191 protein-coding genes, 2 tRNA genes, 2 pseudogenes and 1 riboswitch (2 of these 196 cut by a window edge) are annotated in these 230,686 nt (G+C 39.7%); of the genes and pseudogenes, 64 read left to right on the forward strand and 131 right to left on the reverse strand.

The genetic code is table 11. From position 1 onward, the window contains the following. The 18 genes and pseudogenes from fliD to I6F43_RS03565 form a co-directional block, all read right to left on the reverse strand. Positions 1–1,088, reverse strand: partial view of a flagellar filament capping protein FliD gene (gene fliD / locus I6F43_RS03485; RefSeq protein ID WP_197101035.1) — the 5' portion only. 310 nt of this gene lie to the left of the window's left edge; the window shows 1,088 of its 1,398 coding nt (coding positions 1–1,088); it begins with the start codon at positions 1,086–1,088; its stop codon lies off the left edge, out of view. A 59-nt stretch (positions 1,089–1,147) separates the two neighbouring features. After that, the gene (locus I6F43_RS03490; protein ID WP_197101036.1) at positions 1,148–1,573 is read right to left on the reverse strand and encodes a flagellar protein FlaG; all 426 of its coding nucleotides are present in this window, start codon (positions 1,571–1,573) and stop codon (positions 1,148–1,150) included. 153 nt (positions 1,574–1,726) lie between these two features. Further along, positions 1,727–2,365 carry a flagellin gene (locus tag I6F43_RS20315; RefSeq protein ID WP_442960235.1) on the reverse strand — a complete coding sequence of 213 codons (639 nt, stop codon included), beginning with the start codon at positions 2,363–2,365 and terminating at the stop codon, positions 1,727–1,729. A 459-nt stretch (positions 2,366–2,824) separates the two neighbouring features. Next, positions 2,825–3,232, reverse strand: a pseudogene (locus I6F43_RS20320) (flagellin N-terminal helical domain-containing protein); the annotation flags it as partial. A gap of 270 nt (positions 3,233–3,502) precedes the next feature. Further along, a complete protein-coding gene (locus tag I6F43_RS20230; RefSeq protein ID WP_197101046.1) occupies positions 3,503–5,005 on the reverse strand; it encodes a flagellin in 1,503 nt (500 codons plus the stop codon). Positions 5,006–5,266: 261 nt separating this feature from the next. Next, positions 5,267–6,520, reverse strand: a complete 1,254-nt coding sequence (flgL, locus tag I6F43_RS03505) for a flagellar hook-associated protein FlgL (protein WP_197101048.1) — start codon at positions 6,518–6,520, stop codon at positions 5,267–5,269. Positions 6,521–6,522: 2 nt separating this feature from the next. After that, positions 6,523–8,526: a flagellar hook-associated protein FlgK gene (gene flgK / locus I6F43_RS03510; RefSeq protein WP_197101050.1), complete on the reverse strand. Its 2,004-nt coding sequence runs from the start codon at positions 8,524–8,526 to the stop codon at positions 6,523–6,525. A 1-nt stretch (position 8,527) separates the two neighbouring features. Next, positions 8,528–9,544, reverse strand: a complete 1,017-nt coding sequence (gene flgJ, locus I6F43_RS03515; protein ID WP_197101052.1) for a flagellar assembly peptidoglycan hydrolase FlgJ — start codon at positions 9,542–9,544, stop codon at positions 8,528–8,530. A gap of 170 nt (positions 9,545–9,714) precedes the next feature. Next, positions 9,715–10,809, reverse strand: a complete 1,095-nt coding sequence (locus tag I6F43_RS03520; RefSeq protein WP_024589963.1) for a flagellar basal body P-ring protein FlgI — start codon at positions 10,807–10,809, stop codon at positions 9,715–9,717. Between the two features lie 11 nt (positions 10,810–10,820). Then, positions 10,821–11,504, reverse strand: coding sequence for a flagellar basal body L-ring protein FlgH (flgH, locus tag I6F43_RS03525; protein WP_002959418.1), 684 nt, complete (start codon positions 11,502–11,504; stop codon positions 10,821–10,823). A gap of 16 nt (positions 11,505–11,520) precedes the next feature. Further along, positions 11,521–12,309, reverse strand: coding sequence for a flagellar basal-body rod protein FlgG (gene flgG / locus I6F43_RS03530; RefSeq protein ID WP_002959420.1), 789 nt, complete (start codon positions 12,307–12,309; stop codon positions 11,521–11,523). Positions 12,310–12,330: 21 nt separating this feature from the next. Continuing rightward, entirely contained in the window at positions 12,331–13,074 is a 744-nt protein-coding gene (locus tag I6F43_RS03535; RefSeq protein ID WP_024589964.1) for a flagellar basal body rod protein FlgF, read from the reverse strand. Positions 13,075–13,231: 157 nt separating this feature from the next. Continuing rightward, entirely contained in the window at positions 13,232–14,602 is a 1,371-nt protein-coding gene (flgE, locus tag I6F43_RS03540; protein ID WP_197101054.1) for a flagellar hook protein FlgE, read from the reverse strand. 59 nt (positions 14,603–14,661) lie between these two features. Then, the gene (locus I6F43_RS03545) at positions 14,662–15,342 is read right to left on the reverse strand and encodes a flagellar hook assembly protein FlgD (protein WP_007581861.1); all 681 of its coding nucleotides are present in this window, start codon (positions 15,340–15,342) and stop codon (positions 14,662–14,664) included. 13 nt (positions 15,343–15,355) lie between these two features. Next, entirely contained in the window at positions 15,356–15,787 is a 432-nt protein-coding gene (gene flgC, locus I6F43_RS03550) for a flagellar basal body rod protein FlgC (RefSeq protein WP_007581860.1), read from the reverse strand. Positions 15,788–15,792: 5 nt separating this feature from the next. Further along, positions 15,793–16,200, reverse strand: a complete 408-nt coding sequence (flgB, locus tag I6F43_RS03555; protein ID WP_010553246.1) for a flagellar basal body rod protein FlgB — start codon at positions 16,198–16,200, stop codon at positions 15,793–15,795. 145 nt (positions 16,201–16,345) lie between these two features. Further along, positions 16,346–17,176 (reverse strand): CheR family methyltransferase, encoded by an 831-nt coding sequence (locus I6F43_RS03560; RefSeq protein WP_007581859.1) that lies wholly within the window; start codon positions 17,174–17,176, stop codon positions 16,346–16,348. 20 nt (positions 17,177–17,196) lie between these two features. Further along, entirely contained in the window at positions 17,197–18,129 is a 933-nt protein-coding gene (locus I6F43_RS03565) for a chemotaxis protein CheV (protein ID WP_007581858.1), read from the reverse strand. A 140-nt stretch (positions 18,130–18,269) separates the two neighbouring features. On the opposite strand from I6F43_RS03565, the gene flgA reads away from it, so the two are divergent. The 3 genes from flgA to flgN all read left to right on the forward strand — a co-directional run bounded on the left by flgA (position 18,270) and on the right by flgN (position 19,798). Next, positions 18,270–18,977, forward strand: a complete 708-nt coding sequence (gene flgA, locus I6F43_RS03570; protein WP_007581857.1) for a flagellar basal body P-ring formation chaperone FlgA — start codon at positions 18,270–18,272, stop codon at positions 18,975–18,977. 76 nt (positions 18,978–19,053) lie between these two features. Beyond that, positions 19,054–19,374 carry a flagellar biosynthesis anti-sigma factor FlgM gene (gene flgM, locus I6F43_RS03575; protein WP_007581856.1) on the forward strand — a complete coding sequence of 107 codons (321 nt, stop codon included), beginning with the start codon at positions 19,054–19,056 and terminating at the stop codon, positions 19,372–19,374. Further along, complete coding sequence (flgN, locus tag I6F43_RS03580) at positions 19,367–19,798, forward strand: flagellar protein FlgN (protein ID WP_007581855.1); 432 nt, start codon at positions 19,367–19,369, stop codon at positions 19,796–19,798. Before flgM ends, flgN begins: the two co-directional genes overlap by 8 nt. Before the next feature lie 143 nt (positions 19,799–19,941). On the opposite strand, the gene I6F43_RS03585 is transcribed toward flgN, so the two are convergent. Next, the gene (locus tag I6F43_RS03585) at positions 19,942–41,238 is read right to left on the reverse strand and encodes an Ig-like domain-containing protein (protein WP_197101062.1); all 21,297 of its coding nucleotides are present in this window, start codon (positions 41,236–41,238) and stop codon (positions 19,942–19,944) included. Positions 41,239–41,476: 238 nt separating this feature from the next. Here I6F43_RS03585 and I6F43_RS03590 point away from each other — a divergent pair, with 238 nt between their 5' ends. From I6F43_RS03590 to I6F43_RS03605, 4 genes are all read left to right on the forward strand, one after another. After that, a complete protein-coding gene (locus I6F43_RS03590) occupies positions 41,477–43,453 on the forward strand; it encodes a TolC family outer membrane protein (RefSeq protein WP_024589969.1) in 1,977 nt (658 codons plus the stop codon). A gap of 120 nt (positions 43,454–43,573) precedes the next feature. Further along, positions 43,574–45,712 (forward strand): type I secretion system permease/ATPase, encoded by a 2,139-nt coding sequence (locus I6F43_RS03595; protein ID WP_197101064.1) that lies wholly within the window; start codon positions 43,574–43,576, stop codon positions 45,710–45,712. Then, positions 45,709–47,130 carry an HlyD family type I secretion periplasmic adaptor subunit gene (locus tag I6F43_RS03600; protein WP_024608819.1) on the forward strand — a complete coding sequence of 474 codons (1,422 nt, stop codon included), beginning with the start codon at positions 45,709–45,711 and terminating at the stop codon, positions 47,128–47,130. The genes I6F43_RS03595 and I6F43_RS03600 overlap by 4 nt, the downstream gene beginning before the upstream one ends. Positions 47,131–47,153: 23 nt before the next feature. Beyond that, positions 47,154–47,741 (forward strand): response regulator transcription factor, encoded by a 588-nt coding sequence (locus tag I6F43_RS03605; RefSeq protein WP_024593175.1) that lies wholly within the window; start codon positions 47,154–47,156, stop codon positions 47,739–47,741. 22 nt (positions 47,742–47,763) lie between these two features. Here I6F43_RS03605 and I6F43_RS03610 read toward each other — a convergent pair whose 3' ends face one another. The 3 genes from I6F43_RS03610 to I6F43_RS03620 form a co-directional block, all read right to left on the reverse strand. After that, positions 47,764–49,719 (reverse strand): bifunctional diguanylate cyclase/phosphodiesterase, encoded by a 1,956-nt coding sequence (locus I6F43_RS03610; RefSeq protein WP_197101066.1) that lies wholly within the window; start codon positions 49,717–49,719, stop codon positions 47,764–47,766. Continuing rightward, positions 49,719–50,426, reverse strand: coding sequence for a transglutaminase-like cysteine peptidase (locus I6F43_RS03615; protein ID WP_024589974.1), 708 nt, complete (start codon positions 50,424–50,426; stop codon positions 49,719–49,721). Before I6F43_RS03615 ends, I6F43_RS03610 begins: the two co-directional genes overlap by 1 nt. 147 nt (positions 50,427–50,573) lie before the next feature. Further along, on the reverse strand, positions 50,574–51,032 hold the full coding sequence (locus I6F43_RS03620; protein WP_008168853.1) for an LPP20 family lipoprotein: 459 nt from the start codon (positions 51,030–51,032) through the stop codon (positions 50,574–50,576). A 140-nt stretch (positions 51,033–51,172) separates the two neighbouring features. Here I6F43_RS03620 and I6F43_RS03625 point away from each other — a divergent pair, with 140 nt between their 5' ends. Further along, positions 51,173–52,366, forward strand: coding sequence for a flagellar assembly protein FlgT (locus tag I6F43_RS03625; RefSeq protein WP_197101068.1), 1,194 nt, complete (start codon positions 51,173–51,175; stop codon positions 52,364–52,366). Between the two features lie 4 nt (positions 52,367–52,370). Here I6F43_RS03625 and I6F43_RS03630 read toward each other — a convergent pair whose 3' ends face one another. After that, positions 52,371–53,273, reverse strand: a complete 903-nt coding sequence (locus I6F43_RS03630) for a LysR substrate-binding domain-containing protein (protein WP_024589976.1) — start codon at positions 53,271–53,273, stop codon at positions 52,371–52,373. 112 nt (positions 53,274–53,385) lie between these two features. Here I6F43_RS03630 and I6F43_RS03635 point away from each other — a divergent pair, with 112 nt between their 5' ends. The 5 genes from I6F43_RS03635 (at position 53,386) to I6F43_RS03655 (ending at position 59,262) form a co-directional block, all read left to right on the forward strand. Next, complete coding sequence (locus tag I6F43_RS03635) at positions 53,386–54,114, forward strand: glutathione peroxidase (RefSeq protein WP_010553231.1); 729 nt, start codon at positions 53,386–53,388, stop codon at positions 54,112–54,114. A gap of 82 nt (positions 54,115–54,196) precedes the next feature. Beyond that, a complete protein-coding gene (locus tag I6F43_RS03640) occupies positions 54,197–55,645 on the forward strand; it encodes a dihydrolipoyl dehydrogenase (protein WP_007583146.1) in 1,449 nt (482 codons plus the stop codon). Between the two features lie 144 nt (positions 55,646–55,789). Beyond that, positions 55,790–56,722: an exopolyphosphatase gene (locus I6F43_RS03645; RefSeq protein WP_165723021.1), complete on the forward strand. Its 933-nt coding sequence runs from the start codon at positions 55,790–55,792 to the stop codon at positions 56,720–56,722. Between the two features lie 495 nt (positions 56,723–57,217). Continuing rightward, the gene (locus I6F43_RS03650) at positions 57,218–58,090 is read left to right on the forward strand and encodes a polysaccharide lyase family 7 protein (protein ID WP_197101070.1); all 873 of its coding nucleotides are present in this window, start codon (positions 57,218–57,220) and stop codon (positions 58,088–58,090) included. 83 nt (positions 58,091–58,173) lie between these two features. Then, complete coding sequence (locus tag I6F43_RS03655) at positions 58,174–59,262, forward strand: hypothetical protein (protein ID WP_197101072.1); 1,089 nt, start codon at positions 58,174–58,176, stop codon at positions 59,260–59,262. A 237-nt stretch (positions 59,263–59,499) separates the two neighbouring features. On the opposite strand, the gene I6F43_RS03660 is transcribed toward I6F43_RS03655, so the two are convergent. Next, positions 59,500–60,030 carry a hypothetical protein gene (locus I6F43_RS03660; RefSeq protein ID WP_197101074.1) on the reverse strand — a complete coding sequence of 177 codons (531 nt, stop codon included), beginning with the start codon at positions 60,028–60,030 and terminating at the stop codon, positions 59,500–59,502. A gap of 333 nt (positions 60,031–60,363) precedes the next feature. On the opposite strand from I6F43_RS03660, the pseudogene I6F43_RS20070 reads away from it, so the two are divergent. Then, a pseudogene (locus tag I6F43_RS20070) lies at positions 60,364–60,522 on the forward strand (VOC family protein); the annotation flags it as partial. Positions 60,523–60,686: 164 nt separating this feature from the next. Here the strand turns inward: I6F43_RS20070 and I6F43_RS03665 are convergent. The 17 genes from I6F43_RS03665 to rppH form a co-directional block, all read right to left on the reverse strand. Further along, positions 60,687–60,761, reverse strand: a tRNA-Arg gene (locus I6F43_RS03665). A 72-nt stretch (positions 60,762–60,833) separates the two neighbouring features. Next, complete coding sequence (locus tag I6F43_RS03670; protein WP_197101076.1) at positions 60,834–61,502, reverse strand: FlgO family outer membrane protein; 669 nt, start codon at positions 61,500–61,502, stop codon at positions 60,834–60,836. A gap of 7 nt (positions 61,503–61,509) precedes the next feature. Further along, on the reverse strand, positions 61,510–62,202 hold the full coding sequence (locus I6F43_RS03675) for a FlgO family outer membrane protein (protein WP_007583141.1): 693 nt from the start codon (positions 62,200–62,202) through the stop codon (positions 61,510–61,512). Positions 62,203–62,215: 13 nt separating this feature from the next. Next, the gene (locus I6F43_RS03680) at positions 62,216–62,809 is read right to left on the reverse strand and encodes a FlgO family outer membrane protein (RefSeq protein WP_197101078.1); all 594 of its coding nucleotides are present in this window, start codon (positions 62,807–62,809) and stop codon (positions 62,216–62,218) included. A 56-nt stretch (positions 62,810–62,865) separates the two neighbouring features. After that, entirely contained in the window at positions 62,866–63,495 is a 630-nt protein-coding gene (locus I6F43_RS03685; RefSeq protein WP_024592957.1) for an SPOR domain-containing protein, read from the reverse strand. 10 nt (positions 63,496–63,505) lie between these two features. Continuing rightward, a complete protein-coding gene (locus I6F43_RS03690; RefSeq protein WP_231614019.1) occupies positions 63,506–66,451 on the reverse strand; it encodes an MSCRAMM family adhesin SdrC in 2,946 nt (981 codons plus the stop codon). After that, entirely contained in the window at positions 66,438–67,268 is an 831-nt protein-coding gene (locus tag I6F43_RS03695) for a fimbrial biogenesis chaperone (RefSeq protein WP_197101080.1), read from the reverse strand. Before I6F43_RS03695 ends, I6F43_RS03690 begins: the two co-directional genes overlap by 14 nt. A 9-nt stretch (positions 67,269–67,277) precedes the next feature. After that, positions 67,278–67,760: a DUF4402 domain-containing protein gene (locus I6F43_RS03700; RefSeq protein ID WP_197101082.1), complete on the reverse strand. Its 483-nt coding sequence runs from the start codon at positions 67,758–67,760 to the stop codon at positions 67,278–67,280. Positions 67,761–67,763: 3 nt separating this feature from the next. After that, positions 67,764–68,366 (reverse strand): DUF4402 domain-containing protein, encoded by a 603-nt coding sequence (locus I6F43_RS03705; protein ID WP_165727552.1) that lies wholly within the window; start codon positions 68,364–68,366, stop codon positions 67,764–67,766. Between the two features lie 115 nt (positions 68,367–68,481). Further along, positions 68,482–69,036 (reverse strand): SPOR domain-containing protein, encoded by a 555-nt coding sequence (locus tag I6F43_RS03710; RefSeq protein WP_007583130.1) that lies wholly within the window; start codon positions 69,034–69,036, stop codon positions 68,482–68,484. 371 nt (positions 69,037–69,407) lie between these two features. Continuing rightward, complete coding sequence (locus I6F43_RS03715) at positions 69,408–70,091, reverse strand: SPOR domain-containing protein (RefSeq protein ID WP_165734528.1); 684 nt, start codon at positions 70,089–70,091, stop codon at positions 69,408–69,410. A gap of 343 nt (positions 70,092–70,434) precedes the next feature. After that, positions 70,435–71,313 carry a UTP--glucose-1-phosphate uridylyltransferase GalU gene (gene galU, locus I6F43_RS03720; RefSeq protein ID WP_007583126.1) on the reverse strand — a complete coding sequence of 293 codons (879 nt, stop codon included), beginning with the start codon at positions 71,311–71,313 and terminating at the stop codon, positions 70,435–70,437. Between the two features lie 23 nt (positions 71,314–71,336). Continuing rightward, positions 71,337–72,188, reverse strand: coding sequence for a thymidylate synthase (locus I6F43_RS03725; RefSeq protein ID WP_197101084.1), 852 nt, complete (start codon positions 72,186–72,188; stop codon positions 71,337–71,339). Positions 72,189–72,198: 10 nt separating this feature from the next. Next, positions 72,199–73,002: a prolipoprotein diacylglyceryl transferase gene (gene lgt / locus I6F43_RS03730; protein ID WP_007583122.1), complete on the reverse strand. Its 804-nt coding sequence runs from the start codon at positions 73,000–73,002 to the stop codon at positions 72,199–72,201. A gap of 13 nt (positions 73,003–73,015) precedes the next feature. After that, positions 73,016–73,825, reverse strand: a complete 810-nt coding sequence (locus I6F43_RS03735; RefSeq protein ID WP_024589991.1) for a sulfite exporter TauE/SafE family protein — start codon at positions 73,823–73,825, stop codon at positions 73,016–73,018. Between the two features lie 90 nt (positions 73,826–73,915). Beyond that, positions 73,916–76,180, reverse strand: coding sequence for a phosphoenolpyruvate--protein phosphotransferase (gene ptsP, locus I6F43_RS03740; RefSeq protein ID WP_007583118.1), 2,265 nt, complete (start codon positions 76,178–76,180; stop codon positions 73,916–73,918). A gap of 229 nt (positions 76,181–76,409) precedes the next feature. Continuing rightward, positions 76,410–76,928: an RNA pyrophosphohydrolase gene (rppH, locus tag I6F43_RS03745; protein WP_002958704.1), complete on the reverse strand. Its 519-nt coding sequence runs from the start codon at positions 76,926–76,928 to the stop codon at positions 76,410–76,412. A 683-nt stretch (positions 76,929–77,611) separates the two neighbouring features. On the opposite strand from rppH, the gene mutH reads away from it, so the two are divergent. Further along, entirely contained in the window at positions 77,612–78,283 is a 672-nt protein-coding gene (gene mutH / locus I6F43_RS03750; RefSeq protein WP_024589993.1) for a DNA mismatch repair endonuclease MutH, read from the forward strand. 197 nt (positions 78,284–78,480) lie between these two features. Here mutH and eno read toward each other — a convergent pair whose 3' ends face one another. From eno to rlmD, 5 genes are all read right to left on the reverse strand, one after another. Further along, positions 78,481–79,779 carry a phosphopyruvate hydratase gene (gene eno, locus I6F43_RS03755; protein ID WP_024589994.1) on the reverse strand — a complete coding sequence of 433 codons (1,299 nt, stop codon included), beginning with the start codon at positions 79,777–79,779 and terminating at the stop codon, positions 78,481–78,483. A 112-nt stretch (positions 79,780–79,891) separates the two neighbouring features. Then, positions 79,892–81,526: a CTP synthase gene (locus I6F43_RS03760; protein WP_169044253.1), complete on the reverse strand. Its 1,635-nt coding sequence runs from the start codon at positions 81,524–81,526 to the stop codon at positions 79,892–79,894. Between the two features lie 162 nt (positions 81,527–81,688). After that, positions 81,689–82,486: a nucleoside triphosphate pyrophosphohydrolase gene (gene mazG, locus I6F43_RS03765; RefSeq protein WP_197101086.1), complete on the reverse strand. Its 798-nt coding sequence runs from the start codon at positions 82,484–82,486 to the stop codon at positions 81,689–81,691. 2 nt (positions 82,487–82,488) lie between these two features. Continuing rightward, on the reverse strand, positions 82,489–84,645 hold the full coding sequence (gene relA, locus I6F43_RS03770; RefSeq protein WP_010553214.1) for a GTP diphosphokinase: 2,157 nt from the start codon (positions 84,643–84,645) through the stop codon (positions 82,489–82,491). A gap of 8 nt (positions 84,646–84,653) precedes the next feature. After that, positions 84,654–85,979: a 23S rRNA (uracil(1939)-C(5))-methyltransferase RlmD gene (gene rlmD / locus I6F43_RS03775; protein ID WP_197101087.1), complete on the reverse strand. Its 1,326-nt coding sequence runs from the start codon at positions 85,977–85,979 to the stop codon at positions 84,654–84,656. Between the two features lie 109 nt (positions 85,980–86,088). Here rlmD and barA point away from each other — a divergent pair, with 109 nt between their 5' ends. Continuing rightward, positions 86,089–88,863: a two-component sensor histidine kinase BarA gene (barA, locus tag I6F43_RS03780; RefSeq protein ID WP_197101089.1), complete on the forward strand. Its 2,775-nt coding sequence runs from the start codon at positions 86,089–86,091 to the stop codon at positions 88,861–88,863. 82 nt (positions 88,864–88,945) lie between these two features. Here barA and pdxJ read toward each other — a convergent pair whose 3' ends face one another. From pdxJ to rpoE, 10 genes are all read right to left on the reverse strand, one after another. Next, positions 88,946–89,677 (reverse strand): pyridoxine 5'-phosphate synthase, encoded by a 732-nt coding sequence (gene pdxJ, locus I6F43_RS03785; protein WP_007581734.1) that lies wholly within the window; start codon positions 89,675–89,677, stop codon positions 88,946–88,948. A 22-nt stretch (positions 89,678–89,699) separates the two neighbouring features. Continuing rightward, positions 89,700–90,392: a DNA repair protein RecO gene (recO, locus tag I6F43_RS03790; RefSeq protein ID WP_197101091.1), complete on the reverse strand. Its 693-nt coding sequence runs from the start codon at positions 90,390–90,392 to the stop codon at positions 89,700–89,702. Between the two features lie 20 nt (positions 90,393–90,412). Further along, entirely contained in the window at positions 90,413–91,345 is a 933-nt protein-coding gene (gene era, locus I6F43_RS03795; protein WP_197101093.1) for a GTPase Era, read from the reverse strand. Continuing rightward, complete coding sequence (gene rnc, locus I6F43_RS03800; protein ID WP_007581728.1) at positions 91,335–92,012, reverse strand: ribonuclease III; 678 nt, start codon at positions 92,010–92,012, stop codon at positions 91,335–91,337. The genes era and rnc overlap by 11 nt, the downstream gene beginning before the upstream one ends. A gap of 2 nt (positions 92,013–92,014) precedes the next feature. Continuing rightward, positions 92,015–92,950 (reverse strand): signal peptidase I, encoded by a 936-nt coding sequence (lepB, locus tag I6F43_RS03805; RefSeq protein WP_007581726.1) that lies wholly within the window; start codon positions 92,948–92,950, stop codon positions 92,015–92,017. A gap of 16 nt (positions 92,951–92,966) precedes the next feature. Beyond that, positions 92,967–94,754 carry a translation elongation factor 4 gene (lepA, locus tag I6F43_RS03810; RefSeq protein WP_007581724.1) on the reverse strand — a complete coding sequence of 596 codons (1,788 nt, stop codon included), beginning with the start codon at positions 94,752–94,754 and terminating at the stop codon, positions 92,967–92,969. A gap of 275 nt (positions 94,755–95,029) precedes the next feature. Then, positions 95,030–95,479 carry a SoxR reducing system RseC family protein gene (locus I6F43_RS03815; RefSeq protein ID WP_024609022.1) on the reverse strand — a complete coding sequence of 150 codons (450 nt, stop codon included), beginning with the start codon at positions 95,477–95,479 and terminating at the stop codon, positions 95,030–95,032. A 19-nt stretch (positions 95,480–95,498) separates the two neighbouring features. After that, on the reverse strand, positions 95,499–96,449 hold the full coding sequence (locus I6F43_RS03820) for a MucB/RseB C-terminal domain-containing protein (protein ID WP_197101102.1): 951 nt from the start codon (positions 96,447–96,449) through the stop codon (positions 95,499–95,501). A gap of 4 nt (positions 96,450–96,453) precedes the next feature. Beyond that, positions 96,454–97,071: a sigma-E factor negative regulatory protein gene (locus I6F43_RS03825; RefSeq protein WP_165721038.1), complete on the reverse strand. Its 618-nt coding sequence runs from the start codon at positions 97,069–97,071 to the stop codon at positions 96,454–96,456. 1 nt (position 97,072) lies between these two features. Further along, positions 97,073–97,654 (reverse strand): RNA polymerase sigma factor RpoE, encoded by a 582-nt coding sequence (rpoE, locus tag I6F43_RS03830; RefSeq protein WP_002958721.1) that lies wholly within the window; start codon positions 97,652–97,654, stop codon positions 97,073–97,075. Positions 97,655–97,900: 246 nt separating this feature from the next. On the opposite strand from rpoE, the gene nadB reads away from it, so the two are divergent. Continuing rightward, positions 97,901–99,511, forward strand: a complete 1,611-nt coding sequence (nadB, locus tag I6F43_RS03835; RefSeq protein WP_007581714.1) for an L-aspartate oxidase — start codon at positions 97,901–97,903, stop codon at positions 99,509–99,511. Here nadB and I6F43_RS20075 read toward each other — a convergent pair. After that, entirely contained in the window at positions 99,486–99,842 is a 357-nt protein-coding gene (locus tag I6F43_RS20075) for a hypothetical protein (RefSeq protein ID WP_007581712.1), read from the reverse strand. The genes nadB and I6F43_RS20075 overlap by 26 nt on opposite strands. 55 nt (positions 99,843–99,897) lie before the next feature. Next, complete coding sequence (locus I6F43_RS03840) at positions 99,898–100,149, reverse strand: FAD assembly factor SdhE (RefSeq protein WP_165726497.1); 252 nt, start codon at positions 100,147–100,149, stop codon at positions 99,898–99,900. A gap of 164 nt (positions 100,150–100,313) precedes the next feature. Here I6F43_RS03840 and ygfZ point away from each other — a divergent pair, with 164 nt between their 5' ends. Together ygfZ and I6F43_RS03850 are read left to right on the forward strand one after the other, a co-directional pair. Next, positions 100,314–101,225: a CAF17-like 4Fe-4S cluster assembly/insertion protein YgfZ gene (ygfZ, locus tag I6F43_RS03845; RefSeq protein WP_169044250.1), complete on the forward strand. Its 912-nt coding sequence runs from the start codon at positions 100,314–100,316 to the stop codon at positions 101,223–101,225. 12 nt (positions 101,226–101,237) lie between these two features. Then, a complete protein-coding gene (locus I6F43_RS03850) occupies positions 101,238–101,723 on the forward strand; it encodes an FKBP-type peptidyl-prolyl cis-trans isomerase (protein ID WP_007581704.1) in 486 nt (161 codons plus the stop codon). 41 nt (positions 101,724–101,764) lie between these two features. Here I6F43_RS03850 and I6F43_RS03855 read toward each other — a convergent pair whose 3' ends face one another. Genes I6F43_RS03855 through I6F43_RS03865 form a run of 3 tightly spaced genes read right to left on the reverse strand, consistent with a single transcriptional unit; the run spans position 101,765 to position 103,448 of the window. Then, positions 101,765–102,247 (reverse strand): hypothetical protein, encoded by a 483-nt coding sequence (locus tag I6F43_RS03855; protein WP_197101104.1) that lies wholly within the window; start codon positions 102,245–102,247, stop codon positions 101,765–101,767. Between the two features lie 25 nt (positions 102,248–102,272). Beyond that, positions 102,273–103,085 carry a DUF481 domain-containing protein gene (locus I6F43_RS03860; protein WP_007581700.1) on the reverse strand — a complete coding sequence of 271 codons (813 nt, stop codon included), beginning with the start codon at positions 103,083–103,085 and terminating at the stop codon, positions 102,273–102,275. Positions 103,086–103,127: 42 nt separating this feature from the next. Continuing rightward, positions 103,128–103,448, reverse strand: a complete 321-nt coding sequence (locus I6F43_RS03865; RefSeq protein ID WP_007581697.1) for an HI1450 family dsDNA-mimic protein — start codon at positions 103,446–103,448, stop codon at positions 103,128–103,130. 367 nt (positions 103,449–103,815) lie between these two features. Here I6F43_RS03865 and I6F43_RS03870 point away from each other — a divergent pair, with 367 nt between their 5' ends. The 7 genes from I6F43_RS03870 to I6F43_RS03900 all read left to right on the forward strand — a co-directional run bounded on the left by I6F43_RS03870 (position 103,816) and on the right by I6F43_RS03900 (position 111,635). Then, positions 103,816–104,607, forward strand: coding sequence for a crotonase/enoyl-CoA hydratase family protein (locus tag I6F43_RS03870; RefSeq protein WP_121954203.1), 792 nt, complete (start codon positions 103,816–103,818; stop codon positions 104,605–104,607). A 71-nt stretch (positions 104,608–104,678) separates the two neighbouring features. Further along, positions 104,679–105,032, forward strand: coding sequence for a CidA/LrgA family protein (locus I6F43_RS03875; RefSeq protein WP_165726501.1), 354 nt, complete (start codon positions 104,679–104,681; stop codon positions 105,030–105,032). Further along, positions 105,025–105,768, forward strand: coding sequence for an LrgB family protein (locus I6F43_RS03880; RefSeq protein WP_197101106.1), 744 nt, complete (start codon positions 105,025–105,027; stop codon positions 105,766–105,768). The genes I6F43_RS03875 and I6F43_RS03880 overlap by 8 nt, the downstream gene beginning before the upstream one ends. A 38-nt stretch (positions 105,769–105,806) precedes the next feature. Further along, on the forward strand, positions 105,807–106,637 hold the full coding sequence (locus I6F43_RS03885) for a mechanosensitive ion channel family protein (RefSeq protein ID WP_008167991.1): 831 nt from the start codon (positions 105,807–105,809) through the stop codon (positions 106,635–106,637). Between the two features lie 168 nt (positions 106,638–106,805). Beyond that, positions 106,806–110,060, forward strand: a complete 3,255-nt coding sequence (locus tag I6F43_RS03890) for an nSTAND1 domain-containing NTPase (RefSeq protein ID WP_197101108.1) — start codon at positions 106,806–106,808, stop codon at positions 110,058–110,060. Positions 110,061–110,080: 20 nt separating this feature from the next. Beyond that, the gene (locus I6F43_RS03895) at positions 110,081–110,461 is read left to right on the forward strand and encodes a DP-EP family protein (RefSeq protein WP_197101110.1); all 381 of its coding nucleotides are present in this window, start codon (positions 110,081–110,083) and stop codon (positions 110,459–110,461) included. 184 nt (positions 110,462–110,645) lie between these two features. Then, the gene (locus I6F43_RS03900; RefSeq protein WP_197101112.1) at positions 110,646–111,635 is read left to right on the forward strand and encodes a sensor domain-containing diguanylate cyclase; all 990 of its coding nucleotides are present in this window, start codon (positions 110,646–110,648) and stop codon (positions 111,633–111,635) included. 78 nt (positions 111,636–111,713) lie between these two features. On the opposite strand, the gene I6F43_RS03905 is transcribed toward I6F43_RS03900, so the two are convergent. Next, entirely contained in the window at positions 111,714–112,196 is a 483-nt protein-coding gene (locus I6F43_RS03905; RefSeq protein ID WP_024590009.1) for a winged helix-turn-helix transcriptional regulator, read from the reverse strand. A gap of 169 nt (positions 112,197–112,365) precedes the next feature. Between I6F43_RS03905 and putA the strand changes: the two genes are divergently transcribed. Continuing rightward, positions 112,366–116,169, forward strand: a complete 3,804-nt coding sequence (putA, locus tag I6F43_RS03910; RefSeq protein WP_197101114.1) for a bifunctional proline dehydrogenase/L-glutamate gamma-semialdehyde dehydrogenase PutA — start codon at positions 112,366–112,368, stop codon at positions 116,167–116,169. Positions 116,170–116,286: 117 nt separating this feature from the next. Beyond that, positions 116,287–117,480 (forward strand): HD-GYP domain-containing protein, encoded by a 1,194-nt coding sequence (locus I6F43_RS03915; RefSeq protein ID WP_197101116.1) that lies wholly within the window; start codon positions 116,287–116,289, stop codon positions 117,478–117,480. A 53-nt stretch (positions 117,481–117,533) separates the two neighbouring features. On the opposite strand, the gene I6F43_RS03920 is transcribed toward I6F43_RS03915, so the two are convergent. The 6 genes from I6F43_RS03920 to I6F43_RS03945 form a co-directional block, all read right to left on the reverse strand. Further along, positions 117,534–118,571: a general secretion pathway protein GspB gene (locus I6F43_RS03920; RefSeq protein WP_007581677.1), complete on the reverse strand. Its 1,038-nt coding sequence runs from the start codon at positions 118,569–118,571 to the stop codon at positions 117,534–117,536. Positions 118,572–118,582: 11 nt separating this feature from the next. Then, complete coding sequence (locus I6F43_RS03925) at positions 118,583–119,500, reverse strand: ExeA family protein (RefSeq protein WP_024592309.1); 918 nt, start codon at positions 119,498–119,500, stop codon at positions 118,583–118,585. A 165-nt stretch (positions 119,501–119,665) separates the two neighbouring features. Next, a complete protein-coding gene (locus I6F43_RS03930; protein WP_121954209.1) occupies positions 119,666–120,184 on the reverse strand; it encodes an Lcl C-terminal domain-containing protein in 519 nt (172 codons plus the stop codon). Positions 120,185–120,193: 9 nt separating this feature from the next. After that, on the reverse strand, positions 120,194–121,843 hold the full coding sequence (locus I6F43_RS03935; protein WP_197101118.1) for an Lcl C-terminal domain-containing protein: 1,650 nt from the start codon (positions 121,841–121,843) through the stop codon (positions 120,194–120,196). Positions 121,844–121,912: 69 nt separating this feature from the next. Next, the gene (locus I6F43_RS03940) at positions 121,913–122,245 is read right to left on the reverse strand and encodes a hypothetical protein (RefSeq protein WP_007581673.1); all 333 of its coding nucleotides are present in this window, start codon (positions 122,243–122,245) and stop codon (positions 121,913–121,915) included. A 22-nt stretch (positions 122,246–122,267) separates the two neighbouring features. Further along, complete coding sequence (locus I6F43_RS03945) at positions 122,268–122,972, reverse strand: DUF2982 domain-containing protein (protein WP_197101120.1); 705 nt, start codon at positions 122,970–122,972, stop codon at positions 122,268–122,270. Positions 122,973–123,218: 246 nt separating this feature from the next. Here I6F43_RS03945 and I6F43_RS03950 point away from each other — a divergent pair, with 246 nt between their 5' ends. The 3 genes from I6F43_RS03950 (at position 123,219) to msrA (ending at position 127,995) form a co-directional block, all read left to right on the forward strand. After that, positions 123,219–124,271 (forward strand): efflux RND transporter periplasmic adaptor subunit, encoded by a 1,053-nt coding sequence (locus I6F43_RS03950; protein ID WP_024590017.1) that lies wholly within the window; start codon positions 123,219–123,221, stop codon positions 124,269–124,271. Between the two features lie 3 nt (positions 124,272–124,274). Next, positions 124,275–127,373, forward strand: a complete 3,099-nt coding sequence (locus I6F43_RS03955) for an efflux RND transporter permease subunit (RefSeq protein WP_197101122.1) — start codon at positions 124,275–124,277, stop codon at positions 127,371–127,373. An 85-nt stretch (positions 127,374–127,458) separates the two neighbouring features. After that, on the forward strand, positions 127,459–127,995 hold the full coding sequence (msrA, locus tag I6F43_RS03960) for a peptide-methionine (S)-S-oxide reductase MsrA (RefSeq protein ID WP_121954211.1): 537 nt from the start codon (positions 127,459–127,461) through the stop codon (positions 127,993–127,995). 90 nt (positions 127,996–128,085) lie between these two features. Here the strand turns inward: msrA and I6F43_RS03965 are convergent, their stop codons facing one another. The 3 genes from I6F43_RS03965 to I6F43_RS03975 form a co-directional block, all read right to left on the reverse strand. Further along, positions 128,086–129,915: a TonB-dependent receptor domain-containing protein gene (locus I6F43_RS03965; RefSeq protein WP_197101125.1), complete on the reverse strand. Its 1,830-nt coding sequence runs from the start codon at positions 129,913–129,915 to the stop codon at positions 128,086–128,088. 37 nt (positions 129,916–129,952) lie between these two features. After that, positions 129,953–130,136, reverse strand: a riboswitch (cobalamin riboswitch). A 63-nt stretch (positions 130,137–130,199) separates the two neighbouring features. Next, a complete protein-coding gene (locus I6F43_RS03970; RefSeq protein WP_101164300.1) occupies positions 130,200–130,985 on the reverse strand; it encodes an ABC transporter substrate-binding protein in 786 nt (261 codons plus the stop codon). 201 nt (positions 130,986–131,186) lie between these two features. Continuing rightward, a complete protein-coding gene (locus tag I6F43_RS03975; protein ID WP_007377833.1) occupies positions 131,187–131,669 on the reverse strand; it encodes a YajQ family cyclic di-GMP-binding protein in 483 nt (160 codons plus the stop codon). 152 nt (positions 131,670–131,821) lie between these two features. Between I6F43_RS03975 and I6F43_RS03980 the strand changes: the two genes are divergently transcribed. Then, entirely contained in the window at positions 131,822–132,175 is a 354-nt protein-coding gene (locus tag I6F43_RS03980) for a VanZ family protein (RefSeq protein ID WP_007581666.1), read from the forward strand. After that, positions 132,168–133,070, forward strand: a complete 903-nt coding sequence (locus I6F43_RS03985) for a ketopantoate reductase family protein (RefSeq protein ID WP_197101127.1) — start codon at positions 132,168–132,170, stop codon at positions 133,068–133,070. The genes I6F43_RS03980 and I6F43_RS03985 overlap by 8 nt, the downstream gene beginning before the upstream one ends. 40 nt (positions 133,071–133,110) lie before the next feature. Here I6F43_RS03985 and thiI read toward each other — a convergent pair whose 3' ends face one another. Together thiI and I6F43_RS03995 are read right to left on the reverse strand one after the other, a co-directional pair. Then, positions 133,111–134,568, reverse strand: coding sequence for a tRNA uracil 4-sulfurtransferase ThiI (gene thiI / locus I6F43_RS03990; protein WP_101164302.1), 1,458 nt, complete (start codon positions 134,566–134,568; stop codon positions 133,111–133,113). 324 nt (positions 134,569–134,892) lie between these two features. Further along, on the reverse strand, positions 134,893–135,585 hold the full coding sequence (locus I6F43_RS03995; RefSeq protein WP_024592300.1) for a TetR/AcrR family transcriptional regulator: 693 nt from the start codon (positions 135,583–135,585) through the stop codon (positions 134,893–134,895). Positions 135,586–135,783: 198 nt separating this feature from the next. Between I6F43_RS03995 and coaD the strand changes: the two genes are divergently transcribed. After that, entirely contained in the window at positions 135,784–136,275 is a 492-nt protein-coding gene (coaD, locus tag I6F43_RS04000) for a pantetheine-phosphate adenylyltransferase (protein WP_101164303.1), read from the forward strand. Positions 136,276–136,307: 32 nt separating this feature from the next. On the opposite strand, the gene I6F43_RS04005 is transcribed toward coaD, so the two are convergent. The 10 genes from I6F43_RS04005 to argC form a co-directional block, all read right to left on the reverse strand. Then, positions 136,308–136,826, reverse strand: a complete 519-nt coding sequence (locus I6F43_RS04005; protein ID WP_101217555.1) for a hypothetical protein — start codon at positions 136,824–136,826, stop codon at positions 136,308–136,310. 1 nt (position 136,827) lies between these two features. Continuing rightward, positions 136,828–137,355: a hypothetical protein gene (locus I6F43_RS04010; protein ID WP_197101129.1), complete on the reverse strand. Its 528-nt coding sequence runs from the start codon at positions 137,353–137,355 to the stop codon at positions 136,828–136,830. After that, positions 137,348–137,866, reverse strand: a complete 519-nt coding sequence (locus I6F43_RS04015; protein ID WP_101217553.1) for a hypothetical protein — start codon at positions 137,864–137,866, stop codon at positions 137,348–137,350. The genes I6F43_RS04010 and I6F43_RS04015 overlap by 8 nt, the downstream gene beginning before the upstream one ends. Positions 137,867–138,861: 995 nt before the next feature. Next, the gene (locus I6F43_RS04020; RefSeq protein WP_101217550.1) at positions 138,862–139,395 is read right to left on the reverse strand and encodes a hypothetical protein; all 534 of its coding nucleotides are present in this window, start codon (positions 139,393–139,395) and stop codon (positions 138,862–138,864) included. A 14-nt stretch (positions 139,396–139,409) separates the two neighbouring features. Continuing rightward, a complete protein-coding gene (locus tag I6F43_RS04025) occupies positions 139,410–139,619 on the reverse strand; it encodes a hypothetical protein (protein WP_024590033.1) in 210 nt (69 codons plus the stop codon). 265 nt (positions 139,620–139,884) lie between these two features. After that, the gene (gene argH / locus I6F43_RS04030) at positions 139,885–141,750 is read right to left on the reverse strand and encodes an argininosuccinate lyase (RefSeq protein WP_007581654.1); all 1,866 of its coding nucleotides are present in this window, start codon (positions 141,748–141,750) and stop codon (positions 139,885–139,887) included. Positions 141,751–141,799: 49 nt separating this feature from the next. Next, entirely contained in the window at positions 141,800–143,002 is a 1,203-nt protein-coding gene (locus I6F43_RS04035; RefSeq protein ID WP_007581653.1) for an argininosuccinate synthase, read from the reverse strand. Continuing rightward, entirely contained in the window at positions 142,999–143,931 is a 933-nt protein-coding gene (locus I6F43_RS04040) for an ornithine carbamoyltransferase (protein ID WP_024592295.1), read from the reverse strand. The genes I6F43_RS04035 and I6F43_RS04040 overlap by 4 nt, the downstream gene beginning before the upstream one ends. A gap of 7 nt (positions 143,932–143,938) precedes the next feature. Continuing rightward, entirely contained in the window at positions 143,939–144,706 is a 768-nt protein-coding gene (gene argB, locus I6F43_RS04045; protein ID WP_165727586.1) for an acetylglutamate kinase, read from the reverse strand. Continuing rightward, positions 144,707–145,717: an N-acetyl-gamma-glutamyl-phosphate reductase gene (argC, locus tag I6F43_RS04050; protein ID WP_197101131.1), complete on the reverse strand. Its 1,011-nt coding sequence runs from the start codon at positions 145,715–145,717 to the stop codon at positions 144,707–144,709. Between the two features lie 224 nt (positions 145,718–145,941). Here argC and argE point away from each other — a divergent pair, with 224 nt between their 5' ends. Further along, positions 145,942–147,102 carry an acetylornithine deacetylase gene (gene argE / locus I6F43_RS04055; protein ID WP_197101134.1) on the forward strand — a complete coding sequence of 387 codons (1,161 nt, stop codon included), beginning with the start codon at positions 145,942–145,944 and terminating at the stop codon, positions 147,100–147,102. A gap of 65 nt (positions 147,103–147,167) precedes the next feature. On the opposite strand, the gene I6F43_RS04060 is transcribed toward argE, so the two are convergent. Continuing rightward, positions 147,168–148,100 carry a hypothetical protein gene (locus I6F43_RS04060; RefSeq protein WP_197101135.1) on the reverse strand — a complete coding sequence of 311 codons (933 nt, stop codon included), beginning with the start codon at positions 148,098–148,100 and terminating at the stop codon, positions 147,168–147,170. 75 nt (positions 148,101–148,175) lie between these two features. After that, a complete protein-coding gene (gene radA, locus I6F43_RS04065; RefSeq protein ID WP_024590039.1) occupies positions 148,176–149,561 on the reverse strand; it encodes a DNA repair protein RadA in 1,386 nt (461 codons plus the stop codon). Between the two features lie 362 nt (positions 149,562–149,923). Between radA and I6F43_RS04070 the strand changes: the two genes are divergently transcribed. Next, on the forward strand, positions 149,924–152,401 hold the full coding sequence (locus I6F43_RS04070; protein ID WP_197101136.1) for a PilZ domain-containing protein: 2,478 nt from the start codon (positions 149,924–149,926) through the stop codon (positions 152,399–152,401). Positions 152,402–152,421: 20 nt separating this feature from the next. On the opposite strand, the gene serB is transcribed toward I6F43_RS04070, so the two are convergent. Then, positions 152,422–153,450: a phosphoserine phosphatase SerB gene (gene serB, locus I6F43_RS04075; protein ID WP_197101137.1), complete on the reverse strand. Its 1,029-nt coding sequence runs from the start codon at positions 153,448–153,450 to the stop codon at positions 152,422–152,424. A gap of 152 nt (positions 153,451–153,602) precedes the next feature. On the opposite strand from serB, the gene I6F43_RS04080 reads away from it, so the two are divergent. Continuing rightward, on the forward strand, positions 153,603–154,223 hold the full coding sequence (locus I6F43_RS04080) for an AhpA/YtjB family protein (RefSeq protein WP_007581635.1): 621 nt from the start codon (positions 153,603–153,605) through the stop codon (positions 154,221–154,223). Here I6F43_RS04080 and I6F43_RS04085 read toward each other — a convergent pair. The 4 genes from I6F43_RS04085 to prfC form a co-directional block, all read right to left on the reverse strand. After that, positions 154,190–154,957, reverse strand: coding sequence for a TatD family hydrolase (locus tag I6F43_RS04085; RefSeq protein WP_165734554.1), 768 nt, complete (start codon positions 154,955–154,957; stop codon positions 154,190–154,192). The two genes, I6F43_RS04080 and I6F43_RS04085, sit on opposite strands and share 34 nt — an antisense overlap. 21 nt (positions 154,958–154,978) lie before the next feature. Continuing rightward, positions 154,979–155,617 carry a pyridoxamine 5'-phosphate oxidase gene (gene pdxH / locus I6F43_RS04090; protein ID WP_002958774.1) on the reverse strand — a complete coding sequence of 213 codons (639 nt, stop codon included), beginning with the start codon at positions 155,615–155,617 and terminating at the stop codon, positions 154,979–154,981. Positions 155,618–156,177: 560 nt separating this feature from the next. Further along, a complete protein-coding gene (argS, locus tag I6F43_RS04095) occupies positions 156,178–157,920 on the reverse strand; it encodes an arginine--tRNA ligase (protein ID WP_197101138.1) in 1,743 nt (580 codons plus the stop codon). 59 nt (positions 157,921–157,979) lie between these two features. After that, positions 157,980–159,569: a peptide chain release factor 3 gene (gene prfC, locus I6F43_RS04100; protein WP_007581628.1), complete on the reverse strand. Its 1,590-nt coding sequence runs from the start codon at positions 159,567–159,569 to the stop codon at positions 157,980–157,982. Between the two features lie 853 nt (positions 159,570–160,422). On the opposite strand from prfC, the gene I6F43_RS04105 reads away from it, so the two are divergent. After that, entirely contained in the window at positions 160,423–163,089 is a 2,667-nt protein-coding gene (locus I6F43_RS04105) for an ATP-binding protein (RefSeq protein WP_197101139.1), read from the forward strand. A gap of 75 nt (positions 163,090–163,164) precedes the next feature. On the opposite strand, the gene rimI is transcribed toward I6F43_RS04105, so the two are convergent. From rimI to guaB, 5 genes are all read right to left on the reverse strand, one after another. Beyond that, the gene (rimI, locus tag I6F43_RS04110) at positions 163,165–163,632 is read right to left on the reverse strand and encodes a ribosomal protein S18-alanine N-acetyltransferase (RefSeq protein WP_007581622.1); all 468 of its coding nucleotides are present in this window, start codon (positions 163,630–163,632) and stop codon (positions 163,165–163,167) included. Further along, positions 163,619–163,924: a hypothetical protein gene (locus tag I6F43_RS04115; protein ID WP_169059768.1), complete on the reverse strand. Its 306-nt coding sequence runs from the start codon at positions 163,922–163,924 to the stop codon at positions 163,619–163,621. Before I6F43_RS04115 ends, rimI begins: the two co-directional genes overlap by 14 nt. Before the next feature lie 64 nt (positions 163,925–163,988). After that, positions 163,989–164,065 (reverse strand) — tRNA-Trp (locus I6F43_RS04120). A gap of 155 nt (positions 164,066–164,220) precedes the next feature. Beyond that, positions 164,221–165,798 (reverse strand): glutamine-hydrolyzing GMP synthase, encoded by a 1,578-nt coding sequence (gene guaA, locus I6F43_RS04125; protein WP_197101140.1) that lies wholly within the window; start codon positions 165,796–165,798, stop codon positions 164,221–164,223. A gap of 265 nt (positions 165,799–166,063) precedes the next feature. Beyond that, the gene (guaB, locus tag I6F43_RS04130; RefSeq protein WP_002958783.1) at positions 166,064–167,533 is read right to left on the reverse strand and encodes an IMP dehydrogenase; all 1,470 of its coding nucleotides are present in this window, start codon (positions 167,531–167,533) and stop codon (positions 166,064–166,066) included. Positions 167,534–167,668: 135 nt separating this feature from the next. On the opposite strand from guaB, the gene xseA reads away from it, so the two are divergent. Continuing rightward, positions 167,669–169,009, forward strand: a complete 1,341-nt coding sequence (gene xseA, locus I6F43_RS04135; protein WP_197101141.1) for an exodeoxyribonuclease VII large subunit — start codon at positions 167,669–167,671, stop codon at positions 169,007–169,009. Between the two features lie 12 nt (positions 169,010–169,021). Here xseA and I6F43_RS04140 read toward each other — a convergent pair whose 3' ends face one another. After that, entirely contained in the window at positions 169,022–169,702 is a 681-nt protein-coding gene (locus I6F43_RS04140; RefSeq protein WP_197101142.1) for a hypothetical protein, read from the reverse strand. 35 nt (positions 169,703–169,737) lie between these two features. After that, the gene (gene cysE, locus I6F43_RS04145) at positions 169,738–170,556 is read right to left on the reverse strand and encodes a serine O-acetyltransferase (protein WP_007581613.1); all 819 of its coding nucleotides are present in this window, start codon (positions 170,554–170,556) and stop codon (positions 169,738–169,740) included. A gap of 618 nt (positions 170,557–171,174) precedes the next feature. Here cysE and I6F43_RS20235 point away from each other — a divergent pair. Next, on the forward strand, positions 171,175–171,300 hold the full coding sequence (locus I6F43_RS20235; protein WP_007581611.1) for a hypothetical protein: 126 nt from the start codon (positions 171,175–171,177) through the stop codon (positions 171,298–171,300). An 80-nt stretch (positions 171,301–171,380) separates the two neighbouring features. Here the strand turns inward: I6F43_RS20235 and I6F43_RS04150 are convergent, their stop codons facing one another. Continuing rightward, on the reverse strand, positions 171,381–174,263 hold the full coding sequence (locus tag I6F43_RS04150; protein WP_197101144.1) for a M16 family metallopeptidase: 2,883 nt from the start codon (positions 174,261–174,263) through the stop codon (positions 171,381–171,383). A 250-nt stretch (positions 174,264–174,513) separates the two neighbouring features. Between I6F43_RS04150 and I6F43_RS04155 the strand changes: the two genes are divergently transcribed. After that, on the forward strand, positions 174,514–175,470 hold the full coding sequence (locus I6F43_RS04155) for a methylenetetrahydrofolate reductase (protein WP_024593278.1): 957 nt from the start codon (positions 174,514–174,516) through the stop codon (positions 175,468–175,470). Between the two features lie 117 nt (positions 175,471–175,587). Here the strand turns inward: I6F43_RS04155 and I6F43_RS04160 are convergent, their stop codons facing one another. The 4 genes from I6F43_RS04160 to I6F43_RS04175 form a co-directional block, all read right to left on the reverse strand. Continuing rightward, a complete protein-coding gene (locus tag I6F43_RS04160; protein WP_197101146.1) occupies positions 175,588–175,785 on the reverse strand; it encodes a hypothetical protein in 198 nt (65 codons plus the stop codon). Between the two features lie 16 nt (positions 175,786–175,801). Further along, positions 175,802–176,782, reverse strand: coding sequence for a sensor domain-containing diguanylate cyclase (locus I6F43_RS04165; RefSeq protein WP_169044225.1), 981 nt, complete (start codon positions 176,780–176,782; stop codon positions 175,802–175,804). Between the two features lie 58 nt (positions 176,783–176,840). Further along, a complete protein-coding gene (locus I6F43_RS04170; RefSeq protein ID WP_024593280.1) occupies positions 176,841–178,088 on the reverse strand; it encodes a DEAD/DEAH box helicase in 1,248 nt (415 codons plus the stop codon). Between the two features lie 177 nt (positions 178,089–178,265). Next, complete coding sequence (locus tag I6F43_RS04175) at positions 178,266–178,967, reverse strand: DUF3581 domain-containing protein (protein ID WP_007581602.1); 702 nt, start codon at positions 178,965–178,967, stop codon at positions 178,266–178,268. Between the two features lie 112 nt (positions 178,968–179,079). On the opposite strand from I6F43_RS04175, the gene I6F43_RS04180 reads away from it, so the two are divergent. Next, complete coding sequence (locus tag I6F43_RS04180) at positions 179,080–179,961, forward strand: CPBP family intramembrane glutamic endopeptidase (protein ID WP_165721070.1); 882 nt, start codon at positions 179,080–179,082, stop codon at positions 179,959–179,961. A 104-nt stretch (positions 179,962–180,065) separates the two neighbouring features. Next, positions 180,066–180,458 carry a hypothetical protein gene (locus tag I6F43_RS04185; RefSeq protein ID WP_165721071.1) on the forward strand — a complete coding sequence of 131 codons (393 nt, stop codon included), beginning with the start codon at positions 180,066–180,068 and terminating at the stop codon, positions 180,456–180,458. Between the two features lie 16 nt (positions 180,459–180,474). Here I6F43_RS04185 and I6F43_RS04190 read toward each other — a convergent pair whose 3' ends face one another. The 4 genes from I6F43_RS04190 to proB form a co-directional block, all read right to left on the reverse strand. Then, positions 180,475–180,774 carry a hypothetical protein gene (locus I6F43_RS04190; protein ID WP_021032137.1) on the reverse strand — a complete coding sequence of 100 codons (300 nt, stop codon included), beginning with the start codon at positions 180,772–180,774 and terminating at the stop codon, positions 180,475–180,477. 436 nt (positions 180,775–181,210) lie between these two features. Continuing rightward, positions 181,211–182,695 (reverse strand): glutamate--tRNA ligase, encoded by a 1,485-nt coding sequence (gltX, locus tag I6F43_RS04195; RefSeq protein WP_007581594.1) that lies wholly within the window; start codon positions 182,693–182,695, stop codon positions 181,211–181,213. Positions 182,696–182,734: 39 nt separating this feature from the next. Continuing rightward, positions 182,735–183,094: a glutaredoxin family protein gene (locus I6F43_RS04200; RefSeq protein WP_007581591.1), complete on the reverse strand. Its 360-nt coding sequence runs from the start codon at positions 183,092–183,094 to the stop codon at positions 182,735–182,737. 116 nt (positions 183,095–183,210) lie between these two features. Continuing rightward, positions 183,211–184,314 (reverse strand): glutamate 5-kinase, encoded by a 1,104-nt coding sequence (gene proB, locus I6F43_RS04205; RefSeq protein ID WP_165721072.1) that lies wholly within the window; start codon positions 184,312–184,314, stop codon positions 183,211–183,213. A 119-nt stretch (positions 184,315–184,433) separates the two neighbouring features. Here proB and I6F43_RS04210 point away from each other — a divergent pair, with 119 nt between their 5' ends. Continuing rightward, positions 184,434–185,393, forward strand: coding sequence for a DMT family transporter (locus I6F43_RS04210; protein WP_197101337.1), 960 nt, complete (start codon positions 184,434–184,436; stop codon positions 185,391–185,393). On the opposite strand, the gene I6F43_RS04215 is transcribed toward I6F43_RS04210, so the two are convergent. From I6F43_RS04215 to pdsO, 3 genes are read right to left on the reverse strand one after another with little or no spacing between them, the layout of a single operon-like run. After that, the gene (locus I6F43_RS04215; RefSeq protein WP_197101148.1) at positions 185,288–185,893 is read right to left on the reverse strand and encodes a class GN sortase; all 606 of its coding nucleotides are present in this window, start codon (positions 185,891–185,893) and stop codon (positions 185,288–185,290) included. The two genes, I6F43_RS04210 and I6F43_RS04215, sit on opposite strands and share 106 nt — an antisense overlap. Next, positions 185,890–187,926 (reverse strand): marine proteobacterial sortase target protein, encoded by a 2,037-nt coding sequence (locus I6F43_RS04220; protein WP_197101150.1) that lies wholly within the window; start codon positions 187,924–187,926, stop codon positions 185,890–185,892. Before I6F43_RS04220 ends, I6F43_RS04215 begins: the two co-directional genes overlap by 4 nt. A 45-nt stretch (positions 187,927–187,971) precedes the next feature. Next, the gene (gene pdsO / locus I6F43_RS04225; RefSeq protein WP_165725590.1) at positions 187,972–188,703 is read right to left on the reverse strand and encodes a sortase-associated OmpA-like protein PdsO; all 732 of its coding nucleotides are present in this window, start codon (positions 188,701–188,703) and stop codon (positions 187,972–187,974) included. Between the two features lie 204 nt (positions 188,704–188,907). On the opposite strand from pdsO, the gene pdsR reads away from it, so the two are divergent. From pdsR to I6F43_RS04240, 3 genes are all read left to right on the forward strand, one after another. Continuing rightward, the gene (pdsR, locus tag I6F43_RS04230; RefSeq protein WP_197101338.1) at positions 188,908–189,597 is read left to right on the forward strand and encodes a proteobacterial dedicated sortase system response regulator; all 690 of its coding nucleotides are present in this window, start codon (positions 188,908–188,910) and stop codon (positions 189,595–189,597) included. Then, positions 189,597–191,735 (forward strand): proteobacterial dedicated sortase system histidine kinase, encoded by a 2,139-nt coding sequence (pdsS, locus tag I6F43_RS04235; RefSeq protein ID WP_101217526.1) that lies wholly within the window; start codon positions 189,597–189,599, stop codon positions 191,733–191,735. The genes pdsR and pdsS overlap by 1 nt, the downstream gene beginning before the upstream one ends. A 281-nt stretch (positions 191,736–192,016) precedes the next feature. Then, entirely contained in the window at positions 192,017–192,181 is a 165-nt protein-coding gene (locus I6F43_RS04240; protein ID WP_007581574.1) for a hypothetical protein, read from the forward strand. Between the two features lie 5 nt (positions 192,182–192,186). On the opposite strand, the gene I6F43_RS04245 is transcribed toward I6F43_RS04240, so the two are convergent. After that, complete coding sequence (locus tag I6F43_RS04245; protein WP_024593291.1) at positions 192,187–193,437, reverse strand: multifunctional CCA addition/repair protein; 1,251 nt, start codon at positions 193,435–193,437, stop codon at positions 192,187–192,189. 132 nt (positions 193,438–193,569) lie between these two features. On the opposite strand from I6F43_RS04245, the gene I6F43_RS04250 reads away from it, so the two are divergent. Further along, on the forward strand, positions 193,570–193,797 hold the full coding sequence (locus tag I6F43_RS04250; RefSeq protein WP_007581571.1) for a hypothetical protein: 228 nt from the start codon (positions 193,570–193,572) through the stop codon (positions 193,795–193,797). Positions 193,798–193,827: 30 nt separating this feature from the next. Here the strand turns inward: I6F43_RS04250 and I6F43_RS04255 are convergent, their stop codons facing one another. The 4 genes from I6F43_RS04255 to I6F43_RS04270 are packed head-to-tail and all read right to left on the reverse strand — an operon-like array spanning position 193,828 to position 197,693. Next, positions 193,828–194,328, reverse strand: a complete 501-nt coding sequence (locus I6F43_RS04255; RefSeq protein WP_197101152.1) for a DUF1543 domain-containing protein — start codon at positions 194,326–194,328, stop codon at positions 193,828–193,830. An 8-nt stretch (positions 194,329–194,336) separates the two neighbouring features. Beyond that, positions 194,337–195,686, reverse strand: coding sequence for a sigma 54-interacting transcriptional regulator (locus tag I6F43_RS04260; RefSeq protein ID WP_197101161.1), 1,350 nt, complete (start codon positions 195,684–195,686; stop codon positions 194,337–194,339). Between the two features lie 2 nt (positions 195,687–195,688). Continuing rightward, positions 195,689–196,234, reverse strand: coding sequence for a hypothetical protein (locus tag I6F43_RS04265; protein WP_024607489.1), 546 nt, complete (start codon positions 196,232–196,234; stop codon positions 195,689–195,691). Between the two features lies 1 nt (position 196,235). Next, complete coding sequence (locus tag I6F43_RS04270) at positions 196,236–197,693, reverse strand: sensor histidine kinase (RefSeq protein ID WP_197101163.1); 1,458 nt, start codon at positions 197,691–197,693, stop codon at positions 196,236–196,238. Positions 197,694–198,023: 330 nt separating this feature from the next. Here I6F43_RS04270 and I6F43_RS04275 point away from each other — a divergent pair, with 330 nt between their 5' ends. From I6F43_RS04275 to I6F43_RS04290, 4 genes are all read left to right on the forward strand, one after another. Beyond that, entirely contained in the window at positions 198,024–198,257 is a 234-nt protein-coding gene (locus I6F43_RS04275; RefSeq protein ID WP_007581561.1) for a cag pathogenicity island protein Cag25, read from the forward strand. A 24-nt stretch (positions 198,258–198,281) separates the two neighbouring features. Further along, positions 198,282–198,509, forward strand: a complete 228-nt coding sequence (locus tag I6F43_RS04280; RefSeq protein ID WP_007581559.1) for a hypothetical protein — start codon at positions 198,282–198,284, stop codon at positions 198,507–198,509. A gap of 187 nt (positions 198,510–198,696) precedes the next feature. Continuing rightward, a complete protein-coding gene (locus tag I6F43_RS04285; protein WP_007581558.1) occupies positions 198,697–198,933 on the forward strand; it encodes a hypothetical protein in 237 nt (78 codons plus the stop codon). Positions 198,934–198,942: 9 nt separating this feature from the next. Continuing rightward, positions 198,943–199,179, forward strand: a complete 237-nt coding sequence (locus I6F43_RS04290) for a calcium-binding protein (RefSeq protein WP_024598659.1) — start codon at positions 198,943–198,945, stop codon at positions 199,177–199,179. Between the two features lie 51 nt (positions 199,180–199,230). On the opposite strand, the gene I6F43_RS04295 is transcribed toward I6F43_RS04290, so the two are convergent. Continuing rightward, on the reverse strand, positions 199,231–199,683 hold the full coding sequence (locus I6F43_RS04295) for an energy transducer TonB (protein WP_197101165.1): 453 nt from the start codon (positions 199,681–199,683) through the stop codon (positions 199,231–199,233). A gap of 176 nt (positions 199,684–199,859) precedes the next feature. Beyond that, positions 199,860–200,381 carry an energy transducer TonB gene (locus tag I6F43_RS04300; protein WP_101163424.1) on the reverse strand — a complete coding sequence of 174 codons (522 nt, stop codon included), beginning with the start codon at positions 200,379–200,381 and terminating at the stop codon, positions 199,860–199,862. 172 nt (positions 200,382–200,553) lie between these two features. Between I6F43_RS04300 and I6F43_RS04305 the strand changes: the two genes are divergently transcribed. Further along, positions 200,554–202,236 carry an amidohydrolase gene (locus I6F43_RS04305; RefSeq protein ID WP_197101167.1) on the forward strand — a complete coding sequence of 561 codons (1,683 nt, stop codon included), beginning with the start codon at positions 200,554–200,556 and terminating at the stop codon, positions 202,234–202,236. Between the two features lie 52 nt (positions 202,237–202,288). Here I6F43_RS04305 and I6F43_RS04310 read toward each other — a convergent pair whose 3' ends face one another. Further along, entirely contained in the window at positions 202,289–203,128 is an 840-nt protein-coding gene (locus I6F43_RS04310) for an HDOD domain-containing protein (protein ID WP_024590070.1), read from the reverse strand. 297 nt (positions 203,129–203,425) lie between these two features. Here I6F43_RS04310 and I6F43_RS04315 point away from each other — a divergent pair, with 297 nt between their 5' ends. Continuing rightward, positions 203,426–205,126, forward strand: a complete 1,701-nt coding sequence (locus I6F43_RS04315) for a dipeptidyl-peptidase 3 family protein (protein ID WP_197101169.1) — start codon at positions 203,426–203,428, stop codon at positions 205,124–205,126. 41 nt (positions 205,127–205,167) lie between these two features. On the opposite strand, the gene I6F43_RS04320 is transcribed toward I6F43_RS04315, so the two are convergent. Continuing rightward, positions 205,168–205,572, reverse strand: a complete 405-nt coding sequence (locus I6F43_RS04320; protein WP_197101171.1) for an HIT domain-containing protein — start codon at positions 205,570–205,572, stop codon at positions 205,168–205,170. Positions 205,573–205,683: 111 nt separating this feature from the next. Here I6F43_RS04320 and I6F43_RS04325 point away from each other — a divergent pair, with 111 nt between their 5' ends. Together I6F43_RS04325 and I6F43_RS04330 are read left to right on the forward strand one after the other, a co-directional pair. Then, a complete protein-coding gene (locus I6F43_RS04325; protein ID WP_197101173.1) occupies positions 205,684–207,909 on the forward strand; it encodes a S9 family peptidase in 2,226 nt (741 codons plus the stop codon). 142 nt (positions 207,910–208,051) lie between these two features. Then, the gene (locus tag I6F43_RS04330; protein ID WP_197101175.1) at positions 208,052–209,689 is read left to right on the forward strand and encodes a methyl-accepting chemotaxis protein; all 1,638 of its coding nucleotides are present in this window, start codon (positions 208,052–208,054) and stop codon (positions 209,687–209,689) included. A 72-nt stretch (positions 209,690–209,761) separates the two neighbouring features. Here the strand turns inward: I6F43_RS04330 and I6F43_RS04335 are convergent, their stop codons facing one another. Continuing rightward, on the reverse strand, positions 209,762–211,282 hold the full coding sequence (locus I6F43_RS04335) for a M17 family metallopeptidase (protein ID WP_197101177.1): 1,521 nt from the start codon (positions 211,280–211,282) through the stop codon (positions 209,762–209,764). A gap of 129 nt (positions 211,283–211,411) precedes the next feature. Next, positions 211,412–212,464 carry a DNA polymerase IV gene (gene dinB, locus I6F43_RS04340; RefSeq protein ID WP_197101181.1) on the reverse strand — a complete coding sequence of 351 codons (1,053 nt, stop codon included), beginning with the start codon at positions 212,462–212,464 and terminating at the stop codon, positions 211,412–211,414. Between the two features lie 692 nt (positions 212,465–213,156). Between dinB and I6F43_RS04345 the strand changes: the two genes are divergently transcribed. The 3 genes from I6F43_RS04345 to I6F43_RS04355 all read left to right on the forward strand — a co-directional run bounded on the left by I6F43_RS04345 (position 213,157) and on the right by I6F43_RS04355 (position 215,693). Next, complete coding sequence (locus I6F43_RS04345; RefSeq protein ID WP_010553137.1) at positions 213,157–213,591, forward strand: acyl-CoA thioesterase; 435 nt, start codon at positions 213,157–213,159, stop codon at positions 213,589–213,591. A gap of 9 nt (positions 213,592–213,600) precedes the next feature. Next, complete coding sequence (locus I6F43_RS04350) at positions 213,601–214,653, forward strand: aldo/keto reductase (RefSeq protein ID WP_197101184.1); 1,053 nt, start codon at positions 213,601–213,603, stop codon at positions 214,651–214,653. A gap of 116 nt (positions 214,654–214,769) precedes the next feature. Next, entirely contained in the window at positions 214,770–215,693 is a 924-nt protein-coding gene (locus I6F43_RS04355) for an ABC transporter substrate-binding protein (protein WP_197101186.1), read from the forward strand. On the opposite strand, the gene I6F43_RS04360 is transcribed toward I6F43_RS04355, so the two are convergent. The 6 genes from I6F43_RS04360 to I6F43_RS04385 all read right to left on the reverse strand — a co-directional run bounded on the left by I6F43_RS04360 (position 215,644) and on the right by I6F43_RS04385 (position 222,075). Further along, positions 215,644–216,264 carry a fumarylacetoacetate hydrolase family protein gene (locus tag I6F43_RS04360; protein ID WP_197101188.1) on the reverse strand — a complete coding sequence of 207 codons (621 nt, stop codon included), beginning with the start codon at positions 216,262–216,264 and terminating at the stop codon, positions 215,644–215,646. The two genes, I6F43_RS04355 and I6F43_RS04360, sit on opposite strands and share 50 nt — an antisense overlap. Before the next feature lie 283 nt (positions 216,265–216,547). After that, positions 216,548–218,515, reverse strand: a complete 1,968-nt coding sequence (locus I6F43_RS04365; protein WP_121953936.1) for a hybrid sensor histidine kinase/response regulator — start codon at positions 218,513–218,515, stop codon at positions 216,548–216,550. Positions 218,516–218,525: 10 nt separating this feature from the next. After that, positions 218,526–218,987, reverse strand: a complete 462-nt coding sequence (locus I6F43_RS04370) for a response regulator (protein WP_002958089.1) — start codon at positions 218,985–218,987, stop codon at positions 218,526–218,528. After that, positions 218,988–220,472 carry a sensor histidine kinase gene (locus I6F43_RS04375; RefSeq protein ID WP_165721091.1) on the reverse strand — a complete coding sequence of 495 codons (1,485 nt, stop codon included), beginning with the start codon at positions 220,470–220,472 and terminating at the stop codon, positions 218,988–218,990. 38 nt (positions 220,473–220,510) lie between these two features. Further along, positions 220,511–220,720 (reverse strand): histidine kinase dimerization/phospho-acceptor domain-containing protein, encoded by a 210-nt coding sequence (locus I6F43_RS04380; RefSeq protein ID WP_007581523.1) that lies wholly within the window; start codon positions 220,718–220,720, stop codon positions 220,511–220,513. Positions 220,721–220,734: 14 nt separating this feature from the next. Next, a complete protein-coding gene (locus I6F43_RS04385; RefSeq protein ID WP_165721092.1) occupies positions 220,735–222,075 on the reverse strand; it encodes a sigma-54-dependent transcriptional regulator in 1,341 nt (446 codons plus the stop codon). Positions 222,076–222,307: 232 nt separating this feature from the next. Here I6F43_RS04385 and I6F43_RS04390 point away from each other — a divergent pair, with 232 nt between their 5' ends. After that, on the forward strand, positions 222,308–222,823 hold the full coding sequence (locus tag I6F43_RS04390; RefSeq protein ID WP_165721093.1) for an NUDIX hydrolase: 516 nt from the start codon (positions 222,308–222,310) through the stop codon (positions 222,821–222,823). A 218-nt stretch (positions 222,824–223,041) separates the two neighbouring features. Further along, a complete protein-coding gene (locus I6F43_RS04395; protein WP_010553129.1) occupies positions 223,042–224,418 on the forward strand; it encodes an NAD-dependent succinate-semialdehyde dehydrogenase in 1,377 nt (458 codons plus the stop codon). 311 nt (positions 224,419–224,729) lie between these two features. On the opposite strand, the gene I6F43_RS04400 is transcribed toward I6F43_RS04395, so the two are convergent. The 5 genes from I6F43_RS04400 to I6F43_RS04420 form a co-directional block, all read right to left on the reverse strand. Then, on the reverse strand, positions 224,730–225,167 hold the full coding sequence (locus I6F43_RS04400; protein WP_197101190.1) for a hypothetical protein: 438 nt from the start codon (positions 225,165–225,167) through the stop codon (positions 224,730–224,732). Position 225,168: 1 nt separating this feature from the next. After that, the gene (locus I6F43_RS04405; RefSeq protein ID WP_029751226.1) at positions 225,169–225,483 is read right to left on the reverse strand and encodes a hypothetical protein; all 315 of its coding nucleotides are present in this window, start codon (positions 225,481–225,483) and stop codon (positions 225,169–225,171) included. 243 nt (positions 225,484–225,726) lie between these two features. Continuing rightward, positions 225,727–226,800 carry an endonuclease/exonuclease/phosphatase family protein gene (locus I6F43_RS04410; protein ID WP_024593313.1) on the reverse strand — a complete coding sequence of 358 codons (1,074 nt, stop codon included), beginning with the start codon at positions 226,798–226,800 and terminating at the stop codon, positions 225,727–225,729. A gap of 23 nt (positions 226,801–226,823) precedes the next feature. Further along, a complete protein-coding gene (locus I6F43_RS04415; protein ID WP_197101192.1) occupies positions 226,824–227,186 on the reverse strand; it encodes a hypothetical protein in 363 nt (120 codons plus the stop codon). A 76-nt stretch (positions 227,187–227,262) separates the two neighbouring features. Beyond that, a complete protein-coding gene (locus I6F43_RS04420; RefSeq protein ID WP_007581511.1) occupies positions 227,263–227,511 on the reverse strand; it encodes a TIGR03643 family protein in 249 nt (82 codons plus the stop codon). Positions 227,512–227,634: 123 nt separating this feature from the next. Here I6F43_RS04420 and I6F43_RS04425 point away from each other — a divergent pair, with 123 nt between their 5' ends. From I6F43_RS04425 to I6F43_RS04435, 3 genes are all read left to right on the forward strand, one after another. Further along, positions 227,635–228,324 (forward strand): substrate-binding periplasmic protein, encoded by a 690-nt coding sequence (locus I6F43_RS04425; protein ID WP_197101195.1) that lies wholly within the window; start codon positions 227,635–227,637, stop codon positions 228,322–228,324. Positions 228,325–228,353: 29 nt separating this feature from the next. After that, the gene (locus I6F43_RS04430) at positions 228,354–229,010 is read left to right on the forward strand and encodes a YoaK family protein (protein WP_197101197.1); all 657 of its coding nucleotides are present in this window, start codon (positions 228,354–228,356) and stop codon (positions 229,008–229,010) included. A gap of 74 nt (positions 229,011–229,084) precedes the next feature. Next, positions 229,085–230,686 carry the 5' portion of a TonB-dependent receptor gene (locus I6F43_RS04435; RefSeq protein WP_197101199.1) on the forward strand. 459 nt of this gene lie beyond the right edge of the window, so 1,602 of the gene's 2,061 nt are visible here — the first part of the coding sequence; its start codon is at positions 229,085–229,087; its stop codon lies beyond the right edge, outside the window.

Consider the following 230,686-nt stretch of genomic DNA (forward strand, 5'->3'; position numbering starts at 1 on the left):
TTTGCATCTATTTGCTCATCTAGTGTTTCTGTATTTAGCGTTAAAACACCGTAGCGGTCTGTTTCGACACCTAATTGCGAAAGTGATAATGAGTTGCTATTACCTAAATCCACGGAATCGGTAATCTGTTCTCGTAATTTAGACATTACACCACGTAGTAACGAGTCACCAGCCATAACACCTGCACCATCAGCTGAAGTACCTAGATTATTACTTAACTCTAAAAGCTCATTGTAGCTTGATATAAAACTATTTAAGCCTGCTTGTATATTATTATTGTTTTCAGTAACTACTATATCGCTGATATCGTCATCAACACCATGTGCTTTTTTAGCTGTTATTGTAATACCGTCAATTACATCAGAAAACTCATTGGATGAACTACTAACCGTAAGGGAGCCATCTATAGTAATTGAAGCATCTGTTGCAGCAATAATTTCAGATGAATTTTGAACTCCAGCAGAATCGAAAGCAAGACGAGATAAGCCGTTTGTATCAGTATTGTCACCATCAATATCTGTTACTTCTACTTTAATTTCATTTGCAAGGCCGCTATTTTTGGCAGCAAGTACTAAATGTTGGCCGGTATCGTCAGTTATTATTGTTGCGTTGATGCTATCGTTATCATTACTATCATTAATTGCATCTCTAATTTCACTTAATGTTGCAGAATCCGATACTTCAATATCAAAGCTACCATCACCAGAGCTAAGAGTTATGGTGCCCTCCCCTACAGCTGTGTCCGCATCAAGTGCCACTGAGAGTATTTTATGCTTTGTAGCAAGGTTGTTAACCTCTACGGAATAACCCCCAGGTTGTGCATCTTCATTAGCACTTAATTGTACAAAGCTATCACTACCAGATGAACTACGCTTTTGATAATTGTCTGCGTCACCTAATACTTCCATAGCGGTTTGAACCTGCTGTAACGCAGACTTTAAAGCGCCCACAGCAGAAATATCCGTTGTTAAATTAGCTTCTTTAGTATTTAAACGAGCTTCAGCAGGAGCTTGCTCAGCATTAACTAATGCATCCACAATATCTGATACAGCTAAACCAGAGCCTAAACCATTGAACGAAATAGACATACTTACCTCTTAAATACTCAAAAATAAACTAACTTAGTATTAGTAATTAGAACTACTCATTAAACTGTTTGATCAATTAAAATACCAGCTGATTCAGATAATTTAGATACTAAGCTCAATACTTCCTCAGAAGGATATTGTTTAATAACTTCGCCACTGTTTTTATCAAGCACTTTAATTACATCGCGGCCTGAATCTTCATCAACTTTAAATTGCAAACTTCGGTTCATTTCGCCCATAAAGTCCTGCAATTGTTGCGCCATTTGTTCTAGCTGTTCGCGCTCTAACGGCTGAGCTTTTTCATCTTGGTTATTATTGTTATATTGATTTTGCTGTAACTTTTGTTGATTTTGTGCATCCACCTGCTTTACATCATCAACCGCTCGCTCAGTTAAAGAGTGAGCAGCTTGTCCTGTTTGCTTATTATCACCAGCAATGGGAACCGCTGATGTAGTAACCTCTGCGTTTGAAGTAATTGTATTCATAACAGATTCCTATTTTTCACTTAATTAAACCAACAATAGCTTAGTTTAAATTCTTAAACCACAAAAGGAGGTAGCTAAAGCCACCTCCTTTTTTACAACTAATACTGACTTTATGTACTAGCTTGCTACTATTAAGCTATTACTTTTAACTTATTAACCTAATAAGCTAAGTGCTGTTTGTGGTAACTGGTTCGCTTGCGACAAGATTGACGTACCTGCTTGTTGCAAGATTTGGTTCTTTGTCATCTCTGCAGTTTCAGTTGCAAAGTCTGTATCTTGAATACGGCTTCGTGATGCAGATACATTTTCAGAGATGTTAGCCAAATTACTAATAGTGTGGTCAAAACGGTTTTGAACCGCACCTAGACTAGCTCGCTGTGAATCAATACTTGCAATCGCGTTATCAATAATTGCTAATGCATCTTGTGAACCTTTCTGACTTGTAATATCAACATCTTCTACATTTACAAGTGTGCTTACTTCCTCTGTTGTCGCTACCGCAGCCAAAGTAGCAACACTTCCTGCAACGCTAAATACCTCTGAAGAATTTAGTTGTACGGTACCTGTTACAGCAGCACCACCACCTGCAGCCAGTGCAGTAGCTGTTGTGGTATCGTTGCCATCGTAAGATTGGCCTGTAAGTGTTATACCAACAGCTGAAGTTGAGCTACTTTCAGCTAAATCTGTTAACTCAATATCTGCACCAGTATTATTTGAAATTGTAAGTTCACCATTTTCAACTGTAGCTGTTACACCATGATCATCTGTTTTAGCATTTATGGCTTCAGCCATTGCTTGCTTATCACCTTCTGCAGTACCCGTCCCAACGTATGAAATAGTTGATTCTTTGCCAGCATCTAAGCCTGCGCCATCTAATTTAAAACTGATAGTCTCATCTAACTCACCTGGTGTACCGATATCAATGGTTGCCTCTGTTCTTGCTTGAGCAGATACACCTGTCGAGCTATTATAACTATTTATAGAATTTGCAATCTCTTCTGCTGTTGCCTCATCGGCAATAGTCACTGTTGCCTCTTCACGCCCTGAAATAGTATAAGTACCAGTACCAACTCCATTAGAGGTGCCCGTTGAAGTAGCTGCCTGCGTTTCACCCAAACCAGCTGTATCACCTTGAAGGTTAACTTGGTTAGTACCAATTTTGTTAGCAGCTACACTTGAAAGTGATACATTAATAGTTTCGTTAGCATTTGAACCAACTTGGAATGACTTAGAACCAAAGCTACCATTTAATAATTGCTGACCACCAAATGATGTCGTTTCAGCAATGCGTGTCATTTCAACTTGTAGAGCTGATACTTCTTTTTGTAATGCTTCACGATCTTCAGTTGAGTTTGAACCATTTGCAGATTGTAGCGCAAGTTCACGCATACGCTGTAAAATACTGGTTGATTCGCTCATCGCACCTTCAGCTGTTTGCGCCATTGAAATGCCGTTATTTGCATTACTTTGCGCTACTGATAAACCGTCGATTTGAGACGTTAAACGATTCGAAATTTGTAAACCAGCCGCATCATCTTTTGCGCTATTGATACGCATACCTGATGATAGACGTTCCATCGAAGTAGCTAGGTCAGAACCTGATTGAGATAAGTTACGCTGAGCGTTTAGTGAAGATACATTTGTATTTACTGAAATCATAATAGAACTCCTGATTACTTTCGTAATATTGCTGTTTAAGTTTAACCAAGAGCTGTCACAAATGTATGCTCAGCTCCTTACTGATTAAGTTAACGGCAGGAGGTTTATTATCTTTAGAAATAAATTGAGTTATTTAAAATAAAAAAGTTAACGCTTTGTTTTATAATAAAAATAATCACGAGCTAATAGGTATTAATTTGCTAATGTCAAATAAAAAAAACGCACTTCAAAAAAGTGCATTTTATATTCAATTATATATAAAATCAATAATTAACCGCCTAATAGACTAATTGCGGCTTGAGGTACTTGATTAGCTTGCGAGAGTATTGAAGTTCCCGCTTGTTGCAAAATTTGGTTTTTCGTCATTTGTGCTGTCTCTACCGCGAAGTCAGTATCTTGAATGCGACTACGTGATGCAGATACATTTTCAGCAATATTAGCAAGGTTACTAATTGTATGGCTAAAGCGATTTTGAACAGCACCCAAACCGGCACGTTGAGAATCAATATTAGCTATTGCTTTATCAATTACCGATAGTGCATCTTGAGAGCCTTTTTGGCTTGTAACGTCAATATCTGCTGCGTTCTCTAGAGAGCTTGTTACCTTTGTCGCAACTGCATCAACAAAAGTAGTAGCTGTTGTTGCAAATGTATCTGATGAATTTAATTGTATAGCACCGGCTATTCTGGCAGAAGCTAGAGTAGCACTACCTGTTGTGAGTGTAACAATATCACCAGCAGAGTCCTCATCATAACCTTGAGGTGTTATACTTAACCCTGAAGCAGCACCTCCTGTAAACTCAACAATCTCAATATCAGCACCAGTATTATTTGAAACAGATAAAACACCATTATCAAGTATTGCTGTAACACCGTGCTCGTCTGTTCTGCTATTAATAGCTTCAGCCATGGCTTGTTCGTCCCCTGTTGCTGTACCTGTAGCAACAAATGATACTTTTTCACCATTCAATTCAAAACTTACAGATTCACCCGCTGTTGTTTGAGTACCCGTAACATCCAGCTGTGCTTCTGTCCTTGCTTGAGCCTCAACACCAGTAGCACCCGTTACTTGGTTTATTAAATTAGCAGCTTCTTCAGCACTAGCGCCATTTGGGATAACAACAGTAGAGTCTTCCCTACCTGAAATAACCAAGTTACCATATGCAACTGTACTATCAGCTAACGTACTCCCAGTACCAGAAACTTCATTTACTTGACCAAAACCATCGACACCAGCTGCAGATTGCAGGTTAGTTTGATTTGCACCGATTTTTTCTGCTGCAACACTTGAAAGCGATACATTTATTGTTTCATTTGCGTTAGCGCCAACCTGAAATGTTTTACTACCGTAACTGCCATCTAATAATTGTTGTCCACCAAATGAGGTGGTATCGGCTATACGTGTCAATTCAACCTGTAAAGCTGATACTTCTTTTTGCAGCGCTTCACGATCTTCTGGTGAATTAGATCCGTTTGCTGATTGAAGTGCTAGTTCACGCATACGTTGTAAAATACTTGTTGATTCACTCATTGCACCTTCAGCTGTTTGCGCCATTGAAATACCATCATTAGCATTTCGCTGAGCAACGGCTAGGCCATTAATTTGTGACGTCAATCTGTTTGAAATTTGTAGACCTGCGGCATCATCTTTTGCGCTATTGATACGCATACCTGATGATAAACGCTCCATCGAAGTTGCTAAGCCTTCGCCTGATTTAGATAAGTTACGTTGTGCGTTTAGTGACGACACATTAGTATTTACTGTTAATGCCATTTTACCATCTCCTAGGTTTAAACAGAGTGTGGTTCAACACGATTTAACAGGAACCACTGTTCGATAATTTCTTATAATAAGAAAAGCATTTACTGTGCCAACTTTAATTTGCTTTTAAGCTATTGTTTTTAAATGGAAATATATAATTTATTGAATTGTAAATAAAGAGTGAAGTTGTTTAGAAAGGAGTGACAATTTTTTGCCGCTTTAAAGTGGGTAAAGCGGCAAAGTATTTCTTATTATAATCTGTTTATAATCTGCTTATAAGTAATCGAATAATGAGAGGTTAGTTAAACGGCCAAAAGTAGCTTGCGATGCTTGCAGTGCCGTTTCTTGTTTGGTTAGTTCGCTAATAGCTTCTGCCATATCAACTTCAACTAAGTTAGAGCGATTACTTTTATTTTGAATATCGAGCGCTAAGTTTGAATCACTTACTCTTTCAAGTGCGTTCATACGCCCACCTAAACTTGCTTGGGTAAACACAACTTGCTCACTCGCGTTTTGTAATTGCACTAGGCCATCAGCAAGTACTTGCTGAAAGTCATCACCTTCAAGTGTGCCATCGTTAAGGCCGGTAATAAGTGCTTGCAATGTGTTAAGTACGTTTTCTTTGCCTGGTTTTTCAAGGCTAAAATCGAGTTGACCTGGTGCTGTGCCTTCAAATTCAATCGTCATACCTGCAAAATCGATAGACTCATCAGTAACTTCACCTGTTACTGCAGGGATTAGTGCTGCGCCATCTCGGTATATTTCGTAAGTTTGTGGATCTGTTGCTGTAGCACCTGGGCTTACTAATACACTATATGTATTTGCTGTTGCTGAAGCTGTTGGGTCTGCGTTGTAATTTGCTTGATGAAACTTATCAAACTCAGCTTGGCCGTCAACATATACACTTGCCGCTGCAATAGAGCCTGAAACACTTGCCGTGTTAGATTCTACATTTAATCGCGCGTTAGTTTTTTCAAACGTATCAAAGCCGTTATCACTCGCTTTAATTGATACACCTTCAGCTATAGTTATTTGGTGCTGGCCCTGGTCGCCATTATAGGTGTACTCACCCGCTGCAGAATCAAACTGATACGGCTGCGTGCTGTCTTGGTATCCTGAAAATATGAATTTTCCGTCTTCTGATCGGGTGTTCATTAAGTTAGCTAGCGTTTGTTGAATGCCACTAAGTTCTGATGCAATCGATTTTAAATCGTCTTTAGTGTACGCACCATTACCTGCTTGAATAGTGAGCTCTTGCGCTTGTTGGATATTACTATTTATACTTTGTAATACGCTTTCTTCAGTTTCTAGCCTGCCGGTAAGCTGATCGATATTTTTAGTGTATTGCTCATTAGTTTGTATTTTATTTGAATACAACATAGCTTGCGAAATAGCAGCTGGCGCTTCTGAGGTGGTTAAATACTTTTCACCTGTTGTTACTCGCTCTTGAGCATTTGCAACACCTTGTTGGTTGTCGAGTATTTTATTTATGTTGTTTTGGTACATTAAATTATTTGATAAACGCATAATTACCTCGCCGCATTTAATAAGGTGTCAAAAATTTCTTGAGCTGCTGCTAAAACTTGTGCTGATGCTGAGTATGATTGCTGAAAACGCAGTAAATTTGCAGCTTCTTCATCAAGGTTTACACCCGATAGTGATTCGTACCATGCCTCAGACTGCTCTGCTAATGCATTAAACGCACTACCGCTTGTGATTGCTTGGCCAGTTATAACACCTATTTCACTGACTAATCCTGAATAAGCTTGGTTGAACGTTTTATGGTTGTCGGCCGTTGCTGTTGTTTCTACATTTAAACGGACTAACTCACCATTTTGTAAATCAGCTAATTTTAAACCATTACGGTTATCATCAAAGCCGCCTTCGTTAAACTCAAGTGTAAAGGTGTCGCCTGTTGCTGGTGTACCTTCTATATCAAAATCGAATCCGTAGGTATCAAATGGAGCACCCGCTTGCGATAACATTCCTTTTGCAGGAGGCGTAATAGTAAAAGTATTCGTTCCGCTATTATCAGTAATTTGATATTCGTTAGCATTACCTGTTTTAACAAGCGTTATTTCGCCGTTCGTTAAGCTTGGTGTTGAAGTAAATCCACCGGAGGTAACACTTGTTACTTCTCCCGCTGAAATAGCAGCGGTACCTATATTATTTAAATCGTTAGCAGTACGAATAGGCGATGCTAGTGCTAAATCTTCTGCGCGCCCTGTTGCAAGTGTAATACTTGAAGCAGCATCTGAATTAAGCTTTATTTGAAACTGATCACCCTCAACACCTGCCCCAGATACATTTACTTGAAGACCAAATGATTCGCCTGAGGTTATAGTCGATGAATCAATAACACCTGTCGATATATCAGCAAGTGAAGGCTGCCCTAACGGATCGCCTTTGTTATCTATAGGCTGAATACTTACTTCATTAGCATTAGCTGTATAAGTAATAATAAAGTCACTGGCAGGTAATTCACTGCCTTTACCGGGCTCTACCGTTGCAGTCATACCGGCAGTACCCGTGTTAGCTTGATACGCATAAGCGCCAACGGTAGGTATATTAAAAATATTACCCCCTAGCTGGCCCGTTGCATCCATACCCAATTTGTTTTGTTCGTTAAATGCATCAGCTATCGCTAAGCCCATTTGGCCAATTTGGTTTTGCGCAGGGACTAATATGTCATCTCTAAAAGCAAGTAAGCCGCCAATTTTGCCTTTAAGCTTACTTACATCAACTTCAAGCGGCACTGCTTTGCCACCATTAACGTCAAGCGTGAATTCTTTAAAATTAGGATCAGGGTCGCCCGTCATCGAAAATAAGTTAAATGCGCCATTTTGCATAACAACCGCTTCGCCTGTGCCCATAAAAACGAGTTTTTCGCCATTTGGACCATCAAGCGTTTCTATGTCTATTAGCTCTGATAAGTCGCGTATTGCTTTATCGCGTTCGTTATATGTAGAGCTGGCATCTGCGGCGTTATTAGTGCCATTAACTGCGGCAATATTTTGATTTAGCGTGCTAATACTTTGAATGAGTGAGTTTGCTTCATCTGAAAATATTTCGAGCTGCTCGTTCACTACACTTTTTTGATCAAGCACGATGCCCGAAAGCCTATCCATTTGATCAATTAAGCTTTGCGCATCTGTCATTACTAATGAGCGGGCAACTGTAGATGACGGTTGATTTAGAGCTTCTTGCACGTTATTAAATAAAGAGTTAATACCAGTCGAAAGGTTGTTCGACTCTTCAGAAAAAATAGTATCAACTCGATTAGCCTCAGTAATAAACTGATCGAAAAACGATTTATTAGAGGTGTCACGATTTAGCTGTGACTGAGCAAACTCGTTTAGTAATCGGTATGTTTCGCCCCGCCCCACTTGGTTATCAACCATAGTAGTAAACTCTGTACGCTCGCGCACATAGCCTACGGTATTTACATTGGCGATATTTTTACTTGTCGTTTGCAATAGCTCCGAGCTTGCTCTAACCCCAGAACTGGCAATGTTTAATAAATTAAACGACATGTTACTCTACTCCTTGGCGGATCACGTTTGCCGCAATGTCTTTTAGCTGACTGCTATTGAGTACTTTTTTTATTTTGCTGGCATAATTTGGATCGGTTGCATAACCTGCTTTTTGTAATGAATCTAAAAAGTCATTTGGTTTTGCTGTATTTTGTAATGCTTCTTTGTAGCGTGGGTTTTGCGTTAAAAAATCAACGAAGTCGTTCACGCTATCTTTAATTGAATCGTAGGCTCTAAAGCTGGCTTGTTTTTTAACGGGTGTGCCTTGCTCAAATTCAAGCGTTACTTTGCTTGCTTTGTCGCCTTCCCAGCTTTTATCTGACTTAATATTAAATAAGTTATTTGAGCTGCCACCGTCACTTTTATTAATAATGTGTTTACCCCAACCGGTTTCAAGTGCCGCTTGTGCAACCATTACCGCTGGGTTTAAACCAATTTTTTGCGCTGCAGTTTTAGCGTGTTCCCACACTGAACTTACAAACTCTTCTGCATTTTTAAATGTTGGGCTATCGGTTTTAGACTCTGCAGTATTAACCTTAGGCTCAGCAATATCGGCTTTAGTGTTATTAACGATAAGATCGGGTTGCTTATTTTTTTGCTCATGAGGAAGAGCTGATCCGACTTGCGTATCGCTGAAAATATCGTTGGTTGTTCTAAGCACCGAGCCCGGCATAAAGTTTTTAGACTCAGGCGATAACTGCTGAACAATTAAATCGGCAAGGCCTAACGAGCCATTTGATGAAAGCTCTGTAGAAAGTTGCTGATCGTGCATTTCTTCAAAAAACTTTACGCCACTTGAATTAAATGGACTGTCTTTATCTTCAAATGCTTCGTTAGCTTTGCGCATTCCTTTGAGCAACATTTGCGTAAAAATAGCTTCAAATTGTGCGGCCGCTTTTTTGAGCGCAGCTTTGGAAGCATCAGTTGATGCATCGCCACTCGTTAAGGCTTCTTTACGAAGTGAATCTAAGTTGCCTAAATCAAAAAAGTTTTGTTTATCGAGGTGATTAGTTTCCATCGGCTTTTTGACACAAAATGAATAATGTAGTTAAAAATGCAAAAATTGAGCCACTACCGATAAAACAAGGAAGATAAAAATAATAAACTTGAGTTGTTGTAAATAAAAGAGCTCTAGATCTTTGTTTAATAGATATAGAGCTTTGAGTGACACGTTACTTGCTTGAGTTTTTAAATAACGATCAACTGACCATTAATTGCGCCCGCTTCTTTTAGCGCTTCTAAAATAGCCATTAAGTCACCAGGCGCTGCGCCTACTTCGTTAATTGCGCGAACTAAATCGTCAAGACTTACCCCAGGGTTAAATACAAAAGCACGAGAGTCGTCTTGGTTCACATCAATAATGCTTTGCTGCGTGACAACTGTATCACCGTTTGCTAGCGGATTTGGCTGCACTACATTTTGCTGCTCAGCAATGGTGACTGTTAAACCGCCATGGGTCACTGCAGCAGGCTGTAGGGTTACATTTTTACCAATAACAATAGTACCTGTACGCGAGTTAACTATAATTTTAGCGGCCATGTCAGCTGGCTTAAATTCTAAGTTTTCGAGTGTCGATAAGTACGATACACGCTGGGATGCATCGCGTGGTGCTATGACACGAATAGAAACAGAATCAATTGCCTGCGCACTATTTGGGCCGACTAAGTCATTAATTGTTTTTTCTAGGCGTTTTGCCGTTGTAAAGTCTGGGCGGTTTAAGTTGAAGGTAATGTAATCGCCTTGCATAAACGGGCTTTCTACGGTGCGCTCAACTGTTGCGCCATTGGGAATTCGTCCAACTGTAGGAGTATTAATTACGACTCTACTTCCATCAAGGCCCTCTACGCCTAGGCCTCCCACAATTAAACTACCTTGTGCAATTGCATACACGTTACCGTCTACACCCTTTAAAAAAGTTTGTAATAAAGTGCCACCACGTAAACTGCCTGCACTACCAATGGAAGAAACCGTAATATCTATTGTTTGCCCGGGCTTTCTAAATGCGGGTAATTCTGCATGCACAGCAACAGCTGCAACATTTTTAATTTTAGGACTTTGAGTTGAAGGTAGCGTAATACCAAAGCTGTTCAACATGCCTCTAAAACTTTGTTGTGTGTATGAGTTTTGCTCGCCTGTGCCCGGCAAGCCAACCACTAAGCCATAACCAACTAATTGGTTAGAGCGTACGCCTTCAACCATAGACACATCTTTTATGCGCTCAGCACTGGCAGTAAACTGCCAACCTAATAACACAACTAAACATAAAGCTTTAAGGCTATTCATGTTGTTACCCTCTAAAATGGAAACAGCGAACTGCTAAAGAAACGTGTAAGCCAACCAGGACTTTGCGCTTCTTGCGTTTGCCCTTTACCTGAGTATTGAATACGTGCATTAGCAATGCGGTTTGATTCAACCGTATTATCGGCGCTTACGTCTTGAGGGCGTACTAGCCCTTCTAAACGAATAAACTCTTCGCCGGTATTAAGCGTTAGCCATTTTTCGCCGCGTATAACTAAATTACCGTTAGGTAAAACGCGCATTACATTAACCGAAATATCGCCTACTAAGCTGTTTGATTGGTTTGATTTTGAATCGCCCGTAAATGACGAATCGCTACCAATACCAAACTGAATACTATCGCCACCTATATTTACAGGTAGCCCACCTAAGCCAATCACTGGGTCTAAGCTTGCGTCGGTTTCTTTGTCTGTTTCTGTTTTAGCGGCTTTTGTTGCTTGAGTAGACTCTTGCAATTTAACCGTAATTATATCGCCAGTACGTAGCGCTTTTTTATCAGAATATAAGTCGTTTGATGTATGAGTATTAAACAATGAACCTGTGGCTACCAGCGGCTCTAAAATAGGCTCGGGGTACATAGGTGCGTAGTAAGGGTCGTCCTGCACTACTTCACTATTTTGCGTAGACATACAGCCACTTAAAAATAATGTGCCCGCTGCAAATAAAATAATATTACGCATAATTCCCCCTACTCTATTAAAGCTGTTGATTGATATAACTCATCATTTCGTCAACGGCCGAAATTACTTTTGAGTTCATTTCGTAAATACGCTGAGTTTCTATTAGATTTACTAGCTCTTCAGTTACATTTACGTTTGAAGTTTCGAGTGAGCCTTGAATAATGCTACCTAACCCTTCAACACCAGGATTACCTTGTACCGGCGCACCACTTACAGCGGTTTCGGTATAAAGATTTTGACCGATTGGCTCAAGACCCGACGGATTAATAAAGTCACTAATAGTCAGCTGACCAATGACCACGTTATCGGCTTGGCCTGCAACACGCACAGATACTTCGCCGTCTTGCGAAACCGTAATTGATTGAGCGTCATCAGGTACATTCATTTCTGGCTGAATAACATAACCAGCGCCGGATGTAACAATTCGGCCATCGCCATCAGTAGTAAACTGACCATTGCGCGAGTAAGCAATATTGCCATCTGGTTGCAGTACTTCAAAAAAGCCTTCACCAGAAATCATCCAATCTAGTGAGTTTTCGGTGGTCAACATGTTGCCTTGCGTAAACTCTTTTTGGTTAGCTACAACTTTAGCACCCGCACCTAACATTAAGCCCGACGGCATTTCGGTATCTTGCGATGAACGACCACCTGGTTGATTAATATTTTGATAAAGTAAATCTTCAAATATAGCGCGGCTTTTTTTGTAACCTACAGTACTCGCATTCGCTAAGTTATTTGAGATAACCGATATATCGGTTTGTTGAGCGTCTAGCCCAGTTTTACTGATCCACAATGCTGGATTCATAATCGTGTCCTCATTTTAAAGTTAAACTATGCGTAATAACTGATCTTGACGCTCGTCAATTTCTTCAGCTGTTTTCATTAATTTCACTTGTAATTCAAATTGGCGCTGGTGGCTTATCATGTCGACCATTTCGTGAACAGGGTTCACATTCGACATTTCAAGCGAACCACTTAAAACTTTTACATTGGCAGAGGTATCTACTGTTACATTTGCTTTTGGTCTAAATAAACCATCGTTGCCTTTTTCGAGCTGTGAGCTATTTGCTTCTACCACTCTAAGCGTGTCTATTTCTTCTAAAAAGTTAGCGGGAGCGCCTTGCGGTCGAACTTGAATAGCGCCATCTTGGCTAAACCCTATTTTTTCGACTGGAACGGGTAAAATAACAGGTCCCCCTTCGCCAATAACTTGACGACCGTGGCTGGTTACGAGCATGCCTTGAGCAGTAATGTTTAACGTACCCACTTTTGTATAAGCTTCATTACCGGAGGCATCTTGCACTGCAAGCCATGCGTTATCGCTCATCGCGATATCTAAGTCTCGCCCGGTTTGAACAATGCCACCCGATACCATGTTTGAACCCGGACGCTCTTGCATTGAAAATACACGTGTAGGCAAACCTTCGCCAAACGCTTGCATAGAACGTGCTTGCGCAAAGTCAGCTTTAAAACCCGTTGTATTTGCATTTGCCAAATTATTGGCTTTTAAAGCAAGCCCTTGTAGGCTTTGCTTAGCGCCAGAGGCTGCAATGTAGACCATTTTGTCCATAGTATCGACTCACATAAAAAATCTCTGAACTTACAAATGCAAAATAGATGCCAGATTAAATTTGACGCAACATTGAGAGGTATTTAGAAGGGCTTGCAAAGAGGACTTATAAAAAAGGCTGCAAAAATGCAGCCTAATATATTTAATAGGGTTTAGCTTATCGAATCTGCAAAATACTTTGCTGAATAGTTGAGTTAACTTCAAGCGCACGTGAGTTTGCTTGGTAATTACGCTGTGCAGTAATTAAGTCTACAAGTTCATTAGTAAGGTTTGTATTTGATTGCTCAAGCGCTGATGAGTTAATTCCACCAAATGTACCCGAGCCGGCTTCACCCGCTACAGGTTCACCTGAATCAATACTTTGCTTCCAGCTTGTATCACCCACTTGTGATAACCCTTGTGAATTTGGAAAACGTACCATAGCCACTTGGCCTAGGAATGTTGAGTCACCATTACTGTAAGAAGCGACAATTTTACCGTCTGTTCCTATATCAATTCCGGCTAAACGACCAACCGTTGAGCCATCTTGATCGAGTGCTTTTACTTCAAAACCACTTGAATACTGAGTTGGGATACGTCCTGCCGTGTTATTTTCATCGCGCCAGTTAAGCTCAATACCAGTACCTGGGAAGGTTGCACCATTGTCTAGTAATGTTGATAAACCAGCTCCAGAACCCGCTGGCAGTAATATTTCATCAAAAGTAGTTGTATTTGTATTTGCTACACCACCTGTTGTTGATGGTAAACCACTTGAGTTAAAACCAAGGGTGGTCAGTGGTGTATAAGGTGTCGTTGTTTGTTCTCCACCAGTTGTGCCATCAACTACTTTGCCATCGAGTGTTGCGTATACTTCCCAACTGTTATCTGTACCACCTGCTGCGGCATCATCTTCTTTAGCAAAAAAGTATTGTAAAATATGTGGTTCACCTAGTGAATCATATACCGTTGTTGACGTAGATGAGTTATAAGTACCACTAGACGTAGGGTCAAAATCTAGACCTGTTGGATCCGCCGTTGCATCTAAGTTAAACGATAAAAATACATTTTCTGTTGCGCGAGGTGAACCAGACGAATCAGGGATTTGAATTGGATCAGTTGTGCTCAAACTTACCGACGTTGTATCACCTGTAGATGAATCAACTGGGAATGCTTGTAAAAAGTTACCTTTTGCGTCAACCATAAAGTTATCTTGGTTAAGCTTAAATGCACCTGCACGTGTATATGTTAAATCTTGCGAAGATAAATCGTCGGTCATCGCAAAATAACCTTCACCAGTGATTGCTAAATCAAGTGAGTTATTTGTAAATTGTAGTGAGCCTTGATGAAACTGCTGCGCAACCATGGTTGTTTGCACACCGTCACCATTTTTAGTCTTACCAGAGCTAAATACTGATGAAGCGTAAACATCGGCAAACTCAGCGCGTGACTCTTTAAAACCTGTGGTATTAACGTTTGCAATATTATTTGCCGTTACGTCTAAATCTTTTTGCGCGGCAGCAAGGCCGGTTAATGCAATATTGAAGCTCATAATTCACCTCTAACCTGTTAGTCTGTGGCCTGCTAGCAGGCGAAAAATACTAAAATTTATTACGCGATTTCTGCTACATCTGTCAGCCTAACCGCACCTTCTTTAGTGTTAATAATAATGCCACTTGAGCCATTAATATTAACGCTTTCAATGTTCTTGAATGTAGCAATGGGCAAGCTTGAAAATTCGCCGTCAGTACTTCCTTCGGCGGTTACTGAGTATTCACCTTCAGGTAAACGCTCACCAGCTTCATTTTTGCCATCCCACGCAAAACGTACTGCACCTGCTGATTGAGAACCCATATCAATAGTTCTCACTAGCTGACCTGATGCATCAGTTACTTTAATTTTTAAGTTATCAACGGCTTCTTCTGCCACTGCCGAGCCTCTGGCATCACCCGTTTCATTTAAATCCAGGGTGTTTGACTCAAGTAAAGCTTGCTTGCCAACAAGTGTTGATGCTTGCAATGCTGAATTTGATGTCATAGAAGACGCTAAGCTATCAAAATTTGAATTTAAATCGCTGATGCCTTGCGCCATTGTAAAGCTGGTCATTTGCGCAATCATTTGATCGTTATCCGCAGGGTTACTGGGATCTTGAAACGATAATTGCTGAGTTAACAAAGAGAAAAAGTCTTCTTGTGTTAACGCATCACTCTCATTGTCGCTGGTCGCTACTTGCGATTCTTGCCAGCGTATAGAGTCTAAATAGGATGAAGATGTACTAATATCGTTACTCATAACCTACCCTCGGTTACCGCTGCCCTAGCAACAGTGTTTTACTTAGCATTTGCTTTGCTGCATCAGCAACTTGCACGTTTGTTTGGTAAGAACGAGAGGCAGAAATCATATTTGCCATCTCCTCTACAACATTGACGTTGGGTTTATAGATATAGCCATTTTCATCCGCACTTGGATGGTTTGGGTTATATTCAATTTGTAATGGTGCATTACTTTCAACAATGCCCAAAACCTTAACACCAACTGCGGAGCCCTGTTGGTTACTTACTGATGCTGAAGCCTTTGTTAGCTCAGCCGCAAATACAGGTTGGCGCGCTCGGTACGTTTTGTCTTGAGATGAACTAATGGTATTAGCATTAGAAATATTACTAGCTGTAGTATTTAAGCGAACGTTTTGTGCGCTCATACCCGAACCTGCAATATCGAAAACATTATATAAACTCATAATTTTTATCCTTGACTACCGAGAGCTTTATTCAGACCTTTGAATCTGCCGCTTAAAAATTGCAAGCTGGCCTGATACTCCATAGCATTCTGTGTATACAAGTTTCGTTCCACTTGTATATCAACCGAGTTACCATCGCCTGTATCTGATTGATTTGGCAAACGAAATGATTCTGAACTGCCCATACTATGAGTACCTCCACCAATGTGTTTATCATTAGTTCTTACCATAGTATTGCCGCTTTGCTGGGTTGACCTTGCCGCTTTTAAAGCTGAGGCAAAGTCTATATCTTTTGCTTTATAGCCAGGCGTATCAGCGTTAGCTATATTAGTTGCAATTAATTCTGCTCGCTGTGAACGGATCAACATGGCTTGCGGATGCACACCTAATGCTTTATCAAAACTGATAGCCATAACCTTCTCCAAAAAATTGACTTACCCATGAATAAAGCAAAAAATAAGCCATTAATATTAGGAAGTGTTATATTTTTATAAGACTATGTATCTAAATAGAAAAACGACGCTTGGTGCGTCGTTTTAGGGAAATGAATTAACTTAATTATTTCTTTTGGTAAATGATACCGGGGTTGCATCTAACCATATCGAACTCAGTACTTAAGCCAGTCAAGGACTCTGACGCTCCTAAAAATAAGTACCCTTTTGGGTTTAATGCTTGTGCAAACTGATTAATAATTTTAGCTTTTATTTCAGGCGCAAAGTAAATAAGTACATTACGGCAAAAAATAATATCAAATTTGCCCATTAACGCGTAAGAATCAAGCAAATTCAGGTGCCTAAAACTAACTTGTTTTTTTATTGTATCGTTTACTTGTGCCATACCATTGCCGCTGTCTTTAAAAAACTTTTTACGACGCTCTGCAGATAACCCTCTGGCAAGTGCAAGCGCGTCATATTCTGCATTTTTACACATATCAAGCATGGTATTAGATATGTCGGTACCAATAATTTGTGCACCCATACGAAGCACACCAGGTTGCTTAGTATTAAATTCAGCTACTGACATAGCTATTGAATAGGGTTCTTGTCCTGATGAGCTGGCAGCAGACCAAATTTTTAAAGGCCTTCTTAAGTCTTTAAACTCAGGAAAAAGCTTATTTTGGAGCAACTCAAACGGGTATTGATCTCTAAACCACAACGTTTCGTTTGTGGTCATTGCATCAACCACAGCGGCTCTTAATTGCCGCTCGTGAGGCCCGAGAGTTTTACTAACCAACTCCGATAAAGATCCCACATTAAATCGAGTCATTAACGGAGCAAGTCGGCTTTTAACTAAATACTGTTTGTTTTCACCTAAAACAATGCCGCATTGCTGCTCTAAAAACGAACGAAACTGGTCGTATTCACTTTGCTGCAAATCTTTATTATTCAAGTTAGTAGCACCTATTTTTGTTAATCACAATGAACCCACTTTTTAACCGCTGTTGCTAATTCGTCAGGGTTAAATTTAGCAATAAAGTCATCTGCCCCGACTTTTTCAATCATCGCCTGGTTAAAAACACCACTCAGAGAGGTATGCAAAATAACATGCAAAGGTGCAAGTTTGGGATCTGCTTTTATTTCAGCTGTTAAGGTATAGCCGTCCATTTCTGGCATTTCAACGTCTGAGATAAGTAACGCTACTCGCTCAGTAATATCGTTTTTACAATCAAGCTCTGCTATTTCTTTTAATCTTATAAGTGCTTCTTTACCATTTTTGGCAAGCTCTGTTTGCACGCCTAACGGCTCTAGGGCACGTTTAACTTGATTACGCGCAACAGCAGAGTCATCTGCAATAAATACGATACGTTCGCCTAAATCTTTTTGAATATCGCCACTTTGTGCAACTTCAGCACTTACTTCTGTGTTTACTGGGCAAATTTCGTTGAGAATTTTTTCTACATCGAGAATTTCGACTAATTCATTTTCGATTTCGGTCACTGCCGTTAAATATGAATAACGTCCGGCGCCTGATGGCGGTGGCATTATTTTTTCCCAATTCATATTTACAATACGTTCAACTCCGCCCACTAAAAACCCTTGCACAGAGCGATTGTATTCAGCAATGATTATAAAGCTGTCTTTAATGTTGTCGATTGGGCGCCCACCTACAGCCATTGATAAATCAATAACCGAAATGGTTTGACCACGAATATGTGCAACACCACGAATATACGGATTAGATTTTGGCATGCTTGTTAGTGGAGGGCATTGCAGCACTTCTCTCACTTTAAATACATTAATACCAAAACGCTGACGCCCTCTGAGCTTAAATAAAAGTAATTCTAGGCGGTTCTGCCCAACCAACTGTGTGCGTTGGTTTACTGAGTCTAAAATGCCTGCCATTCAAATCTCCTAAAGAAAACAAATAATACGGAACGATAATTGCTTTCTATTTATAAAGCTACATAACATCGCGGGTGCGTCTACTTTTTGACGCAAAATATTTATACCCTGTTTGAAACCATAAGCATAGTCGAAACATTATGAGTTTGTTAAAAAAAATCAGAAGATACAGTGTTTTTTATTTTGTTACTAGCTTGTGCTTTGTATTCCCTTTGCAAGCTAAAGTGTTTAGTAAAGATTTATTACAAGACATGGCCGTTGCTTATATAGCTAAGCAGATTGGTACATTGCAAAATACTAATACTCAATTAAGTGCACTGCCTTTAGATAGTCGCATTCCTGATCGTGTCTGTAATACTGAACTTGAATTATCAACATCCGATGAGCCACCATTTAACCGCCAAGTAACCTTACAAGCCAAGTGCAATGATGCGCAAACGTGGGCTCAATACGTTCATGTAAGAGTTGTTGAAATGGCTCCAGTTGTTGTTGCCACTGCTAATTTAACCCGCGGTGAAGTAATAACTAAATCGCATTTAAGTATTGAAATGAAACCAACTCACTTTGTACGCATACAGTACTTAGATGACCCCACAATGCTAATAGGCAGCAGAAGTAAACGAAATATTAGAAGTGGTATGCCAGTATTACTAAACCAAATTTGTATGGTGTGTAAAGGTGACTCTGTTAATATTTACGCTAACCTTAGAGGCCTTAGAATTAAAACCACAGGTATTGCTTTAGAAGACGGTACTTTGGGCGAACAGATACAAATAAAAAACAAAAAATCAGGTAAAGTTTTAAATGCGCGAGTAGATGGTGTAGAGTCTGTTCAAGTGAATATTTAATTTAGATTTATACTAAAGTATCCTACGTATATGCCGATAACATGGCATAAGTTGGGTAATATACGGGTTTATTATTATGGTTAATCAAGTTAATGGCAGTAATCAACAAGCTAATGCGTTAACAAATGCAAAGCAACAACAAGTTGATTTAAAAAAAGATAACGCAAATACACAAGCGACGCAGACTCCTTCGCCTAAAGCAGCAAGTGACTCTGTAAGCTTGACGCCGCAAGCGCAGCAATTAAAAACGCTTCAAGATAAAGCACAGCAATCGTCTGGCTTTGATAGCGATAAAGTTGCTGAGCTTAAAAAAGCAATAACCGAAGGTAAATATCAAGTGGACAGTGAAAAGCTTGCTAAAAACTTAGCTGATTTTGAGTTTAACGTGTATGGCTGATCATAATAGTTTAATTAGCGTAAAACTAAACCAACAAGTAAGTTGTTTAGACTCTTTGCACGCGCTATTAAACGACGAGCTTACTGCTATTGCCTCACGACGTGGTGCTGGTTTAAAAGAAATTACCCAACAAAAAATGTCTTTTTTAACTAAGCTAAGCACTCTTGATAAAGAGCTGAGTAAGCTAATTGCCAGTAACGACTCACAAAACCCTGAAATATCTGAGCTAATAAGCCAAGTTAAAACTCAACTTGCGCAATGCCAAAAACAAAATAATGTTAATGCTCATGCTGCCCGCCAAGCGCAACTAAGTGTTAAACAATTAAAAGAGATATTAATTGGCGCACCAACGTCAATGACCTACGACCAAGCCGGTAAGTCTGTAAATACCGAGAGTAAACTGGTTCGTAATTTAAAAGCTTAAGCCCAAAATTTTACATTAAAAAAGCCTTATTGACTTATCAATAAGGCTTTTTTAATGTCCTTTATTCTTAAATTTAGTTATAAATAATACCAATTCACTTAATTATGTAAGCCCCCTTAATAATTAAGAGGGCTTTATTGATATTAAATATCCGTTTGATTATTACTACTTTCAATTAAGTGTTTGATCATCTCTTCCGATTGATTTTGTACATCAACCGCAGGTGCTGCTGCATCAATGCTTCCCCCACTTTGAGCTGGAGTATAAGCAATTGCAGAGCCTTCGTCCTCAACCAGTGTATTTAGCGCTATAAGCTGCTCTGCATCTTCGCTAATAATAACGTCATCAATATTAAGCGGTTCCGCCGAACTCACTTGCACAGTTTGCTCAGGTGCTGATAGACCACTCAAGTTACCTAAGTCAATTGTTTCAGTGCTTAATATGTTGTTGCTTGAAACTTCATTAGAGATTGTATCGCCTAGAGCCGACTCTTCGCTAAATGATGCAGGGATTGTGTCGCCAGAGGCAGCGCTTGCTCCATTATCGTAAATATTTCCCGTATCCTCTATTGTGTTTTCAGTATTTTTGATTAAGTAGTTTCCAACTTCATCTACAGTTACAAAGTAGAATTGCTCTCCTCCACCTATGTTTAGATTGAGTAAATTTAGAAAGCCTCCCCAATCTCCATTGCTATCAGAAGTAAAACTTCCTGCATTATCTAGTACATCTAAATCTAGACCGAGTAAATTAACACCCAATAATGAAGAGCCAATAATATACACTTCAGTATCTGGTTCTGTCGTTCCTTCAACTGATGGGAGTAAAAAACCTAATGCTGCTCTAAAATCAGTAACTTCAAAACCTATTGGCGTGGTATCAATAATCAATCCAGATATGCTACCGCTTGAAGTTGTATTGCCTGATGTATCAGTTGCTACGGCTGTTACTGTGTACTCCCCATCTGCTAAATCAGTATCCGGTGAAGCACTCCATTCACCTGATGCGTTAGCCGTTACCGGTTTAGTGACCTCAGTTGTGCCACTAAAGGTGACTAATATGGTTTCACCAGCTCCAGCAGTCCCGGTAACGAGTGGGGTTTGATCTGCTGTTATTTCTAATCCCGAGTCAATTGTAATACCTGAGTCAATTGCGCTACTTGATGATTGCGTACCAGTATTACTTGCACCATCAACAATGCTTACATCAACGCTGTAGTTGCCCTCAGGAAGTACTTCTGCTGATGTCACGCTCCAAGTTCCATCAGCTCCAACTGTTGTTTGAACATTGTGAGTGGCACCAGCTGAATCAGTAAACATAACTATAACCGCTGCACCTGCAAAGCTTCCAGTAACTGACCCCGTAACAGTAGGCGTTGTATCTTGCCCTACCAATATTGGATCTATGACTACAGTTGGTGCAGTATAATCGGTGCTTGACACCATAGTATCGCTAGCAGAGTTACCCGCTGTATCGCTTATCGATGCTGTTGCATTAAAGCTACCTTCACTAAGCGCGGTGGTAGCTGTTACTGACCATGTGCCATTGCCTGAAACTTGAGCGGTAATAGTTTGTGAATCATTATTAGCATCGGTAATAACAACACTCACATTTGTACCTGCTGGTGCATCACTTATACCTGTTATCGTCGGTAGCGGGTTATTGGTTACAGGTAATTGATCAACTTCAACTGTTGGTGGTGTTAAATCAATTATTCCACCAAGACTTGTAGAGCTTGAAAGCCCTAAGTCTTCAACTGTAGCACTTACAGTAAAGGCGCCTTCAGCTAATGGTGTTGTAGGTATTAGAGTCCATTCACCGGCAATGGCTGTGGTGTTATATGTCGTTGCTGTACCGCTACTATCGGTAATAACTACCTGTACATCACCTGCTAATACATCCGTGGTACCTGTAATCGTGGGCGTTGTATCGCTTGTATCTACAATTTGATTAATTAACAAACCAGGTAAGGTTGTACTAATAGTGCCTGTTTGGGTTGCTGTTGCTTCATTTCCAGCGCTATCGGTACTTATGGCCTCAACTGTAATTTCTCCTTCAGGTAATAAAGAAGCAATGACAGACCAAGTGCCATCTCCTAAAACAGTAGTAGTAACTGTTTGTACTGCGGCTGTTGAGTCAGTGATATTTACAGTAATTAAACTCCCTACTTCCTCATCGCTAGAGCCTGTAATTGTTGGTGTTAGAGTATTAAGTACTCCGAACGCATCTATTACTAACACTGGTGGAATGGTGTCTATAGTTACTTGTTCAATGGCTGACTGCCCAGTATTACCTGCGGCATCAGTAATACTCGCATACACATCATATACACCATCTGATAAGCTAGTTGTTACTAAAGACCACGTGCCGTCGCTACCAACTACAGCATCAAATACTGTTTCATCACCATTACTACCAATAACAGTTACGTCAATGTCTGTACCCTCAGGCTCTTCAGAACTGCCTGAAATAGTTAATATATCGGTATCGCTAATAGTCAATGGTAAAATATCAACCACTGGTACTAGTGTATCCACTACAAACTCGAGAGTATCGGTAACTACGTTTCCTGCATCATCAGTAATACTCACATTAGCAACGTGCTGCCCTTCAGATAATGCATCAACTTCAAGTGTAAATATTCCCAAAGCATCAACTGTAGTAGTTAGTACAGTGCCGCCATCTAGTTGTATTTCAACAACACCATTAATTAAATCACTGGTACCTTGGATTATTGGCGTGGAGTCTGATGTTGTGCCAATAACCTGTAAGCCAAGTGTTGGCGATATTGTATCCACCACTGCGGTAAGTAGTTGCGTGGTAGTAATACCGACCTCACTTAACACGTCAACTGTTACGCTAAATGTCCCCTCAGCTAATGATTGAGGAACCTGCACAGCCCACGTATTATCTGCTTGCACTATAGCCGTAAGCTCTTGTACTACATTTTCGCTATCTACCACTCTCACTAGCACTTCGGTGCCTGGGGCTTGGTCGGTCGTACCGCTAATTATTGGTAAATCTCCCTCGCCAGTTACAAAGTCAACCACCGCATTAAGTAACGGCGTTGAAGCATCTACATCTGCAGTCGTAATAGTGGTGGTGTTACCCGCTTCATCAGTTGCAGAGGCTTCAACAACTGATAGACCAATAACATTAACTGCTAGGCCTAATAGCTCCCAATCACCATTTGCATCTGTGGTTACATCGTATGTTAAATCGAGTAAATCACCTGCAAGCTCTAGAGTAACCGTAACGGTTTTACCTTCGCCCAAATCAGATGTGCCAGATAAAGAAACCAACTGACCTAATAGGAACGAAGGCACAATTGTTAGCTCTGGTCCCACGGTATCAACCTCACCACCGGTTTTATTGTCGACCGAAGTATTGCCCGCAGCATCGCTAATAGTTGCACTAACACTGTAAACACCGTCAGCTAAAATATTATTAGCAGCCGCTTGCCAGTCTCCATTGCCATCGGTTTGAACGGTCATTTGATGAGAAACTCCAGCAGAATCAGTAAAGGTAACTATAACGTTTGTATTTGCTTCGTTAGACGTACCTGTAATCAATGGAGTGCTATCTTGAGTGAGTATTAATGAACTTTGATTAATACTAATCTCGGGAGCAATTGTATCAATAGTTGCTGTATTTGTTGCGTCCCCGGTATTACCAGCGCTGTCAGTAACAAATACTTCAACTGAATAATCTCCTTGTGAAAGAGAACTACTTGCCTCTACAGACCATATACCACCAGTTTGAACTGTTGTATTTACAGTATGCTTATTCCCTAGTGCATCGGTAAATACCACAGCAACTGCATCCCCCACATTGGCACCTGTCACATTCCCTGAAATACTTGGAGTTAGATCGGTACTTCCAATAATATCGTTAATGGTCACAACAGGCGCTGTTATATCAACTTCCCCTGTAATACTTGTGTTTACAGGATTACCTGCAGTATCTGTTGTTGAAGCTAAAACCGTGTAAGTGCCCTCGCTCAATTCTGTACTTGCAGCGACTGACCATGTGCCATTTGCACCAACCGTAGCATTAACCGTTTGCTCTGCACCTAAGCTATCAGTAATTAAAATAATAACTAATGCGCCTTGCGGTGCGGTTGTTGTGCCTGAAATTGTAGGCGTTGTATCATTTAAAGTTACAAGCGGAGTAATACTAAGCGTTGGCGCGGTTAAATCGATAACACCGCTACCTGTTGTATTACTCGTTAAGCCTCCTTCAGTCACACTTGCCGAAACAGTAAACTCACCTTCAGGAAGAATACTTGTCGCATCAACACTCCAAATACCGCCTACTACCGTCGTAGTTACAGTATGTGAAACGTTATTAACGTCAGTTATAACGACTGTGATCACCGAGTTATCTATTGCACTACTTGTGCCTGATATTGCTGGTGTTTGATCGTTCGTATCAACCATTGTATTAATATTAATTGTAGGCGCATTGGTATTTAAAGTTGCGGTACTATTTGCAACTGATTCATTCCCTGCGGCATCAGTAACACTTGCAGAAACTGTAACTTCACCATCAGTCAGTGCATCTGTAATATCTACAGTCCAAGCACCACCTGCACCAACAACAATTGTGTAAGTCTCGGTACTATCTCCATCGGTCACAGTTACTGTAATACTCGTGTTTTCAGGTTCATTGGATGTGCCTGAAATAGTTGGCGTGCTGTCATTAATTGTACCTAATGCGTTTATAGTAATACTTGGTGCTTGAGTATCAATAAAGCTCGAGCCTGTATCCACACCTTGATTGCCAGCATCATCGGTAATACTTACCTCTACATCATAATTACCATCAGGCAAGCTTGGCGCCGTAACTTGCCAATCGCCGTTAGCATCAACTATTGCGGTTAAAGTATGTATATCACCGTTGCTATCTGTAATAACTATATCGACCACCGTATCCTGTGGTTCAGTTGAAGTGCCACTTATAATTGGTGTCTCAGTGTTAAATACAGTTATATCATTAAGTACAATAACAGGTACTTGGGTATCAATTGTTAAATCAATTGTCGTGCTGCTGATATTATTAGCGTCATCGGTAACACTTACTTGCGCCGTATAATCACCATCAACAAGTGCTACGGGGACATCTACTTGCCAATTGCCATCAGTACCCACTGTTGCTGTTAGTGTTTGACCGCCGATAAGAATGGTTACATCAGCACCAATCTCATTACTCGTGCCTGAAATTGTAGGGGTTGTATCTATTGTCGCGTTAACTTCGTTCACAATTAATGTAGGAGCAACGCTATCTATTTCACCTTGAGTCTGTTGCGTTGTTAAATTACCAACACTGTCTCTAACCTCTGCAACAACGGTGTATTGACCTTGCGCTAGCTCTGCTGGTACATCTGCTGACCAACTGCCATCGGCTTGAACAATCGCAGTAAACTCTTGGCTTTGCCCTGCACTATCGGTAACAGTCACATCAATTACAGTGCCTTGCCCCATATCGGTGGTGCCGCTAATTACTGGGGTGCTATCATTCGATAAAGCATCAACACTAACGGTTAGTTCTGGCGCTACGTTATCAAAATCAAGCGTATTGACTGATGCAATATTACCTGCTGCATCAGTTGCACTGGCTGTTACATAAGCAAGACTAAGTAAAGGCACTGTTATATTTGCAAGCCCCCATGTACCGTCAGCATTCGTTGTCGCGGTGTAAGTTGCGCCAACTAATCCCCCAACTAGGTACTCTGTAATAGTGATTACAGAGCCTCCCGGTAAATCAGAATCCCCCGAAAGAGAAACTAAATTACCTAATAAAAACGATGGAATAATTTCAAGATCCGGAGCGGTTATATCGACTTCGCCAGTGTCTGTACCCGTGCCTGTATTGCCTGCGGCATCGGTGATGCTGGCGCTGACGCTGTAATTACCTTCCGCTAAATCGCCGCTTGGCGTTACACTCCAGTTACCATTAGCATCGGTTTGTACATCAATAGTTTGCACTGCATTCGCTGCATCTGTAAACGTCACCGTGATGGTGCTGCTAGGTGCATCACTGGTGCCTGTCACTGTTGGCGTGCTGTCGTTTGTTAATACTGGCGCATCAACGGTAATGCTTGGCGCGGACGTGTCTATTGTGCCGTTGCCGGTAATATCGGTGCTGTTACCTGCCACATCGCTGATGTTAGCGGTGATCGTGTACGGCCCTTCTGCAAGTGCTGTTGGCACTTCGACTGAGAAGTTGCCATCAGCATCCACAGCGGTGGTCAACGTTTGTGTATTACCTAAATCGTCCACAACCGTGAAGTTAATAACGGTGCCTTCAACCGCATCGCTTGTGCCGCTCAGTGTCGGGGTTACGTCGTTGCTTGAGCCTGGGCTGGTAAGTACAAGTGTAGGTGCGGTGGTGTCTACTTCGCCGGTGCCTGTAGCGGTGGTGTCATTGCCTGCTGCATCGCTCACGCCTGCGCTGATGGTGTATCCACCTTCTGCAATGGCTGCCGGTACAGGAATTGACCACGTACCATTAGCAAGTACGGTGGCGCTCATTGTTTGCGCTGCACCACTGCTATCTGTCACTATAACCGTTATCGTACTGCCTTGCGGTGCATCACTACTGCCTGCAATCGTTGGCGTGGTGTCGTTGCCTACACCGTTGTTGGTAATAACAAGGCTCGGACCTGTTAGATCTATCAGACCTGTCTCGGTGGCACTGCCAATATTGCCCAGTCCATCATCTACCTCTGCGGTGACAGTATATTCACCTTCGGCTAAATCAGTTGGTGCATCGACGCTCCATACACCACCCGTTACGGTCGTATCAACAGTCGTAATATTCCCTGCACTATCTTCAAACGTTAAACTAATGGTGGTGCCATCTGCCGCATCGCTTGTCCCGCGAATTTCTGGCGTGGTGTCATTAGTGTCAACCAGTGCATTAATACTGATACTTGGCGCCGTGGTGTTGAGTGTTGCGTTTTCACTTAATGTAGTGGTGTTGCCTGCACTGTCGCTTACGCTTGCTTCGATAGTGAGTGGACCATCAGTTAGCGCGTTCGGTACATCCGCTGACCAACTGCCATCGGCTTGTACTGTCGCGGTGAACGTTTCTGTATTATCTGCATCCGTGACGTTAATCGTTATAACCGTGCCTGCTGGCGCGTTTGATGTCCCGCTAATTGTTGGCGTGCTGTTATTAGTGGCGCCTACTGTGTCTAACGTCAGTGTCGGCGCTAAGGTATCTAAGCTGCCAGTTTGTGTGGCGCCGCCAGTGTTACCTGCATCATCGGTGATACTGGCTTGTACGGTGTAGCTTCCATCTGGTAATTCAGGGCTAGTTGCTTGCCAATCACCGTTTGCATCCACAGTAGCGGTGATTGGGTGCTCATCACCGTTACTGTCGGTAATAACAATATTTACAACCGTGCCTGCAGGCTCTGTTGAGGTACCACTAATCACTGGGGTGCTGTCGTTACTCAAACCCAGTGCATCAACGGTGACAACTGGTGTGATGGTATCTACATTACCACTGCTGTTTGCGGTACTCTCGTTGCCTGCGGCATCGATAATGCTGGCAACAACGCTAAACTCACCTTGTGCAAGGGCTGTCGATACTTCGATTGCCCAGTGACCATCGCTGCCTACAACGGTGCTAAGGGTTTGATTGATGCCTTCGCTGTCGGTGATGGTGAGTGTTACGGTGCCACCAATTTCATTACTGGTGCCCTGAAGCTCTGGTGTTAAGTCGCTGACATCGCCTACGTTTTGAATGGTGAGTATTGGCGCTTGCGTGTCGATAGTGGTGGTGTCACTCACTGTAGTTTCGTTGCCAACACTGTCGCGTACACTTACTTCAATGGTGCTTTGACCTTCACTTAATGGTGTCGCTGGTGTGGCGCTCCAATCACCGTTTGCATCCACAAGGGCGGTGATAGTTTGCGGGTTGCCTGCGCTATCAGTGACCACGATAGTCACTTGTGCACCCTCACCTGCATCGCTTGTGCCGCTTATGATTGGCGTGTTGCTGTCGCTTTGTGCTGCAACCTCAACAGTAAGCGTTGGTGGTGTATTATCAAAGTCATCTGAGCTAATTGTACGGGTATTACCTGCGGCATCGGTCGCTGTTGCGATCACTGAGCCAACATCAAGTAAAGATACATCCAACCCGACTAATGACCAGTTGCCATCCGCATCCGTTGTAGTGGTATATGTTGCACCAATACCACCGTTAACAAGTTGCTCGGTAATAGTAATTTCACTGCCAGCTGGTAAATCAGAGGTGCCGTTTAATAACACCAATGAGCCTAATAAGAAGGTAGGTGTAAATGCTAAGTCTGGCGGTGTTATATCGACTTCGCCACTATCTGTACCTGTGCCTGTGTTGCCTGCAGCATCGGTGATGCTGGCGCTGACGCTGTAATTACCTTCCGCTAAATCGCCGCTTGGCGTTGCACTCCAGTTACCACTTGCATCGGTTTGTACATCAATGCTTTGAGTCGCATTCGCTGCATCTGTAAACGTAACTGTGATAGTGCTATTAGGTGCATCACTGGTGCCAGTCACTGTGGGTGTGGTGTCATTGGTGAGTACTGGCGCATCTACACTCACACTTGGTGCTGTGGTATCAATCGTGCCGTTGCCGGTAATATCGGTGCTGTTACCTGCCACATCGCTGATGCTGGCGTTAATACTGTACGGCCCTTCGGCTATCGCATTAGGCACTTCGACTGAGAAGTTGCCATCGGCATCAACCGTGGTGGTGAACGTTTGTGTATTGCCTTGATCGTCCACCACGGTGAAGTTAATAACGGTGCCTTCAACCGCATCGCTTGTTCCGCTGAGTGTCGGGGTGATGTCGCTACTTGAGCCTGGACTGGTAAGTACAAGTGTCGGTGCGGTGGTATCTATTTCACCAGTGCCTGTGGCGGTGGTGTCGTTGCCTGCGACATCTTCTACACTCGCGCTAATGGTGTATGCGCCTTCTGCAAGTGCTACCGGTACAGGCATTGACCACGTGCCATTGGCTAGTACGGTGGCGCTCATTGTTTGCGCTGCGCCGCTGCTGTCGGTGACAACAATGGTTACTTCACTGCCTTGCGGTGCATCGCTGGTACCTGCAATCGTTGGCGTGGTGTCGTTGCCTACACCGTTGTTGGTAATAACAAGGCTCGGACCTGTTAGGTCTATCTGACCTGTCTCGGTGGCGCTGCCAATATTACCCAGTCCATCATCTACCTGTGCGGTAACAGTGTATTCGCCTTCGGCTAACTCAACAGGCGCTGCAACGCTCCATAGGCCACCGGTGACCGTGATGGTCGTGGTGGTTTCAGCTCCTGCACTGTCTACAAACGTTAAGCTGATAGTGGTGCCATCGGCTGCATCACTTGTACCATTAATGGTTGGTGTGGTGTCGTTGGTATCAACCAAGGCATTAATGTTAATGCTCGGCGCGGTGGTGTTGAGTGTCGCGGTTTCACTTAATGTGGTGGTGTTTCCGGCGTTATCGCTCACGCTGGCTTCAATAGTAAGCTCTCCATCAGCTAATGCTGTCGGCACATCTGCTGACCAACTGCCGTCGGCTTGTACTGTCGCGGTGAACGTTTCGGTTGTGGTGCCGTCGCTTACGCTGATGTTTATCACTGTGCCCGCTGGAGCATTGCTGCTTCCGCTGATTGCTGGGGTGCTGTCGTTCGTAGCGCCCACGGTATCCAGTGTTAATGTCGGTGCTAAGGTATCAAGAGTGCCTGATTGAACTGCGCCACCTGTGTTGCCTGAATCATCGGTGATACTGGCTTGTACGGTGTAGCTGCCATCTGGTAATTCAGGGCTGGTTGCTTGCCAATTACCGTTTGCATCCACAGTAGCGGTGATTGGGTGTTCATCACCGTTGCTGTCAGTAATAACAATGTTTACAACCGTGCCTTCAGGCTCTGTTGAGGTACCACTAACAACTGGGGTGCTGTCGTTACCTAGACCCAATGCGTCAACAGTGACGATTGGTGTAACCGTATCAACATTGCCACTGCTATTCGCTGTGCTCTCATTGCCTGCGGCATCGGTAATGCTCGCAACAACTGTGAAGTCGCCTTGGGCAAGCGCGTTTGATACTTCAATAACCCAGTGGCCATCGCTGTCAACTATCGTATCAATGGTTTGCACAGCACCTGCGCTATCCGTGATAGTGAGTGTGACAGTGCCACCAATTTCATTACTGGTGCCCTGAAGCTCTGGTGTTAAATCGCTAACATCGCCTACGTTTTGAATGGTGAGCGTTGGCGCTTGCGTGTCGATAGTCGTGGTGTCACTCACGGTGGTTTCATTGCCAACACTGTCGCGTACACTTACTTCAATGGTGCTTTGACCTTCACTTAATGGTGTCGCTGGTGTGGCGCTCCAATCACCGTTTGCATCCACAAGGGCGGTGATAGTTTGTGGGTTGCCGTTGCTGTCGGTAACCACAATCGTCACTTGCGCGCCTTCACCCGCATCACTTGTACCGCTTATGATTGGCGTGTTGCTGTCGCTTTGTGCGTCAACCTCAACAGTAAGCGTTGGTGGTGTGTTATCAAAGTCGTCTGAGCTAATTGTACGCGTGTTACCTGCTGCATCGGTCGCTGTTGCGATCACTGAGCCAACATCAAGTAACGATACATCTAATCCGACTAATGACCAGTTGCCATCCGCATCGGTTGTAGTGGTATAAGTTGCACCAATACCCCCGTTAACAAGTTGCTCGGTAATAGTAATTTCACTACCTGCTGGCAAGTCAGACGTACCACTTAATGTGACTAATAAGCCAAGCTCAAACGTTGGCGTAAAGGCAAGTGCTGGCGGGGTTACGTCTACTTCGCCACTGTCCGTGCCGGTGCCTGTGTTGCCTGCGGCATCGGTGATGCTAGCGCTGACGCTGTAGTCACCTTCAGCTAATGTACCTGTTGGTGTCGCACTCCAGTTACCATTAGCATCGGTTTGTACATCAATGCTTTGTGTGGTATTCGCTGCATCGGTAAACGTCACCGTGATGGTGCTGTTAGGTGCATCACTGGTGCCTGTCACTGTCGGCGTGCTGTCGTTGGTTAGTAACGGCGCATCTACACTCACACTTGGTGCTGTGGTATCAATGGTGCCATTGCTCGCAATATCAGTGCTGTTGCCTGCCACATCGCTGATGTTGGCGGTGATCGTGTACGGCCCTTCTGCCAAGGCAGTCGGTACTTCTATAGAGAAGTTACCATCAGCATCCACAGTGGTGGTGAAGGTTTGTGTATTGCCTAAATCATCCACTACGGTGAAGTTAATAACGGTGCCTTCAACCGCATCGCTTGTGCCGCTAAATGTCGGGGTGATGTCATTACTTGAACCAGGGCTGGTAAGTATAAGTGTCGGTGCAATGGTATCTATTTCACCAGCACCTGTGGCGATGGTGTCGTTGCCTGCCACATCTTCAACACTCGCGCTTACGGTGTATGCACCTTCTGCAAGTGCTACTGGTACAGGGATTGACCACGTACCATTAGCAAGCACGGTGGCACTCATGGTTTGCGCTGCGCCGTTGCTGTCGGTGACAACAATGGTTACTTCACTGCCTTGCGGTGCATCGCTGGTACCTGCAATCGTTGGCGTGGTGTCGTTGCCTACACCGTTGTTGGTAATAACAAGGCTCGGACCTGTTAGGTCTATCTGACCTGTCTCGGTGGCACTGCCAATATTGCCCAGTCCATCATCTACCTGTGCGGTGACAGTATATTCGCCTTCGGCTAAATCAGTTGGTGCATCGACGCTCCATACACCACCCGTTACGGTCGTATCAACAGTCGTAATATTTCCTGCACTATCTTCAAACGTTAAACTAATGGTGGTGCCATCTGCCGCATCGCTTGTACCATTAATAGCTGGGGTGGTGTCGTTGGTGTCAACCAGTGCATTAATACTAATGCTTGGCGCCGTGGTGTTGAGTGTTGCGTTTTCACTTAATGTAGTGGTGTTGCCTGCACTGTCGCTTACGCTTGCTGCGATAGTGAGTGGACCATCAGTTAGCGCGTTCGGTACATCCGCTGACCAGCTGCCATCAGCTTGTACTGTCGCGGTGAACGTTTCTGTTGTGGTGCCATCACTCACGCTGATGCTAATAACAGTCCCCTCTGGCGCATTGGTACTTCCGCTGATAGTCGGGGTGCTATCGTTCGTTGCGCCCACGGTATCAAGCACAAGCGTTGGCGCGAGGCTATCAATGGTGCCTGATTGAACTGCGCCGCCGGTGTTGCCTGCATCATCGGTGATACTGGCTTGTACGTTGTAGCTTCCATCTGGTAATTCAGGGCTGGTTGCTTGCCAATCACCATTTGCATCCACGGTGGCGGTGATTGGGTGTTCATCACCGTTACTGTCGGTAATAACAATGTTTATAACCGTGCCTGCGGGCTCTGTTGATGTGCCGCTAACGGTCGGTGTGCTGTCGTTACCTAAGCCCAGTGCATCAACGGTGACGATTGGCGTAATGGTATCAACATTGCCACTGCTGTTGGCTGTGCTCTCGTTGCCTGCCGCATCGGTAATATTCGCGCTTACAGTAAAATCACCTTGTGCAAGGGCACCTGGAATTTCAATATTCCAGTGACCATCGCTGCCTACAACAGTGCTAAGGGTTTGATTGATGCCTTCGCTGTCGGTGATGGTGAGTGTTACGGTGCCACCAATTTCATTACTGGTGCCCTGAAGCTCTGGTGTTAAATCGCTGACATCGCCCACGTTTTGAATGGTGAGTAGTGGCGCTTGCGTGTCGATAGTCGTGGTGTCACTCACGGTGGTTTCATTGCCGACACTGTCGCGCACACTTACTTCAATGGTCGTTTCACCTTCGCTTAGCGGTGTGGTTGGAGTGGCGATCCAATCACCGTTTGCATCCACAAGGGCGGTGATAGTTTGTGAATTACCATCGCTATCGGTCACTACAATAGTGACTTGCGCGCCTTCACCCGCATCACTTGTACCGCTTATGATTGGCGTGTTGCTGTCGCTTTGTGCTGCAACATCAACAGTGAGTGTCGGCGGTGTATTATCAAAGTCATCTGAGCTAATTGTACGGGTATTACCTGCTGCATCGGTCGCTGTTGCGATCACGGAGCCTAAGTTCAGTAATGAGATGTCGATACCAGTTAATGACCAGTTACCATTGGCATCTGTGGTTGTGGTGTAACTTAGTCCTACGCCACCGCCTACCAGTTGCTCGGTAATGGTAATTTCACTGCCAGCCGGTAAATCAGAGGTACCGTTTAATAACACCAATGAACCTAATAAGAAGGTAGGTGTAAACGCTAAATCTGGTGGTGTAACATCTACTTCGCCACTGTCTGTACCCGTGCCTGTATTGCCTGCGGCATCGGTAATGCTGGCGCTGACGCTGTAATTACCTTCAGCTAATGTACCTGTTGGTGTCGCACTCCAGTTACCATTTGCATCGGTTTGTACATCAATGCTTTGGGTGGCATTTGCTGCGTCTGTAAATGTAACCGTAATGGTGCTGTTAGGTGCATCACTGGTGCCAGTCACAGTTGGTGTGGTGTCGTTGGTGAGTACTGGCGCATCCACACTCACACTTGGTGCTGTGGTATCAATGGTGCCAATGCCTGTAATGTTGGTGCTGTTACCTGCCACATCGCTGATGTTGGCGGTGATCGTGTACGGCCCTTCTGCCAGTGCAATCGGTACTTCAACTGAGAAGTTGCCATCAGCACCCACAGTGGTGGTGAAGGTTTGTGTATTGCCTTGATCGTCCACTACGGTGAAGTTAATAACCGTGCCTTCAACGGCATCGCTTGTGCCACTGAGTGTCGGGGTGATGTCGTTACTTGAGCCTGAGCTGGTAAGTACAAGTGTCGGTGCGGTGGTATCTATTTCACCAGTGCCTGTGGCGGTGGCTTCATTACCAGCGGTGTCTTCAACACTCGCGCTAATGGTGTATGCACCTTCTGCAAGTGCTACCGGTACAGGGATTGACCACGTGCCATTGGCAAGTACAGTGGCGCTCATTGTTTGTGGTGTGCCACTGGTATCTGTCACTATAACCGTTACCGTACTGCCTTGCGGTGCATCGCTAGTACCGGTAATAGTTGGGGTGGTATCGTTGCCTACGCCGTTGTCGGTAATAACAAGGCTCGGTGCGGTTAAGTCTATCTGACCTGTTTCGGTGGCGCTGCCGATATTACCTAGGCCATCGTCTACCTCTGCGGTCACCGTGTATTCACCTTCGGCTAAATCAGTTGGTGCATCAACGCTCCAGACGCCACCCGTTACCGTCGTATCAACAGTCGTAATATTCCCTGCACTGTCTTCAAACGTTAAGCTAATGGTGGTGTTATCTGCCGCATCGCTTGTACCATTAATGGTTGGGGTAGTGTCGTTGGTATCAACCAATGCATTAATACTAATGCTTGGGGCCGTGGTGTTGAGTGTTGCGGTTTCACTTAATGTAGTGGTATTACCGGCGTTATCACTAACGCTAGCTTCAATGGTGAGTGGACCATCGCTCAGTGCATTCGGTACATCCGCTGACCAGCTGCCATCAGCTTGTACTGTCGCGGTGAACGTTTCTGTTGTGGTGCCATCACTCACGCTGATGCTAATAACAGTCCCCGCTGGCGCATTGGTACTTCCGCTGATAGTCGGGGTGCTATCGTTCGTTGCGCCCACGGTATCAAGCACAAGCGTTGGCGCGAGGCTATCAATGGTGCCCGATTGCACGGCGCTATCGGTGTTACCTGCGGCATCGGTAATGCTGGCTTGCACACTGTAGCTGCCCTCTGGTAATTCAGGGCTGATTGCTTGCCAGTTGCCGTTCGCATCGACTGTGGCTGTAATTGGTGTTTCATCGCCGTTACTGTCTGTGATAACAATATTCACAACGGTGCCTTCAGGCTCTGTTGAGGTACCACTAACAACTGGGGTGCTGTCGTTGCCTAAACCCAGTGCATCAACGGTGATAACCGGTGTAATGGTATCTACATTACCACTACTGTTGGCCGTGGTGTCGTTGCCTGCAGCATCAGTGATGCTGGCAACAACGCTAAAGTCACCTTGTGCAAGGGCACCTGGAATTTCAATATTCCAGTGGCCATCACTTTCAACGGTGGTGGTGAAGGTTTGCTCAGCGCCTTGGCTGTCGGTGATGGTCAGTGTTACGGTGCCGCCAATTTCATTACTAGTGCCCTGCAGCTCAGGTGTTAAATCGCTGACATCGCCTACGTTTTGAATGGTGAGTATTGGCGCTTGTGTGTCTAACGTAATTGTATCTGTAACTGTTGTCGTATTTCCTGCTTCGTCAGATACACTCACTTCGATGGTGTTATCACCTTCATTTAAATCTGTTTGTGGAGTTACTTCCCAGTTACCATTTGCATCTACTGTGGTGCTAAGTGTTTGTTCAACTCCATTTTCATCTGTAATAACAACCGTGATACTGGTACCAACGTCTGCATCACTAGTGCCTGAAATAGTAGGCGTTGAGTCGTTGGTTACAGCTTCAAAGTCAACGGTTAAGCTAGGTCCTGATGTATCTATGTTACCTGTAGCCGTATCTGAAGCGCTATTTCCTGCAGCATCAGATACTTCAGCTTCTACAGAATAATCGCCCGAGGCCAACTCTTGAGAAAGTTCAACACTCCAATTACCTTCTACATCCGTTGTAGTGCTAAATGTGCGAACAACCCCTTGAGAATCAGTAACCGTTAAATTTATAACTGTGCCTGCAACTACGTCTGTTGTGTTACCAGAAATAACCGGTGTTGTATCATTACTTGTTTCTAGTTCATTTACTTGTATGGTTGGAGGCGTAATATCAATTACAGCATCAAGCTCTGCATTAGCCGTTCCACCACCTATGTCTGTTACTGTTGCACTAATTAAAATGGTGCCCTCAGCTAAATTTGCAGGCGGAGTAACACTCCAAAGACCGTTTTCATCAACAACTGTGGTTAAAGTAATTATTGCACCCGCTGAGTCAGTGATCTGAACTTCAACTTGAGAGCCAGCTTGTGCATTAAAAGTATCACCATTTATTTGAGGTGTTTGATCGTTAGTTTCGCCAATAATATCAATGGTAATGGTCAATGCGCTTGTATCAATTGTGCCTGAAGCACTTGCTGTGCCTTCATTACCAGCGCTATCACTAATACTTGCATCTACAGAGTAGCTTCCTTCAGCTAAAGCCGCGGATACTTCTGCAGTCCAACTTCCATCAGCAATTACTTGTGCTGAAATTATTTGTACTGCGCCATTAGCATCGGTCACTGTTAAAGTTATGGTTGAACCAGCAGGCTCCCCGCTAACTGTGCCTGAAATGGTCGGTGTTGTATCACTCGTATCGCCTAGTGCATTAATAGTAACTATTGGCGCTGTGGTATCAACTTCTCCCGTTGTTGTGGCTGTGGTTTCATTACCCGCGGTATCAGTAATCGATACTTCAACAGTAAATTCGCCTTCACTTAATTCGTTCGGTACATCCACACTAAAGGTGCCATCGGCTTGTACTTCAGTAGTAATAGTTTGTGGGTTACCTGCTTCATCAGTTACAGTAATAGTAACAACGGTGCCCTCTGGCTCACCCGTTGCGGTGCCTGAAATAGTTGGGGTGGTGTTGTTAGTATCACCTACGGGGTCAATAATAACTGTTGGCGCGGCAGTATCAACTTCGCCTGTTGTTGTTGCTGTGGTTTCATTACCTGCGGTATCGGTAACCGATACTTCAACGGTAAATTCGCCTTCACTTAATTCATTTGGTACATCAACACTAAAGGTGCCATCGGCTTGTACTTCTGTGGTAATAGTTTGTGGATTACCTGCTTCATCAGTTACGGTAATAGTAACAACCGTGCCCTCTGGCTCACCCGTTGCGGTGCCTGAAATAGTTGGGGTGGTGTTGTTAGTATCACCTACGGGGTCAATAATAACTGTTGGCGCGGCAGTATCAACTTCTCCCGTTGTTGTTGCGGTAGTTTCATTCCCTGCAGTATCGGTAACCGATACTTCAACCGTAAATTCACCTTCACTTAATTCGTTCGGCACATCAATACTAAAGGTGCCATCGGCTTGTACTTCAGTGGTAATGATTTGTGGGTTACCTGCTTCATCAGTCACGGTAATAGTAACAACTGTGCCTTCTGGCTCGCCCGTTGCTGTACCTGAAATAGTTGGGGTAGTGTCGTTACTATCAGCCAGTGCATCTATCGTGATCACCGGTGCTAAAGTATCAACCTCGCCAGTCGTAGTTGCTGTGGTTTCATTGCCCGCAGTATCTGTAACCGATACTTCAACGGTAAATTCACCCTCACTTAATTCGTTCGGTACATCAACACTAAATGTGCCATCAGCTTGCACTTCAGTAGTAATTATTTGTGGGTTACCTGCTTCATCAGTTACCGTAATAGTAACAACCGTGCCTTCTGGCTCACCTGTTGCGGTGCCTGAAATAGTTGGGGTGGTGTCGTTACTATCAGCCAGTGCATCTATCGTAATCACCGGTGCTGAGGTATCAATAGTACCCGTTGTTACTTCTGTACTTTCGTTACCCGCAGTATCAGTGATTGATACGTCTACGCTGTATTCGCCTTCACTTAATTCGTTCGGCACATCAATACTAAAGGTGCCATCGGCTTGTACTTCTGTGGTGATGGTTTGTGGGTTACCTGCTTCATCGGTCACGGTAATAGTAACAACGGTGCCTTCTGGCTCGCCCGTTGCTGTACCTGAAATAGTTGGGGTGGTGTCGTTACTATCAGCCAGTGCATCAATCGTAATAGTTGGTGCGGTATTATCGATAGTTCCTTGTGCTGAAGTTTCACTTTGATTACCTGCTTCATCGCTAACGATGGCATTAACGCTAAAGTCACCTTCAACTAACTCATTAATAGCATCAGCTGTCCAGGTACCATCAGCTAGCGTTTGTGTTGTAATTGTTTGTGTATTACCACCAGCGTCCGTCAATGTTAACGTAACCGTTGTTCCAGCTGGCACATTTTGTACGGAACCTGAAATTGTTGGAGTAGTATCGGCGCTATCTGGGATTGCATTAATTGCTATAATTGGAGCTGATAAATCAATTGTTCCAGTACCGGTATCGCTTGCTTCATTACCTGCAGCGTCTGTTACTGTTGCTGTAATTGTAAAATCGCCTTCAGTAACAGCTTGAGTTGCACCTACTTGCCAAGTTCCATCTTCTGACACAACCGCCGTCAATGTTTGTGACTCACCATTTGCATCAGTAACTAAAACACTAACAAGGCTACCCGGTGCTACATCACTCGTTGTTCCACTAAATATAGGTGTTGTGTCGTTTGAATCAGCAAAGTCATTTATTGCAACTAAAGGAGGGGTGGTATCAACTGAGCCTAATTGTGAATCTTGAGCTGCGTTACCCGCATTATCAGATACATTAGCTGTTACTGTAAAATCTCCCTCGCTTAAAGCAGTTGGAATCTCAATACTCCAAGTACCATCAGCACTTATAGTAGTGACTAACTGTTGCTCAGCCCCTAGACTATCGGTAACAATTAAAGTTACTTCACTGCCCGATGCTAATCCTTGGGTAGAGCCGGTAAGAACAGGTGTTGTATCGTTTGTATCTGCAATATTGTTAATAGTCACACTTGGTGCAGTTAAATCAACCGTACCTGTAACAGTTGCAGTACTGCTATTACCAGCAGTATCACTAACACTCGCTGTTACTGTGAAATCACCTTCACTGAGATCTGCAATAATATCCGCTGTATATGTACCATCTGTATTTGTAATTGTTGTAAGTGTTTGTTCATTGCCTTCACTGTCAGTTATTACTAATGTAACTTCGGTCCCTGCAGGTACATCAATTACATTACCGCTTACAGATGGGGTTACATCATTCGTATCCTCAATAGGATTAATCGTGATTGCAGGATCGGTTAAATCAATCTCTCCAGTTTCGCTTGCAGAAGCTGTATTACCTGCAGCATCAGTCACTGTTGCAACCACACTAAACTGGCCTTCAACTAATTCATTACTTGCCTCAACTGACCAACTTCCATCAGCACCAGTAACTACTTGCACGGTTTCTGCTACGCCATCGCTTCCTGTAAATGTAACGGTTACTAACGCACCAGGTTCTACGTCTTGTGTAGAGCCGCTAATTGTTGGTGTTGTATCGTTAGTATCAATAATAAAATTAATGCTTATAGTTAAATCAACATTACCTACTGCACTTGCTTGCGCCTCATTGCCCGAGTCATCTATAACCGCTGCAACTACAGTAAAGTCGCCCTCAGGCAGAGGAGTTGTTACTTGTGCAGTCCACGAACCATCTGCTTGCGTCACTGCAAGTAATGTAAATGTACTCCCATCGCTTGCCGTAATAGTTAAAGTAATGGTTGTACCTGCAGGCACATTACCGGTGTTACCACTTAAAAATGGAGTGGTATCGTTAGTATTAGCAATTGCATCGATTTGAATTGAAATAGGAGCAAACGTTATTTCGCCGTTTGTTTGCGCAGTAGCCTCATTACCTGCTACATCGGTTACTGACGCAGTTGCTGTAAACTCACCACCTGGCAAGATTTCATTAGCATCAACACTCCATGTGCCATCTTCATTTAATAAAGTAGTTAAAGTTTGTACGCTACCGTTTATATCGGTTACTAATACTGTAATTACAGAGCCTGCTGGAGCGTCTTCTACCCTACCTACAAATGTTGGTGTAGTATCGTTAGTATCAGCAATTGCAGTAACGGTAATATCTGGATTTGTTAAATCAACAACACCTTGGTTATTTGCTTGGGCTTGGTTACCTGCAGCATCGCTTACACTTGCATCAACCTCAAACTGCCCTTCAGCCAATGGCGTAGTTACGTCAATAGACCAATCACCATCAGCGTTAGTTTGGGTTAATAATGTTTGAGTTTGACCATTAAAATCGGTAATAACCACACTAATAATAGAGCCAGCAGGTACATCTTGCGCGTTACCTGTAATAGTTGGCGTGGTGTCTTGAGTGTCGTTAATATTATTAATTTGTACCGTAGGCGCCGTTAAATCAATTACTCCTGAATCACTTGCTAATGCTAAGTTTCCTACACTGTCGCTTACTTGTGCATCAACAGTAAAATCACCTTCAGGTAAAGGAGTCCCAACTTCTACACTCCAGCTTCCATCGGCTTGAGTAACCGCTGTTAATGTTTGTATTTGTCCTGCACTATCTGTAACAGTAATTGTTACTTGCGTGCCTTCAGGAACCCCATTTGTTGTTCCAACAAGTGGTGGTGTTGCGTTATTTGTTTCATCAGTTACATTTACTGTGATTACCGGAGCAGTTAAATCTACATTAGCTAAAGCTTGATCTACAGCTTGATTTCCAGCGGCATCAATCGCCACTGCGCTTACGTTAAACTCTCCTTCAGATAAAGGTGAGGTAGTAGTAATAACCCAATTTCCTAGCGCATCAACCTGAGTAACAATTGTTTGTACCGTACCTGCACTATCCGTTAACGTGACCGACACATTATCACCAGTGTTCAACCCAGATACTGTTCCTGTTACTGTCACTGTTTGCGAAGCAGAATCGGCAACAGGATCAATAGCAATAAGCGGAGGTGTTGTATCAATTTCTATAGAAATAGTGTCGTTTATAGGGTTGCCAACAGGATCTGTCGCTTCAACAACAACCGTTACAGGGCCATCTGCGATTGGAGTTGGTAGGGTTATTTCAAAGGTACCATCAGGGCCAATCACAACACTAACTACTTGAGAATTTCCATCAACATCAGTTACCGTCACATTAACCGTTTCGCCAATTAAGTTTTCACTCGTACCGGTAATTGTTGGTTGTGATGAATTAGTAACGCCCAGCTCATTAAGTGAAATAGAAGCCGAAGTTGCGTCAGGCACAATACCATCAGAGGTATCTCTTAAATTAAAAGCTTCAGTAGCGTTTTGATCAAAAGAAGAATCAAAAGTAACACTACTAGGATCAACACTTTCAGAAATTCGGGTTAACTGTACAAACGAACTACCTCCATCGGCACCAGCTGCATTACCGCCACCAGCGGCTGTTGCCTCTAAATTATCTAAAATGTCCCCATCACCCTCTAATGCATCTAAAAAATCTGTTACATCTGAATTAGCCGCCGTTGATGAGTCTTGCTCTGTACCTAAGTCTAAGCTTGCGATTGCTTCATCTAAACTTTCATCAAAAACAGTTGTTTCGCTAGAGTCTCTTGCTTCTTTCGCTAATAGGTCTGGTGTTATTTTTACCTTTTGATTTGCGGGTATAGATAAGGTTTCACCTTGCACATCTATTTGTAACGACGACTTAATAGCAGTAACAACTAAATCACCTACGGTAATAATGTCACCAACGTTTAACGCTCTTATTGATCCATCATCCAACACAACACCCGCCGAACCCTGAATATCAATAACTACAAGTTGATTTGCTTCCATTTAGGTACCCTCAAACTTTTAAAATAACAATCTAATAAGTTAAAGGTAGAACAAAAAAAGCACATAGATACTGGACTCAAGTACAGGTTTAGAAGAAAAATTCAAAAATAAAAAATCAACAAAAAAGTGGTAGAAATTTTTTTTCATGCTACCCAAAAAGATTACTTGCAAAATTAGCACTCCTTTACTAAATATTTAAAAGAGTATTTTCGGTCTTAACAGGATCTAAGAGGAAGAAATGATTATAAAAAACACTTTTAAAAAGCATCAAGGGACTATGTTAATCGGATTAGCGATTACAGCCGTAACTTTATCAAACTACGTGCATGCAAACGAACAATCAGCAATGCCACTTACATACGTCTCAAGTAAAGCGATTGAAAACAATCCTGAAGTACAAGAAGCATGGCATGCTTTTAAATCTTCTATTTATGGAGTGGATGCTGCCCGTTCAGGTTATTTACCAAGTGTTGATGTATCAGCAAGTGCAGGATATGAAAGAAGAAATTACGGTATTGAAGAAGAATATAACCGTAATACAGCCGAATTAAGCGTTACTCAAATGCTTTATGACGGTTTTAGAACATCTAATACAGTTGACCGTTTTAAACGTATTCAACTTATTAGGTACTTTGAGCTTATTTCTCAAACAGAACAAACAGCACTTGAAGCCTCGATTGCACTACTTGACGTACAAAAATTCAAGGAGTTAGTACAACTTGCAGAAGCTAATTTACAAGAGCACGAGTCTGTATACCAACAAATAGAGCAAAGCGTAGGCGCCGGTGTAGCGCGCGCAGCAGACCTAGAACAAATTAGTGGTCGTTTATCTCTAGCGCAATCTAATGTATTAACGGAGTACTCAAATTTACATGATGTAAGCGCTCGCTACCTAAGAGTTGTAGGTGAGCTACCTATGAACGATATAAAGCAAGCTGACCTTGATGAAAACAATATACCAATTTCGGTTAACCAAGCGCTAGACGTCGCCTACAAAAACAGCCCTTCATTTTATGCCTCTTTGTATAATATTGAAGCGCAAAAAGCGAACGCCAAAGCACAAAAAGCGGCCTTTCATCCTAACGTAGATTTATCTGCCCGCTACGGTAGCCAAGATAGAGATGAGCTTGGTCAAAATGAAACCAGAACAGAAGCGCGAGTCGGCATAGATATTAGTTATAACTTGTATAACGGTGGTCTTGATAGCGCTAATTTAGAACAAGCTTATCAAGATATAAACATTGCAAAATATCAACGAGATCAAGCCTGTATTGATATTCGTCAAAGTCTGCAAATTGCTTATTACAACGTCACTATATTAGAGCAAAAGTTACCAGCGCTTAATCAACACCGCGAATCATCAACTAAAGTTAAAATTGCATATAAAGATCAATTTGATATAGGCCAACGAACTTTACTAGACGTACTTGATGCCGAAAACGAATCGTTCCAATCAACACGTTCATACATAGTTGCGCTTTACGACCGCCAATCGGCTATTTTAACTATGCTAAAAGAAATGGGGAAATTATTGCCAGCACTTGACGTAATGTCAGGTAAATACCCTACATTAAAAGAGCTAACTGACGATCCTATTGTGCATAACGCACAAAATATTTGTCCGAGTTACGATGTAGCAACCACCTTTAGCCGCAAGGCATTTCTACAAAAAAAAGCGAAGCAAGATAATGCCTACATGAGTGTAACCGCTATGCCAAGGTACTTAGATATACCGTTGGAAACCGACACTACACCAAGTAACTTTTTAGATGATGATGGTGACGGCGTACCAAACGAGCAAGACACTTGTCCGAGTACACCGCTGTCAACTAATGTTGATTTATCTGGCTGTACAATTTATAGCGCATCAACCTCGAATATAGAGATTGGTATCCCTTTTTCTGCTGACTCAAGCGATGTAAGGTCTCAATATATTCAAGAAATTAGTCGGCTTGCAGATTTTTTAAAAGAAAACCCAAATAAGCAGGTTGAAATACGAGGTCATGCATCTCTAGATGGAGATCGAACATATAACCGCAAACTATCTGAAAAACGTGCGTTTGCCGTTGCTGAAATTCTAATTAAACAATTCGATATAAAACCAAAACGTGTTAAATCGTTCGGGTATGGCATCGATCAACCACGAGTAAACGAAATATCAGTAAGAGCAAATGCTGCGAATCGACGTATCGAAGCTGTAATTACTGATAGCTAAGTCAATTAACGTTATGTAAATAACCTAAACTCGGCTTGAAATATTTAAGCTAAATTTATTTCTCGAGTTTAGGTTTAGTAGTAACAACCGCATGCAGTTCTACATAACATTGGATGGTTTATGGAATTAAACGATGTACTTGATCATGGTGGCATACTCGTTGACTGCCTAGCAGTTTTATGTCGCCATCATGATAAAGAGTTTTCAAGAGAAGCACTATTAAATGGACTTCCTCTAACTGATGGAAATCTTACTCCATCAGGTTTTTCGCGCGCAGCTAAGCGCATTGGCTTTAAATCGAAAGTAGTTAATAAGCCACTACAAAAAATTAATACAGCACTACTACCTGCCATCTTAATTTTAAAAGACAATCAAGCCTGTGTTATTAATTCTATTGATTACGATAAGCAGGTGGTGAGTGTAATTTACCCAGAGCTTACCGAATCAGTTATCGAACAAAGCATTGATGAATTAGCAGGCAACAGTGTTGGTTTAATTATTTATGCACAACCAGAATTTGCATTTGATGAGCGAACACCTGTACTTGAAAAACTATCAAAAGACGGATGGTTTTGGGGAGTAATTAAAGAATGCCGCTCACTTTATAAAGACGTAATCATTTCAGCTATTGCTTTGGGCTTTTTGTCGGTTGCTATGCCTTTATTTGTAATGAATGTATATGACCGCGTAGTGCCCAACCATGCAACAGAAACCCTTTGGGTACTTGCTATTGGTATTTTGATAGCACTCACTGCTGACTTTGTTTTACGCTTAGTAAGAGGCTATTTTGTAGAGCTTGCTGCAAGCAGAATAGATGTAAAAGTATCGGCTGTAATTATGGAGCGGGTATTAGGTATGAAACTAAAAAACCGTCCATCATCAGCTGGCTCCTTTGCTAGCAATATTCAATCATTTGAAGCTGTACGTAACTTTTTTAGCTCCATAACGCTTGTCGCATTAGTCGACTTACCATTCGTAGTTTTATATTTAATTGTTATCGCCATTATTGGCGTACCTCTAAGTTTACCCATTATCGCGGGCGCACTTATATTATTAGCTTACGCTATAGCCGCACACCGCAAACTTGAAGCCCTTTCAGAGCAAACAATGAAAGCAAGCTCAATGCGAAATGCAGTATTAGTAGAAAGTTTAACCAACATTGAAGATGTAAAAAGTTTTCACTCAGAGTGTAAAACACAATCTGTATGGGAAAAGTCGACCATTTACATTGCGCAAGTAAACGCACAAAGCCGACTCGTTTCTAGCTCTATATCAAATACAGCATCATGGATACAGCAATGCGTAGGCGTGATAATAATGATAATAGGCGTACACCTCGTTATTGAAGGTGAGCTAACTCAAGGCGGATTAATTGCAGCCTACCTATTATCATCTCGTGCTATGGGCCCTATTGGGCAGTCAGCCGCTGTTTTAGCGCAATATCATCATGCCGCAATAGCAATGCAATCACTAAATGAGATTATGGAAAAAGAGGTCGAGCGCCCACCTGGTAAGCATTGGTTAAGACACCCTATTTTAAAGGGCGATATAGAATTTAAAGATGTATGCTTTAAATACTCTGACGAATCTCATAATGCACTCAACGGCGTTAGTTTTAAAATTAAAGCTGGTGAAAAAGTTGCAATTTTAGGACGTAATGGCTCAGGTAAAAGTACATTAGAAAAGCTTATTTTAGGGCTATATGAACCCTGTTCAGGAGCAATTTTGATGGACAATAACGATATACATCAAATTGACCCTGCAGAGCTTCGCCATAATATTGGTTATGTACCGCAAACCGTTGCCCTGTTTTATGGGACCTTAAAAGACAACCTTACGATAAGCGCTTGGCATGCCAAAGACGAGCAAATTATTGAAGCCTGTGAGCGAAGCCAATTATTTGATTTAGTTAATTCGCACCCAGACGGATTTGATCTACAAGTAGGCGAGCAAGGCCGCCAATTATCAGGAGGGCAACGCCAAGCAGTAGGTATGGCAAGAGCCATAATTAATGACCCACCAATACTATTACTAGATGAGCCAACTTCATCGCTAGATCACAATAGTGAAAGTAAAATTATTAACAATTTAAAAAATTATTCTAAAGATAAAACCCTAATTGTAGTGACTCACCGCTCATCATTACTCGAGCTTGTTGACCGTATTATAGTTTTAGATAACGGAAAAGTAGTTGCTGATGGACCAAAACAAAAAGTAATTGCGGCGTTAAATAATAAAACCGTGGAGCAAGCCTCATGAGTGATAACAAAAAACCACTTGAACAACGCTCTTTTGAATCTGTTAGCAAAGCAATAGAAGCAAGAAAACAAGGTAAGCCATCCGTATTTAATAAACTATTTAAAGGATGGATTTCACCGCCAAATACTCAAGACTGGGTAGTGGATGCACAGTGGGAAAAAATGCAGCAGGAACCAGCAAGCGCTAGGTTACTACTTTATCTAATTTGTTTAACGTTTATATGCCTTATTGTGTGGTCTGGCTTTGCTAATTTGGATGAAGTTGCTCGTGGCGAGGGACGGGTTATTCCCTCTAATAAATTACAGCTTATTCAATCTTATGACGGCGGTATGGTCGAAAAAATAAATGTCCGAGAAGGCCAAATAGTAAACGAGGGGGATGTACTCATTAAAATAGACCCTACCCGCTTTATTTCTAGCTTTAGAGAAAATCAATCCAAGGTTGAATCGTTAAGTGCAAAAGTTGCGAGGCTCAGAGCGCTCACTCAAAAAAAGGAGCTCGTATTTAACGAAGATGTTATAAAAAATGCACCTCAGGTGGTTCAACACGAACGCTCTCTTTATTTGAGTAACAGCCAAGAGTTGGAGCAACAGGTAAGTATACACAAACGCCAACTAGAGCAGCGACACCAAGATTATATTGAAGCAAAAGCGGCACTTCAGCAGCATACAAGTGCGCTGCGCTTAACAAACAGGGAGCTTAAAGTGACCCGTCCATTGTTACGCACCGGTGCTATTTCGGATATAGATATTATTCGTTTAGAGCGTCAAATAGTTGATTTAAACGGCGAGATAAACAGAACCAAAGCAGTTATAAATAGGAGTCTTTCGGCCATTAACGAAGCTAAAAATAAGGTAACCGAAGTTGAGCTCGTTATGATTAACCGCTGGAACAATGAACTCTCCGAAGCGCTACTGCGACTAGATTCAATTAAAGAAACTGAATCTGGCTTAGCCGATAAAGTAACTCAAACTGAAATACGCTCTCCTGTTAAAGGCACTGTACAACGATTATTAGTTAATACTGTTGGCGGTATTTTACAGCCAGGTAGTGATGTTATGGAAATTGTCCCGCTTGACGATCAACTTGTAGTAGAGGCAAAAATCCCGCCTAAAGACATTGCATTTTTACGCCCTGGGCAATCTGCAATGATAAAATTTAGTGCCTACGACTTTGCCGTATATGGTGGCCTTGAAGCCGAAGTATTACATATAAGTGCCGATACAATTACAGATGACCGCGAGAATACCTTTTATTTGGTGCAGCTAAAAACCACCAAAAATAATTTTTCAAAAGAACTAACTATTATTCCAGGAATGACAACTCAAGTGGATATTATTACCGGTAAAAAAACCGTACTTGAGTATATTTTAAAACCGGTTCTTAGAGCTACATCGCAAGCAATGACAGAGCGTTAAAACATTTTATAAATGGAGAAGTAATGCGCCAAAGTATTTTTATTACACAGCCTGAATTTGAATCGAAACACTGGCATACAGCGTTTCCTGGTTGTTTGATATTCACAAAAGAACCACACAGAGTCACGGCATCAAGTATTATTTGGGTTTTGGCCGGCACACCTAATTGGCTTGAGCTTGTTAAAAAGTATTCTCAGCAACGTTTACTGGTTATAGTTATGACCAACGAACTAGAAATAAATCAACTAAGAAGTGCGCTTGAAGCAGGAGCTAGGGGGTACGTAGAAGCACTTGCTACTAAAGTAATTATTGAACAAGTACTTGAGACAATTTGTGCTGGCGGAATATGGTTACCAGGGCAATTACTATCTAACTTAGTAGGAGCTTTATCAAATACACCGTTTAAATATGCGAGCACATGCGAGCTTGATGTACTCACAAAGCGAGAACGTCAAGTAGTTGATATTGTTGTAACAGGTGCAACTAATAAGCAAGCTGCAGAATCTTTAAATATTACAGAACGCACAATTAAAGAGCATATGAGCTCTATATTTAATAAGCTAAAAGTTCGCGACCGTATTCAATTAATGTTAGTTGTAAAAGGGCATTAACCGCACCGTTAATGCCTATTACTTACTCTTTAATAACCCCATCAAAACCTAAGTTAATAAGCGTATCTATATCATCTTGGCTTGTTACACCTTGAGCCACCACTTTAATGCCAATAGAATGCGCTAACGTGCACACTCCTCGCAGAAATGTTTGGTTATCTTGGCTGTAACTAATATTGTGTCCGTAAACGCTATCAACCTTAATCATTTCAAGACCAAATTCCTGAATTTTATTAATTTTAGTAAATTCAGGGCCCACACGTTTTAATGCTACCTTAGCGCCCATACATCGAGCCTGCTCACAAAAATCTTTAAATATCTCAATTTCGCTAACGGCAATACTTTCACGAATATCAAAACAAATTTTAGAGGCTAAATCAGGAAACGCCGAAAGGTACGTAAGAATCGAAGCAAGTGCAGCATCATCAAGTAACGTTTGAGCAGATAATTCAACCGAAATCAGTTCACTTGGTGGCTCAATACTATAATGAGCCACCAACGCCTTAATTAAACCCCAATCTAAACGCGCTAATAACTTTAATCGGTTAGCCCACTGGTAGTAGTAACTAGCACGGTATACTTGCCCACCAAGCTTTAGGCTCAACCCTAATTGATTTTGCATTACCTGCCCTGTAAAGCTCGTTACTGGGTAAGTATTTATTTCTAAATTATTATTGTTGAGTGCCTCTTCTATGGCATTTTTCCAGCTAGTTGCATTATCAAACAGCTCACTTTCTTGCTTGATTTGAGCTACTTTTGCTTGTACATCAGATCGTTTACCCGATGATTTTAAAAGTTCATCCGCACGCTTTAATACATCAAATCGCGTGTCGTCTTTTTGAATATAAGTACAGCTGTGAGGTATCGCTAGCTTAACGTTTTTATACTCTTCAACAAACGATTGATGCATCAATAAAATACGTTCACTGATTGCTTGAATATCATCAATATCACTAAATAAAACGGTAAAATCGCTGTGAGAAATACGTGCAATGTAATTTTCAGAAAAGTGTTCTTGGTTGCTCTCTAAGAAGCTAACCAACATCTGTGAAAATCGACGTAGAAAGTTAACCATTTCTACTCGTCCCACTTCCTCACTTACGCGATCGAGGTTTACAACCCTAAATAAAAACAAAGCACCATGGGCATGATCTTTCGATTTTTGTAAGTGAGCCTCAAGCGTTGCACCAAAGTACTCTCTATTTGCTAAACCAGTTAGCTCATCGTGTTGCGATTTAAATCTAAGCTCTTCTAAACGTTTATTATCTTCTTTAATAATACGGCTAAAACGGGTAGATAATTGGTTCATTGATTGCACTAAACGTGCAAACTCAAAAGTGCGCGGAACGCTCGATTTAATAAAACGTTTTTCACCAAATGCATTAGCCTGATACACAACATCATCTAGTGGTTTTAATATCCTACTTAAAAAGTAAGCACTAACTATACAAGCAAAAAAAGCGACAATTAAAAAACTAAAAAATAGTTTAAACGCACTTTCCCATAAGGCTTGCTCAGCATATTGACTATGGCTTTCTATAAACAAAGTACCAAACTGCTGCCAACCATCATTTACTTGCCCAACCCCTGGCTGTACATTTAATCCATACATTGATCTAAACCACTGCGGAGCCGTCGCTTTAAGTTCATCGGTAAACGTGCGTTTAACAATCACCTCACCATTAGGGTCTTGTAGCTCTATTCGCTTATAGTGACCGGTATCAAATGTGGCCGATACTAATAATTCAAGCTCAACGGGGTCTTTGTCTAATTGGCTAATCATTAACGCAAGTGAACTGGCATTATCTACATTTTTTAAGTACAGCTGGGTCGAAAAATAACTTTTAGCCGAATTAGTGCTAATTAAAACACTACTTATAAAGCCTACAAAAATAACAATTAATAATGCAATCCACAGCTCTTGCCTGAGTGTTATTTTTCGTTTTTTAAGATACTTAGATAAGGAAAATGATGCCATTACCACATAACTCCTTCTTTGGTTGTCTGCTCCAAAATTTTACGCCAGCGTGAAAGTCTTGCTGTTGGGCTGGCTACACTTTTGGTTGAATTATTAGCCCATAAACCTTGGCTGTTAAAGCTAAAAACAGGGCTTAAATCTACACGTTTTGCAGCAGGTAAAACCTTTGTTATTAAACTGTCTAAAATAAGTGGCTGAGCGTTTGGTGTAGCAAAATAACCTAACACCATATGTGCTTGCGTTTTGTTAGTGCCCGCAATTTTTGCTTTTACATAAATAAGGCGTAACTTGTCGTCACTCACCCCTAGGGCTCTTAAGCTGATATATTTTGCTATTGCGTAATCTTCACAATCACCTAGGCCTCTGCCTAACGTTTCTAAAGGGGTTGCCCAATAATCGTTTTGTTTCCATAGCAAAATATCAGTTTGATAGCGTAAATTACGCGCAAAAAAATCATTAACAATAAGAATTTGTTGTTGCTCTGGTTTGTTTTGAGTTTGTACCAACATACTTTGCCAGTTACGTGCAACAGCCGCTCGCGCAGGTCCATATTTTTGACCCATCAGCTCAATAAAGGTATTAAATTGAATAGTTAGTCGGCTTGCAAGCACACCACTAGAGAGTACAAAAAACAGTAATAGGTAGCGCAAATTGGCTTTGCACCATATAAATAATTTAGGATTTAAATGAGTTGGCTTAAACGCCATTTACAGAGCCACTGTTAATATAAGTGGCAATAAAATACATCTGTTGAGCACTACGCAATCTGCTTAAAAATTAATCCTAACAACAGCATAGCACTCAATATAAGAGGATGAGATATTTTGAATAACTTTTTTAATTAACTGGGCTATTTAGTAATAAGTTACTTTTTTAACTTCGCGTGGTTTTACTTCACCTATGTATAAATCGTGCACACGCTTCATATTAAGCTCAAGCTCGGTCACGTAAGTGTCATCTACTGCGTAAGTTTTAATTATTTGTGCACCTTTAATAAGCCCCTGCACTTTACTTTCTAGGTAATCGTCTTGAGCAATTGAACCTTCCACCGTTGTTCCTGCGGTAATTTTTTGCCCATATACTTGCTCAGTAAGCTCGCGGTAAGCCTCAAGCTTAGAAGCCTTAATGGCCATAAGTTGTTTTTGCGACGCGTTAGCGCCTTTTTGCAAGCTAATAGGTGCATACCCTATCGCTTTTAAAACGGGGTAATTATTTGGCTCTACATATTTATATTCAACATGCTTATCAAAAACGCTGCTACAACCACCTAAGGTTAAACACCCAAGTGTAATAAGTAATGAAATTGCTCGCATAGCATCTAGCCCTTGTATAGTAATTAGCAGTACATATGCACGTTTAATGCCATTTATAGCATTACTAATAATTACCAAATAACATTGGTACAGTCCTTGCTCTACCTAGTTAATAGCTAACGTTTAATTGGAGTAAAAGTATGAAGTCGTTTTTATCATTGGCATTTGCAGGGTTAAGTGCAACGGTATTATTAACGTTCTCCCCTTTTACTAAAGCGCAGTGGTATGAATCAACGGGCCATGCGAACGTTCAAAATGGTGATACAAGCGCGGCTAAATCTGCCGCTATAAAAGATGCGATTACACAAGCGTTAGTGTTCTCTGGCGCACGGGTTAGCTCTGTACAAACCCTGGTAGATGGCGTGTTAATGCAAGATCAGCTAAAAATTAGCAGCCACGGCGAAATTCAAAAAATTGAACTGGTCAGCGAAAATAAATACGACAATAAATTTGCCGTTACATTACGACTCGATATTTTTTCTCAAACAGAGCAATGCCCACAAAATAGTTTTAATAAGTTTGTGGCCGTTACACAAAGCCAACTTGTTCATCGTGAACACGCCAAAATGGGTCAAATATTTGACGTAAGCAAAGCGATTAGCAAAAATATTTTTACCTCTCTACAAAAATCAAAAATGAGCGCAGTACCTATTGCTTACTATAATAATGCAATAAGCGTTGATAAATACTTTTCGCAGCAGCACGACTATTCAAATGCCCAATTAGAAGAAATATCTTCGCGCAGTAACGCTCAATATGTATTACTTAGCCAAATAACCAGCCTTTCGACTAGCGACAAACTCAATAACGATTATGCATTTTGGCAAGACGAGGCGTATGAGCGCAGTTACAACATTGAGTTTGCACTGTTTGATGGCACTACCTATGAGCAACTTTGGCAAAATAGTTACCATACTCAAGCAATTTGGCCATTTGAAAAAACAACCATAGTTGACGTTAATAGTGATAGATTTTGGCAATCGCCTTATGGGCAAAGTATAACCGATATCAACCAATCAGTAAGTTATGACATTCAAGCAGCCATGGCGTGTTTACCTACACAAGGTAAAATAATGCATATGGAAAACAGCAAAATAGTTATTAATTTAGGCAAAGCTCATGGTTTGAAAAAAGGCCAGATGCTAAGCATTGCTCACCATAACTATTTAACCGATGCCGCAGGTAATGTTATGCCGCACACTATTACCACACTTAATAAAATCCGTGTAGAACAGCTTTATCAGCAAACTGCTGTAGCTGTCAGTATTGATGACAAACCGCTACCTGGCGTGCAAATTAACGATGTTGTAGAAATAATCAGCCAAAACCTTTAAATATTTAATTAACTTTTTTAGTTAATTTAGCTTTTAAATTAGGGTGAGCCGATAACCACTCGCCCAATTGTTCTACACCAGATAAATGCGGATAATGCTTTCTGCATGCAAACACCACATTACGCTGCTGATTAGGGAATATAGGCAAGTAATCAATCCCTACACGGTCGGTACATGCCAACTTTGGTACAAATGTAATACCGTCATCCATGGCCACTAACGCTAATAATGTTTCTAAACTATTACCTTTATACTGGTTAGATACATCGACTCCTGCAGAAAAACAAAACTTTTGGGCTTGATCTTTAAAGCAATGGCCATCACTTAACATTAATAGGCTGCATCCTTGAAGATCGCTCAGCGCTACTTTTTTATGCTTAGACAGCGCGTTATCGTGTGATACCGCCACTAAAAAATCTTCTTTGTATAAAGCAACCGTATGGTAATTAATAAGCTCTGGCACATCGGCTAAAATAGCAAAGTCGAGTTCACCCTTGTTTAAAGCTTCTAAAATTGTTGCTGTTTGCATCTCAATAAACGAAAACTGGCTATCAATAAATGCCGCTTTCATCGATGTTAGTAACGCAGGCAACAAGTAAGGCGCAATGGTAGGAATAATACCAATAGTTAATTTACCTTGTAGAGGCTCGTTAGAAGTAGCAGCAAGTTCTTTGAGTATTTGCGTTTGTTCTAAAATAATCTCTATTTGCGTCAACAAACGTTCACCTTTTGCTGTTAAGGTAACTTGCTTGGTTGAGCGATCAAACAAAGTAACGCCAAGCTCATTTTCGAGTTTTTTTACTTGACCACTTAATGTAGGCTGGCTTACAAAACATGCATCGGCAGCTTTGCGAAAATGTTTATATTGCGCTATTGCTTTTACATATTCAAAATCTTTTAAGTTCATATTCAGCTCTACGTGATAGTTTATAACTATCAGTTTAATACAAACAAACGATTGGAACTATATTTAATTATTCACCATAATGGCTATCAACAAATCAAGAGGAACAAAAACTATGTTAAACAATATCGAAGGTCAAACAATCCCAAGTGTTACATTTGCAACTCGTCAAAATAACGATTGGAAATCAGTAACAACAGATGACATTTTTAAAGGTAAAACTGTTGTAGTGTTTTCACTACCAGGTGCATTCACACCAACATGTTCATCAACTCACTTACCACGTTACAACGAATTAGCAGGCGTACTTAAGCAAAACGGCGTTGACGAAATTGTATGTTTATCAGTAAACGATACCTTTGTAATGAACGCATGGGCTGAACATCAAGAAGCGCAAAACATTACTTTATTACCAGACGGCAACGGCGAATTTACTGACGGCATGGGCATGTTAGTAGACAAAAACGACCTAGGCTTTGGTAAGCGCAGCTGGAGATACTCTATGCTTGTTAAAGATGGCGTGATTGACAAAATGTTTATCGAACCAGATTTACCAGGTGACCCGTTTGAAGTATCAGACGCAGACACAATGCTTGATTACATCAACCCTAAGCAAGCTAAACCAGAACCAGTAAGCATCTTTACTAAACCTGGCTGTCCTTTCTGTAAAAAAGCAAAAGAGCTTCTTGCAGAAAAAGGCTTCGCATATGAAGAGATTGTTATGGGTGCAGGCGCATCACTAACAAGTCTAAAAGCTGTATCTGGTCGTGACACTGTTCCACAAATATTCATTGGTGGTAAACACATCGGTGGTTCAGACGACTTAGAAAAATACTTTGCTTAATTAATAAGTAAATTAAATACCTAACGTTAGTAGGTAAAAAATAGGGGCTTTTATGCCCCTATTTATTAGAGGAAAAAATACTATGAAAGAATTGCAAACCGATGTTGTTGTTATAGGCGCAGGCACTGCTGGTTTAAGTGCTTATCGTAATGCTAAACAGTTCACACAAAATGTATTAATGATCGAATCAGGCCCATACGGCACCACATGTGCACGTGTTGGTTGTATGCCAAGCAAGTTATTGATTGCAGCCGCTGAAGCTGCACACGCAATTGAAATGGCACCTGCATTTGGTGTTCATAGCTCAAAGCCAGTTATTGATGGCAAAGCAGTTATGGCACGCGTTAAAAGTGAACGAGATCGTTTTGCAGGATTCGTAGTAGAAGCCGTAGATGAATTACCAGATGGTGATAAAATTCGTGGTTACGCTAAATTTTTAGACACAAACCGCATACAAATAGACGACCACACAATTATTACAGCAAAACGCTTTGTAATTGCCACCGGTTCACGCCCTTCGTACCCTGGCGTATTTAATAACTTTGGCGACAAACTTATTATAAACGACGACGTATTTGATTGGGATGACCTACCAGAATCAGTCGCTGTATTTGGCCCTGGTGTAATAGGTCTTGAAATTGGCCAAGCACTTAGCCGACTAGGCGTAAATGTAAAACTATTTGGTGTAGGCGGCGCAATTGGCCCACTTACAGACCCAGTAGTAAAAGACTATGCAAATACTGTTTTTGCTGAAGAATTTTTTGTAGATACCGACTCAAACGTATCTGACATGATGCAAGTTGGCGACAAAGCACAGCTAACTTACACCGACAAACAAGGTGAAAAACACACCGAACAGTTTGACTACGTACTTGCAGCCACAGGCCGAGTACCTAACGTAGATAAACTAGGCCTTGAAAACACCGGCATTGAGCTTGATGAACGCGGCGTACCGCACGCAGACACGCACACAATGCAATGTGGTGAGTCGAACATATTTATAGCAGGCGATGCGAGTAACATGCTCCCATTGTTACACGAAGCATCAGACCAAGGTGCTATTGCAGGTCAAAATGCCGGGCGCTTCCCAGATGTACGTATAGGTCTGCGCAGAGCTAAAATTGCAGCTGTATTTAGCGACCCACAAATAGCGATGGTAGGCGAAAGCTACAAGCAAATTACCGACCGTTTAGGCCCATGTGGTTGTTTTGAAGTAGGCGAAGTCAGCTTTGAAAACCAAGGCCGTAGCCGAGTAATGCTTAAAAACAAAGGTCATATGCGAGTATACGCAGAGCAAGGTACAGGCTTATTTTTAGGTGCTGAGTTTATTGGCCCACAAGCCGAACACATCGCTCACTTACTTGCATGGGCTGTACAAAACAAAATGACCGTACCAGAAATGCTTGATATGCCATTTTACCACCCAGTAATTGAAGAAGGGTTACGTACCGCCCTTCGCGACTTAAATGCCAAACTTAAATTTGGCCCAGACATTGTAAATTCATGTATGGAATGTGGCCCAGGCGCATAACCTATTTGCCACACATACAAACTTGCTAGCAAAAGCCAAAACTAACGTTTTGGCTTTTTTTTATAATTTTTTTGAGCTGACCTCTCAAAAAAAAATTTAGCTGTTACACTTAATTGATAATTCAATTTAATAAATGGAATAGCTATGCCCAATAATAAATTTAGACTAGTCACCCGCAGCGATTTTGATGGCTTAGTTTGTGCTGTATTGCTTAAAGACTTGGACCTAATTGACGATATTTTGTTTGTTCACCCAAAAGACATGCAAGATGGCAAAATAGACATTACCGAAAACGACATTACCACCAACCTCCCCTACGTTGCAGGCTGTCACATCGCATTCGATCATCACCTTAGCGAAACCGTTCGTAACTCAAGCGACATAAAAAATCATATTATTGATCCAGAAGCCCCATCAGCAGCTCGCGTAGTTTATGACTATTATGGCGGCGCTGAAAAACTTCCAAATATTTCTGTTGAAATGATGGACGCGGTAGATAAAGGCGATGCTGCTCAGTTTTCAAAAGACGAAATATTAAACCCAACCGATTGGGTATTAATGAACTTTATTATGGATGCGCGAACTGGCCTTGGTCGTTTTCGCGAATTTAAAATTTCAAACTACCAATTAATGATGAAACTGATTGATGCGTGTAAAGATCAAAGCATCAAAGAAATCCTAAAAATGGAAGACGTAGCCGAACGTGTTGCTTTATATAACGAGCATAACGAAAAAGCCAAAGAGCAAATTTCTCAATGCGCTACCGTCCATAAAAACTTAGTGGTCCTTGATTTAACCCAAGAAGAAACAATTTACGCCACAAACCGATTTGTTATTTATGCAATGTACCCCGACTGCAATATTTCGATTCATAAAATGTGGGGCCTTAAAAAACAAAACGTAGTGTATGCCGTTGGCAAATCAATCACTAACCGCAGCTCAAACACGAATGTTGGCGAACTGTGCCTTAAATACGGCGGTGGTGGTCATTTAAATGCAGGTACTTGCCAAGTAGAAACAAGTAAATCTGAAGCCGTGCTTAGTGAGTTAATCGATACGATTACAAGTGATGGCTAGGTTTTAATATTTAATTATGTAAAAGCGAGTAAATTAACGTTTACTCGCTTTTTTTGTGCAACAAACTATTTTAGCTAAAGTCATAAAGACTATGAGCTATAAAGTCATTATCTGACTTAGTCGCGCCCTTCTTTACAAACCTTTATTACAATAAAGCATTTTATGCGCTGATTGCCATTAGTAAATTAACCAATCTAAACTTACGAGACTAGCAGTCGTCTATACATAATTCCGTTCATTAGTGCATTACTTTTCACAGTTCCGAACTTTATTGAAAATAAATTGGTTAACCAAAAAAAATCAAAGTTTTTTTCTAACTATAAGAAAAATAAAGCCAATAATAAGAAAAAATATAAGTTGCAAAATTGTAAATATAAAAATAACATATTGGATAGTAAGAAGCCAAAATAAAACCTTACCAATTTTAAAACCAATTAACTAGCAAGCCTTAATAAATAAGAGCAGAGGCTTACTACTTTTACATGGAAGAACATAATGCAACAAAGATATATAACACCAATGATTAAAGCATCTGCTGTAGCTATTGCTTTATTAAGCTTTACACCTAGTAAAGCATTAGCATCGTGTAACTACAGTGGTAACGCCCCTAGCGGCTCTTACGCACCTGGATATGTTTCTGGCAATCAACGTACAGAAGTACAAAAAGCTAAGTTACAGGTTGGTCCAAGCTCAACAACTTGCTACTCACAAAGCCAAATTAAAAACAGTAGTTCGAAAAACGACCATTTTTATACAACTTCAGATGGCTCCGTTATTTACTTTTATGAATCGGGTGATAGTAATAGATCAGAGCTTCGTGAGGAACGCGAGTTTAAAATTAGCGAAAATACATCATCAAGCCGCTACATCCGAATTAATTCAAAGTTTGTATCTAAATCATCAAACCTAGGAAAAGCCATTTTTGCACAAGTGCACGTAGATGAAAGCGGACAAAAAGGGCCACTAGCCGCACTTAAGTGGGCTGCAGCTGGCGAACAAAAAGATGCATACAACAACTCGCCTGAAGGGATCTACCTTTCACTTCGCAGAACCATGAACTGCTCAGGAACTGATTGTTTCACACATATTTATGTAGGCAATTACGACGAAACATTTAAAACTTATAGACTAGGTTTATTCAACGGAAAGTTAAGATTGAAGGTTAACGACTCATATATTAACTTGCCACGTAATGATATTTACGATGAAGACGGTGATGGCAATAAATCAGAAGTAAAAACTGGAAGCTCTATCGATTTAAGAAATAACGCTGACTGGAAAGATAAAAAACTCTACCTCAAAACAGGTGTTTACATAAACACAGATGGTAGCGCAAAAGTAGCAACTAAAAACTTAAAGTTTTATTAAGCGTTAGTAATATGTATAGCTCGTCAAATATACGACGAGCTTTACTTAGCGCTAATATAAATAAATTATGAATAAGCACAATCATGACAAAAAGCAAAAACAAAGCAACAAAATGGCAAAGTAAATCAACTACATTAACGTTGATGGCCCTCGCGTTTCTATGTGGTTATTCTACTGCTTTATTAGATGTATTTGACTCATTTACGGGAGAAGTTGAATCGTATGAAGTAAAAAACATTCAACAACTCACACTTACTAACCACGAAAAATTAGATACTCGCCTAGCTAATAAAAACCTAAACAAGACACAAGAAAGCGGAAAAAAAGTTCTTCCAAACCATACCAGCGAAAGTTTTGTTAACCCTGTTGAGGCTCACTTTCACAGCAGTGACACCTACGATGCCATATCAATGTTAAACAAAGTGATTATATTATCTGAAATGGGGAATTATGCTGACCAAGGTGAAATAGCAGAAGCACTTGATTCATTTAAAAACTTACTCGTCACCTCTGCCGATGAACAAGCTAACTTAATTGATCATATGAGGACACTCAGTTTTGAATCAAAAGAATTTCATCATATTGTATCTATTTTACAAGAACTACCTGAACACCAAGGTAGCCTTGCCTTAACGAGTGTTGCGCTTGAGCTTAGTCAAAATGATGATATTAAATCACAAGAACAGTTCTTATTACTTGCCGCAAACCTAAATAATAATATTGAAAATCCACGTATTCAAACTGCCCTTGCTGATATCGCAATTTACGCTGAAGACTCTGAGCACATTGTTTTAGATGCATTAACTTTATTAAAACCTTTTCATATGGATAACTACGAAAAAGAGCAAATATTAACGCGAATAAATAACCTATTAGCTACTAGCAATACTACTAACCGCAGCCAACTTATTAATAACGCATTAAAATTTAGCAACAACGAAGAACGCGAGCATATGGCAAGCCAATTTATAGATTCTAACTATGATATTGAAACACGCCATGAGATTTTAAGTGGGCTTCACACTGGCATTGTACCTCGCTCAAATCAGCTCAAAGAACTGTTATTAAACATAGCTAGTAATCAATCAGACCCGCTAAACCAGGCAGCACAAAGCACGCTAAAAGAGTTGTTTTATATTACCTACCAAGAATATAAACAAATTAAAAATTAAGCAGGCAAATACTAATGTCTACAAAACCATTGCAGTGGTAACTCATACCCAAATAGTACAGTTGAGGGTTTACTGCTAAAGCACTTGCACCAGGCATTATTCCGAAAGGGTAAACGGATGTAACCAAAAGCTAGAGCATGCTTTTCTCTAGATTAAGGAGCGCATTCAAAGAACTTGACCCAATAGAGATGAGATATTTTATTGTATTTCCATAAAGCTTCGTAATAGCGCAACAAATTACTTATTTTTATTAAGTAGTATTATTAAATAATTAGGCAGAGGTCGAATAAAATTAAAAACAATGTAGCCAATAACTGCAAAAACTCCCCCTCCAATAATTGGAATGATTGGGCCAAAGCCCATACTTGCCGTAACAGCATACCCCAGAAAATAAGCGGGTTTATAGATCCTAAAAAAAACAGCTGCTACCAGAATTGAGGGTAGCGCTAGCATCGAAACAAATTCTACATAACCAGCATAAAACAGTGCGCCGTTAACGAGTGCATAAAGACCGGCTCCAGCAAGTTGAAACCAAACGTGTTTTGGGTAGAACTTACCGTACTGTTTATTTATAAGCGTCCCTAGTACCCAGCTCAATACGGGTAAAATTATTACTCCCCACCAGCTGGATATTGCAGGTAAGCTAGAGTCATGCAGTAAATGATGCGAAGGAACGCCGCTGTTTAAGTGCTGGTATGCTAAGTAGGCTAACACGTAGGCAATAACCATAATGACTAGCAATGAACGAGAGTCTTTGGTTTTATACATTTTAAAGCATCCTTGTGATTTATCTGCGATAGTTACTAGTGCGCAAAAATTCAGTCTTGCGACTCTTACACCCTATCACGTCGAAGGTTTTCCACTAATATGGTTTTGTAAGCAAATATGTAATGATGATTATATTTACTCAGAGAATTTGTACTGCGGGCTACGGAGAGATTTTTTTGATAAATTACACTATGGTTCTGCACTAAATATAATTTAGTAACTTAAATTATTTAAATTGATTTAAGCCATGTGCAAACAAGTCCCATATGTCGCATTATGGCACGTAACCGTATTTCGGCTTCGATCTGTAATCGGTAATTCAGGCTCAATGAATTAAAGTCTAGAGGTATTAATTTCGACCAAGAGCCAACAGGTGAGAGTTATTTATTGCAAGAAGCTGTTTTACATTATCCGTCTGATAATAAAATTAAACTTTATTGGGCAGGTGAAAACCGGCCTAATCCACCTTGGCGTGTGGAAATATGTACCTAACAAACGATTAATGTTGTAACTATCTGTTATGGCAAAGATAGTCTTGAATATAGTTGAGCCACTTTAATAAAAGGGCATCTATGAACTTTTTTAAATTTCAACTGCTATAGATGCGCTATACAGAAATTAAAAAAGGAGTAAGAAGTCTAACTTATTGATTTAATTGGTAGCCCCTGCAAGAATCGAACTTGCAACTGCCCCTTAGGAGGGGGCCGTTATATCCATTTAACTAAGAGGCCACAAATAAGCTGTGTGCTTAGAAGTGTGAATTATAACGGCATCTGGTTTTTTATATCAAGCGACAACTGAACTTAATTGCTTGATAAGTATATATCTTCTTTATTTAGTACATAAATTGGGATTAGTTTTCGACTACTCGCGACAATTTTTTTTGTATGCGCGTTAATTACACGTGTATTTACAACAACAGCATCACTGCGATAAATTAATGTACCCGCTAATACATGGCTCGCCATTTGCTCTTCGCTGAGCTTTTCAATATCACGCGAAAAAGCAAAATCACCACGGCTATTTACATCTATTGTTTGAGTGGTTTTAAAATCAACCACGCCATAACCAAACTTTTGTAACTGATGAATTAACGTTTCAGAAATTTGATTACCCAATTGATTACTTTTAGTAAGCGATGAATCAAGATCGACCAAGGTAGTAACGGCAATATTAATATTGGCGTCGGTATCACTTTCAAACTCAAGCGTATCAACCAAATCTAGTGCCATTTGCTCTACATAGTTAGCAAGTGTTTTATGGTGCTTAAGTGGTGTAAATTGATTGCCGTTAACATCATCTTGAGTTGATTGTTGCTCGGCTGTTTTAAGCATGCTTGCTAGGTCATAATTTACTTGTGTGGTTGAAGATGCATTCATTTCAGCACTTTCATTATTTTGAGTAAAGGCACAACCAGTTAAGTTAGCTAAAGCAAAAAAAACGATAAAGCGGTTAAATAATTTACTATACATAATTATCTCACTTGCTTGCTTGTTTTAACATTATGCCATCAGTGCGATAGCTACTATTAAGCGCATCAACAACCGACTGTGGAATAAACCCTTGTGCAGAACCTACCACGGCCTTACTTTCTAGCCCAACAATACGTGCATTGACAAGTACACCACCTTGATGGTTTACAAGCGTACCGGCTAGTACATACTTAAAGTTTTGATCTTGATTTAGCTCTAAATAGTCGCGACTAAATACAAAGTCGCCTGTTGAGGTAACACGCATATAATCAGTTGTTTTAAAATCAATAACAGGTACACCAAAGCTGTGTAATTCATGCATGAAGCTTTCTGCAATTTGGTTTCCTAGTAAGCTACCATCGTTGTAGTCTTCATCTAAAAAAATAAAACTCGAAACAGCTAACGGTGTTTGTTCACTTACGTACTGTAAGTTTTCAACCATGTCTTGCATTATGCCGCGCACATAATGGTTAATATTTTTGCGCATTGGCGGTGTTGCTTTTGTGTAGTTATCTTGTGGAGCCATTCCTGACTGAAATAAGTTATCGTCAGAAACAGGCGCTGCAACGTCGCGTTGGTTACTCACCAGTTGGTTGCTTTGCTCACTTTGTGGTGTTGTGGTGTCTGTATTCATTGTGCCTAGTATTTGAGAGCAACCAAAGCCCAGTGGTAAGCATAATGTAATTAATAGGTTTTTCATTTTGTGCTCCAAATTAGTATTCGCTTCGGTATAAAAGTCCGTCACGCTGCTGAATTTTCTCATTGCCCCACATTACATTAATTGGGATCTCGGTACTTCCCGCAGAGAGCACCTGTTTATTTTCTATATTCACAAGCCGTGCATTAACTATGTATGCATGCTGCTGACGAGTCACTGTTCCTGTGATAACTAAGTCAATATTTTGGCGATTACGTAATTTACTTAAATCGCGACTTAAAATACTGTCTGAGTTTTCTGATAAAGAGAGGTTATTCCCAAGTCTGTACTCAACGGTGTGATAACCCAGTTGAGTAAATTGTGTAAGCAGACTTTCTTGGATCTGCTGACTTAAGCCTGAGGCCTGCCCTGTCACTAATTTTGTATCTAGTGCATCTGCATAAAAGAAGCTACTAACGCCAACACGTGCATTAGCATTTAATGCTCCGTTTAGGTGGTTAAGTTGCGACGTTAAATTAACTACATAGTCATTAACCGTAAAAGGAGCCATGGATGCTTTAGGTGCATCTGTAGGCACACTTGGTTCTGGCGGCGGCACCAAGTTACAAGCAGCTAAATTTAAAAATAATAAAGGCAGTAAAAGGCGCATAATTGCCATCCTCTTCAAAACATACTGAGGATGAAGCAATTTGTATGCCGACTTAGCTATTGTGCGGTAAAGGGCTGATCTACGTAATAACTAACTAAACAATTTATATTTTGGCTCTTTAATTTTTGACAGTCACCCATAGCGTTTTTTTTGTCTATGTATGCGCCTAGCTTTAAGCGGTTATACATAACTCCTTTTACATTTATTGTTTCAACATTCATCACAAAATTATCGCCTAGTAAGCTAGGAAGCTTTTTTTGAAGTTGCCTAAAAGCTAAAGAGAGTTGTTCTTTTTGCGTTATTGAAAGCACTTGTAAAGCAAATTTAGGATCAACTGGTTTTGTTACTTGTAAATTGGAGCGATTAATTGTGTTGCTATTAACTATTTCTGCTTTTATTACTGGTGCGTTTTTCTGCTCATTTTCTTTTGCAATTGTATTGAGTTGCAATATTAGTAAGCTTAAGTCTTCTTCAATAAGTAATAAACGCGCAAGTTCTGGCTTCATATTTTGCCACTGCTGGGAGCTTATTTTTAAAGTTTCAAGTTCTTGCTTTGTTATTTTTACGTAGCTTTTTTCGTCAGTTACGTTGGTCTGAGTAGCACTACCATCAATTGCTTTATTATTCGCACAACCATAACTTAGCAACATTGCACTGATTAAAAATATACATTGAACTCTTTTCATCCTAATTCCTTTAATGGAGTATTTTATGTGTTTCAACAACACACTTTAATCCTTGCGCTTTTACTGAGTCGCATACAGAAATAAGCTCTGGCGAACTGTTTGTTGCGTACGCTAAGGCTAAAATAAATTTATTTTTAGCTTTATCATGCATATAAAAAGCTTCTTGCTGCTCTATTCGTGGTGCTATTAAACGGTAATAAATTTTTAAGATATTTAACGAACTAAAACTTCCTGCATTGGCAATGCTTCCAGTTGTTGCACTGAGCGCCTTTAACGTTAAATCAACGCCCATTACTACATCTCCTTGAGGCGATAAATTAACTGTTATATTTTGAGTGTTTTTTAGCTGCTTGCGTTGTTTATATTCATCATCGATTACTGCTTTATACTGCCCCGGTTTAAGGTCTGTAAATAAATAATAGCCATCATATGCTGCTTGAGTTTGTGCAACTTGATCCCCTTTCTCATTCAACAGCGCTATATTTGCAAAGGGTTGGATCTGTGTTGTATCACCTTTTTGTTGATAAACAACTCCCTCCACTTCACTTGCATTATTTAATGCGAAGTCCATATACTCTACAAAACCAGCCCTTGGGGTAATAGAAAAACCCTCATTGGCTGGTATTAAAAACGGATCTTCAAAACTATTTCTATCAAGTATTATATCTGTTGTACGATTTGCTGGCATTGAAGTTAATAGCGCAACGCCGTGTTCGTCTGTAATTGCTTGACGATAATTGTGAACGCCTTTTACTTTTACGCCGGCAACGCCGTGCTCATCATCATCCATAATACCGTTATTATTTTGATCTAAGAATACGCGTAACATTAAGCTACCCGTGTTAGTTAAGCTGCGCTTAGAGACAAAATATGTATTGTGTTCAACATCAAAACCTAAGCTAAAACGGCTATAAATACCGAGCCGCCAATCATCGTTACTGTTGTAGTTTAAGTTACTCGTTAAACTAAACTTGTCGCTTTGCCAATTGAGCCCTAATTCGGCCGATTGAATATTATTACGAAGTGAATCAGTTAAAGTAAGTTCCGCTTGTAAATCTCGGCCCAAGTTGCGGCTAAACTCAGCCTCGTAACTAACAAGCTCACTTACTGGCGATATACTATAATCTATACCAAACCTTGTGTAGGTTCTCCCAAAGCGCTTTTGAAAACGTGTTGTTCCAAAAGTACTCTTAGAGCTATCGTCTTGTTGCCACAGCAATTGGTTACTTAGTGCAAATCCTGAGTATGAGTAGTTGAACTGGTTGCGTACTTGTTTAAAACGCCCTCTAATATCACTATCGTCATATAAGACGTTATTTTGATAAGAAAGGCGTCCATAGGTATTATTCATTAGCCCACCAGCTAAATTTATTTGGTAGCTGTTAAAATCTTGCTGCTGTTCGTCGGTACGATTTGTAGCGCTAAAAAGTAGTGATTGTTCGGCAATTTGAGTTCGGGCTGTAAATTCAAATTCTTGTTCATTGTTATTATTTTTTTCAACATTCGCATTTAATAATAATCGGTCAAACAAGCTTATGTTGGTACCAAATGCATACTTAAGTAGATCGTCATCCGTGTTTTTTTGACCTGATGTAGCAGTGTATACAGATATATTATCTGTAAGCCCTTGCTCATATCTACCCGCAACTTGCCAACCCTGCCCCTGCGAGCTTGAAACATTGTTATTTAGTAACTGCTTACCTTGTTCAGTAACCGACAATTCATAGTGACCTTGTCCCTGCTTAAGTTGATTTCCTTCCACAAAGTAATAATCACTTTTACGCTCAACTTGACCTTGAGGCCCATAAAAAATAAGCTCAAAATTATTAGCTCCAAATAATAGGTTTATATTATCAAAAATATAACGCCCATCTGCGAGGCTAAGCTGCTGGTCTATTAATATTTCATTACGATACAGCTCTACATCCCAACCTGGCTGTATAGCACCGCTTAAGTTAACTTGATTATTGACTATTTTTCTATTGGTTACATTATTAGAAACTTTAACACCTCGGGCATACTGACTACTGTAGCTATTACCCACTTGCGTGGCGATAACATCACCAAAAGATATTTCAGTAGGCATGAAGCTGTTTTTTATTTCTTTGTCTAAGTTTTGCTTTGTAAACGTTAACCTAGAGTTGGTAAGTAAGTCAGTACTTCGTCCAGACAAAAAATACTCTGCAGATAAATACGCAAAGTCTTGAGTGCCTAAAAGTGAATAGTTCGTAGAATGTCTATCATCGCTCGCGGTAAAATTTAGTTGTAAGTCGGCAACCGGAGAAGATAGCGCTTTATATGGGCTAGCTTTCCATGGCAGCGTAGGTGGCGATCTTTTGTTAGGTGATTTAAGGTTGCGCGACTGTCTGTATCTTTGTTGTTCAACCGGTAAGGGGCTCTCTGAGCTTATAAGTAATTCTAAATCTGGGTAATCAATATTAAACTCTAGATTTAAAGCATTATGTAAACTTTGAATATCTACATAAATATCATCTTCAATGGTAATTTGATTTTTTGCTAATAAGTAGCTCTGTGTAGGACTAGTAAATACAGCGGGTGTAACCGCTGCATTTAGAGAAAGAGGTTGTTGATTTGCTCCAACACCTTGAGCAATTCGATTGCTAGCATCAACATTCATTGCAAATTGTAGAATATCAAATAAGTCGCTTAAACTAACTTGTACACTTTGCTCGCTTTTAATTGCTGCAACTTCACCTAAGTAGTATGAGTTTAAATAAAGCGAAAGTATTAATAACTCGCCTGTGGCGATTCGCTGTTGCTGATTTTCTTTGTTTTTATAATCAATTACTTCAACGGGCTTAGTTGGCTTTAGTTCAATTGCGCGTAGTGTTGTTAAAGCATCCCCTACGGAAGAATTAGGATTAGCGATTACACTATTACTAAGCAAACTACTTATGCTTAGTAATAGTGCATACAATAAATTATTTAGCGTCATTCACTGTTAAAACATTAAGTGATTGTGAAGTTAAAGGCAGAGTGTATTGTGCAAATGTAAGGTCTTTATATTCTTGACTGCCTTCATATTTAAAAATAACTTTTCCTGCTTTATCTAAATTTTTGTCACTAAATAAACTAAGGGTTACAAACGCATTATCCACTTCTGGATAAATACTTAAATTACCAATTTCTGCAATTTTAACTTGCTCGTTATTACTATCAACAAAGTAAGCACTTAATTTACCGTAGCTACTAAACTTACCTTCTCGTTTTATATTCAATAAAAACTGAGGACGTTGATTGCTTTCATTTAGCACTAGTTTAGCATGCTCTATGGCAACTTCTGGCTGTTTCATGTCTTTACGTAACAAAATAGGAATGCTGTAGCTCATAATCATATTAACTTTTATTGAGCTTGTTTTATTAGTATTTTCACCAGGCAATGCTTGAAATAGAAGATGAGAGCGGTACTCACCAGAAGCTAGGCCTTTAGGTTTACGTATTGCTATTTTTACTGTTTGTTTTTCACCTGGTGCTAAACGCATTTGTTTTGGTGACAAACGTGCCATTGAACTTAAACTTTCGCTTGTAGCCTCTGCCAACTGTATGTAGCCACCGCTAGGTTGCGCTTGCTTCTCACTCCATAAAACACGATATGTTTGATATTCATCCCCCGTATTAATTACGGTAACTTTAGCGGTTCGTTGACGTTCATCAAAACTAATACGGGTTGGAGAGATAAGTAAATTTGCGTATGCATTTTTTCCTAAAATACATACACTCAGTGCGAGCAGCACTACAACTTTATAAAGCATGTTTTTCCTTTAGTAATCAATCGTAATTTCTAATTGGGTGTCAGTAATAAAACTACCATCTAAGTAACTTTGGCTAGTCCCTGTCGTTATTAAACGGCCACCTACTTTGAGTAAAAGCTCTCCAAATTCATCGCTAGTTTGCGTTCTTGGTAAATCCACTAATACAACCGAAAACTTGGCACTATTAGCTCCTAGCGCTTCACTTTGCAATGTAGAGTCACTCGTTTTGTTAAACGATATTTGAGTAAGGGGAGGTAAATCAGTAAATAAAAGTTCTGCGGGATTACCCTCAGTTAATACGTAAATACTACCAAATGTGATTATTTCACCTTCATGGCTAATGGTTATAGAGCTTAAAGTATTATTTTGAGGGATAACTAAAGTGCCAAAATTAAGCGCTTCTTGTTGTATGCTTGCGCTATAGGCTTGCTCGCTAAACATTAACGAAAGCCAAGCAGAAACATACAAAAAGCGCATTGTTTGTTTAAACACTAATTAATATGACACTTCAATATTAAAGCTACCAGAATACTCACCATCAGGGTAATCCACACTTGATGCGTTTGATGAAGTAGAAAGAGTCGCGCCTATATTAAATGATACAGCGCCATCAACGCCAGCTTGTAGGTTGGGCGTAGCACTTGTATATAATCCACCAGCATTAGTGCCGCTCGTTATAAAGTAAGTCCAAGCACCTACAGTAAAATCAGGTTCATTCAACCCTTGACCAGCTAAAGGTTGTACTAAAGTATTTAATGGGTCGCTAATGGTTAAAATAGAATTTGGTACTACATCTGAAACACTAAAAGCGCCCGCTTCACCACCTTCAATTATTGAGATACTCGCAGCGTTACCAGTTGGATTATCTTGTGAAGTAACATTGCTAGCAGCTGGATCAGGATTAACTGTCAGCGTTGCTTGTTCGGCGCCTAATGGATCTGAAATAGCACGAATAGTACCAAAATTTAAATCGTTATCTTTTGTGAGTACTACAGCATTTTGTACTGTTACTTTCGCTTCAAATGACTCTGTAGCAGCATAAGTGCTAAACGAGCTGACCACGGTGGCTACAGCTAATGCAGATAAATAAAACTTCATGCTAAATCCTTATAAGAAAATGGGCTTTATCAAATATTTGCCCAACTATAGTTAGTATCGACTATTAGTACAAATACTTTAATACTATATAAGTTTAAAAGGCCTAATTTATTAATTATATTGGTTTTCCGACAAAAGCAGCAATATTACATACTTGATCAAGCTGATTAGCTAAATAACAAAACGCACTTACTTGAGCATCGTTTTTAAATGGACCTACACGTAATCCATACAAAGTCATATTATTATTTTTACGTTCAAACATAGTAAAATTAAATTGAGTAAATGCACTGGGGTATAATTGCTTAAGCCTTTCGACTCTTGCTTTAACAAGCTCTGGCTTTAAATACCAACCAAGCTGTGCTCCAATTTTAGTTTCATCTGTTAAGGTGAGTTCTGAATTTTGTAAGTTTGGTGTTTTTACTTCGGGAGTGTTATTTAGTGCCGTCGGTTCCAAATTCTGTGAAGGCTGATTACCATAGGTGATATCGGTTTTACTTTGCATGAGTAAAGGCGGGTTTTCAGTTAATTCACTTTGAGACGATAACGCCATAATTAATAGCTGTAAATCATCTTCCATAGCAGTTAAACGACCAATGCTTTCTTGCTGTAAGTGCCACTGCGAAACATACTCTTTTACTTGTTTATCAGTTATTAAAGAATGCTGCACGCTCTCGTTATTTACAGTTGCGCTGCTACATCCATATAAATAAAAAGATAAGAATAAAACTGATATTAAATGACAAGACTTAAAATACCGCATTGCAAAATGCACTCTACTAACCAAGATAATAAATCAAAGCAAATTTTGCGCCACTTTATAGCAACTTTTTAATTAAGTAGTCTATTTTGAGGTAAGAAAAGCCATATCGATAACAAGGCAAAATTTCATCATTTAGTTGGTATCACTAATTGTTGCTGCATTGCTCTAACTCCGGCATACATGCCGTCGTATATCAAAAATTATTAGCGAAGTTAGCGTCAGGTCTAATCCTTCAAATTGATTAGGTATTATTGTAGATTGATATTACATGCTGTGCGCTAAAGCCTTACTGGCTTATCGGTATAGTTACTTACTATGCAATCGAGTTTGTACAACTTGAATACGTCACAGTCTGCTTTTGCATTTTTAAAGTTTTGGTAAGAGCCAAGTTTTAGCCTGTAAAACATTTTGTCGTTTATTTTGGCGGTTTCTACGTTAGTCAATATTTTGTCTCTAAACAACGGTGCTGCTTTAGTATTTAGCTCTTGCCATGCTTTAGCCACACCTTGCTCTGAGTCAACCGAAGCTACCTGTAAAGCAAATACATGTTTAGGTTTATTTAATTTTACAGTTTGTTTTTTATTACTGTAATTTTGTTTAACTTGTTGGCGTGATTTAACATTACGTGTGTTTCGTGGTGAGCGTACAGACTTGCTGCTATACCCTTGATTAGACTGCGCAATAGCTTTGCTGTTTATAATATCGATATGATTTACGAGGTAAGTTATTTCTTTTTCTAATCTTAAAATTCGCTCTATACCTTCACGAGCTTGTTGCCACTGCATTGCGGCATCTTTTAGCTGTGCAAGTTCAAGGGCTGTAATTGATACGTAGTCAGGCGAGTTACTTTGAGGTTGTTCATCAATGGTTTTTATTTCAGGCGAGACGCTGCATGCTGTACCAAATAAAAGCATTAGCAAGCTAAGTAAAAGCCCAATGTTATTTTTTTTATATATAAACATATATTAGTTGTCCTGAAAGCAGTGTTTTTACACTACATTTCAGTTAAACATTCTCACAAGAAAGCGTTTAACTTTATTTAAGCTGTGAGCTATAAAACTTAGCTCTTCGCATGCTTGTCAGTATTTCGTAAAACACAACGCTGCATACTCCCCCCCTTCCTTGAGAGCATTATTTAATACAAATTCAATGCCAATTAACACAAACTTTACAACATAAATAACAATATGTCTGTAATGACTTAAAAACTTTTATTTTAGAGCTATTCCTTTTCTTATTTTGATCCTGATAAAACTCATAAAAAAAGGCGCCGATATAGGCGCCTTTCATGTTTTACGTTAACTGTTAAATCAGTTTTTTAATAAATGATTTTAATTCATCGGCAAATTCATCGCGACGAAGTGCAAACTCAATCGTTGCTTTTAAGTAACCAATTTTACTTCCACAATCGTGGCTACGGCCTTTTATAGCGTATGCATCTACTTTTTCGTGTTCCATTAACATCGCAATTGCGTCAGTTAATTGAATTTCGTCGCCTGCACCTTGCGGAGTTTTTGCAAGTAACGGCCAGATATTTTCGCTTAATACGTATCGACCCACTACAGCTAAGTTTGATGGAGCTTCATCTACTGGCGGCTTTTCTACCATATTAAGAATTGGTGAGCTTTCACCTTGCTTTAAGTCAACATCACCTAAATCAACCACACCAAACTGGTTAACTTGTGCCATTGGTACTGGTTCTACCATAATTTGGCTGTGCTTGGTTTTCTCAAAATTAGCGATCATTTCTGCTAAGTTATCTTTTTTAAGATCGCTCTCTACATCGTCAATAATTACATCTGGTAAAATAACTACAAACGGTTCGTTACCAATAATAGGCGCTGCACAACTAATAGCATGGCCTAAGCCTTTTGCTTCACCTTGGCGTACGTGAATAATGGTTACGTCTTTAGGGCAAATTGCTTGCACTTCGGCAAGTAGTTGCCGCTTAACACGCTTTTCTAAAGTAGCTTCTAGTTCAAAACTTGTATCGAAGTGATTTTCGATTGAATTTTTACTTGAGTGCGTTACTAACACTATTTCTTTAATTCCTGCAGCAACGGCTTCGTTTACTACATATTGAATTAAAGGACGGTCTACCACTGGCAGCATTTCTTTAGGAATTGCTTTAGTGGCTGGTAACATACGAGTACCAAGGCCCGCTACTGGGATCACTGCTTTCATTTTATGTTTTCCTTAATCTTTTATTATACTGAAAATGGATATTGAATCGCTTCGTGGCATTGATAGCCTATTACTTCAAAGTCGTCTCGTGTTACCCACGTTTCTATGTCTTCTAATGATTTAATTTCTGGATTAATTTTTAACTGAGGTGAGTCAAATGGCTCACGCGTTAACTGCACGTCTCGCATCAGTTCAAGTTGGTTTTCGTAAATATGTGCATTAGCAATTTTATGATACGCCTTACCCGCTTTATGGCCGGTAATTTGAGCCACTAACGCAAGCAATACAAAACACTGAATTTGATTAAAATTAAGGCCAAGTGGCACATCACAGCTTCGCTGGTATGACGTTAAATATAGCGTATCGCCAAGTAACGAAAAAGTGTGCGTATGCATACACGGGCGCAAACAACCAAGCTCAAACTCACCTGGATTATAAAACGTGATTATTTCACCACGGTCATCAATGCCATTTTTTAAGTTATTAATAACTTTGGAAAGCTGATCAAGCGTTGAGCCATCTGGACGTTGCCAACCACGGCCTTGTACGCCATAAACACGCCCCATGTCATCCTCACCTTTACGGTTAGGATTATTAAGCCATGCGCTGTTATCGTTCGCATTGGCATCCCATGTTTTACAGCCAATTTCTCGAAACTGCTCAGCGCTGTCGTAACCGCGTAAATAACCTAGCAATTCGGCGATAGCTGCTTTGTAGTAACTTTTACGCGTCGTGATCATTGGAAACTTATTATTAGCCACATCGTATTCTAAATCGGCATTAATAACGGTTAAACAACGCGTACCGGTACGTTTGTTTTCGACCCACTGACCTTCGTCAACAATACGCTGACATAATTTTAAATATTGTTTCATGCTTTTCTTATTATGCCTTAGCTGTTTTAACGTGTTGTGGTTGCTTGTATGCCCAAATTAATAAGCCTAAACCACCTACTATCATAGGAAGTGAAAGTATTTGTCCCATTGAAATAAAGTCGGCAAATAAACCTAGTTGTGCATCGGGTTGGCGGAAATATTCAATACAGAATCTAAACACGCCGTAACCTAATAAAAATACACCGGCTACACTCCCTGCTGGACGTGGTTTTTTAATAAACCATTGCAGGATTAAAAACAGCACTAAGCCTTCGAAAAATGCTTCGTATAACTGCGATGGGTGACGCGCAAGCGGACCGCCCGTTGGAAATACCATTGCCCATGGCACGTCGGTAACTCGGCCCCATAACTCACCGTTTATAAAGTTACCAATACGCCCTGCTAAAAGCCCTACAGGAACCAGTGGTGCAACAAAGTCGCCTACTTGAAGCAGTGACTTTTTACGCGTCCACGAAAAAATTGCGACGGCGGTTATAACGCCAAGTGTTCCACCATGGAACGACATACCGCCCTGATCTATCCTAAATAAATACAGTGGGTTTTCTATAAAATAACTAAACTGGTAAAACAATACGTAGCCAATACGCCCACCTAGTATTACCCCTAACATGCCGTAAAACAGTAAATCGCTTACTTGGTCTTTAGTCCAACCCGAATTTGGCTTTGACGCTTGACGATTAGCAAACCACATCGCAAATGCAAAACCTATTAAGTACATTAAGCCATACCAACGTACGCTTAGCGGTCCAACAGAAAAAATAATTGGATCAATTTGAGGAAACTCAAGTGCCATAAAAAATAAACCTTTAGCTAAAAACCATTTTAATTGCGATAACTACAAGCAGCACCGCGAAAACTTTCTTAATTGTATTAACAGGTAAATAGTGAGTTGCTTTGGCGCCAATGGGCGCAACAAACCACGAGGTAATAACAATCCCAAATAATGCAGGTAAATAAACAAACCCGGCAAAACCATGCTCTAAATCGGTAACATGCCAGCCTGCGCTGATGTAACCAATAGAGCCAAATAATGCAATAACAATTCCGCACGCTGCCGCGCAGCCAATTGCTTTTTTTATATCAACCGAAAAATAATTAAGCATCGGTACTATTAAAGCTCCGCCGCCAATCCCTATTAAACCTGATAACCCGCCCATTATTGCAGAAACGCCCCCTAAAATAGGACCAGCCGGCAACGGTTTTTCTGACATCGGTTTATTACGCGCGGAGAGCACCATTCTTGCTGCAATAAATACAACACTTATAGCAAACACTGTACGTAATATTTGTTCAGGGATTAAACTTGCTGCAAAGCCACTAATGAGTGCACCTAAAGCCACACCCGACATAACCCACGGGGCGATTGCCCAAGGCACATTATCATTTTTATGATGAGCCAGCGCTGAAGACGTTGAAGTAAATAAAATAGAAGCGAGTGAGGTTGCAATAGCAATTACTAATACATGATCAGCCGACGTTACATTAAATGAGAGTAGCAGAGTGCTTAGTACTGGAACGATAATTAAACCGCCGCCAATGCCTAGTAACCCAGCTAAAAACCCAACAATACAGCCTAGTAGTGCGCAGCTTGCGACTAACAAACCTAAGTCATACATAGTAATCTCAAATACCCTTTTAAGGTTTATATATTAAAGGATTATAAAACTAATAGCATCTGTGTATTGCAATTAATTAGGTGTACAAGCTTATTTGGGGGTGTAAAACAAATCACCTAATTTATGCTCTAGCATAAAGCTTCGCGTTAAACGTAGTACTTGTTTGGCAGTGGATTGCGCTAAACATTCACTTAGTAGTTGTTCCATGTCACTGACATTTAAACGCCTAAGTACCCACTTCACTTTATTAAGCGATGATAAATTCATACTCAGGCGTCTGTAACCCATGGCAATAAGCAAAATAGCACCTTCAGGATCGCCGCCTAGTTCACCACACAAACTAAATGGCAGTTCATATTGCTCACATTCGTGCGCCACTTTATTTAGTACTCTTAGTACACCTGGGTGATAAGGGTTAAAAAGTTCGGCTACACGTGCGTTAGCTCTGTCTACTGCTAATAAATACTGTGTTAAATCGTTACTGCCTACTGAGCAAAAATCGACTTTTTTTGACCACTCAGGAAGCATAAATACACTTGAAGGCACTTCCAGCATTATTCCTATGTCGGGTCTTTCTATGGTTTGCTCTGGGTATTTTTCACTTAACTCAAAATAAGCCTGTTCAAATAACGCAAGTGACTCATCAACTTCTTCAGTGCCACTGATCATAGGGAGCATTATTTTTAAATTACCCAAACCAATATTTGCTTTAAGCATCGCTTTTAGTTGATCTAAAAATAACTCTGGATGATCAAGGCTAATACGAATCCCACGCCAACCTAAAAATGGGTTTTCTTCGGTAATATTAAAGTAATCAAGTACCTTATCGCCCCCAATATCCAATGTACGCATAACCACAGGATTAGGATGATAGCTAGTTAGTACTTCTCGGTACCAATTTTCTTGCTCTGATTGCGAAGGAAACTGACCCTTTTGCATAAACCACGCTTCGGTTCGATAAAGCCCCACACCGTCACAAATATGCGCGCTACTTTGCTCGGTATTAAGCTCAAGGCCTGCGTTTAATAATAAGCTAACATGTTCACCGTCAAGCGTAATTGATTCTGAGTCTTGCTCAGCTAAAAAGCGGTTATTAAGTAGGTTATCTTGATGCTGTAACTCTGTGTATTCGTCCATCAGCATTTGTGAAGGCGATATATATAAACGCCCAGCAAATGCATCTAAAATCATCGGTTTGCCATTAAACTGCAGTAGAGGTAAATCCTCTATACCCCAAATGGCAGGGATCCCCATCGCACGCGTTAATATAGAAGCATGGCTATTTGCAGAGCCATTTACGCTTACAACGCCTGTTAAGTGACCTTTTGGCACTTCAGCAAGCATGGCGGGTGTTAAGGTATTAGCAATTAAAATAGTGTTGGCCGGATAATTTTTAACAGCGTGCTCGGTATTTACAAGGTGGTGTAATACGCGAAGACCAATGTCTTTAACGTCAACAGCACGCTCTTTTATATAAGGGTCTTGCATGGCATTAAATTGAGATATTAAACGCTCTATTACAATTTTTAGGGCGCTTTTAGCACACCACCCTTCTTGTAATTGCATTTCAACATTATGCCCTAAACTTTTAGCATCAAGCAGTTGTTGATACACATCAAATACCGCAAGAGCTTCGTGCGGAATAGAATCGCTTAGCGTCATCGATAGGGTATTAAATTCTTTGCGCGTTGCAGCTACAGCTTGAGTAAATAAACGGCGCTGCTCAGTGACGTCACTGTCTTTTAAAAGCTCAATAGATTTAAAATCAAGTTTTGGTAATACAACAAATGCTTGTCCTATACCTATTCCTGGCGCGCTAGATACACCTTTTAAAACAGACGTTTGATGAGATGACTCATCTTGGCGTAGTATTTCTTTAATTTCAGCATGCGCTAACTGTGAAGCAAGTTGAGCAGAAAGCGTTATTAAAAACGACTCTTCGTCTTGGCTAAATACACGTGCCATTTTTTGTTGGACAACAATAACGCCCAGTACTTTTTTTTGATGAACAACGGGTACAGATAAAAAAGCGTTGTAGCCTTCTTCGTTTACTTCGGGGGAGAGCTTAAAACGAGGATGCGATTTAGCAAATGCAATATTAATAGGTTCTTCGCGTTGCGCCACTAGGCCAACTAAACCTTCGGTAAAACCAATTCTAAACTTACCTACCGCATCGGGGTTTAGCCCTTCGGTTGCCATAAGTACAAAATTGTCTTGGCTGTAATCTGCAAAATAAATGGAGCAGCACTGGGTTTTCATGGCATCTTTAACCATTTGCACAAAGCACACTAATGCGCTGTCTAAATTCGCTTGTCGCGATACAGACTCCGCAATAGATCTCAGTGTAGCCAGCATGTCCTGCTCCTTTATTTTATACTTAACCTGAACCCTGGTTAAGATATTTACTAATGTGTTGAGTCATGGTGATATTTAACTTTATTTTCTCTAGCCAGAGATTTTCAGTGAAAACAAGGCGAACTTACGCGTCAATAGCTGGCCTATTGCAAGTAAATTCAACGTAGTTAGCGCTGAAAATAGCTGCTCGAGATAGATTTATTATCCAGAGTTCAGGTTACCTAGTTAACTACCTTTTACTTCGCCAATGATCTTTATGTTGTTCTCTCTTATTAAAAGGCATGGCGAAAGGAGCAAACTCTTTCATTACACGTCGATAAACATCCCGTTTAAACGATACAACCTGTCTTACAGGATACCAATAACTTACCCAGCGCCAATCATCAAATTCAGGATGATGGGTTTTAAGTAAATTTACATCTTCGTCTTTACAGCGTAATTTTAGTAAAAACCATTTTTGTTTTTGCCCAATACACACCGGACTAGAGTCTCGGCGGATTAATCGTTTGGGTAATTTATAGCGTAACCAATGTTTTGAGCTTGCGACTATTTCTACATCTTCTGGTCGCAACCCTACTTCTTCGTGTAATTCACGGTACATGGTTTGTTCTGCAGTTTCGCCATCATCAACACCACCTTGGGGAAATTGCCAAGAGTGTTGACCATAACGTCTGGCCCAAAAAACCTGTCCCTGATTATTGCAAATCACAATTCCGACATTGGCACGAAAACCTTCGGCATCAATCACCTTAGTGCCTCATTTGTAAGTCGATTTTTAATGATTGTTCCACATTAGCCGCAATACGGCAAATACTATTATACCCAACCCGATTAGTAAGCTAAGTTTGAGCTTTTAGTACATTGATAAATTATGGAGAGTGGGTAAATATTTGGAAAATAACTTAACAAGGCTATTGCGGTTCTTGTTTTCCTCTAGTTACTCACAGTTTGTGCATAACTTTTGTAAAACACGCTCATTTTGCAAACAAATCCACAATATTAGATCCAAAAACTTGGCTTCTCCACAGATTCTGTGGATAAACATGTTCATATAGTTGTATTTATCCTTACAACTTTTAAATTGCTTAATCAAAACTGAATGTACAACATTAAAAAAACCAACTGAGTCAGTAACTTAAAGTAAAGCAGCTTAATTTCAATATGCTCAAAATTAACCCAAACAACAAGCGGGCAAAAAACACACAACTCTAGAGATATCCACGGCTTAGCCTATTTGCTATCATGGCTATGATATTTATACAACCGAAATTAAGAATACTGATTACGTTGAATTGATACTTATAATCGCAATAAAAAGTAGCTCAATAACAAAAAACTATCATATGCAGTTTCTCCGCATAAGTAATTTCAACGTAGTTAGTGAGTTATTAAACCTCTATAATATTCATATTTTAATAAAATTGGCATGACATGCGACCTACAAAACCACACTCAATTAACGATTTAATGCAACGCGTTAATAATATTGCCGGATTAACTCTAGGGCAGCTTGCTAACAAGTATAATTTTAAAACGCCAGATGATTTACTGCGCGAAAAAGGTTGGACTGGTCAGTTAATTGAATACGTACTAGGTGCTACTGCGGGCTCAAAACCACTTCCGGATTTTGAAGATTTAGGAATTGAGCTAAAAACACTCCCTATTTCCTATAAAGGTAGGCCACTGGAAACTACGTTTGTATCGGTTACACCTTTAATGAACGTTACAGGAATGACGTGGCATACCAGCTCTGTACGTAAAAAACTAAATCATGTTTTATGGCTGCCAATTTTAAGCGAACGTGATATTGCCCCGTTTGATAGAACCATTGGCAGCGGCTTTTTGTGGCAACCCTCACCTGAACAGGACGCTTTATTACAGCGCGACTGGGAAGAGCAAATGGAGCTAATTGCGCTAGGTAGAGTCGACGAAATATCAGGCCATTTAGGCGATGCGATGCAAATACGCCCTAAAGCAGCTCATAGCAAAATAGTGACTGATGCTATTGGTCCAAATGGGCAAATAATTAAAACCCTACCCCGTGGCTTTTACTTAAAAACCAGTTTTACAGGTGATATTTTAAAGCAGCAGTTTCAGCTTTAACTGTGTTATAAAATATTAAAACTTAAGTAACCTTTAATATTATTGCCGCCACCCTCTTTCGCTCTGTGCGCGCGCCAGCAAGCTTAACCCTACAACTTATTCTCATCTCTTTGAAAAAGTATCAGGCATAAAAAATCCCCGCTTATGCGAGGATTTTATCATCTAAAATTAAAAATTAGATTCTATATAAAATAGAATTACTGACCTTTAACTTCTTTAAGACCGTTGTACGGTGCTTTATCACCTAATTGCTCTTCAATACGTAGCAATTGGTTGTACTTTGCAACACGGTCAGAACGGCTCAATGAACCTGTTTTAATTTGACCTGCAGCAGTACCAACAGCTAAATCAGCAATTGTTGAATCTTCAGTTTCACCAGAACGGTGAGAAATAACAACAGTAAAACCAGCGTCTTTAGCCATTTTGATTGCAGCTAAAGTTTCAGTTAAAGAACCGATTTGGTTAAACTTAATTAAGATTGAGTTAGCAATACCGTTGTCGATACCACGTTTTAAAATCTTAGTATTTGTTACAAATAAATCATCACCTACTAATTGGATTTTATCACCCATTAGTTTAGTTTGATGTGCAAAGCCATCCCAATCAGACTCATCAAGACCATCTTCAATAGAAACGATTGGGTACTGATTAGTAAGATCTTGTAAGAAGAAGTTAAATTCTTCAGAAGTGAATTTTTTGCCTTCACCCTTAAGGTCGTAGATATTTGCTTCTTTGTCGTAGAACTCAGATGCAGCACAATCCATCGCTAAAGTAATATCTTTACCTAGCTCGTAACCTGCGTTTGCAACAGCTACTTTAATTGCAGCAAGAGCCGCTTCGTTAGATGCAAGGTTAGGTGCAAAACCACCTTCATCGCCAACCGCTGTTGAATGACCATCAGCTTTAAGTACTTTAGCAAGGCTATGGAATACTTCAGCACCCATACGTAGGCCTTCGCGGAAGTTTTTAGCGCCAACAGGTTGGATCATGAATTCTTGAATATCTACAGAGTTATCTGCATGTTCACCACCATTGATGATGTTCATCATTGGAAGTGGCATAGAGTAAACACCTGGCGTGCCGTTTAAGTCAGCGATATGTTCATAAAGCTCAACTTTTTTAGACTGTGCAGCTGCTTTTGCAGTTGCTAGTGATACAGCTAAGATTGCGTTTGCACCTAATTTTTCTTTATTTTCGGTACCGTCTAAATCTAGCATCACTTTATCTACAGCGCTTTGATCTAATGCACTTTGGCCTTTTAAAGCATCAGCAATTTCGTTATTGATATAACCAACTGCTTTTAATACACCTTTACCTAAGTAACGTGATTTATCACCGTCGCGTAACTCTAATGCTTCACGAGTACCAGTAGATGCGCCTGAAGGTGCTGCTGCACGACCCCAAGAGCCATCTGCTAAATGTACGTCTGCTTCAACAGTTGGGTTACCACGCGAGTCCATAATTTCGCGACCGATTACTTTTACGATTTCTGACATCTTGATTCCTCTATATTCCCAAAATGGTGAGTTCAGCTAACTTTACTACGTTTTATATAGCTTAGTCAGCCCTTAAAACAAAAAAGCCGTGCAATATGCACGGCTTTTAAAATTACGAATTCGCTTTTTGGTGGATATGCGCGGCTGCTACAAACCCTTCAAACAACGGATGACCATCACGTGGAGTTGACGTGAATTCCGGGTGGAACTGCGCGGCAATAAACCATGGGTGATCTTTATTTTCGATAATTTCTACCAGTTTTTTATCTTCTGATAAACCAGTAAAGCTTAAGCCTGCTTTTTCAAGTATTTCTACAAAGTTATTATTTACTTCGTAGCGATGACGATGACGTTCAACTATTTCGTCGCTGCCATATACTTCGCGTACTTTAGAACCTGGCGTTAAATGACATTTTTGTGCGCCTAAACGCATAGTGCCACCTAAATCAGATTTTTCGCTACGTGTTTCAACATTACCTTCTGCATCTAGCCATTCAGTAATTAAGCCAACTACTGGCGCTTCTGAATTTGCATTAAACTCTGTAGAGTTTGCATCCGTTAAGCCTGCAACATTACGTGCATATTCAATTAATGCTACTTGCATACCTAAACAAATACCTAGGTATGGTACTTTATTTTCACGTGCGTATTTAGCCGCTAAGATTTTACCCTCAACACCACGTCCGCCAAATCCACCTGGCACTAAAATAGCGTCTAAATTAGATAACAGCTCAACACCTTTGCTTTCAAGATCTTGTGAATCTACGTATTGAATATTAATTGTTAAACGGTTTTTAAGGCCCGCATGCTTTAATGCTTCGTTAACCGATTTGTACGCATCTGGTAATTCAGTGTATTTACCAACCATACCAATTGTCACTTCACCCGTTGGGTTAGACTCTTGATAAAGTACTTGTTCCCACTCAGCTAAATCAGCTTCTGGTGGATCTAAGTGAAAACGACGACATACGAAGTTATCTAATTCTTGCGTTTTTAATAGCGCTGGAATTTTATAAATGCTGTCTACGTCAGGTAATGAAATAACCGCTTTTTCTTCTACGTTTGTGAATAATGAGATTTTTGCACGCTCATTATTAGGTAGTTTACGGTCTGAACGACAAATAAGAATATCTGGCTGAATACCTACTGAGCGTAACTCTTTAACAGAGTGCTGGGTTGGTTTTGTTTTAACTTCACCTGCAGGGCCTAAAAATGGCACTAACGTTAAGTGAATAAATAGCGCGCGTTCGCGGCCAATTTCAGTTCCCATCTGACGAATTGCTTCAATAAACGGTTGTGATTCTATATCACCTACAGTGCCGCCAATTTCTACAATAGCAATATCATAACCTTCAGCACCGTCGTATACACGTTGCTTAATATCGTTAGTGATATGTGGAATAACCTGAATAGTAGCGCCTAGGTATTCACCACGGCGCTCACGACGTAATACGTCTTCATATACACGGCCTTGTGTGAAGTTATTACGACTAGTCATTTTGGTACGAATAAAACGCTCGTAGTGACCTAAATCAAGGTCAGTTTCTGCGCCGTCTTCTGTAACGTAAACTTCACCGTGTTGAATTGGGCTCATTGTGCCTGGGTCAACGTTGATGTAAGGATCCAGCTTTAAAATGGTAACATTTAAACCACGGGCTTCTAAAATAGCGGCCAGTGAAGCTGCGGCAATACCTTTACCCAACGAAGAAACAACTCCGCCAGTAACGAAGATAAATTTTGTACTCATGCGAACCCTAGAATATCAGGAATTAAAAGGAATATAACACCCAAAGAAGAGCCTAAGGGTATATCATCAAGACGGGGCGAAATTGTACCAAAACACTGCTTATCAATCCAGCTAAAATTAGCTAATGCGCGCACAAAAAATGTGCACTATTTAACATTAAGCCTATTTTACTTTTTTAATCGCATCCCACGCACTGTCCATTTCTTCAAAGGTGGCTGTATCTAAGCTTTTACCTTGCGCATGCAAATAGGCGTTTACCTTTTCAAAACGCGCTGAAAACTTATCATTAGCGCTACGAAGCAGTTGTTCGGGATCTCGTTTAACATGGCGTACAACATTAACAGTGGCAAAAAGTAAGTCGCCGAGCTCTTCCGCTGTATGATCAGATAACGGGTCTTGCTCAATCGCTTCTTTTACTTCAAGCACTTCTTCGCTCACTTTATTAAGTGCACCGTGATACGTTGGCCAATCGAAACCAAGTGCGGCAACGCGTTGTTGAATTTTTTTAGCTTTACTTAAGCTTGGCATATTGGCAGGAATATCTTGCCAAAAAGAAGGTGATTCTGTTTGCGCTCTAGCACTGCGTTCTTGTGTTTTGATTGTTTGCCACTGCTGCGATAGCTGCTTATCTGTTAGCTCTTTTTTATCGCCAAATACATGCGGGTGACGACGTGTAAGCTTATCGTTTAATTGATCTACTAGATCATTAAAATCAAATAGATTTTGCTCTTGTGCAAGCTGCGCATAAAAAATAATTTGAAATAACAAATCACCCAATTCACCTTTAAGCTCATCTAAGTTGCCTGACTCAATACAGTCGGCAACTTCGTATGCTTCTTCTAGTGTATGCGGCACAATAGATTTAAAATCTTGTTTAAGATCCCACGGGCAACCGCCCTTGGGATCTCGCAGTGTTTTCATTATGCTAAGAAGTTGTGTAAGCGCTGCATTATCATTCATGATTAATGACCACGCTTGGCATCGTGTACACCTTCAATTTGGTGTAACTTAGAAAGAACACGGTTAGTACCCGATAAGTCATGTACTTCTATTTGCATCGTAAATATAGCTAACTGATTATCTTCAACCGTATTTACGTTCATATTTAAAACATTTACTTTTTCGTTAGCAAGTACTGAGCTTATATCGCGTATTAGCCCAGAACGATCGGTTGCTTCTATTTTAATACTTAGTGCGTACGAGCCGTTGATATCATCAGACCAACTTACCGAAATAACACGCTCTGGATGCTGATTTTTTAAGTTATTAAACGAATCACAGTCTTCCTTATGAACACCTATCCCTCGACCTTGCGTTATATAACCTATTATTTCATCGCCAGGGACAGGACGACAGCATTTTGCTACATGGCTCATTAAGCTACCAACGCCATCAACCACTATGCCGTTTTTGTCACCGGTTACTTTGCTAGGCGCTTTAATACGAATAACCGGTTCATCTTCTGTCCGATCACTTACAAAGTTAAGCATTTGATTGAGGCGTACATCGCCCGCACCAATTGCAACCATTAAGTCATCAAGTTCTTTAAAATTAAAACGCTTGATGGCTGGCTCTAAATCTTTGTATGTTAAATTAAGCTTTTGTAATTCACTGTCGAGAATTTCTTTCCCCGCACTTAAGTTTTTGTCGCGGTCGAGCTGTTTAAACCAGTGATGAATTTTGGCTCTAGCGCGCGATGACTTAATGTATCCTAATGACGGGTTTAACCAATCACGACTTGGATTTGGTTGTTTTTGGGTCAGTATTTCTACCTGATCCCCAGTTGTAAGTTGATGCGTGAACGGCACTATTTTGCCGAAAATTTTTGCGCCAATACAACGATGCCCTACATTTGAGTGAATGTAGTAAGCAAAATCAAGTGGTGTAGCGCCAAGTGGTAAATCGATAATATCGCCGCTTGGGGTAAATATGTATACGCGGTCTTCTACTACTTGGTTTTTAAGCTCTTCTGCTAAATCGCCACCATCAACCACTTCTTCTTGCCATTGAAGTAACTTACGCAACCAGCTAATTTTTTGCTCATAACCCGAGCCGCGTCCCGGTAATGCACCTTCTTTGTACATCCAGTGTGCAGCCACACCCAACTCAGCATCTTGATGCATATCGCTGGTACGAATTTGTATTTCTACTGTTTTACCTTCAGGCCCAAATACTACGGTATGGATTGACTGATAGCCGTTTTGTTTTGGGGTTGCTACATAGTCGTCAAACTCTTTATTAAGATGACGCCAATTGGTGTGCACAATACCCAGCGCTCCATAACAATCTTGTAGGCGTTCAACAACGATACGCATTGCACGAATATCAAAAAGCTGATCAAACTCGTAGTTTTTTTGCTGCATTTTTTTATAAATGCTGTAAATGTGCTTGGGGCGGCCATAAACTTGGGCCTCTATGCCCGCTTCACTTAAACGGTTTTTTACTTGCTCAACCATATCTTCCATATAGGCTTCGCGCGTAAGACGTTTGTCGTCAAGTTGTTTGGCTATGCTTTTATAGGTGCCTGGGTGCAAATATCTAAACGATAAATCTTCCAGTTCCCACTTTAATTGCCCTATTCCTAATCTGTTTGCCAATGGTGCAAAAATATCAGCCGTTTCTTTAGCGGCAATGACGCGGTCTTCTTCATCCGCATTTTTTACATTACGTAAATGACATACCTGCTCGGCAAGCTTAATGACCACGGCGCGCACATCTTCAACCATGGTTAATAACATTTTTCGAATATTATCAACTTGCATAGTTCCTTTACCTTGATGCGATAAAGTACTAATAGTGGCCATTTGTGCAACCCCAGTTAACAGCATGGCTATATTACTACCAAGCTGCTCTTCTATGGTTTCTAGTGATATTAAATCGTTTAAAAAATACGGGGTTAAATACGCAGTAGCTAACGATTCGGGGTCGAGATTTAGCTCAGCTAAAATTTCAACCATTTCGATTGCAGTAGTTTGCCTGCTTTCATTATCACATTTTACGCAGAGCGCTTGCGCTTTAGTAAGTAGCTCTGTTTTTTCTTCAGACAAGGCAAGAAATGAAAGCCGAGTGCTAAAATCTGTTGTCTCATCTTGTTGATGTGATTGTCGTGTAGCTACCATAATGCGTTCTACCTCCGTTGAAATAACGCCATAGTTTCAATATGCCCTGTATGAGGGAACATATTCATTAGCCCAATTTTATTAAGATCAAAGCCAGCTTGTGAAATAATTGCGCTGTCACGGGCTAAAGTAACAGGGTCACAAGAGACATATAAAATAGTTTTAAACTGCTTTAAAGATAATTGCTCTAATACAGCCATTGCACCAGTCCTAGATGGATCGAGTACAAGCACATCTAAGTTTTTACTAAACCATGGGGCGCTCTGTATGCTTTGCGTTAAATCAAAGCAATGAAACTGCGCATTGGTAATAGAGTTAGTTTGCGCATTTTGAGCAGCCATTGCAACCGCTGAAGTCACACCTTCTACGCCAATTACAGATTTTGCTTGTTTTGCCAACACTAATGAGAAATTACCAATGCCACAAAATAAATCCAATAAATTTTCATCACCTTTTAAATCAAGCCAATTTGCGGCTTGCTTTAACATAGCTTCGTTAACTTGCGCATTTACCTGAATAAAATTACCTAAACCAAATTCAAATTTTAGATCAAACTCTTTAAGATAATAAAACGGCATGGCTAAGTGTGAATGATCAATTACATCGCTCTCGCTTTGCCATACAACTTCAAACTGTTGGCTTTTTGTTATGTGCTCAACCAAAGCCTTTGTATCATCGTTAATTGCTTTAGTGTGACGAATAACAACAAAGTTTTTCTCATCACTTTGGCATAACTGTAAATGGCTTATACTGTGCAGCGCTTTGTGTTGATTAATTAAACCATCAAAAAGTGTAAAAACATCCGCAAATACTTCATCAAGTACTGCACATTTATTAATACTCACAATATTTTTTGAACCGCTTGCTCTATAACCCACACGCATTTTTTTAGCTGCTTTATCAAACATAACAGCTATGCGAGCGCTGCGCCTGTAATGCACAGACTTACTTAATAATGGAGCTTGCCAGTTTAAGCTGTTTAATTTAGCAAACTTACTAAATAACTGAGTAACTGCAGTTTGTTTTTCTACAACTTGTTGGCTTACTTCTAAATGCTGTAATTGGCAGCCACCACACTGATTATAGTGCTCACAAAAAGCGTCAACTCTTGATTCACTCGCTTTAATAATTTTAATTACTTTTGCACTGCTGTATTTAGCTTTATCTTCGACGAGCGTTGCTTTAACTGTTTCATTTGGTAATGCACCGCTCACAAAACATACTTTATTATTATGCTTCGCAATGCCACGCCCTTGATGATCCATTCCCGTTATATTTAATTCTAGTGTTTGTTGCTTAAGCGGTTTTTTTTTCGCTTTAAAAATTTGCGCCATTAGGCATTACCTTCAGTTTATTTATGAAGCACCTATATTTAGATGCTTTAGAATGCGTGTTGAACCGTATATACTCAAATCATACTAATAACGATAAAACGCTCCCATTATGACCAAATTAGGCTTACGCGATTCTGTTTTAACACTGACCCTGATCCCAACGGTGATCATAGGATTACTACTTGGTGGCTATTTTACAATAAATCGTTACATTGAGCTTGATGAAATTTTATATCAGCAAGGTACTACTATTTCTGAGCCCCTTGCTATTGCGCTTGAGCAACCCATGCTCGAAAAAAACAAACTGCTATTGAATCGCCTTATAAGCTACACACATAACAAGCACTCCCCTACAATTAAGTCGATTGCAATTTTTGATAAAAATAATGCGCTATTAATGACGAGTAATTATCACCGCTCATTTGAAAAGTTAATTAATCAAAAGACGCTCATAAATTTAAAAACGACCCACGTGCAAAAGTCAGATGAGCTTGTTACATTCTTCACGCCCATTATTAACCATACAAGTCACGACTCTAAATGGGATCCATCTGCTTTTCAGTCATCTCTGGGCACCGTTATTATACAGCTAAACAAAGACCAAGCGGTTATAGGGCAGCAACGTGCTTTATTAATTAGCGGTATTGTAATTATTTTATCATTGGTGTTTGCAGCAATTTTAGCTTTAAGGTTAAGCCGCATGTTTATGACGCCGCTTAATAAGTTAGTACTTGCAACCGACAAGTTAGTCGAAGGTAAAAGAAGTACTGGCCTTAACGACAACATGATAGGTGAATTTGAGCTATTGCGAGAAGGCTTAAATACCATTGCTCACACTATGGTGATGCAAAAAGATGAAATGCAAAAAAATATTGATCAAGCAACTAGCGACTACCGTGAAACACTAGAGCAATACGAAACTTCAAATATAGAGCTCTCATTTGCAAAAAAAGAAGCTCAAGATGCTAACCGCGTAAAATCAGACTTTTTAGCTAAAATGAGTCACGAACTTCGTACTCCGTTAAATGGTGTTATTGGATTTACACGCCAGCTTTATAAAACACCACTAAACAAGCATCAAAAAGATTATCTCGACACTATTATGCTATCAGCAAATAGTTTAATGACTATTATTAGCGACATTCTAGATTTCTCCAAACTAGAAGCGGGTGCAATGGAACTTGAGTCGATTCAGTTTCAACTTCGTGATGCTGTAAATGAAGTGATGACGCTACTCGCTCCTAGCGCACACGATAAGCAATTAGAGCTATCCATTTACATTAACCAACAAGTACCAGATGACTTAACGGGCGATCCCACTCGCTTTAAACAAGTGCTGATAAACCTATTAAGTAATGCGATTAAATTTACTGAAAAAGGCTCCATTAAGGTCGACATAAGCCATCGGTTACTCGACGACGAACGCACCTCTTTACTTGTGTCAGTAACAGATACTGGCGTGGGTATACCTATGGATAAGCAAGACTCTTTATTTACTCCATTTGGGCAAGCAGACTCAAGCATTACACGTAAGTTTGGTGGTACAGGTCTTGGCCTCATTATTACTAAGCATATTGTTGAAGCGATGAATGGCCGCATAACATTAAACTCTGCACCAGGTAACGGTACCTGTTTTACATTCAATAGTGTGTTTAGTTTGCCCAATCATGTATTTACTAACGACTTACCGACTAAATCGCTCATTGGTAAGCGTATTTTGTATTTAGAGCCACACGAGCATACACATCACGCTGTACTTTCGTTATTGACTCAATGGGAATCAAGCGTAACGGCATGTTTTAACGAGACTAGCTTTTTAGACGCTATAAAAAATACTGAACATAAATATGATGTTTGCTTAATTGGCCATATGGCATCAGTTGATGATATGCAGCAACTAAAAAGCTATGTGAAAGCCGTGCGTGAATCTACTGATTACTTATATTTAATGCTTAATACTGTATCGCACAATATGCGAGAAGCCTTTATAGGCAGCGGTGCTGATGCGTGTTTAAGTAAACCACTTAATCACCGTAAGTTATGTGAAGTACTTGCTGCACCTTACAGGCTTGACCACCCTACTCATAATATTGAACAAAACGATCAAGCTTTGCTGCCGTTAAAAGTATTAGTTGTTGATGATAACGATGCCAACTTAAAACTTCTCCATACTTTATTAAGTGAACAGATTGAAGTAATAGAAACGGCACATAATGGTTCACAAGCATACAGCTTAAGTAAAAGTCATAAATACGACATAATTTTTATGGATATTCAGATGCCAATTATGGACGGTATAACCGCATGCAAGCTTATACAAGAATCATCACTTAATGAAGATACACCAATTATAGCTGTAACGGCACACGCCCTTCAAAGCGAAAAAGAGCAACTACTAAAAGATGGCTTTAAAGGCTATTTAACTAAGCCTATTGATGAAGATATGCTTAAACAAATTATTAGCGATCATAGTCCACAGACCCCGGTTAATCGCGATAAAGCTAAAACAGATACACCACAAAGCCCGGCTCCATTTCAAAGTAGTCGAATTGATTGGGCACAAGCCCTGCAGCGTGCTGGAGGAAAGAGCGAGTTAGCGCTAGAGATGCTTAATATGCTACTTCTAAGCGTCCCTGAAACTCTTACATTGCTTGCTAAAGCGATAGAGAGTAATGATTGTCAGCAAGTCCTAAGTATTGTCCACAAGTTTCATGGCGCATGTTGTTACACTGGTGTACCAAAACTTAAATCACTCGCAGAAACAATTGAAACATCACTTAAAAATAAATGCTTGTTAGAGAATATTGAACCTGAATTATTTGAGTTACAGGACGAGCTTGAAAACTTACTTGCTGATGCAAGCGTAACTGAGCTACAAAGATAAGCTTTGAATTTTAGATACAAAAAAACGCGGCATTAACCGCGTTTTTTTAATTAAGCTTTTTAAATACTTATGTAGATTCGTATTACATTCTTGCTTCAATCATTAATCGTTTCATGTCGCGTACGGCTTTATCGAGCCCATCTATCGCTGCACGAGCAATAATAGCGTGGCCAATATTTAGCTCATAAATCTCAGGCATCGCGGCAATGGGTTTAACGTTATGGTAATGAAGACCATGGCCAGCGTTAACAATCAAACCTAAGCTTGCTGCGTATTTAACACCTTCACGAATATGCTCTAACTCTTTGTGTAAATCAGTATCATTTGTTGCATCAGCATACGCGCCTGTGTGTATTTCTACATAAGGAGCACCACATTCTTTAGCTGCATCTAATTGTGCTTTATCTGCATCAATAAATAGCGATACTTTAATACCCGCGTCGGTAAGCGTTTTTGTTGCGGCTTTAATTTTATCTATATTACCCGCTACATCTAAGCCGCCCTCGGTGGTTAACTCTTCGCGCTTTTCAGGTACTAAACACACGTACTCGGGTTTTACTTCAAGCGCTATCTGTATCATTTCATCGGTAACAGCGGTTTCAAGATTCATGCGAGTTTGGATAGTTTTAGCCATCACATAAACGTCGCGATCTTGAATATGGCGTCTGTCTTCACGTAAGTGAATCGTAATACCGTCTGCGCCTGCATGCTCTGCTACACTGGCTGCATGCGCTGGATCTGGGTAACTTGTTCCACGCGCTTGACGAAGTGTTGCAATATGATCTACGTTTACACCCAAAAGAATATCTTTCATTTTCTTACCTGTAAAATTACGTTTATTGAGAGGCCATAAATAGCTCACGGCTTTTTAATGGTTTACTACCTAATAAGGGTTTTAATAAATAGCGACTTAATTGCTTTGCCATATATAGCACATCACTTTGGCTAAAGTCATGATTTGCTATGGCGTTAAGTTGTTTGCCACTAAATCCAGAACGCGTATCTTCTTGTACTAAAAAACCAAGTTCGGGGAAATAACTATACGCCTGCTTTTCATCTATTGGTTCACCACTGGCATCAAAACTAAAATCCACGCCATAACCGAGTAATTCCAATAATTGAAATTCGTACGAGCGAAGCACTTCTTGTAAATTGGCTCCGCTGTTTAGGTTTCCTAGGTGGGATTTATATAGCTCAAATACTTGTTCAATTGGCTCATTAACAGGAACGATGCGGTTAGTCAGTTCGTTCAAATAAAAACCACAATAAAGCTCATCACCTTTTAAAAAGTGCGGGTTACCATGCAGTTCAAACTTATTGATATATTTTAAATCGTACTTGCCACTGTAATTAACAAGGAGTGCCTGGAACGGCTGAAGTTGTGCTTTATGTTTAGTGGCCTGGCGACCACTAATTCGGGCCAGCATTCTTAACTGACCAACGCCTTCTACAAGCATATCTAACATTACCTGGGAGTCACTATACGGACGCCTATGTAATAAATACGCGGTGTAGAAGTCGCTATCCATTCACTAAGCTACTGCTTGGTTTAGTCTTCACTGTAACCTAAGCTTCTTAGTGCACGTTCATCATCAGCCCAACCCGACTTAACTTTAACCCAAAGCTCTAAAAATACTTTGTTATCAAGCATTTCTTCTATGTCTTTACGAGCTTCACGGCCAATGGTTTTTAGCTTTTCGCCTTTATTACCAATAACCATGCGTTTTTGTGTTTCGCGCTCAACAAGAATTAACCCATTGATGTGCCAAATACCGTTGTCTTGCCATTTAAACTGCTCAATTTCAACAGTCACAGAATACGGTAGTTCTTCACCCATAAAACGCATTAGCTTTTCACGAATAACTTCAGCTGCCATAAAGCGCATTGAACGGTCAGTTACATAATCTTCAGGAAAGTAAAATTCGCAAGGAGGTAAGCGTTTAGTTACCTCTGCTTTGATTAAATCAACGTTTTTACCTTGCGTTGCCGATACTGGCATAATTCCAACAAAATCAAACTTGTCACTTAACCACTTCATATGAGGCAATACAAGATCACGGTCTTTAACTTGGTCAATTTTATTAATAACTAATAATACAGGCTTACCACTTTGCGATACTTTATTAAGTACCATATCGTCATCTGCATTCCAATGAGTGCCTTCAACGACAAAAATAATAAGCTCTACATCGCCGATAGAACTAGACGCTGCTCGATTCATTAAACGGTTAATAGCACGCTTTTCTTCAACGTGTAGACCCGGTGTATCTATGTATACCGCTTGGTGTTTATCTACGGTATGAATACCCATAATACGATGACGTGTAGTTTGTGGTTTACGTGAGGTAATACTCACTTTTTGCTCAATGATTACATTAAGCAAAGTCGATTTACCTACGTTTGGTCGACCGACAATCGCCACCATTCCACAAAATGTATCTACATCACGTTCATGAGGCTGTATTAAGGTATCAAGGTTCATTTTTAAGTATCTTCAATGCTTTTTCAGCAGCTTTTTGTTCGGCCTTACGGCGCGAGCTACCAACAGAAATTATGCTATCCATTCCATCAACAATACATTCAACCGTGAATGTTTGATTGTGTGCTTGGCCTTGTGTATCAACCACTGTGTAGCCCGGTAACGATAATTTACGGGCTTGTAAATACTCTTGCAGCAGGGTTTTAGGATCTTTCTGGTTAAGCCCTGGTGAAATAGCATCCAAACGTGATTGGTACCACGCCAATATAAGATCGCCACAACTGTCGATACCTGAATCTAAAAATGCAGCGCCTATAATAGCTTCTACTGCATCAGCAAGCGTTGACTCGCGACGAAAACCGCCACTTTTAAGCTCGCCCGGCCCTAAGCGTAAATAATCGCCTAGACCAAATTCAAGACCAAACTCAGCAAGTGTTTGACCACGCACAAGTGTTGAACGCATGCGACTTAAATCGCCTTCACGCGCTTTAGGGAATTTGGCATAAAGTGCATTGGCAATCACAAAGCTTAAAATCGAGTCGCCTAAAAATTCTAGTCGCTCATTATGTTGGCCTTTGTGGCTGCGGTGCGTCATTGCTTGTTCAAGTAAACCTTGATCAGCGAATTCATAGCCAATTTTTTTATATAATTCTGTTACATTTTTTTTCATCGTTACTGAATATTACCTAGGCGTTCAAAGCGAACACCAGTTGGAACCCATCCTGGTAAAATATCATCAGGGCCATTCTCAAATTCAAAACTCATCCATATAAAGACAGCTTTACCCACCAAGTTTTCTTTTGGTACAAAGCCCCAAAAGCGACCATCTTGGCTGTTGTCGCGGTTATCACCCATCATAAAATAATGATCAGCAGGAACAGTCCATTCATCAGAAGGCGTGCCCGGTTGCTGATAGTAACGCCCTTTTCTTTCAGGCGCTTGTGGGTTGATTAATATATCATGCGTAACTGTTGTTAAATTTTCATTCACACGAGCTAGAGGCATTGGGCCTTGTTTAAATTCGTTATCATTAATTAGTTTAAAATCAATTTTATTGAATTCATTACATAAAAGCTCACCCTGTTGGGTTTCGCCTTCTTTACAGTTTGGCTGAATATATAAACGTTTATCACGATAAACAATTTTATCGCCAGGTAAACCAATCGTACGTTTAATATAGTCAACACTTTCATCTAAAGGGTATTTAAAAACAACAATATCACCACGTTCAGGCTCACCGATATCAACTAACTGAGTGCGCCAAACTGGGTCTTTTATTCCATATGAATACTTTTGTACTAAAATAAAGTCACCCACTAACAGTGTAGGCATCATTGAACCAGATGGAATTTGAAACGGTTCAAAAATAAATGATCTAAAAATAGTAATTGCTGCAATCATCGGGAAAATCGACTTTGCTGTTTCTGTTAGTACTGGTTCTGGTGCAATTAATGCCGCAGTTTCTTCATCTAACGGAGCTCCAGCAGACGTTTGCGCTATCGCTAAGCGTTCCTGTCTTTTAGGTGCATACATTAAGTGATCTATTAACCATATTAAGCCTGAGCCTAAGGTTAATAGCACCAATAAAACTGAAAAATAACCAGCCATTTATAATCCTTTGTTTTTATTTACCAACTTTTAAAATAGCTAAAAACGCTTCTTGAGGCACTTCAACATTACCTACTTGCTTCATACGTTTTTTACCATCTTTTTGCTTTTTAAGTAGCTTTTTCTTACGACTCACATCGCCACCGTAACACTTAGCAATTACGTTTTTACGTAACTGTTTTACCGTAGTACGTGCAATAACGTGTTGTCCAATCGCTGCTTGAATCGCAATATCAAACATTTGACGAGGAATAAGCTCTTTTAATGCATCAGCTAATTGGCGACCACGAGACTGAGCACCATCACGGTGAACAATAATCGCAAGTGCGTCAACACGCTCACTATTGATTAAAATATCAACACGCACCATATCTGATGTTTGAAAGTGTTTAAAGTTATAATCAAGCGATGCAAAACCACGGCTTGTTGATTTTAATTTATCAAAAAAGTCCATTACCACTTCAGCCATAGGTAGCTCATACGTAACAGCTACTTGCTTTCCGTGATAGGTCATTTTTGTTTGGCTACCGCGTTTTTCAATACACAAAGTAATAACATTACCTAAGTATTCTTGTGGTACCAAAATATTAGCTTCAACAATCGGCTCACGAATTTCTAAAATATCGTTTACTGCAGGTAAATCAGACGGGTTATCAATCTGGAATGTACCTTCTTTAGTAACTATCTCATAGATTACCGTAGGTGCCGTTGTAATTAAATCAATATCGTATTCACGCTCTAAACGCTCTTGAATGATTTCCATGTGTAGCATACCTAAAAAGCCACAGCGGAAACCAAAACCTAATGCAGTTGAATTCTCTGGTTCAAAGAATAACGACGCATCGTTTAAGCTTAATTTATTAAGCGCATCACGGAATGATTCATACTCATCAGATGCAATTGGGAACATACCTGCATAAACCTGAGGCTTAATTTTTTGAAAACCAGGTAAACGAAGTGGAGCCGCATTTTTTTGATGAGTTATAGTATCGCCTACTGGCGCACCATGTATCTCTTTGATGCCAGCAATAACAAACCCTACTTCACCTGTTCTTAAAATACCGGTGTTAGTTTGCTTAGGTGTAAACACACCCACTTGGTCGGCAGTATGTATATGCTCATTCGACATTATTTTTATTTTGTCGCCAGTGCGTAATTCACCGTGCTTAATACGCACTAATGATACAACGCCTTGGTATGGGTCAAACCAAGAATCGATAATAAGTGCTTGTAGAGGTCCATCTGTATCGCCTACTGGCGGCGGAACATCTCTAACAATCATTTCAAGAACTTCGGCAATACCTACACCCGTTTTAGCGCTACATTGCACTGCATCAAGGGCATCAATACCAATAATTTCTTCAATTTCTTCTGCAACGCGCAAAGGATCCGCTTGCGGTAAATCGATTTTGTTAAGTACTGGAATTACTTCTAATTCCATTTCAATAGCGGTGTAACAGTTAGCTAATGTTTGTGCTTCAACGCCTTGGCCTGCATCGACAACGAGTAGTGCACCTTCACATGCAGCTAAAGAACGCGATACTTCATATGTAAAATCAACGTGTCCTGGAGTATCAATGAAATTAAGTTGATAAGTTTCGCCATCGTTCGCTTTGTAATTCAACGTTACACTTTGCGCTTTAATGGTAATACCACGTTCGCGCTCAATATCCATTGAATCCAAAACTTGTTTTTGCATTTCACGGTCGGTTAAACCGCCACAAACTTGGATCAAACGATCTGAAAGGGTCGATTTACCATGGTCAATATGGGCGATGATCGAAAAATTACGGATATGCTTCATAAACTGGATTCTATACTTCTATTTTAATGGACTAAATATGAATACCTAAGTGACTTGAAAATACTTGCTGTAGGATGCCATAAGCTCAGTTTGTAAATTACAAACATCACGAATGCTTTTTAATATTGATTAAAACCATTTTATTTATTGAATAACAATAAGTTAAATTTATTTAACTTACATAATTCAGCTAGATAAAATAATTTAAAAAACCACTATTCCCTGTATTTCCAAGTTACTTTGGTATAAAACGGCAATTTTACATTTAATTGGCGTCAATCACCATCTATTTGAGTTAAAGGGATACTAATTGGGTGAATTTTTATAACTTTTATATCGTGCTTTAGCGATTTCACGCGAGTTTTAGCTATAAAGAAACCAGTAACACCACCTAAAGCTGCAGCTAAAATTTGCCAACCTTCGGAAGACATAAATAATTGCGCTGCAATCAGTGCAAAAACCAGACTTAAAAGCAGTGGTAGCATGTATACCGCAAATGCATGCTTAACGACGTGACTATCATCAAGTGACAAGGTTACCTTTTGTCCTACTTCAACAGAGGATTCAAATTTATAAGGGAAGGTTTTTTTTGCAGTGCCAAACAGCTTACCAAACACTTGTGAGCCGCAACGACCATTGCAGCCTTCACAAGCTTGTTTTTGTTGTGCTTCTAAATGAGCAATGTGGCCATCGAGGGCCACAACAGTGAGGGTTTGTTCAATCATAACAATCCTTACGAATCGTTTATAATGCGCGGGTAACTGACTCAGCAATCGCTTTTGCGGTCATACTCGGTACATTACCAACAACCGATACATCAAAATTACCGCCATTATGCACATATACTGTCGTTGCACCAGAGGTTAGTGCACCACTTAAACGCTTACCCGGTAATGGACGCTGAATAAATACCGAAATTTCAACAAAACCATCAGAGAACAAGTAATAGTCTGTTAATTCGTTATTTAAATCGAGCTTATGTCTGTCTGATTTTAGTAATTCAAAGCCATCCGGTAACCAACTAATTTGCCAGTTAGTAGCTGTACTGTCTTCGTTTATAAGTGCATCGTTTGGTAAAGGCGTTGGAAAGTTTCGATTGAGCACTTCAAGTAACATACCTGCTGGCTGCTCTGTCACACTAATGTGAGTAAGCTGTAACTGCTCTAAGGCCTCACCTTCATAGTTAACGTACGCGGCTTTTAGTAATAACGACGATTCCATATCCAGCCAAATCCAATAATTATATTTATACTCGTCTTTAGATTCTATGCGAACTAGTTGAGCAGCACGCCCTGCAATACGACCTTTCCCGCCTAATACAAAATCATAGTGCGCGCTTAAGCGATCTATATCTTTAAAAAGCACTTCAGGAATTGGACCCGCTATTGAATCTGTTTTTAGGGAGTATGGTTCTGACTGAGGTTCAAAATAAGTAACTTGGTTGTCAATACGGACCATTTCAAGCCCAGCACCGTTAAGTAAACTTAAATGCTCAAGTTCTGTGTCACCTTGTAAAGCATGCACCCATCGGTAGGGTTCCATTGTTTTACCTTTGACAACCACAAACGAAGCGTCAAAATTACGGGTGTGAACGGCATTAGCCATTTTTAGTAATAAATCTTTGGCAGGATTTGTGTCGTTGGCAAATGCATTAAAGCTTACTACCAACGACAGAACAAAAGTGATTACTTTCATTTAATTAGTTTTTTTCCTCAGACGCTTTGGTATTAGTTTGCGCTGTTTCTAAAGAATTCGCAACTCGTGCTTGGCGTTGATGCTCAAGAACTAATGCACCAATACGTTGTTGCTGTAATTCACGTAAACCTTGCTCTGCATTTTCAAGCGCAGGCTCAGATGAGTAACTTACTGGCGATGCCATACCTGTCAGCGGTGTGGTTTGTAGTAATGGAATTTCGCTTTGTTGCTCGTTGTTGCTTTGAGGAAGCGTATTAACTCCAACAATAGCAAACATTGCCACACTGGCTGCAATTGCTAGTTGAGCAACTGGCTTGCGCCAATTAAAAGCCACTACTTTATTATCTTGTACCGTCTCAGTGATTGCTTGAGGCTGTGTTTTTGACTGACCAAAGTCAGCATAAACAGGCTCGCTTTCTAGTGCTAATGCAACGCGATCGCTAATATCAATATGTATGTCGTTATTATTTTTTTGAGCACGCATCGCATCACCAATTAACGCATAACGGCCAAACGTAGTTACATCTTGCTCTGCAATTTTTGCATCAGTCAGATGTTGCTCGCCATCAAGTAATGCCGATAACGCTTCGTTATCTAACTTGTTAAGGTGTGCTTTTGTCATACTAAGACTCGCCTATTAATGGGTTTAATTTGTTATCTATTGCTTCACGGGCACGAAATATACGCGAACGCACAGTCCCGACCGGGCAATCCATTACCACTGCTATTTCTTCATAGCTCATCCCTTCGATTTCTCTAAGGGTGATTGCGGTTTTAAGATCTTCAGGCAAACTATCAATCGTATTAAAAATAACAGCGCGTACTTCTTCGCTTAAAAGTAGGTTTTCAGGAGATGCATTAGATCGCATTGAATCTGCACAATCATAAAACTCGGCATCTTCAGCGTCTATATCATTTGCTGGCGGCTTACGCCCCTGGGCTACTAAGTAATTTTTAGCACAATTAACGGCAATACGGTATAACCACGTGTAAAAGGCGCTGTCACCTCTAAAGTTTGGAAGTGCACGGTAAGCTTTAATAAAAGCCTCTTGTGCCACATCAGCAATATCGCCTTGGTTTGATACATAACGTGAGATCAAACCTGCAATTTTGTTTTGATACTTCTTTACTAATAGGTTGAAGGCGTTTTTATCTCCTTGCTGGACCCTTTTTACTAGCACTAAATCTAATTCCTGCTCGCTCATTCGAGCCGGTACTCCTATGTCTGATTTTTGCTTGTTATTCATATTGTCGTCATTGTTCACAAATACTCTGACCTCTTTATGAATAAAAAGTTCTGCTTAATATTATTTTTTTATAAAATAGATGATAAATAACGGCGCTAAGCCTTTAAAATCACTACGTAGTAGTATGACAAATATGGTACAACTACAGATATTAAAAACAAATATTGCTCTATACGAGCATTGTAACCGCAAAGTACCTCTGACATGAACCAAAATAAACATCACATTGCAGATGTCGCTATTATAGGTAGCGGCGCAGCAGGCTTATCACTTGCATTATCTCTAGCTAATTATTGTAACGTTACCGTGATCAGTAAAGGAGCGCTTACAGAAGGTTCTACTTTATATGCTCAAGGTGGTATAGCAGCTGTATTTGATAAACAAAACGACAGCATAGAATCTCATGTTGAAGATACACTCGATGCGGGCGGCGGTTTATGCGACAGAGACGCTGTTCATTATACTGCCAGCAATGCTCACGATTGCCTACAGTGGTTAATCGACCAAGGTGTTCCCTTTGATATGGAGTTTGATAGCAAAGGAAAAGAGCGTTTTCATTTAACACGTGAAGGCGGTCACAGCCATCGTCGTATTTTGCATGCAGCCGATGCTACTGGCAAAGCTGTGCAAACCACGCTTATTAGCCAAGTTAAAATTCATAAGAATATAACGCTCTTAGAGCAATACAATGCTATTGATTTAATTACAGATAAAAGCGCCGGAAAAACAGGCTCACACATTGAAGGTATGTATGTGTGGAACAAAAAAGCTAAAAAGGTAGAAACCATTTCAGCTAAATTTGTTGCTCTTGCCACTGGTGGCGCAAGCAAAGTGTATTTGTATACATCTAATCCAGATGTATCAAGTGGTGATGGCATTGCAATGGCATGGCGCGCAGGCTGTAAAGTTGCCAATATGGAATTTAATCAATTTCATCCAACGAGCCTTTATCATCCAGAGCTACAAAACTTTTTAATTACAGAAGCTATGCGCGGTGAAGGGGCTTATTTAAAACGACCTGATGGCACTCGTTTTATGAAAGATTTTGACAGTCGTGAAGAACTTGCTCCACGCGATATAGTGGCACGCGCAATCGATTTTGAAATGAAGCGTTTAGGTGCTAATTGTGTTTATTTAGATATTAGCCACAAAGATAAAGACTTTATTATTGAGCACTTTCCTACTATTTACGCAAAATGCCTAAGTGTAGGGCTTGATATAACAAAAGAAGCAATCCCAGTTGTACCTGCTGCGCATTACACTTGTGGTGGCGTAATGACCGACTTTAACGGTAAAACAGATCTCGATAACTTGTATGCTGTTGGCGAAGTCGCTTACACAGGCCTACATGGTGCAAACCGTATGGCAAGTAATTCATTATTGGAATGTATTGTATTTGCCCACGCTGCAGCTAAAGATATTTTAAGTAAAATTGAACATGCACCAGAGCCAATGGCTCTACCTCATTGGGATGAAAGCCGTGTTAGTAACTCTGATGAAGAAATTGTTATTACCCATAACTGGCATGAACTACGTTTATTTATGTGGGATTATGTAGGTATTGTACGCTCTACTAAACGCTTAGAACGTGCACTGCATAGGGTTGAGTTGCTGCAGCAAGAAATACACGATTATTATGCAAACTTTAGAGTAAGTAATAACTTGCTTGAGCTTCGTAACTTAGTACAAGTGTCAGAACTCATTATTAGAAGTGCAATGGAGCGAAAAGAAAGCAGAGGCCTACATTATACTATTGATTACCCTGAACAAAATGAAAATCCAACACCGACTATTTTGACTCCAAAACGCAATTAATCGCGCTTAAAGTAGCACGTTTTAGACGCGCATAGCTTTGTTCATTAACACCATTGGCTGAAATTATAAGCCAATGGTTGTTACTAAAACCTTTAATATGTAGCCATATATTATTGCCATAAAAACGGCTTTTTTTACTAATTTCACCCTGAATTTTTAAACCCTCGCCCTCAAACCTAAATAGCTTGGGTTCTAGAATTATAACGCCATGGTTTGGATGAATTGCCAACACTTTTTGCCACACTAAAAAGCCAGCTAATATATTAATTATCAAACAAAAAAGCATAGCTAGTAGCGAATCTAAAAATAAACATAATATTAAACTGAGCATGCAAAAAAAGACCACAATAGGTTTGTGGTCAGCGTTATTATTAGTAACTGTAAACCTATACACGAACTCGGTCTAAGATCAGCGAAACCATACCGTTTAACTGCGTATCTTTACATTCTTGATGACCCATAAACCATGCAAATAAGTCAGGGTCTTCTTCTGTTAGCAAACGCTGAAAGATAGCCTGTTGCTCTGCGCTCAAAGAGTCGTATGCTTCTTCAACAAACGGCATAAACAAAACATCAAGCTCTAACATGCCACGACGGCAAGCCCAACGAATACGTGCTTTACTATGAATTTCAACCATTTTAAACCTCATACTTAATTGACTCGAGTTTAACAAACACAAGCCTATTTAGCAGCTATTAATCTCTCATTAAAGAATAAACCCGCACCAATAAGCGCTTGTCTGTACCATACGTAACAACTGCGTTATTATGTCACTTCATTTATATTGCAAAGAAGGTTTTTATGTCGAGCGTTTATGCATGTCCGTTATCTCATCAACTTATTAGCCTCTGCGGTGCTGATAAATTATCTTATTTACACGGGCAAATCACTCAAGATCTAAATAAATTAACCAGCAGTAATTATTTGTGGGCTGGCCATTGCAGCGCTAAAGGTAAACTTTGGGGCGTATTTAAATTATTTTCTTATCAAGACAGCTACTACCTTACAGGCAGCGAAAACGAAGTAGAAAAATCGTTAGCTGAGCTAAAAAAGTATGCCGTATTTGCAAAAGTTGACATTAGTGCATGTTCAAAGCGATTAATTGGTCTCATTGGTGATGATTTATCGGGTGTACTCGCACAACTTGATATTAACTTTGAAGGTGATGCGAGCGCGTGTGACTTTGAAAGCGGTAAAGCACTAAAATTAGCTGATAACCGTGTTTTATTGATGGTCGATAGCCAGTTTAGTATGCCTGATGACGTATCTACACTTGATAACGAAGCTCCTTGGCAACAAGCATCTATGCTTGCAGGTGAACCTCAGTTAAGTGCAGATGCAATTGGCGAGTATGTTCCTCAAATGGTAAACCTACATGCTATTGGCGGTATAAGCTTTAAAAAAGGGTGTTATACCGGTCAAGAAACTGTGGCTCGCATGAAGTACCTAGGTAAAAATAAGCGTGCAATGTATATAGTTTCAGGTCAAAGCGAAGGGATACTTTCAGAGCCCGATTTAGAAACCCAATTAGGCGAAAATTGGCGCCGTGCGGGTAAACTTATTGCACAAAGCTTTAATGAACAAACAAATAAATTAACAGGCCTCGTTGTGTTGCCAAACGATACTGATGTAACTCAGGTACTTCGTGCAAAACACACACCTCAGGTGGAGCTAAGCATTCTGCCTCTACCCTACTCTCTTGAAGATGAATAAATAGGAATGACTATGATCGTTGCGGCAAACAAAGTGGTAAAAATGCATTATTCGGTAATGGATAATGATGGCAATAGCATTGATAACTCGTTCGGTGGTGAGCCACTACACTTTATCATTGGCACAGGCTACTTAATTTCAGGCCTAGAAAATGCTTTGCAAGGCAAACAACCAGGCGACACACTTAGCGTAAAAGTTGAACCTGATGAAGGTTATGGCGAACGCCACGATAACCTAATGCAAGCTGTACCTAAGTCGATGTTTGAAGGTATGGAAATTGAAGTCGGCATGCAATTTCGTGCATCAACAGATGATGGTGACCAATCAGTAATGATCATCGATATCCAAGATGAAGAAGTTATTGTAGATGGTAATAACCCACTTGCAGGCATAACACTTAACTTTGATGTAGAGATACTAGAAGTACGTGATGCAACCGAAGAAGAACTCACTCATGGTCATGTACATGGTGAAGGTGGGTGTGGTCACGACCACTAATACACTGTTAAACCAAGAAAAAAGCGCCTAGGGCGCTTTTTTTATATCATATTGTTGCGCTTAACCGTTTCAGTTTTTGCCTTACTAGGCAGCGCGATTGATACATTCTTTTCTTTTAGAGCGGCTAGTAAACCTTTTTGATCGTTTGTGCCAACTCGATACAAAGTGCCATCTTTAAGCGTTAGCTGTATTGCACTAAAGCCAGATACTGTATACACCCAACCATCGTGAGTAATTCGCATACCAATACCGTGTCTGTAAGAGTTTTGAACTGCCTTAGCTTCTACTACTTCGCCAAGCTCAATGCTTTGCCCTGCAACGCCTGGGCCAAACGCCCAGCTAATATTCTTATCATCTACTTTTACTGTTAGACCATGGAACAAAAAGCCCACCAGCACTAAAATCCCAGCAAATATCATTAAAGGTCCATCAGCGCCTAACAAGTTCCATGCAAGCGCTACAAAACCGCCTATCCACGCTAATACAAAAAAGATAAACACCGCATACTGTTTATGCTGATACATAATATTCTCTAAATTAAATAAATACTTAAAAGCTGTACACCAATGTAGCACTCAGCTCTGAGTCAAACTTGAGTTTATCATCTTCGGGTTTTGAATTATAACGATACATGTAGGTAAATTTGAGTGATACCGCACCAATCACTTGGCTTATTAGTGCGGTTTCCGATTTTAAGCGAGAATTAAGACCTGAGAGCGACTGCTCTATACTCACATCTTGATTAAAACGAGTACGCTTAGAAACCAAACGTTCCCACTGCATTGCAACACGTACTAAATAACCGGTTTTATTAATTTCATCTTCGCTCACATCCGAATCTTCATCCGCTACTGAACGGTATAAACCAGGTCCTATATCAATATCTACTTTGTTTTTAGAGCCTTGATATACACGTGCACCATAGCCTGTCGCCACCGTACTTTTAAAATCAAGTCCACTAAACTCATCTTCTTCGTAATCACCGTAAATAAAAAATGAGGAGTTTTTAACACCTACTTTATAGTTACCTTGCGCAGATACAAAAACACGATTAGCTGTAACATCAGTGCCACCGCTTTCATCGTTCTCATCACGCTTATAAAGAGAGTCTATTTTAAATTGGTTACGCCACTTTTCAAAGTCTTGGTATAAATTACCTTTGAGCTTAAAACTGGTCGAATTGGTGTTACCTTTACTCAGAATAAAGCCAAATTCAGTATCACCGTAGAACATGTCACCTTTGTGTAACTCATGAATTTCTTCATCAGAGAGCTTGCCATATTCATGAAAATCTTCAAATGGATCAACGGCCCAACTTGGGCTGCTAATTATTAAAAAAATTAAAAATAAATACTTACGCACAATACTCTCTCTGCACACAATTATAAAAATAAGCAGTATTGCTTATTCAGTTTCTTTCCATAAAATATGACAAAACGGAGCATCTTTATCACGACTAATCAAAATTTTAGCAAACAAAACATCATCGTTTTCAAATTCTAAACCAACCAACACCTGAATAAAGTGCTCTGGCTCTATTTCAAGGGCTACAAAGTCTTGCCACTGGTCATCTGGCTCGTCTTCTTCAATAAAGCCTAGGTCTTCTCTAAACTCATTAAAGTCTTCAACATCTTTTTCACTCAAGTTATTTGGCGCTAACTCTAAAAAAATATCATAAGCTTGGTGAGTAGCTTCTTCTACCGTATATAAACGTGGACCCGACATATGTGCTTAACCTTAAGCTTTTAAGTTGCGCTATATTATCAAATCTCATCATCATTTTGATAAAAAAAAGCGTAAAACACTGACTTTTTTGTAACCGAGTCATGCTTTATTCAGCATACAACTAAAACGACAAATAACAACTCACCTAACCTATTGAATATAAAGATTACTTTTATTATTTAAGTTAAAATAACAACGTAAAATATTTTTATTATCTTAGGTTCGAATTGTTTAGCTTTTTCTCATCTAAAACCAATCCTTTAAGACTACGGCTTTAGCAATAAATTCCATTTATTTAAAAAATACCGTCACTTTACTTAATTCCTATAACAACATAAGCTCAAGCAACAGGTCAGAGGAGTGTGTAATGATAAAACTAGAAAAACAAAATGGCATTGCAACCGTCACGCTTAGCAGAGCAAAAAAACAAAATGCATTAAGTTTTGAAATGTTTGTAGAGCTAAACAAAGCCATTAAAAATATAAAAAGAGATCGTAGTATTCGTGCTGTGGTAATAAAAGGCGATGGCGAGCATTTTTGTGCAGGCCTTGATATATCTGCAGTAATGGCTACACCAATGAACATAGTGAAATTATTGCTTAAATGGTTACCTGGCAATCAAAATTTAGCGCAAAAAGTAGTATTAGGCTGGCAGTCACTTAGTGTGCCCGTTATTGCACAAATTGATGGCAACTGTTTAGGGGGTGGTTTGCAAATAGCTTTGGGGACAGATTACAGAGTTGTTCATATTGATGCCAAACTTGCCATTATGGAAGCGCGTTGGGGATTGTGCCCCGATATGGGCGCAAATGTAATGATGAGCGGTTTAGTTAAGCGCGACCAAGCACTTTGGCTTGCAAGCCACGCAAACCCAATCACTGCACAACAAGCAAATGAGCTAGGTTTGGTTACTAAACTTACCGATGATACTCAACAAGCCACGCAAAACATGCTCGATACATTACTTGAGCGTTCACCAGATACGCTTGCTGCTATTAAACGTGTTACACAACTTAGCTATAAACCAAACCAACGAAAAATACTCGCTAAAGAAACCTTAAGCCAAATTCGCTTATTGCTAAACCCAAACACTAAAAAAGCAATTGCTAAAGCAAAAGGAAAAGCGGATATAACCTACGCAAATACAAAGCACTGGTAGACTATTGCACAATGCATAAAAGAGTTTGATTTGTTAAAGTTAAGCTCTTATCTTTTCTGTGAGCCACTTTGATGAAATATCTGCTCAGTAGCGCTATTATTTTACTCTGTTTAGCCTGCGCTAAACTCATTATGCACTTTATTGGTGGAAGCTTTCCTGCACCGTTACTCGCTATGGTTATTTTATTAGTTTTACTCTTATCGGGTATTGTAAAAGAGCAACATATAAAACCATGCGCCTCCCCTATTTTAAATATTATGCCTATCTTTTTCATTCCTGCGGGTGTGGGATTTATTGAACATCTCGGCCTTATAAAATCGCACTGGGCATTTTTAGCCTCAGTTGTGGTGCTAGTCCCTATAACTACCTTGTTGCTTGTTAGCAGTGTAATTGCGAACTTTAAGGGAAGAGAAAATAATGACTGATTTTACTTTTTCCGCTATTTCAGAGCTACAGCCTAATTTATGGTGGCTAAGTATTCCTTTTATTATTGTATTATTTTTAGCGCTAAGGGCCGTAAACCAAAGTATAAAAAACAGCGTATTTAAATCGCTCACTAACCCCGTATTTTTAAGTATTAGTATTATCGCTTTATTACTAATTAACCTAAATCTGCCTTATACGCAATTTGCCTCGCACAGCAAATTATTAAGCTGGTTATTAGAGCCCGCGATTGTGGCTTTAGCGCTTCCTTTATATCAGCAGTTTACACACGTACGAAAAAACCTATTACTCATAGTCGCAACATGTAGCTTAGGTATTGTTAACGCAACCGTTGTGGCATTTTTGCTAAGCATATTATTTAATGCGCCTGCGCAGCTAAGTGCATCTGTTGCCGCACTCAGTGTCACAACCCCAATATCTTTAATTGTTACTGACTCATTAGGGGGGATTAGCTCTCTTGCTGCGGTTTTAGTTATTTTTATTGGTTTACTAGGCGCTTTATTTGGCTTTATGCTTTTTAAACTCATTAATATTTTTAATCACGAATCTCAAGGTGTTGCCATGGGCACAGCTTGTCATGCAATTGGGACTGCTGCTGCTATTGCTGAGCATCCAAAAGTAGGCGCTTACTCCTCAGTTGCAATGGCGCTAAGTGCTTTATTAACAGCGATTATAGTGCCGCTGTTATATCCATTTTTAGTCAACATTTTGCTATAGTTGGAAAAATACAACATAGCCCTAACATAGAGCGCTTTATGATCAGTTCTGAAATCGAACAGTTTGAAAAATATTACACCATGCTTACTGAGTATATGGTTACCTACAGTATGCAAATTGTTGGCGCTATTTTTATCGTCCTCATTGGTTTGTGGATAGCACAAAAGCTTGCCAAATTTGTAGCCGCGTTAATGACCCGTCATAACGTTGACATTACGCTTACTAACTTTGTCAGTAGCGTGGTAAAAGTACTGCTAATTGTAATGGTTATAATTATTGCACTTGGAAAAATAGGTATCAGCGTTACGCCATTTGTAGCAGCCATTGGTGCTGCGTCTTTGGGTGCAGGTTTAGCGCTGCAAGGAATGCTCTCTAACTATGGTGCAGGCCTTGCCATTATAGCCACTCGACCTTTTGTTGTTGGTGATACTATTGAAGTTAAAAATGTAAGCGGCCAAGTTAAAACAATTGAGCTTGGCTACACTATTTTAATCAATGAAGAAAAAGTAGAAATTACCATTCCAAATAAGCACATAGTAGGTGAAATACTTCATAACTCATTTAGTTACTCATTGGTCAAAGGTGAAATAGATATAGCCTATAGTGCTTGCTCTGATAATGCGATTAGCCTTATTGAAGACGTACTTAAAGCACACGAATTAGTCGCACAAAATCCGTTATCACAAGTGGGTATTGAACGCTTTGCCGATAGCGGTGTTACAATAAGCTACCGATATTGGGTACCTACTACTAAAATTATTGAAACCAAGCTGGCTATTAATGGCGGTGTTTATAAAGCAATTAATAACGCTGATATTGAAATCCCATTCCCTCAACGCGTCATTACTATAAATAAAAGCGATATATAGTCATAAAATCCAGTGGGTAATTCAATATTGAATTACCCACATCAATAAACTTCTTTTACTGCGTAAAAACTCCTTATCTGTTTGTTATTTTATCTGTAATATAAAGACTTGGTTAAAAAAGTCGGCTAATCACTCGCTTTAATTACATAATAACAATAATGAGCCATTATGAATCTCAGCCCTTTTTATTTAGGTGATTGGCAAGTCAATCCCCTGTCAAATACTCTTCAGCGTGCAGAAAAAAATAAACAGTTAGAACCAAAAGCCATGGATGTGTTAGTTCATCTTTGCTTCCAAAAAGGCGAAATTGTTACTACTGACGAGCTATTAGATCAATGCTGGAAAAATGTTGAGGTAGGCGATAACCCGCTGCATAAAACAATTACCCAGTTACGAAAAGCCCTCGGTGATAAAGCAAGTGAACCCACCTACATAGAAACTATTCGCAAACGTGGTTACCGCGTTATTGCAAAACTTGAGTTTCCTCTGGCTGAAGATATAAAAAAAAGTGAAAACACATGGCAAGGTGGCTCTCCTTTTTTAGGATTAAGCGCCTACAACCCAAGCGATACACACCTATTTTTTGGCCGCAATCAATCTATAGAAACGTTACTCAATAGAATATCGAGCCAAGTTAAATTTGGTCGTGCGTTTTGCTTAATACTCGGTCCAAGTGGCACGGGTAAATCATCACTTGTTAATGCGGGTATATTGCCTAAATTACTTGACGAGCGAGGCTATAACGGCATTGGGGTTATTTCTTATAGCCAACTCGACTTTGCAGATGTTCATAAAAATAGACTTTTTTTAGATTTAGCTTCTGCATTGCTTGATTGGGATATAAACGGCCTTCCTGTATTTGAAGGATTAAGCGCGCAAACACTGGCAGAGCAACTAGAATTGGCAATCGATGGCGTAATCAACGCCATACAAATTGCACTTAGCAAAGCCTCTACACAACTTAAAACACCACAGTTATTTTTATTTATTGACCGCTTAGAAGTACTGCTTTCTTCTCCTTTATTTAGTAGCGAAACACGCAGCCATTTTTTATCAGTTATTGAGCGCTTAGCAACCTCTAAAACTGTGATTGTATTTAGTGCGTGTCGTAACGACTTTTACCCTTTAGTGGTTGAACAACCAAGTCTAATGGCAGGCAAAGCTCATGGCGCGCACTACGATTTAACACCGCCAAATCGCCAAGAGCTTCAACAAATTATTCGCCTGCCAGCGCTAACCGCTAATTTAACGTTCTCCAATGACCCACAAACCCAAACACCACTGGATGAAATATTGTGCGCCGATACAGCCAATAACCCTGACGCACTGCCCATGCTGCAATACACATTGCAAGAGCTGTACTTACAGCGCAGTGATAATAACGAGCTACTGCACAGTGTTTACACAAAACTCGGGGGTATTGAGGGAGCCATAGGCAAAAAAGCAGAAGATATATTTATTGACCTCAGCAACGAGCAACAACAGCAACTAAAAAGCGTATTATCACAGCTGATCACTTTAAATCCAGATGGTAAAACCATTACGAGCCGCGCTGCCCGCTGGCAAACATTAACGAACACAAGCCAAAAAGAGCTTGTGCAAGCCATGGTCGATAGCCGTTTATTTGTATCGCATTTACAAAATCAAGAAGCCTGTTTTAGCCTTGCTCACGAGGCATTATTACGTCAATGGCCGCGAGCAAAACAATGGATTAATGATCATAAAGATGCCTTAGCAATAAAAAGCCGCTTACAACACCAAGCGCAAAGTTGGATAGATGAAGGTAAAAGTAGTGCTTACCTCCTAGCGCCAGGTAAACCGCTACAAGAAGCGCAGCTATTACTTAACGACAAACTGTTTAAATTAGATGATAACGAGCATGCTCTTATCAAAAGCTCTGTAAAAAAAACAAAAACAAAAATAAGAGTAAAACGAGTGACCGTTGCTTTATTGTGCTTACTTACATTTACCGCGTTAATAATGAGCTTTACTAGTTTTAAAGCCCAACAACATGCGCAAAAAAAGCAGCTTGAGGCCGAAAGCTTACTGGGGTTTATGGTCGGCGACTTTGCCGATAAATTACGTAGCGTTGAACGTATGGACTTACTTGATGGTATTAGTAATAAAGCACTTGAGTATTTTACTGATCAAACTGACGATTCAAGTTCACTTTTTAGCTTTAGCGATAATAAAACACAATTTAACAACCGTTTTCAGTACGCACAAACCCTCGAAGCAATGGGTGAAGTAGCTTATTCCCGAGGTAAAACCGATGAAGCCTTTACCGCCTTTGAAAACGCCCGCACCCGCCTTGAGGCATTATTAAAAATACAGCCTAACAACTTAGAGCTACTCACGCTTACGGGTGCCAATGCCTTTTGGCTTGGTCAATTAGCTTATGATCAAAATGATCATCAAGCTACTGAGCAAATGTTTAAAAAATACCACGCTTACAGTAAAAAAATGTATGCGCTGGCAGCCAATGATTTTAACTCCATTATGGAATTGTCGTATTCATCTAATTCTTTAGGTTCTTTATACATAGAAAAGTCTGACTACAGCGCTGCAAAAAAGAACTTTACAGAGTCGCTTTTACTTAAAAATAAAGCACTTGAACTAAAACCGAATAACAAAAATTTACTTCGAGATAAATCCGATACGATTAGTTGGCTTGCAAAAACAGAAGAGAAGCTAAGTAACTTTAATGAAGCAGTTAATATATTGGAAGGTGCAGTTGAGGTAATCACAAAATTGATTGCTAACTACCCTCGTGATGCAAGCCTTTTTTACACGTCAGCAAACCTATATATGCAACAAAGTTATTTACTGAGCTATTTGAGTGATAAACGGATGGCTCATAAAAAAGCCAGCTTGGCTAATCAAGTTATCAATGAAGCTTTAGTACAAGATCCAAAAAACAATAAATTTCAGCTTATGTATTATCGCTCTTTAGCACATTCACTAATGCTATCTACTGATGAAGCTACTGACTCAACAATTGAAAAAATAATTAATTTTTTAAAATCTCAAAATTTTAAAAATACCAGCACTATTAATACACAAATTACACTGATTCAATATTTTATAAATAGACAGTCACCACTCAAAGCACAGGAGTTATTAACTGAGCTTGAGAATAATGAAAACTACACACATCAATTAGCCAACCTAACTAGAACTGGTGATTACTTAGTACATACAAGAATAAACTTAATCAAAGCAAACTTAGCTACAACTAATAAACAGCGAGAGCAATTTTGCTTAAGTGCTATCAAAGCTATTTCTGAAGCTGCAAAAATAAGTCAGAGCGTAAAAATAACATACCCACTAGTACAAGCTTATACCTGTTTAAACAGAGAAGACGAGATATCAGAAATAAAAGCAAGCCTAGTTAAATTAGGCATTACGAACTTCCAACTATAATTACTCATAAAGGAAATGATATGAATAACACCCTAGAAAATGTCGACTTTCAAGTAAATATTAAACTCAACAACGGTGAAGCTATTTTTAGCTATACAAAAAATGGCGAACCCGCTACTGGCGGTGGTGTTGTAAGTACCGAAACCGCTGGCAACTACAATTTAGACGACGCCACAATTCAAAACGGTTTCGTATTTACAGGCGCTACTATCACCGATATCGACACACAAAAACCATGCGCCCAAGACTTCAGCTATAAAGTAAGTGATAACGGCCACACAATTATCATTACCGACACAGACGAAAATAATGGATCTGTATGCTTAATCTTTAACGTTGAGTGTAATGGCAAAAAATATGAAAGCGCCGATCCTCAAGTTAAGAATGAAAAAGAACTCTAATTAGCAACGCTTCTTTTTAAATTGCACAGGCCTATTAATTGCGGTGCAATTTTTTTAAAAACGCCCCTAAATAAACATTAAATAACAACAACTTAAATCAGAAGGTTACCGAAAGGTTTAAAAAACATAAATTAAATAAACTGCTAGACATAAAGTTTCATTAACAATAAAAATGAGCAACACCATGTCTAACAATAATGAAAATAGCAGAGCAAACAACACCGACAACGCTGTATCTGCATTAATCAGCAGCATTTCTAATACCATTAACAATGAAAAAATAAGCGCAATTATTAATGTCACTAATGTCATGGCCGATGCTATTTTTATTGTTAATGCAGATGGAGTGTTTGAATCAGTAAATCCCGTTGCAGCTCGTTTTTTTAATGTTACGTCTGACTCATTAATAGGTAAAAAATGGCAAGATTGTTTACAAGAACAGTATCGCGATGACTATCAATACATGTTTGAAAGTTGGAAAAACAACTATCAAACACCACTCAATCATGGCCCGAAAGAAGTTAAAATAATAAAAAACAATGGTAACTGTTTAGATATAGAGCTCTCAATTTCTTGTATACCCGCATCAACTACAAACAATATCCCTCTATTTATTTGTATTATGCATGATATTTCTAGGCATGTTAAAAAGTATAAAGTACTCGAAAACATAGCCAAAATAGATCACCTTACAGGCGTCGCTAATCGCTGCACTTTAGAAAAGGCGATTATTAAAAATTGGCAAGAATGCATAGTAGACAAACAGCCTTTGAGTTTTATCTTGATCGATATTGATTTTTTTAAACTGTTTAATGATAATTTTGGTCATGTAAAGGGTGATAAATGTTTGCAAAAAGTAGCTCAAACAATTGAAGACTGCCTCCCCTCAAAAGATAGTTTAGTAGCACGCTATGGTGGTGAGGAGTTTGCTGTTGTATTACCCCGCTCACATGTCTCAAATGCAGAAATGATCGCAAAACGTATTCAAGAAAAAATACTCAACATTAATTTTAGAGATATTGGTTTGCCAGCGAATGTAAAGATAAGTGTAAGCCAGGGTTTAGCGTGTGAATACGATAATCAATACAGAACATCTGAGGCATTAATATGCGCGGCTGATACGGCTTTATATAGAGCGAAGTCGGAAGGTCGTAATAAATTATGTATAAGGTGATGTACTAACTATTTGGTATAGCCTTTATCTACTAAAATAAAAAACCGCAATTGCGGTTTTTTATTACTTGAGAAAAGCTTAAATGTCGATTAGCAGCCCTTCGTCTTTTTTAATCTTTTCGATCACCATATAAGTATGATGAGTGCCCACGCCGGGAATATCGACTAAGTCGCCAAGAACTTGTCTATATTCTTCCATATTAGACACGCGGATTTTTAATAAATAATCATAACCGCCTGCCACCATGTCGCATTCAACGACTTGTTGTATTCTTAATATATGCTCTCTAAATACCTTAAATACTGCTGTATTTGAAGCAACAAGCGACACTTGAACATGTGCTACTAAGCTTTGATTAAGCTTTGCTTCGCTAAGCTTAGCGTAGTAGCCTTCGATATAGCCTTCTTGCTCTAATCGTTTTACACGATCAAGACACGGGCTTGCACTCAAATTAACCTGTTTTGCGAGGTTAACATTTGAAATTCTGCCGTTCTTTTGTAGAACGTCTAGTATGGCTAAATCAATACGATCTAGCATGCGTAATCTATTTGGAATTGTCATAACAGAATTTTATGCGGATAAGTTAAATTTATGCCCTGTAAATTATCGTAAAACGCGAAATTTAACCAGCATATTCTGCTGAAATTTAATTAGAATGCACTCACAATATCACTGGTAATTTATTGGTAATTAATTTTACTTTAATTCTTAACACTCCTGAGGGTTGCTTATGTTATTCAACGGCGATTTAACAACGATTTGTCCTATTAGACAAAGAATCCGTGACTTCTACCGCATAGATGAAAATGCGGTTATTGATCATATTTTACCGCTTGCAGAAGTAGGCGTAAAAGCACGAAGTCGTGCCTGGGAAAGAGCCCGCCAGATTGTTTTAAACATTCGTAAAGAGCAAGATGGGCAAGGCGGTGTTGATGCGCTTTTAAATGAATTTTCACTCTCTAGTGAAGAAGGCGTTGTATTAATGTGTTTGGCCGAAGCACTGCTTCGTGTACCAGACAAAGCAACTCAAGATGTACTGATTCGCGACAAGTTAGCGAAAGGTGATTGGAGCTCTCATTTAGGCAGCAGCGATTCTTTATTCGTAAACGCGTCTTCTTGGGGATTATTAGTTACCGGTAAAATGGTTAACTACACAGACAAAACGAAAGAACAACAGTTCGGCATACTTAAAAAGACCATTGGTCGTTTAGGTGAGCCAGTTATTCGTAAGTCTGTAAATTTTGCTATGAAAATTATGGGTAAGCAATTCGTTATGGGTCGTACCATTGACGAAGCAATTGAACGTGCTGCCGATACAGAGCAAAAAGGTTATGTATATTCTTACGATATGCTAGGCGAAGGCGCGCGCACAATGAAAGATGCGAAGCGTTACTTTGACAGCTACATGAATGCTATACACTCAATTGGTAAAGCGGCAAATGGTCGTGGTCCAATTAAGAGCCCAGGTATTTCAGTTAAGCTTTCTGCTATTCATCCACGTTATGAGTTCACTCATAAAGACCGTGTGATGGAAGAAATAGTCCCTAAGTTAAAAGAACTTGCTCTTGCTGCTAAGAAATACGATATCGGCTTTACCGTTGATGCTGAAGAAGCTGACCGTTTAGATATTTCATTAGATGTAATTGAAGCGGTATTTAGTGATGAAGATCTTGGTGATTGGCAAGGATTTGGCTTAGCAGTTCAAGCGTACCAAAAACGCGCTATTTTTGTAATTGAATGGCTAACAGACCTTGCAACCCGTGTTGGTCGTAAAATGATGGTACGTTTAGTTAAGGGCGCGTACTGGGATACTGAAATCAAAACCACACAACAAGATGGTTTAGAGCATTTCCCTGTATTTACTCGTAAAGCAACAACCGATGTTTCTTACAAAGCATGTGCAATTAAAATGCTTGAAGCGCGCGACGTACTTTATCCACAATTTGCTACACATAACGCTTACACTGCCGCGACTATTTTAGAAGTAGCGAAAGGCGATAACACAGGTTTTGAATTTCAACGTTTGCACGGTATGGGTGAATCATTATTCGACCAAATCGTTAACGAAGAAAAAATTCAATGCCGTGTATATGCCCCAGTTGGTCAACACGAAGACCTACTTGCTTACCTTGTTCGTCGTTTGTTAGAAAATGGTGCTAACTCATCATTTGTGAACGCGATTGTAGATACAACAAAACCTGTTGAATCATTACTACCAGACCCTGTAGAAACATTGCAAGGCTTGCGTAATAAGTACAATACGCAAATAAAAATGCCAATTGATTTATATGGTGAAGAACGTGCTAACTCTAAAGGCATGGATTTAACCGATATTAATGTTATTACCCCTTTCAAAGAGAATCTTGAAACATGGTTTAACGAGCACTTAATTGAGCAAAGCCAAGTACCAGAAGGCTCATTGGCTGTTAAAAACCCAGCAAATCACAAAGAAATCATCGGCCACGTTAAGTTACAAACTGGCGAAGAGATGAAAGTATTACTGGCTAACGCTGAAGCGGCACTTGAATCATGGTCACAAACACCAGTAAAAGAGCGAGCTAATTTACTGCGCCGCGTTGCTGACATTTTAGAGCGTCATCATGATGAACTAGTCGCTATCTGTATTAAAGAAGCGGGTAAAGTAGCGCAAGATGGTATTGATGAAGTACGTGAAGCGGTTGATTTTTGTCGTTACTACGCAGCGCGCGCTGAAGAGTTATCTAAAGATGAGCGTTTTGAAGCCCGTGGCGTTATTTTATGTATTAGCCCGTGGAACTTCCCGCTTGCAATATTCTTAGGTCAAGTTGCTGCTGCGATTGTTACAGGTAACACTGTAATTGCTAAGCCTGCTGAGCAAACAAGTTTAATCGCCCTTCGTGCCATTGAACTAATGCTATCAGTTGGTTTACCTGAGCACGTTGTTCAACCGGTTATCGCTCGCGGCTCTGAAGTAGGTAAAACAATTGTTCCTGATGAGCGCATTCAAGCGGTTATGTTTACAGGTTCTACTGAAACAGGCACATTAATTTCTCAAACACTTGCTGCACGTAACGATATTCAAGTACCGTTAATTGCAGAAACAGGTGGCCAAAACTGTATGATTGTTGACTCAACGGCGCTTCCTGAGCAAGTAGTTGACGATGTGATCAGTTCTGGTTTTCAAAGTGCTGGCCAACGTTGTTCTGCTCTTCGTGTTTTATTCATTCAAGATGACGTAGCAGATGGCATTATCGAAATGCTTAAAGGCGCTCTAGCTGAGTTACACATTGGCGATCCATCATTACTATCAACTGATGTTGGCCCTGTAATTGATGAAAAAGCACTTAAAAACTTAAATGAACACGTCGAGTACTTAAAAGGTAACTCTATACTTCATTACGAATGTAAAATTCCTGATAATACTCAAAATGGCGCATACTTTTTTGCTCCTCGTTTATACGAAATTAAAGACTTATCAGTACTTAAACGTGAAGTATTTGGCCCATGTGTTCATATTGTTCGCTTTAAATCGAATGAACTTGATGATGTGATGGATCAAATAAATAACACGGGCTATGGTCTGACAATGGGTGTTCATTCACGTATTGAAGAGCGCTGTGAGTACCTTGCTAAAATGTCACGTGCGGGTAATGTCTACATTAACCGAAACATGATTGGTGCCATTGTTGGTGTGCAACCGTTTGGTGGCCGTGGTTTATCAGGTACTGGCCCTAAAGCCGGTGGCCCTAACTACCTACAACGTTTAGTAAAAGAAAAAGCATCACCAGATAACGTACAAATGACTAACCTAACGCCTGACGAACTTGATTTACACCACTACAGCGGTGCGAATGAGCAAGTTAAAAAGCTAATGGCCAACTCAATGCGCGATGAGAAAATCTGGCGTGCAACACCACTAAACGACCGTGTTTCGGCTGTACGTCAGTTGCTTGCTAAAATCGCGACGGTAGAAATTATCGACGATTTAGCAGACGACTTAGCATTAACATTATCAGAAGCACGTGCACAGCTTAACCGCCTTGAAAAGCACATGCGTAAGTTTACTACCCTGCCTGGGCCAACGGGTGAGTCTAATACACTTCATCTAGAAGCACGTGGTTGTGTAGTGTGTTATGCAGATAAGAGCACATCATTTAACTTCTGGGCATTGTCTATCATCACTGCTATTGCCGCAGGTAATACGGTAATTACTGTAGCGTCTGAGCTGTTTTATGATGAAGCCGTTGCCTTTAAAGATAAATTTATCTCTACAGGTGTTGCAGAAGGTGTTTTCCAAGTAGCTAAACCTAACCAGTTACAAGCTATTTTGGCGCACCCTCATTTAGCCGGTGCGGTAGTTGCTGCTCGCTCGTCTCGCTTGGGCTACTTTAGCCAACAGCTTGCACAGCGTAAAGGTGCTATTTTACCGGTAATTAGCTCTGAGTATTACGATACATTAATCAAACGTCTTATTACTGAAAAAACAATCAGTATTGATACAACAGCATCAGGTGGTAACACATCACTAATGACGCTTGTTGAAGATGATGAATAATTAAGCTAATGCTTTTTAACTAAAAAATAAAAAAGGCACTGAAAAGTGCCTTTTTTATTAGGTAGTAACGTATATATTTGTTAGCTTAATGAAAGATTAACAATAGAAGTAATAAATTTGAAAATAATTCCTGTTGGTCAGTTACTGCCTGGTATGTTTGTGCAAAGCGTTACTAGACAAACTGGCAGTATTAAAATTAAAAATCAAGGCTGGGTTAAAACTCAGGCTGGTATTAATAACCTAATAAAAGCAGGCATTTTAGAAGTAGAAATCGATCCTGATAAAACCCTCATTGACTCGGTCCCTGAAAAAGCTCCTATTGCTGTACCTGCAACAAAAATAAAGCGTGACCCTTGGCAAAAAACACACAGTGCCGAACAAGAAATGGGAAAGGCAAAAAAACTGTATGACGAAGCTAAAACACTGCAAATAAAAGCATTTAAAGATATTAAAGCAGGCCGTGATATAGATATTGCGCCATTCAGAGAGCTGGCAAGTGGCTTTATGGACTCTGTTTTTAGAAACCAAGATGCCCTAGCCTGCCTTACCCAAATGCGCCAAAAAGATGCTTACCTACTTGAGCACTCTATTAATGTATCGATATTAATGGGGATTTTCGCGAAGCATTTAGGTATAGAAAAAAACATTATCGTTGAGCTGACTACCGGTGCGCTCTTACACGATATAGGTAAGATAAAAATTCCTGATGAAATACTCAATAAACCAGGTCGCTTTACCGATGATGAATTTAAAATAATGAAAATGCACTCGCTTTTCAGTAAAGAAATATTAGAAGAGTCTGGCTTAACGGGTATCGCGGTTGATATTGCAGGTATGCATCATGAAAGGCTTGATGGTAAAGGCTACCCGTTTGGTAAAAAGGGCGATGAAATAAGTCAGTACGTACGTATGGCATCAATTGTAGATGTGTATGATGCACTTACCGCAGAACGTGTTTACAAAGCAGGTATGGAGCCAATAAAAGCGTTTAAAATACTAAAAGACGGATGCCCAGATAGCTTCGATCCCGTGCTGCTTAATAAGTTTATTCAATGTATTGGTATTCATCCGGTAGGAACGCTCGTCAGATTATCGAGTCAAAAAGTTGGTTTAGTGACCGAGAGTAATCCCAGTACACCACTAAAGCCTATCGTTAAAACATTTTACAGCGCCAAACATAGTCGCTATACAGAGATAAAAGATATCGATTTATCTAATAAAAAAACCTTAGATACCCTTGAATCAGCGGTGAAACCTAAAGAATATAATATTGATTTAGAACGCTTTTATAAAAACTCAATATTACCCTAAGCAATATTGAGAGCTCAACATTCTACCGAGCTCTCAACATAATAGCTAAGCGTTTACTGCGGCCAGTCTTGCAAAGCCTTTAAGCTAAACTCATAACCATCAAAATCAAGTACACTTTGCTCAGGTGTAATCTCTCTTACAGTTAAAGCACCTATGCTCTCTCCTTCATGTAACTCTCGGCCATTTAGCTTGATCCAACGTTTGTCAGCACTCGATGAATAAATATGCGCTTGATATTTAATACTAGGCAACATTGATTGCAAACCATCTGGTAGTAATTCTACAGGCTCAACACGTGATGACGTTTTTGATGCATGGGTAACTTCATAATCCTGATTTTTTTCGACGTCTTGTATAGCTTGCGCAAACGCATTTTTAAGTGTTGTAGGCACCTCATCAAGCTCAGGATCGCTCATCTGTTGAGATTGGTTGTTACCATTAATTGGCTTACCTAGTACTTTATATTTACTCATATCTAGTTGAGCTGATGCAGTATTTTGACTTTGCCCAAATACCGAAGCGTTCTGTGTATTATTTGGATTGTAATTATTTTGTGGATTAAATACTGGCTGATTATAATTTTGAACTGGCATTACTTGTTGCACGTTCTGCTGATTATAACCCGTTGCGCTCGTGACCGGACTCGATGGCATAGGAATATATTGCCCATTAGGCGTTAATAACATTTGCTGTACACCATTAGGTGTTTGCACATGTACAAGTTGCCCTTCAATCGTTGCAGTATTATTTGGAGCTATTTTAGCGGGTTCTAACTTAGCTATTTGCTGCTTTTCAACTGCGGCATCTACCTCTTTAACTTGTTCTTTAGGTGACGATTTTTCGCTTTCAACCACCTTAATTACAGCGGGTTCCGATGTGTTTAATAAAGTAGTACCTTGAAACCACTTACCCGTAGTAAACCCACCAGCTACAGCAATAAAAGCAGCTAAGCTTGTACCAAATACTAACGCTAATCGTCTATAACGCTTTAGTGCTTGCTGTTGCTTTAACTGCTCTGATTGTAAGTCGTATTGCTCAGCACTCATATCTGATTGCTGCGACTGCTTTAGCGCATCTAATAAATAAGACATAACTTACCTAACTATAAAATAAATGAAAGCCCAATGCCTACGGCAAATAAAGCAACGAATGCAAGGCTATATGGTACAAATGACGTTGCTTTGTTGGCCTCATTAACTGGCGCTACAAAATCCATGGGTAATGACTCATGTGCTGATTTTTTTATTATATCGCTATCAACTATCAACTGCTGCTTTGCAAAAGTGCCTACCAAAGCTCGCTCACATACCAAGTTCATTAATCGTGGCACACCACCGGTTAATTGATGAACAGCTTGCATGGCATCCATCGAAAAAATTCCTTTATCACATCCTGCAACATGTAACCGATGCTTTATGTAAGCAACTGTTTGGCCTTGCGTAAGTGGTAATAAATGGTAACGAGCTGTTATTCTCTGGGCGAGTTGCCTTAATTCATTGCGCTTTAAAAGCTCTTGTAGCTCAGGTTGACCAACCAATACTATTTGTAATAATTTTTTATGATCGGTTTCTATATTTGTTAGCAAGCGTAATTGTTCAAGCACATTAGGGGCAAGTAACTGCGCTTCATCAATTATAAGTATGGTGTGCCCACCCGATTTATTATTGGTCTCTAAGTGCTTTTTTATAATATCGGTAAGACTTTTAAGCGTCGCATTATTAGCATCGTAACTAATGTTGAGCTCATCACAAATACTAGCCAATAACTCTAGCTCTGAAAGTGCTGGGTTATGGATCATCGCTACTTGCGTGTTTTCGGGTAACTGCTCTAACATACTGCGGGTAATTGTAGTTTTACCAGTACCCACTTCGCCTGTTAATAATACAAAACCACCGTCTTCACCTAATCCATAGGTAAGGTGTGCTAAGGCTTCTTTATGTCGTTCACTTAAAAATAAGTAATGAGGGTTGGGCGAAATTGAAAAAGGTTTTTCATTCAGGCCAAAATAGCTTAAATACACCGTGATGTTCCTTCGTAATTAAATCACGGCCTATAATGGCAAAAAAACGCACTAAGTGACAACGTTGTAAGCGCTTTATTATTGAAATAACGTAAATTTATGTAAAACAAAAAAATGCAGCGGTTTTAAGGCTGCACTTTCATCTGCCTAATCTTAGTATGTACTTTATTCTTCGTAGCGAACTAACCGTAAATACACATTACTAGTTTTGGCGTGCAAGCTATTCAACCCACTATCAAATTGATAAACCCATGCAGAGCTCATCGTGCTCACACCCGATGTATTTGACCAATAGTTTTGAAGCTTAGTACCAAAAAACACCTCTTCATTAATGCTCGGCTCGGTGCAACTGTGCTCTAAAATACTCGCCAACTCTTTAATGTTAGGCATTTGCCAATCATCGTAATCTGCGGTTGTATCATTTTTAGCACCGCGTAGTGCTTCTTGCCAAGTAAGAGAAGGTGTAGAGCCTTCGCAAAGTTTTGTATCTGTATTATAAATTTGCCCATAACTACAACGTTGCCACATAAGGCCTGTTTCGGTATCAGACACTGTGCCATCTGTATTTATGGTAAATCTATCTGTCGGCGTTGTGGTATCTGCACCGTCGTAGCACGTTTGCGCCGCTGCAATATTAAAGCTCAAGCTTATAGTTGCTAGTGCATAGAGTAATTTAAATCTCATTATTTTCTCCTAACGGCTTCTAACTAAACGAACATACGCGGTATTTTCTTTTGGATAAGCAAGATCGTTACCATCACTCATATCAATAATGTACGCTTGCGATAAACTTGTACCATCGGCTGCAGTTTGTGAAGTCCAATAACGTAAGTGGCTTAATGCACTTTCACTTGGCATATTGGGGAAAAACACCTCATCAATTAATATGCTTTGCCCTTGTTTACCATAATCAATTAAACCTAAAAGCTCTGTATAAGTAGGTAACCGCCAATTTGTACCACCACAAAAATCTAAGTTATTCACTTCGTTTATATAACTTTGTACTCCACAACTCGTATCATCCGGACAAGTTGAATTGGCTGTACTAGTATCGGTAAAAGTAGTATCGCCTAAATCCCAAAAGTAATGATTTTGCCCCTCACGCAAGCTTGTATTTGGCAATACTCCTGAGGATTCACTTTTTACTTCCCATACAAGTCCAGTAACATTATCGCGTATACAGGTAAAGTCACTACTATCATCACCAACTTCATCCGCAAACTGATTAAGTTTAGTGTAATCAAACGCTAAATTACCTTTACCAACCTTATCTAAGCGGTTTGCATAGCTATCGCGTCCAAGTTCAGCATCTTGCGCTGGAAAGTCATCGCTTTCACAGTTAATGCGTTGGGTGTTGTTATAGCACTCACCAACACCACTATCGTTTATAAGCCCAAGCGCTTTTGGTGATACATCAACAAATAAAGAATCTGTATCGGTGCGTCCTTTTGAGTCGGTTACCGTTACTTCAAAGCTCAACGTGGATTCAGTATCTACATCAGAGGCAAAAAATGTCGTTGTACATTGGTCGCTATTACTTAATGTTTCGCTATTACCGGTAAGTTGTTGCCACTTACACTGATAGGTATCGGTGACAGTTTCGCTATTCGTTGCATCAAGCGTTACTTCTTCAAACTCTTCGACATTTTGATCAGCGCCTGCATTTGCATCCACTAGTTCATTTGTTTTATTAAGCGTCATTGAATATTGAGTACTCGCCTCACCGCCTTCATCATCAGTGACTGTTAGCTGCCAAGACAAATTTACGTTACTTTCTAGTAAAGGATGAGAAAAGCTAAGAGTTGACTCATTAAAGCTAGCAATATCTAAGTCAGGACCTGATAGCAGTTGCCACAAATAACTATCAATTTGGCCATTATCATCAGGATCGCTCGACTCAAGGGCGCTCAAAGTCACTGTGTCTTTGTATACAGAAGGAAGTGTTTCAGGAGATGTTTGGGTAACAACAGCAAGAGGAAGTTGATTATTAGAGCTCACTGAAATAGAAATGTCGTCACTAACAGCGCTACTACCGGTGCTTTGATAGCTTACTCTTAAGATTATTTCACTATCAGTTTTTACGTCAGGGGCTGTCAATGTTTGCTCAGCACCATCAAGCGGAAAACCTTCTAAGCTTGGGCCGCTAACTTGTTGCCATGAAAACGTACCATCAGCGGGGGAGCCTTGTGCTGTGATGGTAAATTCAGTTTTTTCGATAATTTGTAAATCGGTTCCAGCATTAACAGATGTTTCTACAACTGTATTATCGCTATCACCGCCACCGCCTCCACACGCACTCAGCAAACCGCAAGAAATGAGGGGGATTAAAGCAAACGCTTTCATACGCAGCACCTTATTATGTCAAATAATTACTATAGTGTAATTACTAGCAATAAAGATGCCATTAAAGTACTACATATATGTATCTTGATGAATGCGTACAAACAACTTCGTACCGATTTTACTGTAATCTACTTTGTATTCACGTCCATCTAAAGCTTGAATAAATAGTAATTGTTTTTCTTCGCCAAATACATCAGGGCTTCCAACATAGACTATTTCTAAATAGCGATCTTTTGCATCACGGCGGTTTTTAGGTAACTCTTCTTTAAATGGCTCTAAGCCATGTTGAGTCACTTTAATTTTAGGATGAATTTCAGAGTTTACAATCACTAAATCATGCTTTTTATCTTTATGTATTATGGTGTTTCGACCACTTTTTAAAAAGGCTCTCTCTTGACTCATTTTTCTTTCCTACAGTCGCAGCTTAATTATTAATTTGCGACGCTATAAACTGACTAGGCTCGCGCTTCCACTTATTTAAGTTAGCACTAAATGCCCAGATATCTCTATCTAACACACTGGCTGGTAATAATAAATCGTAACCGGTTAACAGTTGAAGGTGCTTAGTCCTGTTAGCAAACATAGCTATAAGACCAGTATAGCTTATCCCTTTATGGGATGTGTAATGTGTATCTTCTATTAGCCATTCTGATGGGCAATTGCCATTTTTGCAATGTTTTTGAACAACTTGCATAAATAAATTACGCTGCTCTATTAATAATTTCCCTGCAATTCGAGGCGCTATGCTTGTTAAAAAGTCATCTATGTCGTTTACCTTTATACCAACCGCATTTAATTCTAAGTAATCAAAGCCATCTTCTACTTTGGGTATACCACTGTGATGAAAGTTACTATGAGGCATATACCAAGCTCCGTATTTATGGCAATAAACGAGCTCAGACTCATTTAATATAAGGCTATGATATGGCTCTTGAGTTTTTAAATATCCAATAAAAATAGCGGCAATACACAAGCTCACTAAAAATATTTCAAGTATGCTAATCTCACCCGGCCTCAGTAAATTAAACAACATAATAAAAACTAAACCAATTGCACCTGCAACAAGCACTTCAATTGCGTTTCGCGCACCTTGTGCCCGAAACTTAATGGCATTGTTAGATTTATCCATATTGGTAAAACACCATATAAAAAACAAGCATAATAACAGCCCAAATTATGACCTTTCTTGTTGTTATACATAAGTTACAGGTGGTTTTAAATTTCATACATTACCGCTTTTTCCTCAACAAAATAGGAACAATGAATAAATCTTATTTACTTTTACGCTTAACGCACAAATTTATGAGACACATAACCGTCTTTTCCCGGTCTTATTTCGTACAATACTTACAATTCATTTTCAGGTATGAAATCAATGTACTCAAGACAATCAGGTAAAGCACTTTTTCCATTTATTATTACGTTACTTCTAATATTTAGCGTTTATTTATATCTACCCGCTAGCCACGGCGAACAGGCCGATTTATCACAAATGTCTACTCAAGTAACAGCTCATACTGTTACTTCTCAGGAAAACGCAGTGATGATAGAAGCGATCGGTAGCGCGCGTGCAAACCAAGCAATCTATATAAAAAGTGCGCAAAACGATTATGTCACAGATATATATTTTAAAGACGGCGACTTAGTCAGTAAAGGACAAAAGTTAGTACAGTTACAGAGCCAACAAGAACAGCTTGCCGTTAAAGAGCTTGGCATTAACTTACGTGAAGAACAACGTCAGTTAGATCGCCTAACCGAACTTTCACGCTCGCAATCAACGGCAAAGTCGTTACTTGAAGAGCAGTTATCTCGTGTTGATGCAACAGAGGCCCAACTAGAAAGCGCTAAAACTAAATTAAACGAAATGACTATTAGTGCGCCCTTTTCAGGCCTGTTAGGTAAGCGTGAAATATCAATAGGTGCTTACGTTAGTAATACAACAATAATCACAACACTTGATGATATTAGTATTATTAAAGTTGACTTTAAAGTACCTGAAAAATATTTAGCACAATTAAATATGGGCATGAAAGTGCTTACGCAAAACGATGCCTACCCAGGACAAACATTTAACGGCAAGGTAACGCATATTAGCTCGCGTATTGATTCGGTTACTCGCAGTGTTGAAGTAACAGCAAGTTTTGCCAATAAATCAGGATTACTTCGCCCTGGTATGTTACTAAATACAGCACTTGAGCTAAGCAGCAACCAAGCTTTAATGGTGCCAGAAAAAGCGGTTATACCTTTGCAAGACAAACACTTTGTTTTTCAAATTCAAGATGGGATAGCTAATAAAATTGAAGTGCATGTTGCTAGCAGAAATAATGGCTGGGTTGCTATCGACGAAGGCCTAACTGATGGCGAGCAAATTGTTACTGAGGGGCTAATAAAAATTCGCTCTGGAAGTAAAGTAAGCGTAAAGGGGTAATACGTGAAAATTACAGATACTAGCGTCAAGCGCCCCGTTTTTGCCATTGTAATTAATTTACTGCTTCTTACTTTTGGACTGGTTGCGTTTACTATGCTGCCACTTCGTGAATACCCGGATATTGAAACGCCGATTGTAAATATCAGCACTGAATACACAGGTGCTTCTGCCGAAATTATAGAAACCAAAATAACGCAAATAATAGAAAATCGAATTTCAGGTATTGAAGGCATCAAAAGTATTAACTCTTCGAGCCGTAATGGGCGCTCAAACATTACCATTGAGTTTGATATTAACCGCGACATAGATGCAGCATCTAACGATGTACGCGAACGTGTAGCACGTGCACTTGATAGTTTGCCTGATCAGGTACGCCCGCCAGAAGTATCTAAATCAAATAGTGATGAAAGCCCAATCGCCTGGTTTGTATTAAACAGCGAAACAATGGACTCGTTACAGCTCTCTGATTACGCGCAGCGTTTTATTGTTGACCGCTTAGCCGTAGTAGATGGTGTATCTAACGTACGTATTGGTGGTGAGCGCCAATACGCCATGAAAATTTGGCTTAACCGCCAAGCAATGGCCGCACGGGGTATTACCTCAAGCGATATAGAAAACACACTTCGTACAGAAAACGTTGAGTTACCTGCTGGCGAAATAGAATCTATAGATCGTGACTTTACCGTGCGTACTGCCCGTAGTTATAAAGATCAGCGCGATTTTAAAAACCTGGTAATTAAACGTGGTGATGAAGGTTACTTAGTACGTTTAGGTGAAGTTGCCGATGTACGTTTAGAAGCTGCCGATGACGAAAGCTTATTTCGTGGTAACGGGCGTAATATGATTGGCTTAGGTATTGTAAAACAAGCTAAAGCAAACACACTAACCGTAGTAGATAACGCACGCAGCGAACTTGAAAAAATCAAACGAAACCTACCTGAAGGTACCACAATTCAAGACAGCTACGATTCGTCTGTATTTATTAAAGAGTCTATTAATGAAGTTTACAGCACACTTGCCATCTCTATGGGTTTAGTCGTACTCGTTATATTTTTGTTTTTAGGCAATATACGAGCAACGCTTATTCCTGCGGTCACCGTACCGGTCGCACTTGTTGGTAGCTTTATGTTTTTGTTGGCAATGGGCTACTCAATTAACTTACTAACTTTACTTGCCTTAGTACTGGCCATTGGTTTAGTAGTAGATGATGCCATTGTAATGCTTGAAAATATTCACCGTCGTATTGAACTGGGTGAGCCGCCGTTACTAGCTGCATTTAGAGGCGCGCGTGAAGTAGGTTTTGCCATAGTAGCAACCACGCTTGTACTTATATCTGTGTTTGTGCCATTAGTATTTATGGATGGCCGTATAGGTGCATTATTTACTGAGTTTGCTATGGCGGTAAGTGCTGCCGTATTTTTCTCAAGTGTTACAGCACTGACTCTCGCACCAGCCTTGTGCTCTAAAGTACTTAAAGTATCAGACAAACCAAATAAATTTAGCCAATGGATGGACCGCCAGTTTACTAAAATTGAAGTAAGTTACCGTAATTCACTCTCCACCAACATAACCCGTAAATGGGGCTTAATGGTGAGCTTATTATTAGCTGGCTTTGTTAGTTACTCGTTGTTTTTACAAGTTCCTTCTGAGCTAACGCCAAAAGAAGACCGTGGCACGTTCTTTATTATGATGAGCGGCCCAGAAGGCGCAAGTTACGAAAATAACGCCGCTAATATGGCTAAAATTGAAGAGCGCTTAATGCCTTACTCGCAAGCGGGTGAGCTAAGTCGTGTACTTGTTCGAGTGCCTGGCTGGGGTGGCAGCGGCGGTGTTGCGATTGTTGGTATGGCCGATTGGGATAAACGCAAACGCTCAACCTGGGAAGTAATGGACGAAATAAGCGTTAAAATGCAAGAAGTTACCGATGTTCGTGCATTTGCCATTATGCGCCGTGGTATTGGTGGTGGTGGCTCATCTCGCCCAATTGAGTTTGTACTGCAAGGTAATGATTACGCTCAACTGGCCGATTGGCGTGACCGTATAATAAAGCGTGCTGAGCAAAACCCTGGTTTAGTAAGAATCGATCATGATTACAAAGAAACCTTCCCACAGTTTTTAGTTAGCATAGATAAAAACAAAGCTGCCGATTTAGGCGTTTCGGTATCTGATGTAGGCCGTACACTAGAAACAATGCTTGGCCAGCGCCGTGTTACGACCTTTATTGATCGCGGTGAAGAATACGATGTGATTTTAAAAGGGACAAAAGAAGATTTTACCAATCCTACTGATATTTCAAATATATACCTTAAATCACGAAGCGGTGAACTAGTTCCACTTGATAGCCTTATCAGCTTAAAAGAAGAAGCAACAGCATCGCGCTTAAACCGCTACAACCGTATGCGCGCAATTACATTAAGCGCCAACTTAGCCGACGGTTATACCCTTGAGCAAGCGCTTAACTTTTTAAACGAAGTAGCCGCGCAAGAAAACGATATAGATGGCGCAGTAGATTACAAAGGTGAATCGCAGCTTTATTACGAAGGCGCATCAGCGATGACCTACGTATTTATACTTGCACTCACCGTTACCTTCTTGGTACTTGCTGCGCAGTTTGAAAGCTTTATGCACCCATTTGTAATTATGCTTACCGTACCGCTTGGTTTAATGGGTGCTATGTTTGGGCTTTGGGCTACAGGACTGACCTTAAATATTTACAGCCAAATAGGTATTGTTATGCTCATAGGCTTAAGTGCTAAAAATGGTATTTTGATTGTAGAATTTACTAACCAATTACGCGATAAAGGCGTTGAGTTTAGTGAAGCAATACTACAAGCAGCTACTCAGCGTTTGCGTCCAATAATAATGACCTCACTTACAACCGTTATGAGCTCTGTTCCTTTAGTTTTTGCTTCAGGCCCCGGCGCCGAAAGCCGTATGGTAATTGGTGTAGTTGTGTTTACAGGGGTTATTGTATCTACCCTGCTGACTCTTTTTGTTGTACCTGCTGCGTATTATGCTCTATCGAAAAATACACAGTCACCTGAGTTTTTACAACAAAAGCTGAATAAACAAGCTGCTGAAAAGCCTTTCGAAGAGATCTAATCTCTTTATTGCGCCGTAACCTTGTTGTTGCGGCGCATACAATTTATGCTCGCCTTTAAACTCCATATACATTTTAGGAATACTTATGAGCTCAACAACGCAAGTAGCAACATTTGGTGGCGGCTGTTTTTGGTGTATAGATGCAGCATTTAGACGTGTAAATGGCGTATTAGATGTGAGTTCTGGCTATACCGGTGGCGAAACCGACACCCCAACCTATAATTCTGTATGCTCTGGCACAACTGGGCACGCTGAGGTTGTTAAAATTGAATTTGATACTACTGTAGTTAGCTTTGAAACACTTTTAGCAATGTTTTTCACTTTGCATGATGCTACACAATTGAATCGCCAAGGTAACGATATAGGCACACAGTATAGAAGCGTTGTTTACTATCACGATGAAGCCCAACTAAAGCAAACCAATGAAATGATAGCTCAACTGCAAAGCCATGTGAGTGAGCCCATTGTGACAGAAGTCAGCCCTGCCACTACGTATTATCCAGCAGAGCATTATCATCAAGATTACTATAACGAAAACCCACAGCAGGGTTACTGTAGTATTTTAATAGCACCTAAATTACATAAATTTGAAACCGTATTTAAAGAGTTCTTAGTTGACTAGCTAATTTGAGCAGTTAAATTGATTAGTTAAACTTAGCTACACATTAAAAAGCCCGACATAAGTCGGGCTTTTTAATATTAATAAATACCGTTAAAACTGGTAGCTTGCGCCTGCAAAAAAGCGACGCTCTGGCGTGTTGTAGTAATACACTTGACCCGTTGTAAAATCAGTATTTGAATCAACAGCGTTATATTCTTTATCAAATAAGTTTTCTACACGAAGCGAAACTTCAATATGTTCATTTACTTGATAATTACCCGCTAGGTTCCAGAGTGTATAAGAGCCTAAGCGCGTCACAGCACCTTGTCGGTCGCTACGGTATTGCATGTCTAAGCTTGCATCAAAAGCACCAAACTGTTTTGCAAGTTCCCAGTTAAAAGTACGTTTAGCAACATTACGCAACTCTGCGCCCGTTTCTTCGTCTTCAGCGCTTAAGTAAGCAAAGTTAAGGTTGCTATCAAAACCAAAAAACTGCTGAGATAAGCTAAATTCAGCCCCTTCGTAGCGTGCTTCATTTAAGTTGATAGGAAAGAAGTTAGAATCTAAAGATATCTTATCTTCAATATCATTTCTAAAAATAGCAACGTCAATACTTGCTATATCAAAATCTACATTTAACCCAATCTCTTGATTTAATGATTTCTCAGGCTCTAAATCAGGATTAGATGAAGGTGGAAAACCAGGAAAAGCCGGAAAGTATAAATCGTTAAATGTAGGTGCTTTAAAACCAGTGCTTTGGCTTATGCGGAACGTGGCGTCTTCAGATAAATGATAACCCGCAGCGGCTGTATACGTTGTTTCGTCGCCAAATTGTTCATCATCGTCTTGGCGAATTGTTAAATTAGCTAACACTTTTTCAGCATTGTAATAAGCCCCAACAAATACTGCTAATACATCACGCTCTTGCATATCATACTGCGTTGAACTGTGCGATACATCATCGTTGTACCAGTTAACACCACCGCTAATATTAAGCTCTTCAGATAATATATATTGACCGTTATAATCAAATTGCACACGTTTCGTTATAAAATCATTTACACCAAATGCTGAGGTATCGTGAGAATCATCTGTTGAAATAGCAATATCAATACTGTGCGATTGGTTAGTGTAGTTTTTACTCCAACCTGCAGAAAGCTGATAGTTTTTAAAATCACCTGTTTCCATAGTACTTGTGGCTGGACTAAAGCGACTGTCGTAATCTGCATAGCCTTCACTGTATTGACCTAATAACTTAAAGTCGCCGTAGTGTGCATCAGTATAATTTACTTTAAAACCAAGGTTTTTATTTTCATAGCCATCTTCATCTGGTGCTACGCCTTGCAGTGCATCAAAGTTATCTGTTTTTTCAAAGCCTGCATTAAATGCTGTTGTTATATCGCCTGATTTTACAGAGCCTGCCACTTGATAATTTTGGTAAGAATCAGAACCAAACGTAGCACTCACAGATAAGTTATCTGATTCACGCGTTATAATGTTAATTACGCCAGCAAGTGCATCAGAGCCGTAAACAGCCGCGCGAGAACCCTTAATAATTTCAATGCGTTCAATACTATTTAAAGGGACATTATTTAATGCTTTTTGACCAAGTGTTGCTGAGCCTGTACGTACACCGTCAATTAAAATCAACGTATCGCCAGAGCCCGTACCACGAAGTGACACGCCTGTATTTTGACCAAAACCACCGTTTGGATTAACTTGAAAACCCACTCGCGTGCTTAAAAGTGTAGGTAAATCGCGTACGTTACTAGCTTCTATTTCAGCACGTTCAATAACATTTACACTCGCTAAAACGTCGTTAATTGATTGCTCAAACTTATTAGCTGTAACGGTTATTTTTTCAATTGATTGCTCTGCACCAGACACAGAAAATGAAAGCGCAGCAGAAATTGCAACGCCTAGAGTTGTTTTGTTTAACATGAGGTCCCCTACCTTTGCCCACCGCAAAGATTTAAGTAAGTAAGATTGCATCAAGGCCGGTCTCCGGACTCAGTAAGCACATCAAAATATGCAATACTTTACCGTTGCGGGGGCAGTGTTGGGCTTGTAGTCATCATGAAAACGCACCAACTTCCCGATTATCCTGCTAAAAAAATCATTACATGAAGTGGCTAGCAAGCACCTTGAAAATATGTCGCTATTGTGAGTATTTTGTTTACAAATGTCAATGGACGTCTATACAGCTAAAAACCTTTAAAATGCAGTTAGGGGCTAGTATAGTTTGAAGAAACGCCATATTTATCAAGTAGCTTCTGAAGTTGTATTTGTGCAGTAGGTAAGCTTAGTATTTCATCCATTTTATTACTAGTGATCTTATTTGATTTAGAGTTAACTAAAAAGTGCGTTTTATAAACGGCATCTGGTACGTTACTTTTATAGAGTAAATCCATATTAAAAGTATTTTTATTTTTAAAATATTGGTAAGCAATATTATTTAAAACACCTACTTCCGCGCGCTTTAATAGCAGCATTTTAACCACATTGAATTCATCAATGGTTAAACTTACCTGATGTTCCTCACTTAAAAATTCGGCATCTGTATTAAATCCAGCAAATTGATACGAGTACCCCAATACCCCAACCTTTGTTAATGACGTAATGTCGTCAAAGTAAGCTTGCTCATTTGTATTTTCTTTAAGCGTATAAAGCTCATTTTTGGTAATGGTATAAAATTCGGTTTTTTTAATATTCTCTTGCGCTGATTGTGGTATCCATTGCAGTGCCATTAAAAATAAAACATCAAAATTATTTTTTTCAACTGACAAAGCAAGCCTTTTTACAGGTAGAGACTTAAGTACGAAATTAAACTCCTGCTGTGCGCCGTTTAAAATCTTAATAAACTCAGGAGCAAAACCCTGCTTTTTTTGCGCATTAATAATAATGGGAAAGTAGCCATCTTCAACCAGTACATCAATATCAACTGTTTTTGATAAGCTTGGTTTGGTAAATGTAAGCAAAACAAATAACAAAAATAATTGATGACGTTTCATTTTAATACCTTCTAGTGTGAAGTACTTAATTGCATGTGATTAAATATAATAGCTTAAATATCAAAAAGAAGATTAATACATACGGGAGTATCTAGGCAGCAAAGAGGGATAATAGTGAGATATTTAAAAAGAGTAAGTAGCTTCAATCTGTCTGTAAGTATAAACAGATTAAAGCATGCTTAATTTAAAACTATTTATTAATTAATCGCGGAAATTTTTAAACTGAAAAGGCTGACCTAACTCAGCACTGCGCACTACTTGCATAGCCTCTTGAAGATCGTCACGTTTTTTACCCGTTACACGTACTTCTTCGCCTTGGATAGCAGCTTGAACTTTAACTTTAGAGTCTTTAATGGCTTTAACTACTTTTTTAGCCATGTCCTTTTCGATACCCTGCTTTAAGCCAACGTTACGAAATACATTTTTACCTGCACGGGTAATATCTTGAAGCTCTAAGCTTGATACATCCATACCACGCTTAGATATTTTGTTAGCTAAAATATCAAATAATTGCATAACCTGAGAGTCTGCTTCAGCTTTAAGCTTAATTGTTTTGTCATTTAGCTCAATAGATGCATCTACGCCTCTAAAGTCAAAGCGAGTCTCTAGCTCACGATTTGCATTATCAACTGCGTTTTTAGCTTCGTTCATTTCTACTTCAGATACAATATCAAATGAAGGCATTGGTTTGCTCCTAACTATTTAATCTTAATTTTATGTGGCAATTATAACGCTAAAATTATAAATCTTTACATTTTTCTGCATCTTGTTCAGGTGCGATATTAAATTAGTTTGATATACTTGCGCCTCTTTTTTAAGCGATTTTAGGATTTGTCGTGACAAGGCGTGTTTATCAAGCAATTTTTTTAATCAGCATAGTAGCTTTTACCTTTTTATTTGCCAAAGAAATAAAAGGTGGCGTTGTAAATTTATTTCCTCATGTTGATAAAGTCGCCCATTTTGGGATTTTTTTTATACTAGCCATAATAATGGATAAAGCGTTTAAGCTTCCTTTATATGCGCAAATACTTTTATTGGCAGGTTATGGCGCCTCTATAGAAATAATGCAAGACGCACTTCCATATAGGCAAGCATCACTCGGTGATTTTTTTGCTGATTTTGCAGGTGCCGCAAGCTACTTTTTACTTAGAGTAATTTTTACACCTCGAAAAAAGAACCCATATGGCTAATATTTTAATTGTCGGCGATGGTGCTATTGGCTTGTTACTTAGTCATTTTCTAAGTGCGTCGCATAATGTCAGTGTTTTAACTCGCAAAAGCCCAACAAATACCCGCTTTTATAGTCGAGGTAAGGGTGCATCTAAAAAAATTGACGCACAATTTATTGCATTAAATCAGCTAAATAAAGCGGCTGAATTTGATGTTGTTTTATTTACCGTTAAAGCCTTTCAAGTACTTGATGCATTTACGCAAATAAAGCCTCTTCTACCAAGTCATTGCTCTGTTGTACTTTCGCATAACGGAATGGGTAATGTTGATGAGGTAAATAGCCAGCTAAGCACTCACCAAGCACTCTACTTTTTAACGACAAGCATAGCGGGCTTTAAATCAAACCAATACATTGTGCAGCACACTGGTGAGGGACAAAGTGTTATTGGTGCTTGTAATGAATTAGCTTTTCAAAATAGCGCGCCAATAGCTGATATTTTTAAAGTAATACCCAGCCTAAAGTTTACTAATAACATTCAGCAGCTTCGTTTTGAAAAACTACTCGTAAATATTGCCATTAACCCATTAAGCGCTTTAAGTAATGTAAAAAATGGTGAGTTACGCGCACCTAAGTACAACGCTATAATTTTTAATGCACTCACTGAAGCATGCAATATAGCAAACGTACAAGGGCTTAATATCCCATTAATTAAAGCTCTCAATACCGCTTATAAAATAATGGAATTAACGTCTGACAATTACTCTTCAATGCAGCAAGACGTAGCGCATTGCAGAGAAACTGAAATATCAGCTATATGTGGCTATATTAGCCAACAAGGTAAACTTCACGGTATTCCTACACCTTACAATGATGAGTTGTTTGTCAAAATTCAGGCAAAAAAAAGCGTGGTATAAACCACGCTTATATAAGTTCTTAACTTTAAGACGACAAACCTTATGGGCGGTAAACTTTTACCGTTTCAAAGCCTTGTTCGTGCAGCATAAGTGCCTGTAGTTGGCTCATTACGCCTCTATCACAATATAAATAGTAGTCGGTGTCTTTTGGTAAATCACCAAACTTAGTCGCCAGACGGAAGAACGGTAAATGAACCACTTCAACACCGTCGATTGCAAGCGGTGCAGCTTCTTCTTCCTCTGGTGAGCGAATATCAACTACCACAGAGCCTACAGGCAAATCAGCAACCGATTCAGCTTCTTTAAGTTCTTGTTTGGCTTCTACGTCAATATCACGCACATCCATTATACGTGCGTTGTTTACAACGGTATCAAGTACATCAAAGTCGAACTTTTCTTCTTCACCAAGAATAACGTCTATTTTGGCTTTAACCGTTGGCTTTTTAGAAATAACACCACAGTATTCAGGCATTGTTTCTGCCATTTCAGCCGTACCAATTTGGCGAGCAATATTAATAATTTCTTGCTTATCGTGTTGAATAAGCGGGCGTAAAATAAGCGTTTCAGTAACACGGTCAATCACGCTTAAATTCGCTAATGTTTGACTAGATACTTGGCCAATACTTTCGCCAGTAACAAGTGCTTGAATGTTTAACTTTTGCGCAACCACACTCCCTGCGCGCATCATCATACGTTTGAGTACAACACCCATTTGGCTGTTTTCAACGTTTTCTAAAATTTCAGCAACAACAGGTTCAAAATCAACCGTTACAAATTTAACTTTATGTGTAGAGCTGTATTTTTTCCATAAGTAGTAGCTTGCTTGCTTAACGCCAATTTCGTGCGCTGCGCCACCTAGATTAAAGAATAAAAAGTGCGTGCGTGCGCCTTTACGAATCATTTGGTAACTTGCTACGCCAGAGTCAAAACCACCCGACATCAGCGAAAGCACATCTTCTTGAGTTGGCAGAGGAAAACCAGCCATACCAAAATGTGTATGAGAAACAATGTAAGCTTTATCGTCTTTTACTTCTAGGCGTATTGTTACTTCTGGGCGGCTAAGCTTTACGCTTGCGCCTTCAATATGTTGATTTAATCCACCACCAACATAACGCTCTAAATCAGTTGAGGTAAAATCGTGTTGCCCTATGCGCTTAGCACGAACACAAAAGGTTTTACCTACAATAGTATGACCAACTAAAGCGATGGTTTTTTGATAAATATCATCAAGAGTTTCGAATTGTGTTTCGGTTACTTCAATAAATTGAACAATGCCAGGGATGCGTTTAAGGCTATCGATAAAATCAAGACGAACTTGCGCGTCTTCAAGCTTTGTAACAACTGAAATGTTATCCCAGTTATTTCTTACTTGTACTTTTTCGTCAACACGGCGCAATACAATTTTAATGTTATTTTCTAAAACTTTAGTAAAGCGTTTACGGACTGAACGGCTTTTAATGGCTATTTCAGGATGTAGTTTGACGATAAATTTAAGCATAGTTCACTCTTAGACTGCGGGAATTCGCGCTCCCAGGCATTTGGCGCGGGATTATAGCAAAAAATTCAGCGCCTAGGAAACAGCCTATTACTATCGATTAAACTACAGCTAGGGCCTGTTTATCTTTCGAGGTTAAATTTGCAGCAGTGTGTTTGGTATTTAGGCAAGGCAGAGCCTATGTAGTGTGGTTATTCCCCATAAATAGGCGATAACGTAGCATAAATACCAAACAAGCGCTGCCCAAAGGGTTCAGCCTAGGGGCGATTAACTCTTTGTTGCTCGGTTTTTACTTAGCCCACTAGGTTACAAACCTCGCGTCGCGATTTAATCGCCCCTAGATTGAACAAATTTTAATCCTGAAAGGTCAACAGGCCCTAAGGCTTGTTGCGCTAATTCAGTATATTTTTCACGTAGCAGGTTCATTTTATCAATGCTTTTATCGGTACTGTACGCTCTAAATAATGTAAGTACTTTTAAAATGCCATGATATATATCTTGCTCAGCAAGCGTACCACTTGGCCTACGGGCTTTAATATAAGGCGTCCAAAAACTAACCGTTAACTTTAATGTATGTGCTAAATCAATGACATCTTGCTCATCAATAGCAATCATTTCACTGTCGCGAAGTCCTAAAATAATTTTACGAACTTGCTCTAACAACTCTAACTGAAAATCAATATAAGCTTGTTTTAAATCAGCATCTCTAGAGAGAATATCCCCAAGATTATCGTAAAAAAAATGATAGCGCCACATCAGCTCAAATAACGAATCTAGGTAAGCCGTTAAATGATTAAATGCATCATCATCTTTATTAATAGGTTTAAAGTGAGTATTTAAATGATCGCGATACAGCGCAAAAATATGACGGATAATGTCTTCTTTATTTTTAAAATGATAATAAAGATTACCCGGGCTCATCCCTAAGTTTGATGCAATATGATTTGTCGTTATTGCACGCTCACCATTTTCGTTAAACAACAAAATACTGGTGTGTATTATTTTATCCTTGGTATTCATATGCTAATACTCAAATTATCTATAGGCTACATTACACTCAAAAGAGGTAAACAGTATAAACAAATATGAATCATTAAAACACTCCCACCATGGACTGACCTGTTTAAAGAAAGTAAGTGTTTATATGCTTTTTTAGCTAGGCTGCTTTGTGGCATAAACACTGTTAAACTAGCGCTAAAATAATAAATAGTGAACATTATGAAAGTTATTGCAATTTACCCTGGCACCTTTGATCCACTAACTAATGGGCACACAGACCTTATTCAACGTGCAGCTAAAATGTTTGATACTGTATTAGTTGCGGTTGCTAATAACCCAAGTAAAAAACCCTGCTTTAACCTTGAAGAACGTGTTGAGCTTGCAAACTCTATTTTAAGCCACATAGATAATGTTAAGGTGATTGGTTTTTCTGGTTTATTGGCTGATCTTGCACGCGAGCACAATGCTAATGTGCTTATTCGCGGTATTAGAGCTGTATCTGATTTTGACTATGAATTTCAATTAGCTAACATGAACCGCCGCCTGAACCCCGACTTAGAAAGTGTATTTTTAACACCCGCAGAGCGAAATTCATTTATTTCATCAACACTCGTTAAAGAAGTAGCTCGCCACAATGGTGATGTAAGCGAGTTTGTAGACCCTGTAATTGTTAAAGCGCTAAAAACTAAATTGGGCTGTGGTGCCCAATAACACTTCCCGAATTAGCGCATAACTTGTATGCGCTAATTCGGCTTTTGTATAGATGATGATTTTAATTTTTTAATTAACCAAACAAGTTTTAGCAAATCTTTATTGATAATTAGTATTAGCGCCATAGTGATATCAATAACAGGCATAAGAAAACCATACAGCATCCACAACCACCAAAAATCCCAATTGCCATAAAGAGTATTATCAATATACATCCCCATAAACAGTGAGGCATTGATAGCAAGCCCTACAATAAGATAATAAAATCCGTACGGTATTTTACGTCCTAAAAAAATACGCCACATAAAAATAACGGCAATTGTTAGTACATCAAATATAAACAACTTTAAATGCGGAGCCGCAGTAGTTATGTCCATAAACAAACTAAATGTATACGAAACCATCATAATAAAGCAAAGGTGAACTCGGCTTTTATCTTGCTTATTAATAGCCGCTGATAGAGTGAACAAAAAAGAAAAAACAAAAAGCCATGTAATAAATATTCCAAAATATTCGTTAACTGAATTTAATTGCCAAAATAGCTCCTCCATTTTATTCAACCTTTTGATGAGTGTTTTTTCTACGATTAAGTAAATACCGTTTTAAAGCAACCAAACCTAAAAAGTCTTTATTAATTAGGAGAACTAAAAGCATCGTTAAATCAGAAATTATTTGCCCTATTACATATAAGGCCCAAAACCACCAGTAATCCAAATTTCCTAAGACAATACTGTCGTAGTGCATTCCAAAAAAAACAAATGCGTTAAAGCTAAGTCCAACTAAAAGATAATAAAAGGCTACGGGGAGGTTTTTACTAAAGTATATCCGCCATATAATCAGAAAAAACATAGTTACGATATCAAATATAAAAAGGGTCAAATGGGGTGTGTTGCTCAAGGGATCCATAAAAATACTTGAGGTGTAAGATACCATCATAATGAATGCAAGCTGTGTGCAGCTTTTGTCAGACTTGTTAATGCTTGCAGACAAATTATATAAAAAAGCGAGTACAAAAGACCATGTAATAAAAATAGTTATATAGTCGTATAAACTAGCCAGCTGCCATAAAAAATCATGCATTGCGTGACCTTTTAAATTTTTCAGTTAAAAATTTAGTAAGCTTAACTAGACCTAAAAAATCTTTGTTAAAGATAAGCGCTAATGGCATTATCAAATCTGTAAAGTACATACCAAATACATAAACGTTCCAAAACCACCAATAATATAGAGTACCTAAAATCTCTATATCGTAATGCATAGCTAAAAATAAAGATGCATTAATACTCAGACCAAACACAAGATAATAAAATGCGGTAGGAATTGGGCTTTGGCTGTAGTACCTAAACGTAAAAATAATAATTAGAGTTACAATATCGAAGTAAAAATAGTTTAAGTGAGACACTATAACCATATCGAACAGTGTACTTAAGGTGTACGAAATCATCATAATACCAGAAAGGTACATTGTATTTTTATAGGGACTGTTTATGCTTGCTGACAAATTATAAAGAAATGCAATTACAAAGAACCATGTAATAAAAATACCTACATAATCTCTAATCGCTACCAGATCCCACAATATGTCAGCCATCATGCCCTCTTCAAACTCGTAATCAAACCATTTCTAAATTTCATCAAGCATAAAAAATCTTTGTTTATAAAAAATATAGCTACCATTATGAAATCAGCAGCGTTGACCCCTATCGCGTAAGCATTCCAAAGCCACCAGTAGCTTGTATTATTTGATATATAGATGTCGTAATGCATGAGAAAGTGTAGAGCTGAGTTTATAGCTAAACCAGTAATAATATATAGATAGGTAATACCATCATGCCAGAGCCGCCTAAGGGAAATGATAACTAGGAGAGTTAAAATATCGGAAAACAAAAAATCTAGATAAGTTACCGTATCCATACTTGTAAATATACTAAACGAATATGAAACACTCATAACCAAAGACAAATACACTCTTTCTTTATTAGGCTTATTAATCGAATGAGCAAGGGAGTACAAAAAAGCCATAAGAAATCCCCATTGTACAAATGCACCTATGTACAGAGAAACTGTTGGGCTAATTAAAAGCTCATTCAATATTTTTCAACTTTTTAAAGTTCAATGTAACCCCTCTTTTAAAAATGGTATTTTTATTGAATACTAGTGAAAGAAACATTAAAACATCGAACATATTAACGCCAATAGAATAAACACTCCAATACCACCAAGGCTCATAGTTATATAAAACGTATAGATCGTAATGCAATATTAAGGTGAGCACAGCATTTATTATTAACGCAAAGATGATGAAGTGAAAAGCTATAGAGCGGTGAAGTACTTTAAAGTACTCTAAAATTAACAAAGCTAAAATTGTAATAAAATCGTAGAGCGCCCAATTTAAATATAAACTTTCTAATAAGTTTATGTAACCACTGGAAATATATGAGCAGAGCATAAGCGCAGATAAATAAACCGAGGATTTATTTTCTTTATTTATACTGGAAGCTAAACAGTATAAGAAGGCCATTAAAAACCCCCATTGAGAGAAAGCTTCTACATAATCCATCAGGGCTTCAGTAACGTACATTTAAACTAGGTCGTTATTTTTATTTTTCTCGATTTAAACAATCGAATTAATTTTCTTTTTATCCTGTGTAGCCCTAAAAAGTCTCTATCTACAATTAATGCTACAACCATTGCTAAGTCATTAAAAGCAACGAAACCTACATATATTTCCCAGAAAAACCATGGTTCATTATTTTTATACACATATACATCTAAATACATTAACAGTACTAATAGCATATTTATTGATAAACCAACGATCAAATATAAGAAGGATGCAGTTGTTTTTTTCAATAATTTAAAGCTAAAGATGAGTACAATAATAGTAATTAAATCATGAATAGCCCAGTCCAAATATGTGGTGTTATAGTATGAAAGCCACGTATAGAAGTAATCTGTGGCTGTATAAGATATCATCATGATTAATGAACTGAGTAATAAGGTAGTCTTTCTTTTAACGTCTAAGCTATATACAAAAACATTGAAAAAGAAGGCCATTAAAAAAGCCCACATAACAAAAGCTGATAATGAGAAAAGACCAAAAAACTCAGTTAAAAACATTCAATACCTTATTACTACTTAGGACGAGTGCCTGTACCACCAGAAAGAATAGCAAGGCCACGTTCAACAGAGTTAACACTCGCAGCAGCCATACCTTCTTGAGAGATGCTTACTGTATCAGATTGCAGGGTTTTAGGGCTAGCAGTTTGTTCCATTGCAGGCTTTAATTGTTGTGTTTTGTTGTATGCTTGCATTTGTACTTGGCTATTAGCTGAAACTTGCATGTGATTGATCCTTGTAAAAGTTTTAATTATATTTGGTGCAACTTTTAACCACATTATTATGTAGATAAATGCATCACCTGTTTAAAGTAGTGATAGCTATTTTGCTATCTACTTTATACAAAGCAACCAATGTGCCAACTTTTTTTGACACCTTAAAACTTACTCAAAACATACTTATATAATCAAACCAAACAGCTCCGACCAGTTTACTACAAACATAAAAAAACGCACAGGGATAACCGTACGTTTTTTGTATCCAGGGATTTTAAGCTACGTATTTACACGGGATCTCCGCACGTGTACTTAACTTCAAAATATATTCCATTGCTACTTCGTCACAATTTTCTTTACGAAGGCAAAGTTCACAATCTTTCATTACTTTTTCAGGCAAAGAGTCTTTGCTACAAAAAGTAAAACGTTGTTGTTCAAAAAAATCTGGTACGCGTGTTAATACAATAACTCGGTTAAGTGCCAATTTTTTGGCTTTAGTAAGTAGATGATCTACAAGCTGTCTACCCTGCCCCGACACTTTACTTTTTGGGTCTATACCCAATGAGCGTATTTCAGCAAGGCCGGTATCGTAAATGTATAACGACGCACAGCCCGACACTTTTCCATTTATTTCTGTTACTGCAAACTCGTTAATAGAGTGCACCATATCGCTTTTTGCACGAGGCAGGTTTTCACCTACCGTTGCCCAATGCTGTATAAGCGTGGCAATTGCTTCTACATCATCTAAATTTGCATCACGTACCGTTATTTGCTGTTTTTTTTTGGCTTCTTTAACAGCATTCGTTACTTGTTCAATAGACGTCCCACCAAGGGCTTTACGTGCTTTTATACATGCATCAATTTCAAGTACTGGGTAAACATCGTCTTCAAATACAGTGTTTACTGATTTGTACTGCTCAAGCGATAGCTCTTCAAGCGTTTTACCTTCGCTAATCGCAAGCTGTACAAGTACACCTACAATGTGATGCCCTTCTCTAAATGGCACACCTTTAGCAACTAAGTAATCAGCAAGTTCGGTGGCATTTGCATGCCCTCCTTTTGCTGCAGCAAGTGTCTTATCGCCATTTACTTTAACGCCTTTAATACATGCTTGCGCCATATGAATACATGCAAGCCATGTTGGCATAGCGTCGAATAGCCCTTCTTTATCCTCTTGCATATCTTTATTGTATGCAAGTGGCAGCGCTTTTAACGTCATCATCATAGCGCTAAATGCACCAAACACACGTCCGGTTTTACCGCGAATAAGCTCGAGTGCATCAGGATTTTTTTTCTGAGGCATGAGCGATGAGCCTGATGTTACGTTATCAGCAAGCTCTATAAATCCGGCTTCACCCGAATTATAAAAAATCAGATCCTCTGACATACGAGATAAGTGAATCATCGAAATAGACGCACAACTTAAAAGATCTAAAACAAAATCACGATCAGATACACCATCAAGGCTGTTTTTTGTAGCCGCTGTAAAACCTAGCCCATGCGCTAATGCTTGGCGATCAATCGGATAAGCAGTACCTGCTAATGCACCACTGCCTAATGGGCAAAAATTCATGCGCGCTTTAGCATCTTGCAGGCGGCTTTCATCACGCTCTAGCATCTCTACATACGCCATACACCAGTGGCTAAACAATACTGGTTGTGCGCGCTGTAAGTGCGTGTAACCTGGTAATATTGTGCCAAGCTCTCGCTCTGCAAGCGCTACAAACTCACCTTTAAGCTGTGCAATAGCATCTAGTAAATGGTCAGCCGTATCACGGCACCATAATCTAAAGTCGGTGGCAACTTGGTCATTACGGCTTCGGCCTGTATGTAATTTTTTAGCTAAATCACCTACTTTTTCAATTAGAGCTGCTTCAACATGTGAATGAATATCCTCTGCACCTGAAGTAGCTACCGCTTGTGGATCTGCTTTAACTTCTTCAAGCAGCTCATTTAATGCAGCCACTAATCTTGTGTGCTCGTCACTTGAAAGTACACTTACCTGTTCAAGTGCACCAGCCCATGCCACAGAACCAATAATATCTTGCTCTGCTAACTGGTAGTCAAAGGGAAGAGAGTCGTTAAATTGCTTAAACGCCTCATCTGGACCCGTAGAAAAACGTCCGCCCCATAATGCCATGAAATCTCTCCAAACCCTGTAGTGCCCCTTTTATAAGGGGCGTAATAAATTACTTTTTAGCGAGTGCTGAAATTCTGCTTGAAAGCGAGAATAAACGAATAAAGCCTTCAGCGTGTGATTGGTCGTACACATCATCTTCGCCAAATGTAGCAAATGCTTCGCTGTATAAGCTATTTGGTGACTGCTTTTGAACTGCAGTTACTTGGCCTTTGTATAGCTTAAGTACCACTTCACCTGTTGCCACTTTAGAAAGTGCTTCTGCGCCGGCTAAAATAGAATCTTTAAGAGGCGTAAACCAACGGCCGTCGTATACTAAATGTGAAAACTCACCACCGAGTACTTCTTTCCACTTACGGCTTGCTTTATCAAGCACTAGCTCGTCAATGGCTTGAAGCGCTGCCATAATGACTGTGCCGCCTGGCGTTTCATAACAACCGCGTGACTTCATGCCAACTAAACGGTTTTCTACAATATCAACACGTCCAACACCATGAGGCGATGCAATATCGTTTAATTTAACTAAACAATCGTAAGGTTTAAGTTCTACGCCATTTACAGCAACCACTTCGCCTTCAACAACTTTTAATGTTACTAGTTCTGATTTATCTGGAGCTTGCTCTGGAGAATTAGTCCAAGTCCATACTTGTTCAGTTGGTTGACACCATGGGTCTTCAAGCTCACCACCTTCGTGCGAAATATGCCAAGCGTTAGCATCACGGCTATAAATTTTTGTAGCAGATGCTGAACACGGAATGTCACGCTCTGCTAAGTAATCAAGTAATGATTCACGGCTCGATAAATCCCACTCACGCCATGGCGCAATTACTTTTAAATCAGGGGCTAGTGCCGCAAAACATGATTCAAAACGAACTTGGTCATTACCTTTACCAGTACAACCATGAGAAAGTGCATCAGCACCTACTTTACGTGCAATTTCAACTTGTGCTTTAGCAATAATTGGGCGCGCCATAGAAGTACCTAATAAATAAGTACCTTCGTAAATTGAGCCCGTTTTAAGCGTTGGGTAAATGTAATCACTTACCATTTCATCTTTTAAGTCAACTACGTAACATTCAGATGCACCAGAGGCAATTGCTTTAGCTTCTACGCCTTCAAGTTCTTCAGCGCCTTGACCTACATCGGCAACAAACGCGATTACTTCACAGCCGTAGTTTTCTTTTAACCATGGCACGATAGCCGACGTATCAAGACCACCAGAATAGGCTAAAACGACTTTTTTAATTGAACTCATAGGTGTTCCTTAACAAAATTTGGATTTAGTAATGTAACTAGCAGAGCATTTTGCGCATGCATGCGATTCTCTGCTTGTTGAATGATTTTTGATGCTGGACCATCCATTACCTCAGAGGTAATTTCAAATTCACGGTGTGCCGGTTGGCAATGTAATACCGTAGTCGCACCTGTTTGATCTAGCAATGCCTGGTTTAATTGATAAGGCATGTATTTTTCTTTTACTTGCTCAAGCGGCGTTGTATCACCCATTGATACCCATGTATCTGCATATACAACGTTTGCACCAACCGCAGCCTCAACTCTATCGCTCACCATGACTGATGCGCCATTCATTGCTGCAATTTGCTCTGCTTTTTTAAGTATTTGTGAATCTGGCGAACACCCTTTTGGTGTTACAGCAACAAAGTCAGTACCTAGCGTTGCGGCAAGTAACATCAATGAATGAGTTACGTTATTGCCCTCACCTAAGTAAGCTACTTTAAGCTGACTCACATCGCCATGTACTTCTTGAAGTGTTAAAAAATCAGCAAGTGCTTGGCAAGGGTGGTACAAGTCACACAAGCTATTTACCACAGGTACCGATGAATATTCACCTAACGTGGTTAATGTGCTGTGCTGATTTACACGCGCCACAATACCGTCGGCCCAAGTAGAGATATTAAGTGCAAAATCTTTAATTGATTCACGTGCACCCATAGCGCCATTTTGCTGATCTAAATAAACAGCATGACCACCAAGGCGATTAATACCTATATCAAACGATAAACGTGTACGTAAACTTTGCTTTTCAAACAATGTTACGATTGATTTACCCGATAATACTTGGCTGTATTTTTCTGGCTTTGCTTTTATATCTTGCGCTAACTTTAATAAATTAAGAGCGCCTTCTTGATCTAATTCTAAACCCGTTAAAAAATTCTCAAACATAATAAACCTATGGTGTAATCTTTGTTCCGACATGCTCACCTTGCAGCAGAGCAGTTAAATTTTCTGGCTTTTGCCAGCTGGAAATATACACACCGCGTCGTAAATGTTGGGCAGCGTGAAGGCTGGTCTTAACTTTGACCTCCATCCCGCCCACAATTACTCCATCTGTAATTAAAGTATCAATGTGTTTTGTGTCAAGTTGATGTAACGGTTGTTTATTTGCGTCAAGTACCGCTTCTACATCCGTCATAAAAATTAGTTCTGCATTTAAATTACTGGCAATAGCCGCTGCAGCTTCATCTGCATTTACGTTGTACCACAAGCCTTGTTCATCAAAGCCGATAGAGCTAACAATAGGTAAACGAGAAATTCTAAGTAAATCATTGATGATAGAATCGTCGTTACTTGTGCATTTACCCACTAAGCAAAGCGCTTTTAATTTTTGGGTTGCAGTCACACCCGCCTCAAAAAGACTTAAGCCGACAGGCTTATGCCCTGCGCTTATAGCTTGAGTCATTAATTGTTTATTAGCGCAACCTGCAAGCGCACCCACTATATAAGGCATTTGCTCTGCTGGACTAATACGTAAACCTTGGTGTTTAGCACTAGCAAAACCCGCTTGCTTTAGCCATGTATCTACTAAAGAACCACCGCCATGAACAATGACAAACTCATCATTTTTTTGCTCGCTTAGCACGTCAAATAACGCTTTTGCTGCATTTTCTGTATTAAGTACTGCACCACCGAGTTTAATAACCCACGTTTTTTTACTCATTTAAAACGCTCCTTTTAAGCCCGTAGTGTGATCTAAATTCATAGAAATATTAATACACTGCAAAGCTTGTCCAGCAGCGCCTTTTAATAAGTTATCAATGGCAGACATTACAATTAACTGCGTGCCTTGTTGCTGCCAACCAATATCAACAAATGGTTGCTTAGCAACACCTTTAATTGACGGTATTTTATCGCCTAACAAACGAATTAATGGTTCGTTAGCAAGCACTTGATAAGCAGATGCAACGTTTTCCTTGGTAACGCCTGGCTTAAGTTGTACATAAATAGTTTCTAAAATACCGCGCGCAAAGCTACCTAGATGCGGTGTAAATAATACTTTGTGGCCAAGGTGTTGTTCAATTTCAGGACCGTGGCGATGGTTAAACAAACCATAAGGTGCAAGCGATACCTCACAAAAATGTGTTCCTACACTCGCTTTACGCCCGGCACCCGTAACACCCGAAACGGCATTAATAATAATACTTTCGCTGCTCAATAAGCCTGCTTGTTTAAGCGGTTTAAGTGCATTGAGCGCCGCTGTTGGGTAACAGCCTGCAACAGCAATTAGCTTTGCGTTAGCGATAGCATCACTGTTCCACTCAGCTAAACCGTAAGCCGCTTCATTTAAAAGCTCTGGGTGTTGATGCTCAAAACCATAATAAGTAACGTAATCATCATTATTTGCTAGGCGATAGCCACCAGATAAATCAAATACTTTTTTACCCATAGCTAAAAATTGAGGCGCTAAATCAACACTTACTTTGTGATCGGTACATAAGCATACATAATCAGCATCACTTTGAATGTCATCAAAAGCTGATGCACTAAGAGGAAGTAAAGGACAATCTAGTAAGCCAAGGTGCTCTGGGTATAAATCACTTAGTAATTTATTTTTATCTAAGCTACCCTCAGATACATAACAGCCTGTTAAGGTAAGGTTTGGATGATTAGCAACTAAGCTTGCTAACTCTGCGCCGCTATAACCGCTTGCGCCAATAATAACTACATTCATTGATTACTCGTTATTTTAAAATTTACTGCTAAATATATATGTTGTTCGCTTAAACTAGCTAAGACGCTAAATTAAGACTTAATTTAATGAATTTGTAGATTATCGTCGCATTATTTCCATAGCTTTACTTTAATATATTTATGCTTAAAAAGTGAATTGATATTCATCATAAATACTTTTATATTGTTATGCAATTAAATTGAATAATAATTTTGGATTTTTTTATGCCTTTGCCTTCGTTTATTTCTATGTATCAACAATTGATTGCAGCCCCTTCTATTAGTGCAATTGAAGACAGCTTGTGTATGAGCAATAAAAACGTAATTGAACTCCTTGCGAGGTGGTGCGAAACACTCGGTTTTACGTGTGAAATTATTGAATTAGAAGGAGGTAAAGGCCGCTTTAATTTATTAGCAAAGCGTGGAAAAGGTGATGGCGGGTTAATGCTTGCGGGCCACACTGATACAGTGCCTTTTGATGACAGCCGCTGGAACCACAATCCGTTTAAACTTACTGAACTCGACAATAAATTGTACGGGCTAGGAAGCATTGATATGAAAGGTTTTTTTGCTTTTGTATTACAAGCAATTAGTGAACTTGATGAAAAGCAGCAAACTCAACCTATTTTAATACTCGCCACTGCCGATGAAGAAACAACTATGGCAGGTGCACAGCAAATATGTAAGCACCCTAATTTAAAACCTGCGCGTTGTATAATTGGCGAACCTACTGATATGACGCCAGTATTTATGCACAAGGGCCATATGAGTACAGCAATAAGAGTGGTTGGTCGCTCTGGGCATAGCTCAGATCCCGAACGTGGCCTTAACGCCATTGAAGTAATGCATAGAGTGATTACAAAATTGATGATCTTAAAAGAGCAATTAAAGCATAAGTATTCAATAAATCACTTTGAAATTCCTTATCCAACATTAAACTTAGGTAATATTCATGGTGGCGATAATGCGAATAGAATTTGTGGTTGCTGTGAAATGCATATAGACATGCGCCCATTACCAGGTTTAAGTGTACAAGAACTACAAGCATTAGTGCTTGATGCAACAAAAGAGATAAATCAGCAATACCCAAATGCGGTGAGCGTTATTGATTTACATGAACCAATCCCGGCATTTAGTGGTAGCACCGACAGTGCTTTAGTTAAAATGGCTGAAAAAATAGCGGGGCAAAAAGCGGTCGCGGTAAATTATTGCACTGAAGCGCCGTTTATCCAGCAACTCGGTTGTGAAACAATCGTAATGGGCCCAGGCTCAATTAACCAAGCGCATCAGCCTGATGAGTTTTTAGCGATGGAAAAAATAAAACCATCACAACAAATAATCACCAATATCATAAAAGCAAACTGCTTTAGCAATCAGAGTTACTAACTGCTTATAACAACACAAAATAATAAAGGCGCCAATTGGCGCCTTTATTAATACAAAACTAAGGCTTAATCACCTTTAACTTCTAAGTTAATAAACTTAACTAGCTCTTCAGGTTGCCCTACTAGCATCATAACTTGTTGGTTAATTTCCATCATAGTTTTACCTTCAGGTAGCTTTGCAGACACACTGAATGAATTTAAACCTTTAGCAAAGCTAGTTAAAGCCTCTGCAATATTTTCAGTTACAGGAGCTTGTTGTAACTGCTGCTCTAACATCATTTCCATTTGCTCTAGCGTCATGCCTTGCTTTTCAAGCTCACTTGATAGTAAGTCTTTTAACTTACCTTGGTTATTTAAGGCAAAGCTAACATTGCGCGGCTCTATCTTACTCATTGCTTGCATAACAAGTGTTTGCTGCTGTAACTCTTGCTCATAAGTAAGTGGCTGGTTACCCGCTTCTTGCTGCGCTTTACTAATCGCCAATGAAGCATCCATTAATGCTTTTGAATTAGCCAAGCCCATATCCATATTAAAACTAACAATGTCTTTTGCATCAAGCTTAACTACTACATCACTATTGCCAGACTCTTCATCGTAATCAAGTGATGAATGTAAGTCGTAACTTGCCGACGCGAGCATTTCGTTTGTATCAGCAGGTAATTTTGAAACAAAATCTTTATCAAACTGAAAGCTTTTTACATCAAATGATGTATGCGGTGATATTTTATCTGGCTCGTAACCAGTTATTTCAATGCTTTGAATATTAGCAACATTGTCGCCCTCTGGGCTTATTACTTCCATGTTTGTTATTTCTACGCTTTTTGAAATAACACTTGCCGATAAACCAGCGTATTTAAATGTAGCGCCAGTTTGCTCGCTTACTAAAGCAAGTTGCTTATCTACTTCTGCACGCACTTCTTGTGTAGCTACATAATTTGCATAGCTCACGCCACCAACGCCCGCAGCTACAATCGCTGCAACTATTACTAACTTTTTCATGTTATTTCCTTATTCTATTCTTTGTGTAAACCGAGTTTTATTAAGAGTAACATTACACATTAACACCCGTAAGTATTAATTAATTAAACTAAGCAACTCATGTACTGTTTTAACTGGGGTAATTTTAGCGCCCAGCCCTTCCATCGACTTATGGTAATTACGAAATGGAATATATATTTCTGTAAAACCATGTTGTGCCGCTTCTTTAACACGTGGTACTCCACTGTCAATTGGGCGTACATCGCCATTTAAGCTAAGCTCACCCATAATACACGTGGTACGAGGCACAACAAATTCGTTTAAGCTGCTAAGTAACGCGGTTACTAATGCTAAATCAATACAAGTTTCTGTTTCATCTATTCTTAGGCCACCCACAATATTAAAAAACGTATCGTGGAATATTTTGGTTTTAGTGTGTTTGCGTAATATGCCAGTCAGCATTTTTATGCGGTTCATGTTTAAACCAACGCAAACACGCTGCGGAAATTCCGCCTCGGTTTCGGTAGTTAAACATTGAATTTCAAGTAGTAAATTTCGATTACCTTTACGGATACAGGTAATTGTAGAGCCTGGCGAGTCAGTTGTAGACCCCGATAAAAATATTTCGCTCGGGTTATCAACGCTTAACATTCCACGTTCGCACATTTTAAAAATGCCAACGGTATCTATATCACCAAAGCGGTTTTTATTTGCCCTAAGGGTTCGAATTTGCCCATCGTTGGTGTCTATGTGTAAAAGCGCATCGACAATATGTACAAGTGTTTGAGGACCTGCTATTTCGTTATTTTTATTTACATGAGCAATAATGAACATGGTTACATCATTTTGCTTACAGTATTGAGTCAATGCTTGGGCGGCGCTTTTTACTTGCGAAGGGGAACCTGGGCTACCATTTGCAGTTTCGGTTACAACCGCTTGAATAGAGTCAATAACAGCAAACTTAATTTTATTTTTCTCGAGCTCTTCAATGATGGTTTCAACACTGGTTTCTGAAAGTAAATAAAGCTCATCAGGGTTATAGTTTAACTTTAAACGATTTACCCTGTTTTTAAACTGCGATAATGACTCCTCGGCCGTACAGTAAAGTGACGGCATACGTTGTGACATTCTCGCTACTAGGTCAGATAGCAATGTTGTTTTACCAGCACCTGGATCACCCGAAATTATATTAACAGAGCCGGTAGTTACACCACCGCTTAGCACACGATCGAGCTCGCCAATTTCTGTCAGCTGTTTTTCTGCCTCTGACGTAGCAATATCATTAATTTTTTTAGAGCCGCCACCAGCACCGCCAGCATAACCACCTACATTTGCTCGAACTGACGCTTTTTTACTCTGCCCTGCTGAAGGTTTAAATTCTGCTAATGTGTTCCACGCACCGCAGCGGCATTGACCCTGCCAACGTGGGTAGTTCATGCCACATTCTGTACACACAAACTCTATTTTTGCCGCTTTAGTCATTTATAACCTTATCTACGATTCTCTAATTTTAAAAACATTTACTGTTAACAACTTATTTTGCCACTTCAAGCATTTACTTAGCAACAAACTCTTGCCTGCGTAAAAATCTAGCGTCACAATCATTAAATACACATGGTGTTTCTTTTTAGCTATAATTTAGGGCATACTTTTTGCTTTGAAATAGTTTAAAGTAACTTGCCAACAAAATGGCATATAACACATAATAACAAGAGCTAAACAGTAGTAACTAAAATAATTGTACCTATATTAATAACATAGCGCGATTTAACGTTTATTGAACTTCTAATAAATGGACTTAACAGTATACCTACTTTTTCAATTAGACGGTGATGGTTTTATAAATGGCTGATGACATAATGCTCAAACACGAAGACCTCGTGAATGAGTTAAAAACATATTTAGGCAATGCTAAATTTGACCTGATTTTCAAATCAAAAACCGCTGGGTTAACCAAACCTGAGCAATTTTTGATGAAAATGGAAATGTCACGCTTATCTCAGCCAGTGGCACGCTTTGTTGATCTTCGTGGATTAGTGACGGGCCAAGTAAAACCGTATGAGCATAACGGTAAACAGCACTTTATGGATGACACAGCCATTGAAGTGTTTGAAAAAGCACTTAAACAGCATGGTGAATATACCCTAGCCGTTTACGAAGCCGTAATGAATACAGAAAATAACCACCGCGTATTACAAAAACAAGCCGCCGAAAAATCAGAACTACAAGAATCAGAAAGTAACTTAAGCACTGAAGTAATTAAGTTTGCCTCTTACGAAAGCCGCCGTGAAGAACGGATGAATTACTCAATAAAAGTAACTATTGATTACAAAGATAAAAAGAACATTGCTGCTAGCACCTCAGATATATCTTTAAGCGGTTGTAAAGTTAAGCTTGCAACGCGCTACTCTATAAAAAAAGGTGAACTAATAGCAATGCGCTTGGTAGGCCTTGAACAAGACTTTGAACTTGGCCTAAAAAACGGTATTCAATACGAGGTTGTTGCCGTTGAAAATATCTCTCGTGAATACAACCACATTCGCTTAAAACGTACTTATATCGAAAATAACGATGCCTTTAATGACTTTTTAGAAAGCTTTATTCACGGTAATAAACGTCGTTATAAAGTAAATTTAGATAACACGCTCGATGCTGTAGTATCAAAGGGGTATGAGCAATACTACATCCCTCGTGTAACGTCTTTATATGTATTTTTAAGCAAAAAAGATGAACAATATTACCCAAGTCTTAGCCTTACTACTGAAAATAATATTTTTATCCAGCGCTATTTTACCGATGAAAGAAAAACACCGTGTTTGTACAATATACTCAATCATCAGCGCATTACACAATTACTAACCCAAATTACCGCGGTCAAAGAAGATTACCTCTATACATTTACACATATATCATCGGGTAAAATTTACTATTACTCTGCGACACGAACTGAGCTAAATAATAACCCTAAATTACGTGATCTATTTTTAGGTTTTGGTAGCCAAAAAGAAAGTTGGCAGTGCTTTAAAATACAAATAATGCCAAGTCATCCAGATGATTCTTTTATACCGCTTTCATTACCTAATAGTGCTGGCGCTAATATTGAAAAACTCAACAAGCCGCCTTCCCCTCGAGTTAAAGGCCTTATAAAAGACGTTAAATATATTGTTGTACTTACAAGTATTGGCAATAAAACAGAGCAAGCAGATTATAAACAACTTACTTTTGATAAAGCGTTAGTAAATCAGCTTAAACATTTTGGCCACGCAAAACATAAAACGCCACCTTATTTAGATATTGTGCCACTTGAATACGTAAATTTACGCTCGCATAAGCGCTACCTTTATAAAACACCGGTTAGCGTCACTATTAATGATGAAGTATTTAACGGTTATACACGTGACTTTTCTGTAATGGGTTTGCAATTAGAGTGCGAGCAACCAGTCACATTTAAAAAAGGTGATATAGTACTTTTAACATTTCCTGAGCTTCAAAAAATAACTAAAAAGCATAAACTTAGCGAACTAAAGTACGAAATAATGGCCATTAGTAAGTCATTCACTACTATTAACCTAAAAGCGAATCGTGTTGCTGATTTACCCCATGCTGGCGTGACTTTTTTCACTCAGCTAATAGAAGGTAATAAAGACAAACTTAAAGTATCTGAAGAAGCGCCAAAAGTAGAAGGCTTATCTACCGCGCTTAGAAATATGATCACAAAAAGTGTATGCCAATTTCCGCTGTATTTACACAAAGAAGCTGCACACTTTAAAACAGGTGCAATTGGTTATGGCTTATACGCCAGTCCTATGCATGTTATTTTGCAAAACTTTGGCTTATTAGGTAACAAAACTGACTTTTCGAGTATTCTTACCGAAGAGCAAATTATTAATGTAATAACGCCTAATATTAAAGATCGCAGTCGCCAAGATGCACCGCTTGCTTTTACACTCGCTATTAATTTCGACCCTCGTAAGGGCAAAATTGAAGAGGCTATTGTTAGCCAATGCGCTTTAGGTGAAGACTACTCCAGCTTTTATAAACAAATTAGTAAAGACATTACATCACAACTTATATTTGTAATGCGTTTGTATATTTCGCGTACAGGTCGCCCCGATACTGACTACCTATCAAACGAGCTAAAATACGTAAGCCAATACGCTATGCATAAAGCAAAAGATTTAGAGGAAGCTTTATGGGCTGTTGCGGGTGTGGGTGACGTAGTTGATATAACTGAAGAAGCTCTAAGCCATTTAGAGCTTAAAAAAGAGCAAGTTGAACAAATGGGCCGCCGTAAACTAATCTGGTTAAACCGCTTACGCTAAGCGGTTTAACTTAAACAACTTTAAAGAGCGGGCTCATTTTCTAACGGAATAGCCAACATATACAGCAATTGCAATAATGACCCTTCACAAATAGCCGCTTGTGCTTGCTCAACTACTTTAGGTTTGCCATGCACTGCTACACCTAGGCCAGCTTTAGCCATCATGATTAAATCGTTTGCGCCATCGCCAATAGCAACTGTTTGCGACTTCTCAAGCCCTAGTTTATGTTGTAACGACTCTAGAATAATTGCTTTTTGTTGTGCATCTACAATTGTACCCAGTACTTTACCTGTTAGTTTATCGTCTTTAAATTCGAGTACATTAGCGTGCACTTCATCTAAATTAATAAGCTCTTGAACGCGCTCTGCAAACGGTACAAAACCACCTGATGCGATTACTAAATACCAGTCATGCTGTTTTAGAATTTGGCACAGCACTTTAATACCCGGCATGAGTGGCAATGCACTTTTTAGTTCTTCAATTAAGCTTTTTTCAATACCAGCCAGTTTAGCTACACGCTGATTTAAACTCTCGCTAAAATCAAGTTTACCCGCCATTGCAAGTGCGGTTACAGAGGCAACTTCGTCGTAAACATCCGCAAGCCTTGCTATTTCGTCTATGCACTCAATAGTTATTGCAGTTGAATCCATATCCATAACCAATAAACCAGGCTCATATAAATTAGGCGCAGTAGAAACTTGCACTAATTGACAATCTAGGGTGTTTGAAAACTCTTGTAGTACTAACGGGTTTATAGCTTGATCGGAGTTTTGCACGTAAAAACACAGTGCTGGAGCTAACCCTAAATCTGGTTGATATTGACATATAGCACTGACTGTTTGGTTATGCGTAGCTAAAAAATCAATAATGCTAACAATGTGTTTTTCTTCAAAATCACCCGCAAATGCGATGCTAAATAACCCTAATGCTTTGTTTGGTATATAATCAAGAGGTGTAAATACACCACCACTATAGCTAAACCATTTATTTAGAGTTAAGTGTTGTAATGGTTGCTCAGCAGCTTGCTGTGCCATGTTGATTTGCGACATGGAATCTCCGTGTTTATTTTTATTTTCCTGATAATTGGCATATCATAACTGGTATTCTCAACACTAAATTCGCCATCAGGTGGGGTTTAAGGTTATAGTTAGTGTAGTTGTAACATCAAATCAAAATGCTGTCAGTAGCATAAACGGTGACTATGAAAAATAACCATATTAAAAACCCTATTACGGCTTCTCAAAGAAAACGACTTGTTCGCTTAATACTAGCGGCTGGTTGTTTTGTATTACTAAGCTGGGTAGGTGTTAATAGTAGTTTTCAGAGTCATCAGTTACTTTATGATAGTGCCGATAGCACGGCAAAAAGCCTCACTCAGTTTATGGCTTTAAATGTTAAAACACCGCTTATTGAAAAAAACAAACCACAGCTCAACGCCATTTGTAACGATATAAGTAAAGATGAATTTGTACTTTCTGCGACTATTTATGATCAACAAGGCATTTTAATTGCTAGCAGTGACAATTGGCAGTCACATCATATTTATGGACAACTCCCTGACTCTACACCGGGTATTAGTAAACTAAAAACACCTTTTATGGAACCCGTGATAAGCGATGATGACCGCCCTATAGGCTTTGTGTCTGTTACTTATTTAACTCGCGCCGCAATATCCGACAGCCATAATCATTTTCATGACTTAGGTCGACAGGTACTATTAATGCTAGTGATTGCATGTATTTTTACGTGGCAGTTAGGGCGTGGATTAAAACGTTGGCAGGTAAATCGCTACATGCAAAAAACATCTGAACAAGAATCGTAAAGCTGCTTTGCAAGCGTCCCTCTTTCACTATGTGGCTTTAAATCACATAACGCGTTAAATACATCAGGTATATGTAATGGCGTGTTAACTTCACCTTGATGACCGCTTAACGGCATTGAAGGTGAGTCGGTTTCAAGCACTAAGTGCTCTGGCTCAATAGCAGCAATAACAGCGCGTGTTTTAACTGCGCGATCATAGGTAATAACGCCGCCTATGCCAAGCTTAAAACCCTGCTTAATATAGTACTGCGCTTGTTGAAGTGAGCCCGAAAAGGCATGAATCACTCCCCCGTTTTTTGGCTTACACCGCTTAAACGATTGCGCAATTAAATCATGGCTTTGCCTATGATGCACAATGAGCGGTAAGTTAAGCTCATTAGAAAGCCCTATTTGCTGCTCAAATAAATAAGTTTGTTTAGGAAGGTTTTCAATACTTCGATCAAGCCCGCACTCCCCAATAGCTACCAACTGATGCTTATTTGCAGTCGCGAATTCAAATAACGCTTCTATGTGCGATTCGTTATGTTGCTCTAAAAAGTAAGGATGTAGCCCTGCGGCTATTTTTATACTTGGGTAAGTTGCTTTGAGTTTTATGAGAGTATGTGATTGAGCAAGCGTAATACCCGGCACAACAAACTGATTAACTCCCTTTGCTACACACTCGTTTATGAGCGATTCACGATTCGAATCAAACTCGCTAAAGTCGAGGTGGCAATGAGAGTCAATAAATTGCACGGTTACTTACTCATCTATTTATTAAGGGTTTAAGCGTGTAATTTGCCAGCTGTTATCTGCTTGGCGCTGATACATAAAACGGTCATGCAAACGATGCGCCCCACCTTGCCAAAACTCAATTTTAGTGGGCACTACACAATATCCGCCCCAAAAATCAGGAAGTGGTATTTCACCTTTAGCAAACTTATTTTTCATGTTGGCGAAGGTTTCCATGAGTACTTTACGTGATGACACCGGACGACTTTGCGCTGACGCCCACGCCGCTAATTGGCTTTCTTTAGGACGAGATAAAAAGTACTTTGCCACAGCAGAGGTAGGCAATGGTTTAGCCTCGCCATATACAATAACTTGGCGTTCCATGTGGTGCCACGGAAAGTGCAGTGATATTTTGTTATTACCTTTAAGCTCTTGCGCTTTACGCGAACCTGTATTGGTAAAAAATACAAAACCGTTATCATCCAAATGCTTTAAAAGCACAATACGCTGTGAAGGCTGACCGGTTTCATCAACAGTTGCTACAACCATCGCAGTTGGATCGGGTAACTGGCTTGCCACTGCATGCTCAAGCCATGTTTCAAACTGCTTAAACGGATCATCTTGCAAGTTATCTTCGCTTAACGCGTCCTGCAGGTATTCACGGCGAATATCTTCGAGTTTCATAACAAGTCCTTTAAATAGAGCCTAGAAAAGAGCTTAGAGTAGCGAGCTTAAAACATTAGATGTTGAGTAATAACAAATATTAAGATTCAGGTGCATGCGATAGCAATAAACACAGAGCCTCAGGTGTATCGTTGGGTTTCGTTTCACTCAACCCAACCTACAACGTAAACTACACAACTCAGGTATCTGTAAGTGTAGGAGTGCTAGCAAGGCAAGAAGTTTATTTATGCCAAGGAGCATACGGTTTGTATGTGACTTAGGCTAAATAAACTTCTTAACGCAGCTAAAACGAACTACACAACTCAGATATCTGCAAGTGTAGAAGTGCTGACAAGACGGAGTGCTTTTTTATGCCAAGGAGCATACATTTAGTATGTGACTTAGGCTAAAAAAGCACGACAACGCAGTCAAAGCGAACTACACGCAGCAGACGGTTCACCTAAGTAGTTTAGCCTAAGACAAGGCGTCCAACCTGACTTATCCCTATGAGCATACGGTTTGTATGTGATTAGGGTAAGTCGGATTGGATAACGCAGTATTAGGTTAAAATACGACGGTGATTACATTTGCTCCATAACTTCAATACCTAGCAAATCCAATCCCGTTTCTAATGTTCTTGAAACCAAATTACACAGCACTAAACGGCTATCGCGCACGCTTGGCTCTACGCCTTCTTTAAGTACTGGGCAGGCCTCGTAAAATGTCATGTATAAGCTTGCTAGCTCATATAGGTAACCACATAGTACGTGCGGTGTTGCTTCGCTGATCATTAAATCAAGTACTTCTTCAAGCTGTAGTAGCTTAAGTGCTAGTGCTTTTTCTTGAGGCTCAACAATTGCAACATCTGAATTTAATGTAGCTGCATCAACGCCTGACTTACGGAAAATACTGCGTATACGTGTATAAGCATATTGTAAGTAAGGAGCGGTTGCGCCTTCAAAGCTTAGCATGCTGTCCCAGTTAAAAATGTAATCGCTGGTACGGTGCTTAGAAAGGTCGGCGTATTTAACTGCGCCAATACCTACTTTACGTGCAATCTCGCTGCGTTCGCTATCACTTAAATCCGATTCACGTTCAGCTAGTTTTGCAGCTGCACGATTAATTGATTCTTCCAATAAGTCAGCAAGTTTTACTGTGCCGCCAGTACGTGTTTTAAATGGTTTGTTATCGGCGCCCATCATGGTGCCAAACGGGCAAAACTCGTAACTTGTTTCGTCTCGTAATAAACCTGCTTTACGCGCTGTAAGCTCTACTTGATTAAAGTGTAGGTTTTGACGTGCATCTACAAAAATTAAGATACGATCAGCACCTAATTTATTTGAACGATAATCACATGCCGCTAAATCGGTTGTTGCATATAAAAAACCACCGCCAGATTTTTGTACGATAAACGCTGAAGGCTCGCCATCCTTATTAGCTAGCTCATCTAAAAATACAACTTGTGCACCTTGCGACTCTACGGCAATGTTTTTATCTTTAAGTAGGCTAATAATATCGTTGAGCTCTGCGTTGTATGCGCTTTCAGCCATAATATCGGCTTGAGTAAGTGTTACATTTAAACGCTTGTATACTTCTTCAGAGTGCTTAACTGAGGTGGCTATAAATAGTTTCCAAAGTTTTTCACAGTGTGCGTCGCCGCCTTGTAATTTAACAACGTAATTACGTGCTTTATCTGCAAAGCCTTCTTCATCGTCAAAGCGCTTTTTAGCATCGCGATAAAAGGTTTCTAAATCAGCAAGCGCTACAGAATCTAAATCTACACCTTGGCTAATTTGATCTTCTAAATGCGCGATTAACATACCAAATTGCGTGCCCCAATCACCCATGTGATTTTGACGTACAACCGTATCACCTCTAAATTCAAGCGCACGCACAATTGAGTCACCAATAATGGTTGAACGTAAATGGCCTACGTGCATTTCTTTAGCAAGGTTTGGTGATGAATAGTCAACAACCACTTTTTGCGGGTTAGCATGCTCGTTTACAGCAAGCTTTGCATCACTGTTAGCGGCTTGTACGCTTTGAGCTAAAAACTCAGGCTTTAAATGAATATTAATAAAACCTGGGCCAGCAATTTCAGTCTTTTGAGCAATATCGCTTACATCAAGATTATCTATAATTTTTTGCGCAAGCTCACGTGGGTTGCTTTTCATTTTTTTAGCCGCGCCCATTGCTGCATTAATTTGGTAATCACCAAATTGTGGACGTGTGCTTTGTGTTACTGCTGGGTTTGTATCTTCAGGTAAGCCTGCGCCCGCCATAGCGGCAATGGCTTTTTCGATTAAAATAGTACGAATATTCATATTTTTTACCTTTGTAAGCCCGCCAAAGCAGGCTTTCAGTTAACTGTAGTCAGTCGATTCTAGTTTTCGCGAGTGTGGTTAAATGTCACTTCTGGGTAACGCTCTACGGATAAATTAAGATTTACACGGCTCGGCGCAATGTAAGTTAAGTTATCACCACCATCGAGTGCTAAATTACTTTCGCACTTGCGCTTAAAGTCTTCAAACTTTTTCACATCGTCACTGCTTACCCAACGCGCTGTATTTACGTTTACACCTTCGTAAATAGCATCTACGTTATATTCGGCTTTTAAGCGCGCTACAACTACATCAAACTGAAGTACACCTACCGCGCCCACAATTAAATCGTTGTTTATAAGCGGTCTAAATACTTGCACAGCACCTTCTTCAGAAAGCTGTACTAAGCCTTTTAATAATTGCTTTTGCTTAAGTGGATCGCGAAGACGAATACGGCGGAATAATTCAGGCGCAAAGTTAGGGATACCGCTAAATTTAAGTTTTTCGCCTTGTGTGAACGTATCACCAATTTGAATGGTACCGTGGTTATGCAAACCAATAATATCGCCCGCGTAAGCGTCAGCTGCGCGCTCACGATCGCCCGCCATAAAAGTTACCGCATCAGAAATGCTCACTTGCTTGCCAATTCGCACGTGATTCATTTTCATGCCTTGGCTGTACTTACCCGATACAATACGCATAAATGCAATACGGTCACGGTGCTTAGGGTCCATGTTGGCCTGAATTTTAAATACAAAACCAGTAAAGTTTTCTTCAGTTGCAACAATAAGTCTGTCTTCGGTTTCACGAGGCAGTGGCGTTGGTGCCCATTTAGTTAAACCATCTAAAACGTGGTCAACACCAAAGTTACCCAGTGCGGTACCGTAATAAACTGGCGAAAGCTCACCTGCTAAAAACAGATCTAAATCAAATTCGTTTGATGCGCCAATAACAAGCTCAAGCTCATCGCGTAATTGCGCAGCTAAATCTTCACCAATGGCAATATCAAGTTCTGGGTTATCAAGACCTTTAATGGTACGAACTTCTTGAATTTTATGACCTTGACCTGTTTTGTATAAAACAGCTTCATCATTATGAATGTGATAAACACCTTTGAACTCTTTACCACAGCCAATTGGCCAAGTAATGGGTGCACAGGCAATATTTAGCTCTGTTTCAACTTCGTCAAGCACTTCCATTGGGTCGCGAATTTCACGGTCACATTTATTCATAAACGTAACAATTGGCGTTGTACGCAGGCGTGTAACTTCCATTAGCTTACGGGTACGATCTTCTACACCCTTTGCCGCATCAATAACCATTAAACACGAATCTACCGCGGTTAATGTGCGGTAAGTATCTTCCGAGAAATCTTCATGTCCTGGAGTATCAAGTAAATTAACAAGTGCGTTGTTATATGGAAACTGCATTACAGAGGTAGTAACAGATATACCACGCTCTTTTTCCATTTCCATCCAGTCAGACTTTGCATGCTGGTTAGAGCCACGGCCTTTTACAGTGCCGGCTCGTTGAATAGCTTGTCCGAATAACAATACTTTTTCGGTAATGGTTGTTTTACCAGCATCTGGGTGAGAGATGATAGCAAAGGTTCGTCGTTTATTAATTTCGCTAAGGAGATTTTGATCTGCCATTAAAAAAGTTCTTTTAGTTTGTATACGGATATTATCCACTTTAAGTATGCTGAGCTTTCAAGGCTTAAATAATACCAATTGCATTAAATTAGCGTTCTATTATAGCGATAATAAAATAGCGCAATAACAAGGCGAAATTATCACATAGAGTTATTCTCTATGAATAATTTTTAACGTAGTTAGTGAGTTATTTAATACGCTAGAACGATCTTGTTTTAATAAAATTGGTATAGAGCAACCTCGAAAGCTCAACACACCATCAGAAAAGCCCTAAATTGGCCCTTCACATGCGATCCGTTATGTTAATCGTAATTGAAGACTATTTTCGCTGATCTTGGCCTTATAAACAATCAATGGTTGGTTATTAGCTGATCTTTTTTATTAATATGGATTTTGGGAAGCCTAACTACAAATGAGGTACAAAAAAATCAGTAATAAGCCAAATAAATAGGATCAGCACACAATACACCAAGCCTCTGCACACCATTAGAATTTTTAAGCCTTGCTTGAGAATATAACCTAGTGGCCCGGCTAACAGCCCTGCGTTAACCCACTGGTATTTATAACTGAGAGTAAATTAGAAAATTCAATTTTAAGTGATAGCATTTATCTTTAAAAAAAATGACTTTAAAAGATGTAAATTTATGTAAACTTTTTTGAACAATAAAATAACGGTTATAAGCATGTAACTTATTAAATTAAAATAACTTAATAAAATAAAAAAACACCAATACAGAGCTAAATACCATGCAACTACTGATTGTAATTTAACCACCAAGACCGCCACAAGCTTGTGTAATAAAGTCGTAACGCATATTATTGGCAGATTGCATGGAGGATAAGTCGTTTGGTCATGAAAACCAGTAAGTTAAGTATTAGATTATTATGGTATATAACACCCCTTGTTATTCTACCGCTGCTATTTTTAGGTGGCTTTACACTCACCAATGTAACTAATTCAACACAAAAACAAGCTGATTTAATAATGAGCCGTTTTGTTGAGCAACAACAGCAAAAAATATTTAACTATATCGACTCTTTTCACTCTACTGCAAAACTACTTTCAACCTCGCCAGTACTTAGTGATTTTTTAGCAAACGACATTCGTGCCAACGGTAATTACACCCGAAAACTTGGCGCGCTTATGGATGTATTTGCCAGTTACAGTGAGGCTTATCCCGATATAATTAGCATTAATTTAGTTTCAGCCAGTGGGAAAAGCGATGCCTACTACTCTAACAACCTAACAACAGCGCCTAAAAGCTACCCGTTTTTTAATCAAGTATTGCAAAGTAATTTAAGTAAACAGCAATTTATGATTCAAAAGGATGATGGCACCACTAGTTTGTATTTTATTCAACGAATTTATAGTGTTGATTACTATTTAAAACGACCACAGCAGCTTGGTTTTATTGTAATACATATAGAACCTTCAATACTAAACTCTAGTATTTTAGAAGCGCCATATAACAACACGCTTAATTTAATGTTGACTAAAGACGGGAAAATTTTATTTAGCTCCGATTACAATATGCGTGGCCAATACATAAGCGAGTACGAACTTAATCAAGTGCACGACCTCGCTGATATCGGCATGCTTTCAACTATTGAACTCTCAAGCATAGACAAAATAGAGCGAATGATTTTTGCAGTGCAAATGCCCGGCGGATATTATTACGTATCGACCATTCCCAAAGGGGTGCTTTATCAATCAGGCAAAGCCATAAGTTTAATAACAGGCTTAATTGTTATTATTTCGGTGATCACCCTGCCAATATTAATTTTTGTAGTGGTCCGCAATTTATTACTTAACCCAATTGAGTTACTCGGGGCTGCGAGTCATCGTGTTGGTGATGGCGATTTGTCGGTGCACTTACCAGCTCATACAAATGATGAAGTAGGTGTTTTATTTAACGACTTTAACCACATGGTTAATCAAATAAGGCACTACCAACAACAGCTTGAAGAATACAAACACCACCTTGAAGATAAAGTGGAAAGTCGTACCCAAGCACTTGAAACTATGAACAGCCAACTTGAGTTAGCTATTGGCCAAGCTGAGCAAGCTAATCAACTTAAGAGTCGTTTTTTAGCTAACATGAGTCACGAAATACGCACGCCGCTCACGGCCATTATGGGCTTTACAGAGCAGTTACTACACAACGATAAAGTAGCGAATGACAAACAACACCTAAGCACTATTTTACGTAATTCAAAACACTTACTAGAGTTAATAAATAACATACTCGATTTATCTAAAATTGAAGCTGAAAAGCTGGCTGTTGATTTGTCAGCGTTAAACGTAGTGCAGCTTGTGCACGACATTGAATCAATTATTCAACCACTGGCACAAGAAAAACAATTAACCCTTAATATCGACTATCAACTGCCGCTACCCCGCACCATTTATAGTGATGTGACCCGCTTAAAACAAATACTTATAAACATTGCTAATAACGCTGTTAAATTTACCGAAAATGGCAGCGTGTCTATTTGTGTGCATTATTTACAAGCAAGTCAAAAGCTAGAGTTTGTAATTAAAGATACTGGTATTGGTATGTCTGAGCATCAAATAGAACGTGTATTTAAGCCGTTTGAACAAGCCGATGCCACAACTACACGTCGTTTTGGTGGTACAGGTCTTGGGTTGTGTATTTCTAAAAACTTAGCACTGTTACTTGGTGGCGATGTAAACCTTGAAAGTGAAGTGGGTGTAGGTAGCCGAGTTACAATTAGGGTGGCATGTCAGCTATCTGATGATCAACCAATGCTTGAATTTTTAACGCAAGACAGCCAGTTAATACCAGAGAAAGACCCTCTCTTATCGTTTGCAACCAATAACTTCGACGCCAATATATTAGTGGCTGAGGATAACCCAGATAACCAACTATTAATTAAATTATTACTGCAAACCTGGGGTCTTGAACCCGATATTGCCAGTAATGGCGCACAAGCTGTAGAAATGGCGCTCGTAAACGACTACCAACTTATTATTATGGATATGCAAATGCCTGTAATGGGCGGATTAGAAGCGACTAAAATGCTTCGTCATGCAGCGTATGATGGCCCTATCATTGCCCTTACTGCCAATGTAATGAACCATGATATAGGCACTTATCTAGAAGCTGGTTGCGACAAAGCACTGGCTAAACCCATTGATAAAGATGCTCTGGAAAACGTACTCGTAAGCTACCTGCATCTTGAAAAAGATAATCAAAATAAATGGGATAGCCTATTAAAGAGCGAAAAGTTTCAGCAAATTGCCGATAATTACTTAGCTAACTTACCTACATATTTAGAAGAAGTTAAAGCTTTGCAGCATTGTGATGATTGGGAAGCATTAAGAGGTATAGCGCACAGTGTTAAAGGTAGTTCTGGATGCTTTAACTTTGATGAAATTTACCATAGCGCTGCGGCACTTGAAGAGAACTTAAAAAGTAACAATAAAGTACCAAGAGACGAGCTGGTAAATGATTTAATAGCAGCCATTGAGCAAGCAATTAGCGACAAAGTAACCTAAAAAGCAAACTTACAAAACGGTACAAATGCAGTACTTTAGCGGCTCTATATTTTAAATGCTAATTACCGACTTTAATTATGAAAAGTTTAAACCTAGCGCCATACCCATTAAAATAGCGTCTTCAAAGCCATTTTTAGCAGGGTTATCGCTTGGGTAGTAGTTTTTACGCACTGACATCTCAGCAAAGCCTGCGCGCTCGTACAGCGCAATAGCACGCGTATTTGATTCGCGAACTTCTAAAAAGAGGTTTTCAGCATTTTGCTGCTCACCATATTCAATAAACTGCGCTAACAACTGCCTTGCAATACCCTTACCCTGGTGACTTGGTGTTACACAAATATCCATAAGTGTAAAATCAGGCCCTGCTTTTTCACCAATATAAAAACCAATCATGCTCGCCTCATCAAATGCGGCAACATTAAAATAGCGCCCGCCTATACATGAACCCATTGTATTTAAAGTCCACGGATGGCTATGACACGCTGTTTCGATGGCCATTAATTGAGGTATTGCAGTTTCATCTACTGATTTAAAGTTTATCAAGGTGTTCACTCATTAAAGCCCATAAAGCACGCTTCTCAGAGGCGTTGAGCTGTGGGGTTGGCAATGTAAGCTTATTGTCGTTTAATTGCATCTCACTGCCCTGTACAACGCTATTTATAATAATAGGTTCTGCACTGAGTTTAATGTCTGCAAGTAGTTGCTCATTTAGCGTTAAAGAACTAGCTATCGTGCTTTGCGATAAAGTATTAGCTTGATCATTTGCTTGAGGACAATAATGTTGATTGAGTTCAAGATTTTCTATATCAAAAATAGCTGCGTAACGTGGATGCATAACAACTCAGTAGATTAGACATTTGAACAATATAAGAAGTAATAAAAACGATGTAAAGAAGAAATGGCAGGGGCGGAGAGATTCGAACTCCCAACCATCGGTTTTGGAGACCGCTGTTCTACCAATTGGAACTACGCCCCTGCAATGACGACGAATTATAGAGAAGTTTCGCCAAAGGTAAAGAGAAAAATCACTCTTTTAGTTTAACTGCTTTTTAAATAAACAAAACGGCGAATTAGCATGCTAATTCGCCGTTTTTTAATCACTTAAAATTAGTTAATTAAAACTAAAATTAATTATTCCCATTCGATAGTTGCAGGTGGTTTACCTGAAATATCGTAAACAACACGAGAAATACCATCTATTTCATTAATGATACGGTTTGATACCACACCTAAAAACTCATAAGGTAAATGTGACCAGCGCGCTGTCATAAAGTCGATTGTTTCCACACAACGAAGTGATACAACCCAATCGTACTTACGTGCATCGCCCATAACCCCTACCGATTTAACAGGTAAGAATACAGTAAACGCTTGGCTTACTTTATGGTAAAGATCAGCTTTGTGAAGCTCTTCGATGAAAATCGCATCAGCGCGGCGTAATAAATCACAGTATTCTTTTTTGATTTCGCCAAGTACACGCACACCTAAACCTGGTCCAGGGAAAGGGTGACGGTAAAGCATGTCGTACGGTAAACCAAGCTCTAGGCCAATTTTACGTACTTCGTCTTTGAATAATTCACGTAATGGCTCAACTAGGCCCATTTTCATGTCATCTGGTAATCCGCCCACATTGTGGTGAGATTTAATAACATGCGCTTTACCAGTTGCAGATGCCGCTGATTCAATTACATCAGGATAAATTGTACCTTGCGCTAACCATTTTGCATTTTTAAGCTTTTTGGCTTGCTCATCAAATACATTAATAAACGTATGACCAATGGCTTTACGTTTATCTTCTGGGTCTGACTTACCCGCTAGATCATTTAAAAACTGCTCTTCAGCCTCAACTTTAACAATATTTAAGCCAAATTTATTACCAAACATGTCCATTACTTGTTGGCCTTCGTTTAAACGAAGTAAACCATTATCAACAAATACACATGTTAGTCTTTCGCCAATTGCACGGTGAATAAGCATAGCCACAACCGATGAATCAACACCACCAGAGAGGCCTAAAATAACTTCGTCATCGCCAACTGTTTCTTTAATACGCTCGATAGCATCATCGATAATTTTTGCAGCAGTCCACAATTTTTCACAGCCACAAATATCAATAGCAAAACGCTCTAATAAGCGCTGACCTTGATGCGTGTGTGTTACTTCTGGGTGAAACTGTACACCGTAAAAACGTTTTTCTTCGTTAGACATTGCAGCATGTGGACAAGTAGATGTTTTAGCTGTTGTTGCAAAACCAGCTGGAATATCCATTACTTTGTCGCCATGGCTCATCCATACGTCGAGTATGCCGTTGCCGCCATCGGTAATGCTGTCTTCAATTGCATCAAATAATGCACAGCTGCCTACTTTTTCTACTTGTGCGTAACCAAACTCTTTTTTATCAGAGCTGTGTACACTTCCGCCAAGTTGAGCTGCCATTGTTTGCATACCGTAGCAAATACCTAGCACAGGCACGCCTGCATTAAATACATACTCAGGAGCGCGCGGGCTGTTTTCAAGTGTTGTTGATTCTGGACCACCAGAAAGAATAATACCTTGTGGGTTGAACTCGCGGATTTGCTCTTCAGTCACATCCCATGCCCAAAGCTCACAGTAAACACCAATTTCACGCACACGACGGGCGATTAATTGAGTGTATTGTGAACCAAAGTCTAAAATGAGAATTCGTGAATCGTGAATATCTTTGCTCATGGAGTATCTCGTAAAGTCTGATGCTAAATGCCGCTTTGAATACCAATTTTATTAAACATTACTAATTCTTGCAGGCTAAATAACTCTCTAACCACGTTAAAAACTTCTTATTTAGAAGAAACTAAAAATCGAAATTTTTGCCTCGTTATTGAGCCATTTATCTGTCGCAATAATTGACCACTTTATTAATGCAATTGGTATTTATATAAACGACTAAAAAGAGGGCTTGCAAAGCAAGCCCAGTATATTAAATTAATTACGCGGCTTAACCTAAGCGGTAATTTGGTGCTTCTTTAGTGATTTGCACATCATGAACGTGCGACTCACCCATACCCGCTGAAGTAACGCGTACAAATTGTGGTTTTGTATTTAGCTCTTCAATTGTTGCACAACCCGTTAAGCCCATAGCACTTCGCAGGCCGCCCACTTGCTGATGAATAATCGTTGCAATAGGGCCTTTGTAAGCTACGCGACCTTCAATACCTTCAGGTACTAACTTGTCTGCTTCGTTTGATTTTTGGAAGTAACGATCTGATGAACCTTCTTTTTGATCCATCGCGCCCAATGAGCCCATCCCACGGTAAGATTTGTAATAACGGCCTTGGTATAATTCAACTTCACCTGGTGCTTCTTCAGTACCAGCAAGAAGTGAGCCCACCATTACACACGATGCACCAGCAACAAGTGCTTTAACAATATCACCAGAAAAACGAATGCCACCATCAGCAATAACAGGAATGTCGCGACCTTTTAAGCCTTCAACAGCATCTGAAATAGCGGTAATTTGTGGAACTCCACAACCGGTAACAATACGTGTAGTACAAATAGAACCTGGGCCGATACCTACTTTAACTGCATCCGCTCCCGCATCAGCAAGTGCAATCGCACCTTCAGCTGTTGCTATGTTGCCTGCAATAATTTGTAAGTCTGGGTACTCTTTACGCGTTTTAGTAACACGGTCAATAACACCTTGAGAGTGACCATGCGATGTATCGATAAGTAAAACATCAATACCCGCTTCTACTAATGCAGCAATACGCTCATCAGTACCTGCACCAACACTTACAGCAGCACCTACGCGTAAACGACCTTGGTCGTCTTTACATGCGTCAGGTTTGTCTTGGGCTTTTTGGTAATCTTTTACTGTGATCATGCCTTTAAGTTTAAATTCATCATCAACAACAAGGATTTTTTCAATGCGGTGTTCGTGCATTAAGCCTAAAATTTCTTCGCGTGCTGCGCCTTCTTTAACGGTAACAAGCTTTTCTTTTTTAGTCATAACGGTAGAAACAGGCTGTTCAAGCTTAGTTTCAAAACGCATATCACGACTAGTAACAATGCCTACAAGCACATTATTGCTATCGGTAACCGGAAAGCCTGAAAAACCTTTTTCGTGCGAAAGCTCAATTGCATCTGCAATTGTTAAATCGGCAGTAACCGTTACAGGGTATGAAACAATACCTGCTTCGTAGGTTTTAACTTTACGTACGTTTTTCGCTTGTTCTTCAATAGTCATGTTTTTATGAATAAAACCAAGACCACCTTCTTGCGCAAGGGCAATAGCTAAACGAGCTTCTGTAACAGTATCCATAGATGCTGAAATAAGCGGCAAGTTAAGTTTGATACCACGCGTTAAGCGAGTTGAAATATTTGCCGTGTGTGGCAAAACAGTAGAATGACCAGGTACTAAAAGTACGTCATCAAAGGTAAGAGCTTCTTTAGCGATTCTAAGCATTTTGGCAACTTCTCACATGTGGATCTAAGATAAGGAATTGCGGCCAAATTTTAACAGCGTTGTTGGCATGAGTAAATAATATTTCGCAAATATTTATGATAAAGTAGTGCAATAAATAGTTTTAGGTTGTTTTTTATGTTTTCGAAGCCTTCGCAGGCGGTTTACACCGTTTCACGCCTTAATAGAGAAATTCGCACAATCCTTGAGCAAGGTTTTGCATCTTTAGTGCTCACGGGCGAAATTTCTAACTTTATTACCCCTGCATCTGGACATTGGTACTTTTCGTTAAAAGACGATAAAGCACAAATTAAAGCCGCAATGTGGCGAGGCAATAATCGCAACCAAAGCTACCGCCCTGTAAATGGCGCACAAGTTACAGTAAAAGCGCGTGTATCGCTTTATGAACCTCGCGGTGACTACCAGCTTATTGTTGAGCATATGGAACCCGCAGGCGAAGGTCAGCTAAAACAAGAATTTGATGCGCTTAAAATGCGTTTAGCCGCCGAAGGATTATTTAGCTCTGCTCACAAACAGCCATTACCCCAAAATATTAATCGCATTGGTGTTATTACCTCAGCAACCGGCGCTGCTATAAAAGATATTTTAACGGTACTCAAACGCCGTGCACCGCAGCTAGAAGTCATCATTTACCCTGCTATGGTACAAGGCAAAGAAGCGCACGTGCATTTAATTAACCAAATTGAATTAGCTAATGCTCGTGATGAAGTAGACGTACTTATTTTAGGGCGAGGCGGCGGATCACTTGAAGATTTATGGTGTTTTAATCACGAACAGCTCGCCCGCGCTATTTTCAAAAGTGAATTACCGATAGTAAGTGCGGTAGGCCACGAAATAGATACCACTATTAGCGATTACGTTGCTGATGTTCGTGCAGCGACTCCATCAGCCGCAGCTGAGCTTGTAAGCCCAAATACGCAAGAGTTACACAACAAAGTAAAGCAATTAGTTAATCGTTTATCTAACGCGTTTAAGCACGGAATTGCCGACAAGCGCGCACTAGCAACGCAGTTACAACACCGCCTTAATTTATGTCATCCGCGTAATCAGCTTAATCAAAAATCACAACGTTTGGATGAGCTAAGCATTGCGCTGCAACAGGCGATGCGTAATCGTTTATACCAGCAAGAACGCACACTCAATAACTTAACGCCGCGTTTAATGCGCCAATCACCCGATAAAAAACTCGCTACAGCAAGCCATCAACTTTCGCAATTACAAGCTAGGCTAAACCAAGCTATACAACATCAGTTACAGCAAGCGAATAATAGCTTAGCACTGCAAGCAAGCAGGTTAGATTCAGTAAGTCCGCTTAATGTTTTAGCGCGCGGCTATAGCATCACTAAAACACAACAAGGCAAAGTGGTTAAATCTGTGGGGCAAATTAAAACAGGCGATGTTTTGATTACAGAGCTCGTTGATGGCTCTATAGAATCACAGGTTATACCTATTACATAAAGTTGGTATTACTTAAAACTCTGTACTTAGCAACAATTTAAGCTCGCTATCGCTTGATGTGGAGGTAGTGCTTTTAAATTGTTGCCAAAACTCTTGCTTCATCAACTTGTCGTTTAGCTCTCGCCATTGAGAATTATCAAATGTGTCGTTATCAGCGGGTGCCGCAAGTTCAAATTCACATATCGTCGTTTTACATTTTGCGCTAACAACATCGGGTATAATCGCTAAATCAGCTGTTAATAAAAAATCTTGTAATGCCATTTCAGTACGATAAGCCCATTCTTCGTCACGCGTTTGCTTTTCAAATTTATCACGTAAGATCTTCTCAAAATCTGAAGGACCTCTCATTTGCTTTAAAATGCTTTTAACTGTCGCTTTCTGCTCAGCGAGTTGCTGCTTAAGCTGAGTTACTTGCTCTTCTAAAGGTAGTTCATCAAGCATTTGGGGTTCTGAATAGGTTGGAAGCGTGTCTTCAGCGAGCTCTATATTAGCGACTTGCTCAGGTACTGCAGAGTCTGCATTACTTAATACCTCATTACTTTGTTGTTCAGTATGAAGCTTTTGCTGTTTTTCATAACTTGGCTGCGACTTAACAGGTTCAGGATGACTTGAAGCTGCATTAAAGTAGCTCCATGTTAAACCTACACCCGCAATAAACCCAATCCCTAGAGCCAATAAACTATTCTTGTTCATGTTAATTCCTTTTAAGTTTTATTATTTTTAATTACTTATAGCATTGCACTCGTGTGCGATTCGTTTTCAGGCTCAGGATTTGCTAAAAAGTTTTGGTTCATACTTTGCGCCGGACACTCACAATCCGGTCGACCAATAATTTTAGCGGGCACGCCAACAGCGGTTGTGTGTGGTGGAACATTGCTAAGTACAACTGAGCCCGCACCAATTCGTGCGCCCTCACCTACTTCAATATTACCAAGTACTTTAGCGCCGGCGCCAATTAATACGCCCGCTCTAATTTTAGGATGACGATCACCCTGCTCATTGCCTGTACCGCCAAGCGTTACAGATTGCAAAATTGATACATTATCTTCAATTACCGCTGTTTCACCAATAACAATACCGGTTGCGTGGTCAAACATAATGCCTTTACCCACTTTACATGCTGGGTGAATATCGACCCCAAACACTTCAGAGTTACGGCTTTGAATAAAGCGCGCTAGCTCTTTGCGGTTTTGTTGCCACAAGCAATTAGCCAAACGGTGCGCCTGAATAGCATGAAAACCTTTTAGATTTAATATAACCGTAAGATAGGTTTCTGATGCAGGGTCGCGGTCTTTTACCGCTTTAATATCCTCAGCAACAAAAGATAGCATACGGTCACATTTTACAAATGCTTGGTCAAACAGCTCTCGGATAGTGAATGCCGATACCACCGCATCAGCCAACTTATTAGCAACAATAAAGCTCAATGCCGAACCTAAACAATCATGATTCAAAATGCATGAATAAACATGACTTGCTAATAATGGTTCACGTGTTACTACATCGTTAGCTTCGTCGCGAAGCTGTTGCCAAATTGCATGACGCATAATACTGCACTGCCTTAAGTTGATATAAAATAGCCTTTTCCCAAGTCTAACGGATTTAAAGCCTAAGGTGTTAATCCCTTAGTTATTTGTTCTGGTTATTAGATATAACTAGGGACGATTAACTCTTTGTTGCCTACACGGATGTAGATAAGAGGCGTGAGCAGGACGCGGAAGCTTTGTTCGGTTTTTACTTATTCTTACAGGGATGTAAGTCAGTAGAATAACGCAGGAGCAGTTATCGAGCCCACTAGGTTACAAACCTCGCGCCGCGATTAAATCGACCCTAGATTGAACAAATTTCAATCCACAGAGTTCAACACGCCCTAGCACCCAGAAATGATATTTCAAATACGTACCCATTTTTTAGATTAAGTTATACGACAGTAGCTAAAATTACCAATACATACTTAAAATATAGTAAATTAATAAAAATCAAAAGCTAGCAACATACGAAAGCTCACCTGTCATATGAAAAAATACGGACTGACGTACAGCTGACGGCGTAAAAAAAACGCTAAATTAATTAGGATTTAAGCTAAGTTTGTTCATTATACCGAGCTAAGCTATATTTAGTTTTATTGATTTTTTACATAAACAAATAGAAATGAGGAATTCAAAATGAGTGATGACTCTGAATTAAAAAATAAAGAAAAGCGTGGAATAAATATATTACTTCTCATTAGTTTAATAATTATGATTATTGGTATTGCCATCAAAATATATGATGCGCGTTTCATTAATTAAAGGACCCTACTACAGAGTCCTTAAAGATATAAAGTGCCCCATAAGTTAGGGCACTTTCCAACCATTAAAAACCACTTAAATTATTGAAATACTTTTTCAACTTTTACCACTTCAATATTTTTTGCAGGAATTGCTAATTTATAATCGGCAATCACTTTATCCTCAGCAACCAACTCAGCAGGTTTATTAGTGTTATAAACCATTGGTGATGTTCGCTCAGACGCTAAACGTTTCTGCATATCAGCGCCGTCTGCGGTTATAAACACATATTGAACATTGTCTGTTTGTAAGTTTTCTTTAATAACGCGATTTACATCAGCAAGCGTTAGCGTTTTAAGTTTGTTAGTTACGTAACTTACAAAGCTATCTGTGTTGTAAAATTCGCTATCAAGCGCGTAACCTAATTGGCGGTTTTGACTTGCCACCATTTGCGGCACAAAATTAATTAAAAAGTTACGCGTAGCTTCAAAGTCGTCTTCGCTCATACCATTTTTAATTAGCTTATCTAGCTCAAACAAGGCGGTACGTGTGGCAAAGTGCGCATCGTTATTAGAGCGAAGTGGGCGTAACCACACTTGAAATATTTGCTCAGAGCGCCCTAGGTTTGCATCAGGCTTGGTTTGAAACATACCACGTGGAAAATATTCAATGTATGCGTAATCGCCATAGTTCATGCCGCGAGTTTCACGAATGCGCTCATATAAAAAGCTGTTAGAACTACGGTGCTCACCAAAGTATGAACGCACAAGCCAAAGGGCTGTCCAGTCTTCGCTACTTCTAATTGTATCAATAGGAAAACCAAACGATACCGCAGTCGATTGCGCCGATTTTTCTACAATAGTTGCATGATGACCTTTAAGCGCTGGTGCATCAGGAATACTTAAACGGCTTTGCTCACCTTTTGGTAGCGTTGCAAAATCGCTCATCATTTTAGCTTTAAGTTTTGCAGGCACAGCCCCAATTAAGCCAACCGTGAGTTTAGATTGCGTAAGCTCGCTGTTATAAAACGCTTTAACATCATCCAGCGTCAACGCTTCTAAATCCGAAATATCACCGTAGTTGTAGCTTTCGTAAGGGTGATTTTTGTAAAGCGCACTGTATAGCACTTCTTTGCCTAGCTCTTCATCGTTAGATGCTTTTAAGCCTGATTTAATACCGTCGATCATTTCTTTTTTAAGGCGTTTAAAGTCGTCATCTCTAAAACCTGGATTTAGTAATTGATCGCTCACAAGTGTATACCACTGCGCCGCATTATCTTTATGAATACGCCCTTGAAACGACAGCATTTCTTTATCTATTTGATAGCCAAAGCTACCCGCAAGCGGATAAAGTGCTTTTTGAATATCTTTATAGCTTGTCGCCTCTGAGCCACCTTGTGCAAGCATAGCCGCAGTTAACGCAGCAACACCTTTTTTACCTTGTGGGTCGGCAGCCGCACCGGTATTGAATAAAAAGTTAACATCAATTAATGGCGAGCTATTCGTTTTATCAAGCACTTTAAATACAGGTGCCGCAGGTGCTTGTTTAAGCTTTGCAGTAAGCGCATTTAAATCAACTTCTTGCTCAAAACTTGGCGCTTTATCAAGTGCCGACATCGTTAATGTGGTACGTGCGTTATCGGTAAAGTATTTATTAGCAACGGCTTTAATATCTGCGCTGGTAATGTTATCTGCCGATTTATACAGCTGGTTTATAACCTCAGGATCGCGCTCAAAATGCATGTAGCTGGCAAGCGTTGAAGCAATCGCTTGCGACGAATCTAAGCCATTAATAAAGCTGTATTTAAGGTTCGATTTTAAATCATTTAGCTTTTGCTCATCAACAAGCTCAGTGCGTGCTTTTGCATAAGTGCGGTTAATGGCATCGCGTGCAGTGGCTAAATCATCTGCGTTTTCTACTTTAACAAATACGTGTAATAAACCCGGATCTTTAGTCTCTGGGTTATAGGTAAACATTTGGCTGGCAATTTGTTTGTCGACCACTAGCTCTTGATATAAATCAGAGTTATTTGAAAAATAAAGCTGTGAGATTAAATCTAGTGCCGCTCTGTCTTTTTTAGCAGGCTCCCACGCAGCGCCTTTGTACGATACGAGTAACCAATGCCCTGGTAGCGCTTCATCTTGCTGGTGCAAATATTTTGGTGCTTGTTGAACAGGCTCTGCTTTAATGTCAGCAACATAGTTACCCTTTTTCCAGCTGCCCCAATGCTTTTTAACCATTGCCATTGTTGCTTGTGGATCTACATCGCCCACAATAACAAGTGACACATACTCAGGTTTATAAAATTTAGCAAAAAACTCTTTCCCGTACGCCATTTGATCTGGCATGGCTTCTATGTCTTTAAAAAAGCCCATAGTGGTGTGTTTATACGTGTGCTTATCAAACGCTTCTTCGCGTACAGCGCTTAATAATTTACGAATTGGACTCGCGTTGTTTTTTAAGTACTCACCTTTTACCGTTTGTGCTTCGGTTCTAAATTGCTCTTCGGTGTAAGTTAAGTTTTGAAAAATATCAGCTTCAAGCTCAAGTACTTTATCAAGATGCTGCTTTGAAAAGTTTAAATGGTAGTTTGTAAAATCGTTTGTTGTATAGGCGCGGTTATCAACACCTGAATTTTTTAATATGTCTGAGTACACATCTTCAGGGTATTTTTGTGAGCCTTTAAACATCATGTGTTCAAAAAAGTGAGCAAAGCCTGTTTTGCCCTCTTCAACTTCGTTACGCGATCCAACCGATACCGGAATTTGCAGCGACACCACATCAGGGTAATCGGTTTTAACAACCATGACACGTAAGCCGTTTTCTAGCTCTTCAATTAAATAATCTTGTGAAAAAACACGGTCATCAGCTTTATTTACTTGTTCTTGTTGTGCTGTTGTTTCCGTGCTTTGGTTTTGTTGCATGGCGCAACCTGTTAACGCCAGCGATACCGCTAAGCTGGTTGCTAATAATTTAAATTTCATTGTTGTCCCTTTTTAAATTGAGCAAATTTGTTGTCAGATTTAACTCTTTAATTATGCCCCAAAGCCAATAAATATAAGAGCCCAAAGGGAATTTATTATGTAAACAACTGTGTCAATTATAAATTATGGGAACAAGCACTATGAATAAACATCATGTTAGTTGAAAAACTTTCACTAAATAAATCTATCTAGACGTCTAAATGGCTGCTATATTAAATCCATCAAAACAAACTTAGCTGGAATGAGGATTATGGCTTTATCACTAAAAGAGAAGATAGTGGACACCAACCAAGGTGTTTATCTTATTGGTACTACCCCGCCTAAAATTGGCACCGATAAAGCGCAATTAAAAACCATTGCAGAAAAGCTATTAGGTCGCTTACACGAAATTGAATACGACGGCGTGATAATTTACGACATTCAAGACGAAAGCAGCCGCACTAATCAAGACCGCCCATTTGCGTTTAAACAAACCGTTGATCCGCGTGAATACAGCCATTTACTTCGTAATTTATCTGCACAAGATGTGATTACTTATAAAAGTGTGGCGCAGCGTGGCGTAGGCGAATTTAAAGATTGGCTAAGTGAAACTAAAAACGACTACGATTTACAAAATGTTGTTTTAGTAGGTAGCCCGTCATCGATAGGCGATATAAAGCTAAGCCTGCCAGATGCGTATAAAGCGATGGCTGAGCAATCAGATGATTTCTTTTTAGGTGGCGTTACTATTGCCGAGCGCCATTCAAGTAAACGAAATGAGCACGAACGATTAATAGAAAAAACAGCACAAGGTTGTCAGTTTTTTATATCGCAAGCTGTTTACGACGCACAAGCTACCATAGAGCTAATTACTAGCTACGCACGTACATGTAAAGCACAAGGGATTACACCTCAACGTATTATATTAACGTTTACCCCGTGCGGCGGCGAAAAAACCTTAGACTTTATGCAATGGTTGGGTATCTCAGTGCCAGAGGCAACTAAATGGCGCATGCTTGATGCAGACAATACATTAAGCGAATCAGTCCGTATTTGCCGCGAAAACCTCGACTTAATACTTAAAAGCTGTGCGCATTTAGATGTACCGCTGGGCCTAAATATTGAAAGCTTAACAAACCGTAAAGAAGAAATTGACGCGTCAATTAACTTATACCGTTTATTAAAAGCCATTATGGAATTGAACCTTGCGGAAAAGCTAATAGCTTAAAGGCTAGGTAAGAGCTAATTAACACCCTTCTTGGCAAGCCTAATGACTTGCTTTTTTATGTCCGTACTTTGAAAAATGAATTAATAAATACAAGTAAAAATTTGCAGCTTAAGCTATTTATTGAAGCTGTTTTTGGTTATTACTCTCAAGCCTTTTTAAGGCAAACCCCATAGAGGAGCACATAACACCAAAAATTATTCCCTCATTAGATATAAATCTAATGCTAGGAAACGTTTCAAATAAGCTTATTATTGCTAAGGAAAAAATAAAACCTATCGCAGAAAAAACCAGCCAAGTTTGTGTGGCATGAGTCATGACGAACCTCCTTTTATTATTGTGCCTTTTTAGCGAGCTTATACGCTTGTTTATTTTTATACATTGCGTGGTCTGCATCATTTAATAGCGCTTCAAAGGGCTGCTTTTGTTTATTAGTAAAACTATAACCAATACTAAGCGATAAATCGCAAACGTCTTCTTTGAGTAAGGCTTTTGAATACTCAGTCGAAATTTTATCCATGATGTAGTTAATCTTGCTTTTATCGCTTACTTGCATTACTGCAACAAACTCATCGCCACCTAAGCGCCCTACTATATCAGCATCTCTTAAATGCGTTTTTAGCGTATCTGCCAATATAATTAAGGCTTTGTCGCCCACTTCATGTCCGCAGGTGTCGTTTAATTTTTTAAAGTCGTTTATATCAATAAACAAACAGCATACGTCAAAGCCTAAACGTAGCGCTAAGTTAAGTTTTTGCTGGGCTAATAAGTTAAGTGCTCGGCGATTATAAATATTCGTTAATGAGTCTAACATGGCTATTTCGCGCATTTGCTCATAGCTATACACAAGCGCTAGGTCGTCTTCAATCAAATCACGTAGTTGTTCTATGAGTTCAAAATATTCATCGGTATAGCTTGTTTTCTGAGTGTCTTTTAAGCATAGCGTGCCAAATACTTCGCCTTCAGGCCAATGAATAGGTAAACCTAGGTAGGATTCAACACCATCTTCAACTACTTCTGGTAGGGTGTTCCATGCATCGTTATTGCTTGCATCATTAACATATAAAATATTTTTAGTTTCAGCAACGTACCGACAAAACAGAGGTGTTTGAGGAGGGAGTATAGGGTTGGTCTCAAAGTTAGAGCCACCTTCGTTACTTCTAATAACAACGCGATAGCCTTTGCTTGTTGCCTGAACTATATAACCAGACGGGGCTGAAAAAAGCCCCGTTATAAGGTCGATTGTTTTTTGCCATTTATGCAAAGATATTTGGCCATCAATACCAGAAAATGCCCATTGATCAATTTCAAACATTGCTTTACCTCGGCTATTTAGTAGCTCCAGTATAGGCAAAAAAGTAAAGTAAAAGCTATTATTTACGACGTCTACTTGGCTCTCTTTTACCAGTGATGCGTTTTTTATCGCGATCTTTTCGCGACTTGTTAGTATTTTTACGATTATCTTTTGGCTTTTTATTAGGATCTGGCTCGTAACCTTCTAACCACTGCGGCGTTAAACGCGTATCGAGTAGTACTTCAATTTCTTCTAGCAGCCATTGCTCATCAAGACTTACCAGCGACATAGCAAGTCCTTGTTCGCCAGCACGACCTGTACGGCCAATACGGTGCACGTAATCCTCGGCAATGTACGGTAGTTCAAAGTTAATTACGTATCTAAGTGTAGAAATATCTAAACCACGCGCAGCTACATCGGTTGCAACAAGTACGCGTGTAATACCTTCTTTAAAGTTTTGCAATGCACGGTCGCGTGCGCCTTGCGATTTGTCGCCATGGATTGATTCGGTTTTTAAACCGTCTTTACACATTTCTTTAGCAAGCTGATCAGCCATTTGTTTTGTGCGAGTAAAAATAAGCACTTGGCGCCAGTTTTTCATACCAATCATGTGCGATACAAGTTCGCGCTTACGATCCTCATCTACAGCGTAAATAACTTGCTCTACTTCAACGGCTGCTGAGTTACGTTTATCAACTTCAATTAGCTCTGGGTTTTTAAGTAACTTTTTACTGAGTTCAAACACGCTGTCATCAAACGTAGCTGAAAATAGTAAAGTTTGGCGATCACCCGGGATATGTCGCAATATACGTCTAATTTCATCAATAAACCCCATATCAAGCATGCGGTCAGCTTCGTCAAACACTAAGGAGTCTACGCTTGAAAGTACCACACTGCCTTTAACTATATGATCAAGCAAACGCCCAGGTGTTGCCACTATAACTTGCGCTGTTTTAAGTGCTTTTATTTGAGGGCCAATACTTGCGCCACCATAGGCTAAAGCGCCATTGATATTAGTGCCTTGTGCGTACTTTTCAAAGCTTGCAAATACTTGCTGAGCAAGCTCACGGGTTGGCGTTAAAATTACAACGCGGGCAAGGCCTTGCTCATCTTTTTTAGGGGTATTTAAAAGCTTATGTAACAAAGGTAAAACAAAGGCGGCGGTTTTACCAGTACCTGTTTGCGCGCTGCCCATTACATCACTTCCGGCTAAAATAGGCGGAATAGTTTTAATCTGAATTGCGGTAGGTTGAGTGTAATTATTTTGCTCAATCGCTGTTAATAATAACGGGTCGAGATTAAGTGATGAGAACGTAGTGGCAGACATAGGCTTAGCTTTAAAATAACAAAGAGCGCTATTGTACGCATATTACTGTACTGCGTAAATTAACCAGTCCAGAAAAGTATTTAATCGTGGTTGCTCACTTTCGCTTTAGCGCTAAAAACAATAAAAAAGGCGCTAAATAACAGCTGTATTTAGCGCCTTTTATAATTTGCTGTAGCTTTAAGCTGGCTTTAGTGTCGCTTTACGCTCGTTGTAAAACGCTATTAAATCGTCAACTGTTGCTTGGCAGTATTCGCGTATACCCGAAACTACCATATGCTTTTCACCACTACCCACTTTAACGCCGTTTTCTAACAGGTTAAAACGTAGTGTAATTTTTCCGCGCTTGCCGGCGTACTCAAAACTAGGCTCTGCAAACTCAAGTTCTGGTGCTGTAATATCAAGATTATCAAGGTTGATAAGCATTGATTCGTAAATGATCATTGGGCGAGCAGGGTTAATCATTACCTCTTGCTTACCCATTAATGGAATAATTACATGCGGGAAAGTAGTACCAGAAAACTCAACATAATTTTTTATTAGGCTATTAGTCAGTGCTGGGCATTGGCTGGTTTTACCTTTGCGCTTTACCTTTAAAATAACTTTTTCGCCATTGGTTACATCAAACTCATCAGCCCCTTCAGGGAAGTTAAGTTTGGTGTTTTCATCAACCATACCGGCAAAAGTAAATTCCATTTGTTCACTAATACCGTAGCGGTCTAGTACCAATGAAAAAAGTAAGTCTCCTGGCGCGCAAAACTTTTTGGCATCTTTGTCGTGAAGTGGATTGTAATCATCAGCAACGCATTTAGCGAATCGACAACCTTGCTCACGAGAGATAGAAACATAATCAGCATGCTGCTGAAAAAAAGGACTTAACATAGTTTGTTCACTGCTTAAACTGCTTATAACCTATCTATATTACCAGAAAAAAAATACTGAGAGGTCGAATCTGTTAGATTAGTTGCTAAATAAAACAGAGCAATATAAAACAATGACCTTTTATTTATTAGCGCTATCAATTATATGTGTTTTTCCGTACTGCAAAATATCAATAATGCGGCAACCCCTTTGGCACTACTTACTAGCTTTAAGTGTTGTAAGTGCATATTTTCAAGGTTATATAAATTTATATGCCCTGCTGAGCACTGGGCTTTATGTTGCTTTATACCACAGCGCACTAAATACAAAACAGCCAATAATACGCGCCATATTAAACACTATTTTTATAATTGCCTCATTGGCATTAGCACTTCATTGGGTGCCTGGTTTTAATAACCTCCCTATTGTTATAAACGAGCGTATTACCAGCGATGCGATTACTTTTACCCTTTATGCTAATTTTGATAAAGCTATGGCTGGGTTATTTCTTTGTGCTTACTTTTTTTCAAACTTAGATTCAAATAAAAAGCCTTTAAAAACAGACTCTAATAAAGTGGGCTCATTAAACGTTAAACAACCCATTTTAATAGTTATTGCTACTGTTTTAGCTTCGCTCATAGCGGCTTTACTGCTTGGACTTGTAAGCTTTAACCCTAAGGTTCCTGACTTTTGGTTAGCCTTTATGGCTATTAATCTTTTATTTACCTGTGTAGCTGAGGAAGCTTTATTTCGAGGTTTACTACAAACTAAGCTTAGCAAAATAATTACACCTACCCGTTTAGCAATACTTGCCCCTGTAATTACTGCAGGTATTTTTGCTTTGGCACATTTTGCTGGAGGAATTAACTATGTATTGGTTTCATTTATTGCCGGCTTAGGGTATGGCTATGTTTTTTATAAAACGCAGCGCTTAGAGTGGGCTATTTTATGCCATTGGTTGGTTAATGTTTGCCACTTCTTTTTGTTTACTTACCCTATGCTCAATAAAATCTAAATACATTTACAAATGCTAACAATTTACTTAGTAGTAAACATTGCCCGCATTTGATTTTGTTAGTAATTTACTATTTCAAATAATAAATTAAGGGACTAATAAATATGCTACGTTTTATAACGGTAATAACAGTGCTCGCCACAATAACGGGTTGTTCAAGCATGACTTATCATACAGATATAGACAACGGCGTTTTATCTCAAGAAATTGGCACCTACGTTAATAAAAGAGATTTACAGCAATTTTATAGCGACCAAGAAGCACACGAAAGTGGCGCTACACTCCTAGGCCGAATAGAAGGTGAAAGCTGTGATGGCGACGGTATGGGTAACAATAATGTAAGCTATAACCGCTCTAAATCAAACGCAATTGATTTACTTAAAGCTGATGCCATGCGCAGAGGCGGAAATGCTTTTACTATTAATTCTTGTAGTGAAACGTCTGTATCGTATTGCGACCTATCTGTTTTATGCACCGGACAGGCCTACGACTATTAATAAGTAAAAGTGCAAATTATATATTAAGCGCAAAGCTAAGTAGTACGCGCTTTCCAGACTCGATTTTAGATACGCTGTGTTCGTACTTATCGGGTCTGAATAAATACACGCGATTAAATAAATTTATAATGCATTTTGAGCATTTAAATACCCCACCCGCTTTAGGTTTTTCTAATACAAAGTTGAGCTTGTAATAGCGCCCTTGCTGCACAGGGTCAATATGGTTCATTACGCTGTGATTAGTTGGGTAAGTAACAAGGTTTATCGAAAATGTATTACTGCTAAAAATAGCTTTGTTTTTAACGGTTGCAATCATACTGCCTCCATATTGTTTATGTGTCTTATTGTATCATTGGGCTGGGTCTTACTTCGTTTTTAAACGAGACTAAAACGCCATGATATATAGCCAATCAGACTAGGGTCTGTTGTTCTTTGCGGATTAAAATTCATTCAAACTAGGGGCTATTTAATCGCGGCGCGAGATTTGTAACCTAGTGGGCTAAGTAAAAACCGAGCAACAAAGAGTAAGTAGCCCCTAGGAAGAACCCTTTGGGCAGCGCCTGTTTGGCATTAATGCTACGTTATCGCCCATTTATGGGGAATAACCACACTGCATAGGCTCTGCCTTGCCTAAATACCAAACAGACTGCTGTAAATTTAACCTTGAAAGAACAACAGACCCTTATATAAAACTATCTGACACAAAAAAGCCGAGCTTAATAAGCTCGGCTTTTATAAGTGCATTTTAGTAATTATGCACTTGGGTATTCGCGGTACGCACGCTCTATATTTTTAGCCTGCTTTTTAGAAATACCTAAATGAGCAAGTGCAACACGTAAACGAGCACGTGATAAGTCAGACCCCAATATTTCCATTGCATCAAGCACTGACGTACTTGACGTTTTGCCAGTAATTGCGACAAATATTGGCTCTAAAAAGTCTTTAATCTTAAGCTCGTGGAATGTTGCAACTTCTTTTGCAATTGCAAAAATAGCGGGCTTTTCAAAGCTACGTAAACCTTCAAGCTGCCATACAAAAAATTGTAGCGCTTGGCGAATCACGTTTTCGTCTGCTTTGCCGGCTGTTAATAGCGCAGGATCGTAAGTTGGAATACCACCTACAAAGTGCCCTGCAAGCTCAACCATATCCGACAGCGTATTAATACGTGTTTTAACTTCTGGTAATATTTTAGCGAGCATTTCGCCATTAAACTTCCAATCAACAAAGCGCTGAATTAACTGCTCGTCGGTTAGATTCTCGCGGATCCACATGCCGTTTAACCAGCTTAATTTATCTACGTCGAATACTGGACCACCAAGCGATACGCGCTTCATGTCGAAGTTTTCAATCATCTCATTTAACGTGAACTTTTCACGCTCATCAGGCATTGACCAACCCATACGGCCTAAGTAGTTAAGCACGGCTTCTGGCAGGTAGCCCATTTCTTTATAGTAGTTAATAGACGTTGGGTTTTTACGCTTAGACAGCTTTGATTTATCTGGGTTACGTAATAACGGTAAGTGACCAAGTACTGGCGCTTCCCAACCAAAATCTTCATATAGTTTTAATAACTTAGGTGCTGAGTTAATCCACTCTTCACCACGAAAAATATGGCTAATTTCCATATGGTGGTCGTCAACTACGTTCGCTAAAAAGTACGTTGGAAAACCATCTGCTTTTAAAAGCACTTGCATGTCTACGTTTTCCCACGGGATCTCAATTTCATCACGTAGGTAGTCGTTAAACTTAAATGTGCCTTCGCTTGGGATTTTCATACGTATAACGTAAGGTTTGCCTTCAGCTAAGTTTGCTTTAATTTCTTCATCTGTATGATTTAAACCACGACCGTCGTATTTAGGGCGTAGGCCTTCTGCCATTTGCTCTTCACGCATTTGATCAAGCTCTTCGCTTGTTGCAAAGCAGTAAAACGCTTTACCATCATCAACTAACTGATGCGCGTATTTTTTATATAAATCGCTACGCTCAGATTGACGGTAAGGACCAAATTCGCCACCCACATCAGGACCATGATCCCACTCAAGCCCTAACCAACGTAGGCTATCCATAATCGCAAGTTCAGACTCTGGCGTGCTACGTACTTGGTCTGTATCTTCTATACGAAGTACAAATTCACCGCCTTGTTGTTTAGCAAAACAGTAGTTAAATAAGGCGATATAAGCGGTGCCAAGATGCGGGTCACCAGTTGGCGACGGGGCAACACGGGTGCGAATTGTCATGGTATATTCTCTTTAAATAAGTGAGATAATAAAAGTGGTTTATGCAGCTACTTTGTTTAAGTAAGCAATAATATCGTTTGATTCGTACAGCCATTGTACTTGGCCGTTTTGCTCTATACGCAGGCAAGGCACTTTAACTTTGCCGCCTTGTTCTAGTAGCTCTTGACGATATTGCTCATTGTCTTTTGCATCACGCGTTTCTATGTTTAAGCCTTCGCGTTTAATGGCGCGACGTACTTTTACACAAAACGGGCATGCTTTAAATTGATACAGTTTAAATTGTGAGGTTTGCTGATCAAGCTGTGCTTGCTCGTCGCTTGCACGCTTTTTACTGCGAGGAGTAAATACAAAATTAAAGAATAAGATTATACAACCTAAAAACCAACGAACTAATTTCATGTTCTGTGCTCTGCTTACAACAATTTAAGGAGCCAGATTTTAGCACAAATTTACAATCAAAAAAGTGTAATACTGCGAGAATTACACTCAAGTAATTTAATTTACTAAAAGTGCTTCTATAGCAAGACCATATCATCCCTATGAAGTACTTCTGCGCCACTATCGTAATCGAGTAACTGGCCTATTTGACTAGAATGCGCACCCTTTATTTTATTTACCTCGGTGCTACTAAAGCGCGTTAAGCCCCGTGCAATTACTTGATTTTTATTATCTATTAAATCAATTAAATCACCGCGTTCAAAACGTCCAAATGCATTAGTAACGCCTTTAGCAAGTAAGCTTGCGCCTTTATTTTGAAGGGCGCCAATAGCACCTGCATCTATAACAATTTGGCCGGTACTTTTAGGCCCAGCTAGTAACCATTTTTTACGGCCATCTTTTGGAGCGGTGAGTTTTAAAAAACGCGTGCCTGGTAACTCGTCACTCATGCATTTTAAAATAACGTTTTTACCTGCGCCTTTAGCAATAATAACTTCAACACCTGCGCGCCTTGCAATGTCGGCGGCTTGCAGTTTAGTCGCCATACCGCCGGTGCCTAAATTTGTACCACTGCCACCAGCAAGTTGTCGCAGTTCATCGTTTATATGTGTTACTTCACCAATGAGGGTGGCATCGGCGTTTGTGCGCGGATCGCTGGTAAATAGCCCTTCTTGATCGGTAAGTAGCAGTAACTTATTAGCATTAGCCAAAATAGCGACAAGTGCCGATAAATTATCGTTGTCGCCTACTTTTATTTCGCTGGTAGCGACTGCGTCATTTTCGTTAATGATGGGTACAACGTCGTAATTTAATAACGCATTGAGTGTATCGCGGGCATTAAGGTAGCGCTCTCTGTCGTCTACATCAGCGCGAGTTAGCAGCATTTGCCCTACATTTACACCGTATAAACCAAACAAGCTCTGCCAAATATGAATAAGTTGACCTTGTCCAATTGCAGCAAGCATTTGTTTATCAATTAAGCTTCTGCCACAGGGTTTTAATAGTTGTTCGCGCCCAGCAGCAACTGCACCGCTCGATACTAAAATAACGTGATGACCTTGTTTTTTAAGCTCGCAACATTGGCGTACTAATTCAACCATATGTGCTTTATCTAGTTTATCGGTGCCTCCAGTAAGTACGCTTGTACCAAGCTTTACAACTATTACCTGTTCCCTTTGCATGTGCTTTTTACTACTGATTAATTAAAGATGAATTAATTTATACCAGCTCGGTATTTTTGAACAAGTTAAAAATATTCATGCTAGGATCTGATTTTATTAAATTATGTAAATTACTCTCTATGCCTGCCAGTTTATGTCTAATTATTGCCACCTTTTTATGGGGCAGCTCTTTTATTGCGCTCAAATATGCCATTGCCATTTACGACCCTGCCTTGGTGATATTTTTACGCATGCTCACCACGTTAGTTTTGTCGCTTTGTTTATGGCGCTACGTTATTCGGTTTGAGTATTTAAAAGGTGACTGGAAGTATTTAGTGGGTATGTCGCTTGCTGAGCCTTGCTTGTACTTTTTATTTGAAGGCCATGCAATGGAATACACGTCAGCCTCACAGGCTGGGGTTATTGTGTCGTGCTTACCTATTATTATTGCACTGCTTGCCTTTTTATTGCTTAAAGAATACATAAGTAAATCCATCGTGGTCGGTTTTACGCTGTGTATTGGCGGCAGTATTTTACTTACGCTTCTTTCACCAAGTACCGACCAAGCACCTAACCCGTTGTTGGGTAACTTTTTAGAGCTTATGGCTATGGTGTGCGCTGCATTTTATACCGTAAGTATTAAACATTTAGCTAATCGCTACTCGCCCCTGACTTTAATTGCATTGCAAGGTATTAGCGGCAGCTTGTTTTTTGCACCGTTTTTATTTTTTATCGACCTACCAAGCGAAAACCAACACGACTTAACCGCACTTATGAGCATTTTGTATTTAGGCTCGTGTGTAACCCTTGGCGGCTACGGCATGTACAACTACGCTATTAGCAAAGTATCGGTATTAACCGCTGCTGCATACTCTAATTTAATTCCTATTTTTACACTTATTTTGTCCGCTATTATTTTGGGAGAAGTGCTCAACGTTTGGCAATGGCTGAGCATATTTGTGGTATTTATTGGCGTAATGATAAGCCAGCGCCATCAAGAACTTGTGGTTGATATACCGCTTAGCGAATCGGGCGAAGACATTTTCGCAGATACAAGCAGCCTTAAATCAGTACCCGAGGCAAGCGAATCAAAAGGATAACAGGTAAGCAAATACAGCCCAGGTGTTTGTAAAAATGAGTTTTGGGATTGATGAATAACCTCAATCCCCGTTACCTTATAATTTTGTATCACCCCACTTTGCAGCTGCAAAGTAAACGCCTCCCCCACTTTTGCGTTTTGTAAAAATGCAAAGTGGGTGTCGTTATGCCCAGCTATTAGCGCGCCTTTTTCGTTTCCAAATTCTTTTCCGCCAAGCTCCCCTGCGGGTAAAAATTGGCTAGGCGCAAATGCTAAATTACGACCACTCGCTCCAGCCAATACGCTTAATGTTTTATTATGGCTTGGCCAATCAAGCTTTGCAGTAACGTAGCTGTCGGCGTAATACCACGGCCTTACTTTAATCCCGGGTGATTTAAGCGCCTCTTGCCATGCTTGTTCAATTAATACTTGAGCAAGCCACGCTTTTGCCTGCATATAAGCACCGTGACCAAATAATCCAAGCCCAGCGATTAGTAAGCCCGCGCTTAGCCACTTTTTCATTTACGTGCCCTGCTTAATTTAAATGATCGGTTTATTTTAAGCGCGCCAAATCCCAATAATAAAATACAGCCTAATAATATGTGCAGCCTACTTTGCCCATCTGTTTGTGGTAAACGCATTGCCATACCTTGTGGTACTGCATTAGTAGCTTGCGCCATTTGCTCTGCCACTTCTTTTATTTGAGTTTGTTCAATCGCTATAAAAGCAGTAAACGGACTCAGTAATTGATGAGTAAGCGCAAGCTCCTGTACTTCATCTTTAACGGTACTTTGCTCGTTGTATAAAAGTAATGACTTAATTTTTTGGCGCGCCCACAGTTTTGCTATACCTTGAACGCTTGAGCTATTTTGTGTACTTAATTTAATACTTAAAGGCCCTTGTGCTGTTTGCCCAGCAAGTACCACACTTTTAGCATTATTAAGTTTTATAGCGACCATGATAGGCTCGCCAAAATATAAATCAGGTAGTGGTGACGGCCAAAAATCTAAGCTGTTACCGCTTTCATCGCTTAGCGCCAAATTAGTAATCGCAGGATGTGCAAGCTTATCAAACAACTGCTGCATTTTAGGTTGCACTTCGCTTGTGCTGCCTATAAACGTAAATGAGCCTTTGCCTATATCTGCCGCTCGGCGCATAAAAAAGCTGTTAGGTGCGCTGCCAATACCCACTGTAAATAAGCGGCTATCACCTAATTTACTTTGAATATTTTTAAACAATGCGTCTTCATTACTTACGCTACCATCAGTTAAAAATACAACTTGGCGTACAAAACCATCAAACTCGCTGCCATCAAGTACGGCATTAAGCGCACCTCGTATTTCAGTGCCGCCGTCGGCTTCTAGGCTATAAATAAATCGCTCTGCACGGCGTAAATTAAAGTCGCTGGCTATAAGTGGTTTATCGCTCATTGGAGTCACTATGTTATCAAAACCAATAATGTTAAAACTGTCGTCGCTATCAAGTAATGACAGCGCATAAAACAACGCTTTTTTAGCTTGCTCCATAGATTGCCCGTGCATAGAGCCAGACGTATCAACTACAAATACCATTTCGCGAGGTAATCGCTGAGTTTGTGTAAAGTTATCCCCGGGTGGCATTAGCATAGCAAGCCCGTATCGGTCACCATTTTCAAACTGCTGAGTAAAAAATGCGGCTTGAGCTTGCTCTTTTTGCAGCGGTTTAAACTCAAGTACAAAGTCGCGATTAACTGCATTTGTCTCATTTAACGCTATTTTATATTGCCCAAATGCTGTGTTTTGTACATCAACATTATGAAATTTAGAATTGATATCCACCAGTTCTAAGCCTACATCTATATCAATGTTTAAGCTAAATTGGCTGCTTGGTACGTTATCAGTTTGAGTACTATTTTGAGTGATGTTTTGAATGCTGTAAACAGGGCTTAACCATCCCGTTGGGAGCGGATTAACATGCGCTTGATTTTGAGTATTAACCTCAACTTCACCACTAATCGCATGATAACGCGGTGTAATAGTAGTAGGAAATCTAATAGCAAATGTGCCGCTGCTGTAGTCAATTATTTCTTGATACTCAAGCTCAATAATCACTTGCTCACCAGGACCAATATTTGCCACATTCGTAATAAACATATTGGCGCGTTGCTGGCGTACTAGGGCAGCTTGCTTACCTGCTTTTTTAGCCTCCTCGTATTTTTTTTCGGCCTCTACCTTTTTATCAATTTGGCCTTTAATGACTCGCTCCCCTATACGCATCGTCATCGCATGTACGGCGCTTTCATCAGGCAATGGAAAAACGTAGCGCGCGTTAACTGCAAACGGGTTTTCGTTTTGATAAGTCTGCATTACTACAACATGATTAATTAGGCCAGTTAAGGTCATATTGGCGTCGCTTTTTAATATTATTGCTGGGCCTGCTGGCGCACCATTGCTATCAAAAAGCTCTAACTTGGGTGATTGCGCATGGCTTTTAAAGCTAGCTAACAGCACAATCGCTATGAATATAAAAATGCTTACTTTAGTAAGCATTTTGGTTGGTTTACTCAATTTAAACATAAATCACTCCATCGAACGCTTAGCTTTACTTAGATTCAGTTAGTTTTAGTTACTCGCCGTTTGGCCATTTACACTATTCATTGAGCGAGTGGTAAGCGTTACGCGTCTATCAAAAAAGTTATCTTCCACCGTGTTGCTGTTAGCCAATGTTTGCTGCTCGCCAAATGCCTGCGTGCTTAAGCGTTTATGGCTCACACCGTGTTTTATTAAATAGCTTTGCACGGCATTTACACGCGCTTTAGAAAGTAAAAGGTTAGCTTGCTCATCGCCGCGTTGATCGGCAAAGCCACTTAAATCAAGTGCGAGTTGTGATTGGTTGTTTAACAAGGTAACGAGTTGATCTAACTGCAGCGCAAAATGCGGGGCAATAACACTTGAACCTGTTTTAAATTGCACCGTCATCGCCAATAAGTTATTAATTTGAACTTGAGTTAACTGCTCATTTTGATTGGCAAGCACTTCTAGCTGTTGCTCTAACATATTATTGTGGTTAAGCACGTGTTGGTAATCGCTGGTTTTTTCTTTCATGACCGTAATTGCACGCTCTTGCTCTGCAATTTTGTTATCAGCTACTTTTGAATCACCTATTAAGCCACCGGCAAATGCACCAATAAACGCACCAATTGGTCCGCCCACTACGCCGCCAATAATAGCGCCTGCACCTAGCCCAATAGCCGTTTCTTTATGGGCTTCTTTTGATGGCGTGTTAGATGTTGAGGCAATTGCTGGAGTACAAAAACTAGCAACCAGTGTTAACGCGATTAATGTCTTCTTCATGATTTGATCCTTAAACTTACTTTTTAATTTGTGATGTTTTGTTTTGATGGCTCTATTAAAACAAGCTCAAGTGGCAATAAAGGGGAGCAAAAATGGCAAACTGCTGAGCAATTGTGGCAAAAAAATGGCAATTGCCTTTTTAAGCGTACTTAGCTTAAAAACTTCGTTATAGTGCACAGCAGAGGCAATAGGATAATGATTGAGATGAAAAAAATAGCCATCGTTGAAGATGAAACCGCAATCCGCGAAAACTACATAGAAATGCTGAGCGCACAGGGCTACCAAGTAAGTGGCTTTGCCGATCGCGCTAGCGCAGAAGCTGCATTTAAAAATGCCCTGCCCGATTTAGCTATTGTTGATATTGGCCTAGGCCATGAAATAGATGGCGGTTTTTTACTGTGCCAAACATTGCGATCGCTTTCTAAAACACTGCCTATTATTTTTTTAACCGCCCGCGATAGCGAAATAGATACTGTATGCGGCCTGCGCATGGGCGCCGACGACTACCTAACAAAAGACATAAGCTTGGCTCACTTGGCTGCGCGTATTGGTGCGCTGTTTCGCCGAATGGAAGCACTTGAACAACCTGCTGATGCAAACGCACTCATAACACGCGGACAATTAACGCTCGACACACAACGCATGCAGGTATTTTGGCAGCAACAATTAGTTGATTTAACCGTAACCGAATTTTGGATGCTGCATTCACTCGCCCAGCGACCTGGCCATGTTAAAAGCCGTAACGAATTAATGAGCGATGCAAAAATTTATGTAGACGACAGCACCATTACTTCACACGTAAAACGTATTCGTAAAAAATTTATAGCACTCGATAGCACCTTTGATTGCATAGATACCGTGTATGGCATGGGCTATCGGTGGGAACAACACTAATGCTACGATTTGGTCTGCGCAGTAAATTTATATTACTTTCATGTTTTTTGTTTTTGCTACCGTGGCTTGGCTACGAGTACGTGTGGGAAATGGAAAAGTTTTTACGCCAAGGCCAAGAAAAAACCCTCGTAGGCACCACTCGAGCACTTGCTACTGCATTACATGAGCGCCCCGCATTATTTGACGAGCAAACCAACTTTTTAGACCAAGTAGTAAAAGGCCGCGATTTATACGCTTATAATCTTAAAAACCCTATTCAGCTCGACGGTAAACTTAACGATTGGGACAGCTACCAGCCGTTATTTTGGCACTACGACAAGCGCTACTTACAAAAAACAGATAACAAACATCAAGCCAGTGACTTATCGTTTGATCATATGGTGGGAAAATTTGATAACTACTTATACGCCGTATTTAAAGTCACCGACAATACCCTTATTTATCGCGCTAAAAATAGCTTAAGCATTACCAATAACGATTATTTACAAATTGGCCTAAAAACGCCAGACGGTCAGTTTAATACTTACATTATTGCGCCGCGCCAAGATGGTTGGGTTAATGCGTTTGATGCAAATACCAAAGCCCCTTTTACAAAAATTCAGGGCTATTTTGAAAGTACCAAATCAGGATATAACGTAGAGCTGCGCTTTCCTATTAACATGCTGGGCAACAAACTTGGCTTTGCCATTGTTGACATTGATAGTAAAGAGGCATTGTTAGAGCCTAAAATAATGTCGACCTCAAACTTAAATAACCCAAACGATTTAGGCTCTGTATTAGTCCCTTCTCCAGAAATTAGCCGTATTTTAAAAGGCATGGGCCACAGTGGTAGCCGCATTTGGGTGGTCGATAACCATCATCGCGTACTTGCGCAGTCGGGTACTATTCAAAATGCAGATGGCGTTTGGGCTGATGGACTTGCTAACCAAGCACCTGAAACTTGGTGGCAGCGCTTTGAGCAAAATTACTTACACCCAATTTACTATAAAATTTTAACGCGTCCCGAAAATGAGTTTTTAGATACCCTGCACGATGTAGCTTCTATGCAGGGCACACATTTAGCGAAAGCATTAAAAGGACAACCAGCATCGTCTTGGCGCTTAACCCCCGACAGCAAAGCCGTTATTTTATCGGCCGCTTATCCTATTTGGATCCAAGACCAAGTAATTGGCGCAGTAATAGCAGAGGAAACCACAAACGGCGTACGTACGCTGCGTAATAAGTCACTCGAAAAACTGTTTAACGTTATTTTAGCTGTGATGCTAATTGGTACTGTGACTTTATTCTTTTTTGCCTCACGTATATCGAACCGAATTAGGCGGCTGCGCGATACAGCAGAACAAGCAATTGATGCACAAGGGCGTGTTACCGGCAGTATTAATTACAGCGATGCTAACGATGAAATTGGCGATCTGTCTCGTAGTTTTTCAAACATTGTAAGCCGACTTGGCGGCTATACCGATTACTTAGAAAATATGTCGTCGCGGTTGTCGCATGAGCTGCGCACGCCGGTTGCCGTAGTGCGCTCGTCACTTGAAAACTTACAAAGCTTGCCACAAAACGAGCTGAGTCAAAAATACCTTGATCGCGCCAGCGAAGGCGTTGAACGCTTAGGTAAAATAATAACCACCATGAGCGAAGCCACTCGCCTTGAGCAAAGCATTCAAAGCAACGAACCTGAACCTTTTGATTTACAAAAAGTAATAAATGGCTGCATGCAAGGCTATCAGCTTACTTACCCAAACCAGTTATTTACGCTTGATGTATGCCAAAACAAATTACCTATGCAAGGTGCTCCGGAGTTTATAGCTCAGCTGCTTGATAAACTTATTAATAACGCGCTGGAGTTTAGTGAAGCCAATACGGCTATTAATGTAGGCCTTAAGCAGAGCGAAAATAAAGCAACATTAACAGTGCGTAATACAGGCCCCGCGTTACCCGAAGGATTAACTGAGCATATTTTTGACTCTATGGTGTCGGTACGTAGCCAGCAAATGCAGCAACAGCCACATTTGGGGTTAGGTCTTTATATTGTAAGGCTGGTGTGCGACTACCATAAAGGCAGTGTAACAGCGCAAAACAACGAACAAGGTGATGGTGTAGTGTTTACCGTAACACTGCCGTTAGTTAATGGTTAAGGCTGTATTTATACCGTTATATTCGTACCGTTATATTTATAGCCACAGCATTATATGCAAATAGTAAGTACGTAATAAATTAAATTCAGCTGTATATTTTTAGTTAAAAAGAGTTATTTTAATTTACCTTAATTCCATATAAATTAACAAATAAACCCCTCTCATCCCTCAAAACCTGCCGGTTACAATTTAGTACAACTTCAAATGTAACTATTCACTTTTAATTCAGTCGAATGACCATACCCTACATCATATTAAAGTATTAAATTGAAGGAATACTCATGAAACCATCACTAGAGCGTGAAGAACTAGACTTTATTTTTGACTTATACAGGCCCTCTAAAAAACCTGAGTCTGAAAATGTAAAACCAAAAAGTACAAACTACAAAGAGCTAAGAAAGCACGACGCGACTAAAAACCAAGGCGTATCGCACTACTTAGTCTAATTTTATTACGCTTGGGACTTCTCATGTTCTAAAAATGCTTTAATGCAGTTTATTTCTGCAAGTTTTACTTCTTCGCCTATTTCAGGGCCTTTTTTGCCATTTTTAAGTGCATTTTGCACTACCAGTTTCTTATCCATTTTTTGCAGTTCAGTATGAATTGCTCGCAGCTTAGCTGCTTGCGGGTATGGCTTATCAACAAGTGTTTCACCACGCCCTTGTGCATCGCATTGGCATGCTTGGGTAAACGCTATAAAACGTTCTGGGTGTACCAACGCATTTAAGTTAGTCACTATTAGCTTGTGAATGGTTTGCGGCCTTAACTGATCAATCGTGTGGCAAAGGGTGTGATTATCACTGGTGAGTACGCCAACATCGCGAAAACGGTTAGGCACTTTTAAGCGCTCACAAAACGCCTCAATAACTGCAACACCTTCGCGTTCGTGTCCACGTAGGTTTCCATATTTTTTAAAACTAAGCGCTTTTCCAAAATCATGGGTTAGTGCAGCAAAACGAGTTTCCAAGTTAAAATTCAAATCCGCTGCACGCCTAAGTACCAGCATAGTATGCACAAATACATCACCTTCAGGATGATGGTTTGCTGGTTGCGGTACATTAACCATGCGCTCAAGCTCTGGAAAAACCCCCAAACCTTGCAATGCTTCAAAATAAAGCTCAGGGTGCTTTTCACCCAGTGCTTTTTCGGTTTCAAGCCACACGCGCTCAGGTACTAAATGATTTAGCTCACCTTTATTTTTAAGCTCGCGCATTAATGCATACGTACTTGGGTGAATACGCCAATCACTGCCATAGCGCGCTAAAAAACGGGCAATACGCAGTACTCGAACAGGGTCTTCTACAAATGCCTCAGTGGTGTGGCGCAGTGTTTTATTTTGTAAGTCAGTTTGGCCATTAAACGGGTCAATAATATTACCGTGTTCATCAAGCGCCATTGAATTTATGGTTAAATCACGCCTTGCTAAATCTTCTTCTAGCGTCACTGTTGGGCTGGCATCAACCACAAAGCCAGTATAGCCTTTGCCGCTTTTACGCTCTGTGCGCCCAAGTGCATATTCTTCTTTTGTTTTTGGGTGCAAGTAAACCGGAAAGTCGCTACCTATTGGTACAAAACCGAGCGACTGCATTGTGTCTGGCGTTTCACCAATCACTACATAATCGTTATCTTTTGATTTTATATTTAGCAGTTTGTCGCGCACTGCACCACCAACGAGGTAAACTTTTTTTAAGTTACTTTTCACTTTATTCCCATAAACATTAATAAAATTGTTTGATACTAATCATAACATTAATTAAAAAATTCTGCGGTGTTTGCCAAGCTTAAGTAAGCTCATTACAATGGCGCATTATTTTCAGCTATAGCCTCACAATTAATGAAAAACCATTCATCAAAAAAAGAACTTATGTTACTACCCATTTTATTAGTGGTTATTTTAATGTGTGTGGCGGGTCACTTTTTACTACAAGCAAATTTTCAAGACAGTAATGTGGTTGAATACATGTTAGCAGCACTGCCGTTTGCTATGTTTGGATTGGTTATTGTGGCGTTTAAAATGGCGGCTAAAAGCGAAAAGGATGAACAAAACGAGCAGGACTCTTAATCCTGCTTAGTTTTAGCTACTTATTATAATTTAAAGTATGTGATAGCCAAACCAGTCTGGCTTTATAGGCTGCGATATACCGCTGGGCGTGAGCTTAATGTTTAGCTGGCTGTCGAGTAAATCAATCGCAAAGCAATCGTCTACGTCATGTAAATCATCTTTATGAATATGGCTAAGCCCTGCTAGCAAATCGTTTTTAGCTCGCTCTTTAGCTTCATGGCTACTGCTTGCAACATACAGTGCAAAGTCGTGTTGCTCAGCCATAGAATCACTTCTGTAAGCGCCTAAATTTACAAAATAGAGTTGTTTATTTTGCTCCACATAGCTATCGACTATTTCTACTTTAAAGCCATCAATATGATTAATTGCCATGTAGCTATCCATGTGAACACTACTTCTGTCGCCTACCCATTGGCTTTTTAACTTTGAATAAGTTTGCTCAATGTTTTGCCCTACAACAAAACGAATATCATGCATTTCAATGTGGCAACCTTGAATCCGGCCACCTAAATACACCATAAATAACTGCATGCTTTTCCTTAACCTAAATTATCAACATCAATATTATGCTTTTTAATCAACTTATAAAAATCTGAGCGATTGCGCTTGGCAAGCTTAGCGCCTTCGGCTACGTTACCACCTGCCATTTTTAAAGTGTTAATCACATAGTCGCGCTCAAACTCTTTTTTAGCGTCGTTTAGTGATAATGGTTCTACGTTTGTTTCATTACTATTTAGCGCAGCTAACACTAAGTGCTCTGAAATAACATCGCTTGGCGTTAATGCTACAACCTGCTCTACTACGTTTTGTAATTGGCGGATATTACCTGGCCAGTCGTAACGCACAAGCGCATGCATAGCATCGCTGGCAAAGTGTTTTTCAGTTTGCTTCATGCGCTTAGCAATGCTTGCACTAAAGTGCTGTGCTAATAAGCTTATATCTTCGCGGCGCTCACACAGTGGCGGTAATTTTAAATTAACTACGTTTAAGCGATAGTATAAATCTTCTCTAAATTGCTGGTTTAAAATAGCTTCAGGAAGATTTTTATGTGTTGCCGATACAATACGTACATCAATCGCTATTTCTTCTTGAAAGCCTACGGGGCGAATTGTTTTTTCTTGTAATACGCGCAGTAACTTAACCTGCAAGTTAAGTGGCATATCGCCTATCTCGTCTAAAAATAGCGTGCCGCCCTCAGCTTGCTGAAACAAACCTTGATGATCTTTAATTGCGCCCGTAAAAGAGCCTTTTTTATGACCAAATAATTCTGACTCTAAAAGCTCACCCGGTACAGCGCCGCAGTTAATTGCAACGAAAGGGCCACCGCTTACATGACTATGCTGATGAATCGCCTGTGCGAGTAGCTCTTTACCTGTACCACTAGCCCCCGAAATCAATACATTAACTTGCGTTGGCCCAAGTAGTTTTACTTGCTCTAACAAGTGCAGCATTGCACCACTGCGCGTAACTATATTACTTTTAGGTGCTGCTTCATCTGCATTAACACCATGTATTTCTATCGCTTTAGCAAGGCTGTCAAATAGCTCATCTTTATCTACAGGTTTAGTTATAAATGCAAAAATGCCCTGCTTAGTTGCCTCTACGGCATCAGGAATTGAGCCATGCGCTGTCATCATAATGACAGGTAATGCAGGGTAGCGGCTTTGCAGCTGACGATGCAGTGCCATGCCATCCATTTCATCCATACGTAGGTCGGTTATTACGGCGTCAAACACTTGGCTTTTAAGTGTTTGTAGTGCGGTTAAGCCGCTTTCACAGGTCGTTACTTCGTATCCTTTTGATTCGATACGAATAGCGAGCAGTTTTAATAAGCTAGCGTCGTCGTCAACGAGTAATACTTTTGCACCTTGCACTTTAGTTGCTGCCATAGTTACTGCTCCTTAGTTTCTTCTCGTAGTAAAAGCTGCTGCTCAATAGTTGCTAACGATGAGAGGGTTTCTTGCATTTTATTGTTAAGTGCTTGCTGCTCTTTTTTAGCATTTATTTGCATAGTCACTTGCTGCTTTTGAAGCCATAAATATTGCTTTATATCATCTGGCCAAAAGTAAGCTAAATCGAGTTTTAGCAACTTAGTCATTACCGTATTTGGATCATCATTTATGTTTAAGCACATAAATTTAAAAAAACGTTTAAGATCGTTTTCACCTGTAAAAATATCTTTTTTTGGCACCAATTTAAATCCGCCACACTGATTAGCGTGCCATGCAATAACTTGCTCTGCAGGCGGATAGCTAGGTTCTATTTTTGGTCTGGGTTTTGGACTAGGTTTACTGTTTTTGTCGTTCGTTATTTTGGTATCGACCACAGGTGCAGGTGTAATTGAAACACGCTCTTCTTGCCCATTATTAATTTCACAACCTGATATAACCATGCTGCTACTGAGCACACATAAAATAGCGATTAAACGCAAGCGCATGTTAATTAACTCCTAGATTTTTTGTTATGGGAATTTTAATTGAAAACCGGCAACCATGCGGCTCGTTATGCTCAACAGTAAGTGTACCTCTTAGCTGTTCAACAGATTCTTTCACAATAGTTAAGCCAAGCCCACTGCCTTGCAGCGTAACATTTTTACTGTGTTTACCTTGATAAAATGCGCTGAAAATTTGAGTTTTTTCTTGCTCTTTAATACCGCACCCTTTATCAAGCACACCAATGCAAAGTTGGTTTTGCTCAAGTGCTAAATTAATAGTAACGCTTTGCTTATCTTGTGAAAATTTTAAGCCATTTGAAATAAGCTGAATTAAAATCATCTCAATAAGCTCACTAGGTAAAGCAAGCTGTTTATTAGGTAAGTTATTTTGCCATTGCAGAGCTTGCTGACGAGCACTTAAGCGATGTTCAAAATGGCTATTAATTTTATTAATAAGATAGCTAAACTCAACTTCGCTTAGGCTGTCTTTACTGGTGCGAATCGCATTATAACTCAGCAGGCTGTCAATCATTGTGCGAAGGCGCACCATAGATTGGCTAATAAGCTCAAGCACTGCTTTTTGCTCAGCAGTAATTGGGCCTACTATTTCATCAGTTAGTAAGTCAGTGCCTTCGACCATTGAAGCAAGCGGCGTTTTTAGCTCATGGGTAACATGGCGTAAAAAGGTATCTTTTTGCTGCTCAAGCATATGAAGTTGCTCTTGCACCCATTGGAGTTTTTCTCCTAGCTCAACTAGCTCAGCGGAGCCTTTCACAGATATTTTTTGCTGCCAATGCCCCTGCCCTAGTTTATCAATAACTGTAGTTAACCCTTTTAGTCGCCCACTTATACGCCATAAAAAACCACCACCAACAATTAAAGTAAGCGGAATAAGTGCCACCAGCCAGTTTATAAATGAAGTTTGTAGGCTTGTAAGCTCATTTTGGTTATTGGTAATTTGCGCTTCATTTTTATCACGTAACCATAAAGTAAGCTCAGCAACTAAATCGCTCACTGGCACAAATAGCTCCGCTTGCTGTTGTTTTTGCTCAACAAGCTCTACATGCGCTGTTTGTAAGGTGACATATAAGCGTTGCCATTGGTGGGTGTAATCTTTATCCGTGTTAACAAATTTAAGTTCATCAATACTTTGCAGGGATGATTGCCATTTATCGACAATGAGCTTATCTAACGATTCGCTTTTTAATACCCAGTTTTGCCTAGTGGCGCGCTCAAGGCTGTTGAGTTCTTGTTTTAGAGTATTAAACGATTTGGTAACTTGGTAGTTGTTACTCACGATATTTTGAGTCACTGCTAATTGCTTGTTAAGCGCATTTAAAAATACAATCACCACTATAGAAAGCGGGAGTAACGAAAGCAGCATACTCATTGCAAATTGCCCAATTAAATTAGGCCGCCAGTTAAGCATTGCATGGTATTTTTTAGCTATGGTTGCTGGCATTTCGTTTAGTCCTTTTAAGTTAAGCGTTCTATTATTAAGTGCTTACCTTATACACTAGCTGAACCAGCAATTATATTTAATACGATTAACAGCCAGCGCTACAAAAACAATGTGTCGCCAAATAGAGACAACGTAAACCATTGATTTTTAAACCCTACCTTTAATCTCACTACATAGTGTTGCAAAAGGCACACAAAAATTACAATAAACCCCGTAAAAACTTCCCACCTCTTTCAAGTTGAAAATATAAACACTTGAAAATTAACAATAATTATTTTTGGCATCATTTTTGTAGTAGGAGTAATAACTTTAATCAATAAGGAAATAATTATGAACAAACGCATTTTAGTAATTTCATCATTACTAGCTTTAGGCTTTTTAGGCGCTAACGCACACGCAATGGACGTTCACGCGACTTTCAACGAGCTTGATAAAGACAGTAACGGCACATTAAGTGAAGCCGAAGCAGGTGAAGATGCCGTTCTACACGAAAATTTTTTACAAATTGATACTAATCAAGATGGGCAATTGTCGCTAGATGAATTCAAAAAATTTATTCAATAAACTCATTTAATAAGGAACGTGATTATGAAACAACTTATAGCCGCTTTTTCATTAATGTTTTTAGCAATTAGTGCCACCGTAATTGCATCGCCAACAAACGTGCGCTTTGCCCATTTAGATAAAGATATGGATGGACAAATATCAATTGTAGAAGCAAAGGAAGACAAAGAAGTAATGAGACAATTTGCCGACTTAGATGAAGACGGTGATGAAAAAGTCTCAAAAAAAGAATTTGAAAGCTTTAAGCCTTAATGAGTAATTACTGATTAAGCTTTACTTAAGCTTGTTACAAGTAAACTGAATTTAAAAGCATTTGCCATAATCCCTGAGGGAGTGTGTAAAAGGATTTAATGTTGGGAGTTAAATTACGGCAAGTGCTTTTTTCCTTTTTACTTTATTTTAGCCACGAACTTTTAATACATCTTTTGGAAGGAAAACCATGAAGATACTTTCCCTTGTTATAAGCATTTTAATGCTATTAAGTTTTGATGCCGCGGCACTTGATGTAAAGCAACGCTTTGATCACCTAGATAGTGACAAAAGTGGCTATTTAACACACGACGAACTTGATCCCCAACCACAACTTTTAAACACCTTTGTAAAATGGGACAAAAACCAAGATAACCAAATTTCGCTAGTCGAATTTAAAAGTTATCTAACTAACAACCTTTACTAAGTGATTTGTATGAAAAGTATTAGCTATATAACGCTGCTGGCGTTTAGTATTTTTAGCACATTTAGTTTTGCCGCAAGTAACGACATTGCAAAGCAATTTAAAAAGCTAGATAGGAATAAAGACGGTTTTTTATCACGTTCAGAAACCGCTATAGACCCGGCTTTGTGGTCACGGTTTTCAAGCTACGACAGTGACAAAGACGGTAAATTAGCATTAAATGAATATGGCTTATATGCAAGTAAGTAGTTTTATAGCTAGGTAAAAAAACACCTAGCTTATTATATTTATTAATTACGTTCAGGCTTTATCTTTAGAACAATGCGCCAAATACTCTGCATCAGTAGGTTTTGGGCTCACCATAAAATCAATTTTGAGATAAGTTAGAATAGATTGCTTACTCATATTTTCAGTTGTCGCTTTCCAGCGCCATAAACCCACAGCAGCTGCCGCATTATTATCAAACACACCCTCAGGGTAAGACGAGATAACCTTATACCCTTGGGCTTCACCTTGTGAATTAATTAACGTAGCAAGCTCAACACAACCTGAAATACTTCTTTTTGCAGCTTCTATCGGATATCGCGGCTCTACTCTTTTAACAACATCCCAATACTCACCTGCCTTACTTCGCAGTTCAGGACTCGATAAATCAATAATACTCAGCATTTCATCGCTTACTTGTTTATCAGACGTTGAGCTACAGGCTGTCAGTATCATGCTCAAGGGGAGTAATAAATAGAGAGCTTTCATAGCATTTCCTTATTCTGATGCTTATTTAGTTATTTGTAATATTCGTATTAAACTCATACCCATCAGATTTTATAAAGGTTCGATCCAAAATGTTACACACACTGAAGGTAACTTTAAAGTGAGGTAAATAAGTACTTTTTTCAGACCTATAATTTTCACTTTACTTGAAATGTTCATCAGTAGGAGATTTTTTTAATTTTACCTGTTACTTGAAATGTTTCGCCAGCCGGACAATTTTTTAAATATTTTTTACCTACTGGTATTGAATCAATCATGAAATCAATTCTGATATGAGTAAGTACAGGTTGTTTAGCTACATTTACGGCAGTAGGTAGCCAAGCCCATGCACTTAAAGATCTCGCTGCGGCTTCATCAAATAACCCTTTAGGATATGAGGAAATTACTTTATACCCCTGCGCCTTACCCTCAGAATTAATAATAGTCATTAACTCTACACAGCCCGCTAAGCCTTTTTTTGCTGCCTCTACTGGGTATCGTGATTCAACTTTTGTAAAAATACTCCAATAGTCTTTCACCCTATCGCGCAGCTCAACACTTGATAAATCTATATAATCGCGTATTTCAGCATTTGATACATCAGTATGGTTTAGCTTTTCTACACTTTTATCTGCAGTAGGTGTCGATCCACATGCCGCAAGTAATGAAGTTAATGGGAGTAATAAATAGAGGGCTTTCATAGCGTTTCCTTATGCTTTATTGATTATTTTACATACTAAATAATCACATCAATTACCTATTTTGTAAACAGTTAATATAGAGAAAAGCCTTAAAATGAGGTCTATCAATTCATTGGTATTATAAAATCAAGTTTGTTAATGTAAGTAAATTAACAATAAAAATTAAGTAACTATGCCACTCAAAAAAATAATCAAACCACTCATACTAGCCAGCCTTTGCGCTAGTTCTAGTTACACTCTCGCACAAACAAAAGTAATTTATAACGCCAATGGTTATACCCCTTTATACAAAGGTGAAGTACAGCAGTTTTCTACCCTCGTTATTAAAAATGGCAAGGTAGTTAAGCTCGGTAGCGAAACACTTAAAGATAGCTACCCAGATGCCAAGCTAATTGACGCGCACGGTAATACCTTATTACCTGGCTTAATTGATGCTCATGGGCACGTTATTGGCCTTGGCGACAATTTATCGCAACTTGACGTACGCGGCGCAACATCGGTTGATGAAGTAACAAATAAACTAAAAGTATTTGCCGATAACAAACAAGGTTGGATTATTGGGCGAGGTTGGAACCAAGAGCTTTGGGCTGATACACGCTTTCCTACAGCTAAAAATTTAGACAAAGTAGTGAGCGATCGACCTGTGGTTCTTTCGCGGGTTGATAGTCACGCCATTTGGGTTAATTCAAAAGCGCTCGAACTTGCTGGTATTAACGCCCAAACAAAAGCGCCTGAAGGCGGTGAAATAATTAAAGACGAATTTGGCAATCCTACGGGTATTTTTGTAGATAAAGCAGAATCGCTAATTACCCAGCATATGCCAGCCCCTTCAAAGCAAGATATAAGTGACTCACTAGATGCAGCAGGTAAGCATTTATTAAGTTTAGGCATTACCTCTACTCACGATGCAGGTATTGATAAAGCCACATGGGAGGTTTACAAAGAGCGCGGCGACCTTGGTAATTTACCGCTACGTATTGTGGCAATGTTAAGTGCTGCAAGCCCTGATTTAGATACAATGTTAAAGGCAGGCCGATACCACGACAAAAATGACTTTATGGAAATTCGCAGTGTTAAAGTTTACGCCGATGGCGCACTTGGCTCTCGCGGAGCCGCTCTGATTGAAGAATACGCAGACAGACCTGGTCACCATGGTTTAATGCTTGAAACACAAGAAAAACTCGAAGCGCTCTTTACACAAAGCTTTAAAAGCGGCTTTAGCGCAAATACCCACGCAATTGGCGATAAAGCAAATAAAGTAGTACTTGATGCTTATCAAAATGTGTTTAAAAAAACGGGCGGTATATTACTACGTAACCGAATAGAGCACGCACAAATTGTAACGCCTGAGGATATCCCTCGCTTTAAAGCGTTAAAAATAATCCCTTCAATGCAGCCAGTACATGCCACATCTGATATGCATATGGCAGAGCAACGCTTAACTGAAAAACAATTAAGCGGTGCCTATGCTTGGCAAACATTTTTAAAGCAAGGATCGGTTGTTGCAGCAGGCTCTGATTACCCGGTAGAGCTTGCAAATCCATTTGATGGTTTGTATTCAGCCATTACACGCATGGATCATAACAAACTACCTGAAAACGGCTGGCGCGCAAGTGAAGTACTAAGCCGCGAAGATGCATTACGTGCATTTACTCTCGGTGGCGCTTATTCAGCTCATCAAGAATTTAAGGTGGGTAGTTTAGAAAAAGGTAAATGGGCCGACTTTATTTTACTTGATAAAGACTACTTTAAAGTACCTGTTGACGAGATATACAAAACAAACGTACTGCAAACATGGGTAGCAGGAATAAAACGGTACGAAAAAACCAAAACAGAAAATACTATCGATAAATAAATAAAAAGGGTTAACGCAAGTTAACCCTTTTTATTTGTGTAATAAAACATGTTTAGCTAAACATGTTTTTCACATCTTTTAGCATATCGTTGTATTCATCACTTGTGAATAATTGCATAGACGGTATTACACCTTTATCTATGTACGTTTGCAGCGCTGCTGACTTATCAGAAACCTGTAATGTTCCCTCTAAAATAGCGCCTACTCGAATAAAGTCTACGTAACTAACTTTATCAGGTTTGTAACTTGGATCTGCCCAGCTTAGAGCTACATCAACAAACTCTTTAGGAAATTCCCACGCTTGCATAATCGACGAGCCAATTTTTCCACTCAGCTTTTGAATTGCGTGCGCTAAAAAGCTTGGGTTGGCAAACACTTCAGGGTGGCGCTCAGCTTCTGTTAAAATTGGTAATACACCAATATTATAAACAAGCGCAGCTAATGTAATTGAATCACGATTTAATGAAGTGTGTTTATTGTTTTTTAAGTAAAACTCCATGAGTGTTATTGAATGGCTAGCAACGGTTAATGTTTTTTGCCAAGCCTTGCCCATGTAGCCTTTAATTAGCTCATTGTTTGATACAAATAATTGCTCCATAGCCATAGCCGTTGCAATATTTTTAATTTGGCGCAACCCAATGCGAGTCACTGCTTGTTGTAAATTAGATACTTTTACAGAACGTCCCATAATCGCACTATTAGCTACTTTTATCATACGAGCTGAAAGCGCTGGGTCTTGTGAGATTACATCTGACATTTGCATTAAATTCACATCAGGGTTATCTGCAGCTTGGCGAACCTTAATCGCTACTTCAGGTAGCGTTGGTAAAACCAACGTATCGTTATTTATTCTATCGACTAGAATCGTTAATAAAGCGTTTTCTGTAGACATAAAGCTGCCGTCCTTTTGTGTTCAGCCTGTAAAGTAACTGCAAACTCAGGCAGTTAATTTTCGTATTAGTAATATAATTAGTATTGTCTAACTTACCGATAAAGTTAAGAAAATTATAGAAGTTTATTTTTATTTATAATGCTTTATCGCTCATGCTTGCCTTACAACGCCAAATACTTGCTATTTACTATTTAGTTTTGCTTTAATGCACTCACAATTAAGGAAGCGTTTGTACATATTTAGTTTTTTAACTAAAGCAGTACAAATTATTAAACTTACTTTTTAACAGGTAATATAATGATCTTAAATAAAATTAGCCAAGCAATTATGCTCTCTGGTGTCGTTTTTCTTAGTGCATGTTCTGAACAAGCGCCGTCTTCTACCGACAACACAGCCACAGAGCTTGCTCAAAAAAGCAGTGCACAATCAGGCCCTGAGCTTATTAATGCAAATAACCAACGTTTAGATATTTACACCGACTTTAGCTTACAAAGTGATTTATCGCACTTAAGCGATAACCAACGAGCAATGGTTGCAAAGCTTATTGATGCTTCAAAAATAATGGACGAGTTATTTTGGAAGCAATCTTTTGGTGAAAATAAAGATGCGTTTTTAGCAAAGTTAGGTGATGAAAAAGTACGTAAATTTGCCGATATTAACTACGGTCCATGGGATCGTTTAAATGGCGATGAAGCGTTTTTATCCAGCTATAAAGAAAAACCTCTTGGCGCACAGTTTTACCCTGCCGATATAACCAAAGAAGAGTTAAACAATGCAGATGTTGAAGACAAAACAGGCCTTTACTCTGTAATTAAGCGTGATGAGCAAGGTAAGCTTTACAGCGTGCCATATTCAAAAGAATACCCTAATGAGCTTGCAAAAGCCGCTGACCTTTTACGTCAAGCAAGTAAACTTGCTGACGATAAAGAGTTTGCTAACTATCTAAACTTGCGTGCTGATGCCCTACAAAAAGATGACTTCCAAGTATCTGACTTTGCTTGGATGGATATGAAAAACAACCCAGTAGATGTGGTTATTGGTCCAATTGAGACTTATGAAGATCAATTATTTGGTTACCGCGCAGCGTATGAATCTTACGTACTTATTAAAGATTTAAAATGGAGCGAACGCTTAGCTAAGTTTGCCGCATTTTTACCAGAGCTTCAAAAAGGCTTACCCGTTGATGCTAAGTATAAACAGGAAGTACCGGGCTCTGACGCCGACTTAAACGCTTATGATGTTGTTTATTACGCAGGTCACTCTAACGCGGGGAGTAAAACAATTGCAATTAACTTACCAAACGATGAGCAAGTACAGCTAGAAAAAGGAACTCGTCGCCTGCAACTTAAAAATGCGATGCGTGCTAAATTTGATAAAATTTTAGTACCAATTTCAAAGCAGTTAATTGTACCTGAGCAGCGTAAACACATTACTTTTGATGCATTTTTTGCCAATACGATGTTCCATGAAGTCGCTCACGGTTTAGGTATTAAAAATACAATCACAGGTAAAGGTACTGTTCGTCAATCATTACAAGAACACGCAAGTGCGCTTGAAGAAGGTAAAGCCGACATTTTAGGCCTGTACATGATTGAGCAATTACTTAAAAAGGGCGAAATTACAGAAGGAACTATTGAAGATTATTACACGACCTTCATGGCGGGTATATTCCGCTCAGTTCGTTTTGGAGCATCAAGTGCGCATGGTAAAGCAAATATGATCCGCTTTAACTTTTTTGCTCAAGAAGGCGCTTTTTCTAAAAATGAAGAAGGCCTGTACCGCGTTAATATGGAAAAAATGAGCATTGCAATGGCCAAGCTTTCTCGCTTAATTTTAACCTTACAAGGTGATGGCGATTACGAAAAAGTAGATCAACTAATTGCAACGCATGGCGATATAAAAGAAGAACTTGCTGAAGACTTAGAAAAACTAAGTAAAGCAAATATCCCTGTAGATGTAACGTTTAAACAGGGTAAAGAAGTACTAGGGCTTAAGTAGTTTTAGTTAAACTTAGCTAAACCCTAAAAAAGCGTTGCAGCTTAAAACTGCAGCGCTTTTTTTAACGCTGTAATTTGTACATCTGTATACGGCACAGCTGGATACTTACCCCAAATTGGCGCAGGCCAAGCAGCATCAGTAGTAAAGCGTGCAATATGGTGAATATGTAATTGCGGCACCATATTACCCAAAGCCGCTATATTTAACTTATCAGGGCTAAACACATCCATTAATAATTTACTTAGCTTGGCTGACTCTTTTAAATACACAACTTGATCATCCTCAGATAAATCAATTATCTCTTTTAAGTTAGCCTGCCTAGGCACTAATACAAACCACGGATATTGGCTGTCGTTCAATAAAAGTACTTTACACAGTGGCCAATCGGCAAGCTCTATACAGTCGCGTTTAAGTTCTGGCGCTAGTTTAAATTCAGGGTTAGTCATTGTTATGTCCTACTTTGTCTTTAATAATCGCCACTTTATAGCATTTAGTTGCAGTTGCACACGCTTGGCTTTACCATCAAAGCAATATTTATAATAAGCTAAGGCAACCTTGTGCTAAAAAAAATAAAACACCTCTCACTAGCCCTCCCATTAATGGTTGGCGCTATTAGTGTTCAAGCAAAACCTTTATCGTTGGAGCGTATTTTTGACGATCCGAGCCTTTCAGGTAAATCACCTGTACAACTTAAATTTTCGCCTGACGGCAGCCGTGTAACTTATTTACAAGGCAAAAGCGATGACTACAACCGTTACGATTTATGGGAATACAATCTAAAAGATAACACCAACCGTGTGCTAGTTGATTCGGCAAAGTTATTTTCAGGCCCAGAAAACCTATCTGATGAAGAAAAAGCACGCCGCGAACGCCAACGTATTTTTGGTAAAGGCATATTAGAATACAAATGGTCTAAAGACGGTAAAGCACTTTTATTCCCACTTAACGGCGACCTTTACTATTACGATTTAGCCTCTGCTAAAAGTAAAAAACTAACCGACACTGAAACATTTGAAACCGATGCACGCTTTTCACCTAAAGGTAACTACGTATCGTTTATTCGAGAGCAAAACCTATTCGCTTTAGAGCTTGAATCAGGTAAAGAGATTCAGCTTAGTAAAGATGGCGGCGGCGTAATTAAAAACGGCATGGCCGAATTTGTAGCTCAAGAAGAAATGAGCCGCATGACGGGTTACTGGTGGTCAGGTGATGAAACTAAAATTGCCTATACCCGCGTTGACGAAACCCCAGTAAAAGAAGCTATCCGTAACGAAATTTACGCTGATGAAGTTAAATTATTTAATCAACGCTACCCGTTTACAGGTACCGATAACGTAAAAATTCAACTCGGTGTGGTTAAGCTAAATGATCAAAAAGTAGATTGGATTGATTTAGGTAAAGATGAAGACATTTATATCGCGCGTGCTAAGTGGCTAAAAGACGGCAATACACTGTCTTACCAATGGCAAAATCGCTCGCAACATAAATTAGAGCTTCGTTTTTATAACAGCGAAACTAAAGTCCAAAAAGTAGCATTAACCGAAAACAGCGAAACGTGGATTAACTTACATTTTGATCTTGAGTTTTTAAAAGACAAAAAACATTTTGTATGGGCATCTGAGCGCGACGGTTTTAAACACTTATATCTGTATCGCACAAACGGTCAACTTGTTCGTCAAATCACCTCTGGTGATTGGGCTGTTGATAGCTTAAAAGGTATTGATGAGAAAAAAGGCATTGTTTACTTTGCCGGTCGAAAAGATACACCGCTTGAAAGCCATTTATACAGCGCGCCTTTATTTAAAAAAGGCGATGCCAAACGTATCACCGAAAAAGGTCAGTACCATAATGTTGTGCTAGCAAAAGACAGCAAAACCTTTATCGATAATAGCTCGTCTGATAATAAACCAAACTCAGCAGCGCTTCGTAAAGTAAACGGCGAATTTATTACATGGCTTGAAGAAAATAAGCTTGATAGTAACCATCCGCTTACTCCTTATTTAAGCGACTTAACAAAACCAGAATACGGCACAATTAAAGCCGAAGATGGCCAAGTTATGCATTACCGTTTATTTAAGCCTAGCAACATTAGTGATGGCAAAAAGCACCCTGTTATTGTTAACGTATACGGCGGCCCGCATGCTCAACGAGTGACGAATAGCTGGCGCAGTAAAAACTTGTACTTTCAGTACATGGCGCAACAAGGTTACGTAATTTTTCAACTAGATAACCGTGGTTCGTACAACCGTGGTAAAAAGTTTGAAGATGCTATTTATAAAAACCTAGGCGTGGTTGAAGTTGCCGATCAAATTAAAGGCGTAGAGTTTTTACGTACACTTGATTACGTAGACCCACAACGCATCGGTGTTTATGGCCACAGCTACGGCGGCTACATGGCACTTATGACTATGTTTAAAGCAGGCGATTACTTTCAAGCCGGCGTATCGGGTGCTCCTGTAACCGATTGGGCTCTATACGATACGCATTACACAGAGCGTTATTTAGGTCACCCTGATACGAATGCTAAAGGGTATGAAGACAGCGCAGTATTTCCATATGCTGATGGCTTAAAAGGCCCATTAATGATTTACCATGGAATGGCTGACGACAACGTGCTGTTTACTCATTCAACTAAATTGTTTAAACAACTGCAAGATAACGAAAAACAGTTTGAAATGATGACCTACCCAGGCTCTAAGCACAGCCTACGTGGTAAACAAGTGCAAACACACTTACATCAAACAATTACAAACTTCTTTAATCGTCATTTTGATGTTAAATAAGCAAGTAAAGTAATAACAGACTAAAGGCTGATTGATAAATCAGCCTTTTTTTTGCATTAATGGGCGTTAAGCCTAGATTAAACTCTTTTTTTAGCTACGCTTATTCTATGCGCTAAAGCGCACACTTTTTGAGGATAAATGTATGCCTAGTCTACGTAGTTTTAGTATATTCCAACGTTTCTCGCTGCTCATAGCTATTGTTGTATTTGGGCTTATAGCGCTTAGTGTAGCCAGCCTAACTCACCAATATAGCTCTCTTAAAAACGAGCAGTACCTTAAAACACAAAATGTAGTAGAAACTGCGTACAGTATAATCGAGCACTTTTATGACCTTGAGCAAAGTAATTCACTTACTCAACAACAAGCTCAATCGCAAGCACTTAATGCAATAAGAGCTCTGCGCTACGACAAAACCAATTACTTTTGGATTAACAATTACCAGCCAAAAATGGTTATGCATCCTATAAAACCTGCGCTTGAAGGAAAAGATTTAACCAATAATAAAGACCCTGACGGCAAAGCATTGTTTGTTGATATGGTTAATATAGTTAAACGCTCTGGCGAGGGATTTATTCCTTATAAATGGCCAAAACCAGGTAAAGAAAAACCAGTTGAAAAAATCGCATTTGTTAAAGGTTTTAATCAATGGCAATGGATTATTGGCTCAGGTGTTTATCTTGATTCAATTGACGAAGCATTTAGCGAGCAACGTAATCTAATAGTCGTCAGTGCAACAATTATGATTATTGCTGTTATTTTACTTAGCTACTTTATAGGCAAGAGCATTTTAATACCTACTCGTTTAGCAGCCGATATGATGAAAGATATTTCACAAGGTGAAGGCGATTTAACTCGTACATTAAATGAATCCGGTAACGATGAAATATCTGAACTATCACACTCATTTAATTTATTTGTTTTAAAAATGCGAGAGTCTCTTGTTCATGTATCACAAAGTGCAAACGATGTAAGCGAACATGCGCATACAGTTGATGATTCAAGTAGAACAAGCCACTCGTTTATTGAGCTTCAAAACGATAGCTCAACCCAAGTTGCAGCTGCCATGGAGCAAATGACTCACCAAATACATGATGTAAGCCGTAACGCCGAAGCCGCAGAGCAAGCAGCTAAAGATGCAGCACAAAACGCATCAACGGGTAAAAATGTGGTTGCGCAAACAATTACAGCAATAGAAACACTCTCAAGCAACATAGAAACAGTCAGTCGTGTAACAGAAGATTTAGCCAACGAGAGCCATAATATAGGCTCTGTACTTGATGTAATAAGAAGCATCTCGGAGCAAACAAACTTACTGGCATTAAATGCTGCCATTGAGGCTGCTCGCGCAGGAGAGCATGGCCGAGGATTTGCTGTTGTTGCAGATGAAGTAAGAACACTGGCCAGTCGTACAGGCCAAAGTACCGACGAAATTCAAACCATGATCACTAAACTTCAAGAAGGTGCAAAAGCAGCAGTAGAAGCAGTTAAATCAAGCCAAGCACTTTCAGTTTCTACCGTAGATCAGGCGTCATCAGCCAATACTTCACTTAATGAAATAGAACGACTTGTTTCAATTATTACCGAAATGAACAGCCAAATCGCACGCGCCACAGAGCAGCAAACTCAAGCTGCCGACGAGGTTAATTTGCGTATTAATGAGCTATCTCAATCAACTGAGCAATCATTAAATAATACTAAACAGCTTACCGATGCCAGCGATAATCTTAAACAAAGTAGCCAAGAGCTTTCGAGCGTAGTTAATCGTTTTAAATTAGATTAATCGATACCGTTCTCATAAAATGCAAAAAGCCCTGAATTAACAGGGCTTTTTTATTGCATGTAAGTTTTTAGCTTACAAACAGTAACGTGCAAACAAGCTCGTTACTGATGCAGCCGTTGGCTTGCCATGCTGCCAATCACCACCTTCAACACCGCTTCCTGCAATGTCCATATGCACATAAGGCAAAGGTTGTGCAGAGTCGTTACCGTGCTTATCAAGCCCACCAACAATAGCCATAAACGCCATAGGGAACTGATGTCCACGCGCAGTAACTGCAGATGCTGCGTTATTGCTCGAGAGTACGTCGTCTGCTAGCGTGCGTGGTTTAATAAAGTCGTAATCTTCACGGCGAGAACGCGATACTTCTGCGCCATCGGCCCACAAATCTCCAAGGTCAGCTATTTGACGTGAAACACCAGCGCTACGAGCTGGACCATTTTCAACATACGCACCGTAAGGACCCATTGCACGTGCCGCGTGACCCGTTAATGTAGCTACAGTAAATAACGTTGGGTTTATTTCGCCTTTAGCTAAATCTTTCATTTCGCTAAGCAGGTCGCCCATTGCTAAGCGCCCTTCTGCATCGGTATTACCAATGCGTACACGGATACCTTCGCGGCTAGTAATAATTTCATCTGGCACAAAACAATCCGAGCCAATAGAGTTACGAACAACAGCCAAGTACGATACTACTTTAACGCCTTTAGGCTGATAATCCGCAACGGCTTTCATAAAGCCCGCAACAGAAGCTGCGCCACCTTTATCGCGACTCATGCCTGCCATATGACCACCTACTTTTAAATCTGCACCGCCTGTATCGTATACAAGACCCTTACCTACAAACATAAGTGTACGAGTAATTTCGCCCTCTGGTACATATTCAAGCTTAACAATACGTGGGTGATGGCGCTCAACTGCATACGATGCACGAGCAACAGTGCTTAGCATTGGGTAGTTTTTATCAATAGCTGCAATATCATCAATTACGTCAACCGCAATGTTTGAGCCTTTAAATAAATCAACGCAGTAATCAGCAAAACGTGGTGGAGCCATACGCTCAGGTTCGGTGCCACATAAGTCACGCGCGGCATATTGGCCCGCAGCAATTGCATTAACAGCTTTAATTGTTTGCTCGCTTGCGCCAACTAAACCAATTTGAGTAATAGGTTCAATACTTTCACCGTGATATTCACGCGCTTCTAATGGCTGCCATAAGGCTTGGCAAGCGCCTAAATAAGCAACTTCTAAAGCATGCTGATAACGGCTATCGCCATTTAAATTTGGTAAAAATAATGCAGGGTTAACACTACCCGACGCTTTTGCTTCGTTAATCGCTAATTTAGCAGCATCAAAATAACGGCGAACATCGTCGTAATCTCTATTTAACGGACCCGTTGGCGCAAGTACAACGCGTTTGTTTTCAATCAATAATAAAGTAACTTGTTTACCAATACGAGAATCAACTTTTGCTTGGTCTAAAATAGCATCACGTAATGAGTTATTTGGTAATAGAGAAAAGTCATCACTAATAATAATAAGCGCATCATGAGATGTGCATTCAAGGCTTGCACTAGCCGCTTGAGGGTATGCCATAAATAAAGTCCTGTTAGAAAACATAAGCCCCTATTATCGTCGATTTAAATATTGAAGACCAGCAAGGTGCGATGGGCTAATTATACAACCTGCCAATAAATGGCAACTTGGAGTTACAGGCTTTACAGCTTAATCGAGAATACTAAGTTGAAAGTTTTGTTCTGGCTCGCTTTTAATACCAACGCCTATGCCAAGTAATCTTACAGGTTGTTGTAGCCCTCGTTGGTAGGCCTTAGTAAGGAGTTGAATAAATATTTCTGTGTTTAGCTCGTGGTATGCCTGATCGGCTGAGGTCACTACAAAATTTGCAAACTTCACTTTAACACTCAGCTTATTAATACGGTTTTGTAATTGCTGTTTATTAAGCCTTAAAACTAATTCGTCTAACAATTTTGGCAGCTCATCTAAGCACTCTTGCAAACTTGTTTTGTTGTATTCGTAGGTATGCTCAACACTCAGCGACTTTCTGATGCGATCTGTTGATACTTTACCAACATATTCACCTGCACATTTTTGATAAAGCGACACACCAAAATTACCCACATGTTGCTGCATCCAGTTAACGCCTTTTTCACGTACATCCTTGCCGGTATATAAGCCTTTTAAATTTAGCTTTTCGAGCGTTACTTTACCCACCCCCGGAATTTTCCCCAGCGGTAATTGCGCTAAAAAGTCATCAACCTCATGAGGCAAAACGACAAATTGACCATTCGGTTTTTTTTCGTCGCTGGCTATTTTGGCAATAAATTTAATCGGTGCAATGCCTGCTGATGCAGTGAGCCCGGTGGCATTGTAAATATCGGCTCTTATTTGCTGTGCAATAAGTGTAGCACTGCCTTTACAAGCGGTGCTGTCTGTTACATCTAGGTAGGCTTCGTCTAAAGAAAGAGGTTCAACTAAATCTGTGTAGCGGCTAAATACTTCACGTATTTTATTTGAAGCTTCTTTGTATACAGCCATGCGCCCTGGGACAATAACTAAATCGGGGCATAATTGTTTAGCATGATAGTTCGACATAGCCGATCGCACGCCATATTCTCTAGCTATATAGTTAGCGGTTGAGAGCACGCCTCGTCGGCTATTGCCTCCAATAGCAAGCGGTACACATGCAAGTTTTGGATTATCTCGCATTTCTACTGCTGCATAAAAGCAATCCATGTCTATGTGAATAAACTTCTTCATCACCACAACAACAATAACTGGTTATTTATACAGTCATTATTATAGAATCAAATGTGATAAGCAAGCCTAGGGCCTGTTTATCTTTCGAGGTTAAATTTGCAGCAGTATGTTTGGTATTTAGGCAAGGCAGAGCCTATGTAGTGTGGTTATTCCCCATAAATAGGCGATAACGTAGCAAAAATGCCAAACATACGCTGCCCGAAGGGTTCTGCCTAGGGGCAATTTACTCTTTGTTGCTCGGTTTTTACTTAGCCCACTAGGTCACAAACCTCGCGCCGCGATTAAATAGCCCCTAGATTGAACAAATTTTAATCCTGAAAGGTCAACAGGCCCTAGTTAACGATTAAAAAAAGTGTTTATTGTCCTCTGATCTCTTATAACCACGTAGCCAATACATAACCTCAAATAAAAATCCTGCCAACATTAAAATGATAGCGCCAGATTCATTCCCCATCGCGTAACAGGTAAAAGAGGCTATAAAAACCAAACAAGCTAAGGACCAATTAATTATATTCTGCATATTTTTACCTTTGTGTGTGTTTGTGTTTGTCTGTGTTTGTCTGTGTTATTTAACTGTAGACCTAAAATTAAACAGGTACAATCATCTTATAAAAAAACATGCCATTAATTACCTTGAGCTCGTAACCCCATGTTGATAATCTAAGTACTTTAAAATTAAGGGCCAATAAATAATGCAAACGTTTAAAGATCAGCACCCTATCCATACCGACATCACCGTAGCGTGGGCTGATATGGATGCACTACAACACGTAAATAATGTAGTGTATTTACGTTACTTTGAAATAGCCCGAATCGACTTCTTAAATAAAATAAATCTGTTCGATACAATAAGCCCTAATGGCGTGGGCCCGGTAATAAGCGAAAATAACATTCGTTATAAACGCCCAGTTACATTCCCAGATACGCTTACAGTCGGTGTTACTATTTCTGATATAAAAACAGACCGATTTGTTATGAATTACACCGTATTTAGTCACGCACAAAACGCTATAACAACAACAGGCACTTCAAAAGTGGTTATGTTTGATTTTGAAACAGGCCAAAAAGCCCTCATTGCAGAGCCTCTTTTATCGGCGTTAGTTAGCTACTCTCAAGACGAGCAATAAGGAATTCTCATGCAATACAGCCCACTTGGCAGCAGTGGTATTAACGTTTCAAGAGTATGTTTAGGCAGTATGACTTGGGGTAAACAAAATACTCAAAGCGATGCTGATGAACAAATAGCCTACGCGTTAGAGCAAGGCGTAAACTTTATTGATACAGCCGAAATGTATGCAGTACCGCCCTCTCCAGAGACCTATGGTAAAACTGAGGAAATTATTGGCGATTGGCTATCGCGTAATCAGCAAAAGCGCAGCGATGTGGTACTTGCTACAAAAATTGCAGGCAATGGATTATCGTGGGTACGTGATGGTGGCAATATTACGCGCCAAACGGTAATAGAAGCCGTAGACGATTCACTTAAGCGCCTTAAAACCGACTATATTGATTTATATCAGCTGCATTGGCCAAACCGCTCTACCCCGCACTTTGGCAGACAATGGCCCGGCACTCTTAAATTTACCGACGTAAATACACAAGAGCAGCAAGCTAGTATGCTTGATATTCTAGAGGGCCTTAATGAATGTGTTAAAGCAGGTAAAATTAAGCACTGCGGTTTATCTGACGATACGCCATGGGGTATAAGCCAGTTTTTAAGTTTGGCCAAAGAGCATAACTTACCGCGTATGGTATCTATTCAAAATGAGTTTAGTTTAGCGCACGCTAAAGACTGGCCGTATTTAATAGAGCAATGTGTACACGAAGATATTGCCTACTTACCGTGGTCGCCTTTAGCGGCTGGTTTATTAACGGGTAAATACCTAAACGGTGCTCGCCCAGAAGGTTCTCGTTGGACCTTCATGCAGCGCAACGGTATTTTTAGAGATACACCAAATGCAGAGCAAGCCACTAAGCAGTATGTTGAGCTGGCTCATGCAAACAATATTACTCCAGCACAACTAGCACTCGCATGGTGTAACCAAGTAGATGGCGTAACCTCTTCAATTATTGGTGCAACAAGCATAGCCCAATTAAAAGAAGATATTGATGCATTTAACATCACGTTAAACGACGAAATTCTTAGTGAGATTAACACTATATTTAAAAACTATCCTATGCCTTATTAAGCATGTACCAGTTAAAAGCAGCCTTGAACAAGGCTGCTTTTAACTAAAATATTTGACCCTACTACAACCAACACTATACTTTAATTAAGTTTTCTTAATTCAACGAACACTTATCAATGCTGAGAAACGGATACTATGCATTTTGTCTATTAATTGTATTTAACGCGCATGCTGTTGAACAAAAATTACAGCCTCTAGAAGAAATTATTTGGCTGCAAAGTTACACGCCCCCTTTTCATATAGCTAAAAGCGAAAGTGCACCACAAGGCGGTATTTGCGACAACCTAACCGAGCAACTCATTAGAACCATAACAGATGTAAAACATACCCGCTTAATTGTCCCTCAGCAGCGTATAAATAAATATTTAAGTGAAGGAAAAAACGTATGCTTCCCGTGTGTTATTTATAAAAAACATAATAACCAACTACTTAACTACTCAAATCCAACAACGGTATATCCCCCATTTTCAATTATCACGACTAAAGAGCTAAAGCCCAAATTAGAAGAAAAGCACGGCTCGCCTATTCACCTTATTAATTTATTAACCGACCCGCAATACGTATACGGGCAAGCTGCTGCACGTAAATTTACAACTAAAATTAATACAATTATTGAAAATACAAAACGAGATAAAGAGTCGTCGTTAAGTTGGAGCAGTGAGAACGAAAGTCAGGCTGTTATAGCACGCTTGAGTCACGGCTTTTTAGACTACTCAATTGATTACCCGTTTATGGCCGATTACTTTAATAAACAAGGAGAATATACGAATATAGAGAGTGTACCAATAGAAGAAAATGATGTTCAATTTATAAGAGGAGCAATAGGCTGTGCGGCTAACGCCCCCAATAATTTTGCAGAGCAAGCGCTTAAAAAAATTAACCGTTCACTAAAAAACAACGTACTACAATCACCTGAGTACCAACAAAGTCAGCATGCTTGGCTTAAAACTACCTTTACCGACTTTGATAAACACTACCAACAGCAAGTCATTAATTTTTACTTACTTTCCACTGATGCTCAAGTAAACACTGATCGTTAGCATAAAGTGCAACAGCAAAAATACTTTTAGCCGTTACCTCACCTACGCCCGAAGGTGTGCCTGTCATTACTACATCACCGTCCTCGAGGCTCATAAATTCACTAACCTCTTGTAAAATCGAGTCAGGATTATGTAGCATAAAATGAGTATCACCTCGCTGAATCACTTCATTATTAATTTTAAGTTCAAACGTAAAGTGTTTCATTGCATCAGTTAGCGCTACAAAATCAGTTAAAATTACAGAGCCGTCGAACGCTTTAGCGCGCTCCCATGGAAGTCCTTTATTTTTTAATTTACTTTGCACAGTACGCTTAGTTAAATCAAGGCCGAGTCCAACCCCTACAAATTTTTTATTTTTAACTACAAAACATAGCTCGGTTTCATAATGCAGTGTATCGCCGTTATGAGCCGCAAATAACGTATTTGTAATCGCGCTATTTGGTTTGTTAAATAAAACCATTTGATCTGGTGTTTCGTTGTTTAGCTCTGCAATATGTGCGGTATAGTTTCGACCAACACAGACTACTTTTGATGGTGTTAATTCTTCAGATACTAACTTTATTGAATACATATAAATAATGTCTCAGTTATTGGACCTGTTGACCTTTCAGGATTAAAATTCGTTCAATCTAGGGGCTATTTAATCGCGGCGCGAGGTTTGTAACCTAGTGGGCTAAGTAAAAACCGAGCAACAAAGAGTAAATAGCCCCTGGGCAGAACCCTCGGGCAGCGCATGTTTGGCATTTGTGCTACGTTATCGCCTATTTATGGGGAATAACCACACTACACAGGCTCTGCCTTGCCTAAATACCAAACATACTGCTGCAAATTTAACCTCGAAAGATAAACAGGCCCTAGCTAATAAGCGTTTCAAGTAAGCTCAAATTAATAGGTTTAAGTAAAACTCGGTCAATATTTAAATCTTTTATTTCTCTAGGGTCTGGCTCTGCGCCACTTACAATCACCAAGCGTAGCTCTGGATATCGCTCATTAATTTGCTGGCCTAAATCAATGCCACGCCCATCGGGTAAATGCATATCTAGCAATACCTTATTAAATTGCTGGTCGTGATTAAGTATTTGCAAACATTGTGCGCAGCTAGACGCAATGACGGTTTCAACACCTAAGCTTTCTAAAAGTAGCTGCGTAATTTGCGCTGCATCGTGATCGTCCTCAACAAGTAAAAAGCGCTGCTTTTTCTCGGTTAAGCCATTGCTACAATTTATATCTTTAGCTTGCGGTGCATGCTCTGGCGCTACCAAATAATCTTGCAAACTTTGGTATAAAGCCGCGCTATCAACAGGTTTTGGTATTACATCGTTAAAGCCTAGTGCAGCAAGCTCCTCATGTATGCCTTTCATAGTAGCGGCAGTGAGCGCGATTATTGGGCCTTTGTAACCCATTTTTCTAAGCTCTATGGTAGCTTCCTTGCCGCCCATTACAGGCATATGAATATCAATAAAAATAATATCGTAAGGCGCTTTATACGCATCTGCAATACGCACTTTTTCAAGCGCTTGTTGGCCATGTTCGGCATAATCGACGCGCGCACCACAAGTACTGATCATATGACCAACTAGCATGCGTAAATCACGTAAATCATCAACTACTAATACTCGCCCATGCACTTTGCATGGAGCCGATTTACTTTGTAGTTGCGGCGCACTACTAAAATTAAGTACCTGTCGTTCTACTTCGCTAATATCACCTGGGTAAACCGAAATAGTAAACGTAGAGCCTTTGCCAATTTCAGAATGCAAACTAATATCACCGTGCATACGTGCTAACAATTCAGCACATATTGCCAAGCCTAAGCCTGCGCCGCCTACAGAGCGTGATTCTACATCAGCTATTTGTTCAAATGGCTTAAATATCAGTTCTTGTTTTTCAGGGGCAATGCCCATGCCTGAGTCTTTAATGCTAAAAAACAGCATTTCGGTATCATCAACCCATTGCGTCCACGCATTAACAACAATTTCGCCTTTATCGGTAAATTTAACTGCATTGTTTATTAGGTTTATTAAAATTTGGCGAACTCTTGTTGCATCCAGTCGTGCAACCAAAGGCAATGGCTGATGAGATTCAAAGCGCAGCGTAAGGCCCTTATCTAGCACCGATACGCGCATTAGCGTGTATACATCGGCAAGCATGCTATCAAGGTTAACTTCGCTTAGGGTCAGCTCCAGTTTATCGGCGGCTATTTTAGATAAGTCGAGCACATCGTTTAACAGGCTCAATAAATGTTTACCGTTTCGATAAATAACACCTAGTTCATTTTCTGCTTGCTGACTGAAGTCGCTCTGCATTAACAGTTCGGTGTAACCTAAAATAGACGATAGAGGAGTACGTAATTCGTGGCTTAGATGAGCTAGAAAGCGGTCTTTTGAGCGATTTTCGGCTTCGGCTTTTAAACGCTCTACTCGCTCACCTTCAACATCTTTACGAGCAAGTGCATAGCGAATAGCGCGCGCAAAGCGGCTCGAACTCATTTCTGTTTTTATTAAATAATCTACTGCACCGGCATCAAGCGCCGCCGAGTCTAACTCGTCGTTTGACTGCCCGGTAAGCATAATAATTGGGCCGCTAAAGCCATTAGCAATGGCTTCTTTTAGTACATCTAAACCATTAGATGCACCCAAGCGGTAATCAAGCAGGCAAATGTCGTGCTCATTTTTGCTAAGCGTTGCAATTGCCTGCTCTGGGGAACTTATCCATTGAATGTTAAACGTGTGTGAATCCAATTGGTCCAGATAGTCGCAGGTGAGTATGTAATCATCTTCATCATCTTCTACAAGCAGCAACTGAGTCACTTTATCTAACATACAATCTCCATTAATCGTTAAATGTTGTCGGTAGCTCTACAAACTCTACCCAGTATTTTCCTAGCGTTTTCATCAAATCAACTAAACCATCAAACGTCACAGGCTTTGTAATATAAGATGCAGCACCTAAGTTATACCCTTTAACCATGTCTTCTTCTTGCTTAGACGTAGTTAAAATAACAACCGGAATTCCCTTTAAGTTAGGGTTCCCTTTTATAGCTTCAAGCGCTTCACGACCATCCATTCTTGGCATGTTTAAATCAAGTAATATCAATCCTGGTCGTGGCGACACTGTTTTGTCTTCAAACTTACCTTTACGTTCTAAATATTCAAGTAACTCAACGCCATCTTCAACAAAATGAAGCTCGTTAAGTACACGGCTTTCGGCAAGGGCATCTTGTGTTAACAAACGATCATCTTCATCATCGTCTGCCATTAAAATAGTAATAGGTTTTACTTTTGAATAGGGCATTTAAGCCTCTCCTTGCAATGTGAAAAGCGCAGCTTCCACAGGTAGTTTTATAATGAAGGTTGCACCTTCACCGTCTTTACTTATTGCTGTAATTGTTCCGCCGTGGCGCTCCACAATACGCCTACATACAGAAAGACCAATACCTGTGCCTTTATATTGTGAGCGACCGTGCAAACGTTGAAACGGTACAAATATTTTATCGGCATAGTCCTGTGAAAAACCAATACCGTTATCTTCTATAGTAATAACTTGAAAGCTCAAATTGGTATTATGATCCTCACTAAAAATATCTTTATCTTGGTAGCTGATTTTTATATGTGGACTTACACCTGGGCGCCTAAATTTAACAGCGTTCGACAACAAGTTTAAAAACAGCTGCTGCATTTGGCTTTTATCAGCCTGAATAACCGGTAAGTCTTCTACATCAATTTGTGCATCTGACTCTTTTATCGCAATTTCTAAATCACTTAATATATCGGTTACTACTTCGTTTAAATTTGTATCATCGAAGTCTTTACCGCGTGTTGTAATACGCGAGAACTCTAATAGGTCATTAATTAAGTTAGACATGCGTTGCGCTGCATTTTTCATGCGGCCAATGTAATCAATCCCTTTTTCACCCAGCTCATCTTTAAACATTGTTTCTAGGCGGTCACTAAAGGCTTGAATTTTTCTAAGCGGTTCTTGTAAGTCATGACTTGCTACAAAAGCAAATTCTTCAAGCTCTCGGTTACTTCGGCTCAGTTCGTCAGAATACAACGTTAATTCTTGCGTACGCTCAGACACTTTAGTTGCTAAAGTCTCGTTTTGTTTCTCAAGCTCAAAACGATACTTAGCTGCATTTCTCAAATTAAGACGTGTCATTACAAACATACCAATAATAAGTAATAAGCTTGTGATTGCTGTAATAGCAAACGTGATTTTAGCTTCATTCTTAATTTGCGCTAACTTTGAAAAATGGCTCACTTTAAAGAGTAATTCACGGTCTTGAATTTCATTAACATACTCTCTAATTTGCTTATAAAGCTCCCGACCTTTATGTGTATTTAACACATAAATTGCACGTCGCTCTTTGTCATCTAAAGCAAGATTAACCGTTTGTTTTAGCTCTTTAATTTTGCTATCAACTAGTACTAACAACTGAGCAATACGCTCAGCTTGGCCGTCAATCTCAGAGTGTAGTGACTTAACATGATCTGTTTGCGCTTCAATTTGTCCAATAGCATCGTAATAAGGCGTTAAATAATCAGTCTCTTCTGTTAATAAATAACCGCGCTGACCCGACTCAGCCTGAACTACTGATAAATGCAGTTGCTCAATTCCCGTTGTCAGCATATTAGTATTGTCTAAACTCTTTTGGGTTTGCGTTAAACCTTGAATCGTATTCAATGCTAAAACTGCGTTACCTACAATAATACTTAACACAACAACTATTAAAGCTGCCCAAGTAACATTCGCTTTACCTTGCTGTTTTTGCTTGCTCATTTAGCTTCCCGAATTAGAGTTTGTACAACACTTACTATTTATTGAGAGTCAGTTATTTTTTGTAAACTTTCACTACACTGTTGGCAATTGTTAATAATTTTATCAAGTGCATCTAGCGCTTTTTCTTTTGGCATATCGTTTTCAAGTACCAACTTAATAAGCTCTGCATTCATCGATATACGATTAAGCGGCGCTCTTGCATCGTGTACTAATTTGTTTAGTTGCTCTGTTTGGTTATCGGATGTCATGCCCTTCCTCAAATCTATTTATATTCGCCAATACCGCCATATGCATTAAGGCGGTTATAAAGTGTTTTGGTGCTAATACCCAGCATTTGTGCAGCAAGCGTTTTATTACCTTGCACCTTATCAAGCGTTGCATGAATAAGTTCTTTTTCAACTTCTTCAATGGTTTGTCCTGCTGATACTGGCTTTTCGGCCGCTTGGTTATTAACGCGCGAAAAAGGCGACTCTAAATTATCAGGTAGAGTAATGTCGCTGGTTTGCGGATCGCTCATAATAAATGCACGGTGTATAGCGTGGCGAAGCTCTCGCACATTACCGGGCCATTCATAGCTTTGCAGTTCTTTGAGCTGCGTTGGCGTCCAACTAAATGGGGTACCGTTTTCATCATTAAGTTGATCTAAAAATGCTTTAGCTAATAAAGGAATATCTTCTTTTCTATCGCGAAGTGGCGGTATATCAATAGGAAAAACAGCCAACCTAAAGTAAATATCTTCACGAATAATATTATTTTGCGCTAAATCGGTAAGCGAGCGGTTAGTGGCTGAAATAACACGACAATTGGTTGGTATTTCTCTGTTACCACCTACGCGTGTTACTTTTTTAGTTTCAAGTACTCGCAGTAAATTTGGCTGCATATCAATTGGCATTTCGGTTACTTCATCTAAAAACAAAGTACCGTTATTTGATTGCTCAAACACACCTTCTTTACGTGCTATTGCGCCTGTAAATGCGCCTTTTTCGTGGCCAAATAACTCACTACCAATTAACTCTTTTGAAAGTGCGCCACAGTTGCTAGCAACTAATGGGCCTTCGCACTGGCTTGCGTTATGAATAGCTTGAGCCACTACTTCTTTACCTGCACCACTTTCACCCATAAGCATCACGTTAGCGTTTGTTTTAGCTACGCGTTCAATCATGTTGTATAGTTTTTGCATTGGCTCAGACTCACCAATTAACCCACCAAAGTGACGTGTAATACCGCTCGACTTGGCTTTTTTAACTGTTTTTTTAGGGCCATTTAAAACGAGTTCTAAATCTTCGCGTTGTAATGGTTTTAATAAATGCCCTACATTTGGCTCACACATTTCAGCTAAAATGCCTTTAACTGAAGGATGACCCGATATAAGTGTAATTTTTGGAGATTGCCCAATCGTTTTTAAATGATCAAGTAAGTGCAAACCGCTACCATCAGGTAACATAAAATCAAGTAGCACATGGTCAAAGGTATTATTTTCAAACCATTGATGTGCTTCTTTTAAACTGGTGGCGGTGCTTATGTTGTGGCCGAGGAATTCGACTATGTGGCAAACAACGTCACTAAATTCAACGTCATCGTCTACTAAAAGTATGTCTAACATGATAAATCCCTATGCTTTTTTTCTTATTCTACGCATCCTAAATATTAATTTAAAGGCACGCCTAGAATCTAATTACTTAAATAGCTAATTAATCCAATGCTATTTATTTTAACAACCTTATATTTACGTATGCTTAAAAAAATCGATCATAAAATATAAAAATAATTAAAATCATTTCTATTTATAGAATGGTAGCAACTGTTATTATCAAAAACCTAAAAGAGGAGACGAAATGCAGCAATTAAAAACCTTAATTCATTCAGGTATTAATATTGACCACGGTAGTCAGTTTACGCGCTTAACAGCTCGCGCCATTGTTATTAAAAATAATAAAATACTTTTAATGTATACAAACCGCTATGAAGATTACAGCTTACCTGGTGGCGGAGTAGATGAAGGCGAAAGTATTGAACAAGGCTTAATTCGCGAACTAAGCGAAGAAACCGGTGCACAACAAATAAGTGTAGTTAAAGCCTTTGGACTCTATGAAGAGTATCGCCCTTGGTATAAAGAAGACTTTGATATTATTCATATCAAATCGTATTGCTTTGTATGTAATATTGCCGACGAGTTTGGCAAAGCACAGTTAGAGCATTACGAGCAGCAAAATGGCATGACTGCTAAATGGGTTGATATTAACGATGCAATTGCTCATAACGAGCGCACACTTGCTAACAGTGAAAAACAAGGACTCTCCATTTTACGAGAAACCTACCTACTAAAGCGCATTGCTAAAGAACTTCTATAAGTTGAATTAGCATGAGCAGTCAATCTTGTAAATTTTGCATCAATCAGAACTTTTTACTGCTTTGGGTAATATATTCATAGTAGTAAAAAGTTATTAGCAGAATAAAAAATTAAAAATAAATACTACATTTCAATAGCTTGAGATTAATTAATACTGTTTTTTTGATATTGGCTTTCGTTTTGCACTATCACCATTACATAATTTGTAAGGAGATAGAAATGAGTAACACAGTTAAAACGATTAATCCGGCAACTGAGCAAACCATTGAAACCTACACGCTACTTTCTCAAAAAGAAGCAGAACAGGTAATCGAAAAATCTCACGAAACATATTTAAAATGGCGCTTAACGTCGTTCACTGAACGTGCGAGATATCTTAATAAGTTAGCCTCACTTTTCGAAGAGCAAAAAGAATCTATCGCAAAACTCATGACCGAAGAAATGGGTAAAGTATACGAGCAAGGCTTTCAAGAAGTTGAACTATGTGCAGGAATTTGTCGTTACACAGCCGAACAAGGCCCACAAGTACTTGCTGACGAAGAACGTGATATGGACGGCGGCCGTGCAATTATCAGCTACCAACCAACAGGTGTACTGTTAGGTATTCAACCGTGGAACTTCCCGCTTTATCAGGTAATTCGCTACAGTGCTGCCAACATAATGGCGGGTAACACAACCGTATTAAAACATGCTGGTAACGTATTTGGCATGGCTGAAAAAATTGAAGAGCTATTTAAACAAGCCGGTTTCCCAGAGTACTGTTTCAGCAACTTACTCATCGACGGTAAAACCGCCAGCTCACTCATTGCGCACAAAGCAATTAGCGGCGTAACCTTTACGGGTAGTGATGCCACAGGTAAAAAAGTAGCTGCAGAAGCGGGTAAACACGCTAAAAAAACAGTGTTAGAACTGGGTAGCAACGATGCATACTTAGTACTCGATGACGCTGATTTAGAGCTTGCAGTTAAAACCTGTGTAACAGGTCGCATGATCAATAACGGCGAAACGTGTGTTTCAGCTAAACGTTATGTTGTTGTTGAGTCACTTTACGATGACTTTAAAGCACAAATTAAAGAGCAGTTTGAAGCCATGAAAATGGGCGACCCAATGGCTGATGGCACAGACTTAGGCCCAATGGCTCGTGAAGATTTACGCGACGGCATTCACGACCAAGTAATGGAATCAGTTAAAGCAGGTGCAAACATAGTAACGGGTGGCGAAATACCATCGCAAACAGGTTACTACTACCCACCAACGCTACTTGATAACCTATCACCTGGCATGCCGGCCTACGATGACGAATTATTTGGCCCTGTCGCTTCGCTTATTAAAGCCAAAGATAACGACGATGCTATGCGCATCGCCAACGATTCTCGCTACGGTTTAGGCGGTGGTATTTTCTCAAAAGATGAGAAAAAAGCCATTGAGCTTGCTAAAAAGTACTTCGACACCGGCATGATCAACATTAACGGCTACGGTTTAGCACAACCTAACCTACCATTTGGTGGCGTTAAAGGCAGTGGCTACGGCAGAGAACACGGCGGTTTTGGTATGCGCGAATTTGTTAATGTTAAAAGCATTATGATCGCCAGCTAATTTAGCTGCATAAATGAAACAAGTGTTTTAAACACAGATTCTTAATATGTGTTTAAAACACAAAAATTACTAAGCCTAAAAGTGGGTAACCACTTTTAGGCTTTTTTATGACTTTTAGAAAGTAGTTTTCAGGAGACAATACTTAGTTTTTAGTAAGAGATAGTACCGTGTTTTGGATATATTCGTAGGTGCGATTTTACATCGCGCTTTTAATCTGAGGAGTCAAAGACTGCAAACATAGCCTTTAATGGGGAATAAATATCGTGGTCTAATTCTATATTTAATCGTAGACACTTATATCACTTAAGTGTTTAGTCGTTTTTCAATGCTCTAGCTAAATAATTTACTGCGGCCTGAACAACTAGCCAAGAAATATCACATGTATCGACATCAGGGTACATTTTACTAGCCATTTGCTCATAAGGATGTATTAGATTTCGGAACCCTCTAAGTGCACGGGAGAACTGTCTAGCATTTAAACCTAACCAACCTACATGATGTGTTACATCAATTACTATTTTTCGCTTACTAGCGTTACTTATAGCTGGCTCTTGGTATTTTACGAGAAAGTTTGATGAGGAATGGAGAATGATTAGGTAATATTTAGCTAGGTACTCAAAGCGCTTTTTCTCAAGCCCTAGTATTAGAAAAGCTATCGAACGCTTAGTGAATAAACTAAATTGCATAATAATCGAGTTAATTCGTTTATCTGATTTATATTTTTCAACTTCAATAAACTTTGTGCCCATTTTACGTTTCGTATTTTGCTGGAGCATCCATAAAGTGAAAACTGCCCCAGAGTAATAGTAAAAAAAACATGGGCAGAGAAGCCAATATAAGGTCATATTCTACAAAATTATCGCTAAGCCAATAGCATCCAAAAAACACCATGGGATATATTAAAACGCCCCATAGAAAAAATTTATTCATGATTCTATTAAACAATGGAATATTAATACTAGGCTTGCTTCCTAAGCCCATAAGACTAGCGATAACTGCAAATGGGTATACAAGTAAAGGAATAGCACCTAAAACCAATAAAGTAAGCCGAAAAAACTCAAACATATAATCGAACATCCAACGTTTTGAACGTATTAACGCTATTCTCAATGACTAAAAAGTACAAACAAGGTAAGTTAATTGCCAGCGCTTATTTTGAGAGCTTTACCACTCTTTACTTCTAAGAAAACAAGTATATATATTAAAAATAAAGTATAAACCAAATAACACAGTAACAATTCAACACAAGTCAGGCTTCAGCTATTAATAACTCAATGCTTTATATAAATACCGCTATATCTAACGTTACTAATCAAACCTCGGCACTTTTCGCTTGTCGGCCTTACTCATAGCAAGCTCTTGAATTTCTTCTTGCTTGTGCTGCGCCGATTTAGTTTCTAATGATTGCTGATTAGCGTTTTCGTAAGAAAGCTCAGTGAGTAGCGCAAAGTGATCAGAGCCATATTTAGCTAAGCGCTTAATACGCTTTACTTTAAAGCCTTCGCTGTGAAATAAATGATCGAGCGGCCAGCGCATAAAAAAGTAGCCTGCATGAAAGGTGTTATAAAAACCACGGCCTTTTCGAGGGTCTAAAAAGCCACTTATTTGCATAAACAAACGCGTGCTGCGCGACCACGCTACGTCGTTTAAATCTCCGGCAACTATGGTAGGTCGTGTTGGGTTTTTAAGTGCTTTAGCCACCATTATTAGCTCTGAGTCGCGCGGACGTGATGAGTCTTCCTCCGTTGGGCTTGGTGGTGCGGGGTGAATAAAGTGCCCTTGCATTTGTAGGCCTTCATCGTTTTCAAACAGAATATGAATTGAGGGAATATCTTCTTCTATTAGCTCACATATTTGTGCATCGAGTATTTTAAACTTGCTGTATAAGTGCATGCCGTAACGATTATCTTTAGGGCATTCTATGTAATACGGGTAATTTTTTTTAATGACTGATAATTTATTTTCCCACCAGCTATCACTCTCAAGCGTAATAAGTAGGTCGGGTTGATGCTCATCAACAAGGCTAATTAACTGCTCACTTTTATGGTTCGACATAAGTACATTTGCCGACATAATTCTTATACTATGATCTATATGCTTAGGTGCGCTTTGCACTTCTTTTTTAGCAAGCCACGTATACGGGTAAATCCATTTACCTTGTAAAATCATTATAAGTAATGAGGTCAAGGCTATAAAAACGTAACCTATTGCGCTACTTTGCCATAATAAAAACAACGAAGTAACAGCTACAAAACTGGCAATATAAAATACCTGCAAACGAACAAAGTCGCAGCTACGCACTAAGTAATGCTGGCTGTACGACATAGGTAATAAGGTAACCAGTAAAAAAAAGCCAATAATTATAGCCAGCGCAATGAGCATTTTAATATCCTTATAAAGTTAATTTAGCGACTTAAAATTGAAAGTATTTCTCGGGTATCGTGCACCATATGGATAACTGTACGGTCTATTTCAATACTCACTGTACCATTATCTCTAGAGCGTTCAATCACTCTACCTCTTTTGTATAAATCGCGTTCTAAAAAGTCGCCTCGATGATAGCTTTTACTTAGCCCTGGTGGCGTCCAACCTGCGCGAATTAACTGCTTTGCCTCTTTTTTAGAAAGGTAGTCATTGTCGTTGTGCTTATGTGAATGATGCTTTTTATGGCTGTGTTTATGACCATGCTTATCTTTATGCGGTTTTGCGTCTGCGCTTATTGAACATAAAGCCAATGCTATTAGTGCTGTGTATGTTAGTACTCTCATAAATAATCTCTAGCATAATTAATAGCTAAAGATTAACAAACACGGATGAACATCATATGAAACAACTAACACCTATTTAACGTTGTTTATATTGTGTTTTACAGTGGCTTCGCATAATAGCGGGATCGCGTAATTTTAAATGTTTTGTTTTACGACCTGCATGGCGCTTACGCCACACTTTAAAACTGCCTTTTGAAACATTGTCTCGCATAAAAACCACCAGCTGCGGATACTTTAATCCGTATAGCTGCTCTATAGCCTCGTAGGGGGTTCTATCTTCCCACGCCATTTCGATAATGCGTGACTGTTGCTCTGCGTTAAACATGGTATATCTCACAAAATTTAACTTATACGCTAGGTAAAAATACTTAGATCAATGCAATTAAGCTCAGTAACTGTATAATTGGCGTTCAAGTTATGTACTTTAAAAGATATCGAATTTATATTTATGCGCGCAATATTTCTGTTTTTAGCTTTAACTTTACCCTCATTATTACTTGCAGCGCCAAGTAAAACCCTGCGCTGCGTAACAACCCACTACCCGCCTTTTACTATATTTGATGAAAAAAACGATACGTTCACGGGTTTAGATATTGAATATTTAACGTTTATTGAGCGTAATTTAAATCTTAAAATTGACGTAATTCATCTGCCATGGGCGCGCGTTAAAAAAGAAATGGCGCTGGGTTATTACGACTGCTATTTCTCTTTGGCCAATACAGAGGAACGTGCAAAGTATTTAGATTTTACAAGCGTGCCCTTGCACACTACTAAGTATGGCTTATTTACTTTAAACAAAGATAAGCTACTCACTGACGATTTATCAAATACCCCAATAGCGATGCTGCGCGGCGTTGCTTTGCCTGAGGTTATTGCTAAAAAGTATAACCTTGATGAGAATAATCTGCTTCGCTCACTTTCAACTAAAGACACTTTTGAGCTACTAGAAAAAAAACGTGTTGAATACGCAATAACTAACTATCAAGCAGGTTTGTGGTACTCAAAAGAATATAAAAACATTTATGCTCGGCAATTAAATGAGTTTACGTTTCCTACTTACATTGCTTTTAAGCGTGGCGTAATTGATACAAAATTAGTTGATGAGCAAATAAAACGTTTTAAAGCACAAACTCAATAATTAACACTGCACACGTTAAGAGATAACCAATGTTTACAAAACTACCAAAATGGGTTGAATATGGCGCGTTTACGCTCGCATTTATAGCGGGCGTAGTAAACGCTGTAGGCTTATTAGGATTTGAGCACCAGGCTATTTCGCATGTATCTGGCTCTGTTACATTACTTGGTATTAAAGTAATAACTAACCCCAGCACTGCCTTATTGCTACTTTCAATAATTATTAGCTTTATGTTGGGTTCGGCACTGTCGGGATTTTTACTCTCTGGTGGCTCATTAAAACTTGGTCGTCATTACGACACTTTGCTTTTTATTGAAGGATTGCTACTACTTGCGAGTGCTTATTTACTCAAAAACACATTCGTTTACGGCATTGTTTTAACGTCTGCTGCGTGTGGGTTACAAAATGCGCTAGCCACTAATTACAGTGGTGCTGTTATACGTACCACACATTTAACCGGTATTTTTACTGACCTTGGTTTAATGCTAGGTAAAGCGCTTAAAGGTGAGCAATTTGATATCCGTAAAGGCGTTATGTTTTTACTCATTATTGCAGGCTTTTTACTAGGCGGTATAACCGGCTTCGTTTTATTTAAGCATTACTTAGTGCTGGCTTTGGTGTTTCCTGCTGTGGCTTGTTTTGTTTTATCAATTACGTATCGGGTTTATAGGTTACGTACGCTTTAACGCAACAAGTTTAAATGCATATTAAAACCGCATATTATAGAGGCAATGCAATATAGATTACTTTCAAGGAATGTATGAAACCTTATTTTTTGCCGCTGATATTACCCTTTAGCCACGCTGCGTTTGCCGATAATCAAAATAATGATGCAATAGAAACCATAACAACTACGGCATCACGTATCGAAGCGCTATCGACCCCACTCCCTTTATCAATAAGCACACTAACGCAAGCGCAGCTAAATAGCATAGCGCCTACCCATATTGAAGAAGCTCTGCAACGTGTAGCGGGTGCTAATATTCAACGCGGAAATGGCCAAGAGTATTTACCCGCACTGCGCTCTCCGGTACTTTCGGGCGCAGGCGCTTGTGGTGGCATATTGACTTTGGAGGATGGCATACCACTTAGAGCCGCTGGGTTTTGTAATATAAACGAGCTATTTGAGGCGCACAGCGAAATGGCGCAGCGCATTGAAGTATTAAAAGGCCCTGGCTCTGCACTTTATGGCTCAAATGCTGTGCATGGTGTTATTAATGTAATAACGCCCGACACTACTCAAGGCGGTGGTTTAGTTGGTTTAGATTATGGCTCGTACGGTTATACTCGCTACAAATTACGTGCAGGACAAGATTATGGCAACAGCGGTATAGGCATTAACGCAAGTGTTACCGACGATAGCGGTTACCGCGACGACGAAAGCGTAGAACAACAAAAAGTAAATATTCGCCATCGCTATTCAAATAATAATTTATTACTTACCTCAGGCCTTACTTACACAAACCTAGATCAGCAAACTGCGGGATTTATTACGGGCTTTGAAAGCTATAAAAACGAAGACCTAGCGCAAAAAAACTTTGACCCAGACGCATTTAGAAAAGCACGCGCATTTAGAGCATGGAGCAATGCAACATGGCAATTAAATAACAATGATGTGCTCTCTACTACGTTATATTTTCGCGACCAAAGCATGGACTTTTTTAAGCACTTTTTGCCCGGCACACCGCTTGAAAAAAACAGTCAAACTGGTTTTGGCGTACAATCGCTTTATCAACATAATTTACAAAGTAATATAAAAATAAACCTAGGGCTTGATGGCGAATACACGCAAGCCGACTTTACTCAAAGCCAAAACAAGCCCACTCAAGGTTCTGCATTTTTAGTTGCTACAGTACCCCAAGGTAAGCATTACGATTACGATGTAAACGCCACGCTTTATGCCCCTTTTGCATCGGTTGATTGGCAATTAAATAAGTGGTTACTTACCGCAGGTGTGCGCTACGAGCATATGCAGTACGACTACACCAATAATATGCTAGCTGGTAGAACAAAAGACGATGGCACAGAATGTGGCTTTGGTGGTTGCCGATACAGCCGCCCAGCAAGCGCTAAAAATAGTTTTAGTAATCTATCGCCAAAGCTTGGGGTTAGTTATCAGTACAATACAAATAACACGCTTTATGCAAACTTTTCTCGCGGTTACAGAGCGCCACAAGCGGCTGAGCTCTACCAATTACAACGCGAGCAAACCACTGCAAATTTAAGCGCCGAAATAGCCAATAACGCAGAACTAGGTATTAAAGGGATTTACGAAAAGCTACGTTATGGCGTGTCTGTTTACGCTATGAGTAAACACAATACGATTTACCGCGATAGTGACTTTTTTACGGTAAATAATGGC

It is taken from the genome of Pseudoalteromonas sp. NZS71_1, from assembly GCF_015864305.1.
Lineage (GTDB): Bacteria > Pseudomonadota > Gammaproteobacteria > Enterobacterales > Alteromonadaceae > Pseudoalteromonas > Pseudoalteromonas arctica.

Excerpts from the sequence above, each read along its gene's own strand:
- I6F43_RS03590 (WP_024589969.1), top strand. The coding sequence starts at position 41,477 with ATGATTATAAAAAACACTTTTAAAAAGCATCAAGGGACTATGTTAATC.
- guaA (WP_197101140.1), bottom strand. The coding sequence starts at position 165,798 with ATGAGCAAAGATATTCACGATTCACGAATTCTCATTTTAGACTTTGGT.
- I6F43_RS04035 (WP_007581653.1), bottom strand. The coding sequence starts at position 143,002 with ATGAGTTCAATTAAAAAAGTCGTTTTAGCCTATTCTGGTGGTCTTGAT.
- lepA (WP_007581724.1), bottom strand. The coding sequence starts at position 94,754 with ATGAAGCATATCCGTAATTTTTCGATCATCGCCCATATTGACCATGGT.
- prfC (WP_007581628.1), bottom strand. The coding sequence starts at position 159,569 with ATGGCAGATCAAAATCTCCTTAGCGAAATTAATAAACGACGAACCTTT.
- mutH (WP_024589993.1), top strand. The coding sequence starts at position 77,612 with ATGCGACCTACAAAACCACACTCAATTAACGATTTAATGCAACGCGTT.
- thiI (WP_101164302.1), bottom strand. The coding sequence starts at position 134,568 with ATGCTTAAATTTATCGTCAAACTACATCCTGAAATAGCCATTAAAAGC.
- I6F43_RS04220 (WP_197101150.1), bottom strand. The coding sequence starts at position 187,926 with ATGTTTAAATTGAGTAAACCAACCAAAATGCTTACTAAAGTAAGCATT.
- argE (WP_197101134.1), top strand. The coding sequence starts at position 145,942 with ATGCCTTTGCCTTCGTTTATTTCTATGTATCAACAATTGATTGCAGCC.
- I6F43_RS03490 (WP_197101036.1), bottom strand. The coding sequence starts at position 1,573 with ATGAATACAATTACTTCAAACGCAGAGGTTACTACATCAGCGGTTCCC.
- I6F43_RS04015 (WP_101217553.1), bottom strand. The coding sequence starts at position 137,866 with ATGGCTGACATATTGTGGGATCTGGTAGCGATTAGAGATTATGTAGGT.
- I6F43_RS04400 (WP_197101190.1), bottom strand. The coding sequence starts at position 225,167 with ATGGGCACAAAGTTTATTGAAGTTGAAAAATATAAATCAGATAAACGA.
- flgB (WP_010553246.1), bottom strand. The coding sequence starts at position 16,200 with ATGGCTATCAGTTTTGATAAAGCATTAGGTGTGCATCCGCAAGCCATG.
- I6F43_RS03815 (WP_024609022.1), bottom strand. The coding sequence starts at position 95,479 with ATGATTGAACAAACCCTCACTGTTGTGGCCCTCGATGGCCACATTGCT.
- I6F43_RS04010 (WP_197101129.1), bottom strand. The coding sequence starts at position 137,355 with ATGCATGATTTTTTATGGCAGCTGGCTAGTTTATACGACTATATAACT.
- I6F43_RS04025 (WP_024590033.1), bottom strand. The coding sequence starts at position 139,619 with ATGCAAGTTTCAGCTAATAGCCAAGTACAAATGCAAGCATACAACAAA.
- I6F43_RS04405 (WP_029751226.1), bottom strand. The coding sequence starts at position 225,483 with ATGTTTGAGTTTTTTCGGCTTACTTTATTGGTTTTAGGTGCTATTCCT.
- I6F43_RS04165 (WP_169044225.1), bottom strand. The coding sequence starts at position 176,782 with ATGTTTGAAATTGATCAATGGGCATTTTCTGGTATTGATGGCCAAATA.
- flgG (WP_002959420.1), bottom strand. The coding sequence starts at position 12,309 with ATGAATCCAGCATTGTGGATCAGTAAAACTGGGCTAGACGCTCAACAA.
- barA (WP_197101089.1), top strand. The coding sequence starts at position 86,089 with ATGACCAAATTAGGCTTACGCGATTCTGTTTTAACACTGACCCTGATC.
- I6F43_RS04170 (WP_024593280.1), bottom strand. The coding sequence starts at position 178,088 with ATGTCTGCCACTACGTTCTCATCACTTAATCTCGACCCGTTATTATTA.
- I6F43_RS04280 (WP_007581559.1), top strand. The coding sequence starts at position 198,282 with ATGAAACAACTTATAGCCGCTTTTTCATTAATGTTTTTAGCAATTAGT.
- recO (WP_197101091.1), bottom strand. The coding sequence starts at position 90,392 with ATGGATAGCGACTTCTACACCGCGTATTTATTACATAGGCGTCCGTAT.
- I6F43_RS03840 (WP_165726497.1), bottom strand. The coding sequence starts at position 100,149 with ATGGTTGAAATTCATAGTAAAGCACGTATTCGTTGGGCTTGCCGTCGT.
- I6F43_RS04020 (WP_101217550.1), bottom strand. The coding sequence starts at position 139,395 with ATGTTTTTAACTGAGTTTTTTGGTCTTTTCTCATTATCAGCTTTTGTT.
- I6F43_RS03850 (WP_007581704.1), top strand. The coding sequence starts at position 101,238 with ATGATCGTTGCGGCAAACAAAGTGGTAAAAATGCATTATTCGGTAATG.
- I6F43_RS04430 (WP_197101197.1), top strand. The coding sequence starts at position 228,354 with ATGTTTACAAAACTACCAAAATGGGTTGAATATGGCGCGTTTACGCTC.
- I6F43_RS04080 (WP_007581635.1), top strand. The coding sequence starts at position 153,603 with ATGAAAAATAACCATATTAAAAACCCTATTACGGCTTCTCAAAGAAAA.
- I6F43_RS03545 (WP_007581861.1), bottom strand. The coding sequence starts at position 15,342 with ATGAGTAACGATATTAGTACATCTTCATCCTATTTAGACTCTATACGC.
- eno (WP_024589994.1), bottom strand. The coding sequence starts at position 79,779 with ATGTCAGAAATCGTAAAAGTAATCGGTCGCGAAATTATGGACTCGCGT.
- I6F43_RS03725 (WP_197101084.1), bottom strand. The coding sequence starts at position 72,188 with ATGAAACAATATTTAAAATTATGTCAGCGTATTGTTGACGAAGGTCAG.
- I6F43_RS04415 (WP_197101192.1), bottom strand. The coding sequence starts at position 227,186 with ATGAGAGTACTAACATACACAGCACTAATAGCATTGGCTTTATGTTCA.
- I6F43_RS04380 (WP_007581523.1), bottom strand. The coding sequence starts at position 220,720 with ATGACATCCGATAACCAAACAGAGCAACTAAACAAATTAGTACACGAT.
- rlmD (WP_197101087.1), bottom strand. The coding sequence starts at position 85,979 with ATGGCGCAAATTTTTAAAGCGAAAAAAAAACCGCTTAAGCAACAAACA.
- I6F43_RS03965 (WP_197101125.1), bottom strand. The coding sequence starts at position 129,915 with ATGTTAAACAAAACAACTCTAGGCGTTGCAATTTCTGCTGCGCTTTCA.
- I6F43_RS03595 (WP_197101064.1), top strand. The coding sequence starts at position 43,574 with ATGGAATTAAACGATGTACTTGATCATGGTGGCATACTCGTTGACTGC.
- I6F43_RS03610 (WP_197101066.1), bottom strand. The coding sequence starts at position 49,719 with ATGGCATCATTTTCCTTATCTAAGTATCTTAAAAAACGAAAAATAACA.
- I6F43_RS04040 (WP_024592295.1), bottom strand. The coding sequence starts at position 143,931 with ATGTTTGAGAATTTTTTAACGGGTTTAGAATTAGATCAAGAAGGCGCT.
- I6F43_RS03690 (WP_231614019.1), bottom strand. The coding sequence starts at position 66,451 with ATGACGCTAAATAATTTATTGTATGCACTATTACTAAGCATAAGTAGT.
- ptsP (WP_007583118.1), bottom strand. The coding sequence starts at position 76,180 with ATGCTGGCTACACTGAGATCTATTGCGGAGTCTGTATCGCGACAAGCG.
- I6F43_RS04300 (WP_101163424.1), bottom strand. The coding sequence starts at position 200,381 with ATGAAAGCCCTCTATTTATTACTCCCATTAACTTCATTACTTGCGGCA.
- I6F43_RS03585 (WP_197101062.1), bottom strand. The coding sequence starts at position 41,238 with ATGGAAGCAAATCAACTTGTAGTTATTGATATTCAGGGTTCGGCGGGT.
- I6F43_RS04140 (WP_197101142.1), bottom strand. The coding sequence starts at position 169,702 with ATGAACAAGAATAGTTTATTGGCTCTAGGGATTGGGTTTATTGCGGGT.
- I6F43_RS03660 (WP_197101074.1), bottom strand. The coding sequence starts at position 60,030 with ATGTATAAAACCAAAGACTCTCGTTCATTGCTAGTCATTATGGTTATT.
- proB (WP_165721072.1), bottom strand. The coding sequence starts at position 184,314 with ATGCAAAGGGAACAGGTAATAGTTGTAAAGCTTGGTACAAGCGTACTT.
- I6F43_RS03995 (WP_024592300.1), bottom strand. The coding sequence starts at position 135,585 with ATGAATACCAAGGATAAAATAATACACACCAGTATTTTGTTGTTTAAC.
- I6F43_RS03655 (WP_197101072.1), top strand. The coding sequence starts at position 58,174 with ATGACAAAAAGCAAAAACAAAGCAACAAAATGGCAAAGTAAATCAACT.
- I6F43_RS04375 (WP_165721091.1), bottom strand. The coding sequence starts at position 220,472 with ATGAGCAAGCAAAAACAGCAAGGTAAAGCGAATGTTACTTGGGCAGCT.
- I6F43_RS03760 (WP_169044253.1), bottom strand. The coding sequence starts at position 81,526 with ATGAGTACAAAATTTATCTTCGTTACTGGCGGAGTTGTTTCTTCGTTG.
- I6F43_RS03945 (WP_197101120.1), bottom strand. The coding sequence starts at position 122,972 with ATGGATAAATCTAACAATGCCATTAAGTTTCGGGCACAAGGTGCGCGA.
- I6F43_RS03895 (WP_197101110.1), top strand. The coding sequence starts at position 110,081 with ATGAATAACACCCTAGAAAATGTCGACTTTCAAGTAAATATTAAACTC.
- I6F43_RS04265 (WP_024607489.1), bottom strand. The coding sequence starts at position 196,234 with ATGCGCTTGCGTTTAATCGCTATTTTATGTGTGCTCAGTAGCAGCATG.
- I6F43_RS03565 (WP_007581858.1), bottom strand. The coding sequence starts at position 18,129 with ATGGCAGGCATTTTAGACTCAGTAAACCAACGCACACAGTTGGTTGGG.
- serB (WP_197101137.1), bottom strand. The coding sequence starts at position 153,450 with ATGTCGCAAATCAACATGGCACAGCAAGCTGCTGAGCAACCATTACAA.
- I6F43_RS04320 (WP_197101171.1), bottom strand. The coding sequence starts at position 205,572 with ATGACTAACCCTGAATTTAAACTAGCGCCAGAACTTAAACGCGACTGT.
- I6F43_RS04250 (WP_007581571.1), top strand. The coding sequence starts at position 193,570 with ATGAAAAACCATTCATCAAAAAAAGAACTTATGTTACTACCCATTTTA.
- I6F43_RS04005 (WP_101217555.1), bottom strand. The coding sequence starts at position 136,826 with ATGGAGGAGCTATTTTGGCAATTAAATTCAGTTAACGAATATTTTGGA.
- I6F43_RS04215 (WP_197101148.1), bottom strand. The coding sequence starts at position 185,893 with ATGAAAAAGTGGCTAAGCGCGGGCTTACTAATCGCTGGGCTTGGATTA.
- I6F43_RS04270 (WP_197101163.1), bottom strand. The coding sequence starts at position 197,693 with ATGCCAGCAACCATAGCTAAAAAATACCATGCAATGCTTAACTGGCGG.
- I6F43_RS03535 (WP_024589964.1), bottom strand. The coding sequence starts at position 13,074 with ATGGACAAAATGGTCTACATTGCAGCCTCTGGCGCTAAGCAAAGCCTA.
- I6F43_RS03640 (WP_007583146.1), top strand. The coding sequence starts at position 54,197 with ATGAAAGAATTGCAAACCGATGTTGTTGTTATAGGCGCAGGCACTGCT.
- pdxJ (WP_007581734.1), bottom strand. The coding sequence starts at position 89,677 with ATGAAAGATATTCTTTTGGGTGTAAACGTAGATCATATTGCAACACTT.
- I6F43_RS03635 (WP_010553231.1), top strand. The coding sequence starts at position 53,386 with ATGTTAAACAATATCGAAGGTCAAACAATCCCAAGTGTTACATTTGCA.
- argH (WP_007581654.1), bottom strand. The coding sequence starts at position 141,750 with ATGGCATTATGGGGCGGACGTTTTTCTACGGGTCCAGATGAGGCGTTT.
- xseA (WP_197101141.1), top strand. The coding sequence starts at position 167,669 with ATGTTTTCGAAGCCTTCGCAGGCGGTTTACACCGTTTCACGCCTTAAT.
- I6F43_RS04385 (WP_165721092.1), bottom strand. The coding sequence starts at position 222,075 with ATGTTAGACATACTTTTAGTAGACGATGACGTTGAATTTAGTGACGTT.
- lgt (WP_007583122.1), bottom strand. The coding sequence starts at position 73,002 with ATGGCACTTGAGTTTCCTCAAATTGATCCAATTATTTTTTCTGTTGGA.
- rpoE (WP_002958721.1), bottom strand. The coding sequence starts at position 97,654 with ATGAGCGAGCAGGAATTAGATTTAGTGCTAGTAAAAAGGGTCCAGCAA.
- I6F43_RS03735 (WP_024589991.1), bottom strand. The coding sequence starts at position 73,825 with ATGTATGACTTAGGTTTGTTAGTCGCAAGCTGCGCACTACTAGGCTGT.
- I6F43_RS04305 (WP_197101167.1), top strand. The coding sequence starts at position 200,554 with ATGCCACTCAAAAAAATAATCAAACCACTCATACTAGCCAGCCTTTGC.
- I6F43_RS03650 (WP_197101070.1), top strand. The coding sequence starts at position 57,218 with ATGCAACAAAGATATATAACACCAATGATTAAAGCATCTGCTGTAGCT.
- mazG (WP_197101086.1), bottom strand. The coding sequence starts at position 82,486 with ATGAATGATAATGCAGCGCTTACACAACTTCTTAGCATAATGAAAACA.
- I6F43_RS03905 (WP_024590009.1), bottom strand. The coding sequence starts at position 112,196 with ATGACAATTCCAAATAGATTACGCATGCTAGATCGTATTGATTTAGCC.
- I6F43_RS03715 (WP_165734528.1), bottom strand. The coding sequence starts at position 70,091 with ATGTTTATATATAAAAAAAATAACATTGGGCTTTTACTTAGCTTGCTA.
- I6F43_RS04210 (WP_197101337.1), top strand. The coding sequence starts at position 184,434 with ATGCCTGCCAGTTTATGTCTAATTATTGCCACCTTTTTATGGGGCAGC.
- I6F43_RS03605 (WP_024593175.1), top strand. The coding sequence starts at position 47,154 with ATGCGCCAAAGTATTTTTATTACACAGCCTGAATTTGAATCGAAACAC.
- I6F43_RS03885 (WP_008167991.1), top strand. The coding sequence starts at position 105,807 with ATGATCAGTTCTGAAATCGAACAGTTTGAAAAATATTACACCATGCTT.
- relA (WP_010553214.1), bottom strand. The coding sequence starts at position 84,645 with ATGGTAGCTACACGACAATCACATCAACAAGATGAGACAACAGATTTT.
- I6F43_RS20075 (WP_007581712.1), bottom strand. The coding sequence starts at position 99,842 with ATGCTCAGTTTAATATTATGTTTATTTTTAGATTCGCTACTAGCTATG.
- putA (WP_197101114.1), top strand. The coding sequence starts at position 112,366 with ATGTTATTCAACGGCGATTTAACAACGATTTGTCCTATTAGACAAAGA.
- I6F43_RS04285 (WP_007581558.1), top strand. The coding sequence starts at position 198,697 with ATGAAGATACTTTCCCTTGTTATAAGCATTTTAATGCTATTAAGTTTT.
- I6F43_RS03950 (WP_024590017.1), top strand. The coding sequence starts at position 123,219 with ATGTACTCAAGACAATCAGGTAAAGCACTTTTTCCATTTATTATTACG.
- I6F43_RS04115 (WP_169059768.1), bottom strand. The coding sequence starts at position 163,924 with ATGCATCCACGTTACGCAGCTATTTTTGATATAGAAAATCTTGAACTC.
- flgJ (WP_197101052.1), bottom strand. The coding sequence starts at position 9,544 with ATGGAAACTAATCACCTCGATAAACAAAACTTTTTTGATTTAGGCAAC.
- I6F43_RS04345 (WP_010553137.1), top strand. The coding sequence starts at position 213,157 with ATGCAAACGTTTAAAGATCAGCACCCTATCCATACCGACATCACCGTA.
- galU (WP_007583126.1), bottom strand. The coding sequence starts at position 71,313 with ATGAAAGCAGTGATCCCAGTAGCGGGCCTTGGTACTCGTATGTTACCA.
- I6F43_RS03630 (WP_024589976.1), bottom strand. The coding sequence starts at position 53,273 with ATGAACTTAAAAGATTTTGAATATGTAAAAGCAATAGCGCAATATAAA.
- I6F43_RS04390 (WP_165721093.1), top strand. The coding sequence starts at position 222,308 with ATGCAGCAATTAAAAACCTTAATTCATTCAGGTATTAATATTGACCAC.
- I6F43_RS04365 (WP_121953936.1), bottom strand. The coding sequence starts at position 218,515 with ATGTTAGATAAAGTGACTCAGTTGCTGCTTGTAGAAGATGATGAAGAT.
- I6F43_RS04370 (WP_002958089.1), bottom strand. The coding sequence starts at position 218,987 with ATGCCCTATTCAAAAGTAAAACCTATTACTATTTTAATGGCAGACGAT.
- I6F43_RS04360 (WP_197101188.1), bottom strand. The coding sequence starts at position 216,264 with ATGTATTCAATAAAGTTAGTATCTGAAGAATTAACACCATCAAAAGTA.
- coaD (WP_101164303.1), top strand. The coding sequence starts at position 135,784 with ATGAAAGTTATTGCAATTTACCCTGGCACCTTTGATCCACTAACTAAT.
- I6F43_RS03870 (WP_121954203.1), top strand. The coding sequence starts at position 103,816 with ATGATAAAACTAGAAAAACAAAATGGCATTGCAACCGTCACGCTTAGC.
- I6F43_RS04355 (WP_197101186.1), top strand. The coding sequence starts at position 214,770 with ATGCTGAGAAACGGATACTATGCATTTTGTCTATTAATTGTATTTAAC.
- I6F43_RS03695 (WP_197101080.1), bottom strand. The coding sequence starts at position 67,268 with ATGCTTTATAAAGTTGTAGTGCTGCTCGCACTGAGTGTATGTATTTTA.
- nadB (WP_007581714.1), top strand. The coding sequence starts at position 97,901 with ATGAACCAAAATAAACATCACATTGCAGATGTCGCTATTATAGGTAGC.
- I6F43_RS04070 (WP_197101136.1), top strand. The coding sequence starts at position 149,924 with ATGGCTGATGACATAATGCTCAAACACGAAGACCTCGTGAATGAGTTA.
- I6F43_RS03680 (WP_197101078.1), bottom strand. The coding sequence starts at position 62,809 with ATGCGCCTTTTACTGCCTTTATTATTTTTAAATTTAGCTGCTTGTAAC.
- radA (WP_024590039.1), bottom strand. The coding sequence starts at position 149,561 with ATGACTAAAGCGGCAAAAATAGAGTTTGTGTGTACAGAATGTGGCATG.
- I6F43_RS03645 (WP_165723021.1), top strand. The coding sequence starts at position 55,790 with ATGCCCAATAATAAATTTAGACTAGTCACCCGCAGCGATTTTGATGGC.
- I6F43_RS03865 (WP_007581697.1), bottom strand. The coding sequence starts at position 103,448 with ATGTCGGGTCCACGTTTATATACGGTAGAAGAAGCTACTCACCAAGCT.
- I6F43_RS04185 (WP_165721071.1), top strand. The coding sequence starts at position 180,066 with ATGCTACGTTTTATAACGGTAATAACAGTGCTCGCCACAATAACGGGT.
- rnc (WP_007581728.1), bottom strand. The coding sequence starts at position 92,012 with ATGAAAAAAAATGTAACAGAATTATATAAAAAAATTGGCTATGAATTC.
- guaB (WP_002958783.1), bottom strand. The coding sequence starts at position 167,533 with ATGCTTAGAATCGCTAAAGAAGCTCTTACCTTTGATGACGTACTTTTA.
- I6F43_RS03985 (WP_197101127.1), top strand. The coding sequence starts at position 132,168 with ATGGCTAATATTTTAATTGTCGGCGATGGTGCTATTGGCTTGTTACTT.
- flgC (WP_007581860.1), bottom strand. The coding sequence starts at position 15,787 with ATGAGTTTATATAATGTTTTCGATATTGCAGGTTCGGGTATGAGCGCA.
- I6F43_RS03875 (WP_165726501.1), top strand. The coding sequence starts at position 104,679 with ATGAAATATCTGCTCAGTAGCGCTATTATTTTACTCTGTTTAGCCTGC.
- I6F43_RS04180 (WP_165721070.1), top strand. The coding sequence starts at position 179,080 with ATGACCTTTTATTTATTAGCGCTATCAATTATATGTGTTTTTCCGTAC.
- I6F43_RS03975 (WP_007377833.1), bottom strand. The coding sequence starts at position 131,669 with ATGCCTTCATTTGATATTGTATCTGAAGTAGAAATGAACGAAGCTAAA.
- I6F43_RS03620 (WP_008168853.1), bottom strand. The coding sequence starts at position 51,032 with ATGCGAGCAATTTCATTACTTATTACACTTGGGTGTTTAACCTTAGGT.
- I6F43_RS04395 (WP_010553129.1), top strand. The coding sequence starts at position 223,042 with ATGAGTAACACAGTTAAAACGATTAATCCGGCAACTGAGCAAACCATT.
- I6F43_RS04105 (WP_197101139.1), top strand. The coding sequence starts at position 160,423 with ATGAAAACCAGTAAGTTAAGTATTAGATTATTATGGTATATAACACCC.
- I6F43_RS03670 (WP_197101076.1), bottom strand. The coding sequence starts at position 61,502 with ATGTATAGTAAATTATTTAACCGCTTTATCGTTTTTTTTGCTTTAGCT.
- I6F43_RS03705 (WP_165727552.1), bottom strand. The coding sequence starts at position 68,366 with ATGAAGTTTTATTTATCTGCATTAGCTGTAGCCACCGTGGTCAGCTCG.
- I6F43_RS03900 (WP_197101112.1), top strand. The coding sequence starts at position 110,646 with ATGTCTAACAATAATGAAAATAGCAGAGCAAACAACACCGACAACGCT.
- flgM (WP_007581856.1), top strand. The coding sequence starts at position 19,054 with ATGGTTAATCAAGTTAATGGCAGTAATCAACAAGCTAATGCGTTAACA.
- I6F43_RS04255 (WP_197101152.1), bottom strand. The coding sequence starts at position 194,328 with ATGCAGTTATTTATGGTGTATTTAGGTGGCCGGATTCAAGGTTGCCAC.
- I6F43_RS04295 (WP_197101165.1), bottom strand. The coding sequence starts at position 199,683 with ATGAAAGCTCTCTATTTATTACTCCCCTTGAGCATGATACTGACAGCC.
- I6F43_RS03615 (WP_024589974.1), bottom strand. The coding sequence starts at position 50,426 with ATGGCGTTTAAGCCAACTCATTTAAATCCTAAATTATTTATATGGTGC.
- I6F43_RS04350 (WP_197101184.1), top strand. The coding sequence starts at position 213,601 with ATGCAATACAGCCCACTTGGCAGCAGTGGTATTAACGTTTCAAGAGTA.
- I6F43_RS04315 (WP_197101169.1), top strand. The coding sequence starts at position 203,426 with ATGATCTTAAATAAAATTAGCCAAGCAATTATGCTCTCTGGTGTCGTT.
- I6F43_RS03920 (WP_007581677.1), bottom strand. The coding sequence starts at position 118,571 with ATGTCTTATTTATTAGATGCGCTAAAGCAGTCGCAGCAATCAGATATG.
- I6F43_RS04310 (WP_024590070.1), bottom strand. The coding sequence starts at position 203,128 with ATGTCTACAGAAAACGCTTTATTAACGATTCTAGTCGATAGAATAAAT.
- I6F43_RS04420 (WP_007581511.1), bottom strand. The coding sequence starts at position 227,511 with ATGTTTAACGCAGAGCAACAGTCACGCATTATCGAAATGGCGTGGGAA.
- I6F43_RS04150 (WP_197101144.1), bottom strand. The coding sequence starts at position 174,263 with ATGAAATTTAAATTATTAGCAACCAGCTTAGCGGTATCGCTGGCGTTA.
- argC (WP_197101131.1), bottom strand. The coding sequence starts at position 145,717 with ATGAATGTAGTTATTATTGGCGCAAGCGGTTATAGCGGCGCAGAGTTA.
- I6F43_RS03520 (WP_024589963.1), bottom strand. The coding sequence starts at position 10,809 with ATGAATAGCCTTAAAGCTTTATGTTTAGTTGTGTTATTAGGTTGGCAG.
- I6F43_RS03890 (WP_197101108.1), top strand. The coding sequence starts at position 106,806 with ATGAATCTCAGCCCTTTTTATTTAGGTGATTGGCAAGTCAATCCCCTG.
- gltX (WP_007581594.1), bottom strand. The coding sequence starts at position 182,695 with ATGACAATTCGCACCCGTGTTGCCCCGTCGCCAACTGGTGACCCGCAT.
- I6F43_RS03930 (WP_121954209.1), bottom strand. The coding sequence starts at position 120,184 with ATGAGATTTAAATTACTCTATGCACTAGCAACTATAAGCTTGAGCTTT.
- pdsO (WP_165725590.1), bottom strand. The coding sequence starts at position 188,703 with ATGAAGAAGACATTAATCGCGTTAACACTGGTTGCTAGTTTTTGTACT.
- I6F43_RS03880 (WP_197101106.1), top strand. The coding sequence starts at position 105,025 with ATGACTGATTTTACTTTTTCCGCTATTTCAGAGCTACAGCCTAATTTA.
- I6F43_RS04260 (WP_197101161.1), bottom strand. The coding sequence starts at position 195,686 with ATGGCAGCAACTAAAGTGCAAGGTGCAAAAGTATTACTCGTTGACGAC.
- I6F43_RS04060 (WP_197101135.1), bottom strand. The coding sequence starts at position 148,100 with ATGAAAAAGTTAGTAATAGTTGCAGCGATTGTAGCTGCGGGCGTTGGT.
- I6F43_RS04175 (WP_007581602.1), bottom strand. The coding sequence starts at position 178,967 with ATGTTAAGTCCTTTTTTTCAGCAGCATGCTGATTATGTTTCTATCTCT.
- era (WP_197101093.1), bottom strand. The coding sequence starts at position 91,345 with ATGAACCTTGATACCTTAATACAGCCTCATGAACGTGATGTAGATACA.
- pdsR (WP_197101338.1), top strand. The coding sequence starts at position 188,908 with ATGAAAAAAATAGCCATCGTTGAAGATGAAACCGCAATCCGCGAAAAC.
- I6F43_RS04290 (WP_024598659.1), top strand. The coding sequence starts at position 198,943 with ATGAAAAGTATTAGCTATATAACGCTGCTGGCGTTTAGTATTTTTAGC.
- I6F43_RS20235 (WP_007581611.1), top strand. The coding sequence starts at position 171,175 with ATGAGTGATGACTCTGAATTAAAAAATAAAGAAAAGCGTGGAATAAAT.
- I6F43_RS20315 (WP_442960235.1), bottom strand. The coding sequence starts at position 2,365 with ATGGCTGAAGCCATAAATGCTAAAACAGATGATCATGGTGTAACAGCT.
- I6F43_RS03970 (WP_101164300.1), bottom strand. The coding sequence starts at position 130,985 with ATGAAACGTCATCAATTATTTTTGTTATTTGTTTTGCTTACATTTACC.
- I6F43_RS03625 (WP_197101068.1), top strand. The coding sequence starts at position 51,173 with ATGAAGTCGTTTTTATCATTGGCATTTGCAGGGTTAAGTGCAACGGTA.
- cysE (WP_007581613.1), bottom strand. The coding sequence starts at position 170,556 with ATGCGTCATGCAATTTGGCAACAGCTTCGCGACGAAGCTAACGATGTA.
- flgL (WP_197101048.1), bottom strand. The coding sequence starts at position 6,520 with ATGCGTTTATCAAATAATTTAATGTACCAAAACAACATAAATAAAATA.
- I6F43_RS03940 (WP_007581673.1), bottom strand. The coding sequence starts at position 122,245 with ATGAGTCAAGAGAGAGCCTTTTTAAAAAGTGGTCGAAACACCATAATA.
- I6F43_RS03675 (WP_007583141.1), bottom strand. The coding sequence starts at position 62,202 with ATGAAAAACCTATTAATTACATTATGCTTACCACTGGGCTTTGGTTGC.
- I6F43_RS04200 (WP_007581591.1), bottom strand. The coding sequence starts at position 183,094 with ATGAAATTAGTTCGTTGGTTTTTAGGTTGTATAATCTTATTCTTTAAT.
- I6F43_RS04155 (WP_024593278.1), top strand. The coding sequence starts at position 174,514 with ATGGCTTTATCACTAAAAGAGAAGATAGTGGACACCAACCAAGGTGTT.
- flgK (WP_197101050.1), bottom strand. The coding sequence starts at position 8,526 with ATGTCGTTTAATTTATTAAACATTGCCAGTTCTGGGGTTAGAGCAAGC.
- I6F43_RS04240 (WP_007581574.1), top strand. The coding sequence starts at position 192,017 with ATGAAACCATCACTAGAGCGTGAAGAACTAGACTTTATTTTTGACTTA.
- flgE (WP_197101054.1), bottom strand. The coding sequence starts at position 14,602 with ATGAGCTTCAATATTGCATTAACCGGCCTTGCTGCCGCGCAAAAAGAT.
- I6F43_RS04335 (WP_197101177.1), bottom strand. The coding sequence starts at position 211,282 with ATGGCATACCCTCAAGCGGCTAGTGCAAGCCTTGAATGCACATCTCAT.
- dinB (WP_197101181.1), bottom strand. The coding sequence starts at position 212,464 with ATGAAGAAGTTTATTCACATAGACATGGATTGCTTTTATGCAGCAGTA.
- argS (WP_197101138.1), bottom strand. The coding sequence starts at position 157,920 with ATGAATATTCGTACTATTTTAATCGAAAAAGCCATTGCCGCTATGGCG.
- I6F43_RS04410 (WP_024593313.1), bottom strand. The coding sequence starts at position 226,800 with ATGCTCATTGCGCTGGCTATAATTATTGGCTTTTTTTTACTGGTTACC.
- I6F43_RS03935 (WP_197101118.1), bottom strand. The coding sequence starts at position 121,843 with ATGAAAGCGTTTGCTTTAATCCCCCTCATTTCTTGCGGTTTGCTGAGT.
- argB (WP_165727586.1), bottom strand. The coding sequence starts at position 144,706 with ATGAGTAAAAAAACGTGGGTTATTAAACTCGGTGGTGCAGTACTTAAT.
- I6F43_RS03600 (WP_024608819.1), top strand. The coding sequence starts at position 45,709 with ATGAGTGATAACAAAAAACCACTTGAACAACGCTCTTTTGAATCTGTT.
- msrA (WP_121954211.1), top strand. The coding sequence starts at position 127,459 with ATGAGCTCAACAACGCAAGTAGCAACATTTGGTGGCGGCTGTTTTTGG.
- ygfZ (WP_169044250.1), top strand. The coding sequence starts at position 100,314 with ATGTCGAGCGTTTATGCATGTCCGTTATCTCATCAACTTATTAGCCTC.
- flgN (WP_007581855.1), top strand. The coding sequence starts at position 19,367 with ATGGCTGATCATAATAGTTTAATTAGCGTAAAACTAAACCAACAAGTA.
- I6F43_RS20230 (WP_197101046.1), bottom strand. The coding sequence starts at position 5,005 with ATGGCATTAACAGTAAATACTAATGTGTCGTCACTAAACGCACAACGT.
- I6F43_RS03685 (WP_024592957.1), bottom strand. The coding sequence starts at position 63,495 with ATGAAAAGAGTTCAATGTATATTTTTAATCAGTGCAATGTTGCTAAGT.
- I6F43_RS03820 (WP_197101102.1), bottom strand. The coding sequence starts at position 96,449 with ATGAAAGTAATCACTTTTGTTCTGTCGTTGGTAGTAAGCTTTAATGCA.
- I6F43_RS04160 (WP_197101146.1), bottom strand. The coding sequence starts at position 175,785 with ATGACTCATGCCACACAAACTTGGCTGGTTTTTTCTGCGATAGGTTTT.
- lepB (WP_007581726.1), bottom strand. The coding sequence starts at position 92,950 with ATGGCTGGTTATTTTTCAGTTTTATTGGTGCTATTAACCTTAGGCTCA.
- flgA (WP_007581857.1), top strand. The coding sequence starts at position 18,270 with ATGAGTTTGTTAAAAAAAATCAGAAGATACAGTGTTTTTTATTTTGTT.
- I6F43_RS04425 (WP_197101195.1), top strand. The coding sequence starts at position 227,635 with ATGCGCGCAATATTTCTGTTTTTAGCTTTAACTTTACCCTCATTATTA.
- pdxH (WP_002958774.1), bottom strand. The coding sequence starts at position 155,617 with ATGAAACTCGAAGATATTCGCCGTGAATACCTGCAGGACGCGTTAAGC.
- I6F43_RS04275 (WP_007581561.1), top strand. The coding sequence starts at position 198,024 with ATGAACAAACGCATTTTAGTAATTTCATCATTACTAGCTTTAGGCTTT.
- I6F43_RS04330 (WP_197101175.1), top strand. The coding sequence starts at position 208,052 with ATGCCTAGTCTACGTAGTTTTAGTATATTCCAACGTTTCTCGCTGCTC.
- flgH (WP_002959418.1), bottom strand. The coding sequence starts at position 11,504 with ATGCGTAATATTATTTTATTTGCAGCGGGCACATTATTTTTAAGTGGC.
- I6F43_RS04190 (WP_021032137.1), bottom strand. The coding sequence starts at position 180,774 with ATGATTGCAACCGTTAAAAACAAAGCTATTTTTAGCAGTAATACATTT.
- pdsS (WP_101217526.1), top strand. The coding sequence starts at position 189,597 with ATGCTACGATTTGGTCTGCGCAGTAAATTTATATTACTTTCATGTTTT.
- I6F43_RS03825 (WP_165721038.1), bottom strand. The coding sequence starts at position 97,071 with ATGACAAAAGCACACCTTAACAAGTTAGATAACGAAGCGTTATCGGCA.
- I6F43_RS03855 (WP_197101104.1), bottom strand. The coding sequence starts at position 102,247 with ATGTATCAGCATAAACAGTATGCGGTGTTTATCTTTTTTGTATTAGCG.